The following is a 226,944-nucleotide window of genomic DNA, read 5'->3' as shown; positions in this document are numbered from 1 at the left end:
ATCGAACTGGCCGTGCTCGTGCAGCGCCATGCTGATGCCCCACACGACGCCGCCCGCGACCTGATTGCCCGCCGTCTTCGGATTGACGATGCGTCCCGCCGCGACCGCGCTGACCACGCGCGTGACCCGCACAGTGCCGAGCGCTTCGTCGACGCGCACTTCGGCGAACACCGCCGAATGCGTGCCCATCGAATACGCCTGCTGCTTTTCGTGCGGCTTCACGCTGGCCTGCTCTTCGAGTTCGTCCAGCCCCGCACGCTGCAACAGCGTCGCAATCGCGATCGAGTCGTCCGCGTGTGGGCCGCACACGAGCCGGTTGCGCTCGCGCCGCACGTGTTCGCGAGTCGCCGACGCGAACCGTGCGCCACCATGTTCGCGCGCCAGTTCAACCAGACGGTTGTGCAGGCGCGTACACGCGGCATCGACTGCGCTACCCACCGACGACACCGTCCACGATCCGCCCTCGATCGGCGCCTTCGGCAGCCGGGTGTCGCCGAGTTCGAAGCTGACGTCGCCGAGCGGCACGCCGAGCGCATCGGCGGCGATCTGCGTCATCGCGGTGTAGGTTCCGGTGCCGATATCGGCGGTCGAACTCGACACGCTGACGCGGCCATCGGGCGTCAACACCGCGCGTGCGGCCGCTTCGTTCTGCATCGCGTCCCACGCACCGGTCGCCATGCCCCAGCCGATCAACTCGTTGCCGTCGCGGCGTGCGCGCGCCTCGAGCGGCCGCCCCGCCCAGCCGAAGCGGGCCGCGCCTTCGCGATAGCAGTCGCGCAGCGCCTTGCTCGAAAACGGCAGGTTCTTGTTCGCGTCACGCTCCGCATAGTTGACGAGCCTCAATTCGAGCGGGTCCATCCGCAATGCCTCGGCCAGTTCGTCCATCGCGACTTCGAGCGCAAAGAGCCCTTGTGTCGCGCCGGGCGCGCGCATGTCGGCCGGTGTCGGCACGTCGAGCTTCGCGACCCTGTAGCCCATCGACACGTTGTCGCATCGATACAGCTGCCCCGCCCAGTTGACCACCACGTCGCAGTAGTCCTCGTAGCGCGAGGTTTCCGACACCGCCTCGTGGATCACCGCCTGCAGGCGGCCATCCGCCGACGCGCCGAGCGCGACGCGCTGCACCGTTTGCGGACGATGCGCGAAGGTGAACATCTGCTGCCGGGTCAGCGTGACGCGCACGGGTTTCTTCAGTTCGCGCGCGGCCATTACCGCGAGCGCCAGATGATATTGCGGCCGCAAGCCGGAGCCGAACGCGCCGCCGACGAACGGCGACACCACCTGCACTTCGTCGTCTTTCAAACCGAACACACGCGTCAGATAGCCCTTCGTATTGACGACGCCCTGAGTCTTTTCATAGACGGTCAAGTGTCCTTGCGCATCGGGCACCACGGTGCATCCGTGCATTTCCATCGGATTGTGATACTCCGGTGGTGTCGTGTAGAACGCGTCCACGCGCGCCTTTGCATCGGCCAAGGCCTTGCGTGGGTCGCCACGCTCGGGCGGAGGCGGATCGAAGCCGCCCTTCTCGGCCGACGGCGGCACGGCGCTCGTCAACGCTGCTTCGATATCGGTCTGGTGCGAGCCGGCCTCGTAACCCACCTGCACCAGCGACGCCGCGTAGCGCGCCAGTTCCAGCGATTGCGCGACCACCAGCGCGACCGGCTGCCCGCTGTACCACACGCGCTCGTCCCAAAGCGGCCTCAATGGCGTGCCCCCGGGCGCAATCATGTCCTTGAACGCGTCGACGTCCGACGGCAGCGCCGGGCGCTTGCGATGCGTGAGCACGAGCAGCACGCCGGACAGCGCCTCGGCGGCCGAGGTATCGATCGACACGATCTTGCCTGCCGCGATCGTGCCCGACACGACGACGCCATACACGAGCCCTTCGACGCAGAACTCGGCGGCATATTGCGCGGCGCCGGTCACTTTGACGGGCCCGTCCACACGCGAATGCGGCACGCCGGTGGCAGGCTTCGGGCTGCCTGTCGACGGCAAGGTATCGGCACGGTTCATCGCGCGGCCTCCTCGAACGAACGTTGTGTGGCCTCGCCGAAGGCGCGCACGATCACGCGCGCCGCGAGTTCGATCTTGAACGCGTTGTCGCGCTGAGTGCGCGCACCGCGCAGCAGCGTCGCCGCGAAATCGCGCAACGTTCGCGCGTTCAGCATCGCGCCGCGCAGTGCGGCTTCGGCGGCGGGATCGCGCCACGGCTTGTGCGCGACCCCGCCGAGCGCGCACCGCGCGTCGACGATCCGCGACTCGTCATCGAGCTCGACACCGACCGCGGCCGACACCAGCGCGAACGCATACGATGCGCGGTCGCGCACCTTCACGTACGCGTGATGCGCGGCAAAGCCTTGCGGCGGCAGTTCGATCGCGGTCACGAGTTCGTCGTCGCGCAGGTTGGTGTCGATCTGCGGCGTATCGCCGGGCAGCCGGTGAAAATCCGCGAACGGCAGCGTGCGTGCGCCGTCGTTGCCGATCAGATGCACGGTGGCGCCGAGCGCCGCCAACGCGACGCACATATCGGACGGATGCACGGCGATGCAGTGCTCGCTCGCACCGAGGATCGCGTGAATGCGGTTCACGCCGTGCAGCGCCGGACAGCCGCTGCCGGGTTCGCGCTTGTTGCACGGCGTGCCCACGTCGTAGAAGTAGTAGCAGCGCGTGCGTTGCAGCAGATTGCCGCCGACCGTCGCGACGTTGCGAATCTGCGGCGACGCGCCCGCCAGGATCGCTTTCGCGAGCAGCGGGTAGCGTGTCGCGACGGTATCGTCATACGCGAGCGCGCTATTGGTTACGAGCGCGCCGATCTTCACGCCGCCCTGCGCCGACGCTTCGATCTGCCTGAGCGGCAAACGGTTGATGTCGACGAGCAAAGCCGGGCGCGCCACGTCTTCGCGCAGCAGGTCGACCAGATTCGTGCCGCCCGCGAGGAACGCGGCGCCCCTGTCCGAACGATGCCGTTCGAGCGCATCCTGCACCGCATCGGCGCGCGTGTACGAGAAGCGGTTCATGGCCGCGCTCCAGATTTATTCGCGACCGCACTGTCTTGCCTTGCGTCATCGTCACCGAAATGCGCAGCGTCGAGAATCGCCGCGACGATGTTCGGATACGCGCCGCAGCGGCACAGATTGCCGCTCATCTGCTCGCGCACATCGTCCGCGCAGCGCGCATGTCCTTCTTCGAGCATCGCGTGCGCCGAGCAGATTTGTCCGGGCGTACAGTAGCCGCACTGGAACGCGTCGTGATCGATGAACGCCTGCTGCAGCGGATGCAACGTGTCGCCGTTCGCGAGACCTTCGATCGTCGTGATCGATGCGCCGTCGTACACGACCGCGAGCGCGAGGCAGGTATTGATCCGCTGGCCATTGACGATCGCCGTACAAGCGCCGCATTGACCGTGATCGCAGCCCTTCTTGGTGCCGCTCAGGTGCGCATGCTCGCGCAGCAGATCGAGCAGCGAGGTCCACGCCTCGACGTCGAAGCGCCGCGTCTCGCCGTTGATCTCGAACGTCAATGCATGCGACGCGGGCGCGTCGGCCCGGGCGGTTTCAGCATCGGGGGTAGCCATCGGATTTCCTCCTCACAAGGCATCGCGCAAGCAGTGCGGCGCGCGACGGAACTCAACGCAATTCAAACCAATGCAAAGCGGCGACAGCGCGCGAGCGCGATGCCGCCGCGGCGTCCGGCGCGTCGCGAGGCAGGCCGACGCGCTCGACGGATCGCTTATTGCCCCGCCCCACTACCCGCGCGCGGCGGCGTCGCGCCTTTGAAGCGCCTGTTGGTGGTTTTCCCATTGCCGCCGCCGGCGACGCCATTGGTGGCGCCCCCCGATTCGCCGACATTGCCGTTCGCATTGTTCGCGCTGGTCGTGTCCGGCGTGCGCGATTCTTCCAGGCTTGCGCCGGGTTGCGCGGCAGACTTGCTGTTTTGCATGGACGGATTGGTACCGGTCTGCGCGAAGCCCGCCTGCGCAAAGCCTAGCGCGAAGCAGCCTGAAACGAGCGCGGCAGCCAGTTTGACGGATACATCGATCTTCATGGCACTCTCCCTTAAGACGTTATGAAAACCCACTGCGCGAACCTCGTACGTGAGCGCAGGCGGCCATGCCGCCATCAGTTCGACAACCTAAATAATCGGCGCGCCGCCCGTTACCGCAATCGTCGCGCCCGAGATGTAGCTCGCTTCATCCGATGCGAGCATCACGTACGCGGCGGCCAGTTCGGCCGGTTGGCCGGGGCGCTTCATCGGCACCTGCTTGCCGAACTGCTCGACCTTGTCTGCCGGCATCGTCGATGGAATCAACGGCGTCCAGATCGGTCCCGGCGCCACGCAGTTCGCGCGAATGCCCTTTTCCGCGAGCAATTGCGCGAGGCCACCGGTGAAGTTCTGGATCGCGCCCTTGGTGGTCGCATACGCGATCAGACCAGGATTCGGATGATCGGCATTGATCGACGAAGTATTGATGATCGCGCCGCCCGGCTTCATATGGCGCACCGCCGCGCGCGTGATCCTGAACATCGCGCCGATGTTGGTATCGAAGGTCTTGTCCCATTCTTCGTCGCTGATCGCATCGAGCGACGGATAGCTCATCTGATACGCGGCGTTGTTGACCACCACGTCGAGCCGGCCGAATGCCTCGATCGCCTTGTCGACGATCGCATCGCAATGCTTGCGATCGCGGATATCGCCGCCGACCAGCACCGCCTTGCGACCCGCGTCCTCGACCCAGCGCGCGGTCTCGCGCGCATCGTCGTCTTCGTCGAGATAGGCGATCAGCACATCCGCACCTTCGCGCGCGAACGCGATCGCGACCGCGCGGCCGATGCCGCTGTCGCCGCCGGTCACGATCGCCGCCTTGCCTGCGAGACGCCCCGATCCTTCATAGGTTTTCTCGCCGTGATCCGGTTGCGGGTTCATGTCGGCCGTGCGGCCGGGCCTCTGGTCCTGCTGCTGTTCAGGAAACGGCGGTGCCGGACGTTGCGTGTCGCTCATGTCGGATCTCCCTCGGTGCGAATGACCATGGGCGGCGCGCACGAGCGCGCCGCGTCATCGGTCTTTCAGCAACGAGTGGGCCTGCCTGCAATAGCGAGAGGAAACTGCTGCGCGCCGGGCGGCGCAGGGGCACGCATGGCTTAAGAAACTGCGTTGGACAGAACGGTGGCGGACAGATGGCAGATTGATGACAAACAGATTCGCAGAGCGACGAGTGCGATTTTCTGCCGACGACCGTGCAGAAATAACAGAACTGTCAGTGAGTTTTCGCTAACAACGTGATTCAGATGATGGCTCCGCCGCATGCAACGCCGCCGCCGATTCGAGCACGCGCAGCAGACGCTCGGGTGTCAACGGTTTGGCGCAATGCGCGTCGAAGCCGGCGGCCTTCGCGAGCGCGCGATCGTCGCGCGACGCAAACGCGGTACATGCGACCAGCAGCATGTGTGAAGTCTGCGGATGCGCGCGCAGCCGCCGCGCGAGTTCGAGCCCGTCGAGTCCAGGCATCTTGATGTCGAGCACCACCGCGAAGGGCTGCCATTCGCGCGCGGTCTCGCACACGGCAAACGGATCGTCGAGCGCGCGGCATTCGAAGCCGTCGGCCATCAATAGCATTTGCAGCGCATCGGCCGCTTCCCGGTAATCGTCGACTACCAGCACGCGACGATGCGCGGCCATCGCATAGCGGATTGGTCGCCATACGAGCACGTCGTCGCTGCTGTCCACGTTGTCGTTGAACACAGTCATTTTTTCTCGCCCTTTTACATTGGCCCTGAAGGGCATCCGCGCCACCCGTGCAAGATTCGATCCCGTTGCGTCTGCCGGACTACGACCGGTTCTTTGTTATTTCCGCTTCGCTCGGACGATGCCGCGGCCAGCACGCCTGGTCGCGCATTCCGACGTTGCAATCACCTGGAATGCGGGATTCAGCGTGCCCATTCGTCACGGCGTTTGAATGACGGCGCCTGCGATGTGCGCGCTGCGCAACATCGATCGACGCACTGTCCTTGTGCGATCCGTCTCGTTCAGAGGCGTCGCACGATATCGGTATTTCAACGGATTGAGGGGTCCACGCAATGCAAGCCGCAATCGCACTTATGGCGCGAATCGATGACGCGGTCTTATCAAAAGAATAAGCGACGATGCCGATAAAAAAATGCTCGACATGTTAGGGGTTTGTGCTCTGCGGGTTATCCCGCACGATTATCGATAAACCCCTTCAGCATCGCGAGCGTATCTGCGTCGTCGATGTGTTTGTCCATGCGCCAGCGCAGCATGCGCGGAAAACGCACGGCCACGCCGGACTTGTGACGCGAACTCGCTTGTATCCCTTCGAAGCCGATCTCGAACACGAGCGTTGGCGTCACGCTGCGCACCGGGCCGAATTTATCGACGGTGGTCTTGCGCACGATCGCATCGACCCGACGCATCTCTTCATCTGTGAGCCCTGAATAGGCCTTCGCGAACGGCACCAACGTGCGCACGCCGTCGGCCTCGTCCCACACCGCGAACGTGTAGTCCGTGTAAAGACTCGCGCGACGGCCATGACCGCGCTGCGCGTAAATAAGTACAGCGTCCACCGCATAAGGCTCGATCTTCCATTTCCACCACGTGCCCGACGCCTTGGTACGACCGACGCCGTACATCGACTCGCGCTCCTTGAGCATCAAACCTTCGACGCCGCGCGCGCGGCTCTCGTCGCGCAACGCCGCGAGCGCGCTCCAGTCCGCTGCAAGGACGAGCGGCGATATGCGCAGCAGACCACGCGCGAGCGTGCCATCGACGGAGCTGGCCAGCGCATCGAGGCGTGCGCGCCGTTCAGCGAGCGGGTTCATGCGCTGGTCCCGTCCGTTTGCTTCGAGCAGATCGTATGCGAGCAGCGCGGCGGGCGAATCCGCGAGTATCTTGCGCGTCAGCGTCTTGCGCGCGATGCGCGGTTGCAGCCGCGCGAACGGCAATGGCGCTGCCGCGCCGGGCTCCCACGCGAGAATCTCGCCATCGATCACGTAGCCATCGGGTAATGACTCGCCCAATGCCGCGACTTCGGGAAAACGATCGGTAATCAGATCCTCGCCGCGCGACCACAACCACACGCGGCCGCCGCGTTTGACGAGTTGCGCGCGTATGCCGTCCCACTTCCACTCGATCAGCCAGTGCGCGGGATCGCCGAGCGTGGCCGGATCGGTCTGCAAGGGATGCGCGAGAAAGAACGGATACGGCAGGCCGAGGTCGCTATCGTGTTCAGGCGCGTGCGCTTGCGGATCGTCGTCGGTCTGCGGCGCGATCAGACGCAGATAGCGCGCCGCATCGGGCTTCTGTTGCGAATCGGTCCAGCCGACCATTCGTTGCGCGATCCGCTTGTGATCGACGCCCGCCACTTCGGCGAGCGCACGCACCACCAGTTGCCGCGCGACGCCGACACGAAAGCCACCGCCGATCAGCTTGGTCAGCAGGAAACGACCGCCCCAGTCGAGTTCGTCCCAGTAGCTGAGCAGACGCCTGCGCAACTCGTCGGGCGGCAGGCCGCGCAACGGCAGCATGCGTTGCTCGATCCATTGCGTGAGACCCAGCTCGGAGTTGCGCGACGCGGGCGGCAGGATATGCGCGATGGTCTCGGCCAGATCGCCCACCGCGTGATACGACTCCTCGAACAGCCACTCGGGCAAGCCGGCGCGCTCGCGTGCGATTTCGGTCAGCAAACGCGTCGGCACGAGTTGACGCGGCTTGCCGCCCGCGAGGAAATACGACGCCCATGCCGCGTCTTCGGGGTCGGCCACCGAGAAATAACTCGTCAGCGCCGCGAGCTTGTCGTGCGTCGACGTGGTCGCATCGAGCGCGGTGTAGAGAGCCGCGAAGCGTTTCATACGGTGCCCGTCATGATTCGCTCGTCGCCGGCGCTTCGTCGGCGCCGGCCGCGTCGGCTTCGACGGTATCGTCGCCGTATTGCGTTTCGAACGCGCTGGCGTGCAGGCCCTGCTCGTTGAGCCAGCGCACCATCGGTTCGATCGAGCCATGCGTGACGATCACGCGGGAGGCGCCGCTCTCGCGTATCGCCGTTTGCAAACCCGGCCAGTCCGCGTGATCCGACAGCACGAAGCCACGATCGACGCCGCGCCGGCGACGCGCGCCGCGCAGGCGCATCCAGCCCGACGCGAACGCATCGCTGTAGTCGCCGAAGCGCTTGAGCCACGCGCTGTTCTGCGCGGACGGCGGCGCGACGATCAGCGCCTGTTTGAATACGCCCTTGTCTTTCGCTGCAATCTCGCCGACCAGACCGAGCGCCGGCAGACGCACGCCCGCGTCGCGATACGCGCGATTGAGCGGCTCGAGCGCGCCGTGGCAGAAGATCGGCCCGATCGCCGCATCGACACTCGCGAGCACGCGTTGCGCCTTGCCGAATGAATAGCAGAACAGCACCGACGCGCGCCCTTCGGAGGCGTTGTGACGCCACCATGAATCGATCGAATCGAACACGCTTTGCGGCGTATCCCAGCGATAGATCGGCAGGCCGAACGTCGATTCGGTGATGAACGTATCGCAGCGCACCGGTTCGAACGCGGCGCAGGTCGGATCGGCTTCGAGCTTGTAGTCGCCCGACGCCACCCATACGCGGCCCGCGTATTCGATCCGCACCTGCGCCGAGCCGAGCACGTGCCCGGCCGGATGCAGCGACACGCGCGCCGCGCCAATCGTCAGCGGCTCGCCGTAGTCGAGCGTGTGCAGCGCGATGCCGGGCAGCCGCAATAGCAGCACGCTCGCGCCCGCGCGCGCGGCCAGGTAGCGCTGATGACCGAAACGCGCGTGGTCGGAATGCGCATGTGTGATCACCGCGCGTTCGACCGGCCGCCACGGATCGATGTAAAAATCGCCGGGCGGGCAATACAGTCCCTCCGGCCGCGCGATCACCAGATCGTTGGCTTGCGGCGCGGTGTCGGTCTGACGCGGCGACTGATCCATCGGCTGTCCTCGGCAAGGGAACGCGATCTTGCGAACGCGGCCAAGCAAACTATATGCCGCGCCATTGATGGCCCCGTTTCTGCTTACGGTATATAAAGCACACAGGCGTGTCGGGAGCGGCTGCCATCCGGCAGTGCCCGGCGCGCACCGCGAGGCCTCATGCCGATCCTGCTCGACCAGCAAGCGCTGTATATCGCCAGACATCCCTGGCGCTTCCTGCTGCAAACGCTGAAAGCGTTTCGCGCGAACCAGGGGCTGCTGCTCGCGGGCGCGGTCGCGTACTACGCGTTGCTGTCCATCGTGCCGCTGCTGATCCTGATCGTCATCGTGTTGTCGCGCGTGGTGCCGCAGCAGCTGGTGCTCGACGCGCTTGCGCATCTGCTGCGCTGGCTCGTGCCCGGACAATCGGCCGCGCTCGTGCGTGAGCTGTCGAACTTCCTGCTGCATCGCGCGGTAATCGGCTGGGTACTGCTGCTGACGATGATCTTCTTCAGCTCGCTCGCGTTCACCGTGCTCGAAAACGCGATGTCGCTGATCTTCGTGCATCGGGTCGTCGTGAAGCGGCGCCACTTCCTGATCTCGGCGCTGCTGCCGTACTGCTACATCCTGTTTCTTGGCGTGGGACTGCTGATCGTCACGTTCGTGTCAAGCGCGCTCGACACGATCGGCGCAGAAGGACTGAGACTGTTCGGCCTGCACGTGTCGTTGCAGGGCTTCTCGCGAGTGATGCTGTATCTGTTCGGGCTCGCCGGCGAAATCTTCGTGCTGACCTCGGTGTATCTGGTGATGCCGGTCGGACGGCCGTCGCTCAAACACGCGCTGATCGGCGGCGTGGTGGCCGGCGCGTTGTGGGAGATCACGCGGCACGTGCTGGTCTGGTATTTCGCCACGCTGTCGCAGGTCAGCGTCGTCTATGGTTCGCTGACGATGGCGATCGTGATCCTGCTCAGCTTCGAATGGCTCGCCACCTTGCTGCTGTTCGGCGCGCAGGTGATATCGCAATACGAGCGCTTCGGCCACGAACCGCTCGACGCGCCGCAGCCGAGGATCAAGACCGGGTAGCAAGCCAGTCGCAAGGAACAACCCTTGCTCGGCGATACCGACGACGGCCGCCCGTTTCGCAGGGCGGCATCGACTGGCTATCGAGGAGCGAGGATCATGGCTGAAACCGTCGGCGATTTCATCATCGGGCGGCTGCACGCATGGGGCGTGCGGCGTATCTACGGCTATCCAGGCGATGGCATCAACGGCGTGTTCGGCGCGTTGAACCGCGCGCAGAGCGAAGCGAAGAAACGCCACAAAAGCACGGATCAGCCGGGCCCGATCGAATTCATTCAGGTCCGTCACGAAGAAATGGCCGCGTTCATGGCCTCCGCGCATGCGAAATTCACCGGCGAGTTGGGCGTGTGCATCGCCACCTCGGGGCCGGGTGCATCGCATCTGCTGACGGGGCTGTACGACGCGCGCATGGATCACATGCCGGTGCTGGCGATTACCGGTCAGCAGGCACGCGCGGCGATCGGCGGACACTATCAGCAGGAGCTCGATCTGCCCGCGATGTTCAAGGACGTGGCCGGCTCGTTCGTCGGCTTTGCGACGATGCCCGCGCAGGTCCGTCATCTGGTCGATCGCGCGGTGCGCATCGCGCTCGCCGAGCGCGCGGTCACGGCGCTGATACTGCCGAACGATCTGCAGGACATTTCCTACGAGCCGCCGGGGCGCAAGCATGGCACGCTGCATTCGGGCATCGGTTACGCGCGCCCGCGCGTCGTGCCGAGCGACGCGCAGTTGCGCCAGGCCGCCGACGTGCTGAACGCGGGCCGCAAGGTCGCGATCCTGGTCGGCGCGGGCGCGCTGCACGCGACCGACGAAGTAATCGCGATCGCCGAGAAGCTCGGCGCCGGCGTCGCCAAGGCGCTGCTCGGCAAGGCCGCGCTTCCCGACGATCTGCCGTGGGTGACCGGTTCGATCGGCCTGCTCGGCACGAAGCCGAGCTACGACATGATGACCCATTGCGATACGTTGCTGATGATCGGCTCGGGCTTCCCCTACTCGGAATTTCTGCCGAAGGAAGGCGACGCGCGCGGCGTGCAGATCGACATCAAGGCCGATATGCTGAGCCTGCGTTATCCGATGGAAGTGAACCTCGTCGGCGATAGCGCCGAGACGCTGCGCGCGCTGCTGCCGCTGCTCGAGGAAAAGAAGGATCGGCTGTGGCGCGAGCGCATCGAAGGCTGGGTGTCCGACTGGTGGAAGACGCTGGAGAAACGCGCGCACGAACCCGCGAAAGATGGCCTGAATCCGCAGCTCTCGGTATGGGAGCTGTCGAAGCGCATTCCCTCGAACGCGATCGTCACCAGCGATTCGGGCTCGGTCGCGAACTGGTACGCACGCGATCTGCAAGTGCAGCGCGGCATGATGTGCTCGCTGTCGGGCGGGCTCGCGTCGATGGGCGCGGCCGTGCCCTATGCGATCGCCGCGAAGTTCGCGTACCCCGAGCGGCCCGTGATTGCGCTCGTCGGTGACGGCGCGATGCAGATGAACAACATGGCCGAACTGATCACGGTCGCGAAGTACTGGCAAGGCTGGAGCGATCCGCGCTGGATCTGCATGGTGCTCAACAATGGCGACCTGAATCAGGTCACATGGGAGCAACGCGTGATGGAAGGCGATCCGAAGTTCGAGGCCTCGCAGAGCATTCCGTCCGTGCCGTATCACCGCTTCGCGGAGCTGATCGGTCTGAAGGGCATCTATGTCGACAATCCCGATCAGATGGCCACCGCCTGGGACGACGCGCTCGCGTCGAATCGTCCGGTCGTGATCGAGGTGAAGGCCGATCCGAACGTGCCGCCGCTGCCGCCGCATGTCACGCTCGCGCAGGCCAAAGCGTTCGCCGAGACGTTGATGAAGGGCGACCCCGATCAGGGCAACGTGGTGGTCGAAACCGCGAAGCAGGTGCTCGGTGCCGTGCTGCCGGGGCATCACGACAAATGACGCGGTAGCGGCTCGACGACGCCTGTGCGCGCCAACGTTCGACGCAGAACGTGGCTGGTAAAATGGCGCGCGCTCCGTGCACGCGCTCATTGGGTCTGCTTCGCCGCAGGCCATCACGTCGGCCGTTATCTCATGCTCACACACGTCCTCGCCGTTTTCGCGGCGGCCCACACTGCGTCATTCGCGCAAGTCGCATCATTCGCGTCATCAGGCATGCACGCTCCTGCCCATGCTTGACGAAACCCGCATCGCGCGCGCACTGACCGCGCGCGGCATCTCTGCCGATGCACGGCAGCGCGAGGCCATCGGCGCGCTCGTCGGGTTGGTCGGCGCGCAGCAGCGCGAGCGGCAGGCATGGTCCACCGCCGCGTTCGGGCCGCAAGGCGTCTACTGTCACGGACTGCCGGGCCGCGGTAAGAGCCTCGTCGTCGATACGCTGTTCGAGCTTGCGCCATGCCGCAAACGGCGCCTGCATTTCCACGAGTTCCTGCGCGAAATGAACCGCCGGCTCGTGCACGCGCCGCCTGGTGACGACCGGCTCGGCGACGTGTCGCGGCAATGGCTCGACGGTATCGAGCTGCTGTGCTTCGACGAATTCCATGTGCACGATATCGCCGACGCGTTCCTGATGGGCCGCTTTCTCGACACCGCGATCAAGCTGGGCACGCGTATCGTGCTGACGTCGAACTACGCACCGGACGATCTGTTGCCCGACCCCGAGTTTCACGAGCGCTTTCTGCCGACCATCGCGCAGATCAAACGCGGCTTCACGGTGATCCATTTCGACGGCGTGCGCGATTACCGCTTCGGCGGCGAAGCGGCCGAGGTGCCGCGCTTTTTCGCGCCGCTCGACGCATCGAGCGAGGCCGCGTTGCGCGATGTCTTCACGGGCCATGAACGCGACGCTGCGATCGAGCCGGTCAGGCTGAGCGCGGCGGGCCGCCCGCTCGAAGCGCGGGCAGCCGGCCGCGCGCTGCTGTGGGCGGACTTCGAGCAGTTGTGCGTCGCAAGCCGCTCGCACCTCGACTACCTCGATCTCGCCGAGCAATGGCAAGGCTTGATCGTCGATCGTCTGCATACGGAAGCGCTGAGGAAGCCGCATACGCTGCAGCGACTCGTCTGGCTGATCGACATCTTCTACGACCGCAAGCGCGCGCTCTTCATCGCCTCCGATCGGCCGATCGAGACCGCGTTGATCGGTCTCGAAGGCGCGCGTGATCTGTCGCGTACGCTGAGCCGGCTTGCCGAGATGCAGTCGCGCGCATATCGCAGCACGCTTGAACGAGGCGGCGAGGACAACGCGCAAGACGGCATCAACGCCAAGGCTTGATGGCCGGGCATCGGACCCGCGCGCATTTCTGCAATTCTTGCAAAGCGACGGTAAAGCGTGCCAACGCCGTTTCGCGTCGACGCACGCGCCACGGCGCCGGGCGATGCATCGCCGGCCCCCCGAAACAAGCCTACACTCAACCATGCCATGCCCCGCGGTACCGGAAAACTCGCCGCCAGATCAGTTCGATGGGCGTGGGCGAACATGTTCGCTCTTCATCGCGCCGCTCTTTCGCGGCAAAGGAGAAGCCATGGAAAAGATCCCAAAAGCCACGGCCTTGTTCATCGCAGGTTTTGGCCCGATTGTGATTGAAGCCCAGGCAAGCCGCGATCTCTACGGTCGGGCCTTCGGTATCCCCTTCAAGGAAGAGAACGGCGGCTATCTCCATACGGAGGGTCTGAACGGCGCAAACTCTTTCGCCTTGTGGCCGCTCTCCCACGCCTCCCAGTCGTGCTTCGGCACGGATTCGTGGCCTCGCGACGTACCCATCCCGCAAGCCTGGATCGAGTTTGATGTCGACGACGTCCAGGCGGCAACGGCGGAACTTGAATCGCAAGGGTATCGGATGCTGGTCAGGAACCGGAATGAGCCGTGGGGCCAGACGGTCAGTCGCTTCATCGGGCCGGAAGGATTGCTGGTCGGAATCACGTTTACGCCGTCGATGCGGGAAGAGAAATAATGGCGGCCGCAGTGGCAGGCTTGCGCGCGGTGACTGATAGCCTCAGATTGGGGACCAGCGCGCGTCAGGTTACCCGGTTAGCGCCGAAAATCGATATTCACCATTGTGAATAATGCGCGTAACTATCAGCCACCGCTTTCCTAAACTTGGCATTACGGGACCGCGACGGAAACGGTACGAAAGCATCGTTTGCGTGGAAATCGCAGTCCAACCAAGGAGAAGCGTGTCATGAACAAGGCAAGCAGCACATTGATCGCGGCCGTCGCCGCACTCACGCTGTCGGGCAGCGTATATGCACAAAGCAACAACACGCTGGCGACTCCGACCACACAGTCGCCGGCCGCTGCAACGAGTGGCTACGGCACGCCTGGTGCCACCACCACGGACAGCGGCGCCGGGTCGCCGACCTCGGCCCAGCCGACCTGGGGCCAGCCGAATAGCGCCAACAGTAGCTCGACGGCCCGCCCCCCCGCTTACGGGGTTAACAACTCGCTGGCGACCCCAACCACAAAGTCGCCAGCAGGCCAATGAGAGCAATCAAGGCTGGCAACCGGGCGCAAATGAGCGCAATGCGACCAGGCGGTTCAATTTCGTCGGGCGTAGCGTGACCGGATAGCCGCGACTGGCAACACAGATCGCGACGGTAGAAAAAAGTTGGTGTGACTGGCCGGTCATAACGCGCCAGAAGGTCGAGTTCGCCCCAACGTGTCGGCCTGTGTGCCAAAACGTCTCGATTGAGCTTCCCCCGAAATTTCGCCTTCCAGTAGGTCGTGCATAAAATCGACCCAAAGGAAGGAAAGAAGAGATGTTCAAGGTACCAAACCAGGTGTACACGGCGGAGTTCAAGGCGGCGGCCGCGCAACGAATCAAGGACGGACCTCGGTCAGTTAATCCGTTGGCTCGGTGGTTTGCATCGCCGCTTGAAAACGGCCGCCGTCCCTGTATCCCCCTAACTTTCGGACAATCGGCGTGACATCGAACAATCGCGCTCACCGGTGCGGCAAATTCAGTGCGACGAGACATAAGCCGTATCAGCGAATACTGCCGGGATCGCGAAGCTCTCGCGCATACGCTTAGCCTCTGCGGCAGGCGTCAAGCCAAACAGACGCCTGAATTCCCTGCTGAACTGGGACGGGCTCGCATAACCCACAGCGTGTCCCGCCGCCTCCGCGGTTAGTTCCTTGCGCACCATTAACAGGCGAGCCTGATGAAGGCGCGTCGACTTCACATATTGCATCGGCGACACCTGCGTAATTGCCTTGAAGTGGCTGTGGAAACTCGGAATGCTCATACCCGCTTCGTCGGCCAGTTGCCTCACGTCGAGGGGCTGCGCATAGCTTGCATGAATCAGGCGGAGTGAGCGGCCTATCTGTCCGAACTGTCCTCGCATCGCCAAAGCCTCGCGCAACGAGCCTCCCTGGGCTCCGGTGAGCACCCGGAAATACAGTTCACGCAGCAGCCCGGCGCCCAACACAGCAGATTCGAGTGGCCGATGCATCGCCTCGAGGAAGCGCAGCACGGACGCTTGCATTGCGTCATCCATCGGCGTCGACATCATGCTTTGAGGTGCTGGTGCGCACTCCCCCACGCCTTCGCGGTCGATCCGCTCCGCAAGTTCGGCGGCCAATGCGAAATCGAGGTGCAGATACAGCGCGAGCAGTGGGCGCTCCTCGGTTGCGTCGGTCTCCATGCTGAACGGCACGGGCACGGACACGGCCAGGTAGTGACGCTCGTCGTACAGGTAGAGCTGGTCGCCGAAATAACCTCGCTTGCGGCCCTGGCAGACGATCACGATACCGGGATCGTACAGAACGGGCGTGCGCGATAGCGCCCGGTTCGACCGCAAGATGCGGACGCTCGGCAGTGCCGTCAGGTTGTAGCCCTCGTCGGGCGCCAACGCGCGTAGCAGGACAATCATGCGTTTCTGGCTTCGAGAGGATAGAGCTGGATGCTGGGCCAAAGCGCGTATCGTGTTCATAGTTTTATGCAAGAAAATCAGCGGAATTCGGCTTAATTTGCCTCGCTGGTCAGATTAGTATGCACTCTCCAATCGACATTCGGGAGAAGCTTCAATGGCAACCAGCAAAACACTGCTCATCACCGGCGTCAGCAGCGGCTTTGGCCGCGCGCTCGCACAGGAAGCGCTGGCGGTGGGTCACAAGGTCGTCGGTACGGTGAGAAGTGCCCAGGCAAAGCGTGAATTCGAGTCCGTATCCGCGAATGCCGCTTGGGGACGCGTGCTCGACGTGACCGACTTCGACGCGATCGACGGCGTCGTGGCGGAAATCGAGACTGGCGTCGGACCAATCGATGTGCTGGTCAACAATGCCGGCTACGGCCACGAGGGCATCATGGAGGAATCGCCGCTCTCGGATATGCGCCGACAGTTCGATGTGAATGTATTTGGTGCGGTCGCCATGATGAAGGCCGTCCTGCCGTTCATGCGTGAGCGCCGCCGCGGCCACATTCTGAATATCACATCGATGGGCGGCTACATCACGATGCCGGGAATCGCTTATTACTGCGGCAGCAAGTTTGCGTTGGAGGGCATCTCCGAGGCGCTTGGCAAAGAGGTCAAGCCCTTCGGTATTGCCGTGACGGCCGTGGCGCCGGGCTCATTTCGCACTGACTGGGCAGGTCGCTCGATGACGCGGACCCCCCGCTCGATTTCGGATTACGACGATATTTTCAATCCCATCCGCCAGGCCCGCGAGGAAAAAAGCGGCAAGCAATTGGGAGATCCCAGGAAAGCGGCGCGCGCAATGCTGGCCGCCATGGCAGCGGATCATCCGCCCACGCGTCTTTTGCTCGGTAGCGACGCACTCGGGCTCGTTCGCGACAAGTTGTCGGCATTGAACGTGGAAATCGATGCATGGGAGGCTACCACCGTTTCGACGGACGGCTGATGAGCGCCGAGGCTGAGAAGCTGTCGAGAACCGTATCCCGCGGCGTCGGGTGCGAACGAAGCGATGCTTGCCCGATCTGAAAGTCCGTTGGCAGCGAGGATTTGTTGAGCCAGACGCGAAAGCTCATCGAAGGCGGCTCGATGCTCGAATGGATTAAGGGGCGAAGGAGATGTATGACCAACGTCCCGAGGATCAGCAACATCGCGCCTGCAACGCTGTTGTTAGTGCGCAGCAATACATCGGCGACGTAAAGTGTCAACGAGGTCAAGGCCATGTGGCCGGCGATGCGTATCGCCCGCGGGTTCATCATTTCACCTGGAATTCGTTGCGCAGGGTCCGAAGATTCGGACGCCACCGGTGAGGACGCCCCCCGACGATCCAGGCACGTTACCCGGATCGTCGGGGCGGTGTCGGGCGAGCCATCTGCGGTCAATTACCGAAGAAAAGGTTGCAATAACTTGCGGGGCCGACGCACGACGATGGCGAGGGCGTCGACACATGCTCGACACTGCCGGAAGCTGCGGTGCCGTTGGTCGTCGTACCGCCAACGTCACTGTTGCCCGCCTGCTGGCTGTCCTGTGCAGCGATCTTCGCTTCAGCAGCCTGAATTTGCTCGGGATACTTCGTATGGTCGCCGTCGCCCATGTGATAGCCGGCCTGCTCGAGAAGGATCAGTTCCGCGCGCACCTGCGCACGGGTGACGGGCGCGGTGCTCTGAGCGAAGCTGACGACTGGGCTGGCAAGCGCACAGCTGGCGAGGACAAGGCATGCAAGGGTTTTCATCGTGGAGCTCCTTGATTCATGGCTAACTTAACAATCGGGAAACCGAATAGCACACTGCAGCCAGTTCTGCAGACAAACTGGAAGTTGTGGTTGATATGGGGGCATTCGACCAGAGAAGAACGCGGGCCATTGTGCGGTGATTGACGCCCTCCTTGTATCGAATTATGTTGCATTATTGCGCCGTGTAATCGTGTCAGTTGTAGTTACGTCGATAATTTGATGTTCGGCATTAAAAGTTCCTTTTCTGGAGAATAAATGTTCGGTGTCGCTTTACGATTATTCGTTAGAGTGATTTTCTTGAGCGTACGGCGCACGCCTGGTTACGGATGCAGTTCGACGCGGCACACACGGAGCGAGCACCCAATATCGCAATTGGCGAGCCGTGCTTGATCAGGACAACCGCGAGTTACTGGTACTGCGCAGCGCTAGAGATCAGCCTCATACTTACCCTCGTTCAGCAGCTTTGACGGTCTTGCGCCCAACGCTCTTCACAGCGGGCACAAATCTCCGGTAGGGACCACCTGCGTGGATCACGAACTTTTGTTCGGCAAAAAACAGAACACTTGTCCATCGACTTGCTGGCGGACCGCTAGCACAATGGCGTGTAGCTGCACCTGATGCCCGGAGGCCTGTTATGGCGTCCTGTACTCGAACACCACGTGATTCCGACGCGGGCGAAAAGCCCGGGGCCAGAACATCACTGTGCGCGGGCGAAACGGCTCACACAATCGAGCGCCGCAGATTCGCTGAATTCATGAATCTTTTTGTGGGACCGGTTGCAGCACTCAGTACTGAGCAGAATCTCCTCGTCAAACGCGAGTTATTGCAATCGCTGTCCCGCCGATCGGTATATTGGATCGCGCTACTGCTGGTCGGAAGCCCGTTCTGGTTCGTATTTGGATCGTGGATCCAAACATCGGATATTTATCCCTTGTTCCGTGTCGTCTGGATCCTGGGACTGTGGGGGATAGCCGCTCCTTTGGCAGCATACTTGCTGAAAAAGACCATGACGCTCCCGAAGCACGCCAGCGTCAACGCGGTCGAGCAGATGCACTGGGCATGGGCTGCATTGATCATGCTGACATCTTTCTGGTGGGCGGCGGCCAGCTTTGGGCTCATCCCACCCAAATTCGTGGTCCTCCATGGTTATTACTTTAGATTCGGCCGGTATGGCTTTCTGGAACTGACGATGATCTGCCAGGCATTTACGTTGCTGCTGCTCGCACCCAGTCTTCGTGCGGCTTTAGGCGCACTCGTGATTGGCACTATCCCATTCGGATTTAACATGGCACCACTGTTCTTTATTAACCGGCCAGGAATGTTTGACTGGTATACGGCTCAAATAATTGGCTATTGTGTCGTCGCATGGTTCATTTGCAACGATCAGCAACGCACATGTGTAAAAGAGGTTGTTCTCGAGGAGGCGCGATCTCTGGCTGTAGCGGCAACGGCGGAGAAGAACCAATTTATCGCCGCAATAAGCCATGACCTGCGTCAACCGCTCACCACACTCGGCCTGAAGCTAGATTTCATCGAGCGGGGCATTAAATCGACCAATCTGGTTGAAGACGTCTCGATTGCGCAAAGGCAAGTGGATGCAATGGAAGGGATGATTAACGGGGCACTGGATATCTGCCGCCTCGAGTCCGGCACCTGGAATGTAGAAATTCAGGAGGTGGCGCTGCCTTCCCTTTTACGCGGCATAGTCGTGGATATGCAGCCGCTGGCTGAGGCAAAGGGGCTGAAGTTAAGACTCCGTAGTCGCCCCTATCTGGTCCGTACGGATCGACATGCGTTGGACAGGATCGTCCGGAATATGGTGATCAATGCGGTCCGTTACACGCCTTCCGAACAGGGAGGCAAGAAGGGACATGTTCTGGTGAGTTGCCAGAGGCGAGGCAGCGGCATAAAGATAAGCGTCTGGGACAACGGGATCGGCATCCCTGAAGGCAGACAGGCGGATATCTTCAAAAGCTATGTACAGGTCGATAATCCCGAGAGGAATCGTGAAAAAGGGTTCGGCCTGGGTCTGTCCATTGTCCAGGGTCTCGCGAGCCTTCTTGGTCACAAACTGGACGTGGACTCGACACCAGCACGTGGATCGCGTTTTTCGGTTACGGTCCCGTTCATGGGACTCATACCGCCGGAGTTGCGCGAGGTTCAAACGGTTGAAGACGGCGACCCGGACCTGACCAATATGGTCGTGGCGATCATCGAGGACAACAGCGACTTAAGAATCGAAATATCGATGCGCCTGATCGAGCATGGCTGCTACGTCGTGGCGGGGGAATCGTCATCCGACGTCATCGAGCAGTTGCGCATTGAGGCTTTGGCAAGCGGTCCGCACTTCATCCTCTCCGACTACCGGCTGGAAAACGAGGACGGCATTGCGGCGATTACGGCGGTCCGCGCTGCTACCGACGCCTCGATCCCTGCGATCCTGTGGTCGGGCGACACCTCCTCAGCTGTGCTCAAAAAAGTAGCCGTCAGTGGCATCAAGCTTTTGTCGGGACCGGATTCTAACCAGACCTTATTGACCATACTTGCAGAACATAAGCCAAAAACATTGACCGAAGGAGGGTGAAAGAGATGGCAGGGGAACACAAAGCTAGCGCAACGGAGCGTAGCTGCACTTGATTCTCGGAGGCCTGCTATGGCGTCCCGTATTCAAACAAGACGTGATTCCGACGCGGGCGAAAAGCCCGGGGCCAGCACATCACTGTGCGCGGGCGAAACGGCTCACACAATCGAGCGCCGCGTATTCGCTGAACTTGTGAATCCTTTTCTGGGACCGGGTGCGGCACTCAGTACCGAGCAGAATCTCTATGTCAAACGTGAGTTATTGAAATCGCTGTCCCGTCGAGCGGTATGTTGGACCGTGCTAGTGTCGGTCGGAGCCTCGCTGTTGTGCGTATATGGATCGTGGATCAAAACGTCGGATAGCTACCGTTGGTTCCGTGTCGTCTGGGTCCTGGGACTGTGGGGGATAGCCACTCCTTTGGCAGCATACTTGCTGAAAAAGACCATGGCGCTCCCGAAGCACGCCAGCGTCGACGCGGTCGAGCAAATGCACTGGACATGGGCTGCAGTCGTCACACTGACATCGTTCTGGTGGGCGGCAGGTAGCTTTGGGCTAACTCCACCCGATTTCTCGGGCCATGCTCCCTACGTCAAATTGGCCAGTTCCGGCTTCCTTGAGTACACGCTAATCAGCCATACATTTACCTTGCTGCTGCTCGCACCGAGTCTTCGTGCGAATTTAGGTTCATTCGTGCTCGGCGCTATCCCGTTCGGATTCAGCTTGGGACCACCTCTATTTATTTACCGGCCAGCAATGCTGGGCTTTTATACGGCTCAACTAATTGGCTATTGTTTCCTCGCGTGGTTCATTTTTTACACTCAGAAGCGCGCATATGTTAAAGAGATCATTCTCGAGGAGGCGCGATCTCAGGCTGTAGCGGCAACGGCGGAGAAGAACCTGCTTATCGCTGCGATAAGCCATGACCTGCGTCAACCGCTCACCACGCTCGGCCTGAAGTTAAATTTCATCGAGCGGAGCGTTAAATCGACCGATCTGGTCGAAGGCGTCTCGATTGCGCAAAGGCAAGTGGATGCGATGGAAGGGATGATTAACGGGGCACTGGATATCTGCCGCCTCGAGTCCGGCACCTGGAATGTAGAAATTCAGGAGGTGGCGCTGCCTTCCCTTTTACGCGGCATAGTCGTGGATATGCAGCCGCTGGCTGAGGCAAAGGGGCTGAAGTTAAGACTCCGTAGTCGCCCCTATCTGGTCCGTACGGATCGACATGCGTTGGACAGGATCGTCCGGAATATGGTGCTCAATGGGCTCCGTTACACGCCTTCCGAACAGGGAGGCAAGAAGGGACATGTTCTGGTGAGTTGCCAGAGGCGAGGCAGCCGCATAAAGATAAGCGTCTGGGACAACGGGATCGGTATCCCTGAAGGTCGACAGGCGGATATCTTCAAAAGCTATGTACAGGTCGATAATCCCGAGAGGAATCGTGAAAAAGGGTTCGGCCTGGGTCTGTCCATTGTCCAGGGGCTCGCGAGCCTTCTTGGTCACAAACTGGACGTGGACTCGACACCAGCACGGGGATCGCGTTTTTCGGTTACGGTCCCGTTCATGGGACTCATACCGCCGGAGTTGCGCGAGGTTCAAACGGTTGAAGACGGCGACCCGGACCTGACCAATATGATCGTGGCGATCATCGAGGACAACAGCGACTTAAGAATAGAAATATCGATGCGCCTGATCGAGCATGGCTGCTACGTCGTGGCGGGGGAATCGTCATCCGACGTCATCGAGCAGTTGCGCATTGAGGCTTTGGCAAGCGGTCCGCACTTCATCCTCTCCGACTACCGGCTGGAAAACGAGGACGGCATTGCGGCGATTACGGCGGTCCGCGCTGCTACCGACGCCTCGATCCCTGCGATCCTGTGGTCGGGCGACACCTCGTCAGCTGTGCTCAAAAAAGTAGCCGTCAGTGGCGTCAAGCTTTTGTCGAAACCGGTTTCGGAACGAACCTTATTGACCACACTTGCAGAGCATAAGCCAAAAACGTCGACCGAAGGCGGTTAAAAGTGATGGCAGGGAAACATGAAGAGCGTTAGCAGAGATCTTCACGACAGTCGCGTATCTGCTGCCCCCGTTCCAAGGGTAAGTTCGGCATTGACTCGAAGTGCAGCTTCAACGCGGTTTCTGACTTGAAGTTTGTCGTAAATAACACAAGAAACCTGTCTGACATGTCCCTCGGAGACGCCAAGCTCTCTTGCGATCTGTTTACCTGAGAGGCCACGTGCAATGCAACGCGCCAAATCCCACTCTCGCGGAGAAAGCCCAAGATGATGCTGATTCCGGCTAGCTGAGGGCGCTTGTGTCGAGCATGCAAAGCGGAGCAAGACTTCTTCCGGAATCCAGAGTTCACCTCCTAAGATCCTGCTCAGTCCAATGAACATTTTTTTGTGCGCGCCTCCTTTCAACAGGATTCCTCGAGCGGCGTAGTCACGCATGCACATTCGCAAAATTTCAACTTCATGATCGTTTCCAGGAGCAAGTCCTGTGCAGATGACCACGGGAACATTGGATGGATTTCCGGCCTGAAAATGCTCAAGTGTCGCGGCGCCACGATTCTCACCATCCAGATTAAGATCCAGGAATACCAGGTCCGGGGGCGGTGTCTTGTTGACTTCTTCAAGCGCGCTGGCAAGCGTAAAGACGGGCGTGATGTCGATGGGGGCTGCGCTCAGCTCCGACGCGTGTGTTTGGACATATTCGGAAAGAGCAACGCAAAGAATTTCGTGGTCGTCGACCCATAGGATTTTCATGGTCGCTTCTCCTCTTTATACATCCGAGAAAAGCATCGATCGTGCGCTACGTTTGTGCGGAGCACTGCCTGACAGCTTAGCATATCGAGCGAGGCCGCAGATCCTTGAACTGCAGAGTGTTGCGGACCCGCGGTCTCTAGCGCACAGGGTGTGCCATGTTCGCGCCGTGTGCCGCGCCCCGGGCGGCACACGGCTTTGCGCGATCGAATCGGTTTGCGCGGCAGCCGCCGGCATGAAGGCGATTCGCGAGTGGTGGTGGCGCACGGACAGCCTCGCGGCGAAATGTCTGCGGCGTGCCGACAGTTCGATGCTCCGAACACGTGCGAAGTGCGTCGACGTATGCCCCTATCATTTCGTCCAGGCGGTGTTGAACGACCGATGTACCTTGGAAACTGTCCCTTCTGCTGCGGACAAGAGGTTGGAGTGGTGAGATCAGTATACGGCGCGATATTCACCGCCTTAATCGCCGCGGCGCTGTTCGGCGCCGCGACACCGTTGGCCAAGGCGCTGCTCGGCTCAGTCAGCCCCTTCATGCTCGCAGGACTGTTTTATCTCGGTAGCGGCCTGGGGCTTGGGGTCGGCATCGCGTGGCGTGCCTTTCGATCGCGCGGGCTTCAGTCCGCCGCGGACCACCGCATCACCAAAGGCGAGTCGCCTTGGCTGATCGGGGCGATAGCGATGGGTGGCGTCGCCGGCCCCGCATTGCTGATGCTGGGCCTGTCCACTACTCCAGCGGCAACGAGTTCGTTATTGCTCAACCTTGAGGGTGTGTTGACCGCAGTGATTGCCTGGGTGGTCTTCCAGGAAAATGTCGACATTCAGGTTTTTCTCGGGATGGTGGCGATCGTTGCGGGCGGCGTACTTCTGTCGTGGCATCCGGGACAGTCAGGCGTGCCGGTGGGTGCGTTACTGATCGTCGGCGCGTGTCTGTGCTGGGCAATCGACAACAACCTGACGCGCAAGGTCTCGGCGAACGACCCGATGGTGATCGCGTGTCTCAAAGGGATGGTGGCCGGTCCCGTGAATCTCGGCATTGCGATCGCGGCGGGCGCTTCGCTTCCGTCAGCAGGAACCATGGCGGCAGCGATGCTGACCGGGCTTGGCGGTTACGGCATCAGCCTCGTGCTGTTCGTTGTTGCACTTCGCCATCTCGGTACGGCGCGTACAGGCGCGTACTTTTCCGTTGCGCCGCTTTTCGGTGTCATGCTTTCGCTGATCATATGGCCCGCGCTACCCAATCTGTCTTTCTGGATTGCCGCCGCCCTGATGGCGCTGGGTATCTGGCTACATGTGCGCGAGCGGCATGAGCATGAGCACAGCCATGAGTTTCTTCAACACACGCACCGGCATCGCCATGACGAGCACCATCAGCATGCGCATGAGTTTCCTTATGCCGGTGAAGATCCGCACACGCACCTTCACGTGCATCTGCCTATTACACATTCGCACGCGCATTTCCCCGATATCCATCATCGGCATCAGCACTAGCTGTCCTCCGAGGTCGACATTTCCCCAGGGCGGCGCAGCATCTTGTCGACTTCGCCCGCGTGCATCTCCTCGACGTGGATCATCTGACGGGCGAACTCCTCGAGTGCAACCGAGCGGTCCTCGACGAGCGCCAGCAGGTCGCGATACAACTGCAACGCAAGATTCTCGGCTTGCAACGACTCGCGGAGGATCGAAGAGATATCGAAGGTGTGCGAGTCGAGCAGAGGACCGATCGCAAGCGACGGATAGGCACCCAGAGTCGTGATCCATTCGCCGGCCTGCTGTGCGTGCAACAACGATTCATCGGCCTGCGCGCGCAACCACGACCTGATCGGAATGCGTCCGAATCCGAAAACAAGGAACGAATAGTGCGTATATCGGACGACGCCGGCCAATTCGGATTCGAGAATCCGGTTCAGCACCGCAACAACGTCTTCCTTATTGATCTCGGCCATTTGAAGTCTCCTTTCATGGCGCGGCGAGGCGTCCGGCCTCGCGACCGAGTAGGCCGGCAAGCGGCCGCAAACCGCGGCCGCACGCCTGATCGAAACGGATAGATTCCGCCGGCCCACCGCTTTTCGCATCAAGCGTTCACGACGTCGTCGAGCGCCGCACGCTCAAGTGCCCTTCCCCTTCTTCACCCGCTCGATCTGCTGCTTCGCCGCCTGATACACGACTTCCGGCGTGAAACCGAATTTCTTCTTCAGATCCGCGATCGGCGCCGACGCGCCGAACGTATGCATGACGACCTGCGCACCGAGCCGTCCTGTATACCGATCCCAGCCGAGCGACGCAGCCTGCTCGACCGCGACGCGCGCCTCGACGTCCGCGGGCAGCACCGACTCCTGATACGCGCCGTCCTCGCGCTCGAAGATGTCCCACGACGGCATCGACACGACGCGCGCCGCGATGCCCTCGCTCTTCAGCTTCTCGTACACGTCGGCGCAGATCGATAGCTCGCTGCCGGTCGCCATCAGGATCACCTCTGGCTTCTTGCCAGCGGGCGCATCGGCGAGCACATACGCACCGTGCCTGACGCCGCTCGCGGGCGCATAGCGGCTCCGGTCGAGCGTCGGCAGCGGCTGGCGCGACAAGACGATGCACGCTGGCCGATGCGGCTGCGTCAGCGCAACGCGCCAGGCCTCGGCCGCTTCGTTCGCGTCGCCGGGACGCAGCACCGTTAGGCCGGGCACGCCGCGCAACGACGCGAGCTGCTCGATCGGCTGATGCGTCGGACCGTCTTCGCCGAGCCCGATCGAATCGTGCGTGAACACAAAGATGGCCGGCACTTCCATGATCGCGGACAGGCGGATCGGCGGCTTCATGTAGTCGCTGAAGATCAGGAACGTCGAGCCGTACGCGCGCAGATTCGATAGCGCAAGACCGTTGACCACCGCGCCCATCGCATGCTCGCGAATGCCGAAGTGCAGATTGCGGCCGGCATAGTGATCCGCCTGGAAGCTGCCGGCGCCTTCGAACTTCAGGTTGGTTTTCGTCGACGGCGACAGGTCCGCCGCGCCGCCGATCATCCACGGCACACGCGCGGCAATCGCATTGAGCACCTTGCCCGACGATTCGCGTGTCGCGATGCCCTTCGGGTCCGCGTTGAAGCTCGGGATGTCGCTGTCCCAGCCCTGCGGCAATTCGTGCGCCTCGATCTGCGCGAATTCGCGCGCGAGCTCCGCATACTGCTTTTTGTAGCTGTCGAACTTCGCCTGCCATTGTTCGCGCGCCGCCTTGCCGCGCGCGCCGATGCCCTGCGCGAAGCGCTCGTGCACGCCCTCGGGCACGTAGAAGAACTTGTCCTCGGGCCAGCCGTAGAACTTCTTGGCGAGCGCGACTTCCTCGACGCCGAGCGCTTCGCCATGCGCGGACGCGGTGTCCTGCTTGTTCGGCGCCCCCCAACCGATGATGCTGTGGACCACGATCAGCGACGGCCGGTCGGTCACGCTCTTCGCTTCGACCAGCGCCTTTTCCAGCGCGGCGGTGTCGTTCGCATCGCCGACGTGCAGCGTGTGCCAGTTGTAGCCGTGAAAGCGGCTTGCCACATCGTCGCTATACGCGAGGTCCGTATGGCCTTCGATCGTCACGCGGTTGCTGTCGTAAATCCAGATCAGGTTCGACAGCTTCAGATGCCCCGCGAGCGAGGCCGCTTCGTGCGAGATGCCTTCCATCATGTCGCCGTCGCCGCAAATCGCGTACACGCGGTAGTCGAACAGCGGCGCGTCCGCGCGATTGAAGTGGCTCTCGTACCAGCGCGCGGCCATCGCCATGCCGACGCTATTGCCGAGCCCTTGCCCAAGCGGTCCCGTGGTGGTCTCGACGCCGGTCGTCATCCGGTACTCGGGGTGGCCCGGCGTATTGCTGTCGATCTGGCGGAAATGCTCGATGTCGTCGAGCGACACGGCCGGCGCGCCGGTCGGCTTGCCGTGTTCGTCGACGGCTTTCACGTTGGCCAGATGCAGCAGCGAATACAGCAGCATCGACGCATGCCCGGCCGACAGCACGAAGCGGTCGCGATTCGGCCACAGCGGCTCGTCAGGGTCGTAACGCAGGTGGTGTTGCCACAGGTGATAGGCGACCGGCGCGAGCGCCATCGGCGTGCCGGGATGGCCGGAATTGGCTTTCTGCACGGCGTCCATCGACAGCGTGCGGATCGTGTTGATGCACAACTGATCGAGGGCGGAATCGTTTTGCATGGGACGCTCCTTGTTCGGCAATTCGCAAGACGGCCGACGCGCGCCGCGGAGCGCGCGGACGGATCGGCGCATCGTGTCGACATGGAATCGCGCGCGTCCGGGCATGTCGCTAAGGACGCGAAGCCGCACGTGGAACCGCCCACGTGCCAGCGTCAGCGCCGAAAGCGCGCGGGAAAATCGCGGCAAAGCCCACAGATGATGCGCCTAACCGCGCGACTCTGCACGCCACGCCGCCGCAGGTCGGTTGCTTCGCGAACGACGAAGTTCAGGCCGACTGCAGCCAAAACTCGATGACGGGACCATGCTTGCCGTCGATCGGATCGAGCGGCGGAAACGGCAACGCCAGCATCTCGGTGAGTTCCTGCGGCGTCAGCGCTTCGCGGCGAATGTCCCATTGCTGCCCTAACGGATAGCCCGCCACCACCTGAAAATGCCGCTCGAACGATTGCAGACAATGGCCGGTGCCGGCCGGCAGCAGCAGCACGTCGCCCGCGTGCAGCGTCACCACGCGTCCGCCCGGCCCGCCGACGATCACCTCGGCGCTCGCGTCTGTCACGCCGAGCACCTCGTGCGCGGTCGCGTGAAAGTGATGGAAGTCGAAGATGCTGTTGCGCCACTGCGCGGGCCATGCATTCCGCTCGAAGAGGATTTCGAACGCGGCGGGCAGATTGCCGCTGCCGGGCGACAGCGCGCGCCGGTACAGCACGACCGGCAGCTTGCTGTTGTTCGGCACCCAGTCGTGCGGCTCCAGCATGAACGCTTCGTATTCGGTCTGCGCGGCGTCGAAGCCGTGCCTGGACTCGTTGAACATGGTTGCTCCTGGCTTGTGATGCGGTTGCCGCGAACCTGCGGACGAGCAGCCGGCTAGCCTCCGCCGATGCCCTGCAGCACCTTGCCCGTGCCGCCGCACACCGCGCAGCGAGCGCCCTCGACCTTGCCCGTGCCGTGGCAGGCGCCGCACAGGTCTTCGCCAGCGCCCGGCGTGTTGGGCGGCGCTTCGTCGCCGGGGTTCATCGATTGGGTTGGAGTGTCCGGTTGCATGCGCTTTCTCCGGTTGGGTGTTGACGGATTGGATGCACGGCTGGCACGCAACGCGCCGCGTCATTGCTCGCCCGGCTGCTTGTGATGCGATTCGCGCCCGCCGCCGCCCGGCGGCTCCGCGTGCTCGCCGGTGCCGAGCGGCACTTCGGCGCCCTGGCGCGGCCGCTCGCTCGACCGTGGCGGATTGGTCGCTTTGTCCACGCCGGTCTGCACGACCGGTTCGATGCCGAGCGGACTCGGCTCGACGTAGTGCGTGCCGCTCGGCTTGTTGCGGGCTTTGACTTCGTCGGACAGCGTGGGCGCGGCGTGGTTATCTGGCCTCGCGGACTGCTCGCCGCCCGGCGTCGCGCTCTGCTGCGGGGTGTCGGTCGATTGGGGATCTTGCATCGCGCCCTCCTCGTTTGTTCTGCCGTCGATTCGCGTCATTACGCGCCATCTCGAACGGGCACCTGGTTCATGCAGCAACATTCGAGCCCTGCCGGAGAAGGCCGCGCGCAGCGCAACAGGCACGGCCATTGCGATCCCGAAGGCAGTAGCGCGGCACGTTCGCTTTGTAAAAAAGCGCCCCCGAAGGAGAACCACATGAGCATTACGACAATTCGCGTATCCGATACCGAGGTGCAGGTCGAGCGCACGCTGTACACGTTCGCGCAAAAGAGCGACGCCGATGCGTTCCAGAACTGCCTCGTCGACGGTTCGGTCGACACCTGCTATCGCGATCATCCGCCGCTGTCGGCGCGGCCTACCCTGCCCGACGAACATCCGGGCGATCCCGCGCGCGGCAGCACGATTTCGCCGTCGCTCGGCGGTCTGCCTTGATGGCTCTGCGCCTCGCACGCAAGCACCGCCAAACCGGCTGCGCCCGCTCAGCCTTCGGGCGCGGCACGATCGGCCGCGACGAGCTTGCGGCCGTACGCAATCGCGGCGCGGCGTGCTTCGTCGGCGGTCGCATAGGGGCCGATCTGCGGTGCGCCCTCGAACGGGAACAGAATCCGCCGGTCCGCTTTCCTCACAACCTTCAGTCCACCTATGTATCGGCCGTCGCCTGTTCCGTGATAGCTGGCGAAAATCTCGAAGTCGTCGTCGGCAACGTCGGCCTTGTGTCGCGCCATATGCGCTCCTCGTCCTGTGCTTTGCGTGGGCGATGTCCAATGTGAGCCGGGCGCGCGCGGTCATCGCAATGCGGCGCGCGTGCCGGGTTCCAGCAATTGGCGTTCCACGCGAACGACATCCGTCCGCATGCGGCACGAGCATTGCGCGTCTGAACGAAGACTAGGAGAGGACTGATGGATTTACCTGATACGAGCCGGCAAGCGCCCAGTGCAATCGGCACATTCGACCAGTCGCTGCCGCTGCATCCGCATGCGCCGATGCCGCCCGAAGTCGACCCCGACATCGCGCCGAACACGCCGCCGCCGAAGATCGACCCCGATCCGATCCCGGACGATCCGGTCGACGTTCCGCACGAACCACCCGAAGGCGATCCACCTGCGGCGCCGCCGCCACAGCGTGCATGGCGCCGGCATGCGGCGCTAGCCCGCCGGCGGGCGCATCGTCGCGATCGGAATCAGGAATTCGGACACGCCGGTCAGAATGATCTGCACGCCGATGCATAGCAGCAGGAACGCCGACACCCGCAACGCGACCTTGGTGCCCTCGACGCCGAGATAGCGCGCGAGGATCGTCGCGCGGCTGTAGATCAGATACACGCAGACGGCCACCGCGAACGTGATGGCGACCGACGCGATGCCCGACATGACGAACGCCGACAGCTTGTGCGTGCGATTCGCCGACAGCGCGATCGCGGTCGCGATCGAGCCAGGCCCGGTGGTCAGCGGCACGGTCAGAGGAAAGAACGCGCGCGATTTCGCGGTTTCGGCGTCGACGCGCTTGACTTCCGTCTGCTCGACTGCCGGCGTGTCCGGCGCATTGAGCATTTGCCAGCCGCCCACGGCAAGCGCGAGCCCGCCGCCGATGCGCAGCGCCTCCATCGAGATACCAAAGAAATGCAGGATCGGCGTGCCGATGAAGAATGCCACCAGCAGCACAACGGCGGCGTTGATCGCGATCTTGCGGGCGAGTAGGGTGCGCTCGTCGAGGGTCAACGACGCAGTCCGGTCCAGAAACACGAACGCGCCGCTGAACGGATTGATGATGCTGATTAAGCCGATAAAGCCAAACATGATGTCCGAGATCAGACTTTCGACCATGTGGGTGTCCGTGTGCCTGCTTGTCTGCGTGTGCTCGCGCGGGTTCGCGCCTGGGCGCGCCGCCGGTCATGAACCCGGCTGGAATCGCGCGGTCCGGAAAATGCTGCAATGCTCGCAGATCATATCGCGGCGCGCCAGTCGGCCTGCAGAAAAGCCGCGCGACGCCTTGCGCGCCACGGCGCGTCCCGCTTTGCACTGCAGCAATCCGGGCTGGAAAGATGCAATTGCAGCGGTCGAAACTCCGACATTTATTTTGACCTGCTTTACGGGACCGAAGTATCCGGCATACAGTCCTCAGCGAAGCCGGAATTTCAACGACACATACCTACTGGTTCGAGGAGTTGTCCACATGCTGCTTCGTGTACTTGCCGCGTTGCCGTTCGTCGGCATCCTGGTCGGCATTTCGTTTGTCAATCGCGTCGAGCCGCTCGTGCTCGGCATGCCGTTCGTGCTGGCCTGGATCGTCATGTGGGTGGTGTTGAGCGCGATCATCATGGCGATCATCTACAACCTCGATCCGTCCAACCGACACGTCGCCGCCGATGGCGAGGAGGTTCGCCCATGAGCGCACTCGTCATCATCGCCGCCGTTACGCTATTCGCGCTGTTCCTCGGCGTGCGCGCAAGGCGCGGCCACGACATGAGCCTCGAGCAGTGGAGCGTGGGCGGCCGCAGCTTCGGCACCGCGTTCGTGTTCCTGCTGATGGCCGGCGAAATCTATACGACCTTCACGTTCCTCGGCGGCAGCGGCTTCGCGTACGGCAAGGGGGCGCCGGTCTACTACATCCTCGCGTACGGCACGCTCGCGTACATCCTGTCGTACTGGATGCTGCCGCCGATCTGGCGCTACGCGAAGACGCACCGCCTGGTCTCGCAGCCGCACTTCCTGGCGCGCAAATACGAGAGCCCGGCGCTCGGCACGCTGGTCGCGCTGGTCGGCGTGGCCGCGCTGATCCCGTACCTGGTGCTGCAATTGAAGGGCCTCGGCATCATCGTCTCGACCGCGTCGTACGGTGCGATCTCGTCGACGGCGGCGATCTGGATCGGCGCGATCGTCGTGACCTCTTACGTGATCGTGTCGGGCGTGCGCGGCTCCGCCTGGAACTCGGTGGCCAAGGATCTGCTGATTCTCGCGATCGTGCTGTTCCTCGGCATCTATCTGCCGCTGCATTACTACGGCGGCATCGGCGCGATGTTCCGTACGATCGACGCCGCCCGTCCCGGCTTCCTGACCTTCCCGGCGCGCGGTTCGAGCGTCGTGTGGTTCCAGTCGACGGTGCTGCTGACCGCGCTCGGCTTCTTCATGTGGCCGCACACGTTCGGTTCGATCTTCACGGCGAAGGACGAGCGAATCTTCCGCCGCAATGCCGCGATTCTGCCGCTCTATCAGCTGATCCTGCTGTTCGTGTTCTTCGTCGGCTTCGCGGCGACGCTGCGCGTGCCGGGCCTGAAGGGCGCCGACATCGACCTGTCGTTGTTCCGCCTGTCGCTGCAGACGTTCGATCCGTGGTTCGTCGGCGTGATCGGCGCGGCCGGTATCCTGACCGCGCTGGTGCCGGGCTCGATGATCCTGACCTCGGCGTCGACGCTGCTCGCCAACGACGTGTATCGCGGCATGGTGAACCGCAACGCGTCGGATGCGTCGGTCGCGGTGATCGCGCGCTTCCTCGTACCGGTCGTGGCGCTGGTCGCGGTCGCCTTCACGCTGAACGGCGGCGAAACCATCGTCGCGCTGCTGCTGATGGGCTACAGCTTCGTCACGCAATTGTTCCCGGCCGTGCTCTGCAGCCTGTTCCCGCACAACCGCGCGACGAGGCAAGGCGCGTTCTGCGGCATCGTCGCGGGTGTCGCGGTGGTCACACTGACCACGACGCTGCACTGGAGCGTCGGTCAACTGATGCCGTTCCTGCCCGATGCGCTGAAGGACGTCAACATCGGCTTCCTTGCGCTCGCGGTCAACGTGATCGTGTTCGTGATCGTCAGCGCGGTGACGCAGCCGAGCGCAGCCGAGCAGGAGAAGCACGCGTCGGCGCATTGAAAGACCTGGCCGCGGGCGTGATTCGAGGCTTGCTGTTTCGAGCGCCCGCATTTGCGTACGCTGGCGCCTGACGCATCTGAAGGGGCTGTTCGTTTCGGCGACAGCCCCTGATTCTTTCTGTGCACGGCTCGACCGCGCTCTCGACGATCCACGGAGCCCCGAATGTCCTACGTTCTCTACTACTCGCCCGGCGCGGCCAGCATGCCCGTGCACTGGATGCTGCTCGAAATGGGCGTGCCGTTCGAAGCGCGCCTCGTCGATATCGACGCGGGCCAGCAGCACGATCCCGAGTATCTGCGTCTGAATCCGGCCGGGCGCGTGCCCACGCTGGTCGTCGATGGCGTGCCGCGGCATGAATCGGCCGCGCTGCTGATGCTGCTCGCCGAGCGCCACGCCGAGGCCGACCTCGCGCCCACGCCCGGCTCGGCCGCACGCGCGGAATGGCTCGAATGGATGATCTACCTCGCGAATACGCTGCTGCCCGCGATGCGCGACTGGTTCTACGCCGGCAGCGACGGCGACCCCGCGGGCGCCGAGGCGGTGCGTGCGCTCGCGCAACGCCGCATCGAAGAAGCGTGTGCGCGGCTCGACAGGCATTTCGCCGACGGCCACGCATACCTCGCGGGCGGCAAGCTCAGCACCGCCGATCTGCTCGCGCTCGTGCTGATGCGCTGGACCCGCAACATGCCCCACCCCGCGACGGTGGGCTGGCCGCATCTCGCGAGCTATATCCGCGGGCTGCGCGCACGGCCGGCGTTCATCGAACTCAACGAGCGCGAAAAGCTGACGGAGTGGCGCAACGAAGGCCAGTGACGTTCAGGCGGTTCACAACGTCGCTTCCCTGCCCGTCTGCGCCGCGAACGCGAAGCCGTTCTTGCCGTCGCGCTTGACCTGATACATCGCGGCATCGGCGGCGGCGACCAGACGGCGGTGATCGTCGACGTCGTCGGGATAACTCGCAATGCCCACGCTCGCGCGCACGCCGCCGATTCCCATCTGTTGGTCGGTGTCGACCACGCAGGCCATCAGCCGGCGCGCGATCTCGGCCAGCTCGTCATCGCCCGCGAAGGTGCGCACCAGCACCGCGAACTCGTCGCCGCCGATGCGCGCGACCAGATCGCCTTTGCGCACCGACGCGCGAAACCGGGCGGATACCGCGGCGAGGAATTCGTCGCCGGTGCGATGCCCGAACGAATCGTTGACCTGCTTGAAGCCATCGAGGTCGATATACAGCACCGCCAGGCGCTGCTCGACGGCCACGGTCCGCGCGTGCCTGGCGGCAGAGTCGAGCGCGGCCAGCAGCTTGCGGCGGTTCGACAGGCCCGTCAGCGAATCGTGCAGCGACGCCAGCTCGAACTCGTGCGACTGCCCCGCGAGCTGGCGGGTGCGCTTCGCGTACATGCCGAGCGCCGTGATCAGCATGCAGAACAGCAGCGCGGCGAGCGCGATCAGCGTGCGCGCGACGTGCGCGACGCGCAGCCGCACGTCGGCGCTCGACGCGTCGCGTTGCGCGCGCCAGTAGGCCGACACGCTGCCGAGCGCCGCCGCGACGGCTTCGGGCGTCGCCTGTGTCGGTGACATCAACGGAATGGGCGGCGCCGGCGACGGACTCGCGTTGACGAGCGCCGCGAGCGCCGCGAAACGCCGCGCGAGTTCGGCGCGCGCCGCGTCATAGGCCGGCACGAACGACGCGTCGTGACTCGCCGGGGTGTCGGCCATACGCTGCCACGCGGCCAACTGTTCGCGCGCGCTGTCGACGCGCCCGGCGGCTTCGAGCACGAGGCCCGCGTACTCCTGCTTCAACTGATCGGAAAACACCGTGCGGATCTGCATCGCCACATACAGCAGGCCGAACAGCAGACACAACAGCGCGGCCACGCCGACGCTCGCGGGCCCCGGCCGGAAGCGCCACACCGGCACGCGCGCGCGTGCGGCGCCGCGTAGCCCTGCTCGCCCCGCTGGCCCGACGACCGCGTGCTCAGGGATGGGAGTAGGGATCTTGTTGCCGTCGGCCGTTGTCATGTTGACGATAGCTCACGCGTCGAAAGAACTGTCCGATCCGCGCAAACAGACCGCCCTTGTGCTGCGACGACGCGCGCCGCTCCTGCTGTGCGAGCCGTGCTTCTTTCGCGTCGTGACCGGCCGCGGGCTTCGCGGTGGAATTGGCGGCATTGGCGACGTGCCGCGGGTAGCCCGGCGGCGGCGTGGGAACAATGGGGGCTGTGGGTGGGGTGGCCGACATATCTGCCGACATATCCGCCGAGGTATCGACCGGCGTATCGGCCAGCGTGGCGGTGAGATTCGGGTCAGGCGTACTCGGGCGGATCTGCCCGGACCACACGGCCGGGTTGGTGTCCTCGAAGCCGCCGTTCGCGCCGGCCGCTGCGAGCGCGACCTCTGGCGCGGCGGGCTGCCTGGCTGACGGCATGGCAAACGGCATGGCAAACGGCGCGGCGGCCTCCTCCGACGCGTGCGCGACGGCCACCGTCGGCACCCGGGCCGATGCCGATGAGCCGAGCGCCTGGCGCGCGCCCGCAATGGCATCCGCGTACGTCTGCTGATCCTGGTTGAACCAGACGCCGTAGGCGACGGTGCCCACCACACCGAAGGTCAGCGCGCCGGCCGCCGCGAGGCACAGGGCGAGGCGGCCGAAGCGCGGGGGCGGCACGCCCGATTCGTCAGGGCCATCGGGTTCGAAGGAGGACCGGCCGTCCGTTGTGGAATGACGCAAGTCGATATCGTCGGGATCGGTAGCCATCGCAATACGCTCCGGGTATGCCACTTCTTGCAGACAAGCTGGCGCGCTGACGAGCCGGCGCGTAAACCGAGCTCGCGGACCGCCGCTGCACGCAATGCTCAATGAATGTAATCCTGTCGCGAACGGCCGACAACATAGCAGCGTTGCGTTTCCGCCTCGCTTCGGCGGTGCTTCAAACGACGCCGCCAGATGCCGTGTGAGTTGGCAAAAAAGCGTGCAAAGCCGGTAAAAACTCCAACCCGGCAAAGAGCCGACAGCCAGCCGTGCGCCTGCCGTAGGCCGCTACGCCCGATGCGACGCGGATTCTGCGAAACGCGCCAACGCGGTCGCCGTTTCGCATGCAACAACCGGGCCTGGCGGCGAACGCGCACGCGACGCCGAAACCGCCGCTTGAAACCCGCGTTGGACTGCGCGCGCCGCGCGCCTCGAGTAGCATTCCGCGAACCTACTGCCGTGCGAATTCCCGAAGCCGTCCGCGCCGGATGGTAAGGTCACGTGCGCGCATGTCGCGAACGCCGCGCCGTGCCGGGCCCAACGGTGCCCGGCCCAACGTCATCGGTCAGCATAAAAATCATGTCGAACAGGTATCTGCACCAGCCACTCACGCCGTTGCGCCGCGCGCTCGCGCGCTTTTCTCTGTCGGAAACCGCCAAGTACACGAAGCTGACGCTCGGCCTGTGGATCGGTTTCGGCATCCCATACCTGCTCGGCTTTCCCGACGCGGCCGTGCCGCTAGCCGGTTCGACGATGCTGACGCTGGCGCTCGGTAGCTCGATTTCGGCGGCTCGAAGCTACTTCTACAAGCGGGTGTTTTCGAACGTAGTGGCGATGCCGATCGGCACGCTGCTGATCTGGCTAACCGCGCCGCACCTGTGGATGGGCGCGGCGCTGCTGCCGGTCGTGATCTTCAGCATCGTCGCGCTGCGGCCGTCGCTGTTCCAGATGACCAGCATCACGGTGCCGATCACGCTCGTGCTCTATACCGGCGAACATCTTCCGCTGCTCGAACAGCGCCTGATTGGCGTGGTACTCGGCATGTTGCTCGGCTTCGTCATCCAGCAGATCGCGTTTCCGCCCGATCACGGCTACTGGGCGAACACGCTCGTCAACGACGGCAACGAACAGGCCACCGATGTCGTCGCGCAACTGGCCGCGGGACAACTCGACAAAGCGCAGATCAAGCCGGCGGCCTCGAAGCTGCGCATGCTGAGCACGAACCTGAAGCAGGCGCACCTGTTGCTGAAGACCGACCTCGAGCAGGCGTGGGTGTCGCCACATCTGAAGCGCAACGCGGCACGGCTGCCGGTGTTCGCGAGCTATCAGGAGACCTTCGATTCGCTGGTCAATTTTCTTGAAACGATGGACACGTTTCACGATCAGTTCGCCGCGCTCGACGCCGCGTGGCGCGAAATGTTTCTCGCGCGGCTCGCGCGGCTCGTCAACGCGCACCGGCAACTGGCCGAGGCGGCGGACCTGCGCGTCGAGCGCCCGCCGCTCGACGCGCCGCCGCTGCATATGGAGGACCTGCGTCAACTGACCGAGGACCTGCCCGCGTCGAACGTGTTCACGAGCGTGTACCTCGGGCATCTGACCGGCTATGGGATTCTGCTGTGCCGGTTGAGCGAGCTGCATACCGCGTGAGCGGCGTTCCGCACAGTCAGAACTACCAGGACCGCAACACGATGCACGATGGACAACTTCCAGTCGCGCACTACCTGTGTTGACAGTTTTCCACGATGTTCCAGGGTGCAGGAATTCGTCGAGCGGTGCCTTCCCGTACCGGCCAAGGCTTGCTATCGCATTCGCGGCGGCCTCAGGGACTCATTCTTTTTGCGGTACGCAATTCGACGCCATGATAGGTTCGCTGGCGGATCTGACATGTACATGGAAGACAGATGGCGATCGATTTCAAAGTCGGAAACCACCGGAGCTGCACGCTCCATACTCGGCAGGAATATCGCGGCAACGTCTTTAGCGACGAGGTGGGTACCGGGCGCCGTCTCATTATCTCGGCAAGTTCATGGGAGCTTACACACAACACGCGCCAGCTAGCGCAGCTCGCCGAGTTCATGCGCAATTCGCCGGGCCGCGCATATGCGAGCGGCGCTGCTCCGGAGCAGATCGCCCGCACGCTACAGACCGCCGTCGAGCGCGGCGATGTGATTGCGGTCGCGCCCTCGCTCCGCACCTCGCGCGGAGGGAGCGCACCCATCCAGCAGCAGATCCGGCCGTACTACCCAACCATCACGCCGTCACAGCTCGTGCGAGGCGCACTGCCCGTAGTGCGTGCCGCGCGCTCGTTCGAGCGCCCCAAATTGCCGCGGCTGCCAGCCGAAGATGGCCTGGCGATCTGGTATGCCCGCCCCGGCGACGTGCTGCCGGACGGAACCATCGCTACGCCAGTATCAACGCCACTCGGCAATGAGCGGCCGTTTGAGTACACTGAAGATCCGCAGTTCGGCGATGCGCAGGAACTGGCCGCGCGTGGCGTCAGTGAAGTGCATGAGGCAAATTGTTTTGCCGAGTACGAATTTGATTTGGAGCAATGCAACTTCGTACGAGCGATGACCCAAGACCCCCGTGCTTATGCCATGTGCAAACAGACGGCATTTCAAAATTACCAGAGCTGCAGAGGTTTCTGAGATGACAAAGCGCCAGCGTGCCACCGTGATTTTTTATAACGAGGATGCCTGTGAAATCCAGGTATGTACCGTGTCGCGCGAGGAAGTCGAGGGGGCAATAGATCGGCAGATAGCGCGCGGAATGGCAATGACTGTGCCTCTGGGTTCGGACGATTGCCGCGCGCCGATCACGGACGAAACCTTGCGTCAAATCGGAGGCATGGCTGTTCTCAACCAGGCGTCTGTCCATCCCGAATTGCGCGATCGTCTGCAGATTTCGCTGCACCACCCCGTCGACTGGGGGCAGGCCAAGCCGCCTACGGAATAACAGTGCTCACGATCCAGGGTTGAGTTCGGAGCAAAATCCGAACTGCCCTTGCTGAGCAAGGGCTTGGCGGCAATTGGATCATTGCACGGTAATGGTCGCCTTCATGTACGGATGGATGCCGCAAAAGATCTTGTACACGCCCAGTTTATCGAACTTGAACTGATAGGTGTCGTCCTGATCGAGCGCGGCCGAGCGGAACAGGCCCGCGTCGTTGACCACGGAGTGCGGCTCGCCGTCGAGATTCTTCCATGTGACCGTCGTGCCCGCCTTGATGGTCAGTTCCATCGGCGAGAACATGAAGTTCTTGATGACGATCGCGTTAGGCGTCGACGCGACGGTCTGTTTCTGCACCTGCATCGGCATCGTCGTTTGCGCAAAACCGAGCCCCGCCGACACCGCCAGAATCGCGACACTGCCGAGCAGAATCGCGAGCGCGCGGCCCATCATATTGGTTAGCATCATTGATCTCCTCGAGCGTAAAAGTAGCGCGTGTCGTCAGGCGAGCGTCGTGTCGTCGAGCGTCGCCTTCAGCGGATGACGCGCGATGCTGACGCTCGTCACGCCGAGCATCTTCGGCAGCTGGTCGCTCGCGACCTTCAGCGGCCCAGGGCCATCGCCCTGGCCGGCGGTCGGCTGCGGATAGGCGGTCGAGCGCGCGGTATGGAACGTCACGTTGCCCTCGACCTTCGTCACGATCTGATGAATGTGGCCGTTCAACACCGTCACGGAACCGAAGCGCTTCAGATAGCTCATCGCCTGTCCCGCGTCGCCCGTGCCCCAGCCCCACGGCTCGTAGATGGTCCACATCGGCATATGCGCGAACACCACGACCGGGGTGCTCGACGAGCGGCCTTTCAGATCGTTTTCGAGCCATTCGAGCTGCTCGTCGCCGAGACCGCCGAGGCCGTTCGGCTTGAAATGCATCACGTTGACGAGCCCGACGAAATGCACGCCCTGGTGATCGAAGCTGTAATAGCCGCGGTTATCCGAAGCCTTGCCGAAGCGGCTGAAGTACTCCGTGCCGGGGCCGTCGGTGACGTCATGCTCGCCGGGGACCGTGTGCAGCTCGGTGATCTTCAGTCCCGACATCAGCTGCGCGGCCAGATCGAATTCCGCGGGCTTCGACAGATGCGTGATGTCGCCGGTGTGAATCGCGAGCGGTGGACGCGCCGGCATCGCGTTGACGTAATCGATCGTCTGTTTCAGCGTGCCCGCGACGTCGGGATTCGCCTCCTTGTTGAAGCCGATATGCGTGTCGCTGATCTGCAGGAAAAGCGGCGTGCCAGCCGCTGGCGTCGCGGTGTTCGCGTCGGCCGCGAGCGCGAGTTCGACCGGCGTCAGCACGCCGCCCGACAGCATGAACACGGTGCCGAGGCCGCCGAACGCAAGACACTTCAGCGCGCCGCGACGCGCCGGATCGAATGAATGATGTGACGACATGGTGACCTCACGATAAGGATTCGCCGAACCGAACCCGGTTCGTGAGGCATGACTGGCGTGTGGCGGGTTTTATTCCCGTGTCGTGCGGCGTTTGTGGGAGGCGGCACCTGTATGCGAATAGCAAGCGGCAAGTAATCGCCGTGGCGGATTGCGCACTGGATTGCGCGTCAAGTCAGCCGCCGACCGCCGCGATGATCCGCGCGCGCATCGCGTCGTCGGGTAGCGGTCCCGATCCGGCGCGCACGTTGTCCGCCATGTATTGCGGCCGCCCGGTGCCCGGAATCACGACCGTCACCGCCGGCTGCGCGAGCACGAATTTCAACAGAATCTGCGCCCAGCTCGTGCAGCCGATTTCGCCGGCCCATGCGGGCAACGGCGTTTTCATCACGCGCGCGAGCAAACCGCCGCCGCCGAACGGTTGATTGATCACGACGCCGATGCCGAGATCGGCCGCGAGCGGCAGGATGCGCTGCTCGGCCGCGCGATCGTCGGCGGCATAGTTGATCTGCACGAAGTCGGGCTTCTCGCTGCGCATCACCGCCGCGACTTCGTCGAACGCGCTCGATGTGTAATGCGTGATGCCGAGATAGCGAATCCGGCCGCGCGCTTTCCAGTCGCGCAAGGTCGCGAGCTGCGTGCGCCAGTCGAGCAGATTGTGGATCTGCATCAGATCGACATGCGGCTGCTGAAAACGCCGCAGCGATTCCTCCATCTGTGCGATGCCGGCCTCGCGTCCCTCGGTCCAGACCTTGGTGGCGACGAACGCCTTGCGATGCGCGTCGAGCTGCGTGAGCAGCGCGCCCGCGACCGCTTCCGACGAACCGTACATCGGCGAAGAATCGATCACCGAGCCGCCCGCTTCGAACAGGATGCGCAGCACCTCGGCGAGTTGGGCGCGGGCGGCGGCATCGTCGCCGACGTCGAAGGTGCGCCACGTGCCGCAGCCGATCACCGGCAGCGCTTCGCCGGTGGACGGGATCGCGCGGTGGCTCATGCGGGGTAAGGCGGCACCGGATTGCGCGTGCGCCTCGGTTTGCGCGGACGTGACGCGCGACAGCGCAAGCGCTGCCGGCAGCCCGAGCGCCGTGCGCAGAAAGCGGCGGCGGTGATCGTGGTTCGACGAATGTGCCATAGCGTGTATGGTGCCCTCGTGCATGAAAGTTCGACCACCGTCCACGCTGGCCTGGCTGTCGTCGATGAATGCGTGCAGCCTGCGATCGCCGCGAGACGCTCGACGCGAGCGGCGCGGTCGTGTGAGGTGAAACAGAAGCAGCGTGGCGCGTCGCGCTGCGCGCCTAGCGCGCTTTCTGCCGCAACGGCCTGAAGAACTTTCGAATCTCGGCCGCGAGCAACGCGGGCTTTTCCATCGCCGCGAAGTGCCCGCCGGCTGGCATTTCGCTCCACTGTGCGACGTTGAAGGTTCGTTCGAGCCAGCTGCGCGGCGGATGATTGATCTCCTTCGGAAACAGCGCGAAGCCGACTGGTGTGTCGATGCGCTCGCCGTCGGAGAAACGCATCGGCTGCAGGCGGTTTTCCCAATACATCTGCATCGCCGGGCCGATGCACTGCGTGAACCAGTACAGCGAGATATTGGTCAGCAGATCGTCTTTCGAGAACACGCTTTCCACCTCGCCGCCGCAATCGCTCCACGCGCGAAACTTCTCGCCGATCCATGCGGCGAGTCCCACCGGCGAATCGTTCAGCGACGCGGCGACCGTCAGGGGTTTGGTGCCGTGCTGATGCGCGTAGCCGCCTTCGAGTGCGGCCCAGTCGTTCTTCTCGCGCAGATAGTCCTGCTCGGCCGGCGTCAGCTCCCGCTGCGCCGCGCCGATCGCGGGCTCATAGGAACTCGGCAGGAAGTTCAGATGGATGCCGTCGACCACCCGCGGATGATGCGCGGCCAACGCGATCGACACGCCCGCGCCAAGATCGCCGCCCTGCGCGCCGAAGCGCTCGTAGCCGAGCCCGCGCATCAGTAACACCCACAGGTCCGCGACCTGGAACGCGGACATGCCGGCCTGCGCGGGCGCAGGCGAAAACGCGAAGCCCGGCAGCGACGGCGCGACGACGTCGAAGGCGTCGGCGGGATCGGCGCCGAACGCGACCGGATCGCACAACTGATCGAGCAGCGCGTGAAACTCGAAGAAGGAACCGGGCCAGCCGTGCGTGATCACCAGCGGATAAGCCTGAAAGCCGGGCGCGACACTGGCGGCGCGCCGATGCGCGAAGTGCACGGTCTGGCCGTTCACGTCGGCGAGAAATTGCGGCAGCTGGTTCAACCTGCGTTCGGCCGCGCGCCAGTCGAATTGCCCGGCCCAATAGGTCGCGAGTTCGCGCAGCCAGGCCGGGTCGGCGCCCTGCTGCCAGGCGGGCGCGGGCGTCGTGGGCGCCCAGCGGGTGGCGTTGATGCGGCGGCGCAAATCGTCGATATCCTGATCGGCGATCGCAATCTCAAACGGGTCGATCTGCATGGGGGTCGTCCTGGGTCGTTGGCGGCTCACCGTCATCGTACGCGCGTCCGACGAAAGCTCGATAATGGGCGTCCCTTCCCTACGATTCATTCACCGAGCCACAGGAGATTGACGCGATGTCCGCTTACGAATCCAAGCTGCCGCGAGTGCTGCTGACGAACGACGACGGTATCGACGCGCCCGGCCTCGCCGTGCTCGAAGCCGTGGCCGCCGAGCTCGCGCACGAAGTCTGGGTGGTCGCGCCCGAGCACGACCAGAGCGGTACGTCGCATTCCATCAGCCTGCATTCGCCGCTGCGCGTGAGCCGCCAGGGCGAACGCCGTTTCGGCGTGACCGGCACGCCCGGCGATTGCGTCGTGATGGGCGTGCGTCATCTGATGCGCGAGGCGCCGCCGTCGCTGGTGCTGTCCGGCGTCAATCGCGGCGGCAACCTCGGCATCGAAACGATGTTCTCGGGCACGGTCGGCGCGGCGATGACGGGTCTGCTGCTCGGGCTGCCGTCGTTCGCGCTGAGCCAGGCGTTCAGCGATCGCGAGCGCGTGCGCTGGGACACCGCGCGCACGCTCGCACCCGGCGTGATCCGTCAATTGCTCGCGATCGAGCATGCGGCGCCGACCTGCCTGAACATCAACTTCCCCGACGTCGATGCCGCCGACGCAGGTCCGCTGACGCCGACGCGCCAGGGCGTCGGGCTCGTCAGGGACATCGAGGTGCTGCCGGAAGTCGACCCGCGCGGCATTGCGTATCACTGGCTGCGCTTCGATCGTGGCCCGCGCGAGAACGATGCCGACAGCGAAACGGCAACCGTCGCGGCGGGGTGCGTATCGGTCACGCCGCTTGCGTTCGATCGCACCGACGAAGCCACCTTCGCGCGGCTCGCCGCGTCGTTGATCTAACGGTTGTCGGGGACGCGGCGCAAGGTCCGCTTCAGTGCGCCCCAGGTCCCGATGGCTCGGGTCTGCCGAACGCGGGCATCGTGCCGTTCTCACGCGCGCGCACGAGTTCGGCCTCTACTTCGGCGCGGGTTTTGGGGCCGTTGCTGGCGACCGCCTGAGTTGCGGACTGGCTGGTCAGCCCCGCGCGCGGCATCGACCATGGCGACTCGACGCCTTGCGTTGCATATTGCGGCAACGGCCGCGCCTCTGGCACGACGCTGGCCGCTTTCTTCCCAGACCGCTCAGCAGTAGAACTTTTCCGGTGGCTGCCGCCCCGCGCATGACTACCCGATGTCGTCGCCACACTTTGCGCTGAGTGCGGTTTCGTCGTGGTACCCGACGCAACGCGGCTATGGTGTGCGTGCCCGGTCTTTGCCGTGGGTGGCGCCTGGGTCCAGTTCGAAGTCACCGCAGGCTGCGGCGGCAAACTCGTCTGCTGCGGCTGCGGCTGCGGGTGCGGCTGCTGCTGCGCCTTGTTCGACTCCCGCGCGAACTGTAGCGCCGCGATGGCCAGAGCATCGCCCGCCTGCGCTCCAATCGACGCGGCCGGCTGAGCCCGCAAGGCGGCCACGTCGTCGCGCAGCGCATGGCGGCGCGTTGCCGGCGCGACCGTCGCCGCGCCGGGCCGGCCTTCGCTCTGCCCCGCCGCCGCCGCCGTCGCGCTGACACCCCGTCCGCCGTCGGCGACGAGACTCACGTCCCGACCGGACGACCAGTCGTTGTCCAGCTGCGACACATAGGCCCCAATCGTCACCGCGCCGAAGACGAGGCCCATCAACACGATCATTCTCGGTTCGCTATACAAGGCACGCTCCCCATTCCAACCGATCGACCGCCCCGTTAGTCAAAGTGTGGGCGATCCGAATGACAGTGTTTTCCTTTTTAGACCCAACAACAGACGAATCGGCGGATCTGGTCGGGGATGTGTCCGAAACCGACGGGTATTCTTCCGTTCAAACGCGCGCCTTGATCGGAGTCCCAAGCGGTTCTTCCGGCGCCGCCTTCGACCCTGTTTTCAGCGACGCAAGCGCAGCTCAGACGAGCGGCCCTTCCTCGGGCTTGCGGCGCATCGCGACGGCGATCGAACTGCCGACGATCAACGCGATACCGAGCATCGATATTGCGCCGATCGTCTCGCCCCACACCAGGTAGCCGAACAGCGCGGCCCACACGATGCTCGTGTAGTTGTACGGCGCGAGCGCGCCGGCATCGGCATCGCGGAATGCCATCGTCATCAGCAACTGGCCCGCCGTCGCAAGCGCGCCGAGCAGCGCCATGATCGCGAGCGCATCGAACGACGGTGTGCGCCATGCGAAGACCAGCGACGCGCCCATGACGGCCGTGCCGACCAGCGTGAAGTACAGCACGGTCGTGCCCGAATCGTCGCTGGCTTTGATGCGCTTGATCTGGATGATCGACAGCGCGCCGCACAACGCACTCGCGATCAGCAGCGCAGGCCCGAGCCAGTTCGCATGCGAGCCGTCAGGGCGCACCACGAGCAGCATGCCGGCGAAACCGACCGCCGCGGCCAGCGCGTCGCGCGGCTTGAGCGTTTCGTGCAACAGCAGCGGTGCCAGCACGATCACGAGCAAGGTCTCCGAATAGACGATCGCGACCGCCTCGCTGAGCGGCATATACGGCAGCCCCGCAAAGAACAGACCCGATGCGCCGAGCAGCGTCAGCGCGCGCAGGGTCTGCCCGCGCACGTCCAGTTGCCGCAAGCGCGTGGCGAGCGGCTTGCCGCGCAGGCACATCGCGAGGGCCGGGAACAGACCGAACAGCATGCGGAAGAACGTGACCTCGTTGGCCGGATAGGCGAGCGCAAGCGATTTCGCGAGGGCGTCGACGAGCGCGAAGCAGAACATCGACACGAGGATCAGCGCGACGCTGCGCAACGGTACGGCGCTCGGGCGGACGGCGACGACGGGCGGCATGGACGGTTCGGTGGGCGTGGGTGATGGAAAACAGGATTATGCCCGCGCTCCCTCGCGCCCACTTGGGCAAATCAGGGCGTCGATCAAGGTCGAGTACTTGCACGGCACGGGCGCGGCGAGCATGCATCTGCTGTGGTCGAACCCGGCTGCGAAGAGCCCTGGTGTGTTGAAGATCGTGCCGTCGGATTCGCTGGTGTCGTCGAGCTGATAGGGATGGTTGTGGCGGGCGGCGCGGTGGGGTTGAAACCGCGCCGCCGCGCCGGCTTTTAGCAAGCCGAGTGTTAATCCCGCAAACTAAAAACCCGTTTTAATGCCACTTCAACTCGCACAAATTTCCCGATTATCCGCAAGCGGCAAGAAGTTACCGGTCTTGCCATCGAGCGCAAGCATTTCACCGCTTTCGATATTGAAGATCCAGCCGTGCAGCCGCAGCGTCTTGTTCACGAGTCCGACCGCCACCGACGGATGCGTGCGGATGTTGCTGAGCTGCGCGATCACGTTGTCCTTGACCAGCGCCTCGAGACGCTCCGCATCCGAGCAGTAGTGGCGCGACGCGTTGATCGCCTTCGCCGCATCCGCGTGACGCAGCCAACTCGCGACCGCCGGCATGTGCTCCAGATTCGTGCAGCTCGAGATCGCCGTCATCGCGCCGCAGTTCGAATGGCCGCAGATCACGATGTCGGTCACGCCGAGCACGGCAATCGCATATTCGACGGTCGCCGACACGCCGCCCGGCTCCGGACCGTACGACGGCACGATGTTGCCCGCGTTGCGGATCACGAACAGCGACCCCGGTTCGGTCTGCGTCAGCAGTTCCGGCACCACGCGGCTGTCCGAACAGGTCACGAAGAGCGTGCTGGGATTCTGCGCGGTCGACAAACGCTTGAAGAGTGCGCTTTGCTGTGGAAAGACCTCGCGTTGAAAGCGGATCAGACCTTCGATGATTTCCTGCACGATATTCTCCAGAGAATCGAAGAGACGGATTTAAAGTTGCCGCGACTATACCGCAGCCTTTCAATCGTCGCGCGAATCACCGTGCTAATCGTCGGACGCTCCTGCGGTGAACTGCCAGCGAAATAATGGAATGCTTGCACGCGCCATAAAAAAAGACCCGGCTGCCGGCAGCCGGGTCCAACTCTCTCGCTCACACGCGTTAAGCGGTGTGTGCGTCGATACTGTAGCCGCGCCGACGTCGCGGATATAGTCGCCGCGATGGAAGAGTCCTTTCCACCGCGGCACGAATCGCTTGACCCGATACAAGCAAGCGGGTCGCTCAATCGAAGTCGCGCGTCTCGAGCTCCACGGACCGTCCCCCGTTGCGTTCGAGCACCCGCCGCGTAGCATTTTCAATGCGGGCGCGGTTCGCCTCGAACGCTCCCACCAGATCGTGAGCAGACGGGGCGCCGTTGCCGAGGCTGCCATTGCCGAAATGGTCATTGAGCGCGTCGAGCGACACGCTGCACCATACGTCCTTCCCGTCCACATTGGCCTCGTAGGCGACGCGCGCAGCAGCCACCACTTCCCGGCGTCCGGTGAATTCGATCCTCATGATTGTCCTCCGTGTGTCAAAGGGAAATCCGAATACGCAACGGTCGTGCCCAATCCGGCCGGCTCGCCGGCTGCCCGGGCGCGAGCGCGCATTCTCCGCAAGGTGCATACTCCTGACCGGCCGCCACGCGCGGCCGCGCCGATGCGTCGCAGCAAGGCCTCCTCCGGGCCGTCGACGCATTCAACATATCGATACTACGCCCTTCATGTCCCGCAATACTCAATCTTCACGCCCGCTCGTGATCGCCGCCGTGATGGCCTCGATGGCGATGGTCGCGATCGAAGCGACCATCGTGTCGACCGCGATGCCGCAGATCGTCTCGCAACTCGGCGACCTGCATTTATACAGTTGGGTGTTCTCGTCGTTCCTGCTCACGCAGACCGCTATGACCGTGGTGTTCGGCAAGCTCGCCGACCTCTATGGGCGCAAGCCCGTGATCCTCGCGGGCATCGCGATCTTTCTCGTCGGCTCGGTGCTCGCCGGCTTCGCGTGGTCGATGCCGGCGATGATCGTGTTCCGCCTGATCCAGGGGATCGGCGCGGGCGCAATCCAGCCGGTCACGCTGACCGTCGTCGCCGATCTGTACCCGGCGCGCGAACGCGGCAAGGTGCAGGGTTATCTCGCGAGCGTGTGGGCGATTTCGGCGGTCGTGGGTCCGATGGTCGGCGGCTTCATCATTCACAACCTGTCGTGGGCGTGGATCTTCTGGATGAACGTGCCGATCGGGCTCGCGTCGGCGGCGGGCTTCATCGCGTTCCTGCGCGAATCGGAACGGCACGCGCGGCCGTCCATCGACTTCGCCGGCGCCGCGCTGTTCATGGCCGCGATCGCAGCGCTGATGATGGCGCTGACCTACGCCGGCGACGACGCGTTGGCGCGAGCCTCGTTCGCAGGCGGCGTCTTCGTGCTGTGCGTGCTGCTGTTCGTGCTGCAGGAGCGTCGCGCGGCCGAACCGATGATCTCGTTCGCGCTATGGAGCCGCCGCCCGATCGCCGCATGCAACAGCGCGACGGTGCTGGCCGGCATGATCCTGATGGGCGCGACCACGTTCCTGCCGATGTACGTGCAGGGCGTGCTGCATCGTTCGCCCGTGGTGGCCGGCCTCGCGCTGACGATGATGATGGTCGGCTGGCCCACCGGCGCGACGTTCGCGGCGAAGTCGTTTCACCGGCTCGGTTTGCGGCGCATCCTGATCTGCGGCAGCGCGTTCGTGCCGCTCGGCGCGGTGCTGCTGCTGTTGCTGTCGCCCGGCGCGTCGCCGCTCGTCGCCGGGTTCGCGTCGCTGATCATGGGCTTTGGCATGGGGACGTCGAGCGTCAGTTCGCTCGTGCTGATCCAGGAGATCGTCAGGATGGACGAACGCGGCAGCGCGACCGCGTCGAACCTGTTTTCGCGCAATCTCGGCAGCACGCTCGGCGCGACGCTGTTCGGCGCGGTGCTGAACTTCGGGCTCAGTCATTCGCAGGGCGTCGCGACGGTCACGTCGGATCAGCTGAAGGCGCTGCTGCAGAACCGCGCCGCCGATCTCGGCGACAGCGATCTGGTCCGGCTCGTGCTGCACCAGTCGCTGCATCTGACCTTCGTGTCGATGTTCGTGATCGCGCTATTCGTGGTCGCGCTGCTCGCGCTGGTGCCAACGATCCGATTCGGCGACGACAAGCCGGCACCACTCAAGGCCTTGTCGCCGCTCGAGGACTGAGTCGCGCGGCGTCGCGAACCACGTGCGTTCGCGAGCGCTACGGGCCGCCCGCCGGCAGCGTCGCCGCGAAGAAATCACGCACCTGGGCCGCGGTTCGCGCATGAATCGCGGCGCGATCGACACCCGGCCCGTCCTTGCAGATCGGCGCCAGACGCTCCATCGCCTCGGGCTCGCACACATCCATGAACGTATAGTGCGAGGCGCCCGGCACCATCGTCACCGTCGCTTGCGGCATGAAGCCCGCGATGCGGTGAATGTTGGTGTTGACTGGCGCGGTCGTGTCCGCCTCGCCCGCCAGCAGCGCGACCGGAATCGTCACTTCCTTGAACGACGAACTGTTGAATGCCTCGCCGAGCGCGGGCGCGATCGCGAACGCGGCTTTGACGCGCGGATCGCGATACGAGTCGCCCGAGCGCGCCCGCGATGCGTTCGTTTCCGCCGATAGCCCCTCGACCGTTAGCGCCGGCGTGCCCGGCGCGTGCGCGAGATTGGCGGCTTCGGGCGGCGAGCAGATCGCATCGGCTTCGGGCGACGTGCAGAAGCGCTCCAGCGCCGCCCGATCGGTCCGTGCGCCCGCGACTTCGAGCACCGTATAGCCGCCGAGCGAAAAGCCCAGCGCGCCGATCCGCGTCGTGTCGACGCGCGGACCGAAACGCGGGTCCGCGAGCACCCCGTCGAGCACTTCGCTCAAATCGGTCGCGCGCTCCCACCAGAGGATGAAGCCGTCGCGCGTGCGCGGCTCCAGCGCGTTGTTACCCGGATGATTGACGCCCGCGACGATATAACCCTGCGCGGCCAGCGAGGCCGCGAGCCAGTCGAGACTTTCCGCGCTGCCGCCGGTGCCGTGCGATAGCAGCAGCAACGGGTATTTGGGCTGCGCGGCGGACAGCGGGGCATCGTCGGCGGCCGCGTGGCCGACGAACATCGGATGGCCCGGCGCGCCGATATCGTGAGGCGTCTCGGGTTGCGCCGCATCGGTCGGGTACCAGATGCGCGTGATCAGCGCCTGCGTTTGCGCGCCGCGCCAGTTGCGGGCCACGGCGGGGTGAAATACGCGGCTCGTTTCGCCGACATGCCAGCCGGCGGAGGCGGTTTGCGCGATGGCGTTCGCCGGCAACGAAGCCCACATCGCGCCAGACAGCACCCCTGACAACGCCGCGGTCAACGACACCACCACCGCGCTCGACAGCGCGGCACAACCTCGACGCATCATGGTTAGTTCTCGCAAATGGGGATCAGCAGATCGGTGACGCAGGGATGTTGCGCGCTGCGATCGGGCGTGCTTCGATACAGTTCCAGCCCCGGCCGCTGATCGCGCCGGTAGCCGCTGCGCGGCAGCCAGCCGCTGTACAGCGCCCTGAAAGTGGGCGAGATCAGCGCATAAGGGCCGACGAGGCGGTGCACCGCATACAGCCCGCCTTCGAGCCGCAGCGGCTCGATGCCCGGCGGCGGCCCGGCAACACGCGGGCGTTGCGCGGCTTCGTCGAGCCGCTCCATCGCACTGCTCAACGCCGCCTGCGAGCCCGCGACAATTGCCGCGTGATAGCAAAACCCGCCAGCCATCGACGGATCGCGCGCGCAAATGCCGACCCGCTGTTGCAACAGCGGGTTCTCGTCGCAGCGCAGCGTCGTCATCAGCGTGTGGAAGGTCTGGCCGATCGTTGCGATCGGGCCGTCATGGCGAAGGCATAGCACGTCGAGCGGCGCGAGCTCGGTGACTTCGACGGACGGCAGCGCGGGCGGGCTTTGGCTTTCGGTGCTTTCGTCACGGTTACCGTCGACGCCATCGTGAATGCGGGCGCCGTCGCCATCGCCATCGCCTCGCTGCGCGATGCGCGCTTGCGCCGTTCGCAGCGTCCGCGCCGAAGTTGTCGAAACCGCCGGATTCGCCACCAGATGCCGCTGCCGGGTCCTGAATTCGCTCGGCGACACACCGGTGAAATCGCGAAACGCGCGCGCGAACGCTTGGGGACTGTCGTAGCCGGCGTCGTGCGCGACCGCGGTGACCTGCGCGGCGTCGGTCAACCGCTGGGCCGCCTCGGCGAGCCGCAGACGCTTGACGGTGTCGCCGACGCTCTCGCCCATCAACGCGCGATAAATCCGATGGAAGTGATACGGCGACATATGCGCGACGGCCGCGAGGCTGTCGAGCGTGTGTCGCGCGCCGGGCTCGACCAGAATGGCCTCGACCACGCGAGCGATCCGTCGACGGTAATCACGTTCGGTGCTGGGCTTCATCATGGCGCCACGATAGCGGTCTGCGCGCCGCGAGGCGGTGCAGAACTTGCGGATTTTCGCGTTTTCGCGCTTCGCGTTTTGCCAGCCGACGGGCGGCCAGGCTCGCGCGCTGCGTCACATTATGATCGACAACCCAAGCGGCTTCCTGACGCCAGAACGGCTTTCACGGCGCCGTCAACTGCCCTTCGCATACAGCGTCGAATCGGCGAATCCTTCGGCGGCCAGCACCTGGCCGACCAGAATCAGCGCGGTGCGCTCGATCGCGCTGCCCTGCACCTTCGCGACGATATCGTCGAGCGTGCCGGTGATCTTTTCCTCGTCGGGCCAGCTCGCGCGATAGATCACCGCGATCGGACACGCGCCGCCGTAATGCGGCCGCAACTCATCGACGATGCGCGCGAGATGCCGCACGCCGAGGTGAATCGCCAGCGTCGCGCGATGCCGCGCGAGATTGCCCAACTGCTCGCCTTCGGGCATCGACGTTTTGCTCGCGTAGCGCGTGAGGATCAGCGTCTGCGACACGCCGGGCAGGGTCAACTCGCAGCCGAGCGCCGCCGCGCATGCGGCCGTCGCGGTCACGCCGGGCACGATTTCGTAAGGAATGGCCAGCTCGCGCAAACGGCGGATCTGCTCGCCGATCGCACCGTACAGCGAGGGATCGCCCGAATGCACGCGCGCGACATGCTGGCCCTTCGCGTGCGCCGCCGCGAGCAGCGCGACGATCTGGTCGAGATCGAGCTCCGCGGTGTTGATCACCTGTTGCGCGCTATGACCTTCGAGCACCGCGGCCGGCACCAGCGACCCCGCATACAGGATCACCGGACAACTGCGCACGAGACGCTGCCCTTTGACCGTGATCAGTTCCGGGTCGCCCGGACCCGCGCCGATAAAAAACACTGTCATTCAGTACTCCAATTATTTGCTCACTTACCCGAATCCGCATTCGCCTGCTCGGGCAACGCATCGAGAAGATCGGCAACGCCGGCGAACTCGCGATCGACCTCGGGCAACACCGGCCGTCGCAGCATGATCACCGGCAAGCCACGTTCGCGCGCGACCTCGAGCTTCGCCTCGGTCGCGCCGCCGCCGCTGTTCTTGCTGACGACAACGTCGAACGCCTGCAGCGCGAACAGCGCGCGTTCGCCGTCGAGCGTGAACGGTCCGCGCGCCGCGAGGATGCGCGAGCGCGCCGTGTCCGGATGCGAATCGAGCACGCGCACGGTCCAGAATTGATGCGGCGCAATCTCGTCGAGATGCGCGAGCGGTTCGCGCCCGAGCGTGAAAAGCGGCCGCCTGAACGGCGCGAGCGTGTCGATCAGTTCGTTCCAGTCATCGACCATGCGCCAGTCGTCGCCGGCTTGCGGCTGCCACGCTGGACGCCGCAGCGCCCAGCACGGCACCTTCGCCACGCGGCACGCGTCGACGGCATTCGCGCTGATCCGCGCCGCGTACGGATGCGTCGCGTCGATCACGAGGCCGATCGCTTCGCTCGCGAGGTAACGCGCCAGACCCGCGCTACCGCCGAAACCGCCGACGCGCACCGCGCACTTCAAGTCGTCGGGGACCTTGCCGAGTCCCGCGAGACTGTACACATGCGCGGGACCGAGTTGGCGCGCAATCTTCAGCGCGTCGCCGGTGCCGCCGAGCAGCAGGATGCGCGTCATCGCGCGACTCCGACGATATTGCCCTGCCGGTCGATCGCGAAGATTTCGACGCTGACCTGCGGCGGCACGATATCGCGAGCAACGGCCAACGCGTGCTGACAGACGATATCGCCGAGCGGCACCTGCCGCGCGTGAGCGAGCGCGAGCGCCTGCTGGCTCGTGTTGGCCGCGCGCATCGCCGCTTGCAGCGCGGCGTCGGCGCCATGCGCGGCAGCCCAGCCGGCGAGTTGTTCGAGATCGATGCTGGAGTTGCGGCTATGCAGATCGAGATGGCCGGCCGCGAGCTTGCTGAGCTTGCCGAAGCCGCCGCAAATGCTCAGTCGCTCGACCGGAGCGCGCTTCACATGCTTGAGCACCGCGCCGACAAAATCGCCCATTTCGATCAGCGCGATATCGGGCAGGCCGTAGTGCGCGCGCATCGCGTCCTCGCTCGCGTTGCCGGTGCAGGCGGCCACATGCGTATAGCCGTTCGCGCGCGCGACGTCGATGCCCTGATGGATCGACGCGATATATGCCGAGCACGAAAACGGCCGCACGATGCCGGTGGTGCCGAGGATCGACAGTCCACCGACGATCCCGAGTCGCGGGTTCATCGTTTTCAGCGCGAGCGCTTCGCCGCCTTCGACGCCGATCGTCACTTCGAAGCCGCCGCGATACGCGTGGCGCGCGGCGAGTTCGACGAGGTGCTGCGTGATCATCTGGCGCGGGACCGGATTGATCGCCGGTTCGCCGACCGGCAATGTAAGCCCCGCGCGTGTGACCGTGCCGACGCCCGGCCCCGCGCGAAAGATAACACCGGGCCCGGGCACGAGGCGCACGCGCGCGAACACGAGCGCGCCATGGGTCACGTCGGGATCGTCGCCGGCGTCCTTGATCGTGCCGGCTTCGGCGATCCGCTCGCCGTCCAGCGCGGTAAGCCGGCAGAACGTGAGCCGCATCGGCACATGCTGGCCCTTCGGCAACACGATCTCCGCGACCTCGCTAACCTCGCCCGCCAGCAGTAGACGAGCGGCCGCGAGCGACGTCGCGGTCGCGCAACTGCCGGTCGTATAGCCGCTGCGCAGCGGCGCCGGCTGCTCGGGAGTCTCGTCGCGCATCACGAATCGGCCGATGGTTTGGCGGGTTTGGTCGCGTCGAGCAGGGTGATCGGCAACGCCTGGCGCCACGTATCGAAGCCGCCGAGCGGTTGCGCGTGAGCGAGCCCGATGCGCGTCAGCGTACCGCCATGCCGCTCGCGCCATGCGGCGAGCACCGCCTCGCCTTGCAGCGTCACCGCGTTCGCGACGAGCCGGCCGCCGTCGCGCAGTTGTGTCCAACAGGTGTCGAGCACGTCGGGCTCCGTCACCCCACCGCCGATGAACACCGCGTGCGGCGTCGGCAGTCCCCGCAACGCGTCGGGCGCGCGGCCGGCCACGAGTTGCAGCCCGGGCACGCCCAAAGCATCGCGATTCTGTTCGATGAAGCGCTGCCGCGCTTCGTTCGCTTCGATCGCGATCGCGCGACACGTGGGATGCGCGCGCATCCATTCGATTCCGATCGAACCGCTGCCCGCGCCGACGTCCCACAGCAACTCGCCGGGCGCGGGCGCGAGGCGCGCGAGCGTGATGACGCGCACGTCGCGCTTGGTCAACTGGCCGTCGTGGATAAAGGCGTCGTCGGGCAAACCGCAGGTCAGCGGCAGACGCGGCGCATGCGCCGACGCGCGGCACGCGAGCGCGATCAGATTGAGCGCGGCCATCTCGCCGGCCGGCCATTGACCCGCGCGGCCATCGACACGCCGTTCGCGTGCACCGCCCAGATGTTCGAGCACGGTCATGGCAGTCGCGCCAAAACCGCGCGCATCGAGCGAGGCCGCCAGTGCCGCGGGCGTGTGCCCGTCCGCGCTCAGCACGAACAGGCGCGCGCCGTCACGCAGATGCGCATTCAGCGCGGCAAGCGGTCGGCCGACCAGCGAGACGGTCGCGACATCCTGCAACGGCCAGCCGAGCCGCGCGGCCGCGAGCGACAACGACGACGGCGCCGGCAGCACGCGCAGCTCGCCGGCCGGCAACTGCCGCGCGAGCGTCGCGCCGACGCCGAACAGCATCGGGTCGCCGCTCGCGAGCACGCACACCGCGTGCGGACGCTCGGCGAGCAACGGCGCGAGATCGAACGGACGCGGCCACGCGGCACGGCGCGCGGCGAGCCGCGCGGGCAGCATCGCCAGATGGCGCTCGCCGCCGTACACGACCGACGCGCCCAGCAACGCACGCCGCGCGGGCCGCCCCAAACCGGCGAAGCCGTCGTCGCCAATGCCCACTACGGTCAGCCATGCCGGCATGCATCCATCCTCATCGGTTGCGTCGATTCTTTAGCGATTGCACCGGCTCACGCATGCGGCTTTGCGCACGCTCGGAGCGCCGGTTGCGAAAGTCCGCATGATACCGCCGCCATGCGGCCCGCGGCTTCGCGGCGGAGCGCCATGCTGCCGGAATCACCGGCATCGCGCGATGGCCGGCAAACAGGCGCTGCGGCCACAGCGTAAAGATATAATGGCCGCTTTCATTGCCCACGGTCAGCCCGAAGCGCCTTTCGGCCGCACAGTTCACGCCGGCCCTCGTCGGGCAGCATGCAGCGAGGCCACAGCCATGCCGTCGCGCGACGCTAAACCCGGTGCCCCTTTGAATCGAGCTTCGCCTCCCACCGTTTCGTCCCACGCGGTCACGACACCGCGGTCTTCGGCATGTCCGGGGTTGCTGCGCATCGTCCCCGCGCGCGACGGCGGCATCTGCCGCATCAAACTGCCCGGCGGCGTGCTGAGCGCGGCGCAGGCACGCGCGATCGCCGATGCCAGCACGCGGCACGCGAACGGCGTCGCCGAGCTGACCAATCGCGCGAATCTGCAACTGCGCGGCGTGCGTAACGGACACGAAGCGGCGTTGAGCGCGGCGCTGATCGGCGCGGGGCTTGGACCGGCCGGCGCGCTCAGTTCCGCCGACGACGTCCGCAACGTGATGATCAGCCCCGCCGCCGGCCGCGATCCGCACGCGCTGATCGACACGACGCCGCTGTGCGGAGAACTGCTGACGCTGCTGCAAGGCGATGCGCGCTTGGTAGCGTTGTCGCCGAAATTCGCGCTGCTGCTCGACGGCGGCGAACAGTTTGCGCGGGTCGATCATCCGCATGACGTGTGGCTCGCGGCGTCGGCTGACGAAGAAGGCGTGCGCTTCGTGTTCGGCCTCGCGGGGTGCCCGGCTCCGGCAGGCGAGAACTCGAACCCGCGCGACCATCACGATTCCAACGGCACGGGCGCGCTCGCGGCGGTGCCGGCGTCGCGCGTGCCCGCGCTCCTGCGCGCGTTGTTGCACACGTTCCTCGACCTCGCCCCAGCCGACACGACCCGCATGCGCGACCTGCTCGCCACGCATTGCGCCGACGCGCTCCTGCGGCACGCGCAGCGCTACGTCGATTTCCCGCTCGCGCGCGACGCATCGCTGAGCCACTGGCAACGGCACATCGCCGCCGACCCATCGCTGCGGCTCGGCGCGCACGCGCAGCGCGGCGACGGCACGTCGCATGTCGGCGGCCAACCACCACTCGGCCGGATCGATGCGGCCACGCTGCGCGCCCTGGCTGCGCTCGCGCAAAAACACGGCAACGGCAGGTTGCACGCGACGCCATGGCAAAGCGTGCTGCTGCCCGACATCGCGACGACAGCGGTGCCCGCCGTGCTCGCGAAGCTGATCGCACTCGGTCTCGCGTGCGATCCCGCGCAGGCCATCACGCACGTGATCGCCTGCACCGGTTCGGCCGGTTGCGCGAAGGGCCTCGCCGACACCAAGACCGACGCGCTGCAACTCGCCGAGCGCTTACCCGCCGGCGTCGACGTGCATCTGACGGGCTGTCCGCGCTCCTGCGCGGCCGCCCATCGCGCGCCTTACACGCTGCTCGCCGCCGCGCCCGGCCTCTACGACCTTTATCGACGCGACGGCCGCCCCGGCTTCGGCCAATGCGTCGCGCCCCAACTGACGATCGACGAGGCCGCCGCGCTGCTCGCGCGCCTCGCCCGGAGTACTCCACATGCTTGATTACATTCGCGACGGTCAGGAGATCTATCGCCAATCGTTCGCGACGATCCGCGCGGAGGCCGACCTCGCGCGCATCCCCACCGACCTCGAAAAGCTCGCGGTGCGCGTGATCCACGCGTGCGGCATGGTCGACGTGATCGACGACCTCGCGTTCTCCGACGGCGCCGGCAGCGCGGGCCGCCGCGCGCTCGCGCAAGGCGCGCCGATCCTGTGCGATGCGGGCATGGTCGCGCAAGGCATCACGCGCGCGCGGCTGGCCGCGAACAACGAAGTGATCTGCACGCTCACGCACCCGGACGTGCCCGCGCTCGCGCGCGAAATCGGCAACACGCGCTCGGCCGCCGCGCTCGAATTGTGGCGCCCGCATCTGGCGGGCAGCGTCGTCGTGATCGGCAATGCACCGACCGCGCTGTTTCATCTGCTCGACATGCTCGATGCCGGCGCGCAGAAGCCGGCGCTGATTCTCGGCTTTCCGGTCGGCTTCGTCGGCGCGGCGGAATCGAAAGCGGCACTCGCGCAAAACAGCCGCGGCGTCCCCTATGTGGTCGTGCACGGACGGCGCGGCGGCAGCGCGATGGCCGCTGCCGCGGTCAACGCGCTTGCGACGGAGGTCGAATAAATGGCGAGCCAGCTAACGAGTCGCGGACGGCTGTACGGCATCGGCGTCGGTCCCGGTGACCCGGAATTGCTGACGTTGAAGGCACTGCGGCTGCTCAAAGCGGCGCCGGTGGTCGCGTATTTCGTCGCGAAGGGCAAGAAGGGCAACGCGTTCGGCATCATCGAGGCGCATCTGCACGACGCGCAGCAGCATCTGCCGCTCGTCTATCCGGTCACCACCGAAGCACTCGAACCGCCGCTGTCGTACGAAGCGATCATCGCGGACTTCTATGACACCGCCGCCGAAATCGTCGCGGGCCATCTCGACGCGGGCCGCGACGTCGCGGTGATCTGCGAAGGCGATCCGTTCTTCTATGGCTCGTACATGTATCTGCACGACCGGCTCGCGGCGCGCTACGACAGTGAGGTAGTGCCCGGCGTGTGCTCGATGCTCGGCGGCGCGGCGGTGCTCGGCGCGCCGCTCGTCTATCGCAACCAGAGCTTGTCGGTGCTGTCGGGCGTGCTGCCCGAAGATGAATTGCGCCGCCGTCTGGCCGACGCCGACGCGGCGGTCATCATGAAACTCGGCCGCAATTTCGACAAGGTACGGCGCGTGCTAGACGAACTCGGACTCGCGCAGCGCGCGCTGTACGTCGAACGCGCGACGATGCGAAATCAGCGCATCGTGCCGCTCGCGGAAGTCGATCCGATGGCGTCGCCGTATTTCTCACTGCTGGTCGTGCCGGGGCAAAAATGGCAAGGATGAACGCGCCCGCCATCGTGATTCTCGGTACGGGCGCGCTTGCGACCGCGCGGCGGATTCAGGCGTCGTATGTCGAGCGTGGCGCGCATGCCGCGGCCGGCGTTGCCACGGACTGCCAGGTCCATGCGCTGCAAGGGCGCGTCGACGCCGACGTCTCGTACGGCGAACTCGGCGCGCATCTGCGCGAGCTGTATGCGCGCGGCACGCCGATCGTCGCGCTGTGCGCGGCCGGCATCGTGATTCGCTGCCTCGCGCCGCTGCTGTCGAACAAAGGCGCCGAGCCGCCGGTCCTCGCGGTCGCCGAGGACGGCAGCGCGGTCGTGCCGCTGCTCGGCGGCCTCGCGGGCGTCAACGTGATGGCGCGCGACATCGCCGCGGCGTTGGCCGTGCAGCCCGCGATCACGACGAGCGGCGAGCTGCGTTTCGGCACCTGCGTGCTCAATCCGCCCGATGGCTATGCGCTCGCCGACCTGGGTCAGGGCAAGCGCTTCGTGTCGGATCTGCTCGCGGGCGAAAGCACGCGCATCGAAGGCGACGCGCCGTGGCTCGACGACGCGCAACTGCCGCGCTCGGCGTCGGCGCGTCTCGCGATTCGCGTGACGCCGCGCGCGTGCGATGCGCGTGAAGACGAACTCGTGATTCATCCGCGCAGCGTGGTGGCGGCTGTCGCCAGCGACGAGGCCGATGCCGCCGACGCGATCGTCGCACGCGTGCGCGCGGCACTGAACGCGCAGGGTCTCGCGATGCTTTCGCTTGCGGCCTTGCTCGCGCCATCGACGAGCATGGCCGACCCGGCGCTCGCGCAAGCGGCAAGGCTTCTCGAGGTGCCGCTGCGCTTCGCCGATGCCAGCGCCGAACCGGGCGAATCGAGTGCCGCAAGGTTGCTGCATACCGCACTACGCGTCCCCCACGAAACGCTGCACGACGACGCACACCCCGACGTTGCGCTCGCCCTCTCCCCGCTCGCCATCGACCCCGCGACGCTCGGCCGTGCCCGCGGCCGTCTGACCGTGATCGGCCTCGGTCCCGGCCGGGCCGAGCTGATGGTCCCGGCCGCGCGCACCGCATTGAACGAAGCGACCGACATCCTTGGCTACGACACCTACGTGAAAATGGCCGGCCCGCTGCGCGCCGGTCAGCGCGTGCACGGCACCGACAATCGCGAGGAAATGCAGCGCGCGCGGCACGCGTTCGAGCTCGCGAGCGAAGGCCGCTCGGTCGTGATGGTGTCGTCGGGCGACCCCGGCGTGTTCGCAATGGCGGCCGCCGTGCTCGAAGCGCTCGAAGCTTCCCGGAACGACGCATGGGCGGCCGTCGAACTATCGATCGTGCCGGGCGTGTCGGCCGCGCTCGCGACCGCCGCGCAGGCCGGCGCGCCGCTCGGCCACGACTTCTGCATGCTGTCGCTGTCGGACAACCTGAAGCCGTGGACGATCGTCGAAACCCGCCTGCGCCATGCGGCGCAAGCCGATCTCGTGATGGCGTTCTACAACCCGATTTCGCGCGCGCGTCCGTGGCAACTCGACAAGGCACTCGACATCGTGCGGGAGTATCGCGTGCCATCGACCCACGTGGTGCTGGGTCGCGATATCGGCCGGCCCGGCGGCACGCTGCGCACGCTGACGCTCGGCGAGCTTCGCTCGGCCGATGTGGATATGCGCACGATGGTGATCGTCGGGTCGTCGCTGACGAGAAGATTCGCTTGCGGTCATCACGGCGCGCAGTGGGTGTACACGCCGCGGTGGTACGAGTAAGCGGACCGTACCGGGTGGTACCGGCCCGCCCCGCTCACCCCACCTTCAGATCCTGCACCGCCCGCTGCCTGACGCCCAGGTCGTCCCACAACTCCGGATGGCACGTGAACACCAGAATCTGATGCCGCGTCGCCGCGTCGATCAACGCGCGTTTGAGCGCGTCGCGGCGCGCGGCATCGGTGTGTACCGCGGCGTCGTCGAGCATCAGCAGAGTCGGCCGGCCTGAGGCCTGCAAGAGATCCGCATACGCGAGCCGCGTCAGGATGCCGAGCTGTTCGCGCGTGCCGAAGCTGAGCGCATCGAGCAGTTCCGCGCGGCCGTCGCGATCGAGCATCGCCGGAATCAGATCGTCGCCGAGCGCGAGGCTCGACTGCGGAAAAAGCCGCTTCAGGTAGTGACCGACCCGCTCGGTCAACGGCGCACGCAGTTGGGCGAGCGCGGCGTCGCGTTCGTCGACCAGCACTTCGTCGAGCAGACTCAGCGCGCTCGCGCGCAGGCGCAGTTCGTCGTTGCGACGCGTGGCCTGCTCGACCTGGGCTTCGAGCGCGGCATGCCGTTCACCGAGGCCCGATGCGCCCATCGTTTCGAGCTGGCTGCGCAGCTCCGCGATCCGCAGTTGACGCTCGTGCTGCTCGTTGCGCGCGAGCTCCGCCGATGCGCGATAGCGCTTCGCCTCCGCCACGGGGTCGTCCAGACGTGCCGCATCGAGTTCGCGCTCGCGCTCGCCGCGCTGGTTCTTCAGCGCATCGACCTTGACGCGTTGCTCGACGATATGCGCCTGCCACTGCGCGCGCTTGCGCCGAAACGCTTCGTCGTGCAGCTGCGCTTCTTTACGCTGCAACTGCGCCGTGAGCGAATCGGCCTTCGCAACGCCGCTGGATTGTGCGCCCGCCGCCTGCGCGAGCATCTTGCGCGCGGTCTCCAACGCGTCGCGCGCGATGTCGGCGTTGCGGCGCGCGTCGTCGAGCGGCGGCGCCGCGGACACGTCGGGCAGACTGGCAAGGCGCTCGCTCGACGCCTGCGAGCGCGCCGCTGTCGATGCCAGCGCCGCGCGCAACGCATCGATGCCTTGCGGCGCGTGCACCTCGAGAATCCTCGCCTGGCTCTTCTGTTGCGCGACCTGCGTTTTCCATTGCTCGTGACGCGCCTGCGCATCGCCCACCGACGCGACGCCGAGCGAGCGCAGCAACTGCGCGTGCTTCGCCTCGAGCGACGCCAGCTCCGACAACCGCGCGGACAGATCGGACACGCCCGGAATCACGCGCAATTCGCCGAGCTTGCCGAGGCCGATGCGTTTTTCATCGTCGACATGCAGCACGCCCGTGCCGCTGATCGTCTGATCGCCGACGCTCAACTCGCCATTCAAGCTGTACTCGATGCGCGTCATCGCCGCTTCGGTCCGCGCGCGCAACACGGTCAATTCGCCGTCGAGCGCGACGAGGCGCTTGAACTGCGCGTCGTCGAGTTCGAGCGCCGCCGCCTCGCGCGCGGCCTGCAACACCGCCGCGTTCGCCTTGTCCGCCTCGCCGATCGACGCTTCGAGCCGCTGGCTCTCCGCCCGATAGAAATCGACCTGGCTGCGCAGGTCGGCGGCGGTGACGGCCGCGTTCGCGAGTTCGAGCGCGCGGTTCGCCTCGGCCGATGCCTGCTCGAATTGCGCCACACGGCTTTGCGCCTGTACATGCGCGGTTTGCGCGGCCGCGACCTCGACGCGCGCCGCGTCGAGCTGCTCGCGTTCGAGCGCGATGGCCGCCTCCAGTTCGAGCGCGCCCTGCTCCTGCTGCACCGACAACGCGAGTTCGGCCTCGCCGATCTTCAGCGACTGCGCGAGCCCTTCGAGACCGCGTTCGAGTCGTTCGACCGCCGCGGCACGTTGCTGCGCGAGCGCGGCCTTCTGCTCGTGAAGCTCCCACGGACGCCTGCGCTCGGCGTCGTCGAATGCCTGCTGTTGGGCGGCGAGGCGCGCGATGTTGTCGTCGAACTGCTGGCGCTGCTGTTGCAGCTCGTCGCGGCTCGCGATCAGCGAGGCGAGCTTCTGCTCCGCCTCGGCGAGCGGCCCGGTCGACTTCTGCGTGCGCGCGGTCAGCAGTTGCCGCAGCTCGCGCTGCACGGCCGCGATCAGCGCGTCCTCGCCGCCCGCTTCGCGGCCGCCCGACAGTTGCGTGAGCGCGTCGCGCAGATACTGCGCCGCGTGCCCGGTCGAATCGCGCATCTCCTGCGTGCCGCCTTGCTGCACCCACAACAGACCCGGCACGCCGGCGTTCTCGGCTTTCATCGGACCGCGCGCCGCGCGCGAGAAGCCGAGCAGCGCGGCGAGCTTGTCTTCGGCTTCGTCCTCGCTATACACGGCCTGGCCGATCCTCAGCTCGCAACGCTGACGCGACACGAACTGCTTCGACAGACGGCACGCCACACCATCGAGCTCGAAGCTGACCTCGACCGACGGCTGCCCGCTCGCGAGCCCCCACGGCAACAGGTCTTTCAGATGCGACGCCTTGTAGCGTTCGAGGAACACCGTGCGCACCGCCTCGGCAATCGTGCTTTTGCCGGCCTCGTTCGGGCCGATGAACAGATTGAGACCGGGCTGCAGATCGTCGATCACGATCTGCCCGCCGAACTGCCTGAATTCCTGAATCGCGATACGTTGCAGCTTCATGCGGGGGCTCCTTCACGCGGCGCTTCAGGTTGCTGCCGCTCGCGCGTCTGCGCGGGTGGTGCGGCCTGCGAATCGCGTTGCCGCTGGTCGCGCTGAAAACGCGCCAGCAGCAGCAACGCCTCGGCCGCGCGCCGCGCCTCTCGCGGATCGGCTTGCGCGTCTTCCTGCAGACCGCGCAGCCGCGCCACCACCTTCGCGAGATAGCCGCTTTGCGCGCCGAGTTCGGCGAGATCGTCGGCGGTCGGCAGCACGTGCAGACTGCCCAGATCGGCACGCAACGCGCGCACGCGCGCGCGCGCCTGTTCGACCGCGACATGCAGCGCCTCGGCATCGGCGAGCGCCGCGGTGCCGCCGACCTCGATGCGCAGCACGTCATTCGCGCCGAGTTCGGCGAGGCGGGTTTTCAATGCATCGACATCGGTCGGCACCGAAATCGTCTCGTCCCAGCGATGCCACCGGTATTGCCCGACCCGCACCGCGTCGACCTGCGGCACCGCGCCGGGATCGCTGACGGTAACGTCGAGCACGAAGCCCGGCTCGTTCGCGCGGAAACGGTCCTGCTCGTGCGTGCCCGCGTACCACGTGCGTTCGTCGACGCGCAGATGGCCGTGCCAGTCGCCGAGCGCCAGATAGTCGAGCCGCGCACTGGCGGCGCGCGTCGGGGCGATCGGATTCGACGAATCGATGCCGTCTTGCAGAATGCCGCCGACGCTGCCATGCGCGAGCCCCACGCGGTGATAGCCGGGCGGAGTAGCGGTGGAATCGAACAACGCGGTGGTGTCGTCGTAGGTGATGCGCTGCGTGAGCGGCGCGCACAGCAGCGCGCAACGGCATGCGTCGAGCAGCACGACGCCGGCTTCGAGCACGAGGCGCACGTTCGGCAGCACGCAATCGAGCCGCTGCGCGCGGGTCCACACGCTTTCGACGAGCGCCGCGTCGTGATTGCCCGGCAGCATGAGCCACGCTCCGGAAAACGCTTGCAGCGCGGCGAACAAACGCCGGATCACGGTGTCCGACACCGTCTGCAGATCGAACACGTCGCCCGCGACGAGCACCGCGTCGACGTTGCGCGCGGCCGCTTCTTCGGCGATGCGGCGCACCGTGTCGAAGCGCGCCTGGGCGAGATGCGCGGCCTCGTCCGGTTCGAACTGACCGAATTGCGTGCCGATCTGCCAGTCCGCGGTGTGCAGAAACCTGATCACTGTGCCTCCATTGCGATTGCGATTGCGTTGCGTCCTCTTGCGTTGATTTCGCCGAGGAGCCCGATCGCGAATGTTACCTTGCCGAAGCGCCGGCGCGTATTGCGCGCGCGCGTATCCAGGCTGGACGCGCGCGCGGGCCGTACCGCATCATTGCAACCGAACCGGCTGAGCCCGCCGACTTTCCAGCCCCCGCCCGACACGATCAACCGCGCCCGATGGACAAGATCACCGAACTGAAGAAGGCCAAGCGCACGCCTTTACTGCTGCTGCTCGCGGCCGCCTGCGTTTTCGTCGTCGCCGCATTCCTGCCGCGCGGCCTGTGGGTCGACGGCATCAAGGCCGTCGCCGAAGCGGCGATGGTCGGCGCGCTCGCCGACTGGTTCGCGGTCGCGGCGCTGTTTCGCCGTGTGCCGATTCCCCTCGTGTCCGCGCACACCGCGATCATCCCGCGCAACAAGCACAAGATCGCCGACAACCTCGCGCACTTCGTGCAGGACAAGTTTCTCGACGTGCCGTCGCTGGTCGGTCTGATCCGCCGGCATGATCCGGCGCAGACCATCACCGCGTGGCTCAGCGAATCGGCCAACTCCGCGCGCCTCGGCGACTACGTGGTGCGGCTCACCGGCGGCATCCTCGACGTGGCCGACGACGCCCGCATTCAGAACTTCATCAGGGACGGGTTGCGCGACGTGCTCGCGAAGGTCGATCTGTCGCAATCGCTCGGCGCGATTCTCGACACGCTGACGCGCGACGGCCGCCATCAGGAACTGCTCGACACCGCGATCGATCAGGTGATCGCGGTGCTGCGCGAGGCGCCGGCGCGCGAATTCATTGCCGCGCGCATCGTCGATTGGGTGAAAAGCGAGTATCCGACGATGGAGAAGTTTCTGCCGTCGGTATGGCTCGGCGACAAGGGAGCGGAGGCGATCGCGAGCGCCGCGAACCGTATGCTCGAACAGATCGCGGAGAACCCCACGCACGAGCTGCGCGACAAGTTCGACCACGCGGTGCAGAAGCTGATCGTGCGGCTGAAGACCGATCCCGTGTTCCTGCAGCAAGGCGAAGCACTGAAGCGCTATCTGGTCGAAGGCGAGGCTTTCGGCAGCTACGTGAAGGACATGTGGGGCGAGTTGCGCGCGTGGCTCAAGCGCGATCTGCAGAGCGCCGATTCGGCACTGCATGCGCGTGTCGCCGCGATGGGCGCGTGGGTCGGCCGCGAACTCGCGCGCGATCCAGCGCTGCGGCAATCGCTGAACGATCACCTCGAGGAAGCGGCGCGCGCGATGGCGCCGGATTTCGCGCGGTTCCTCACACGCCATATCAGCGATACGGTGAAGAATTGGCCCGCGCACGAGATGTCGCACCAGGTCGAGATGAATATCGGCAAGGATCTGCAGTACATCCGCATCAATGGGACGATCGTCGGCGGATTTATCGGCTTGTTGCTGTATGTGAGTTCGCTGTGGCTGGAGATGCTGCGGGTGCATGTCGGCTAGCATGCGGATTGGCGGCCCCTACCGGTAGTCTTCCATGCCATCGATCGGCCGAAGGACGTCGCACTGTTTGACTGATGCGGTTTCGATCGCAGTTTTGATCAAGGAGTGCGCATCGAGCAATTCTCTGACTCGTGCATGCCGCGTTCGCCAATCACTTCGCATTTCGTCACGCGCAAATCGGACAATGGTCTGTACAAAACGGAAAGTCGAACCAACCTGCGTCCATGTATTCGGGGCCACGTTCCCTCGCCGCTTGCCCGATGTATTATCAGCCATCCTACTTACGTCGACTGGCTATGTCCGAGAACCTGACACGCAGTGTCGAGGGGAGAGTTGGAGCCACCGGGCTCCTCTTCGTCGTCGCGTATGCGGCACTTTCGTTGACAGCGATAGCGCTGGTCGGCCCGTATGGCTGGGACGACGGCGCCATCACTATTGCCTATGCGCATACACTCGGGCGACACGGGGTATTCGCGTTGACATCAGCTTCGGCGCCGGCCGAAGGTACGTCAACTTTGCTCATGACGGCAATGTTGGCGATAGGGCAGTGGATGATGCATCCAGGCTTTCTGGATGCGATCATGACGGCGCAGTTGCTCTCCTTCATCGCACTGAGCGCTACTCTGGTGCTCGTGTGGCGCGCACTTGAACCGTGCCTGCCGAGCCCAACGCATCGCCTCATTGTGGTGTGCTTGCTGGGGCTGCTGCCAGCCTGCCAGGCCGAGATCATCAATGGCATGGAAATGCCGGTCTTTGCGTTGCTGCTGTTTGCGTTCGTGCTCTCCTGGCGCGCGCGATCGACACTCGCCTATGCACTGTTGCCGCTTCTGATGCTGACTCGCTTCGAGGCGGTGTTCTATCTGGGATTCGCGCTTGGCTGGATGGTCGTGTTTTGCCCGCAGGATAGGCCGCATGCCATTCGAATGTGCGTCTGGCTCATGCTTTGCTTTCTGCTGATGACAATCTGGAGGTATCGTGTCTTCGGCACGCTATTGCCGAATACCATCCTGGCCAAGCTGCAAATGCCCTACAGTAAAAAAGGCTGGGACGGCGTATTGGTAAAGCTGCGCGGTCTCAAGGATTTCCTTTTCGTGAATGCCGCGTTTCTGGCTGGCATGTACCTGAGCCGGAAGGGAGAGAAAAAGCGGCGTCTGGATCCGATGCCTGTACTTCTAATATTTTCTTTTGCCGTATTCGCGCTCGTATCGGGAAAAAATTGGGGGTATACCGGGCGGATGTTCATGGCCGTAGTTCCCCTTTTCGTCCTTTCTCTCGCAGAGCGTTTTGCGAATATGCGTCAACCATATGTATTTCGTGGGCTTTTGCTGTGCCTTTCTGGAACTTTCCTGTTCAACATTGCGTTGCTGCGCGACAACGTCGACACGGTAATCCTTGGTGCGGCGATGCGTGGCGTGCTGCCCGCTGCGCTGAATGCGGCGGGAGACGCGGCCCGAAAAAGAGCGTGGCACGATTTCCCCGGTGACTGGCGCGGAATTACGCCAGCGAACTACGCGATGACGGGTGCTTCGGTTGATCATCTGCGCGAGTATCTGGGGCAACCGACACTCAAGTTCATGACGCCAGACGTTGGTGGCGCCGCACTGTGCTGCGAACATCTGGACATTCTGGATTCGGCGCTGTTGACCAACCCATCGCTGGCGCGTCGCGGGTATGCAGGGTTTGCGGACTATCTGAGCAAGGAACGTCCGGAAGTCATCGAAACACATGGCCTTTGGAGCAGCAACAGCGGGATATACTCCGTCGCCGAATTCCAGACGGACTATCTGCCCGCGATTTACAATGGGACGCTTTTCTGGCTGCGTCATGACGTTTTGGAGCGTCTGGTTGCTCGCGGCGTGGCGGCCGATCCTGTTCGCCCGGGGAGGTTGCTTGATATTCGCTATGTGGGAGACAGTCGAGACGCCTGGTATCTGATGCGATTTCCCGCTGTGACGGTACTCAGTCGGTGAACTTCTGTCGGCTTGGAAGCTGTTGCGAGCGCCCCCACGGGTAGCAACGGTTCGACGAGGGACCACAGTTCGTCGGGTATGCATTCTCTGAGCTTCGCCTCATATCGCAACAAACCGAGACAGAATAGTACGGAAGGTCTGCTGAACCCGTTTCCTGACCACTCGGATGCTGTTCAGCAGCTTCCCGCCAATGCGCGCTCTACACAACGAGAGGCTCGGTTATCAATAAAGTGAGCGCACCGGACCTATCTGTCTCTTGATAGCGATCTCATGCGATTCGCCTGATTGATTTCCTGAAGCGTGAGCGATCGAGCGGTCGCGACCTTTACCTGTGCACGGCAGGCGATCAACGCTTTGCAGAACAGATCGCTTCGCATTTCGGCTTCTTCAAAGGCGTGATGGCGAGCAACGAGCTCCGAAATCTATCAGGCGCTAGCAAAGCCGGCGCCTTGACGGCCGAGTTCGGCGTACAGGGTTTCGACTATTGCGGCGATTCCCGCGCTGACGTGCCCGTGTGGAAGCAGGCCCGCAAGGCAATCGTCGTTGGAGGAAAAAGCATCCAGGCTGCGGCCTCCAAAGTCAATCACGCAACGGTCGTGTTTGATAGCAAAAGACCGCTCCTTTGGCTCGTCATCAAAGAGATGCGCGTCTATCAATGGGTGAAGAATCTCCTTATCTTCGTGCCGCTTCTCGCCTCGCACCGGTTTGCCAATGTCGAGGCACTGAGCGCTGACGCAATAGCCTTTGTTTCTTTCTCTTTCTGTGCGTCGTCCGTGTACCTGCTAAATGACATGCATCGACCTCGATGCAGACCGGCGTCATAGCCGAAAGCGCGAGCGCCCCTTCGCATCCGGTCAACTGCCGCTTGCCGCGGGCATCTTTCTGATGTTCGTTCTGATGCTGGCATCGGCAGCCCTTGCCGTCCTGCTGCCGGTAGCGTTTCAACTCGTGCTGGTCGGCTATGTGGCGATGACGCTCGCGTATTCATTCCGCCTCAAGCGGATCATGCTGGTAGACGTGTTCGTGCTGGCTGCACTGTACACCACCCGTATCGTGGCTGGAGGAGCTGCCGTTGATGTCGTACTCTCCGACTGGTTGATCATGTTTTCGGTCATGATTTTCCTCAGTCTCGCCATGGTGAAGCGTTATACAGAGCTCGACAAGATGCAGCGAGCGGGCAAGGGCTCCGCAGCGGGCCGGGGCTATCTGACTGCTGACATGAACATTCTTCGCTCATTCGGATCGGCCTCGGGCTATGTTGCAGTGCTAGTCCTTGCGCTTTACATGAAATCCACCGACGTGACGGTGCTGTACAGCCATCCCCATCGGCTGTGGATACTGTTTTGCCTGCTCCTGTACTGGATCAGCCGCGTCTGGATGGTTGCATTTCGCGGTGAGATGCACGACGACCCGATCGCCTACGCAATAAAAAACCGCTCCAGCCTTCTGACCATTGTGCTGTGCGTAGTTGCAGTGCTCATTGCAATCTAGCCCGCGACGCATGATGCGTGACCGGCGCACACGTTCATCGTGTCGCATGTCGGAATGTGTCGATAAGTTCGACAGCCGCTGACGCCATGTTGCCTTTGGTGACCCTGGCATGCGTCGCCCTTCGCTCACGGTCTCGCCGTTGGGTGTTGGCGTTCTCGAGTTCGAGCGGCAAACGGTAGCCAATCGTACTGTGCAGGCGGCGTACGTCGTACCAGCCCTCCTGGAACCAGACGATGCGCGGCCGGCGATCTGAATCGGCCTCTTACCGGTCGCCGCGACGTGGCAAAGCACCCCCACCCCACCAAACCACCTACAATTCGGGCATCTGTCTTGCTGAGGACCAGTGCTCCGCTCGGTCGTCAACGCGTCCCAACCGGAATTCTGCTTACATGAAAATATCGCTACCGCCACCGCAGGGGCGGCCCAACCGCGTTTACCCGCCGGGCACGCCGGGCCTGCATGGCCTCGTGTCGCTGATCACCGGCGTGGTGGTCGTGTGCGGGCTGTACTTCGGGCGGGAGGTACTGATTCCGATCACGTTATCGGTGCTGCTGAGCTTCCTGCTCGCGCCGCTCGTGCAAATGCTGCGGCGTCTGCACATGGGCCAGTTGCCGTCGATCTTCATCGCGGTGCTGTTCGCTCTCGCCTCGCTGCTCGCGATCGGCGCGCTGATCGGCGCGCAGCTCGTGCAGCTCGCGGACGCGCTGCCGCAGTACCAGGAAGCGATCGAGCAGAAGATCGAAACCGTGCAGGAAAAGACCGTGGGCCGCGCCGACGCCCTGATGAGCAGCGCTGCCAGCGCGCTGCAGCGCGTGGCGCCATCGCGCCCCGCGCCGCCGCGCCCGACCGGCCGCGCCGCGCGCAACGCGCCGCAGGTGCCGCAACAGGTCGAGGTGCACGAGCCCGCGCCGACGCCGGTGCAACTCGCGCAGCGCGCGCTGACGCCGGCCATCGCGCCGATCGAGACGACCTTCATCGTGCTCGTCGTGACCATCTTCATCCTGTTGCAGCGCGAGGATTTGCGCGACCGTCTGATCAGCCTGTTCGGTTCGCGCGACCTGCACCGCACGACTACCGCGATCAACGACGCCGCCGGGCGCCTGTCACGCTATTTCGTCGCGCAGCTCGGCGTGAATCTGAGCGCGGGCGGCATCATCGCGATCGGGCTCGCGATCATCGGCGTACCGGGGGCGCTGCTGTTCGGCGTGATCGCCGCGCTGCTGCGCTTCGTGCCGTACATCGGCATCTGGATCGCGGCGATCCTCGCATTCTTTCTCGCGGCCGCGATCCAGCCGCAATGGACGATGGCGGTCCTCACGCTGATCCTGTTCATCGTCGTCGACGTGGTCGCCGGGCAGATCGCCGAGCCGCTGCTGTACGGTCATCGCTCGGGCCTGTCGCCCCTCGCGGTGGTGGTCGCGGCGATTTTCTGGAGCTGGCTGTGGGGGCCGATCGGCCTCGTGCTGTCGACGCCGCTCACGCTGTGCGTCGTCACGCTCGGGCGCTACGCGGACCGGCTGAACTTCCTGACCGTGCTGCTCGGCGATCAGCCCGCGCTGACGCCCGCGCAGAACTTCTATCAGCGCCTGCTCGCCGACGATCCGCACGAGGCGATCGTGCAGGCCGAACGGCTGCTGCGCGAGATGTCGCTGATCGACTACTACGACAAGGTCGCGCTCGAAGGCCTGCGGCTCGCGCGCAACGACGCGCAGCGCGGCGTGCTGATGCCCGACCAGTTGCAGCGGATCAACGACGCGCTCGTCGATATCGTCGAGAACCTCGATATTGCCGAAGGGCTGCGCGATTCGCTGTCGCCCGCCGAACCGGCGGACGCGGGTAACGCGCTGCTTGCCGGGACGCCGGACCTGGCGTCGCCGGGCGCGGGTGCCATGGAGCGATACCGCAGCGATCTGCTCACGCGCTCGCAACAGCCGGACGGAGCGGGCAAGGCCGCGGTGTTGTGCGTGCCCGGCCGCGGCGCGTTCGACGAAGTGACGACCGCGATCGCTGTGCAACTGCTGAACCGCCAGGGCTTCGCGCCGCTGATGGCGACGCACTCGGGCTATCGCAGCGCACGCGCCGACGAGCCGAGCTTCAAGGACACGTCGATCATCTGCATCGTGTCGCTCGACGCGCCCGAGTCGCCGCTGTACCTGCGCAACATGCTGCGGCGCACGCGCGAATGGCGGCCACGCGCGACGCTGGTGGTCGGCGTCGGCGTCGGCGACGCGCCGGACGGCAGCGTCGAACTCGATGCGGGCGGGGAACTGCATGCGTCGCCGACGTTCCGCGCGATGATCGAGGCATGTCACGCGGCAACGGCTGGGCAGCCCATGCGGCAGCCGTCGCAGACGGCCAGCGCCGGCTGAGGCTGGGTGGGCTCACGCCGTGACCGCAGTGGTGAAAATCTGCGTCGTGATCGCCATTTGCCGGTCACTGCGCTCGACGCTGATAACCGCTCTTCAATGCGTCCACCACAAGCTCGACTGCCCGGGATGATTTGCGGCGACTTGGATAATAGACGTGATGTCCGACGAACGTGGGAAACCAGTCTTCCAGCACCCAATTCAAGCGCCCGGCCCGGACATGCACCTCGGCCAGGTCTTTGGGCACGTACGCGAGCCCAAACCCGCCAAGCGCTGCGTCCATCATCTGGTAGACACTATTGAAGGTGAGCTGCCCTTCGACCCGCACCTGCAGTTCTCGCCGCCCCTTCCGTAGCTCCCACGGCAGCAGTGAATCTCGCGTTGGCAATCGGAGATTGATGCAGTTGTGCAGCGTTAGATCCTGCGGCGTCTTCGCCGGTGCGGTCGATTGCAGGTAGCCTGGAGAGCCCACGATTGCCATCGTCATATCAGGCGCGATTCGCACCGCGATCATGTCTTTGGCCACCTGGTCGCCTAGCCGCACGCCGATGTCGTACCGATCCGCGACGATGTCGGCTAACCCGTAGTCATTGAGCAATTCAATCTTCAGATCCGGATACTGGCGCAGCAACGGTTGCAGACGCGGCCAAACGTACGAGTTTGCCGCGTAGTCGGTGGTCGTGATCCGGACAGTTCCGCCTGGGCGGCTCGTCATCGCGCGCAAAGAATCGACCTCCGCTTCGATTTCCTGAAAGCGCGGTGCAATCGCCGCCAGTAGCCGTTCGCCTGCCGCCGTCAACGAGACACTCCGGGTAGTGCGCATCAGTAACTGAAGGCCCATCCGCTTTTCAAGGCCGGCAACCGTCCGGCTCAAGGCCGACTGCGAGACTCCCAGTTGCGCGGCCGCCCGCGTGAAGTTGCGCTCACGCGCGACGTTCATGAAGCCGACCAGATCGTTGAAATCCTCTTTCAATTAATGCTCCACAGCATAAGGGCATCCCGATATTGCGATCTAGTCGCATCAATTGCCAGGAGTTAGATTAACAGCAGTGGCATATCGCCCCGACGATACCGACGAGGAACAGTCATGGAATTGAAACGCGCGGGCTCCCAGCCCTCGAAGAAAGGCCCTGAAGAATGGTTGACGGGCACGGTGCGGCTCGACCCGCTGAACGCTCCGCCTCCGCCGGCACGCGTTTCGTGCGCGAGCGTCACTTTTGAGCCGGGAGCGCGGACTAACTGGCATACCCACCCGCTCGGCCAGACTTTGATCGTTACGGCCGGCTGTGGCTGGACCCAGTGCGAAGGCGAGCCGCGCGTCGAAATCCGGGCTGGTGACGTGATCTGGTGCCCGCCTGGCCACACGCATTGGCATGGCGCAACTTCGACGACCGCGATGACACATATCGCCATTCAGGAAGCGCTCGACGGCAAGAACGTCGAATGGCTGGAGAAGGTCACGGACGAGCAGTACCTCGGCAGCGGCGAGCAGGTGTAATGCGGTTCTTCGCTGCCTGTACCTCAATGGAAAGGACTGGAAACATGCAAGATCCATTGTCACAAGTTGATCTCACTCCCGTTTCTCCGGCATTCGCGCGTTATACGAGCCAGACCGTGCTCGGCGGCCTCTGGAAGAGGCCGCGACTGTCACCGCGAGACCGGAGCATCGTGACGCTGTCGGTGCTCATCGCCCGCAACCAGACCATCGAGATGCCGTTCTATCTCCGGTTAGCGCTGGATAGCGGTGTGAAGCCTGCCGAGATTTCGGAAATGATCACGCACCTCGCCTTCTATTCCGGCTGGGGAAATGCGACCGCGGCGGCTGTCGTCACGAAGCGTATCTTCGATGAACGTGACATCGGTATCGATCAGGTCCCTCGGACCGAGGTCGAGCCGCTACCACTGAACGAAGTCGCAGAGCAACAGCGTGCGCAGGCGGTCGAGCAAAGCTTCGGGTCGGTCGCTCCCGGCGTTGTTCAGTACACGACCGATGTGCTTTTCCGCGACCTTTGGCTGCGTCCAGGACTCGCTCCACGCGACCGGAGCCTGGTCACGGTGAGCGCCCTGGTTGCCAGCGGTCAGGTTGCGCAGATTCCGTATCACCTCGGCCGTGCCATGGACAACGGTCTGACGAAGGACGAGGCGTCCGAAATGCTGACGCAGCTCGCCTTTTACGCAGGCTGGCCGAACGTCTTTTCGGCGATGCCCGTGTTCAAGGATGTATTCGCGAAGCGAGCGGCATAAACGTCGATGCAGGATCGTCCACCGGTTGGGAAGCCGCGTTTTTCCAACCGAGGTGGAAGCTCGTCGGCCCGGATGCTGCGCTGGCACCGCGGAAGCTCGAACAAACATCAGTTAGGGACCGCGTCTTCACTTCATACCGGTTCTCGAACATATTCGCAGACATGCTGATTCTGCTTTCGCATCGACCTGAAATCACCCCTTTTCAGTTTGCAGTTTGCGCCAGCCACTGGTCCAGGCTCACGCGGCCGATTCGCGCCTCGCCGAGCGGTACGAGTGACTGTTCCTCGACGCGGCCGCCGTAATAGCGCGCACCCTGATCCGTCACAACAGGGCGCGGGTCGCTGACGGACTTCAGATAACGTCTGATGATGGCGGCAAACGGTTCACGGTCCGGGCCCGCGATATCGACTGTGCCGTTCAGTGGCGTGGCGGGAGCGACCTGCGCGAGGATCGCTGCGACGTCGTCCGCGGCTATCGGCTGGAACAGTCCGTCCCCAACGCGCACCGTCCCGCCTTCTGCGCCGGAATCAGCAATCGCGCCGATGAATTCCATGAACTGGGTCGCGCGCACGATCGTATAGGGCACGCCCGCCGCTTCAATCGCCTCTTCCTGCGCGACCTTGGCAACGAAATACGCATTTTCCGGCGTGCGGTCGCAGCCGACGATGGAAAGCGCGACGTGATGGCGTACCCCTGCAGCCACTTCGGCTTTGCCGAGGTTGCGCGTCGAGGTGCGGAAAAAGTCGAGCACCGCCTGAGGCTCCCAGGAAGGGGCGTTCGCCACATCTACTACGACGTCCGCGCCCGCTAGCGCGTTGCTCAGACCTTCCCCCGTCACGGCGTTCACACCGGTACGCGGCGACGCAGCAAGGGCCTCATGACCCGCCTCGCCGAGCAGCGTGACGAGGCGCGAGCCGATCAGGCCGGAACCACCGATTACGACGATCTTCATGGCACATTCTCCAGATGAGAGTCAGTTGACACGGGCAGGCGGCTGGCGGCCGTTGCATCGCGGGAAAGAACTCGCCGCCGTCGCATCGTGTGAGGCTATTGTGAGAAGATCATGAACTATCGAAAAGTGCCAAGAATTGTCGATCGGACCAGGACATCCTGATTCCGGTCTGCTTGCCGGCAAGACCGTGATGACCGTATCGCCTACCGCATTCACCGTCGATATCGATCGGCAGCTCCAGTTGCCGATCTACCTGCAGATCTGCGCGCGCTTCAGAACCGCGATCGCCGCAGGGCATCTGCGTCCAGGCGATCGCGTGCCCGCGCTGCGCAGCCTCGCTACGCAACTGAACACGGCGCGCGGCACGGTTGAACTGGCATATACGGTCCTCGTCGACGAAGGCTACCTCCAGATGCGCGGTGCGGCTGGCACGTTCGTGTCGCCCTCGCTGCCAGCTTCAGTAACGCGCTCGCGTACGCAAAGCACAAAGAGTTCGAACGGCACGCAGAGCGTTAAACCGGCTACCGCAGCTCAGACGCCAGGCGAATCGCACGGCGCTCAACCGGCGCCGCGCCAGCTTGCCATTGCCGCCGCCATGAGCGGCGAGCCCCGGCCGTTGCAACCCGGGCTGCCCGCGCTTGACGCGTTTCCGCTCAAGGTTTGGAATCGTCTCGTTTCGCATCGCGCGCGCAGCGGCGAGCGCGCGATGCTCGCGTACCCGGATCCTGTCGGCTACCGGCCGCTTCGCGAACACATCGCCACGTATCTTGGGCTGTCGCGCGGGGTGACCTGCCTGCCGGACCAGGTGTTCGTGACGGGCGGCTACCGTGCGACGCTCGAGCTCGTGTTGCGCAGTCTCGCCCGCCCGAACGACAGCGTGTGGTACGAAGATCCGGGCTATCTGCTCGCGCGCGGTTTTCTCGCCGAAACCGGCGTGCAGCTCGTCGCAGTGCCGGTGGACGAAGAAGGGATCGACGTCGAACACGGCATACGGCTGGATGCGCAGGCGCGCTTCGCGCTGGTCACGCCGTCGCACCAGAGCCCGCTCGGGCACACGTTATCGCTCCGCCGACGCATGGCGTTGCTGGGCTGGGCAGAGCAAGCGTCCAGCTGGATCGTCGAAGACGATTACGACAGCGAGTTCCGCTATCTGGGCCGGCCATTGCCGGCATTGAAGAGCCTCGATCGTCGCGATCACGTGATCTACTGCGGCACATTCAGCAAGGTGATGTTTCCCGGCTTGCGGCTCGCGTATGCGGTGGTGCCGGAGCGGGCCGTCGAGCGCGTCGGGCGGGTGGCGCGCAGCATGAACGCCGGATCGCCAACCGTGTTGCAGGCCGCTTTGGCCGACTTCATCGAGCGGGGGCATTTTGCGCGACATCTGAAGCGCATGCGTGCGTTATACGCCGAGCGGCGCGTGCTGATCGTGCGCGCGTTGGAGCAGGCGTTCGGCGAACGGCTGATCGTCGAACTGCCGCCAGGGGGAATCCAGTTCGCGGCACAGTTCGTCGAGGGCCCTGATGGCCCGGTCGACGACGTCGCGGTTGCGGCGCGCGCCCGCGAAGCGGGGCTCGCCGTTCTGCCGCTCTCGGTCTGGTACGCGAATGCTCGCACGCGTAGCACGCCGCGTGGCGTTGTGATGGGCTTCGCAAACATCGCCAACGCAGGTGAAGCGGGCCACCTCGCGCGGAGCTTGCGCGCCTGTCTGGACGGCTAACGAGCGGCGAAGGTCCAGGTCTCTACCACTCCTCACGCTCGCGCGCGGCGCTGTACCCAAAATGAGGACAGCCGCGCGCGAACGCCGACGCATACTGCACCGATAACGCAAGCAAACTGGAGACACGCATGACCCGCCCGTTCAAGCCCTATCCGTTCGCCCCGCGCCGCTATCCGGCCGCGGTGCCGCCGCTCATCGACGGACGCGATCCACAAACGCGCGCCGTCGCGATCGTCGGCGGCGGTCCGGTCGGCATGACGCTCGCGCTTGCGCTCGCGCGCCAGGGCGTGCGCTCGGTGCTGATCGAGGCGGACGACAGCGTGTGCACCGGCAGCCGCGCGATCTGCATCTCGCGACGCAGCCTCGAAATCTTCAAGCGGCTCGGCGTCGTCGACGGTTTTCTGCAAAAGGGGCTGGCGTGGACCGGCGGGCGCAGTTTCTATCGCGACACCGAGGTGTTCCGCTTCGCGATGCATCAGGACGACGAGCAGTCGCTGCCGCCGATGATCAATATCGCGCAGTATCAGATCGAGCAGTTGCTGCTCGACGAGATCGAACGGCACGCCGATCTGATCGACGTGCGCTGGCAAACGCGTGTGACGGGCCTCGAGCAACGGCCGCAGGGCGGCGCGACCTTGACCTTGCGCAGCGCCGATCCTGCCGATCCGCAAGGCAAAAGCTGGCAGATGGACGCTGCGTGGGTCGTCGCCTGCGACGGCGGACGCAGCACGATCCGCGACCTGCTCGGGCTGAAGCTCACAGGCACGACCTACGAAGGCCGCTACGTGATCGTCGATATCGAACTCGACAGCACGCGCGCGACCGAACGGCTCGCGTACTTCGATCCGCCGTCGAATCCGGGCTCGACGGTGCTCGTGCACAAGCAGCCTGACAACGTGTGGCGCATCGACTATCAGTTACGCGACGACGAAGACCCCGACGCCGCCGTGCTGCCCGAGAACGTGATACCGCGCGTGCAAAACTTGCTCGACTCGATGGGCGAAGCCGGCGCGTGGTCGCCGATCTGGATCACGATCTACAAGGCCAATGCGCTGACGCTCGAACGCTATCGGCATGGCAGCGTGCTATTCGCGGGCGACGCCGCGCATCTGGTGCCGATCTTCGGCGTGCGCGGCGCGAACTCCGGCATCGACGACGCCGACAATCTCGGCTGGAAGCTCGGCTGCGTGATCAATCGGAGCGCGTCGCCAGCGCTGCTCGATAGCTATAGCGACGAACGTGTGTACGCGGCGCGCGAGAACCTGAGCTACGGCATGAAAAGTACCGAGTTCATGGCGCCGCCGACCTTCGCGTTCGACTTGCTGCGCACGGCCGTGCTCGGGCTCGCCGAGCGGCATGCGGCGGTGCGGCCGCTGATCAATCCGCGCCAGACGCATGCGATCGCGTATCGGCAATCGCCGCTGAACTTCGCAGGCGACGGAGCCGATGCGTTCGATCGCGGCCCCGCGCCGGGTACCGTGCTGCCCGAGGGCAGGCTGCTCAAACAATCGCAAGATGGCGCACGGCTCGGCATTCATCTAACCGATCTGCTCGGACCGTGCTTCACGGCGCTGCGCTTCGAAGCAGATCACGCGAACGATGGTGACGCGTGGCGGCAACTGCAAAGCACGCTAGCCAGCCGGGGCATTCCGTTCAACCTGATCGATATCGTCACGGCCGAAGCGCAATCGGCAAACAGCCCGCGAGCGATCGACCCAACCGGCCGCCTGCACGACATGCTCGACGCACGGCCCGGCACCGTCTATCTGATCCGCCCCGACGGCCACGTACTCGCGCGCTGGCGCAACGGCAGCGCGGCGGCCGTTCTGCGCGCGCTCGATGCCACGCTGGCACAGCAGAACTAACGCGCAAGGACCTTCGACATCATGACCGATTCCGATCTCGACCTCGTCTATACGACGCTGTGCAACACGCTGACCCACGAAGGCGAGGCGCAGGCGTCGCTGTATCTCGCGCGTCTCGCGCTCTTGTGCCTGACCGAACTCGACGACTCGCGGCGCGCGTTGTCGTTGATCGAAGCGGCGAAGCTGCCGGTTGCCGCCACGGCCTGGCGCGGGTAAAAAAACCGCCTCCCTGGAGGCGGTTCGCTAGAGGCGGTAACGGCAATGCCGCAGCAGTGCGAGGGAATTACAGCCATCACAACAAAACGGGCGCTGGCAGACCGACCTCACTGCCTCGGATACAAGCCCAACGTACTCGCATGCAGCCGTGCGAGTCCGAGCAACGCATCCGTATAGGGCGTCGGCACGCGCGTCAGTTGCCCGAGTTCGCGCACCGCGCCGACCAGCGCATCGAGTTCGACCGCCTTGCCGGCCTGCACGTCCTGCAACATCGATGTCTTCATCGCGCCGAGTTTCAGCGTGACCGCGTGACGGTCGTCGGGCGCCTGGTCGATCGGGATGCCGAAGCGCGCGCCGATTTCCTTCGCCTCCAGCATGATGTGCGTGACGAAACCGCGCACGAGTTCGTCGCCGAGGATCCGGTCGGTCGTTGCGCCGGTGATCGCGCTGACCGGGTTCATCGTCATGTTGCCCCATAGCTTGAACCACACGTCGCGCTGGATCTGCGCCGAAGCCGTTGCATGGAAGCCCGCCGCCTGCAACAGCGCGGCGAGCAGCTCGACACGCTCGCTCGGCTTGCCCGACGCCTCGCCGACGATCAGCCCGTTGCCCTGGTGATGCCGGACCACGCCGGGCGCGTCGATCAGGCAACTGGCATGCACGACGCAGCCGACCGTCTGCGCGGCCGGGATCGCGGCGGTGATCGCGCCGTCGGGATCGATCGTCTTCAGGCGCTGGCCGGCGAGTTCGCCGCCCAGCCCGTCGCAGAACCACCACGGCACGCCGTTCATCGCCGTCAGCACGATCGTCTCGGGGCCGAGCAGCGGTTTGATATGCGCGGCCACGGTCGCCATCGCCGGGCCCTTCACCGCGATCACGACGAGTTCCTGCACGCCGAGATCGGCCGGCTTGTCGCTCGCCTTCACCTGCTCGGCGTAGATCACGCCGCCTTCGATCAGCCGCAGACCATGCTGGCGCACCGCGTCGAGCGTCGCGCCGCGCGCGACCACGCTGACCCGATGGCCCGCCTGCGCGAGCTTCACTCCCATCCAGCCGCCGATCGAGCCGGCGCCGTAGATCGCTACTTTCATCGCCTGAGTCCTTGCCTGTTGCTGTGATTATTGCAGCGTTGATTGTCGCGCTCTTTTACGCGTGGCTTCAATCATTGCCGGAAACTCGCATCGATCCGGTCGACCCGCCGCACCAGCGCATCGAACACGTCCTGCCCGGCGCCGTGGCGCGGATCGAACTGCAGCGCGTCGCGCGAGCAGCGAATCGCGACCTCCTCCGGCACCGGCCGAGCGCGGCCCATCGAGAACGTCGCCACCTGGACTTCGCACGCGCGATTCAGCGTCCACAGAATCGCGAAGGTCTGCGGCAACGTCCGGCCCCACGATAGCAGACCGTGGTTGCGCAGGATTACCGCCTGCCTGTCGCCGATATGCGCGAGCAGCCGCGGCCCCTCTTCCGCATGAATCGTGATGCCTTCAAAGTCGTGATACGCGATCCGGTCGTGCAACTGCGCGCTATAGAAGTTGGTCTGCTGCAGGCCCTCTTCGAGGCAGGCGACCGCGACGCCCGCCGTCGTATGCGTATGCATCACACAGTGCGCGTCGGGCAAGCCCTCGTGAAGCGCCGCATGCACCACGAAGCCAGCCGGATTCACCGGATACGGCGAGCCATCGAGCACGCGCCCCTGCGCGTCGATCTTCACCAGATTGCTCGCGGTCACTTCGCTGTAGTGCAGCCCGAACGGATTGATCAGGAACTGGCGCTCCGGGCCGCTGACGCTTTCGGGCACGCGCAGCGTGATGTGGTTGTAGATCATCTCGGTCCAACCGAGCAGATCGAAAATCCGGTAGCACGCGGCGAGTTGCACGCGCGTCTGCCATTCGTCCGGATGCATCGCGGCCGATCTGGGCGGGCTCGCCGGTTGCGCTTCGAGGGTCGTGGCCATCGTCGGTGTCTCCAAGTTTGTCGTTGTGACGGCGCGCCCGTGCGCGCCGCCCATCATATTCACGCGTGCCGTAACAGCGGCCCGAGCGCCGGAGCGCTTCAGGCGCCCGACACCACCGCCGCGATCGACGACGCGACATAGTCCGCGTTGCGCGCGTTCAGTCCGGCGACGCACATGCGGCCCGAGCGCAGCACGTACACCGCGTATTCGTTGCGCAGACGCTCGACCTGGCTTTCGGACAGGCCCGTATACGTGAACATGCCGCGCTGCGCGACATAGCGCGCGCGCATCACTTCATCGACGCGTCCGTCGAGCCCTGCGTGGATCACCTTGCGCATCGCCAGAATGCGCTCGCGCATCGCGCCGAGCTCGGCTTCCCACGACGCGCGCAGCGTCGCATCGGCGAGCACGTTGGCGACGAGGCGCGCGCCGTGCGTCGGCGGATTGCTGTAGTTCGCGCGCACCGCCGACATCAGCTGGCCCGCCACGCGCGCCGCTTCGTCGGCGCTCTTGCAGACCACGCTCAACGCGCCGACGCGCTCGCCGTAAAGCGAGAAATTCTTCGAGAACGAGTTCGCGACGATCAGCGGCACGTTCGCGTCGGCGAGCAGGCGCACCGGCGCGGCGTCTTCTTCGAGGCCCGCGCCGAAACCCTGGTAGGCCATGTCGACGAATGCGATCAGCTTGCGGCGCTGCAAAACCGGCACCAGTTCCGCCCATTGCGACGGGCTCAGATCGACGCCCGTCGGGTTATGGCAGCACGCGTGCAGCAGCACGATGCTCTTTTCCGGCAGCGTGTCGATTGCGGCGAGCATGTCGGCAAAGCGCAGGCCGCCCGTTTGCGCGTCGTAGTACGGATAGGTGTTGACCGTGAGGCCCGCGCCTTCGAACACCACGCGATGGTTTTCCCAGCTCGGATCGCTGATCCACATTTGCGAGCCGGGGAAATAACGCTTCAGGAAATCGGCGCCGACCTTCAGCGCGCCCGAGCCGCCGAGCGTTTGCAGCGTCGCGATCCGGCCTTCGGCGCGCGCCGCGCTGTGGGCGCCGAACACGAGCGCCTGCGCGGTGTCGCGATAGAGCGGCAGACCCGCCATCGGCAGATACGAGCGCGGGCCGATCGCGTCGAGCAGCGCGGTTTCGGCGCGGCGCACCGCGTCGATCACCGGCAGCTTGCCGGCGTCGTCGAAATAGATGCCGATGCTGAGGTTGACCTTGTTCGGCCGGGGGTCCAGCTGAAAGTCTTCGTTCAGGCTCAGAATCGGGTCGCCCGGATAGGCGGGAATATGGTCGAACATGACGGGTCCTTGAAGACGGCCTCTGCAGGCCTGTTGTAGCGGTCGTCCGCGCGCCGCGGGACGACAGGGCAAACCTTGAGTCTAAGCGGGTTTGCCGGGCCAAGTCGACCCGCACAAGTGTCGGTCGTCGACGCGCCGCGCACAATCAATCGATTTTTCATGATTCGTAAGTTTTTCTTTAGAATCGATCGTATGCCTCTTACCCGCGTCACGATCCGTCAATTCGAAGCGTTCCTCGCCATCGTCGATCTGCACAGCATCGGCGCGGCGGCGCAGCGGCTCGGGCTGACCTCGTCGGCGGTCAGCCAGTTGCTTGCCGAACTCGAAACGGAGCTCGGCTTCCGGCTGTTCGATCGCACCACGCGGCGCGTCGCGCTGTCCAGCGCGGGGCAGGACTTTCTGGCGTCGGCCGAATCGGTGCTGCGCCACGTGCGCGCAGCCGCCCAATCCGCCGACGATATCCGCAACCGCGCGGCCGGCATCGTGCGGGTCGGCGCGCCGCTCGTCATCGCGTCGACGGCGCTGCCCGCGGCGATCGCCGAATACGCGCGCGACAAGCCGAAGGTGGTCGTGCGCGTCTGCGATACCGTGGTCGAGCAACTGGTGGAGCGCGTCGAGAGCGGCGACATCGATCTCGCGATCGGCCCGGACCGGCAAAGCGGGCCGCGCGTGCGCTCCGAGCCCGCGTTCGCGAGTCCGTGGGTCATGTGGTGCTCGGCCGCGCATCCGCTCGCCGCGCGCCGCCGCGTGCAGTGGCAGCATCTGCGCGACGTGCCGATCGTCGCGACCGGCCGCGACCACGAGCGCGCGGTCGACCAGATGCTCGCCAATCTGCCGGTCGAGGCGCGCATCATTCCCGTCGATGTCGTCGACAACGTGACCACCGCGTTCGGCCTCGCCGCGCAAAGGCTGGCGGTCACGCTCGCGCCAGCCTATGTCGCACCGCTCGCGCGGACCTTCGGGCTCGTGATGAAGCGCATCGTCGATCCTGAAACGATTCGCGAGGTGTGCGTGTATCGATCGACCGAGCGTGCGCTGTCGCCATCGGCCGACGGCTTCGCGGATTTCGTGATGCCGTGGTTGAAACGCTGGGATCGGGAGGCGCAGGCCGAGGCGCGGGGTAAGCGGAGTTGAAGCGGAGTTGAAGCGAACTCGAAGCGCGATGCGACGCGCGCTTCGGCGTGAGTTTCGACAGATGTGCAGCTAGGGCTGCATACACAACGCGAACAGTTGCCGCTGATTAGAAATCCCGAGCCGCGCGTACGCGCGCTTCTGGTACGTGACGACGCTCGCCGGCTTCACGCCCATCTGCCCGGCGATCTCGGCCGCGCTAGCGCCATCGAGCGTGCCACGCAACACGTCGAGCTCGCGCGGCGTCAGCGTCGGACATGCGCGCCGCACGCGCGCGAGCATCGCCGCACCGGTGCCCTGCTGATGTTGCCCGTTCAGCGCGTATTGGCCCTTCGCCGCATGCGCGAACAGCGGCGCGACGCTTTCGATCCGCTCCAGTTCGCCCGGCGCGAACACGCCGTACGCGCGGTCGCGATACAGGTTGATCGACAGCCACACGCTATCCGCCGGCTGCACGAGCAACGACAGCCGGTCGGATACGTTCGGCTGCGCGTAGCAGGCCGCGCGATACGCTTCGTTTTCGATTTCGTCGCCGCGCTGCTGATGCAGCACCAGCGCATCGCGCGAAGCGGTGCGCCGGCTGTGGTTCGATTGACCGATGACCGCGCGATTGCCGTCGAGCGCATAGAAATGCGCGGCGTAGCGTTCGGCGACGTCGCGCAGAAAATGCCCGCCGCGATGGTCGGCCGCCGACACCGTACGGGGCCGCGCGTCGAACTCATACGCGAAGATCGTGCACTGTGAGACGGGCAGCGACAACGTTTCGCCAACCGTCAGCAGAATGCTCGCGGCGAGCGCGTCGGCATCCGGGTGGGAGATCGCCATGACGAGGTCGGTGGCGCGCGCGGTGCTGATCTGACCGCTGCGCTGCGGTGATGCGAGGCGCCAGGAACGCATGATGGGGATTCGTGCTTGCGCTGCGTGAATTGGGTTGCGGCAAGCGTAGCACAGCGGGCACGCGGTGGCCCACCGGCGTGATCGCCGGCCTGGCGATGCTTTATCGCCGGGTAAACGCCCCCCGCTGCAACGCGACCGTCCTCGGCAATTCGATCGTAAAGGTCGTGCCGGACTCGTCCGTGGATACGACGCTGACGTCGCCGCCATGCATGCGCGCGATCTCCTGCACGATATGCAGACCGAGCCCGAGCCCTTCGCGTGAGCGCGCGCCGTTGCCGTTCGACGCGAACGCCTTGAACAGATGCGGAAACAGCTCCGCCGGAATCGTGCCGCGATTGGACACCTTCAGGCGCACGCAATCCTCGGCGTCGCCATCGACCTCCACGCCGATATCGCCCTCCGGCGCCCCATGATGCAGCGCATTGCTGACGAGATTCGACACCGCCTGCCACACGAGATCGGTATCCCACGCGCCGGCCGTATTGCCGGTGCAGGTGAACACGATCTGCTTGCCGCTCTTCTGCGATGCGAATTCGTCGATGACCGAGCGGCACAGCGTCGCGAGCTCGATCGAGCGCGGCTGCAACGGCAGACGTCCGCCTTGCAGGCGCGCGAGGTTCAGCAGCTGATCGACCATCCGCGCCATGCGCAGGGCGCTGTTCTTCACGCGCGCGGCGACGGTTGCGGCCTGCTCGTCGGCGGCCGTGCGCATCAGGTATTCCGCCGACGCCAGCACCGCGCCGAGCGGCGTGCGCAGATCATGGCTGAGCACCGCCATCAGCATTTCGTTCGCTTCGAGCATCTGGCGCGTCGTCACCAGTTGCGCGGCGAGCTCGCGCTTCTGCTGCTCCAGCTGCACGAACACGTCGACCTTCGACTGCAGGATGCGCGGATCGAACGGCTTGTACAGGAAGTCGACCGCGCCTGCCTCATAGCCACGGAACGTGCGCGACGCGTCCTGCGCGGTCGCGCTCAGGAAGATGATCGGAACGTGCGACGTGCGCGGGCTGCCGCGCATCAGCGCGGCCAGCTCGAAGCCGTTCATGCCGGGCATATTGACGTCGAGAATCGCCAGCGCGACTTCGTGCTTGAGCAGCAGATCGAGCGCGGCGGTGCCGCAGTCGGCGACCAGCACCGCGACGTCAGGCCGCGCGAGCAACGCTTCCAGCGCGGTGATGTTGTGGACGATGTCGTCGACGATCAGGATGTTCACAGGTGAGTTCGTCATGGCCCCGGATCAGAGGGAAGTCGGCAGCGCGGCAAGGCGCTTCGCCAGGGTTTCGGGATTGTAGATCGCGTCGGCCGCGCCGCGCTCGATCGCCGCGCGCGGCATCTCCGGTGCACCGGCGCTGCCGGGGTCCTGCACCCACGCGGTGCCGCCGAGCGCGCGCACGCGTTCGAGCCCCTGCGCGCCGTCGTCGTTGGCGCCGGACAGCAGGATCGCGAGCAGCCGCTCGCCGTACACCGCGGCGGCCGATTCGAACAGCACGTCGATCGACGGCCGCGAGAAGCGCACCGCCGCAGCGGTCGACAGCGCGACTGTGCGGTCCACTTCGACGAGCATGTGATAACCGGCCGGCGCGACGTACACGCGGCCCGGCAGGATCAGCTCCCCCGCATCGGGTTCGAGCACCGGCAGCGCGCAGCGATGCGCGATCGCCGGCACCAGATAGCTCGGCGAATCGGGCGGCAGATGCGCGACGATCATCACGGCTGCCGCGAAGCGCGCGGGCAGCGCGGCGAGCAGCACCTTGAGCACCTCGATGCCGCCCGCCGACCCGCCGATCACGACCAGTTGATAGCCGCGCCGCGCGTGCGCCCGCGCGGCGGTGCCGGCGTCGGCGGCCTGGGTGGGCGGGGGTTCACTGGTCGAGCGTGGCATCGCGACCTCGCTAACGCTTCTGATAAATGCGTTCGGCCGCGCGAAACTCGTCGAACGCCGGGTAGTGATGTGAAAACCGCAGGGTTTCCTTGCTGCCCAGGCCGAGAAAGCCGCGCCGCACCAGTGCGTTCTCGAACAGCCCCAACGCGCGATCCTGCAAGCCGCGATCGAAATAGATCAGCACGTTGCGGCACGACACCAGATGCGCTTCGAGGAACACTTCGTCGGTGGACAGGCTGTGATCGGCGAACACCACGCGCTCTTTGAGCGAGCCGGCAAAGCGCGCGCCGCCATACGCTGCATGATAGTAGTCCGACAGCGAACGCGTGCCGCCCGCCGCCAGATAGTTCTGCGTGAAGCCCTGGATGCGTTCGAGTGCGTAGATGCCCGCCTCCGCGCGCGCGAGCGCGTCGGGGTTGATGTCGGTCGCGTAGAACAGCGTGCGCTCGGTGAGACCCTCCTCGTCGAACAGGATCTTCAGCGACCACAGCTCCTCGCCGGTGCTGCATCCGGCGACCCACACCTTGATCGACGGGTAGGTGCGCAAACGCGGCAGCACGTGCTCGCGCAGCGCGAGGAAATACGACGGATCACGAAACATGTCGCTGACCTGCACGGTAAGGTAGCGGAACAGCCGCGAAAACTCGTAGCCGTCGCGCATGATGCGGTCCTGCAATTGCGACAGCGTCTCCACGTTGAATTCATCGAGCGCCTGCGTGAGGCGGCGGCGCAGCGACGACATCGCGTAGTGGCGAAAGTCGTGCTGATACTTCAGATAGATCGCCTCGAGCAGCAGCCGCAGCTCGATGTCGAAATCGCTGATGCGGTGCGGTACGTCAGATGCGGACGGTTTCATCGCATTGCTCGCTTGCGTGCCAACGCTCGCGCCGTCAGCGCTGCCGCAGCCACACGCGGCACAGCGCGACGAGCTTGTCGACGTCGATCGGTTTCGACACGTAGTCGTCGGCACCCGCTTCGAGGCAGCGCGTGCGATCGTTCGCCATCGCCTTCGCGGTCAGCGCGATGATCGGCAGATGCGCGAAGCGCGGATTGCGGCGAATCTCGCCCATCGCGGTCAGGCCGTCCATCTCGGGCATCATGATGTCCATCAGCACCAGATGCACTTCCGGCCCGTTCTCCAGTTCGTCGAGCGCCTCGCGGCCGTTGCGCGCGATCAGCAGTTTCGCGCCGAGCGGCTCCAGCACGTGCGACAGCGCGAAGATGTTGCGCACGTCGTCTTCGGCGAGCAGGATCGTGCGGCCCTCGAACGCATTGTCGCGTTGCCGCACGGTGCGCAGCATGCGCTGCTGCTCCGGCGCGAGCGACGACTCGACGCTATGCAGAAACAGCGTGACTTCATCGAGCAGACGCTCCGGCGATTTCGCGCCCTTGATGATGATCGACTTCGAGTAGCGGCGCAGCCGGTGCTCCTCTTCGTCGGACAGCATGCGGCCCGTGTAGACGATCACCGGCAGTGATGCATGCGCGCTGTTCGCGGCGAGGCGTTCGAGCAGATCGTAGCCGGTGCCGTCCGGCAGCGCGAGATCGGTGACGACGCAGTCGAACGTCAGCGCCGACAGTTGCTCGAACGCCTCGGCGAGCGTCGCGACCGCGACGATCTCGGTGTTCTCGCTTTGCAGCAGCGCGCGGATGCTTTCGCGCATCGGTGCGTCGTCCTCGATCACCAGCACGCGCTTCAGGCGCTGTTGCAGCCGCGCTTCGAGGCGGCGGATCGCGGCCTCCATCGTCGAGCGCGCGGTCGGCTTCAGCGTGTAGCCGATCGCGCCGAGGTGCAGCGCCTTGTCGGCGTGATCGGTGGCCGACACGATATGGATCGGAATATGGCGAGTCAGCGGATCGTTCTTCAGCCATTCGAGCACCGTGAGGCCCGAGCGGTCCGGCAGACCGACGTCGAGCAGCACCGCGGCCGGCCGCATGTCGCGCACCAGCGCGAGGCCGCTCGCGGCATCGCTCGCGTGCACGAAGTCGAAGTCGAGTTCGTGCACGAGATCGCGCAGAATCGCGGCGAACGGCGGATCGTCTTCGACCGCGACGATCAGACGGCCCGCGCGGGTGCGATGGTCGCGATCGTCGGCTATCGACGCGGCGGCGGGCTCGGCGGCGCCGGGCAGCAAGGCTTCGCGCGACGCGGTGGGCGGCGCCCGGCTTGCCAGACCATTCGCTGGCGGGATCACCGCGGGGGGTGCGCTGTCCGCGCTCACGCGCGCCTCGCGCGCATCGAGCGGCAGCCACAGCGAAAACACGCTGCCCTTGCCGACTTCGCTCGCCACCGTGATGCGCCCGCCCAGCAACCGCGAGAACTCGCGCGAAATCGACAGCCCGAGGCCGCTGCCCCCATATTGACGGCTCGTCGAGCCATCGGCCTGCTGGAACGCCTCGAAGATCAGGTCGAGCTTGTCGGCCGGAATACCGATGCCCGAATCGCGCACGTCGAAGCGCAGCACGTTGTCCTCGACCCTGGCGACCTCGAGCGTGACCTCGCCGCGCTCGGTGAACTTCACCGCGTTCGACAGCAGGTTGCGCAGGATCTGCGTGAGCCGCTGGCCATCGGTGACGAACGTATCGGGCGTGCCCGGCAACTTGTCGAAGGCGAGACGCAAGTGCTTGGTCGTCGCGATCGGACGAACCATTTCTTCGAGCGATTGCAGCGTCGCCTCGATCGACACCGTTTCGTGCTCGACCGTCAATTGACCCGCCTCGACCTTCGACAGGTCGAGAATGTCGTTGATCAGCACGAGCAGATCGCTGTTCGACGCGTGGATCGTCTCCGCGTAGCGCACCTGCTCGTCGGTCAGATTGCCGCTGCGATTCTGCTGCAGCAGCTTCGCGAGAATCAGCGAGCTGTTCAGCGGCGTGCGCAATTCGTGCGACATGTTCGCGAGGAACTCGGATTTGTAGCGGCTCGACTGTTCGAGGCGCTCCGCATTGGCCGCCAGATCGTTCTGTACGCGCAGCAGATCCGATTTTTGCCGCTCCAGCCGCAGCGCGTATTCCTCGAGCCGCACGTTGGTCTGTTCGAGCTCGGCCTGCTGCGCTTCGAGGCGCCGTTGCGATTCCAACAGCGCGCGGCCGCGTTCCTCGAGCCCTTCGTTGGAGACCCGCAACTCCTCCTGCTGGACCTGCAACTCCTCGTTCAGCTGCTGCGTCTCGGCGAGCGCATCCTGCAGGCGTTCGCGATACAGCGCCGCCTCGAGAAAATTGCCCATGCTGTGGCGGATCAGCTCCATGAACTCTTCGTCGCGCGGCGTCACCTCGCGCAGGAAGCCCATTTCGACGACGCCGTTGACCTGGCCGTCGTTGTCGATCGGCAGGATCAGCAGATTGCGCGGCGCACCGCTGCCCGTCGCCGACACGACCCGCACGTAATCGGCCGGCACATCGCGCAACACCAGCGTGCGGCGCGAGCGCGCGGCCTGGCCGACCAGCGTTTCACCCTCTTCGAAACTCAGAGCGGCCGTCTGCTCGCTGTCACGGCTATAGCCGTAAGCGGCGATGCGGCGCAGCGTGCCGCTCTGCCTGTCGCGCACGTACAGCGCGGCGACGAGCGCATCGAGATATTGGGCGAGAAACTCGAGCATCGCGCGGCCGACGAGCGGCGCGCTCGTCTGGCCGACGACCTTGTCCGCGAGCAGGCGCTGGCCCGAGCGCAACCAGACCTGCTGCTCGAGCAGCGCGGTCTGTTCGGCCTGACGGCGCAGCACGTCGTCATAGGTCTCGGACAGGTCCAGCAGTTCGCGACGGCCTCGCCACGCTAGCAGGCCGCTGACGACGAGGCTGAACAGCAGGAACACGCCGACCAGCGTCGCCGTCACGTTGCGCGTCGCTTCGACGCGCTGCTGGCGCAAGCGCAATTCGACGTCGAGAAAATCGCCGAATTCGCGGCGCGTTTCGTCGAATTCGAGCTTGCCGCGCCCCGCAGCGATCGCGCTCTCATAGTCCTGGTTGCGGCGGCGCGCGTCGATGATCTGTTCGGCGAAGCGGCTCCAACGCTCCTGCGAGGCCTCGATCTGCTTGAGCCGCTCGATTTGCGGCGGGTTGTCGGCGACCTGCTTTTTCAACGCTTCGAGCTGTGCCTTGAATTTCGGGCCGCCGTTTTCATACGGCGCGAGGAAACTCTCGTTACCGGTGATCAGAAAGCCGCGCATCGACGATTCGCGATCCACCGCGAGCCGCAGCATTTCGTTGGCGTCGCCGATCACGCGCCCGGAGTGCTCGGCCCAGTTCATCGTCGACACGAGATACGCGATCAAGCCGACGAACAGCGCCATCGTGACGAGGCCGACGCCCAAAGGCAGCGCGATATTGCGGCGAAGGATGCGGCGGAAACGGAGTTGATCGACGGCCGGCGATGCGGTCATTTTTTCTGTAAGTGGCATGGCGAATCGGGTCGATGCGGAATATCTTTCGGGTCTGCGCACGGTGTCGAGTGCCGCGATGCGACCGCTGTCATCATACAAGGACGACCCGCACGCGCGCGACGCGGAATGCCAAAAACAACCTGGCCGGCTAACACCGGCCAGGCTCCTGCATCGACGCGCCGCGTTTCAGCTACGCTCAGCACCGTTCAGCGGCTAACGCGGCAGCGCATCAGCGCAACCGGCTCGGCCCGCTCAGGCCGGCACCGATTCCGCCTGCGCCGCGCGCGACCACACGCGATGCTGTCCGGCGGCCTTGATGAACGCCTTCAACACATCGGCGGACTGCGAGTCCTCGCCGGTCGCGACGCCCTCCGGCTGCGCGGGCAACTGCGCGGCCGCGAGCAGGTCGCGCCCCGCGCCGAGCGCCGCGATCGCCTTCAGATGCTTGAACGCTTCGAGCACGAAGTGCCGCGCATCGCCCGATTGCGACAGTGCCTTCGCCCCCTCCTCGCCGCCGACGACGATCACCGCGTCGAACATCACCGATGGCAGCCCGGCGATCGTCGCGTCGGGCGCGAGGCCATCGATCTCGGCGAGCGTCGGCGCGATCAGCATCGGCGTTGCGCCTTCACCCGTGAGCGCCTGCTGCAACTGTTTGATCGCCGCGCCATCGGAGCCGGGTGCGGCGAGCAGCGCGATCTTGCGGGTCTTGATGCCGGGCTTCACGCGATTGAGCAGACTCAACGCCGGCGACGTCTTCGGCCCGACGAGTTTCGCCGTGCCCTTTTTCGGCGCCGGCAAGCCGAGTCCTTCGGCGACCTTCGCGGCGAGATCGGCGTCGAAGTTCGCGAGAATCTCGTTGACCTGACGCGCGCGAATCTCGGGCTTGGTCACCTTGCCGAGCTCGAACTGATAGGCCGCCGCGATATGGTCTTTTTCCGGCTGCGACATGCTGTTGTAGAACAACGCGGCCTGCGAGAAATGATCGGCGAACGAGTCGCCGCGCACGCGAATCTTCGTGCCCTCGACGCGTTCCTGATGGCTGTCGAAGCCGCCATCTTCAGCGGCCGGATCGGTTTCCTTCGGCCAGCCGTCGTTCAGCGAGTTCGGCTCGTACGACGCCTGGCCGACATGGATCGCCTGCCGATGCATCGCATCGCGCTGATTGTTGACGGATGGACAGACCGGCCGGTTGATCGGAATCTCGTGAAAGTTCGGGCCACCGAGGCGGCTGATCTGAGTGTCCGTGTACGAGAACAAACGCCCCTGCAGCAACGGATCGTTGGTGAAATCGATGCCCGGCACGATATGCCCCGGATGGAACGCGGCCTGTTCGGTCTCGGCGAAGAAGTTGTCCGGATTGCGATTGAGCGTCATCTTGCCGATGATTTTCACCGGCACCAGCTCTTCCGGAATCAGCTTGGTCGGATCGAGCAGGTCGAAATCGAACTTGTGCTCGTCGGCTTCCTCGACGATCTGCACGCCCAGTTCGTACTCCGGATAGTCGCCGCGCTCGATCGCTTCCCATAGGTCGCGGCGGTGAAAGTCCGGGTCCTTGCCCGCGAGCTTCTGCGCTTCGTCCCACAGCAGCGAATACGAGCCGAGCACGGGACGCCAGTGGAACTTGACGAAACGAGCTTTGCCCTGCGCATTGACGAAGCGGAACGTGTGAACGCCGAAGCCTTCCATCGTCCGAAAGCTGCGCGGAATCGCGCGGTCCGACATCGTCCACAGCACCATGTGCGCCGATTCGGGCACGAGCGAGACGAAGTCCCAGAACGTGTCGTGCGCGGACCCGCCGGTCGGCATTTCGTTCGGTGCTTCCGGTTTCACCGCGTGCACGAAGTCAGGAAACTTGATCGCGTCCTGGATGAAGAACACCGGCATGTTGTTGCCGACCAGATCGAAATTGCCTTCCTGCGTGTAGAACTTCGTCGCGAAGCCGCGCACGTCGCGCACGGTGTCGGCAGAGCCGCGCGGACCTTGCACGGTCGAGAAACGCACATAGACCGGCGTTGCGGCGGCCGGGTCCTGCAAAAATGCGGCCTTGGTGTACTCGCGCATCGATTCGTAGACCTTGAAGACACCATGCGCGGCCGAGCCACGCGCGTGCACGATCCGTTCGGGAATGCGCTCGTGGTCGAAGTGCGTGATCTTTTCACGCATGATGAAATCTTCCAGCAGCGATGGACCGCGCGGTCCCGCCCGCAATGTGTTCTGGTTGTCGGCAATCTTGACGCCCTGATTGGTCCTCAGGGCCTCGCCTTGCGGCTTCACGCGATTGCGTTCGAGATCGTTCGATTTCGCGTCGTTCGACTGCGCTGCCCCGTTTGCCTGGGCCGCGGCCTTCTGGGTATTCGCCTTACCTGCCATGGGGATCGACTCCTTGTGTTCAGGCGCGCGGCGACGGAGGCGTCGCGGCGCGCGATCACAGAGTCAGCAAGGGCTATTCCCACCAAGTCACGGCGCATTGGCTGCGCGGCGGCGGTGCGTCAGAACCGGTAGTTGATCGACACGTCGGCGACGCCGGTCGCGCGGCTGCGCGTGATCGGACTGTTGCCCGCGCTGCCGACGAGCTGCTCGAACGCGCCGTCGGCGGTCGCGAACCAGTGCTTGCTGAACAGCCAGATCGCGCTGACGCCGAAACCCACCGACTTGAAGCCCGCGCTCGCGTGATACTGCGGATACTGCGAGTGCGCGGCCTGCTCCTGATTGACTCCGAACCAGCTGTTCATGTAATTGGAGTCCGCGAGCACCACGTTCGGGCCGGCGAACCAAATGAACTGCTTCGTGCTGCCGGGCATCGGCATATAGGCGCCGAGATCGCCGATCCAGCCGTTCGATCCGCCGAAATAGCGGCGGATATCGGCGCGCAGGACGAGCGGAAAATCCTTCGACACGACGTACTCGCCCGAAAGCTTCAGACCGGGCGCCGGGTTGATGTTGCCGAGCCCGTTGAGTTCCTGCGGATCGTCCTGGCCGCGTCGCCCGAGGTCGTAGACCGCGGCGAGACTCATGCGCCAGTTCTCGCCCTGTGCGAAATTCACGCCGAAGCCTTCGCCGCTCGACAGAAAGAACAGATCCTTGTAGCGCACGTCGATGCTCGGGCCGGTCACCAGGTGATAGCGGTCCGATCCTTCGAAGCGCGGCTGGAACGACGTGGCCACGCCGAAGCGCAGTTGCCAGTCGGGAATGTTCGGCTGCCACATCTTCTGCAGCGGAATGCCCACCGAATATTGCCATTCGCCGAGCGGCGACGGCGTCTGCGCGAAGACCACACCCGGCACGCAGGCCATCGCGCCCAAGGTCGCGGCGACGAGCGAGCCCGCCGCGATGCCGGTTTGTTTATGGCGAGGCATGGCGCCCCGCTTCTTTCTACGGCTGTTGACCACCGGAAGCCTCCAATTTCGCTCGTCGCGATGAGGTTAGGTTTGCGCCCGGGGTCCAGCGCGGACCCAAAAACGCGGACGACCGCCGCGCTGTTACTTACGGCGTGTAATTTTTCCAATCGATGAAGCGGGCAGCGCGATGTGCACGAGGCGCGGCGAGCCCGCATGACCCCCGCGCTCGTGTGGCCACTGCGCATAGTCCTTGCGCGCCGCGGTGACGTGGACAATGGCCAACGGAACATTGCTGCGCAAGATATGCGCCAACTCTGTGGAAGATTGGTGACGAGCGCGACGCAAGGCGTAACCCGAAGACGGTCCGGCGCTGCGGCGGCGCCGCTGGCGCCGCCGTTCAGAGGGATTATTGCCCTGCTTCGACGAGCACCGGCTTGTCGCGATACAGGTTGGGGAACAGGCGTTTCAGGTTGGCGATTTTCGGCATGTCATTGAACACGATGTAGGCCGAATCGGGATGCAAGGTCAGATAGTTCTGGTGATACGACTCGGCCGGATAGAAGCCCTTGTAGGGCTCCGTCTTCGTGACGATCGGCGCGGGGAACACGTGCGACTTGTCGAGCTGCGCAATGTAGCTTTGCGCGACGTGCCGTTGCGCGTCGTTCAGCGGAAAGATCGCGGAGCGGTATTGCGTGCCGCTGTCGGGCCCCTGACGATTCAGCTCGGTCGGGTCCTGAACCACCGAGAAATACACCTGCAGCAACTGGCCGTAGGTGACCTTGCCAGGATCGAACGTGACCTGCACCGATTCGGCGTGCCCCGTCTCGCCGCCGCTGACGGTCTCGTACTGCGCAGTGTCGCGTGAGCCGCCCGAGTAGCCGGACACCGCCCGCGTGACACCACGCACATGCTGGAACACCCCCTGGACGCCCCAGAAGCAGCCACCCGCGAACACCGCGGTTTCCTCGTGCGCGGTGCTGGCCGGGATCGGTTCGTCGAGCGCGGGCGGCGCGATCACGACGGCGCTCTCCGCCGCGAACGCGACGCGCTGCGCGAGCGGCAACGCGAGCGCGGCCGCGCCTAGCAGCAACGACAACACGGCCGCGCGCGTGCGTTTCGAGGTGCCGCCGAACGATGTAAGGAATTGCGGTCTGTTGCGAGTCATGATGGTCGCTCCGGAAAAGTGCCGGCGCCCGCCCGCTTTGGCACGGTGCTGCCACGGCCGCATGCGGGTGCGCCGAAGCTTCGTCGCGCGGGCGCGGCGTTTATGACAGCATGCGCGCTTTCGCGGCCGGCGGCGCGGCCGCGCGACTCACAGCGGAAATTTCGTGGTCGACAGGATTTCCTTCAGCACCATGAATGAGCGGATCTGCCGTACGCCCGGCAGATACAGCAACTGCTCGGCGTGTAGTCGATTGAAGCTGTCGCTGTCGCGCGTGCGGATCACCATGAAATAGTCGAACTCGCCGGTCACCACGTGGCACTCCATGCAGCCGGCCACTTTCTGCGCGGCCTTCTCGAACTCGGCGAACGACTCGGGCGTCGAGCGATCCAGTACCACGCCGATGATCACGAGCATGCCCGCGCCGGCCGCCTTTGGATCGAGCAGCGCGACCACGCCGCGAATCAGCCCCGATTCCTTCAAGCGTTCGACGCGCCGCAAACACGCCGGCGCGCTCAGCTTCACTTTCGCGGCGAGCGCCACGTTCGAAATCGACGCGTCGGTTTGCAACTGCCGCAGGATCGCGCGATCGATGCGATCGAGCGGGTGGTGAATCGCGCCGATGCCCGAAGGTGGCGCTCCAGCACGAACTTTCGTTGCGCTCATGACCGTATGTACGAAGTTTTATTAGGAGGTGGACATTCTTTGATTTCGAAAAATACGTCTAAGCGATTTTTTTCGCAAGCTCATTTCTGGCGGTTTTTCCTAACATGAACTCATGGAAATCACCCCACCACGGAGCCGCGATGAACCTGCAACGATTCCCCCGCTACCCGCTCACCTTCGGACCGACGCCAATTCAACCGCTCAAGCGTCTGAGCGAACATCTCGGCGGCAAGGTCGAGCTTTATGCGAAGCGCGAGGACTGCAACAGCGGCCTCGCGTTCGGCGGCAACAAGACCCGCAAGCTCGAATATCTGATCCCCGACGCGCTCGCGCAGGGCTGCGACACGCTCGTGTCGATCGGCGGCATCCAGTCGAACCAGACGCGCCAGGTCGCGGCGGTTGCCGCGCATCTCGGCCTGAAGTGCGTGCTCGTGCAGGAGAACTGGGTCAACTACTCGGATGCGGTGTATGACCGCGTCGGCAACATCCAGATGTCGCGCATGATGGGCGCCGACGTGCGGCTCGTGCCGGACGGCTTCGACATCGGCTTTCGCAAGAGCTGGGAAGACGCGCTCGACAGCGTGCGCGCGGCCGGCGGCAAGCCGTACGCGATTCCGGCCGGCTGCTCGGACCATCCGCTCGGCGGCCTCGGCTTCGTCGGCTTTGCCGAAGAGGTGCGTCAGCAGGAAGCCGAACTAGGCTTCAGGTTCGACTACATCGTCGTGTGCTCGGTGACGGGCAGCACGCAGGCTGGCATGGTCGTCGGTTTCGCCGCCGACGGCCGCGCCGATCGGGTTATCGGCATTGACGCATCGGCGAAACCGGCGCAGACACGCGAGCAGATCACACGCATCGCGAAGCGGACCGCCGAGAGCGTCGAACTGGGCCGCGACATCACCGCGAAGGACATCGTGCTCGACGAGCGCTACGGCGGCCCGGAATACGGTCTGCCGAACGACGGCACGCTCGAGGCGATCCGTCTGTGCGCGCGGCTCGAAGGCATGCTGACCGATCCGGTGTACGAGGGAAAGTCGATGCACGGCATGATCGACAAGGTGCGTAACGGCGAATTTCCGGCCGGCTCGCGCGTACTTTATGCGCACCTGGGCGGCGTGCCCGCGTTGAGCGCGTATAGCTTTATCTTCCGCAACGGTTGATAGGGTTTAGGGGATTAGCCGACGGGCGTCCGCGGTTCGGTCGCGAGCTTCTTCCTCAGATGCCTGCGCAGAAACTCGACGAATGCCCGGATCGTGACCGAGCTTTGCCGATGCTGCGGATACACGGCATAGACGCCCGTCGCCGACGGCAGGAACGCTTCGAGCACGGGCACGAGTTGTCCGCTTGCGAGCGCATCGGCGACGATGAAATCCGGCAGCCGAACGATTCCAAGTCCCGCGACGGCCGCATCGCGAATCAGATCGCCGTTATTGGCGCGTAACGGCCCGCGCACCTCGACGCTCTTCACCACGCCCTCGACGCTGAAGTCCCAGCTCACCGCGCCGCCGTGGCCGTATAGCAGACATTCGTGGTTCGCGAGATCGCCAGGCACGGCCGGGCTGCCACGCCGGCGCAGATAACCGGGGCTGCAGCACGCCACCATCTTCACATCGATCAGCTTTTGCGCGATCAGCGACGAATCCGCCAGCGTGCCGATACGGATCGCCATATCGAAGCCTTCGCCGACCACATCGACGGCGCGGTCGCTCAGTTCCATGTCGAAGCGCACGTCGCGATGCTCGCGCAGAAACGCCGCGACGAGCGGCGACAGATGCATCATGCCGAACGACATCGGCGCGCTCACGCGTAGCAGCCCGCGCGGCCCGGCGCGGCGCAGCGACATGGCCTGCTCGGCGTCCTCGACCTCGCCGAGGATGCGCTTCGCGCGCTCGTAGAACTCCTGACCCAGATCGGTCACCGCCAGCTTGCGCGTGTTGCGGATCAGCAGTTGCACACCGAGTGCTTCCTCGAGCGCCATCACACGGCGGCTCACGAACTGTTTCGACAGCGACAGCCGGTTGGCCGCGGCGGTGAAATTGTGGGCGTCGACGGTCGCGACGAAGATGCGCATGTCATCGAGTTGCATCGTATTGTCCACTCCAATGCGACAGTGTTTCCGGTTTTATCATGATTATAGCCATCCGGATTGACCTACACTGTCGTTCATGGATCTCAGCCAAACATCTGGCCCGGATCGCACGACAAAACTCAAGGAGAAAGAGCATGCTCGAAATCAGACACGCCAACCAACGTGGCCGCGCGGAACACGGCTGGCTCAGCTCGCGTCATACGTTTTCGTTCGCGAACTATCACGATCCGAAGCAGAACGGCTTCTCCGACCTGCTCGTGATCAACGACGACCGTGTGGCGCCGGCGCAGGGCTTCGGCAAGCATCCGCATCGCGACATGGAGATCTTTTCGTACGTGCTCGAAGGCGCGCTCGAACACAAGGACACGATGGGCACGGGCTCGGTGATCGTGCCGGGCGACATCCAGTTGATGAGCGCGGGCACCGGTGTGGCGCACAGCGAATACAACCATTCGAAGAGCGAGCCGGTGCACTTCCTGCAGATCTGGATCGCGCCGGCCCAGCAAGGCACGAAGCCGCGCTATCAGCAACAGCACTTCGGCGCGGCCGACAAGCGCGGTGTGCTGCGGCTCGTCCTGTCGCCGGACGGTGCGAACGGTTCGCTGCAGTTGCAACAGGATGCGCGCGTGTATGCCGGTCTGTTCGACGGCGAGGAAACCGCGCGGCTCGAACTCGCGAAGGACCGCTATGCATATGTTCAGGTGGCGCGCGGCAGCGTCACGGTGAATGGCGTCGAGCTTGGCGAGGGTGACGGCGCGCGGGTGCGGGGTGAAGAAGCGCTGACCTTCACGCAGGGCCGCGATGCGGAAGTGCTCGTGTTCGACCTGCGTAATATCGAAACCTCGGCGTTGTGGGCATAAGCGCTCCGCTTACGCCGCTATTGACTCAAACCTGAACGCGGCTCGCTGGACGACGATTTCCAGCGAGCTTCATCCCTCTACCCTACCGGGAAAAATCATGCGCTACACACTGTTTGAAAACCAGAAAGACGTCGTCGTTCTCGTCGCTCGAATCCTGCTGATGGTGCTGTTCGTGATGTTCGGCTGGTCGAAGCTGACCGGCTTTGCCGGCACCGTCGCTTATATGACGTCGACCGGCGCGCCCGTGCCGGCGTTCTCGGCTGTTATCGCGGTGGTGATGGAGCTTGTGGTGGGCGTCGCGCTGTTAGTGGGATTTTTCACGCGACCGCTGGCGCTGCTGCTTGCGGTGTATACGCTCGGCACCGCGATCATCGGCCATCACTACTGGAACATGACGGGCGCGATGCAGTACGACAATATGATTCATTTCTACAAGAACATCGGCATCATCGGCGGGTTGCTGCTGTTGTGCGTGACCGGCCCCGGCAAGTATTCGTTCGACCGGCGGTGATACCGATTCCCGTGCTTTAACGACAAAGGCCCGCACGAATGCGGGCCTTTGTTGCATGCGCAAACTGAAACGGCGGCCCGCGGGCCGCCGTTTGCCTTCTCTGAGCTACCGAATCAAACCGCTGCTTCGGCTTCCGCTTCCGCTTCGCTGACCGCCGCGACTTCTTCGCTGTTGCGGATCAGGTGATCGAATGCGGACAGCGATGCCTTCGCACCCTCGCCCACCGCGATCACGATCTGCTTGAACGGCACCGTGGTCACGTCGCCGGCGGCGAACACGCCCGGCACCGACGTCGCGCCGCGCGCATCGACGACGATCTCGCCATGCTTCGACAGCTCGACCGTGCCCTTCAGCCATTCGGTGTTCGGCACGAGACCGATCTGCACGAACACGCCTTCGAGTTCGACGTTCTTCACTTCGCCCGAAGCGAGGTCCTTGTAGACCAGACCGTTGACCTTCTTGCCGTCGCCGGTGATTTCCGTGGTCTGCGCCTGCGTGAGCACCGTCACGTTCGGCAGGCTGCGCAGCTTGCGTTGCAGCACCTCGTCGGCACGCAGCGTCGCACCGAATTCGAGCAGCGTCACTTCGCGCACGAGACCCGCGAGGTCGATCGCCGCCTCGACGCCCGAGTTGCCGCCGCCGATCACCGCGACGCGCTTGCCCTTGAACAAGGGGCCATCGCAGTGCGGGCAGTACGCGACGCCATGATTGCGATACGCGCGCTCGCCCGGCACGTTGATTTCGCGCCAGCGCGCACCGGTCGCGAGGATGATCGTCTTCGCCTTCAGCACCGCGCCGTTGGCCAGACGTACTTCGATGATGCGCCCCGGAATCAGCGCTTCGGCGCGCTGCACGTCCATGATGTCGACGTCATAGGTCTTCACGTGCTGTTCGAGCGCGGTCGCGAACTTCGGTCCTTCGGTTTCGGTCACGGAGACGAAGTTCTCGATCGCCAGCGTGTCGAGCACCTGGCCACCGAAACGCTCGGCCACGACACCGGTCGCAATGCCCTTGCGCGCCGAGTAGATCGCCGCCGCCGCGCCCGCCGGGCCGCCGCCGACGATCAGCGTGTCGAACACCGGCTTGTTCTCCAGTTGCTTCGCGGCGCGCGCACCGGCGTTGGTGTCGAGCTTCGCGAGGATTTCCTTCACGCCGCTGCGGCCCTGGCCGAAGGTTTCGCCGTTCAGGAACATCGTCGGTACCGCCATGATCTGGCGCGCGTCGACTTCGTTCTGGAACAGCGCGCCGTCGATCGCGACGTGACGGATGCGCGGATTGATCAACGCCATCACGTTCAGCGCCTGCACGACTTCCGGGCAGTTCTGGCACGACAGCGAGAAATACGTTTCGAATTGATAGTCGCCGTCGAGGCTGCGGATCTGTTCGATCACCGCATCGTCGAGTTTGACCGGGTGGCCGCCGACCTGCAGCAGTGCGAGGACGAGCGACGTGAATTCATGCCCCATCGGAATGCCGGCGAAACGGATGCCGGTTTCCTTGCCCGCTTCGCCAATCGAGAACGACGGCTTGCGTTCGTCGTCGCCGCGACGCTCGATCACCGTGACGCGCTCCGACAAGGTCGCGATGTCGTTCAGCAGGGCCAGCAGCTCCTGGGACTTCGCGCTGTCATCGATCGACGCGACGAGCTCGATAGGCCTGCTAACTTTTTCGAGGTACGACTTCAGTTGAGTCTTGAGATTGACGTCAAGCATGGCGTTGCGATTCCGTGACGAGGGGTGTGGGTGTCCCGGCGCCGCACGCATCCGGATAGGACGTGTTGGGCCCGGGGACGCGCGAAGCGCCGTATCAGGCGATTCGCGCGGTGAAGCGCCGGGAAGATCCCGGCAGATGCAGACTGCGGGGTGCAGCGTGAGCTGCGCGGACCTTAGATCTTGCCGATCAGGTCGAGCGACGGGGTCAGCGTTTGCGCGCCCGGCGTCCACTTGGCGGGGCACACTTCGCCCGGGTGCTTGGCGATGTACTGAGCGGCCTGAACCTTGCGCAGCAGTTCGCCAGCGTCACGGCCGATGCCGTTGTCGTGGATTTCGCACAGCTTGATCTCGCCTTCCGGGTTGATCACGAACGTGCCACGCAGCGCGAGGCCTTCTTCTTCGATCAGCACGTCGAAGTTGCGCGAGATAGCGAGCGTCGGGTCAGCCAGCATCGGGTACTTGATCTTGCGGATCGTATCCGACGTGTCGTGCCAGGCCTTGTGCGTGAAGTGCGTATCGGTCGACACGCTGTAGATTTCCACGCCCAGCCTCTTGAAATCTTCATAACGATCGGCCAGGTCACCGAGTTCGGTCGGGCACACGAACGTGAAGTCGGCCGGGTAGAACACGAAAACCGACCACTTGCCCTTCAGGCTTTCTTCAGTGACGGTCTGGAAATCGCCGTTGTGAAAAGCCTGTGCTTTGAACGGTTTGACTTGACTGTTGATGATCGGCATTTGCTGAATCCTCTCTTTGAGGGGGTTGGAAAGTGGAGCCAGTATGTCAGACTGCGCTTAATAGGTAAAGTGGATTGTGTTAATGAGTTCGATAGTCCCACACTATTCATGTCGTCGGTTGAAACTATCGGACGATTTGCCGGGCGTTTCAGCCCTTCAGAAGCCGCCACAGCGTGGTTCTGCCGATGCCGAGCGCTCGGCTCGCGGCGGCGCGATTGCCGCCCGATTGTTCGAGAGCGCGCAGCGCAGCCTCACGGCTGGGGGTAGCGCGGGGCGCCGTGCTGCCGGGCGCAGGGCCCGGAGGCGCCTGTGTGATCTGCTCGACCTCGACCGCCCTGATCCGGAAGAACTCGGGAAACACGGCCTGCCGGTCTGGCAAGGCGTCGGCAATCAAGTTCCCGGACATCTCGTTGGTTGGCTCACCGATATAAATCGCCGCGCGGGCCAGGAGATTTTCCAGTTCACGGACGTTACCGGGCCACGCGTAATCCGCAAAAAGCGGGGCGAGAAACACGAGCACCCGCTCGAGCCCCGCCGCCGACAAGCCGTACTGCAGCGCGCTGCGCTCCAGCAGATGCCGCGCCAGCGGCGCGATGTCGGCACGGCGTTCGCGCAGCGGCGGCAATTTTATCTGAAGCAGATTTAATCTGAAATACAGGTCCGCGCGAAACGCGCCCTCCTCGACGAGCGCGTGCAGATCGCGGTGCGTCGCGGCGATCACCCTCACGTCGACCGGCGTCGCGCGGCCGGCGCCGAGCTTCATCACCTCGCGCTCCTGCAGCACGCGCAATAGCCGGCTTTGCAGCGCGGCCGGCATTTCGCCGATCTCATCGAGAAAAATGGTGCCGGTGTGCGCGATTTCAAACAACCCCGGCTTGCCGCCGCGCCGCGCACCCGTGAACGCCCCTTCCTCGTGTCCGAACAGTTCGCTTTCGATCAGCCCCTCGGGCACCGCCGCGCAGTTGAACGCGACGAACGGATTGCCGCGCCGCCGGCTCGCGTTGTGGATGCCCTGTGCGACCAGTTCCTTGCCGGTGCCGCTTTCGCCGCTCAGGAGCACGGTCGCGTCGTGCGCGGCGCCGGCGCGCGCGAGCCGGCGCACGCGCTCGAGCGCCGCCGAAGCGCCGATCAGATCGTCGAGCCGGTGCCGCGCGACCAGATGCCTCGGCCGCTGGCTGGTGCGCAGCGAACGGTCGATCCGCTGCGCAACGAGCGCGTCCTGCGCCGTCACGACGAAACCGGCGCGTGCGCCCTGCTCGACGATCGGCACACAGCCGACGATCAGTGCGCGGCCGCCGATCTGTTCGATGCGTTCGTCGACCGGCTGGTCGGCGGCGCGCGTCTCGCGCATCAGCGGCGCGAGCGCGCGCGCGACTCGTGCGGGGGTGTCCTCGTCGTCGTTTGGGACCGCCTGCGCGGCGCCTAGACCGAGCAGTTCGAGCATTGCCGGGTTGACGGCTTCGAGCTGGGCGGCTTCGTCGAACGCGGCGACGCCGTCGCGCAGATGCGCGACGATCGTGTTCAGGCGCACCCGCTTCGATTCCTTCTGGCGGCTCACCCGCGCCAGTTCGACGGAGCGCTCGAACGCTTCCTCGACCGCGGCAAGCGAATACAGGAACACGCTTTCCATGCCGGCCTGCTGCGCCAGATCGCAGGCCATGCCAGCGCCGACCACCACGCGGCAGCCCTGCACGGCGAGTTCATCGACTGCGAGCCGCACTTCGTCGAGCGACCGATACGCGCGCTGCCGCAGATCGACGTTCAAGAGCGGGCTCAGGTCGGCCAGTTCCTGCGCGATTGCTTCGTGCAGCACGAGCCCGATGCGCGCCTGCGGCCATGTGGCGGTCGCGCGCGTGATCGCGCTCAACACGTCGAAGCCATTCACCTTGACCATTACCACCGGCACGCTGAGGTTCTCGCGCAGGTATGCGCCGTTCGAGCCGGCGGACAGTACGACGTCGACCGAACCTGCGTCCACGTAAGCCTGCAGCGCGGCGACGGCCGCGCCGTAGCCCTCCCGCACCGAGAAGAACTTCGCCCGGCCCGCGTAGCGCGGCGCCACCGCCTCGCAAAGCGACTGCAGTCGGCTGATACTGACGAGTGCGACACCGGGCCGCCCGGCATCGACGGCGGGGCCAGGATTGGCGACAAATGGGGTGAACGTGGACACGCGGCTCTCCTTGATTGAAACGTTCCTCGAAACGTTTCATGAAACGTTTCACCGATTGTGCCATGAACGTCCAGGCAGGAGGTCATATCGCGCAAACCCTTGTTCCAGCGGCACGACCGGCGAACTGCCGTTCAATGCCGTTCAATGGCACGCTTCCTGCAGAATGTAGGCCGCGTTCCCTTACCGATTTCCCTTCTGGAGACCTCCATCATGACCACCACTTCCGCCACCCGCCGCGCCGCGTTCCGCGCCAAAGTCAATCAGCGTCAGGGCCTGCTCGTGCCCGGCGGGTTCAACGCGATGAGTGCGCGCGTGATCGAGGACGCCGGCTTCGACGCGGTCTACATCACCGGCGCGGGCGTCACCAACATGTCGCTCGGCCTACCCGACCTGGGCTTCATCGGCCTTGCCGAAGTCGCAGAGCACACCGCGCGCATCCGCGACGCGGTCGCGCTGCCGCTGATCGTCGATGCCGACACCGGCTTCGGCAACGCGCTGAACGTGCGCCAGACCGTGCGCGTGCTCGAGCGCAGCGGCGCCGACGTGATCCAGTTCGAAGATCAGGTGATGCCGAAAAAATGCGGCCACTTCTCGGGCAAGGAAGTCGTCGCGGCGAGCGAGATGGTCGGCAAGATCCGCGCGGCTGTCGACGCGCGCGAAGACGCGAACCTGCAGATCATGGCGCGCACGGACGCGGCCGCGGTCCACGGCATCGAGGACGCGATCGAGCGCGGTCATCGCTTCATCGAGGCGGGCGCCGACATCCTGTTCATCGAGGCGACCGAATCGCTCGCCGACATCGAGCGTCTGCCGGGGCTGTTCAATGTGCCGCAGCTGATCAACATCGTGATCGGCGGCAAGACGCCGGTGCAGTCGCGCGACGCGCTCGCGAAGCTCGGCTACGGCATCGTGCTGTACGCGAATGCGGCGCTGCAGGGCGCGGTGCTCGGCATGCAGCGCGCGCTCGGCACGTTGCAAAGCAACGGCCGCCTCGACGAGGACGCGGCGATCGTCGCGCCGTTCAGCGAGCGCCAGCGGCTCGTCAACAAGCCGCTGTACGACCGGCTGGACAAGGAGTACGCGGGGAAGGACTGACGTTCGGGCGGCGGCGCGGCGGTGCGACGCGCTGCATGCCTGCGCGATGTGGAACCCTTTATTGCGTTAGGATTCAGGGCTGGCAATCAGGCAAGCTGATGTTCGCGGCGCCGGCCTCGTCCGCGGGGCCGCTCTCCCGGCTGCCGGCAGAAGCACGAAAACGCAAACGAAAGGTAGTCGCAAGCACCATGACGTCAAACTCTTCACGCGCCCCGCGCGGGCTCGTCAATTGTCTTTCAGCGCGCACGCGCGCAGCACGGGAGCTCGCCCGATGAGCTGCAGCGGGACCCGCACCGCGCACGTCGGCTGGCTGCCGTACATCGTCGCGGCTACCTTCTTCATGGAGTACCTCGACACCACGGTGATCGCCACCGCGCTGCCGCAGATGGCGCGTTCGTTCGGCGTCGGCCCGAACAGCCTGAGTCTCGGCATGACCGCCTACATGCTCGCGCTCGCGATCTTCATCCCGGCGAGCGGCTGGGTCGCCGACCGCTGCGGCGCGCGCACTGTGTTCGTCAGCGCGATCGGCGTGTTCACGGTCGCGTCGGTGCTGTGCGGACTGTCGCAGAACGTGCCGGAGTTCACGGCCGCGCGGCTGCTGCAAGGCATCGGCGGCGCGATGATGGTGCCGGTCGGCCGTCTCATCGTGGTCCGCAGCACCGAGAAAGCTCGCATGATGCAGGCGATCTCGACGATCACATGGCCGGCGATCGCGGCGCCGGTGGTCGGCCCGCCGATCGGCGGCTTCATCACGACCTACGCGTCGTGGCGCTGGATCTTCCTGCTGAACGTGCCGTTCGGCCTCGCGGCGATTGCCATCGCGCTCGCCATCGTGCCGAACCTGCGCGGCACTGAACGCAAGCCGCTCGACGTCGTCGGCCTGCTGCTGAGCGGCGTCGCGCTGACCGCGATTCTGTACGGCGCGGAACTCGCGAGCCAGCCGGCCACCAATCCGTGGCTCGCGGTCTCGATCGTGGCGGGCGGCCTGCTGGTCGGCGCGCTCGCGTTCCAGCATGCGAAGCGTCATTCGTATCCGCTCGTCGACGTATCGACGCTGAAGGTGCCGACGTTTTCCGTGACGGTCATCACCGGTTCGTTCACGCGCATTGGCATCGGCGCGGTGCCCTATCTGATGCCGCTGCTGTTCCAGGTCGGTTTCGGGCTGTCGGCGTTCCGCTCGGGGCTGCTGCTGCTCGCGAGCGCGCTCGGCAATCTCGGCATGAAGGCGCTGACCACGCGCATCCTGCAGCGCTATGGCTTCCGGATGGTGTCGATCGTCGACGTGGCGGTGGCCGGCATTTTCATCATCGCGTGCGGACTGCTGACGCCGGACGTGCCGCTCGTGTTCGTGCTGATCGTCGTGTTCGTGTACGGCGTCGCGCGCTCGATGCAGTTCTCGACGCTCGCGACGCTCGCCTACGCCGACATCCCGCAGCCGCAGATGAGCGCGGCGAGTACGCTGTGGAGCGCGGCCGCGCAGATGACGATCGGTCTCGGCATCGCATTCGGCGCGGTGTCGCTGCGCGTCGCGGCGCTGTTCAACGGCGAGACGACCGGCCACGTGTTCACGCTCGACGATTTCCGCCTCGCGTTCCTGTTCGCGGGCGTGCTGACGCTGCTGTCCGTGCTTGGATATATGCGGCTCGCCCGCAATGCCGGGCAGAGTATCGGTGGGGGTTCGCGCGGCGGCGAAACTCCGGCGAAGAGCTAGGGTCTGTTCACGCTAATAACGGGCTTGCGAACGTGCCTTTGCGCGCGTAGTGCAAGGAGAGAGGAGCGCCGTTTGGCCGAGCCAAACAAGCGACGACCGACGCCGCAATACGGGCGGAAAGGCACGTTCCCCTGTTTTAAAAAACCTTCAAGGGGCTGGCCGCCAGAAGGGCCGATCGCCGCGTCATGCTCCTTGCGAATACGTCGAGTATTCGTTGCGTCGCAATCCTTGCGCTCGGCCCTTCTGGCGGCCAGCGCAAGCCCGTTATTAGCGTGAACAGACCCTATGGGACGCGCAAGCGCAGCGCGATCAAAAGGAGACGTGCCGTGCAAGCAGGCGAACTGACGATTTCCAGCCGCATCGACGATCTCGACCTCGACCTCGTCTACACATTCCTGTCGCAGGAAACGCCGTGGGCGCGAGGCATGCCACGCGCGACCTTCGAGCGCGCCGTCGCCGGGTCGCTGTGCTTCGGCGGGTTTGTCGATGGCAAGCAGATGGCGTTCGCGCGCCTCGTCACCGACGAGGCGACCTTCGCCTACCTATGCGACGTGTTCGTGCTGCCCGCGTATCGCGGCCAGGGCTATGCGTCGGCGTTGATGAAACATATCTTTGCGAGCCCTTCGCTCGTCACGCTGCGCAGAATCATGTTGGTCACGACCGACGCGCATCACGTCTATGCGCCGCATGGGTTCACGTCGCTCGAGAACCCCGAGCGGTATATGGAGCTGCATCGACCGGATGTTTACAAAGCGGCCGAATAGGCCCCGCCTCGGCACGCCTCCCACTGATGTGACCCAGCCTCACCCGTACGCGCGCTCGCGCATCCACTTCGTCATGATCCACTTATCGCCGGCAAGCACCGGCGCGCCGCCGTGCTGAGTCGACGGATCGAGCTGGCGCTGGCCGTTCATGTAGCGGAAATACACCGCGCCGCCCGCGCGCGCCTAGTCGCGCGTCAACTGCCCGCGATAGTGCAGCAGCCCTCGGCGCGCCTGCTGCCTGAGCATCCGCTGCACGAACGGCGACCAGCCGAACAGCGTGCCGCGCACGCCCATCGCCTGGCGCATCCACAGCCACAGATCGAAGCGGTCGCGATGCTCGACGATGAGCCCATCGCGGAACACGAAACGCGCCTCGATCCGGTTCACGACGTCGCGCCCCGTCTGGACGAAACGGTAGCGCGCCACCCACTGCGCGCGGCCGGTATGGTCGTCCGCCTCGATGTCGCTGAAGGTCAGCGTGAAGTCTTGCGCATGCTTGACGAGCATGCGCCACATGTCGCGCGCTTCGTCGCCGACCAGCTCGCCGAAAGCGGGGTCGCTGAAGACGACGTCGTCGGCATAACAGGCGACCATGGTCTCGGCGTCGCGTTGCTGGAAGGCGGTGTAGAAACGTTCGATCAGCTCGGTGTTGGGATGGCTCATTGATGTCGTATGGTGTATTGCGGGAGCGCGTCATGCACGCGCAGCGTCGCGCCGCACTCCGGAAAAACAGCCCGCGCGCGGTAGGCGGCGGGGATGGCGCACACGATATCGGAAAACGGCGTGAAAGGGGGCCGGCGCGAGCCGACGACGGCTTTTACCCTTCCGATACCGCTCCCTTGAAGCGCACCACTTCCCCCGCCCGGCGAGCTTCCACACCACCGCCGCCACCGACGCCGCGACGAGCGCCGCTACCCCCAGCGCCGCCGCAAAACCCGCGGCGAAGCTGCATTTCGAGCGTGCCGCGCAGCGCGCGTTGCTCGCCGGACGCGGCGAGGTGGGACGCATCGAGATCGGCTATGTGGCGTCGGCCGCGTACGCGGGCGTGTTGCAGAAGGTGGTCGGCGGCTTTCGTGGCACGCATGCGGGCGTCGAGGTATCGATCCGCGAAGTGCCGATGGACGCGGTCGCCGTGATGCTCGGCGACGGACTGCTCGACGCGGCCTACGTGCGTCCGCCGATGCCGCTCGCAGTCGGCATTCAGGCCACGACCGTGCATCGCGACCGCTTCGTGCTCGCGCTGCCAGCCGATTCGCCACTCGCGGACTCGGCCAGCGTGCGGCCCTCGCAACTGCGCGACCAGTGTTTCGTGCTGCCCGAACAGGAGTCAGGCACCTTCGAAGTCGCGCGGCGCGGGCGCTTCTCACCTCGGCTCGGGCCGCGTCCGGGTACGCTCGCGGCCGTGCTCGCCTGCGTGTCGCTCGGCGGTTATGTGTCGGTCGTGCCGCATACGCTCGCCGATTGCATCGCGCTGCCGGGCGTCGTCTACCGTGACATAGCCGGTCAGGCGATTGCGTCCGAAATCGCGCTCGCGTTCCGTCGGCACGAGCGAGCGCCCGCCGTCAAGGCGTTCCTGCGCTTCGCGCGCGATGGTAAACATTCACGCTGACGGCAGCGTCGCTACGTTGATCGGGGTCGGCGTCCTGTCGGATATTGCGGTAGGTCTGCCCTTCATGCAGCACTGGGCGCTGATGACCCGCCCGCTCGTGACCATGCCGATGCGTCAGAAAGCTGGATCAACCTTCGTCCGCATAGGCGCGGCCTCGAATCTCGGCCAGCGACGTATCGACCAGCAAGCGGCCCGCATCGAACACCGTCTCGAGCGCTTCGTCCCACTCGCCCTCCACCGTGCTCCCGTCCCACGCGATCGGCAACGTGACCGTCCGGTACTCGCCGGTGCGGCGATGGCGCAGCAAGGTGAGCCGGCCCTTCATCGAGCGCTTGGCGTGATCCGTGACTGGATCCTTCGACACATCGTGCCACGTGTCGCCTAGCCGGATCGCCGAGCACTTCATCGCGAAGCGCTGCGTATCGCGGTTGATCTGCTGTAACAGCGCACCGCCCATGCCGAACACGATGTTGTCGGTGGCGAAGCCGGCCTCGTCCATCGCGGCGAGGATCGCGACGATCGAATCCGGGTTCACGCCGTCACCCTGAATCACGCGCACATGGTCGAGCACGCGCCGCCCCTTGCTGTTGGTCTGCGACCCGAACGAAGCCTCCAGCGAGCGCAGCGTGTGCAGGACGATCGTGCACGGATCGCCGGAGTCCGGGCGAATCACGAGCATGCCGCCGGAATCGAGCACGGCCTGCTTCAGCTCGCCGCCCCATGCGTTCAGCGCGGCGAACAGGTCGTAAGAGTCGGACACCACCGAAACGATCGCGCCCGGCTTGCCGAAGCGGGCGATCATGTTGCGATACGCGTCGACTTCGCGCTCGCGGCCCCACGACGTGATCGTGCTGTGCTCGGCCGCCGGCACCGAGAACGCGGCCATGCGGTCGCGGTAGTAGTGATTCGCCGCAACCACGCCGAGCACCGTATCCGAGCCCATGAAGCTGACGAGATGTGCCGCGCCGCCGATCGCCGCCGACTCCGCGCTCGACACGCCGCGCGCGCCGAAATCATGCAGCTTGAACGGTAGCTGCGAGAGATCGTCGCTGCTTTTCAGCAGATAGGCGCGGATCGTCTGGCGCAGATGCCAGCTTTGCGTCGCGACCGTGATCGGATACCACACCCGCATCAGCATCGTCTCCAGATACGACGTGAGCCAGAACACCTGCGGATCGTCGCATTCGACGGTGAGGAGCACGTTGTGCGTGGGCACGACCGAGCCTTCGGGCGCCGCGCGAATCCGCACCGGCAGATGGCCGCCGTATCGCTGCACGACGTAGCGCCAGCCCGCCTCGTTGAACGGCTCGCCGTGCGCGCTGAAGAAGGTCCGCGCCTGGTCGATCATCGCGCCGGTAACCGGCCGGCACAGGTACTCCTTCAGCAGCATCTGCAAGCCGAAGAACAGCGTGCGGCCGTAACGTCCGCCGCGCGATTCGATGTACGAGAACATCGCCGTCGCGTCGGGCGGATATTGCAGATAGTGCGATGCCTTGTACGAATCCGTATTCAGAATCGGATTGGACAGGATCGACGCGAGATCGCTGAAACCCTGCGCGTTTTGCATGGACGGTGCTGCGCTCACGTGATTTTCTCGCTGGAGTGACCGGACGGCGCGAGCCTGCCCGACGCTTTCGAAACTCTGAGGCCGCGGCTCTACGCCTACAGACCATGCCGGGGATGACCCTGTATCTCACCTTACTACGGTATGCGCGATAGCGCTCGTCGTCGGACTGCAGCTTCTCTTCGCGCAGGATGAGTCTGGCCCGCAGCGCCAACTCCAGCCGCAGACAATCATCCTCCGGATCTCGAGGTTCACCAGTAGAAGACCGAGCTAGAGCAGCGAGTAGATGTCGTCCTAGCCCCCCGGCTTCAATTGCGGCGGCAGATTCGGCCACGTCGCGAGCAACCTGCCGAGCATGCTCCTGCGGCGCTCCGCACCCCCGGGCCACAGCATGTTCGCGAGCAGCACGATACCTTGCGCGAGCCCGCTGTCGCGCGCGCACGCGACGAGCGGCACGCCGCGGCTGAGCGCATCGTTGACGTGCTGATCGTCGCGCGGCAGTTGATGCGCGACCCTCGCGCCGAGCGTGCGTTCGAGCATCGGCAGATTGATCTGCGCGTCCTTGTCGTACTGGTTGACGACGACCCGCACCTTGCTGGACGGATGCCCCAGTTCGCGAAAGATATCGAGCATGCGGCGCGCGCCATGCAGGTACAGCGGGTTCTGCCGCACCACCATGCAGATCGCGTCGCTATGCGCGAGCGCGCGGATCGTCGAGGGATTCAGGCTCGGGCCGACGTCGATCAGCACCGCGTCGTAGCGCTCGCGCACCAGCGTCAGAATCCGGTCCAGCTGACCGGGCAGCAGTTCGGCGGCCTTCAATGGATCGCCGGCGCCGGCGAGCAGATCCAGGTTCGGGCACACGTGCATCGCGCACGCGTCGAACAGCGCCGGGTCGAGTTGCTCGTTGCGCGAGCACAGATCGACGAGCGTCATGGGCGGGGGGCGATTCGCCATCAGCAGGCTCGCGTCGGCGAATTGCTGGCTCAGGTCGATCAGCAGCACGCGCCGCTCACGCCGCGCGGCGAGCGCGCACGCGAGGTTGACCGCGATCAGCGTGGTGCCGCTGCCGCCCTTGCTCGACGCCAGGGTGACCACGCGCGCGTGGCGCCGCTCGGGCTCGCGGCGCCGCGCTTCGATCTGCGCAAGCGCATCGACGACGGCCTGACGATCGAGCGGCCACGACAGCACCTGCCGCACGCCGACGCGCAGCGCCGCGCCGATCAGCGCGGTGGACGGCGCCGGCGTCACCAGCATGCAATGGAGCGTCGGCGAGCAGGCGAGCGTTTCCTCGATGCCGTCTAGTCCGCGGACGCTCAGATTGGCGTCGTCGACGATCAGCAGGTCGGCGCCGCGGACCACGCGCGCGTGCATCGGCAGTTGCCGGGCCGGGCCGAACGCGGTGCGCAGCCGGTAACGCACGCCGCTCTCTTCGAGCCGCACGACGATTCTCTGCGCGTTTTCGATGCTCGCGGCAATCAGGAAGATGTCGATCATGGCAGCTCTGCGGCGCTTGGCGCGTCATGCGCGGGCTTTTATTCCAGTCGTCTGTTCACGATTGACGACGCAGGCTTCGGCGCGAGTTCCTTACCGCGACGCTCCCCCGTGAAAACCATGAGCCGGCAAACGGTGTTATCGAATTCCTGCGCGGTCGCTGCGAGCCGACGAGCGGCAAGCGTCAGACGTCGGTTTCATCGTCGTCGCGCCGCTGCGCCGCGCTGCGTTCAGCGCGCACCGGCATGGCGTACAGCGCGTCGCGCAGCAGGTCGCGGCGGATCTCGGCTTGCGCTCGGCGCTCGAGCGCCTCGGCGACGACGAGCGTCAGCAGATCGACCGACGAGCCCGCCGCCTGCGCGAAAAAGCGCGCGCGCGATGCCGCGACATACCGCCGGTAAGTGCTTCTGGTTCCTCCCGAAGCGGCCGGCCTGCGAATCAGTTGTGGTTTCATGTCAGCCCCCGATGTCGAGCAGATTTGCGCCAGGTCACGCCGTCTGGTCTCAGCGCCCCGGCCGTTGGGCCAGGTCGCCGTGCCCGTGCCAACCGACGGACACGGCCCCTGGTTCACCTCGTACATTCGTCTCTCTGTGGAGACTAGCGTCTCTCCCCGCTTCATCGCGCCGGCCGATCCTCATCCGGCGCTGCCCCTTCCCTTTGCGGCGCGTCGCTAGCGAACGTTGCCAGCGCGTTGCCTGTCGTTATCGCCACCCTTTTCGCGTCGTGAGGACAAAAAGTCGAAAAGGAAAAACGGCGAAGTCGTTGCCCTTTTTTCGTCCGGTTTTGAATGGCCGCCAAACCGGTCCGCCACTCACCCGTTTGCTAACGTATTTAGAAGGCCCCGCCGCGCTCCCGCAAACACCTGATGGCTTCCCCGACCATGTCTGCGAGTGACTTTTTTACCGCCGGTCTTTTTTAATCCGGTTTTCCCCGTACCGTCGACCTGGCGGCAAAACATTTTTCTGTGCAGATCTTATTGCAATGGTTATGCCAACACGCATTCGAATTTGTAAGGCACCCGCCAAAGCTTCACTCTGGCGAGAAATCGGTTTGCTTTTGACGCAGTGCGAACCGGCCCGATTTTTGGCGTGGCGCGCATTGATTCGTTTCTGACACGCCAAAATCGCCGCACGCTGGCCGCAAAGCGCGCCTCCCGCTCCGTCTCGCCAGCCTGCTGACAGGCCGCGGGGCCGGCCGCACGCGGCTTCGCCGCTCCTTCCGACTGGCAAGGCGCCCCACCCGGCGCGGCAAAGCGCATTCGACTCGCGCTGTCCAATCTGTCGCAACTGTGAAACACGACTGCTCGCGCTCCGTCCGTTTTAGTCACGCCTTAATACCCGGGCAATTGCTACGCAATGTGCGATTGCGCGCATAACCGGCCTTGACCGCTTATTCATAAGTGATCCGTGTTAATCCGAAAATCCAACCCGCATTCTTCATCCATGTTTCTTTGTCTGGCGCTTTCAGGCGCTTTCGCTTATCGTTAGGCCATGCGCCAATCAGAGCGCTTCTATCAGGTCAACGAGGCAAGCCACGGTTCAGGTGGTTTTCACGGTTCGGGGAAAAATCGCCGGGCAGTTTCAGCAATGAACGACAAGGTCGCCGCCATTGCATGAATCGGTCCGCCATGCAGCGCGTTCCGGTTCGCGCCGCGCTTGAAGCGTGTCCCTTGTTCGTGATTGCTGCTGTCGTGAATGCGTCGCAGCCGGAGTGCAGCAACTGGCCGCCTGAATCTCACAACGTCGCACGGCAGTCCTGAGGATCGAACGGGGGGAACCATGACTACGACTTGCACGCCGGCCGATATGGAACGCACGGTTCTGTACGTGGCGAACGCGCCCGACCAGATACTCGTCGAGTTTCTGGCCGCGTCGGGATGGCAAGCCGTGCACGCAAAAAGCACGGCCGTGGCGGAACGCATGATCGAACGCGGCAACATCAAGGTCGGTCTCGTTCAGTTGCCCGAAGATTGCACGTCACAGCAGCTGTCCGCGCTCGCGCTGTGCATGCGCCGCGTCGAAACCAACTGGGTCGCGCAGATCGTGCCGGGCCAGGCCGACAACGAGCTGGTCAGCCGTTTCATCCTCGATTACTGCTTCGACTTCGTCACGCAGCCGTGGCTCAACGAGCGGCTCGTGTTCGCGCTCGGCCACGCGCATGGGCTGTCGAGCCTGCGTCAGCCGCGCGTCGTGCCGGAGCCGTCGCTCGGCCGCCACGGCATGGTCGGGCAATGCGAGCCGATGCAGCAGCTCTACCGGCGCATCGACAAATGCGGCGTGACCGATGCGCCGGTGTTCATCGCGGGCGAATCGGGCACCGGTAAGGAGCTGACCGCTCGTGCTATTCACGACCGCTCGCCGCGCGCGGGCCGCACGTTCGTCGCGATCAATTGCGCTGCGATTCCGCCGAGCCTGTTGCAGGCCGAACTGTTCGGCCACGAGCGCGGCGCTTTTACCGGCGCGGTGCAACGCAAGCTCGGCCGGATCGAGAGCGCACATGAAGGCACGCTGTTTCTCGACGAAATCGGCGACATGCCGCACGAATGCCAGGCGGTGCTGCTGCGCTTCCTGCAGGAGGGCACGATCGAGCGGCTTGGCGGCAACGGTCCGATCAGCGTCGACGTGCGCGTGATCTCGGCCACCCACGTCGATCTGGAGCGCGCCGTCGAAGCCGGGCGTTTCCGTTCCGACCTCTATCACCGGCTGTGCGTGCTGCGCCTCGTCGAGCCGCCATTGCGCGAGCGCGGCGGCGACATCAAGCTACTCGCCAATTACGCGCTCAGCATGTACAAGCAGGACGGCGCGCGCAAGCTGCGCGGCCTGTCGAGCGACGCGATCGTCGCGATGTCGAACTATCCGTGGCCCGGCAACGTGCGCGAGCTGATCAACTGCGTGCGCCGCGCGGTCGTGATGAGCGAGGGCCGCTTCATCACCGCGAGCGACCTCGGCCTACCCGAAGCTGACAATGGCCCGGCGGTCACGCTGGCGGAAATCCGCAGCAAGGCCGAAAAGGATGCGATCGAGAACGCGCTGCTGCGGCACGGCTACAAGCTGTCCGATGCGGCGGCCGAACTCGGCATTTCGCGCGCGACGCTGTACCGGCTGATGCACGCGAACCGGCTGCATCAGGAGCCGGCCGGACGCGGCGCGAGCAGCGGCCCCCATGCCGATGACGAAGCAGAGCGCCAGACCTCTTCAGTGGCATAAGCGCGGATTTAAGCGTTTTTTGTAGTGAACGCTTAGCAGCGCACGGTCACGGCGATTGAGCATTCCCGACTTTCCGCGCTCTGCCCGCACGTAGCGTGGTCGTCGAGAACATCCTCGCGCCGCCGCCAGCATTGCCACCCGGCAAGCGGCCACCTACCTCCTGCGCCGCCCCGCCCACGGGGCTTTCCGGGCAAGCTTTCTGCTGCCTTCGACAGGCCTGCCGGCCAGCATCGGCTATCCTGTCGGGTCAACGCCCCGCCTGACGGGCGCCGCTCTCGCGGCCCTTTCGCCCGTCCGGCGGGCCTCCGCCGCAGGAACTTCAGCGCCCCGCCCCGTGTCGGTCCCGGGTCACCCCGCTGAAACAGCCCATGTTCCGGCACAATCGTCCGCACTGGCTTCATCCCGCTTTACACCCTATGCAAAAATTTCTGCGTGTCTGTTTTTTCATTTTTCTGCTCGCCGGCGCGGCGCCCGTCTTCGCCGCCGCGCCTGAGCCTGCCCATCCAACGCCCGCGACACCCGCTTCCGCCGCCGTCACGCTGACACCTCAGCAGGCCCGCGACGCGCTCGCTGTCCTGAACGACCCCAAACGCCGCGCGCAAGTCGCCGATACGCTGCAAGCGATCGCCGCGGCCGGCGCGTTGAGCGCGCCGCCCGCATCCGCACCGGCGGCGGCGTCGGCGCCGGCCGCCGCAAGCGGCGCAGCCGCGCTCGTGCCGGACGCGTTCAAATCCAATGGCCTCGCCTCGCAACTCGCGCGTGAGGGCGCGCATTACGCCGGCCATCTCGCGACCTCGCTGCGCGGCTCGATCGCCGCGCTGCTCGACGTCGCGTCGGTGCGCGCATGGTGGAACTGGCAGTTCGCCAATCCGCACGCGCGCGCGGTGCTGTTCGAGGTGCTGTGGTCGCTGCTGGCCGCGCTGATCCCCGCTCTGGTGCTTGAATGGCTGACGCGGCGGCTGCTGCGGCGCGTCTATCGGGTGATCGCCGCGCGCCGCGAAGCCGCGCTGCAGGATGACAACGACAACTCACCGCCGCCCGCGCACGCCGCCGGCGCCGCGCCGGCAGGTCATCCGCCGACCAGCACGCCGCCGCTGCCCCCGCTGTCATCGGTGCCGTCAGTGCTCGAAGCGGAGGCGCAAGCCGTCACGACTGGCCCGGCCGCGCCGTACGCGACGCCATCCGCCAAAGGCCGCGCCATCGAAGCCGAAGGCAAGCGCAACGCGACGCACCACTGGACGCTGCTGCAACGTCTGCCCCGCGCGTTGCTGATCACGCTGGTGCGGCTCGTGCCGATCGCGGTGTTCCTCGGCGCGGCGAGCGCGCTGATGTCGATCTTCACCGGCAACGGCACGCCGCAGGATCGCGCGCTCGATTCTCTGATCGACGTCTATGTGGTGTGCCGCTGCGTCGTGATCGTCGGCGCATTCTTCCTGCAGCCGAGCGCACCGCGTCTGCGGCTGCTGCGCATGGGCGATGCGTGGGCCGCGTTCGTGCTCGGCTGGATCGTGCGAATCGTCAGCGTGGTCGGCGCCGGCGTCGCGCTAGCCGAAGTCGCGCAGGCGCTTGGCATGAACGACGCCGCGCATCTCGCGCTGCTGAAAGTGGTCGCACTCGCCGGTCACGTGATGATCTCGATCCTCGTGCTGCACTGCGCGAAACCGGTCGCCAACAGGATCCGCAATCGCTTCGCCGCTCACGAGTCGTTGGAGATGTTCGGCAACGCGTTCGCGGACGCGTGGGCCGTGGTGACCGTGGTCATCGTGATGGGCCTGTGGTTCGTCTGGGCCTTCGACGTACGGAACGGCTATCACGCGCTCGTGAATATCGGCGGCATGACGCTCGCGATACTGATCGGCGCGCGGCTCGTGTCGATCGTGATCTTCGGCGCGCTCGCGCGCATCTTCCATGCGCAGGACGATGCGTCACACTCGCTCGTGCATCAGCACGCCTACCGATACTATCCGGCGCTGCGGCGCGTGATCGGCTGGATCATCGGCAGCGTCACCGCGCTGGTGCTGTTGCAGGCGTGGGGCGTCGACGTCGTCGATCTGTTCCGCAGCGGCACGATCGGCCACCGGCTCGCCTCGGCGCTCGCGACGATCGCCGTCGCCGCGATCATCGCGCTGGTGGTGTGGGAGATCGTCAACGTGTCGGCCGAACGTCGCCTCGATAACTGGACGAGCAGCGGCGATCTGGTGCGCGCCGCGCGTCTGCGCACCTTGATGCCGATGCTGCGCACCGCGCTGTTCTGCGTGATCGCGCTCGTCGTCGCGCTGACCGCCCTGAGCCAACTCGGCGTGAACATCGGCCCGCTGCTCGCGGGCGCGAGCATCTTCGGCGTCGCGCTCGGCTTCGGCTCGCAGAAGCTCGTGCAGGACTTCATCACCGGCATCTTTCTGCTGATGGAAAACGCGATGCAGGTCGGCGACTGGGTCACGCTCGCGGGCGTGTCGGGCACCGTCGAATATCTGTCGATTCGCACCGTGCGGCTGCGCGGCGGGGACGGCTCGCTGTTTACGGTGCCGTTCAGTTCGGTGTCGACCGTGAACAACACGAATCGCGGCATCGGCAACGCGGCGGTGCGCGTGAATATCGTGTTCGGCCAGGACGTCGAGCGCGCGATCGAGACGCTGAAGGAAATCGGCGCATCGCTGCGCACGGACGACAACTTCAAGGACGGCATCCTGGCGGACTTCTCGTTCTGGGGCGTCGATGCGGTCGACGGTTCGGCGATCACGCTGGCCGGCCAGATGCAATGCCGCGATACGTCGCGCTGGGGCGTGCAACGCGAATTCAACCGACGCATCCTCGAACGCTTCAGCGAACTCGGCATCGAGATCGCGAATCCGCAGCGTCATCTGCTCACGTGGGACCCGGCGAGCAAGGCCAGGTTCGATACGGGCCTGCCGCGCGAACGCCATGGCGACCGGCCGGACGGCGACGCCGCGGGGGACGGCCACGCTCCGCACAAGGGCGACGCGCCGCTCGACGACCAGATCCCGGTTGATCCGAGCCCGGCCGGCGGCCCTGGTACGCCCGGCAATCCGGGCTCGACCTCGCCGCACGCGTGACGCGTCGCGCGTCGCGCGCGTAAAGGTTCGCTAGCGCGGCGCTAGCGAACCTGCCACCAGCGCGGCAACAGGCGCCGCACTTCCGGCCTGCGAAAGCGGTCGTCGATCAGATGCACGACGCCGCGGTCCTCTTCGGTGCGGATCACGCGCCCCGCCGCCTGCACGACTTTCTGCAAACCCGGATACAGGTACATGTAGTCGTAGCCATTGCCGAAGCGCGCATCGAGCGCGCGGCGCATCTGCTCGTTGACGTCGTTGATCTGCGGCAGACCGAGCGTCGCGACGAACGCGCCGATCAGTTGCTGCCCGGTCAGATCGATACCCTCCGAAAACGCGCCGCCGAGCACCGCGAAGCCGATGCCCTGATTCATCGTCCTGAAGCGCGCGAGAAACGCATCGCGCGCGGCTTCGTCCATGCCGGGTTCCTGCGCCCACACCGGCAAGCCGGGGTGCCGCTCGCGCAGCAGCGCGACCACGCGTTGCAGATAGTCGAAACTGCTCAGGAACCCGAGATAATTGCCGGGCTGGGAGTCGTACTGCTTCGCGATCAGCTCCACGATCGGCGCGAGCGAGCGTTCGCGGTCACGCCAGCGCGTCGACACATGAGCGGCCACGTGCACCTGCAACTGCTCCGCGCGAAACGGTCCCTCGACGTCGAGCCATTGCGTGTCCTCGGCTAGCCCAAGTGTGTCGCGATAGAAATGCTGCGGATTCAGCGTGCCGGAGAACATCACCGTGGTACGCGCGGCCGCATAGCGTGGCGCGAGGAACGGCGCGGGGATCACGTTGCGCACGCAGAGCGTCGCACTGGTTTTGTCGCGCGGCGCGTAGCGGTCGGCGCTCAATGTCACGTCGAACATCGAGTGCTCGCCGAACTGCTCGGCGAGCGCGACGAAGTGCATCGCGTCGAAGAAAACCCGCAGCGCATGTTCGTCGATCGACAACGGCGCGTCGGCGAGCTGATCCGTTACCGCGCCGATCAGATTCTGCGCGGCGGACAGCAATTTGCCGGGCACCTCCGCGTACACCTGATAGCTGGACGTCTGCGTGCGCTTCACCGCATTCCACTCGCGCTGCAAGCGTTCGAGCGGCTTCTTCAGCGCCACCGGCGCGCTCTTGCGCGCGAGCCGGAACGCGCTTTGATCTAGCGACGCGGTATACATGCGCCGCGCGCGTTCGAGCAGGTTGTGCGCTTCGTCGACCAGCACGCCGGCGCGCCACTGGTTGATCTGCGTGAGCGCATGCAGCATCGCGCTCCCGTCGTAGTAGTAGTTGTAATCGCCGACGATCACATCGGCCCAGCGCGCGAGCTCCTGCGACAGATAGTACGGACAGATATTGTGCGTGAGCGCAGCCTCGCGCACCGCCGCGCGATCGAGCCGTGGCGTCGCCAACGCGGCGGCGCGCGCCGCATCGAGACGGTCGTAAAAGCCGCGCGCGAGCGGACAGGACTCGCCGTTGCAGGCTTTGTCCGGATGCTCGCAGGCTTTGTCGCGCGCGACGAGTTCGAGCGTTCTGAGCGGCAACGGCGCGCTCTGGTGCAGCGAGTCGATCGCATCGAACGCGAGCGCGCGGCCCGGCGTCTTCGCGGTCAGAAAGAACACGCGATCGAGCCGCTCTTCGCCGCAGGCTTTCAGCAACGGAAAAATCGTCGCCAGCGTCTTACCGATACCGGTCGGCGCCTGCGCCATCAACGGCTTGCCGTCGCGTGCCGCGCGATACACGGCCACCGCGAGCTCGCGCTGCCCGCGCCGAAACCGCCCATACGGAAACTGCAACGCGACGAGCGCCGCGTTGCGCGCGACGCGATGCGCGTCTTCCTGCACGGCCCAATCGAGAAATCGTTCACACTGGTCGACGAAGAAGATTTCGAGTTCGCGCGCGCTGTGCTGCTGCGTCAGCACGGTTTCCTTCTGACTGCCGATATCGAAGTACACGAGCGCGATCGTCAGCTCGCCGAGCCCGCGCGCCCGGCACAGCAGATGCCCATACACGAGTGCCTGCGCCCAATGCAGCACGCGATGATTCGCGGGCATACGCGCGAGATCGCCGCGATACGTCTTCACTTCTTCGAGCCGGTTCGCGATTCCGTCGTAGCCGTCCGCGCGGCCACGCACGGTCAAACTGCGATGCGTGCCCGTCAGCGTGAGTTCGGTTTCGTAGCCGCTCGCGCGACGGCCGGCGACCATCTGATGACCCGCGATGCCTTCGAGCGAAGTCGGCGCGGGCGTGAAGCGCAGATCGAGATCGCCGCGCCGAGCGGTGAATTCGCACATCGCGCGGACGGCCACCACGTAGCTCATACGACGCGCTCCGCTGCGGCTTGCGTCGCGGCGTCCGCTTCGCTCTGCGCCTCTTGCCCGGCCCAGCGCACGTCGACGACGCGCACCGGCATGCCGTGCTGCGCGCAGTACGCGAGCCAGCGGATCTGGTTGTCCTGCAGACGATCGCCGGGGCCTTTCACCTCGATCAGTTCATAGCGACGCTCGGCCGGCCAGAACCGGATCAGGTCGGGCAAGCCCGAACGATTGCCGCGAATGTCGCGCAGCAAGCGCTCGAAGCACAGCTTCAGATGCGCGGCGGGCAGACAGTCGAGCGCGAGCGCGATGAGCTCGGGCGTCAGCAGTCCCCAGAATACGAACGGCGACTGCATGCCGGCCTTGTCGTGCAGATGCCGCAGAATCGTGTCGCGATAGACGCCGCTATCGAGCTGCGCGAAGCACGCGGCGAACTGCGTGGCGCGACGCGCGTGAAAGTCCGGCGCGTGCAGATCGGCTGGTCCGCGTTGGAACGGATGAAAAAACGCGCCGGGCAACGCCGTGAACACCGGCTCCCAGCACAGCAGGCCGAACAGCGAATTGATCAGCGCGTTCTCGACGTAGTGCACCGGCGCGGCGTCGCTGCTCAAATGATCGCGCACCAGGTACTCGACGGCCACCGGCGTATCAGGCTTCGGCAACACCAGCGTGCCGCGCTCCACAGGCCTCGCCGCTGCTGCGCGCGGCACCGGCTCGCCGCACTTGCGCCGCAAGCGCGGCAACATCCGGGCGACGCGCTGCGCCTCTTCTTCGCTCTCAGGCGCGGCATCGGCCTGCGAGGCCAGCGCCAGCGCTTCGCCGTAACGCTCGCTGCGCTCGAGCACGCGCATGCGTCGAAGACGCGCGCCGGGCCAAGTGCACGCGTCGTACACCGCGAGCGCGGTGTCCCACTGCCCGCGCCGCTCGCAATCCTGGCCGATCCGGAACAGTAGTTTCGCGCGACGCATTTCGAGCCACGGATTCGCGGTGCCGATCGAGCGGACGGTCGCGATCAGTTCGTGAAGGGTGGGGGTGTCGGTGCCGACCGGTAGCCATTCGAGCGCTTCGCGGCACGCGTGCAGCGCGAGATAAACGTCGACGTCCGCGCGTTGCTGGAACGCACGCGACAAAGGCCCGAACGCGACCTTCTCGTACTGGAACACGCCAAGATCGGCGAGCACGAACTCCGACCAGTCCTGATGCAGATTGCCGAAGAACATCAGGCGTAAGCGATCGCACAACGGCGCGATCGCGACGTGCAGCACGCGGTCCGTAGAAGCGTCGTGCCAGGCGGCGAGCGGACGTGATGTGCATGCTTGCGCGTCGCCGCTTGCGGTTTCGTAAAACTCGCGCAGCATTTCGAGCAGATCCGGTTTGCGCAAAGCCTTTGCGCCGGGAATCCGCGCGATCGCGTCCGCGAAGATGTCCAGCAATTGCGCACGCGTGCTGAGCGCAAACAGGTCGTCGAGAGACAGGGCCGGCTCGGTGTCGATCCAACGATGCACCGTCATCGGCATCGCCGCCTGCAATGGACAGCCGATTTCGTCGTAAGCCAGGCGGCTCGCGCGGAACAGCATGCCTTTGCGCATCAGCATGCGCACGAGCAGCGCACGCGATGCCTGCGGCAACGTCGCGAAAGTTTCCAGAAAAGCGTGCTCTTCGTCGTCGAGCAGATCGTCGTAACGCGCGGCGAGCCACGCAAGCGCGCGCTCGAAATTCAGCAGGTAGTAAGGGGCTTCAGAGCGGATCTCTGAGCGAGCATCGGTTGCCACGGACTTTGTGCGGGACCTGTATGTTTATACAGTGATGATAGCAAAGTCCGGCGCTGCGACCGCCGCGCATCAGCCCGCGAGCCACACGACCGTCAGCGAGCGCACGCCCTGCGCGCCGCGAATCAGTACGCCCTCGATATCGGCGGTGGCCGAAGGGCCGGTAACGAGCGCCGCGTAACGCGCCCTGCGGAAATCGTCGCGACGATAGACGTCTTGCAGTCCATCGAGCAATTGCGCCGGATCGAGCAGCACGACCAGATGCTGAACGATGTAGCCCAATGCATTGACCACATATTCGCGCTCGCTAAACCACACCGAGCCGGTTTCGGCGACGCCAAAGCGCGCACGGACCAACCCGACGTCGACGTCCTGCAGCGATGCGGGGTCCGTATCCGCGCCGATCTTGCGCGTGCCCGGCACTTCGGCGCTCGCCGATGCGATCGATGCCGCCGCGCCAAAACGCTCGCGAATCAGATCGCTGACGTCGCTCGCGCTGACCGCTTCGACGCACGTGCCGCCCATCGTTTGCAACGCCGCCGTGAAGCGCGCCCGCAGATCGCCGCCAACCGCATCGAACAGCGGCACGTCGGGACGCGGCCGCGCGGCCGGTTGCGCGGCGCGCACCTTGGCGAGAAAAGCCTCACGCGTTGTCATCGCCGCCTCCGCGATTCTTTTTGTACCAGGCATGAAAGGTCATCTTCGGCGCCTCCGGCAATTCGCGCTGCCGGCCCCAGATATTCAGAGGGTTGTACAGCACGAAATTCGGCAGCCGCCGCAACGCGCTGCCCATCGACGACACCGTCGCGCGATACAAGGTCGGACTCGATAGCAGACGCCCCGCCATCTTCAGGACCTCCTGCTTCACGAACGGCACTTCGTGCTGCTCCGCGATCACCGCGCGCCACTTATAGATCTGCTCGTGAATGTTGATCTTCACGGGACACACATTCGTGCAACTGCCATTGAGTGTCGATGCGAACGGCAACGCGCTATAGCGTTTCAGATCGAACGTCGGATTGATGATCGCGCCGATCGGCCCCGAATAGGTGCCGCCATACGACAGGCCGCCGCTGCGTCGATAGACCGGACACGTATTCATGCACGCGCCGCAGCGGATGCATTTGAGCGAGTACCAGAAGTCCTCCATCGCGAGCCGTTCGGAGCGGCCATGATCGACGAGGATGAAATGCATCTCGGTGCCCGGCCGCGGCGCACGAAAATGCGACGTGTACTGCGTGATCGGCGAACCCAATGCGCTGCGCGACAGCATGCGCACGAACACGCCGAGATCCGACACCTTCGGTATCAGCTTCTCGATTCCGATCGATGCGATATGCAGCGGCGGCACGTTCGCCGAAAGATCGGCATTGCCTTCGTTCGTGCAGACGACGACCGTGCCCGTTTCCGCCACCGCGAAATTGCAGCCGGTCATGCCAGCCGTTTTCTCGCGCACGAAATACGGCCGCGTATTCATGCGCTGGCTTTCGGCCAGATAGTGGATATCGCTATTCTTCGGATCGGTGCCGATGGTCCGGCCGAACAGCTCGGCCACGTCCGCGCGCAGCTTGTGCACGGCCGGCACGACCATATGACTCGGGTCCTGATGATCGAGCTGCTGGATGCGCTCGCCGAGGTCCGTTTCCATCACGGTCATGCCGCGCGGTTCGAGATACTCTCGCATCCGGCATTCGTCGGTCAGCATCGACTTGCTCTTCACGAGCGTCGTCATGCCGCGCTCGGACATCAGCTTGTGGACGATCGCGTTGTGCTCTTCCGCGCTCGCTGCCCAATGCACGACCACGCCATTGGCCTCGGCCGCCGCCGCGAACTGCTCCAGGTAGTCGGCCAGATGCGACAGCGTGTGTTCCTTGATGCCCGACGCCAGCGAGCGCAACGTTTCCCATTCGGCAATGCCGTGCGCCTGCGCGTCGCGCTTCTCGCGCAGGTCCCACAGACGCTTGTCGTGAAACGCGACATGCTCGGTCTTGCTGATGAAAGAACCCGCGGCTTTGGCGTGATCGATGCGGTGATGGTCGCCGCTCATGCGCGTGCTCCATTGAGAACCTGCGCGATATGAATGAAGCGCGCGTCGGCTTTCATGCGTTCCGCGCAACCCTGCTGGTGCATCAGGCACGACATGTCGCCCGAAACGATGTACTCGGCGCCCGCATCCAGATGGTCGCGCACCTTGTCCTGCCCCATGCGCACCGACACCGCCTCTTCGGTGACCGAGAACGTGCCGCCAAAACCGCAACATTCGTCGGGCCTCGCCGGCTTGACGAACTCGATGCCCTTCACGCCTTCGAGCAACGCGCGCGGCTTCGAAAACGGCGTGCCGGCGATTTCCGACGCCGACGCCTGCTTCAGATGACGCAGCGCGCTGCAACTGGTGTGTAGACCGACGCGGTGTGGAAACTCGGCCCACGGAAATTCGCGCGCGCCGATCACGTCGTGCAGAAACTCGACCAATTCGTAGGCGCCTGCGCGCACTTTCTTCACTTCGTCGGTCTGCTCGAGCGCGGTCAGATGTTCGCGCACGTGATGAATGCAACTCGCGGACGGCCCGACGATGTAGTCGTAACCCGCGAAGTTGCGCGCGAATAGTCGCTCCGTGGCGGCGGCGTCCGCATGCGCGCCGCTATTGGCCATCGGCTGGCCGCAGCAGGTCTGCTGCTGCGGATAGTCGACCTCGATGCCGAAACGTTCGAGCAGTTCGAGGGTCGCGATACCGACCTCGGGATAGAACGCGTCGATAAAGCACGGGATAAACAGCGCGACTTTCATAGGCTCTTCAGGAAAAGCGGCGGGAACGATGTCTGTTGACCGGTGTGGTCGGCGATCGCGAGATGAAACGCGGCATCGAGTTCGGCGAGATTCGCGCGATCGCGCGACAGCGACGCGGCCTTCAACGCCTCGAACGCCGCGCGGATTTTCTTCAGATCGGTGGCGGTTGCGCGCTGCGCGGCATAGACCGTCGAAATCGCTTCGAGCCCCTGGCGCAACTCCAGAATGTCGGCACTGGTGCGCGGATTCTGCAGCAACAGTTCGGCAAGCGGCTTCGAGATGATGGGCGCGGTCACGTCGACCACCGTGAAACCGCCGCGCCCCGACGTTTCGATGTAACCGTCCGCCTCCAGCCGGATCAGCGCCTCGCGCAGCGATGGTCGCGACACGCCGAGCTGCGCCGCGAGATCGCGCTCGGCCGGCAGACGGTCGCCGGGCATCAGCGTGCCCGCCGAGATCAGTTGCTTGATCTGGTCGGACACCACGTCGGAAATGCGCTTGCGCGCGAAGGACGGAATCGGGGTGAATGGCATAAGCGGCGAACGATGAAGCCGGTTGACAGAGCGCGCGGCTACTCCACGGTGCGGGAATTATACCGTTCGACACCATGCGACGATTCGCCGATCTCAACGCGGCTGCCCCGTATAAAAGCTCACGAGGTCACGCTTCATCGCGTGCAGCGCGGCATCGTCGAGATACACCATATGGCCGGTCGGATAGTAGGCGATGCGCACGTTCTCGCGCAGCGACCGATCGAGGCCGAGATGCGCGAGCGCATATTCGGTCGCATAGAACGGCGTGGCGAGATCGAAGTAGCCGTTCAGCGATAACACCCGCAACTGCGGATTCTGCCGCATCGCTTCGGCCAGATCGCCGCCCGCGTAGGGCAGCTCCAGCCGTTCACCCCACCATTCGCGATGTTTCCAGTCCCATTGCTTCAACGCGTCGTCGCTGAACACCAGGTAACGGTCGCTTGGCGTGTAGTGCAGGTCGTCCGACAGATGCTGATGAAGCGCCGCATTGAACGCATTCGACACGCTGCTCACCGACGCATCGAAGTCCGGATCCTCCGATGCATCGTCGTAGTTCAGGCCTTCGAAACGCGCATCGTAGCGACCCACGCTGCGCGACTCGTTGCGCAGCAACTCGTTTCGAAAACGCGACGGATAAAGACGCAGACGGTTACGCTTCACGAACCCCACGTCCAATCCGGTGAAGTACGCGATGCGCGCGGCGATCGCGTCGCGCTGATCGTCGGGCAGCGCATCGCCCTGTTCGAGCGCCTGCGCATAAGGTCCGCGGGCGAACGCGCGTGCTTCGTCGAGAAAGGCCGGCAGGCTCGCGGGCTTCGGCGTGACCTTGTCGTGATACCACGCGATCGCCGCGAAACTCGGCAGATAACTCTCGCTCCTGAAATCGTTGCCGGGCGCGAACGCCGCGGAATTGAGCACCGACGACAGCAGGATCACGCCGTTCAGCGCGATATTGTTCTGCCCCAACTGATAGGCGAGCATCGCGGCGCGCGCGGTGCCATACGATTCGCCGAGCAGGTACTTCGGCGAATTCCAGCGCTGATTCACCGTCAGATAACGGTCGATGAATTGCGCAAACGCGCGGACGTCCTGATCGACGCCCCAGAAGTCCTTGCCCGTGCCATGCCCGACCGGTCTCGACAGGCCCGCGCCGACCGCGTCGATGAACACGAGGTCGCTGGTATCGAGCAGGCTGTCGGGGTTGTCGTCGAGCGTGTACGGCGCGGGCGGCGTGCTCGCGGGGCTCGCGGTGCGCACGCGTTTCGGGCCGACCGAGCCCATCATCAGGAATACGCTGCCGGCGCCTGGGCCGCCGTTGAACAGAAAGGTGATCGGACGCGTCGCAGGCGTCCTGCTCGGCACCGTGTACGCGACATAGAACACGCTCGCGTTCGGCGCGCCGGTCTTGTCGTGCAGCAACAGATTGCCCGCGCTCGCCGTGTAGTCGAGCTTGCGGCCGTTCAGGCGAAGCGAATGCGTGGTGACGCTGGTGGTTTCGGGCGGCACGGGAATCGCGGGCGTCGAAGCCCTGTCGTTGCGAGGCGTTGCCGTCGCGTCGGCCGAGTCCGGTGCATTCGATGCAGCCTGCGTGTCGCCACGCGCAGCCGTCCGCCTGCGCGGCTCGCCGTTCGGGCGCGCCGTCATCGCGTGCGGCTCGCTCGATTCGCCGACCGGCGACGCGTTCGCCTCCGGCCCCTGGCGTGGTGCGATCGGCGCGAATGCGGCGGCGTCCGTGCTTCCCCCCGTTGCCGTGCTTTCCGAGGTGCTCGACGCATCGGCCTGTTCGGCTGCCATGCACCGTTCGCCGAACGGCACCACACCAGCGACAGAAAGCGTCACCGTCAGCGCGGCGGCCGGTAATCCGGCTGTCAGCAAGCGGCGCAATGAAGAAGAGAAGCGATGGATCATGAAGTTTTCCGCGACGAGTCGAAACGCGCTGGAATCGGGCTAGCCGGGTTCGGGAGCACACCCGGCGCTCGATTCTTGACGCAAGTTTGCGCGGCGTCAACCGTCGGCGCCACAGCACGCCGAACATTACAAAGGGCTTTTTCCTCGACGTGGCGCAGACCTGCGCAGTCATGGCAGAATCGACAGCGCCTTCGTCGCCTTGTCGAGAATACCCAATGGACCAACTGGTACTGGATGCATTCGACGCTGCCGCGCTGATCCCCGGCTTTCGCGCGCCGCAACTGCCGCACGAGCAGCCCGACCTCTCGACGCTCGACGCCGCCGACCACGCGATGCGGCACTGGACTAGCACCGTCAACGGCCCGCTGGCGCCCGGCTCCGACGTGCACCGGCAGGAAATGTGCCGCATGTTTCGCGAGACCTTCAATCCGTATCGCCCGTCCGTGCTCGCATGGCCGCAGCTCGAAGCCGCGACGCTCAAGCGCATCGTCGATCTGCCGATCTGGGACATCGCCGTGCAAACCGAAGGCAGGGCGCGCCTGCGCATGGCCGCCTACGCGGCCACGCTCGACACCCCGGAGCTGCGCGACGCACTTGCGCTGAACGCGTGGGAAGAGAACCGCCATAAGGAAGTGCTGTCGCGCATGGTGCATGCGTATGGCATCGCGCTCGCGAGCGAGCCGTCGTACGTCTATCCGAAAGACACGGAACGGGCTTACCTCGTGACCGGCTATAGCGAATGTATCGACAGCTTCTTCGCGTTCGGCCTGTTCGAGGTGGCGCGGCGCTCGGGCCTGTTCCCGCCGGCACTGACCGAGACATTCGAGCCGGTGATGCAGGAAGAGTGCCGCCATATTCTGCTGTTCGCGAACTGGGTCGCCTGGCATCGCGCGCAGCTTTCATGGTGGCAGCGCATCCGCTTCGAGCTCAAGGTGGCGGGCGTGTGGGCGTTTCTGGTGTGGGAGCGCATTGGGCTCGCACGCGCGATGGATGCTGAGGGCAACGTCCAGGAGCACGATAACAACTTCACGGTAAACGGCGCGCAGTCGGTAACGGATGTCGATATCAGCGTGCCCGAATTGATGCAACTGTGTCTTCAGGAGAATGAGCGGCGATTTGCTGGGTATGACCCACGGCTGTTGCGGCCCGAAACGATGCCTCGGCTGGTGCGCTTCGGCTTGAAATTCGTGCGCAGGAAAAAGTAAGCCGCGCCGAACGCACTGCCCAGCCACCTTCGGCTGGCCGTGGTGCCCACCGACCGGATCTTCGCAATCTACAACCCACCGCCCTCTTAGCCCCGCCCCCCTTCCACGAACCGCGCGATCCTCTCGCACGCCTCGATCAATCGATCCTCGCCCACCACCAGCCCCAACCTCACGAAGCCGTTCGCCGTCTCCCCGAACGCACTCGCGTCGAGCACGGCCACGCCTTGTGCGCGAAACAGCTGCCATGTGAACTCGGTCGTATCGAGCCCGGTCCCGCTGACGTCGACCATCATGAACATGCCCGCTTCGGGCAACAGGCACCGCAAGCCCGGCACACGATGCAAACGCTCGAACACGACGTCGCGCCGCCGCCGGTAGATCTCGCGAATATCGGCGACGATCTCCGCCCTGTTCTCCAAAGCCGTCAACGCGGCCTGCTGGATGAAACCCGGCAGGCCGTACAGCATCGCGAGCGCGAGCCGCGCCATGTGCTCGATCAGCGTCGCGGGCCCGATTGTCCAGCCGACACGCCACCCCGCCATCGCATGCGACTTCGACAGACTGCCGAGCGTGACCGTGCGCTCCGCCATGCCGGACAGCGACGCAATGCTCACGTGATCGCGTTCGAACGTGAGTTCCGCGTACACCTCGTCGGACAGCACCCACAGGTCGTGCTCGCACGCGAGCCGCGCGATGCGCTCGAGATCGGCGCGCTGCATCACCACGCCGGTCGGGTTGCACGGCGTCGCGAAGAATATCGCCCTCGTGCGCGGCGTGATCGCCGCTTCGAGCGCGTCGCAGTCGACGTGAAACGCGCGCGCCGGATCGACCGGCACCGCGACGAGCGTCGCACCCGCCGCGCGCACGCAAGCCTCGTAGGTCAGATACATCGGCTCGGGAACGATCACTTCGTCGCCCGCTTCGAGCAGGCACAGCGACACCGCGAACACGCCGTTTTGCGCGCCGGCGGTCAGCACCACGTTGGCGGCGCTCACGTCGCATCCCGTCGTGCGCGCGTGCTCGGCGGCGATCGCGGCGCGCAGCGGCTCGCGACCGGCCATCGCCGTATAGTGCGTATCGCCGGCCCGCAACGCATCGATGGCGCGCTCGACGATCGGCGCGGGCGTCGAGAACTCGGGATCGCCAACGCTCAGCACGATCACGTCTTCGCCCCTGGCAGCCGCCTGCTGCGCGACCCGATGAATTTCCCACGCCGACGTGCGCCGCCCTTGCAGTCGCTCGACCAGATTCGAATACTTCATTGCGCTCACCCGTTGTTGTGCGGTCCGTTCCGCCGATCTCTTTCCATTCGACCCGCCAATGTAAAGGCACGCCGGCGAAACGTCCAGATACGAAAAAGGGTCATGCGAGCGGATAACCTCGCATGACCCTGTGCGCAATGTACTGCTGTTTGAATGACTGCTTTGCTTCAAACCCCCGTTAAAACTTCGGCGCGTCAAAGCTGCCGGCGCAGTTCAGCCGGCGGCACCTTCATCAGATGCCGGTATTTCGCCACCGTGCGTCGCGCGACCAGCACGCCCTGATCCGCGAGCATCTTCGCGAGCGTCACGTCCGACAGTGGATCACGCGTATTTTCCGCGGCGATCATCTCCTTGAGCAGCGCGCGCACCGCGGCGGCCGAGCAGGTTCCGCCGCTTTCGGTGCCGAGCTCGCGCGGGAAGAAATGCTTGAACTCGAAGATGCCGCGCGGCGTCGCCATATATTTGTTGCCCGTCGCGCGCGAGATCGTGGATTCGTGCAGGCCCAGCTCGTCAGCCACGTCACGCAGCACCATCGGCTTCAGCGCGATCTCGCCGTACAGGAAGAACGCCTTCTGATGCGCGACGATGCATTCGGCAACCCGCTGGATCGTATCGAAGCGCTGTTGCGCGTTGCGGATCAGCCAGCGCGCCTCCTGCAGCTGCTGCGCGAGCGGCGAACGGCTCGCGCCGGCCGACTGCGCGAACAGCTGCGCATACATGCGATGGATCCGCGCCCGCGGCTGCACCGCCGGATTGATCGACACGACCCACTTGTTGCGCACCTGACGCACGATCACGTCGGGCACGACATAGTTGTCCTCGGTGCGGCCGTAGCAATTGCCGGGCTTCGGATCGAGCTTGCGCACCAACGCGCAAGCCACACGCAATTCCTCCGCGCTGCAGCCGATCTGTTTTTGCAACTCGGCCTGCTCGCGGCGCGCGAGCCTTTCCAGATGATGCTCGGCGATCTGCCGCGCGACGTCACGTCCCGGCGTATTGGCGGGTAGCGCATTGATCTGCAGCGCGAGGCATTCCGATAGCGAACGCGCGCCGAGCCCCGGACGATCGAGCGCCTGCACGAGGCGCAACGCCACCAGCAGTTCTTCCTCGGTCAGCGTGGGTTCCAGATCGACGCTATCGGCCAGGTCGGCCAGCGACTGCCGCAGATAGCCGTCGTCGTCGAGCGCCTCGATGATGAAACGGGCCACCGCGCGATCGCGGTCGTCTAGCCGGTACAGGCGCAACGCGTCGTGCAACTGTTCGCGCAGCGTGGGTTGCGAGCGAGCCCAATCGGCCGGGTCGCTGCCGTCCGCGTCGCCGTTCTGGCGCGTCGAGTTGCGCGAACCGTAGTCGCCGGAAAAATCGGCGGGCATGTCGTCCTGGCCCGCGCTTTCGAGCGTATCGCTACCGGCGCTTTCCGCCGGCAGTCCGTCCGGCTCGGCGGCGGCAAGCGTATCGACGGCGGGCGGCGCGTTGGCGTCTTCACCTTCGCCTGGCGTCGTGCCGGCGAGCGCGACGTCTTCCGCTTCGGATGAGTCGTATTCGAGGAACGGATTGGTATCGAGCGCCGTGCGCAATTCCTGCTGGAACTCGAGCGCCGACAATTGCAAGAGCCGCACCGACTGCTGAAGACGAGGCGTCAGTGCGAGAGACTGCCTTGTACGAAGTTCGATTGAAGGCATTGGAGTGATCCCGTTCGTTAATAGCCTCAGACTCAACGAGCCGAGTTCACTGACCAATGCAACGTCCGTACCAGATCGCGCAAGACGCTGTTTTGATTGCGCTTTGTTTATTCAGGCGGATGAATTGCCCTGACCGGGCGCGCCGGTTTTTACAAACGGCAGGCAATTTCCGGTCCCTTTCTTCACCTCTCCGTCGACCTCGCGCATGGCCGCGCCGCAGCCCTATTCGTCAGTCGAAACTCCGCGGTGCATGCGGCTTTCGCGAGCGACATGGATTGGCTCGCAGCCGGCAGGCACGATGGTTGCGGAGCGACGGTGTGTGGACGGACACCGCCCTTCGCAAACACCTCGATCGAGCGCGGATGCGAGTACAGCGTCCGGTGTCGAGAAACGGGCCCCTGACGGTACCGTAGCGGCGACGACCCCACGTGTCTCATCAGCGGCTTCGGCCGCGATCGGCCACCGGCCAACAAGACCGCCATTTTCATTACCACCTGATGGAGAGAACCATGAAGACGATCCAGCTTCTGAAGACCGCAGGCAGCATCGCCGTCGTCGCGTTCGCGCTGAACGCGAACGCCCAGACCAGCGCTTCGGCCCCGCCAGCGTCGTCGGAAAGCATCGGCCAGCATATCGACGATGGCACCATCACGACCAAGGTCAAGGCTGATCTGCTTGCCGCGAAGAACGTCAAATCGACGCATATCCACGTGAAGACCCGCAAGGGCGTCGTGTGGCTCACGGGTTCGGTGCCTTCGGCCGACGACAAGTCCGCCGCCGAAGATGTCGTGCAAAGCGTGAAGGGCGTAACCAGCGTGAAGAACCATCTGAAGGTCGCGGCTGACTGATATCCGCGCGATCGGGTCGCACCGATTCGACTGAACAGAACGTAACAGAGCCGGCTGGCAGAGCCGGCTCTTCCTTATTGCACTGACGCGTCGATCAATGCTTCATCGCCGCATACTGGTCGCGCAGATCGCGCACGCGGTCATGCGTTTGCAGCACGCCCTGGTACTGCCGCTCGACGATTGCCCGCACGTCCGCCGGCAAATCCTTCTCCAGCGCGTCGTGATAGCGTTTCTTCGCGACGTCCTCGCCTTTTTCGCACTCGGCAAGAATCGCATGGTCGCTGCGATTCGCTACCGCCGATTTCACGTCGACCCAGCCGCGATGCAGCGCACCGCTCATGCTGCCGCCGGTTTCGGGCTTGCCGCCCAGGGTCTGAACGGCATCCTGCAACTCACGCGCACCGCGCGAGCAGTCCTCGGCACTCGAGCGGAACAGCATCTTCAGCTGGTCGTCGTGCGCATCCTCGGCTGCCTTCATAAAGCCCTTTTCGCCATCCTTCGACGTTTCGACCAGTTCATTCAATACGGAAACAACGTTGGTAGCCATTCAATACCTCCAAGGGTTTCGTTCATCGCGGAATCCGCCGCGCGGGGCTTTTTATGTGCCTCGCGATGAATCGGTTCGACGCGCGGCGGGCTGCATTTGATAGCACGCATCACGCGTGCCCGGCACCTCGCGCGAGCCGATGCATAGCGAAAGGCAGCTCGAACGAGCGCAGCCGCCGCGCGATGCGCGGCAACCGGGGGTGTCGCGCGACGTCGAAACAGCGCGGAAAACGGAAAACGGCCCGATGATCGTCATCGGGCCGTTTTTTGTTGGTATGCCGCGTCGCTCATATCACGCGCGCTTCTCCGCGAATTCCTTGATCGGCTCAGGAGTCTTCAGCGGATCGAAATCGGCCCAGCGTCCCTGCTGCCAGCGGCCGGTCGCCTTCTCGATCGACAGGCCGCCCGCTTCACGCAGCACGCGCGCGGCGTCCAGCTGATTGTCGGGCGACACGTGCACGGCGACGAGCACGCCCGAATCGCGCGACTCCTCGTGATACGGCACGCGATGGTCCGATTTGCCGCGCTCCGTGGTGCGCGACATCGCGCCGACCAGCGAGCCGACATACGCGCCGACGCCGGCCGCGATCAGCGACACCAGCAGCGGCGCGGAAAACACCGCGAAGATCGCCACGCCAATCACCGCGCCAATCACCGCGCCGATCGTCACGCCCATGCCCGCGCCTTTAGGCGCTTCTCGCGCGCCGGGGTCGGTATCGGTGTCGCCGCCGATCGGGAAACGCGCATGCTGGCCGCGCGGATTGACGAAAAACAGCGTGACGTCCTCTTCCACGAAACCCGCATCGAACAGTTTTTGCGCGGCGCTTTCCGCAGCGGGAAAAGTCGTGAAGCGTGCCGCGACGATGAGTGACATACGGCCTCCTTATCGTTAATTGCCGTTCGTGGACCATCCTGGCGCCGGTGGCGCGAGTCGGAAGCAGCGCGCCCAGTCAATGCGACATGCAGCGGCGCTACGCCGCGGCGCCGCGATCCGGTTCCATGCCTTCCACTCTGAACAGTCCGCTATGCAACACTACGCCTTCTCCGTTGTTCTGGTCGAGCGCTTCCGCGCAGACCGAGCGGATGCGCTGACGGCCTCTGTCGAAAGCGGCCATCAACGCCGCTTCAAGCGCGGACTCCGCGCCGAAATGATCTTCCAGAGCCTCGGCAGTGATCGCGCAAACCACTGGCTCGCCATCGACGCGCGCAAGAAAGCGCACGGTCAGATTGGCGCCGTCGAAGGCCGCTTCGTCATCGGGGAAAGTGATCTGCATCAGAGAGTCCTCATAAGCAGGCCGTGGCAGGATCGCGTTCATGACGAGCCCTTCAATTTGCCGGCCAGTTGCTCCGCCATCTCGAGGTGATGCTTGATGGTTGGCAGCGCTTGCGCGGCCGCGGCCTTCAGTTGCGAGTCGGTGCCGCTCTCGCTTTGCTGCTGGAACAGGTCGACCGCGCGCTGATGCGCTTCCACGCCGACCTGCTCGACATAGGCCTGATCGAACTCGGTGCCCTTCAACGTCTGCAGTTTGCCGACCAGCGCGGAATCCGCGGACGGCGTCGGCTTGAAGCCCTTCTTAGCGACCAGCCCGGCCATTGCGTGCGACAGCTTCGTGTGGTCGGCGATCATCTGTTGAGCGAACTTCCTGACATGCGGATCGTTAGAGTTCTTCAGCGCGACCTTGCCAGCGGCGATTTCAGTAGCGTCCGACTTCGACGCTTCGAGCACGAACTGCTGATCCGCGGGTGACAGCGTCGTGCCGCCGGTCGGCGCTGCGCTCGCGGGCGCATCGCTCGCCTGCGCGCAGGCCGTGTCGATCGATGCCGCGCTCACGCCCAACACGGCCAGCGCGGCAGTCAACACTTGTAGGGAATACCGGAATTTCATGCATTTTCTCCCTGTCGAATCACCGATGCGCAGGCTCCGAAGCCAACGCGCCGCCCGCGATCAAGCCGCCTTGCGCTTCGTCAGTTGCGCGATCAGCGCCTTGTTGAACGCGGGAAGGTCGTCGGGTTTGCGGCTCGAAATAAGATTGCCGTCCTCGACCACTTCCTGATCGACCCACGTGCCGCCCGCGTTGCGAATATCGTCCTGCAGGCTAGGCCAGCTCGTCACCGTGCGCCCCTTGACGATCCCCGCCGATACCGGCAGCCACGTGCCGTGACAGATCACCGCGATCGGCTTCTTCGCGTTGTCGACCGCTTTGACGAACGCCTGCGCCTGCGGCAGCAGTCGCAGCGCGTCGCCGTTCACGACGCCGCCCGGCAACACCAGCGCGTCATAGTCGTCGGGACTGGCCTTGTCGAAGGTCGCATCGACGTCGACGGTATCGCCCTTGTCGACGTGTTTGAAGCCCTGGATCTTGCCCGGCTTCGCCGAGATCACATGGACCGTCGCGCCCGCCTCGGTGAGCGCGCATTTCGGCTCCATCAGTTCTGCTTGCTCGAAGCCATCTACGGCGAGTACGGCTACCTTGTAGCCATTCAGTGCATCAGTCATGCGTGCTCTCCTTCACGCGGCGCCGCGCTCATGCACTTGCCCGTGAGGCATGTGCATAGGTCTGCGCCTTCGCTAAGCGTGGTTACGCAAAACACGTGCCTGGTTGAGGCAGTGTTCAGCGGGCTGAGATTACGTTGGCGATGCACCGACGCTGCGGTTGCGCCGTTCAGCTCGAGCCGCCGCGTGTGCAAAAGCGCCGTGGTCAGACGTCGGTTTCGTCTTCGTCGGAGCGTTCCGCGCCCGGCGGCACTTGCGGTTCGACGACGTGGTCGGTGTCGATATCGCGGTCCATCTCCAACGTCGAATCGCCATCGGCCGACGCGCGCTCGCCCGTACCTGAGCGATCGGTATCGCTGCCGAGTGCGGCGTCGCCGGCTTCGAGCGCGTGATTGTCTAGCTCCGTATCGACGTCGAAATCGTGACGCCTCGCGCCCGCCACGTCGCTGCCGCTATCGGACGAGTCGCTGGGACCCAGCGCGCCCGTCGTGCCGGACGTTTGCTTGACGGTCTGCTGCGGCTCTTCATCGGGGTTGAGTGTGCTGCTCATGAAAGCTCCTTTCCGGTTGGTCACGTCGACTTTTCCGCAAGGACCGTTCCGCCTCAGCGCGCTGGTCACCTACCAGTGGCATCGCTCTTGCTTCCCGCCGATCACACGGCACACATCGCACCTACTCGTCGAACCGGTTCGAACCGGGTTTGAAACTTCTACCTGCAACAATGGCTACCGCGACTCATTCCACGACGACATCACGCAGCCCGACCACCGCGAACGGCAACACCGCACCCCAACCGATGCCGCCGGGACTGCGCCACGCCGACGACACGAGGCCCGGCTACACACGCAAGCGCGACCGGAACGGCTTCATCTATTTCGACGTCGACGGCAAGCGCATCGTCGATGAGGACGAGATTCAACGCATCAATTCGCTCGCGATTCCACCCGCGTACGAAAACGTGTGGATCTGCCCCGATCCGCGCGGTCATCTGCAGGCGACCGGCCGCGACGCGCGCGGCCGCAAGCAGTACCGCTATCACCCCCACTGGCGCGAAACGCGCGACGCCGACAAGTACGAACGGATGGCCGAGTTCGGCCGCGCATTGCCCAAAATCCGCGCGCGCGTGGCGCGTGATCTGAAGCTGCCCGGCATGCCGCTCGACAAGGTCGTCGCGGCCATCGTGCAGTTGCTCGACACGACGCTGATCCGCATCGGCAGCGCAGAATACGCGCGCGATAACCACTCGTACGGATTGACGACGCTGCGCAAGAAGCACGTGAAGATCAGGGCCGGTCAATTGCGCTTCCAGTTTCGCGGCAAGAGCGGCATCGAGCACGACGTGACAGTGGACAATCCGAACATCAAGCGCATCGTGCGACGTTGCGCGGAGCTGCCCGGTCACGACCTGTTCCAGTATCTCGACGAAGACGGCACGCGCCACGGCGTCGGCTCGACGGATATCAACGACTACCTGCGCCGCGTAAGCGGCGCGGACTTCACCGCCAAGGACTACCGCACGTGGGCCGGCAGCGTGTACGCGCTGGCGGCATTGCGCCGCTTGATGTGCAGCAGCGCGGCCGAAGCGCGTCGTCATATCGTCGCGATCGTGAAAGAAGTGGCGACGCTGCTACGCAATACGCCCGCCGTCTGCCGGCGCTGTTATATCCACCCAGCGATCATCAGCGCGTTCGAGGCCGACGAGTTGCAGAGCCTCGCGCCAGGCCAATCGCGCCGCGGACTCAAGTTAGATGAAGTGGCCTTTGCGGTGCTGCTCGCGCAGGCGGAAAAGCGTGCGGCGAAACTCGCGCGCGCATCCGGTGACAAAGGACGCAAGACGCGGGAGTCGTCGGTCGACGACAGTATCAACGGTTCGTTGACGAGTCTGCTAAAAAAGTCGCGCGTGGCGCGCAAGAAAGCCACCGCCGCGAAAGACAAAAGCGCCGCGGCACATTTGCGAGCCACGGCACGCGTGCGTATGCGGCGCGCTGCGCGGGAAATGGCCTCCGAACCGAAACCGCCGGCCCAGTGACGGGCTCAGCGCCGAATCGACCCCGGCTCAACCGTCTTCCTCGAACGCCGCCATCACGAGCCAAACGTCGCGTTCGCCGTCGCGTATCTCCGCCGCCAGCGCATAGGCATCGTTTGGCGAACATACGCGCGCGAGCGTGCTATGCGCGACTTCACCGTTGTCGAACACACGCTCCGTCAACGGCCGCACTTCCTGCTTGCCTTCGAACATCGGCTGTTGCCGACGATACACGAGCGTTTCGGCCTTCCAGTTGCTGAAGCACTCGCGAACATGCGCGAAGTCCCCGCCGCAGATGTTCGCCTGATAATGAATTTTCTTCGTCACGATTTTCTCCCTCGATGGGGAGCGCGATATCGCCGGCGCGTTACGATGAACGCACAGGTGCATGGCCGCGCCCGCATCGATCCAGCGTTACTGTCCCTTCGTATCGCTGCTGGCATCGGCGCCGGGCGTGTTCGTCGTATCGGTCATCGGCTTGTTTGCCTTCGACTTCTTGTGATGATGTTTCATCGACGAAGTCGATCCCATGGTGCTGCCCGTGACATTCGACGCGGGCTCGTTGCCCGCCGTCGGCGCCGCGGTCGCCGCGCCATGCGCGTTGCCGCCGCCGGTGCCGCTATTGCCGTTACCGCCGCCCGCCTGCGCGAACGCGGCGCCCGACGCGACGGCGCCCGACGCGACCACACATGCCGCGAACAGCCATGCCTTCGGATACTTGCTCATCTGGGTTCTCCTTGAAGTAAAAGGACGGGTGAGATCCTTCGGTTCCCTGCTGCCATCACTGAGAATCGAGCAAGGCCTATGCCGCGCGATGCAGTCGTCGCATGCGCGCATCGCGCTTTGCTGATCAGCGCTGGCGTCGGCACTGACGAAATAATTGCAAACGCGCTCGCATCCTTTACGCACGCGGTGCCTCGTCGCGCGGATGCGCCGCGCGCCACGGCGTAACGGCGCCGCATGGCTAGATGGAACGGCCGTTGCTAAATGCCTCGGTACATTCACCCCTTCAAAAAGGAGCCCATCATGGTGATGCAGACCCAGACACAAGGTGCGAACATCGTCGGTAAAGGCGCCGCGACCGCGGAAGGCCCAGGTCCGGATGTTATGGCAGCGGCTACGCTCGACGGCAACAAGGTTATCAGCAGCGACGGCGAGCACATCGGCAAGATCAAGGACATCATGCTCGACGTGCGTTCGGGCCGCGTCGCGTATGCGGTGCTGTCGAGCGGCGGTTTTCTCGGCATCGGCGACAAGCTGCTCGCGATTCCGTGGAGTGCGCTGACACTCGATACGCAGGAAAAATGCTTCGTGCTGAACATGGTGGCCGAGCGCGTGAAGAACGCACCGGGATTTGATAAGGATCACTGGCCATCGATGGCGGATCAGACGTGGGCCACCACCGTGCATCAGTACTACGGCAGCGAACCGTACTGGGGCGACGTCTATACGAGGCGCGACGACCTCGGCGTCGGTGACATTCCCGCGGGTTCGTCGGATGCGCCCGAGGCCGGTGGCGTGAAGCTCTGATCGCCAAATCGACCATTTTCGACGCGTGGCGAGTCCGACATTCCGCTTCAGGAGACAACACAATGGCGACCCGAAAGACCAGCAGCAAATCGAAACGCCCTGTGTCTCGTGGCAAGTCGGGACGGCCAGCGCGTCAGCGCCATGCGCAGGCGCATGCCGCACATCGCGCCAAAACCGCGAAGTCGAGCGGCGCATCCGGCGCGAAGAGATGGTCGCATCACGTAATGGAAACGAGCGACGCGATGGACATCCAGAAGGATATTTTCAAAACCGGCAGCGCGGAGTCCATCGCGCAATCGTTGAAGCACTCGTCGACGGCGAGCCGTCGACGCAAGGGCACGCCGTTTCAATCGGCGATGTCGATGCTCAATTTCTACATCAATCGAGCGGGCCGAAACCTGCCGAAGGAGCGGCGCGATACGTTGCAGCGGGCCAAGCGCAAGCTGCGCGAAGCGTTTGGACGAGAGCCGCGGTGAGGTGACCGGATGACGGTGCCATCACGCGGCACGGCGCTTCAGTCGGCTCCAGGCTGAATGCCGAAGGCACTCTGCACGGCCTCGTACCGCGAATTGACGTTCAGTTTTTCGAACACGTTCTTCATGTGCCATTTGACCGTCTCGGGTGCCAGATTCAATGATCGTCCGATTTCCTTGTTGGACAGCCCGCGAGCGACGTAGCCCAGTATTTCGAGTTCTCGCGCGCTCAGTGTGCCCGGCGTTATCTTCGTGTTGGCATAGCTCGACGAAGAAGATGGCGTGTTATCCGCCTCGTCGAAAGCCGACAGCACCGTGCCGATATACGTGGCGTGCCCGGTCGCGATTTCCGATGGCGTGCGGCGAAAGCGTTCCAGTAACGCACGCATCGGCGGCCCCTCGTCCACGAAGCTATTGATCATCCCCATCGCGCCGCCGATCCGCAGCGCGTTTCCCAGCGCGGCGAACGCCTGTTCCGAAGCACCGTTCTGCTCATGCGCGAGAGAAAGCAGCAGCGAAACGATGGCCTCGGCATAGCGCCAGCCCAGTGCAACCAGATTGTCGAGTGAGCGCGAGAGAAAACCAACCGCGTCGCCGGCGGCATTTTCAGCGAGCAGAACGCGGGCTTGCAGCACGCAGTAGCTTGCCCACGTTTCCATCGCCGAGCCCCGTCGCCCTTCGCACATCATCGGTACACTCGCGCTCAGTTCGTCGGTGACCTGTCGCGCCTCGACCACCCTACCGTCGGCAAGCAGCTGTCTGACGGTTTCCGCATCGCACGCGAGCTTCAGACGCAACCATCGACGGGTTATCGCGAGCTGTCGACCGTCCTCGAGAACGGCGAGCGCCGGCCCTTTTTTGCCATCCCGCCACAGCAGGCGCGACGCGGTAAGCATATAGCGCATCAATGCGGCGAGCGGCGAAGTCTCCAGCGCGATGGTCATGCGACCGTCGATCAACTTCCGCGCCTTGGACAGCTCGTTGCACTCGTAGTAAATCGACGCAAGGCAACCGGCTACCGCGGCCGCGCCCGCCGACCACTCTCCTAGCTTGTCTTCGGAGTACCGCATCGCGACCTCCATCACCCGCCTCGCATCGGGAAGTTCGCCGTGTATCAGCGCGGCGATGCCGTACACCGCGTCGCGCAACATATCCGCGCTGTTCGGTTTCCGGCTGAGTCCCACCTGATCGACCCGCGCTCTCCATACGCGGGAGATGTAGGCGAACTGCCCTCTATACATCAAGCCGAAAATCTCCGCGCTTTGCCCGTAATGGCGTACCCACGGTTCCGCAGGCGCCGTCGATGCCTCAACGGCACGCCCGAGTTCCAGTGCATGTTCGCTGTCGTCGTTCACGCAAGCGATCACCGCGTGGATCGCGTTGATCTCCGCCCATGCGACCTCGTCGGCTACCGACCGATCATCACGGGCCATTCGTTCGAACTCGTCGGCAATCTCGCCGATCTCCTTCGACGCGCGCGCGGTCTCAAGCGACATCGCGAGAGCCCAGGCTTTCACCAGACGCAAGCGCAGTCGACCCGCGATCACGTCCGGCGGCAGTTTGCGAATCCAGCCCGGCAGCATGAACGGGTCGCCGCGTTGGAGCATCTCCATCGCACAGTTTTCGGCCCACTGCACCGCCTGCCCGATGTCGCCCGCTGCCAGCGCATGTCGCACGGCTTCGCGCCACAGGCGAGCCCGCGCGAACCACAGGCTGGCCCGGCGATGCAGCAACGGAACCTGTCGTGGCGTCTGACGCATGAGACGGCGGCGAAGCGCATCGCTCAGCAATGCGTGATAGCGATACCAGTTCTGCGTCTCATCGAGCGGCCGGATGAACACGTTATGCCGCTCGAGCCAGTCCAGCTTTTCTCCGCTTTCGCCCTCACCGCCCATGACATCGTCGCACAGCGTCGCCGTAAGCCGCTCGAGAATCGACGTGTAAAGCAAAAACGTCAGCATGGGCGGCGGCAAATGCGCAAACACCGTATCGTTCAGGTAGCGATCGATGCCGAAGCGGGAACCGGCGAGATGACTGGCGAGCGCGGCCACGTCATCGATCCGGTTCAGTCCGAGCGAAGCCAGCTGCAAACCGGCCACCCAGCCTTCGGTCGCGCTGTTCAACAACTCGACGCTGTTGCGGTTGAGCAGCGCGTTACCGGTGTGGTCGAAAAACGCCTGAGCATCGTCGAGCGAAAAGCGCAGATCGTCGACATTCACACGCGAAAGTTTGTCGGGCGAGCGCAGCCCGCTCAGCGACAGCGCCGGTTCACCGCGCGCGCCGAGCAGCACGTGCAGGTTGTCGGGCGCGTAGCGCAGCAGGCGCGACACGATCGCGAGAACGGGTTTCGCGCTCAGACGGTCGACGTCGTCGAGCACCAGGAAAACACCGCGGCCGTATGCGGCAATGCCATTGATCAGCACTGAAATGACCGTTCTGACCGGTGTGTGTGCATCGTTATCGAGAAGTTGCTGTGCCTGCCACGCGATCTCCTTCGACGCGCGACAAAGCGCCGCCACCAGATAGGCCCCGAGTTGCTGCGGATCGTCGTCTTCTCCATCGAGACTGAGCCACGCAACGGGACGCTTCTTTCTCGTTTGCGCTTCGCTCCACGCGGCAAGCAAGGTCGTTTTGCCGAAACCCGCGGGCGCGGTCACGAGCGTAATGTGACCCGGACGCCGTTCATCGAGTCGCCGGAGCAATCCCGGCCGTTGCACGCAACCCGCGGGAAGACGCGGCGGCATCATCTTGGTCTGGATCAGCGACACGATCCATTCACGCTCGAAACTATCAGCGGTTGTATTCATGAGTTGTCCTCTCATCGGCTATCCGTGAGAGGCATGGAGGATCGTTGTGAATTTGTTTTCAAGATACGCCGAACCGTGTGACGACTCAATGAGGAGCCGCGCAACGAGGCGCGACCAGCGCAATCCGCTTCAGGTCGCTCATGGTCTCGTGTCGGATCGCTAGCGGAGATCGCTTTGCGCGCCCTGCTCGGACCCGTCGTTCTTCGCGACAGCGTCTTCCGGCTCGGTGCTCGCCGGCGCTTGCGCTTCCGCGCTGCCAGCATCGGCCTCGTCAAGGCGGTAGCCGTGCGTATAGACGGTCGTCAATCGCACGCCGTTGTCCGGATGCAGGGCCAGCTTGCGTCGCAGCCGGTAGATATGCGTGTCGATCGTGCGCGACGTACTATCCAGCTCGCGGCCCCACGCAAGCTTCGCCAGAAGCCGCTTGGAAACGACCCGTCCGACGTTCGCGAAGAAATAGGCCGCCACGTCGAATTCCTTTTCCGTCAACAAGATCGATTCGCCGTGCAGAAAAACACTGCGCTGCGTGACGTCGAATACGTACGGCCCAACCGCGATTGCACTTTCCACCTTGATGCTGCGTCTTGTGCGACGCAACAGCGCGCCTACCCGTGCCCCCAGCTCTTTGGCCCGGAACGGCTTGACGACGTAGTCATCCGCGCCGGCGTCCAGCGCCTGCACGATGTCGACTTCCAGAAGTCGGCTGGTCACGAACAGCACCGCGGGTTCGCGGCCCAGGTGACGGCGTATCCAGTACAGCACCTCGAAACCGCTCATGCCCGGCAATTCCCAGTCGAGCACCACGAGATCGACCTCGTTGGCCTGAAGAAAACTGATTGCGTCCTTGCCCCGCTCGACCTTGTTTATTCGATGCCCGGATTGCCCGATTTCCCTTTCGACCGAATCAGCTTGCGCGGGATCGTCTTCCACCAACAGGATATTCATCTATCACCTTTTTTCTTTCGCCCTGGCGACTTGAAGACCGGCCCGCTCGACAGATGCTGCGAAAGACATTCGCATCTGGAATTCCACTCACACGAGCAACCAGTTCAAACAGGACGAAAAAGCCAACATAAAAAAATCGCATACGGCACCAGGTCGGCGTGAGCGGCCAGCGGCGCCGGCTCCGTATGCGTTGTGAATTTCGAGAAGAAAGATAGAGCCAGTCGCTTTTCAAATCCCCCCCTTTCGGAGGGGGGGATGGTGTTTTCGAAGGGGGGGTCATATTGCACGATCATCCCCCCTTATCAGTGATTCGATCTGGCGCGGGAGCATCCGGCCGCGCGTCGGCGGCGGTAATGGATCGGGATCGTCGCGGACATACAGCCGGTTTCCCCGTCGCGCTCGTACCGACGCTGCCCTTGACCTTCAGGTTGGCGGTCACGCGCGCGGAAAAGCCGATTGCAACGGCCGTGTAGCCCTTGTAGTTGCCCGAGCCGATTCCAACCGCGAGGGTCTTGCCGGGGTCGACGTCCGGGATCATCGTCAACGCGGTCGCGCCGGCGATGCCTGAATAGGCCTGGCGCGCCGCCGCGTTCACCCCCTGCTGAACCGAGTCCAACTGCTGCATGTTGATCGCGTCGGTCGGACTGACGCCCGGCGCGACGTTCGAGATCGTCCGTTCGTGACCGAGCGAGCCGATCGACACCGAGTTCGCGTCGCTGGCGGCGAAGCCCGCACCGAGCGCGACCGAGTTGGGCGCGGCCGCAACCGCATTCGCGCCGAGCGCCGACGAACCCGCGCCGCCGAGCGTGACTTTCGTGTGGGATGGGTCGTCGTACTGGACCGCGTCGCCGAGGCCGGTGGACAGGGAAGCGAGGCTGCTGTTGGTCGTGCTCAGCGCGGCGGAAAGCGACGTTACGTCGCTTTGTGCGTGCTGATGTCAGTTGAGGTCGAAGTCGACAACGAAGTCAATTGCCTGAAATTGACGGCATCGGTCGGGCACACGCCAGCGCCGCGCATCACGACGACCTTGCCCGGTTGCACGCGGCCGTCCTTGATCGCCGCGATCGCAACGTCGGATGTCGAGAAGCGGATCGCCTCGCCGGTGAACGCGCGCTGCTGACAGCCGGCCCGGTCTGAACAACGCTCACACCCCACACTGCCGCCCACGGTCCGCTGACTCTTCCACTGCCCCTGCTGTACCTCGAACAGCGTATAAGGCATCTGATCAGATCCCCATGCGGCGGAAGCGGTGCGAACGACCGCATGGATGCCTGCGCCGCTGTCGACGCTGATCGCAACGCGCTGGATCGAGGACGGCACCGCGCAGACGATCCTCGACGCGCAGCGCGCCGAGTTGCGCGCGCGCCAGGAGATCGCGCGCGAACTATTGCCCGCCGAGCATCTGAAGAGCGACCCCGCATGCATGTTCGTGTGGTTGCGCGTGCCGCCGCCGTGGCGCTCGGACGACTTCGCGGCAAACGCGCTCGCGCGCGGGGTCAACACGATGCCTGCATCCGCGTTCGCGGTCGATCGCTCGACGGTCGAGCACGGCGTGCGCATCAACCTCGCTTGCGCCGAGTCGCGCGAGCAGTTGACGCGTGGCCTGCTGATTCTCGCGCACACGCTGCGCGACCGGCCGCGTGCGCTGTTCGGCACGATCTAGCTAGCAGTGGAAGCGTAAAGCGGAGCCGCTAGAATACGGCACCCCCTGCCCAGCCGAGCCGCCTTCATCCGATGACTCCGTCCGACGATTCAAGCCCTTCCTCACGCACGCACGCCGCCGATGCGCTGTTCGCTTTCCTGAAGACGCTGCCGCTCGGCGACCGCTTGATCGAGGGCGGCTTCATGGCCGTGCAGGCCGTGGCGGGCGCGAGTCTCGCGTTCGGCATCGCTCGCGCGCTGCACACCGAGCAGGCGTTCTGGGCCGCGATCACCGCGATCGCGGTGAGCCAGCATAGTTATCTCGACACCCGCAAGCTGTCGCGCGACCAGTTCATCGGTGCGATGGTCGGCGGTATTTTCGGGCTGATCGGCACGCTCGCGGGCGGCGGCCATTTTGCCGCGTACGCGGCGACCGTGGCGGTCGCGATCCTGATCTGCTGGGTCGTCAACGTCGGCAGCGCAGCGCGCCTCGGCGGCATCACCGCGACGATCATGCTGCTGGCGCCAGGCGTCGGCCCGGCGTGGGACAAGGCCTTGCTGCGGCTTGCCGAAGTGACGCTCGGCACGGTCTGCGCGCTCGTGGTCGCGCGACTGATGGCGTCGTTCGAAAGGCGCGCGTTCAGCAAGGGCGGACCGCCCAGATAGAATCGCCCACGCGTTGAGTCTTTAGTCAGTCATCCAGAGCATCGTCCGTTGGCGTGCGGCGCCGGTAACGTCCCGGCGTCACACCGACGCTTTGCGCGAACGCCTTGCCGAACGCCGCCTCCGATTGATAGCCGACCGCCTCGCCGATGTCCGCCGCGCTGCGTTGTGTGCGCAACAGCAGATCGCTGGCGATCGCCATGCGGATCTGCGTCAGAAAATCCATCACGGTCACGCCCGCGCGCTCGTTGAAGTGGCGCGCGTAGGTCGCGCGCGACATCGCCGCGCGCTCGCCGAGTTCAGAGATCGTCCATGCGCGTTCGGGCGCGTCGAGCATGGCCTGCACCGATGCGCCGAGGCGTGCGTCCGTCAGCAACGCGAGCATCCCGGTGCCGTTCGCATTGCGCTCGCCGTGCACGCGCAGTGCCATCGCGAACAGCGCGTGGCTCAAGGCCGTCACGATCGCGAGCGCGCCAGGCTGACGCCGCTCCGCTTCGCCGCGCATCAGAGTGATCACCGCCTGCAACGCATCGAGCGTTTGCGCATCCCCGAGCGATACGTGCAGCGGATCGGGCAGCACATTGAGCAGCAACGCCGATGAACCGGGTGCATAGACGAAGCGGCCGCACAGCAGATCGACGCCGTCATGAATCGCGCTGTCGTTGGGCGGGTGCGCGGCCGTGGCAGTGGTTTCGTGGCCATCGTTGCGCCGCACCGGCAGCATGCCGTCATGCCCGAGCGTCAACGGCAGGCCACCCGCCGAGCGCTTTACGTCGCGCATGCGATGCGCGGCGCCACGCGGAAACAGCATGAAATCGCCGGCCTGCAATTCGAGCGGCACGCCGGCGGCGGTCTCGATCACACAGCTGCCGTCGAGCACCAGATGAAACGGCGCGACGCCGGCCTCCAGCGGCGCGTGATCGATGTCGAATGCGCCTGATAGCAGGCAGCGAAGATCGAGACTCGCTTGCGGCCGGGCAAGGTCGATCAGGCGACTGAGCGTGTCCATGAGACGAGCGCGCTAAAAGTTGAGTCGAATCAGTATTCAGGATATCGCGGCGCGACGCAATACTTTGTCCCACGACGCCGGCAACCGCCGGCGCGCAATGGACCAAGGAGCACTGCCATGTTGAACTGGATCGATTACCGCAAGGAACTGTTCGGCCGTATCGGCGAAATGTCGAAGCTCGCGCCCGAAAGCGTGAAGGCGTATCAGGCGATGTCGAGCGCCGGTCAGAAGACCGACCTGCTCGGCGCGAAAACGCGCGAGCTGATTGCGCTCGCGGTAGCGGTCAGCCTGCGCTGTGACGGCTGTATCACGGTCCATACGGCCGAGGCGCTGAAGCACGGCGCGACCCGCGAGGAAATCGCCGAAGCGCTCGGCGTCGCGATGGCGATCAACGCGGGCGCGACGCTGGTGTACTCGGCGCGCACGCTGGACGCGGTCGCCGCGCACACGCAGGGGTAAGCGAGGTTGATGTTTAGACGCAGCGATCGCCAAGTCATCGTCCGTCCTTACGTGCCGCATCGACCGATCATGTCCGGCGATGCGGCGCGCGGCCCTTGTTGCAGCGATCGATCAAACGCCTACCAGCCTGGTGACCGTTCCTCAGAACTGAATCGTCGTGCGCAAACCGAGAACCGCTTCGTTCTTGATGCGCTGGGACGAATCGTCCGGATGCGGAATTCCGCCGCCCGGCCGCCAGAAGTACTGGAAGTCCGCTTGCAGCATCCACCACGGCGCGACCTGATACTGATAGGTGGCTTCGAGCATCGTCTCCGCGCTGCGCGACGGATAGCCCGGCGTGTACAGCGGCTGCGCGCTCGCAAGATCCTGCGCGTGCGAGCCGATCTTCGCATAGCCGAGCGCGAGCCCGACCACGTCGTTGTCGCGCCCCTTGAACGGCGCCTTGAGCGTCACTCCCGCGTTCACGCCGAGATCGACCAGATTGCGATCGCCCGGCGCACCCATGATGCGCGCGAACACACCGAGCGACCGCGGACTGTCGGAGCCCGCGCGCCACACCATCTGATCGGCGACCGCGTAGAAGCTGTAGTTGCCGCGATGACTCGTCGGCACGCCGTTGCTCGCCGGATTCGCTAGCGACAGGCCGCTCGTGTCGAAACCCTGATCCGCGAAGTAGTTGCTGTTGTACCAGAAGCCGAGCTTGTAGGTGCCCGGCAGGCCGGCCGGCTTCGGATCGGACGCATTCGCCGACGGCTGGTTGACCGCGTACTGCAGTTCGCCGATCACGAGCACGCCGTTGCCGAGATTGAAGTTCGTGCCGCTCGCGTTGAGCTTTTGCGGATCGCCGACGCCTGGCGCTGGATTGCCGTCGAATACGCCGCCCAACACGGTTACTCCGTTCGCGAACGACGCCCGCGCCCTCACGCCGAGCGACGACAGCGGATAGGCCGGGCCGCCCGCCGGCAGATCGACGGACGGCAGCACTGGCCAACCGAACGTCGCGTTCATGAAGGTGGCCGCGTACTGGCTGACCATGAACTCCTGATCGAGACTCTGCTGACCGATCTTGACGTCGACGTTGCCGAGCGACTGCTGATACCACAGTTCCCACAGACGGGTCGCGGCGTCGGCTTCGATGCCGCTCGCGGTTTGCAGCGTTTGCAGATTTCTGGCGGTCAGGCTCGTGCCGTGAATCTGCAGACCGGACACGTTGAAAGTGCCGCCTGGCAATCCAAACGCCTTTTGCGTATCGACGACGAGTCCGAACTCGGTCAAGCCTTGATAAGCACCGCCGCGATTCGTCCCGCCCGAGAGGTTGCCCATGTACTCGCCGGTCTCCTGCAGATTGAAAGTCACACCGTAGTTGCCGAGCCACGGACGCAAACCGCCCATGTCGCCGAGCAGGTTCGGGCGCTCCCACAATCCCGTGGGCGCGGCGACGCTCTGATCGGCGGGCGCCGCATTGTCCGTGGCGCCGGGAGCCGGGGCGGCCGGGGCGGTCGATGGCGCCTCTTGCGTCGGCGCGGCTTCGCCGGGTGTCTGCGCGAACGCGCAAGGAACGAGGCCGAGAGAAAGAACCGCGCTCACGGCGATGGCACCGCCGGAGCTCTGCGGTCTGCGCTTGTAGATATTTTCCATCACGTATCTGGGGTTGAAGTTATAGGCGGATCGCTCCGTTGTTGTTCGCACACGCAGATGGCAAACGTGTGTTCAATTCATTCCCGGCATGCAAGCTTGCGCGAGCCAGCGACGTTACCGTGACGCACTCCGGCGCACAACGAGCGCAATGCGAAAGCGCAACCGCCTCTGCAAGCAGAGGTTGCAGACGACGGTCAGAAAAGAGGAAGCGTGCTACGGAAAACCGGCAGCAAAGGCCGGTCAGAATTGAAGCGCGCTAACCCGAATGGGGCGAGTTAGCGGCGAAGGAGTGAACCTGCGGCGACTATCTCGCGGTTGTGTTGCCGGCGCTGGCCGGCATCGGACTTCCACTGCCTGAACATGCGTCCACGGGTGACTCCTTCGATACGTTGGGGCGAATTGTATTGACGTCGCCCGAAAAAGCGCAAGTAAAAAAACGCATAAAGACAACGTCGGGTTCTCGGGGCCGCACGCAATGATTCTCGAACTCGTTGCGCAAGCCTTCGTCGATAAATGTTGGCTCTGCTTACAGAATCTGGTTGACTCCGGGTTTTTACCGCGTCTAGAATTCGCCCGTCTTCTCAAATGGGGCTGATGCCTTGGACACCTGCAGTAGTCGATCTTCGAACAGTTTCACTGCCTGACCGGCAGAACGTCCGCGCCCCTTCCCCGCGCCGCCGTTCCGCCAGCAGGCAGAACGGTGCGCGCCGTAGCAAATCTTCTTCGTGCACCTCGATCATGAGCGCCATGTGGACGCGGCCTTCGCTCGTCCGCACTGGCACGCCCTCGCAAGCCTTCGGGTTTGCGGCCGAAGCTCGCCGATACCCGCGCCTGGTCGCGGGTTCTGGCGAGGCCGGTAAAACCACGCTGCGTGCCTGAGCGCAGTTCAACCCGACGAGGAGCCCCATGCCCGACAGTGACAGTTGTTGTTTATGCCCCTTCCCTTCAGCCTTAGAGAAGGAAAGCAGCTAGCAACCTGACGCCGCGCCAAGCGTGCGACGTTGGACCGTCTGCCCGCTTTCCGCTTGCCGCGTCACCTACGACGCGCGGAGAAACGTCATGTATTTCGCTCTGCTTTTGCCGCATCTGCCCTATCGCAGCGAGTCGCGCGCTCACTACGAGTCGCTTCTGTCGCTCGATCCGGTCCAATCGAATCGGCTTGTCACGCTGTGGCGCCGAATCGGGTCGCTGCTCTCTTAAGTCCTGCCTGGTTTCTGTCACGAATCAACGCCATTATCGAAAGATTGTGGCGTTGCCTCGTCGTGGCCGTTGCTTGCTGAATGAGCCCTTTCGTCAACTTGCGATTCGTCATGTTCCAACTCAACAATCCCTCGCGAATCGATGCATGTGTCGCCGCCCTGTACGGCGGCACGACTTCGCTGTGCGCAAATACCCACGGCCCCGGAGGTTACTGATGGAGTTCGGTTTCAACCTGAACCGCACCGCCAATGCATCCGCACGACGGCTGCGTCCAAACGGATGGGACTTCGTCGCGTTCCCGCTGATCATCTGCCTGATCGCGATGGCGTCGATCGGCTTTCACGAGACGCTCGCGCCGATGTCGACGCTAAAGACGCAGGCGATCTCGCTCGATCCGGCCAACCTGCCCGAGTACGCGATGCGCACCACGCTGCGCATGCTCGCGGCGATGGTCGCGTCGCTGATCTTCACGCTGGTCTACGGGACGCTGGCCGCCAAGAGCCGCCGCGCCGGTCTCGTGCTGGTGCCGATTCTCGACATCCTGCAGTCGGTGCCGGTGCTCGGCTACATCTCGTTCACGGTCACGTTCTTCCTCGCGATGTTCCCGGGCCGCGTGCTCGGCGCCGAACTCGCCGCGATCTTCGCGATCTTCACGAGCCAGGCGTGGAACATGACGTTCAGCTTCTATCAGTCGCTGCGCACGGTGCCGCGCGATCTCGACGAAGTCTCGCGCGGCTTTCATCTGACTTCATGGCAGCGCTTCTGGAAACTCGAAGTGCCGTTCTCGATGCCCGGCCTGATCTGGAACATGATGATGTCGATGTCGGGCGGCTGGTTCTTCGTCGTGGCTTCCGAAGCGATCACGGTCGGCAATCATACGGTTACGCTGCCGGGCATCGGCGCCTACCTGGCGCAGGCGATCAGCGACAAGAACCTGCACGCGATCGGCTGGGTCATCCTCGCGATGACGGTCGTGATTCTCGCCTACGACCAGTTGCTGTTCCGTCCGCTCGTCGCGTGGGCCGACAAGTTCCGCATGGAGACCACGAGTTCGGGCGATGCGCCGGAATCGTGGCTGCTCGACACGATGCGGCGCACACGTCTGATTCATCAGTTGCTGACGCCGGCGGGCGTGATGCTCGCGACCACCGCACGCATTCCGTTCCGTGTGCCTTTCGCGAGCGCGCGACGCGCCAGCGGACCGCGCGGCGAGAAATCGACGCGCGTGGGGGACATCGTGTGCGGCGTGCTCGTATTCGCGCTGACGGTCTATGCGATCTATCGCGTCGTCGCCTATGTGCGTGCCGGCGTCACGCTCGACGAGGTCGGTCACGTGTTCGTGCTCGGGCTCATCACACTACTGCGGGTCGCCGTGCTGATCGCGATCTCCTCGGTGATCTGGGTACCGATTGGCGTGTTGATCGGCCTGCGTCCGGCGCTCGCCGAGAAGGTCCAGCCGCTCGCGCAGTTTCTCGCCGCGTTCCCCGCGAACCTGCTGTTCCCGGTGTTCGTGATCGTGATCGTGCGCTTTCATCTGAATCCGGATATCTGGCTGTCGCCGCTGATCGTGCTCGGCACGCAGTGGTACATCCTGTTCAACGTGATCGCGGGCGCGACCGCCTATCCGAACGACTACCGCGAGGCGGCCATCAATTTCCGCATCCGGGGCTGGCAATGGTGGCGCCAGCTGATGCTGCCGGGCGTATTCCCTTACTACGTAACTGGCGCGATCACCGCATCGGGCGGCGCGTGGAACGCGAGCATCGTGTCCGAGTTCGTCCAGTGGGGCGATACCAATGTGGTCGCGCACGGCCTCGGCGCCTATATCGCCGAGACGACCGCCGCGGGCGACTTTCCGAAGATCATCCTTGGCGTCGCCGTGATGTCGCTATTCGTCACGCTATTCAACCGCGCGCTGTGGCGCCCCCTGTATGCCTTTGCCGAAATCAGGCTGCGACTCGACTAGGAGTGAACCCATGCAAAACGTCATTCAAGCCATTCCCGCCGACCGGCTCCAGTCGCCGCCGCCCGTGGGCGCGCAAGTGCTGAACATCGAGCACGTGAGCCGCGGCTTCCATAAAAACCAGAGCGACCTGCTGGTACTCGACGACGTCAATCTGACGCTGCACGAGGGCGAAATCGTCGGACTGCTCGGCCGCTCGGGCTCGGGCAAGTCGACGCTGCTGCGCATCATCGCCGGTCTGATCCGGCCGACGAGCGGCAATGTGACCTACCTGGGCAAGCCGCTCGACGGTCCCGCCGAGGGTGTCGCGATGGTGTTCCAGACCTTCGCGCTGTTTCCGTGGCTGACGGTGCTGCAGAACGTCGAAGCGGGGCTGGAGGCGCTCGGCGTCGGCGTCGAGGAGCGGCGCACGCGCGCGCTCGCCGCGATCGATCTGATCGGCCTCGATGGTTTCGAAAATGCGTATCCGCGCGAACTGTCGGGCGGCATGAGGCAGCGCGTCGGCTTCGCGCGCGCGCTCGTCGTCGATCCGACCATCCTGCTGATGGACGAGCCGTTCTCCGCGCTCGACGTGCTGACCGCCGAAACGCTGCGCACCGACCTGCTCGACCTGTGGAACCAGGACCGCATGCCGATCAAGTCGGTGCTGATCGTCACGCACAACATCGAGGAAGCCGTGTTCATGTGCGATCGCATTCTCGTGCTGTCGTCGAACCCCGGGCGCGTGGTGGCCGAGACCGTAGTGCCGTTCGCGCATCCGCGCAACCGGCTCGACCCGGATTTTCGCGCGCTCGTCGACGAAATCTACGCGAAGATGACCGCGCGCCCCAGCGACACTGCGGCCAAACGCGAACTCGAACCCGGCAGCTGGTTGCCGAACGTGTCGACCAACCTGATGGCCGGTCTGCTCGAAACGCTCGCTGCAGCGCCCTACAACGGCCGCGCCGACATGCCCGAGATCGCGCGCACACTGCAGCTGGAAGTCGACGAACTGTTCCCGATCGCGGAGATGCTGCAGTACCTCGGCTTTGCCGAAGTCAGCGAGGGTGACGTGTTCCTGACGCCACCCGCGCATCGATTCGCCGAGGGCAGCACGCAGGAGCGCAAGATCATGTTCGCCGATCATCTATTGCAGCGCGTGCCGCTCGCCGCGCGAATCAGAAAGGTGCTCAACGAACGGCCCGGACATCGCGCGCCGCGCGTGCGCTTCGAGCAGGAACTCGAGGACCTGCTGTCCGACAGCGCGGCGCAGGAGACACTCGATGCGGTGATCGACTGGGGTCGTTACGCGGAGATCTTCTCGTACAACGACAAGACGGAGACTTTCAGTCTCGCGGACGTCGAGACCTGAGCGAGTGCCGAAACGAAATGGCCGCGCAGAACCTGAGAGCGGTGGATCGTCTTCACGAGTTGGCGGTTTTTCCAGTCGACCGCCTCAGGCCCACGCGCGCGAGCATGAAACTCGCGCGGCCCATCGATGAAGATTCGGGCTTCCAGGGCGAACGCGAGTACGCCGTCGCGTCATCGCTGCACGACGTGCCGAACCTCGGCCAGCTGCTGCCGGCGTTGCTCGCCCTGCCGCTCCAGCATCCAGCCGGGGTACTCCGCCGGCAGCGCGCTGACTTCGGCCAGCTTCGCGAGCTCATCGGCGGATAGCGCGACGTTGGTCGCCGCGATGTTGTCGTCGAGCTGCTCGATTTTCTTCGCGCCGACGATCACCGTGCTGACGACACGCTGATGCAGCAGCCACGCCAGCGCGATCTGCGCGACCGAGACGTTTTTCGCTGCAGCGATTTCGCGCATCACGTCGATGCAGTCATACGCGCGCTCGCGATCGACAGGCGGAAAATCGAAGTTCGTGCGACGGCTGCCCGCTTCGGCCTGCTGCTCGCGTCCGTATTTGCCGCTCAGCAAACCACCCGCGAGCGGACTCCACACCATCAGGCCGAGGCCTTCGCTTTGCAGCATCGGCACGAGTTCGCGTTCGAGATCGCGGCCCGCGAGCGTGTAATACGCCTGCAGCGTTTCGAAGCGCGCGGTGCCGAGCCGCTCGGCGATGCCGAGCGCCTTCGCGATCTGCCACGCGGCCCAGTTCGACACGCCGACGTAGCGCACGTGGCCGTGCTGCACGAGCGTATCGAGCGCGCGCACGGTTTCTTCGATCGGCGTGGCCGGATCGAAACCGTGGATCTGATACAGGTCGACGTGATCGAGTTGCAGACGCTTCAGGCTCGCCTTGATGCCGTCGAGGATGTGATAGCGCGACGCGCCGCGCGCGTTTGCGAACTCGCCGGTCTGGCCGAACACCTTGGTCGCGATCACGACCTTGTCGCGCGGTACTTGCAGGTTCTTCAGCGCCTGGCCGGTGATCTGCTCGGACAGGCCGCCCGCGTAAACGTCGGCGGTGTCGATGAAATTGATGCCCGCGTCGAGCGCCCGGCCGACCAGCCGCTCCGCGTCGTTCTGCTGCAGATCGCCGATCTGCCGCCAGATGCCTTCGCCACCGCCGAAGGTCATCGTGCCCAAACACAACTCTGAAACAAACACACCGGTACGGCCCAACTGGTTATATCGCATCGTCGACGCTCCATCGTGGGTGCAGGAAGAGTCGTCAAGCGTACTGCAATTGGCGGAGGTTGGTAGGAGTGGCGCACACGCCGCAAAAGACTACGAATTCCAGCAGCGGCGCGAAGCCCGATGCGCCGCGCACGAGCGGCGAAAACCTGCGAGACTGACGGCTATTGCGCCGTCAGCGTGGATCAGCGTGGAATGACCCACAACCGCCAAAACGGTCGACATTGCCCGGTACCGACTGGATATCGCCCGCGCCGCCCTCATCTGCACAAGCATGACTTCGGCAAAGACTTCCGCCGCACTCGACGCGGCGCTTCGCTCCCGCAAGGCCCGCTCCACCGCGAGCGCGGCGCGCGCCGCCGCGCCAGCCTTACCGCCAGCCCAGCAGGCACTCGACGGTTTTCACCCAGCCGTCGCCAACTGGTTCCGGCAAACCTTCGCCGCCCCGACCGACGCACAAGCCGCCGCGTGGCCGCAGATCCGAAGCGGCCGTTCGACGCTGGTCGCCGCGCCGACGGGCTCCGGCAAGACGCTGACCGCATTCCTGTCCGCGCTGAATGACCTGGTCTCGCGAGGCCTCGCGAACGGCGGCACGCTGCCCGACGAAACGCTGGTCGTCTACGTGTCGCCGCTGAAGGCGCTTTCGAACGACATCCGCCTGAATCTGCAACTGCCGCTGCAAGGCATCGCCGCCGAACTCGACAGGCTCGGCCTGCCGCCGCTCGACATTCGCACCGCGGTGCGCACCGGCGACACCACGCAGCAGGAACGCAATGCGTTGAAAAAGCGCGCGCCGCACATTCTCGTGACGACGCCCGAGTCGCTGTACGTGCTGCTCGGCTCGGATTCTGGCCGCCGCATGCTGGCAACGGTGCGCACGGTGATCGTCGATGAGATTCATGCGCTCGCCGGCAGCAAGCGCGGCAGTCATCTCGCGCTGAGCCTCGAACGGCTCGACGCGCTCTGCGCCCGGCGCCTGCCGCGCATCGGGCTGTCGGCGACGCAAAAGCCGGTCAGCGCGGTCGCGCGGTTTCTGGTCGGCGGCGCGAGCCTCGAGAGCGACGTACCGGCCGAGTGCGCGGTGATCGACGTCGGCCACGTCCGCGCGCGCGACCTCGCGCTCGAGATCCCGCCGGTGCCGCTCGAAGCGGTGATGGCCAACGAAGTGTGGGAGCGCGTCTACGACCGGCTCGCCGAGCTGGTCGCGCAGCACCGCACGACGCTGATCTTCGTCAACACGCGCCGGATGGCCGAGCGCGCCGCGCGTCATCTGACCGAGCGGCTCGGCAAGGACGCGGTCGCCGCGCATCACGGCAGTCTCGCGAAAGAACATCGTTTCGACGCCGAACAGCGCCTGAAACGCGGCGAACTGCGCGTTCTGATCGCGACCGCTTCGCTCGAACTCGGCATCGATATCGGCGACGTCGACCTCGTCTGCCAGATGGGTTCGCCGCGCGCGATCGCGCCGTTCCTGCAACGCGTCGGCCGCTCGGGCCACCACGTCGGCGGCATGCCGAAGGGGCGGCTCTTTCCAGCCTCGCGCGACGACCTGCTCGAATGCGCGGCGCTGCTCGATTGCGTGCGGCGTGGCGAACTCGATGCGCTACGCATCCCGCGCGCGCCGCTCGACGTGCTCGCGCAACAGATCGTCGCGGAAGTGTCGAGCGCCGAGTGGAGCGAGGATGCGCTGTTCGACATGCTGCGGCGCGCAGCGCCGTACGCGGATCTGTCGCGCGAGCAATACGACGCGGTGCTGCGCATGCTCGCCGAGGGCTACACGAGCCGCCACGGTCCGCGCGCCGCGTACGTGCATCGCGATGCGGTAAGCGGCACGCTGCGCGGCCGGCGCGGCGGCAAGCTGGTCGCCGTGACGTCGGGCGGCACGATCCCCGAAAACGCCGATTACGCCGTCGTGCTCGAACCGCAGGCGATCAACATCGGCACCGTCAACGAGGACTTCGCGGTCGAAAGCCTCGCCGGCGATGTGTTCCAGCTCGGCAACGCGTCGTATCGGATTCTGCGAATCGAGAGTGGCCGGGTGCGTGTCGAGGACGCACAAGGGCAACCGCCGAACATTCCGTTCTGGCTCGGCGAGGCGCCGGGGCGCAGCGACGAGCTGTCTTTCGCGGTCACGAGATTGCGGGAGCAGGTCGAGCGTTTGCTGACGGAGGGCGAGCCGGCGTCACACGCGGTTGCGTCGGTGCCAATCGCCGCGGCGCAATTCGAAGCAGCCGCAACGCCCGCGAAATCCGCGGCAAAGAGAGGACGCAACGCGAAAGCTGCCGTGGCGCAGAGCCCGACGCAGACCACAACGGCGTCCGCACCCGCCGCAGCCACGCTGCCCGCGAACGAAGCCGAACCCACGGCCGCGCGCCTCGACCGCGCCATCGCCTGGCTCGCCGACGAGCTCGCGCTCGACGAGCCCGCCGCGCGCCAGATCGTCGAATACCTGGCGCGTGCGCGCGCCGCGCTCGGCGTACTGCCGACGCAGAGCACGCTGGTGATGGAGCGCTTCTTCGACGAATCGGGCGGCACCCAGCTCGTGATCCACTCGCCGTTCGGCAGCCGCGTGAACCGCGCGTGGGGGCTCGCGCTGCGCAAGCGCTTCTGCCGCAGCTTCAACTTCGAGTTGCAGGCCGCCGCCACCGAAGACGCGATCGTGCTGTCGCTGACCGGCAGCCACTCGTTCGTGCTCGACGAGGTCTGGCGCTATCTGCACTCCAACAGCGCCGAACGTCTGCTGATCCAGGCACTGCTCGACGCGCCGTTGTTCGGCGTGCGCTGGCGCTGGAACGCGACGACCGCGCTCTGCCTGCCGCGCTACACGGGCGGCCGCAAGACCGCGCCGCAACTGCAGCGCATGCGCAGCGAGGATCTGCTCGCGAGCGTGTTTCCCGAGCAGGCCGCGTGTCTGGAGAACGTCGTCGGCGAACGCGAGGTGCCGCGCCACCCGTTAGTCGACCAAACCATCGACGACTGTCTGCACGACGCGATGGACAGCGAACGCTGGCTCGCGCTGCTGCGCCGCATCGAGCGCGGCGAGTTGCGGCTCGTCGCGCGTGATCTGCCGGCGCCGTCGCCGCTCGCCGCCGAAATCCTGACCGCGAAGCCCTACGCGTATCTCGACGACGCGCCGATCGAGGAGCGCCGCACCCAGGCGGTGCTGAACCGCCGCTGGACGGACCCTGAAAGCGCCGACGATCTTGGCGCGCTCGACGCCGCCGCGATCGACAGCGTGCGCGACGAGGCGTGGCCGCAGGCGCGCAACGCCGACGAAATGCACGAAGCGCTGACGGGCCTCGCGTGCATCACCGGGGCCGAGGCGCTCGCGCACGAGGATTGGCCGACGCTGCTTGCGGCGTTGGCGAAAGCCGGCCGGGCGACGCGCTTGCCGCTGGCCGCGCAAGCTAACGCGAGCACGGGCAACGACAACGCCAGCGACAGCGCACTGTGGCTGCCCGCCGAACGCCTCACCTGTTTCGAAGCGCTGTACCCCGGCATCGCGCGCAATCGCTACATGCCGCCGCTGAGCGCCCCGAAGGGCTACACCGAGAACTGGAGCGCCGACGACGCGCTCGTCGACGTGTTGCGCGCGCGGCTGACCGGCTTCGGCCCGCTGACGGTCGAGGCGATCGCGCGCCCGCTCGGTTTGCCGGCCGACCGGATCGAACAGGCGCTGATCCGGCTCGAAGCCGAAGGCTATCTGTTGCGCGGCCGCTTCACGCCGCACACGAGCGACGAGGAATGGTGCGAACGACACCTGCTCGCACGCATCCACCGCTACACGGTGAGGCGGCTGCGGCGTGAGATCGAGCCGGTCGAGCGGCACGACTTCATGCGCTTCCTGTTCGAATGGCAGCATCTGACGCCGACCACACGCGCCGAAGGCCGCGACGCGCTCGCCGCCGCGCTCGACCAGCTCGAAGGCTTCCAGGCCGCGGCCGGCGCGTGGGAGGAAGACATCCTGCCCGCGCGCGTGCGTGCCTACACCAGCAGTTCGCTCGATGAGCTATGCCGCGCCGGCAAGATCGTCTGGACCCGCCTGACCGAGCGGGCGCGCGGCGCCGCCGGTCCGGTCCGCGGCACGCCGATCGTGCTGCTGCCGCGCGTCCAGCTGCGTGCGTGGCGCGCGCTGCTCGATCCGGCGCGCCAGGTCGAGTTGTCGGCGCTCGCGCAAAGCGTGCACGATACCCTCGCGCAACACGGCGCGATGTTCTTCGACGAACTGCTCGCCGAGGTGCGCGTGCTGCGCATGGAGCTCGAAAACGCGCTCGGCGAGCTGGTCGCGGCCGGCCTCGCGAACTCCGACAGCTTCGCGGGCTTGCGCGCGTTGCTGAAGCCGGTCGCCAAACGCAACGCGTTTTCCAGCAGCCGGCGCGCGCGAGCGAGCGCGCTGATCGGCGGCATGGACGACGCTGGGCGTTGGGCGCTCGTGAGCCGTCCGTCCGCCGTCGCGCCGGAAAATCCATCCGAACGGCGGCGCCAGTTACCGCCCGAGGCGCTCGAACACGTCGCAATGACGTTGCTGCGCCGCTACGGTGTCGTGTTCTGGCGCGTGCTCGAACGCGAGGCCGAATGGCTTCCGCCGTGGCGCGATCTGCTGCGCGTTCTGCAGCGGCTCGAGGCGCGCGGCGTGATCCGCGGCGGGCGGTTCGTCAACGGACTCGCGGGCGAGCAGTTCGCGCTGCCCGAGGCGATTGCGCTGCTGCGCGAGGTGCGCCGGCAGCCGAACGACGGTGCTCTTATCTGCGTTGCTGGGACCGATCCGCTGAATCTCGTCGGCACGCTGCTGGTCGGCGACAAGGTGCCGGCCGTGACCGGAAACCGCGTGCTGTATCGCGACGGCGTGGTGGCGGCCACGCTGGTGGCCGGCAAGTTCCGGTTCGACGCGGCGCTCGACGCCAACCCGCCCGAACGCGAACGCGCCCGCGCGCTGCTGGCGCGCCGCCTCTAGCGACGTCATCGTGGCGTCGTTCTGGCGGGTAATAATCGCGCCGCGCGCGGCCGCGCAGGCCCATACTCATGCTTAGCAAAACGTTAATGATTCTTCGCTCGAATTGTCACGCTTAGATACAATGAGGCAGTTTCATTTTAGTATGAGGAAGACTGTCTGCCGCCGCCCGCCTTGATAGGGACCGCCGGCACACTCCGGGGATTCCATGAGCGACCAGCTACACGACCAGGTGCTTCACGCGCGGTTCGGCACGAGCAGCCCTCGCTGGGGCCTGGCGGCGGCCAGCAACATACTGGAACTCGTGCCTGCGCACGGCCACGCGGCTGTCGGCGTCGCCATTTCCCTCACCTCTTCTCAAGCTTCCCGGGTCCGCGCGCTGAGCGGCGTGACCTCCCACGTCGTCGTCGACGTTCAGTTGGACGCCGCGCCGCTGCGGCTGCATTTGGTCGGCAAGAAACTCGATTGTCATCGCTGGGGCGGCACCGCGTCGGCCGATGGCGACACCGAATCCGTCGCGCGAGCGCTGCTGCACGGTCTGTCGTTCGCTGAACAGGTCGTCTCGGAGGTCAATTCGGTCGTCGTGATCGTCGACCGGAACGGCCGGATACAGCGCTTCAACCGGCTAGCCGAGGAGCTGACCGGGCTCAGGGAAGAGGACATCATCGGCCGCAGCGTCTGGACGTTGTTCATGTCGTCCGACGACGACCGGGTCTCGAACGAGGTGAGCGCGAATTTTTTCAATCGTGGCGAACCGTACGAGATCGAACGGCGCATCAAAACGGTGCACGGCGAACGGCTGTTCCTGTTTCGCAACAAATTCGTGCGCAGCGGCAGCGGCATCGAAGAGCAGTTCCTGATCTGCTCGGGCACCGACATCACCGAACAACGGCTCGCGCAGGACCGCCTGATCGAGCAGGCCACCACCGACCCGCTCACAGGCCTCGCCAATCGCAACGCGATCCAGGAGCGCATCCAGATCGCGATCGAACTGGCCGCGCCGGGCGAAACCGTCGGCATCCTGTTTCTCGATCTCGACAACTTCAAGAAGGTCAACGATCACTACGGCCACGTGTTCGGCGACCGCCTGATCTGCGACGTGTCGGACGCGATCCGCGACTGCCTGAATCCGGGCGACTCGCTCGCGCGTCTGGGCGGCGACGAATTCATCGTGCTCGCGGCGAAGGGCTCCGCGCATGAGCTGGAAAACACCGCGCAGCGCATTCTCGATCGTATGCGCATGCCGTTCGCTGTCGGGCTCGTCGAGGTCTATACCGGCTGCTCGATCGGCATCGCGCGTTCGCCCGAGCATGGCGAAACCCTCGAATCGCTGATCCGTTCGGCCGACACGGCAATGTACGTCGCGAAGGACGAAGGCAAGCGCACGCATCGCGTGTTCTCGCCGGACATGAATCGCCGCGTCGCGGAGTTCATGTGGCTCGACACGAATCTGCGCCGCGGACTCGACGAAGGCCAGTTGGCGCTGCACTATCAGCCGAAGCTGAACCTCGCGACGGGCGCCGTGCAAGGCGCCGAAGCGCTGGTGCGCTGGAATTCGCCGGAGCGCGGCCAGATCATGCCGGCGGAATTCATCCGTTATGCCGAGGAATCTGGACTGATCGGCGTGCTCGGCCGCTGGGTGATGGAAACCGCAGCGAAACAGGCGGCCCGCTGGAAAGCGGCCGGCTATGACCTGCGCGTCGCGATCAACGTGTCGGCGCGACAGCTCACGGATACAGCCGTGGTCCGCCATTTCACCGAGGCATTGCAGCACGCGAGTCTCGATCCATGCCTCGTCGACCTCGAACTGACCGAAAGCTGCCTGATCGAAAACGAAGCGGCCGCGATCGAGCTGATCAAGCAGTTCCGCCAACTCGGCGCGCAGGTGCATCTCGACGACTTCGGCACCGGCTACTCGTCGCTGTCGCAACTCGGCCGTATTCCGCTCGACGTGATCAAGCTCGACCGCAGCTTCACGGGCTCGATCCACGCGGATATGAAGGCACAGGCGCTGGTGCGCTCGATGGTCGCCGTCGCGCAGGAGCTCGATTTCCAGGTGGTCGCCGAAGGGATCGAAACCGAGGCGGAAGAAGCCTTCATGAAGGGGCTCGGCGTCGATTACGTGCAGGGCTTCCTGTACGCGAAGCCGATGCCCGCCACCGAGTTCGAGCGCTGGCTGCTCGATAGGCGCAGCAAGCTCAGGCTGATCGCCTGAGCCCTGCTGCCGCGCGCTTCAGCCGAGGCGCGCGGACCAACCACCCACTTCGTCTTCATCCATCCCGACGGCGCGCGCCGCGCAGTGGATTTGCGTCCACGTAGCCGCGTCGATCGGAATGCCGGCGGCCTCGCGCTGCGCGCGCGTCACGCGCTCGGGCTCGCCGGGTTCGTAGATGCGCTCCGCGCCCGCCGCGAGCGGCGACGCCTTCACCCACGCGAGGAACGCATCGGCTTCGGCTTGCGCATCGGGCGCGTCGAATGCGGTGGGATCGATGATCACCGATAGCATGCAGTTGATGATCGCGTGCGTGGTAGCGAGCGTGTCCGCATGCGTCGTGAAGCCGCCCGACAGCGCGCCGCCGAAAATCTCGCAGATCGCCGCGAGCCCGAAACCCTTGTAGCCGCCGAACGGCGTCAGCGCGCCGAACGGCGCTTCGTGCATGACTTTCGGTTCGAGCGTCGGCATGCCTTCGTGATCGATCAGCGCGCCGGGTGGTGTGTGCTTGCCCTGGTTATAAGCGACGCGCGTCTTGCCGAACGCGATCGTGCTGGTCGCGAAGTCGAGCACCAGCGGCGGTTTGCCGGGCCGCGGATAAGCGGCGCAGAACGGATTCGTGCCGATGCGCCGGTCCGCGCCGCCGAATGGCGCGACGAGCGGATCGCCCGCCACGTTGACGAAGTGAAACGACACCAGCCCGGCGCGCGCGCACTGCTCGGCCCAATGCCCGATGCGGCCGATATGATGCGCGCCGCGCAAGCCCACCGCGCAGACGCCGAGCCGCCGCGCGCGCTCGATGCCCCGCTCCATCGCCTCGAACGCGATCACCTGACCGAAGCCCTTGCCGCCTTCGACCGTCAGTACCGCGCCCGCGTCCTTCACGACGTCGGCGTGTCGATTCAGTTGCAGTTGCTGGTCGGCGAGCGATTCGACATAGCGCGGGATCATGCCGACGCCGTGCGAGTCGTGCCCGGTCAGATTCGCGGCCACCAGATGATCGGCCACCAGCTCCGCTTCGCGCGGCGTACTGCCCGCTCGCTCCCAGATCGCCCTGACGTAGGCATGCAGTTGATCGGCCGGAATCCGGGGCGTGGTGGTTTGGGCAGTCTGGGAGTCGGTCATTCAGCGTGTCGGTGAGGTTCGAACGGAAGGAATGAAACGGCGGGCAAAACATCTGCATCAAAGCAGCATCGATAAACAGCGGGCCCGGGTCACGCCCGAGCCCCACTCAAACGAAACCAGAACTCACGGCGCCGCGGCAATCACTTCGGCAACCGCGGCCGTCAGCTTCTTGCCGTACGGCACGTGCAGGAACTCGTTCGGCCCATGTGCGTTCGACTTCGGCCCGAGCACGCCGCACACCATGAACTGCGACTTCGGGAAGCCCGCCTTCAGCACGTTCATCAACGGGATCGTGCCGCCGAGACCCATGTAGGCCGCGTCGGCGCCGAAGTGCTGACGCGACGCATCGTTGAGCGCGGTGGCGAGCCACGGCGCGACCTCCGGTGCGTTCCAGCCGCTCGCCGCGCCCGCATCCGGCTTGAACGTGACCTTCGCGTTGTACGGCGGATCGAATTCGAGCAGCGCCTTCAGTTCGGCGACCGCCTTCTCCGCTTCGATGGTCGGCGGCAGCCGCAGCGACAGCTTGAACGCCGTGCGCGGACGCAGCACGTTGCCGGCGTCGGCGAGCGCGGGCAAGCCAGCCGCGCCCGTCACCGACAGCGACGGACGCCACGTCGAATTGAGCAGCGCCTCGCGCGGATCGGTCGTGGTGGGCAGCACCTGACGGCCGTCCTGGCCGCACGCCCACGGCATCTTCTTCCAGACGTCGTCGCCGAGAATCTTTGCGGCGGCCTCCGCTTCGCGCAGACGATCGGCCGGCACCGTGCAGTGGAAGCCCTTCGGCAGCAGCGTGCCGTTGGCGGAGTCTTCGAGACGGTCGAACAGTTGCCGCATGATGCGGAAGCTCGACGGCACGATGCCGCCGTAGACGCCCGAGTGGATCCCTTCGTCTAGCACCTGCACTTCGAGATCGCCGCCGACGAGTCCGCGCAGCGACGTGGTCAGCCACAACTGGTCGTAATTGCCCGCGCCCGAATCGAGACACACGACCAGCCCGACATTACCGAGCCGCTCGCGCAGCGCGTCGACGTAGGGCAGCAGATCGTAGCTACCCGACTCCTCGCAGGTTTCGATCAGCCCGACGCAGCGCGGACGTTCGACACCCTGTGCATCGAGCGCGGCGAGCGCCGTCAGGCTCGCATAGATCGCATAGCCGTCGTCCGCGCCGCCGCGGCCGTAGAGCTTGCCGTCTTCGAACTTCGGCGTCCACGGACCGAGGTCGTTGCGCCAGCCATCGAACTCGGGCTGCTTGTCGAGGTGGCCATAGAGCACGACGGTTTCGTCGCTGCCCGAGCGCGTCGCGGCCGTCTCGAAGAAGATCACCGGCGTGCGGCCCGGCAGGCGGATCACCTCGAGCTTCAGGCCGCGCACCGGTTGCTGCTCGGCCCATTGCGCGGCGTCGGTGATCACGCGCTCCAGATAACCGTGTTTCGCCCAGTCGGGATCGAACGCCGGACTCTTGGCCGGCACCGCGATGTAGTCCGTCAGCGCGGGCACGATCTCGTCGTTCCACTTGCGCTCGACGAATTCTCGTAGCGTGTCCGGGTTGAGTTGTGCCTGCTGGGTCGTGTCGTCGGTGATCATGATCGGGTCCGTGAAGTACTGTTCGGTCGAAACGATCATGATAGTCCCGATGCGTGTCGGGCTGAACCCCTTGCGGTGATTGGGGTGGAGACTGGAACGCGCAGGTGCGAGGCGCGCGGCCGCCATTCGCGCGACAATTGCTACATGCATCGCGCATCAGGAGCTTGTATGGGTGGCAACGTGGCCGTTCAGGCCATCGGCGCGGCGTTCGCGCTGGCCTTGTATTTTCTGCCGGCGATCATCGCGGACCGGCGCAAGCGCCGCGACGTGCTGACGCTCGCGCTCTTCAATGCCTGCCTCGGCTGGACCGTGCTCGGCTGGGTGCTCGCGCTGTATTGGGCGCTACAGCCGAATCCGGCGGAGACCCTCGCGCGGGACGTCGTGGAGACACGCAAGGTGTCGACCTTGCGCGCGTTTTCATCGGCGCTGACGCTGCGCGTGCGGCGACGCCAGGCCGCGCGCGACCGGCCCGAGCGCTGAAACGATTCGGGCGGCTCGAGCAATACGAGCAACAAACGAACAACAGGAAACCGATTGATTGACGTGCACGGGCGTCACTCAGGGGCGTCAGTCAGGGGCGTCACTCAGGCCGCGCGCCCGATGCGACTCCACTGTACCGAGCCCGCCGGAATGGAGCGCGGCTCCGCCCGCACGGCTTGCGCCGCAAAGCTTTCGTGGCGCAGTTCGCCGTGTTCGTCGAACCACTCGCAGATCACCCAGTCGCCGGGATTCAGCGCGACCGGACCTGCGTACGTCACGGTCATGCGCGGGCCCCCTTCTTTTAACTTGACGACGTCGCCCACATTGAAGGCGGCGGCGGATGTTGTCTGGAATGCGTCAATGGTAGCGGTCAGCATATTGGGTCCCCCTATCTTGAGCGTTATTAACTTGAGCCCGGCTTTATCGACTCCGACCTGTTGAACGTACACTCTAAAGTTAAGACAGATTAACAATCGAATTTAAACGCGGCAAGCGCTTTTTTATTGATACCGTTTCCATTAGACCCGCAGTCCATGCTCGCTGGCTAAAGTTCCCGGCATTACCGAAAACAATCATCGCGACAGCTTGCGGCTAACCCTATGTGCGCTACCGCACAAACGCAACACTTACTGCAGGCCGTTTGCAGACCGGTAGAAAATGCAAGGCCGGTTTCGTCTGATTAGAGAAAGCTGACGCGATGTCGTCGAGCCGTTAATCTGAATGAGCCAGTTTGATCTAAATCAGAATTACCTGTGAACGAGTAGATCGCCGGTAAATACCATGCAGTTCGTTATACCGCTTCGTTCAAATTGAACGATTTTTTTCAGCAAGCTAACAAATGAAAACGATTACCAGCGGATTAATTTCAAACTGCCGGGGCCACCGAGCGCCGCACGCCTTGCTGATGACGTACCAGCAGCACGCTAAGGCCGATACACACGAACATCAGCACGGCATTGATAGCGAGGCTCAGCTGGAACGCGTGCGCATAAGAGGCGGGTGCCGAACTGCCGCCGAGCGCCCCGAAGAACGCGCCGCTGATCGCCGCGGTGCCGAACGCGGAGCCGATCTGCAACGTCGACGAGACCACACCCGATGCAAGCCCGGCCTTCTCGGGCACCACCTCCTGCAGCACGATGCGCATGATCGACGGCAACAGCAGACCATGTCCGACGCCCGCGCACACTAGCCCGCAGTAGAACAGCAGATCGGGCGTCGCGGATTGGGTCGCGGACCAGCCGGTCACCGTGAAGCCCAGCGTCATCATCGAGAAACCGAGCGTCAGCACATGGGCGCCGATGCGCTTGACCACGGCCGGCGACGTCAACGGCCCGATCACGAAGCCGAGCGCGAACGGCATGATCGCGATGCCCGACGCGAGCGGCGTCCAGTGCAGGCCGGTTTGCAGAAAGATGCCGTAGGTCAGGAAGAACGCGCTATTGCAATAGAACAGGAACGCGAGCACGAGACCGAGCGCGAACGCGCGATTGCGGAACAGTTGCAGGTCGACGAGCGGATGGCCGCCAGCGCGCTCGACGCGCCGCTCGGTCGCGACGAACAGCGCGAACACCGGCACCGCGAGTGCGAACATGGCGAAGGTCCACGCGGGCCAGCCGGCTTCACGGCCATGCGTCATCGGATAGATGACGAGCAGCAGCACCGCCGACAGCAGCGCGACGCCCTTCAGATCGACGCCGGTATGCGTGGCCGGCTGGTTCTCCGGCACGAACTTCCATGTGCCGACGAACGCCGCGATGCCGATCGGGATGTTGATCAGGAAGATCACGCGCCAGTCGAGCCCGAACGGGTGATACGTGATCAGCGCGCCGCCGCCGAGTTGCCCGACGATCGACGACAAGCCGAACACGAAGCCATACAGACTCATCACGCGCGTCTGCTGATGCAACGGCACGACCGCACGAATCGTCGCGAGCACTTGCGGCGCCATCACCGCGGCCGCGATGCCTTGCACGATGCGCGAGATCACGAGCATGTGGCCGCTCGTCGCGAAGCCGCACAACGCCGACGCGATCACGAAAGCCGCCATGCCCGTCATGAACATGCGACGGCGGCCGAACAGATCGCCAAGGCGGCCCCCCGTGATCAGCAGCACCGCGTAGGCGGACGCATAAGCCGACACGACGAGTTGCAGTTGCGCGTCGCTCGCGTTGAGGCCCGTGTGAATCGACGGCAGCGCCAGATTGACGATGAAGTAATCGAGCGGCGCGAGAAAGGCGCCGACGAACAGCACGGCGAGCGCGAGCGCCTGGCGCTGAAAGCCGGGCGCCGACGCTTTGGCGGCGACAGCCATGCCGGCCATCGCCGGGCCGGGACCGGTCACGGCTGCGCTCGCCGCGCAGCTGACGGACCCACCGAATGCCGCCGGAGCGGACTTGATTGCCTCACGTTTCATGACCGATCGTTCAAAAATTGGTTAAAAAATTTTGCGCCACTGCTCGCGGACGAGGCGTTACACCAGCGCGCGCATCGCCACATCGACGATACCGATCAGCGCGTCTTGCTGATGCGCGACCCGCCCCATGACCCGCAAGCCCTGCATCACGCATAGCAGGAAATCGCCGACGGCTTGTTCGTCGAGCGTCGAATCGAATGCGCCGCTCGCCTGACCGCGGATCACCGCCGCCGCGAGCAAAGTCGCCATGCGGCGCTGAATCGCGGCGACGCGCGCGCGCAGCACTTCGTCATCGGGCTGCATTTCGAGCGTCGTATTCGTAATGAAACAGCTGCGCCGGCCGCTCAATGCGCAGGACACCCTCGCGTAGTGCAGCAGCGCGTCGCGCAGCGCCTGCTCCGGCTCGGCCGTCGCGCTCAGTCGCTGCGCAAGCCGCGCGACCGCGCCTTCCGAGTAATGATCCAGCGCGGCGAGCATGATGCCGTGCTTGTCGCCGAATACGCCGTAGAGGCTGCCGCGCAGCAGACCGGTGGCCTTGCACAGATCGTCGATCGACGTCGCGTGATAGCCGTGATCCCAGAACACCTGGCTCGCGTTCGCCAGCACGGTGGCCGTGTCGAACTCGCGCGGACGGCCGCGCTGACATGTTTCGCCAGCTTTTTTCGCGGCTTGCTTTGAATTACTCAATTGCGATGACCTTGTTGCCTGGTTGCGTCGGTCTGTTGATATTATGACTGGATGTTCAATAAATCAAGGATGGCATTCCGTAGGCCTACTCGCGTCGGGGTCATCCGTTCATTCGACAACCGGCATCAAAAAACCGGCGGCGGACATGGCCCGTCGCCGGCTTCGTTGCGCGCTCACAGTGACAGCAGGGGCTCAGGTCTCGAGCTTCGCATCCATCGTAATCGTTGCATTCAGCACCTTCGACACTGGGCAGCCGGCCTTCGCGTCCGCGGTGGCTTTGTCGAACGCGGCCTTGTCTCCGCCCGGAATCTTCACGGTGACGTCGAGATGCACCGCGGTGATCGCGAAGCCGCCACCGTCCTTGTCGAGCGTGACGGTCGCCGTGGTGCCGATGCGCTCCGGCGTGATGTTGGCCTTGCCCAGCTCCGCCGACAGCGCCATCGAGAAACATCCCGCATGCGCAGCCGCGATCAGCTCTTCCGGATTCGTGCCGATGCCGTCCGCGAAGCGCGTCGCGAACGAGTACTGGGTGTCCTTCAGGACGCCGCTGTCGGTGGAAATCGAGCCCTTGCCGTTCTGCAGGCCGCCTTGCCAGACTGCCGATGCCTTGCGCTTCATTGCTCTCTCCTGTTTGTGCCTTGCCGCGCACGCTGCTCGACCAAAGATGATGCCCGCCGCGGCGGTCCGCCCGGATGTGTCCGCGCCTGGGCATCGGTCGCAGGTGCCGCGCGGTTTGCAGGCGCGGGCGTGGACCGGATTTCATCATAGGCGCTTCCGCGTCCCGGCGCGGAAATGCGCCTTTTTCACTATCTCAAAACTGGCAATAATATTTCGCCAGAAAGCCGCTTTTTTGCTGACCTCGTAAGAAATAGACTGCCTTCAACGGATCGGGGAACGCGGTTCACACCGATCCACCACACAATCAATTGGAGGTCGTCATGAAATCGCTTCTTTCCGCAGTCGTCGTCGCATCCGCTCTTATCGTTCCGGCACTGTCGTTCGCCCAGCAGACAAACGGTCCGGTCACGCGCGCTCAGGTGCGCGCCGAACTCGTAGCCGCGCAAAAAGCAGGCCTCCTGAACCAGAACGACACCACCTATCCGAAGGCCGTGCCCCAGGACTCGACGATCGTCACCGCTTCGGCGCAAGGTTCGCAAGACGTCGGCGGCGCGAAGGCCAGTTCGTCGGACGCGGGCGCGCCGGCGACGGTGCAGCAACGTCTCTTTTCGACGTATCGCGGTAACTGATCGCGGTAACTGATCGTGATAACTGAGCGCGCAAGTCGTTAATGCATCGTGCAGTAAAAAGCCCCGGTTGCGAAGTTCGGCAACCGGGGCTTTTCGTTGGCGCGCGCGGCGCCGCTGCGCAGCCGCTCGTTGGCAAAAGCGCTATTCGGGAAACGGCAGGCTTTGCTGCCCCACTGCGCGCATGTCGAACACGTTCAGCGTCATCGCGACCAGCGCGTAGTAGCCGAGCAGGCCGACCAGGTTGATCACGACCTGATGCCCGAAACGCCCGACCGCCTGCGCATACGTCGCGGCCGTGACGCGCTTCGTCTCGTACAGTTCGCTCGCGAAGTCGTAGATCAGCGCGTCGTCGGCATCGGCGAACTCGGGGCGGCGCCCCTGGCGGATCGCCTCGGCGTCCGCTTCGCCGACGCCCGCCTGCAGCGCGATCGGATAGTGGATGTACCACTCCGCCTGGGCCTGCCAGCGCGAAGCGGTCACCAGAATCGCGAGTTCCGACAGCCGCAGCGGCAGCCCGGTCTGGTAGCGGCAAAACGCGCCGAGGCGTTGCGCGTGCTGCGCGAGATCGGGGCTGTGAATCCAGCCGAGGAACGGCCCATTCAGGTTGCCGCGCGGGCCGGACAGGATTTCGTCGAGCACCGCCTTCTGTTCGGGCGTGGCAGTGGACATGTCGAAGTGAGGCAAGCGCTCGGTCATCGTCGTTCTCGCAAAAGTCGGTGGGTCGAATCTCAGCGGGCGGCGAGCGACGCGCCGATCGCATCGCTGAGGCGGCTGACGATCTCGTCGATGTCGCGCTCCGTGCAGATGAACGGCGGCGCGAGCAGCACGTGGTCGCCGCTCTTGCCGTCGACGGTCCCGCCCATCGGATACACCATCAGGCCGCGCGCGAACGCTTCGCGTTTGATCGTCGCGTGCAGTTTCAGTTTGGCGTCGAACGGCTCTTTGGTAACGCGATCCTTGACGAGTTCGACGCCGACGAACAAGCCGCGCCCGCGCACGTCGCCGATATGCGCATGTTGCGCATAGTGCTCGCGCAGCCGGCCGCGCAACTGCTCGCCGCGCGCCTGCACGTTCGCCAGCAGATCGTCTTCCGCGATCACGCGCTGCACTTCGAGCGCGGCCGCGCACGCGGTCGCATGGCCGATATAGGTATGGCCATGCTGGAAGAAGCCGGAGCCGCCGACGATGGTCTGATAGATGCGGTCGCTGACCAGCGTCGCGCCGATCGCCTGATAACCCGCGCCAAGGCCCTTGGCGATGGTCAGCATATCGGGCGCCACCCCGTCTTCGTCGCACGCGTACAGATAGCCGGTGCGGCCCATGCCCGACATGATCTCGTCGAGAATCAGCAGCACGCCGTAGCGGTCGCACACCGCGCGGATCTTGCGGAAGTATTCGCGCACCGGCGGCACCGCGCCCGCCGTGGCGCCGACCACCGTTTCCGCGACGAACGCCGCGACCGTGTCCGCGCCGAGCGCGAGAATCTTCTGCTCGAGTTCATCGGCGAGACGCTGAGCGAACGCTTCTTCGGTTTCGTCCGCGCGCTGCTCGCGATATGCGTAGCACGGGCTCACGTGATGCGCTTCGATCAGGATCGGCAGGAACGGCTCGCGGCGCCATGCATTGCCGCCGATCGCGAGTGCGCCGAGGGTGTTGCCGTGATAGCTCTGCCGACGCGCGATGAAATGGCGCCGCTGCGTCTCGCCCTTCTCGACGAAATACTGACGCGCGAGCTTGAGCGCCGCCTCAATCGCCTCCGAGCCACCCGACACGAAGTACACGTGCTCGAGTCCGGCCGGCGCACTCGCGACGAGCCGGTCAGCCAGTTGTTCGGCCGGCTCCGTCGTGAAGAACGACGTGTGCGCGTACGGCAACCGTTGGGCTTGCCGCTTGATCGCGTCGATCACGCGCTGGTTGCTGTGACCGAGGCACGACACGGCTGCGCCGCCCGACGCGTCGATATAACGCTTGCCCGTGGAGTCGATGATTTCGATGCCGTCGCCCGCGACGGCCACCGGCAAGGATTGCTTCGGAGAGCGATGAAAAACGGTGGACATGATGTTCAGTTCCTGGTGAGGGCGGCGGGCGCTGAAACGCGGGCCGGTTCGGGCGTCGCGCACGCGACGAAAGTGTCGAACGCGCATTGCTTCTGGCGATACGCTTTCATCGACACACCAGCGTTGCCGATTTCGAACAGCGCGGTGGCGAGGGTGTTTTCGTCGTCGGGATCGTAAGGATCGTCGCGATAGATCGGCAAGCCCGACGGCGTGCGATCGTGCAGTACGTCGAGCAGGGCTGCCGGTTGCAGCGGGCCGGCCGCGGCGAGGCGATTTCGCCAAGCCGGTAGCCGATGTCGTACGGCTCGCCGCTGACCTGAAAAAACACTGAATTCCTGCATCGACGCCACGGGTCGCACCATATTCAACAATCGGTACGTATTTATACGCCAATACAACATTTGTTGTCAAATGCCGTTGAACGATATCGAACGGAGCGTGGCGTGCCTCACACAATCGCTCAAGGCACGTACGCGCCCTTCGCATGCAACGATTGTTCGGCGAGCGCAAGCTGCTCGAGCGCATCCGCGCCTTCGAGCGCGAGCAAATGCGCGACCAGCGCTTCGGCGATCGCGGTGGCGGCCACCAGCGACGGAAAGAACGACGGGCTTTCGTGCGAGAAGATCAGTACCTTGTCGGCGTTCAACGCGATCGGCGACACGGCGCTGTCGGTGATGGCGATCAGTTTGCTGCCTTTTTCGAGCGCGGCCTCGGCGACGCGCGCGGCTTCGACCGAATACGGCGCGAAGCTGATGACGATGGTCGCGCTGTCGCGCTCGATCGTGCGCAGTTGCATTTCCAGCGTGCCGGCCTCGCCGTTGAGCAGCGACACCGACGGACGAAACAGCCGGTAGCCATAGACGAGACCGAACGCCACCGCGTAACACGAGCGGAAGCCCGCCACGTGCACGTGCGACGCACGCCGCAACACGCGCGCGGCCTCGACGATCACGCGGCCGTTATGCGCGGCGGTCGTTTCGAGATTGTGCTGCTGCGCGACGAGAAGATCGTTCGCGAGCGCATCTTTCGATTTGACCATCGAGCGCGCCCGGCTCGTCAACGGCTCGGGCCACGTGCGCACGCGCGCGACGAACAGATCGCGCAATTCGTTCCAGCCGGGAAACCCCAGTTGCTGCGACAGCCGCACCAGCGACGCGGGCTGCACCTGCGCGCGCTCGGCCACCTTGCGCATCGACGACACCGCGACCTCGTCGGGATGATCGAGCAGGAAGCCCGCTCCCATCTGGAACTGCGGGCTCAGTTCGGGAAAGCGCGCCCGGATCAGGGCGACGAGCTGATCGAAGCTGTCTGGCATGGGGAGGTGGGTCGGCGCCGAGGTGAGAGATGACAACAAATGTTACCACCGGACAGGCGCGTTTCAACGGCGCGAAGATGCTCGGTTCACCAGCGCTTCCCGATGCGCGTCGACGAAGTCCGCCATGCTGTCGAAGCGGAAGTCGATGTCAGGCTGCGAGCCCGGGTTCATCGTCGCGCCAAAGCCCGGCTGCGAATGACGGCGGTAAATCCAGCACGACGCCAGGCCGAACTCGTTTGCAGGCTTGTGGTCATGGAAGAGGCTTTCTGCCGTGTGAAGGATTTTTTCCTTCTTGATGCCGCGCTGATCGAGCTTCTGAAGCATGTACTCGAAGTTTCGCGGCGACGGCTTGTAGGACCCGACGTCCTCCGCTGTGATGACAGCGTCGAACTCAACCTGCAGCCTGGCGTTGCTGAAGGTGAAACTTTCGTTGTCGATGTTCGACAGGATGACCAGCTTGTAGTGCCTCTTCAGATATTGCAGCGCGAGCGCGGAGTCGGCGAATGCCGGCCAGTTTCTGATCGACTGGCCGTACGCCACGCATTCTTCGTGTGTATAGGGCAGGCCCCACTCTTCAGCCATGCGCTTATATACGATGGGAAGCAGTTCCTGATAGCGCTTCGCAGGGGTGAAGTTCTGCTGCGACGACTCGTGGCGAGCGTGCGCTTCGAGAACCTCGTCACGCGTGAGCGGCGTCCTGGCTCGCTCCAGCAGAGGCCGAAGGCCTTCAAAGATGCCACTCTCCCAGTCGATCAAGGTGCCGTAGCAGTCAAAAGTCAGTGTATCGAAATCGGTCAGTTTCACGACTCCTCCTGTCGGATGGCGTGCTCAAAGGTTGAACCCATGCCGAAGCGCAGCTAATCTGGTCAAACACGGGTCCAATACCTGGAGACTATATGCGCCACCTCGTCCTAACAATGGCTGTCTTAACAGCCGCCGGCATCACCGCATCCGCCAATGCTCAATCGGTGGTCACCCTCGGTCACTCGGCTCCGCTTACGGGCCCCCAGGCGCCGAACGGAAAGGACAACGAGAACGGCGCCCGCCTTGCTATCGATGAACTCAACAGGAGCGGTGTCACGGTCGCTGGCCAGAAGGTAACTTTCAAACTGGACTCCGAGGACGACCAGGCAGATCCGAAGGTTGGCGTTCAGGTCGCGCAGAAACTCGTCGACAGCGGCGTGATTGCTGTCCTCGGCCCGTACAACTCAGGTGTGGCTATCCCGGCATCGCGCGTCTATAACACCGGCGGGGTACCGATGCTGCCGGTTGCCTCCAATCCGGCGCTGACGAAGCAAGGCTTCAAAAACATCTTCCGTATCGGCGCGAGTGACGAGCAGCTAGGCGGAACGATGGGTCAGTTTGCGGCCAAAACATTGAAGGCCAAGACCGCCGCGGTGATCGACGACCGCACGGCATATGGGCAAGGTGTGGCCGAGCAGTTCGTCAAAGAGGCAAAGGCAAATGGAATTCAAATCGTGGACCAACAGTTCACGAACTCGTCGGCGACTGACTTCCTCGGCATTCTCACCAGCATCAAGGCCAAAAATCCGGATGTCGTCTTCTTCGGCGGATACGCTGCTCAAGGCGCGCCGATGGCCAGGCAGATGCGCGCACGCGGACTGCGAGCCAAGCTGCTTGGCGGTGATGGCATTTGCTCGGCCGACATGGGCAGGGTTGCCGGTGACGCGGCCTCTATCGTGTATTGCGCCCAGGGCGGCATCGCGCTCGACAAGACCCCAGCCGGCCGTGAGTTTCTGCAGAAATACAAGGCCGCGTTCAACACCGACACGCAGGTTTATGCGGTCAGCTACTACGACGGCGTAAAACTGCTGGCCGATGCGATGGTCAAAGCGGGAACCACGACCGACAAGGCAAAGCTCACCGCCCAGTTGGCAAAGACCAACTATAAGGGCGTGGCAGGCACCTACTCTTTCGATGAAAACGGCGATCTGAAGGGCGCACCCACGACCGTCTATGTGATCAGAAACGGGCTTCCGGTGCCCTACGGGCAGTGACGTTCAATCGAATAACCCCCAACGCACACATGAAAATCACTCGCACTATTTCGACGGTCGAGGTCCATACCGGCGGCGAAGCGTTCCGTATCGTGACGAGCGGGCTTCCTCGTCTTCCCGGTGACACCATCGTCAAGCGTCGAGCGTGGCTGAAGGAGAACGCCGACGAAATTCGTACCGCGCTGATGTTCGAACCGCGTGGTCATGCTGACATGTACGGTGGATACCTGACCGAACCCGTTAGTCCCACGGCAGACTTCGGAATCATCTTCGTCCACAACGAGGGTTATAGCGACCACTGCGGACACGGCGTGATCGCGCTGTCTACCGCGGCGGTCGAGTTGGGCTGGGTTCAGCGCCAGATTCCCGAGACGCGAATCGGCATCGACGCTCCATGTGGCTTCATCGAGGCGTTCGTGCAATGGGATGGTGAACACGCCGGCAACGTACGCTTCGTCAACGTTCCGTCGTTCATCTGGAAACGGGATGTCACGGTCGAGACGCCGTCATTTGGCACGGTAAAGGGTGACATCGCCTTCGGTGGTGCCTTCTACTTCTATACGGACGGTGCCCCGCACGGTCTCGCAGTCCGGGAGTCTTCCGTCGAGGAACTGATCAAGTTTGGCGCCGAGGTCAAAAAAGCTGCAAACGACGCGTACCCGGTTGAGCATCCCGATATCCCGGAAATCAACCACATCTACGGGACCATCATTGCCAACGCACCGCGGCACGAAGGCTCGACGCAAGCCAACTGTTGCGTGTTCGCCGACCGTGAAGTGGACCGTTCGCCCACCGGCTCAGGGACGGGCGGACGCGTCGCGCAACTCTATCTGCGCGGCGAACTGGCGAGCAACGAGACGCTCGTCAATGAGTCCATCATCGGCACGGTCTTCAAGGGGCGTGTACTCAGTGAGACGACCGTCGGCGACTTCAAGGCCGTCGTCCCCGAGGTCCAGGGCAACGCATACGTTTGCGGTTTCGCAACCTGGATCGTGGACGAGCGTGACCCGCTGGCTTACGGTTTCCTCGTCCGATAATCGGTTCCTTGCAGTCGCTTCTAGCGCGGAACGCCGTGACAGGCATTCCGCGTTGTTTGATTGGCGAATCGAGCGGCCCGACCGGTAGGTCAAAGCGCGGTTTCGTGCGCGAGGCCAGCGCGTTGGCATCACCTCATCGCCCGTTCTTGCCTTGCGTCTTCTTTGCGGTCGCTCTGCTTCGGTTCCGAAGCGCGAAGAACACACCGGCTCCGAGCGCGACGAGCAGAACCACGATCAGGCCGCCACTGATGTCGCTCATGCCGGTCATGCCACGAGATTCGCTCTGGCTGGGCGCCGCCGAGGCAGCCACGGGCGCGGAAGCCTCCGCCGCGACGGGCTGCGGAAGCGCCACACCAGCGGCACTCCCTTGACGCACCAGAGAAGCCTCCGACGTCGGCGAGGCCTGGGACACCTGAGATGCATCAGATGCGGATACGGCTGGAGGCGCTTCGGGATTGGGACCGACAGGTGCCATCGCCGTTTCCGAGGCCGTCATGACAGGCGCGGCCGGCTGAGGCGCGGCCGCCTGAGGAGCGACGTCGACGGACCGGGCCATCGCCTTCCACTGCGCGAACACGCCATCCACGCAGTGCACATCGATACAGGCGTTTCGCGCCTGCCGCCACTTCGCCAGTTGCGCGGACGAGAGTTTCCCGCTGCTCAGAAGAGCCTGTTGCTGCGCGAAGATGTCGTCGTACTCGTTGTTCAGGATCGCGTGATCGCAAATGACGCGCTCAGCGGGTTGCTGCGAGGTTGCACACTGAATGTCGTTCGCCGATGCCGCGGTCGAACCCAACGCCGCCATGGATAGCAGCAATACTCCGAATCGTCGTGCCAGGTGCACCCGTCCTCCCAGAATGTGAGTGTCAAAGTCCAGGCACCACGATGAATCCGCCTGGCTCGTCACCGTATGTTTCGACTCTGCCTTCCAGCAGATAACGTGCCGCCAACGCGCATAGCGCCGCGTCGACGTCGTCGATCGAAGTCAGCGACGCTGTTGCGATACCTTCCCGTTCGAGGATTGCCCGGCGCTGCGGACCCTTTTGCTTCGCGGATGCGACGTCCGTCCCGAGGAAAGCGCACGTGATCGCGTGGGGGAATGTCTCGAAGCACACGCGACCATTGATTTTTTCGCCGCCGCTGAAAAGCGGAAAGTGCGCGACGAATGCGTCGTAGACGCGCTCGCCGTTGAACATCCATCCATAGAAGCCGCTTTTGCTGGCGATCGCCGTTTCGCGAGCCGGTGTCGCAAACGAAAAGATTCGCTGCCGCGCGAGCGCCTTCTCGGCTAGTCGTCCCGCGGCGCCTGTTCGCCAACGACACGGCGCATCGATGCCGACCGCCGCCACCTCGAGTGCGCGACACCGTTCGAGCATCTGTTCGGGGGTCGCGTTGCCGAGATGGCTCACGATCTCGGTGCCGCGCAGGACGACCAGATGGTTTCTCTTCCGGTCGCCGCCAACATCGATGCCCGCTACCGTGGTCGGCGTCAAAGCAGCGCCACCACCCTCACATCGCCCTGCTCCGCCGACGCCACCACCTTCTCGCCGATCCGGCGGAACGTGATCGACACCGACGCATCCCCGACCCGCAGATCGCCGACCTCGAGCCAGTCGATACCTTCGGGCAGCATCGGCTGTTCGATCAGCACTTCGCGGCGCTCGGCGTCGATCGTGATGCCCAGACACGCCTCGAGCATCATGAACGGCGAGCCCGCCGCCCATGCCTGCGGCAAACACGCGACCGGATAGGCCGTGGGCGGCTCGCCGCGGCGTCGCGGGAAGCCGCAAAACAGCTCGGGCAAGCGCATGTCGAAATTGACCGCGGCCTGGAACAGCGCCTGCAGCAGCTTCACGGCCGACGCCTTGCCGCCATAGCGTGACAGCCCTCGCGCGCACAGCGCGTTGTCGTGCGGCCAGACCGAGCCGTTGTGATATGCCATCGGATTGAAGCGCGCCTGGCTCGCGGCCAGCGTGCGCACGCCCCAGCCGGTGTGGAACAGCGTCGAGTCGAGCGCCCGCACCACCGCCTCGCCGCGCTCGCGCGTGGGCAGGCCGAACGCCAGCAGATGCCCCGCGTTCGATGCCATCACGCGACACAACTCGCCATGACCGTCGAGCGCGATACCGTAAAAGCCGACCTCGTCCATCCAGTACTTTTCTTCGACGCAGCGGCGGATCTTCTTCGCGCGCTCCGCGTATTGCGCGGCCGCGTCGCGCAGGCCGCGCAGCTTCGCGTAGTGAGCCATCGTGTCGAACGCGGCGCTCGCATAGGCCTGCACTTCGACGAGCGCGATCGGGCCGTCAGGGAAGCGCCCGTCCGCATGGAACACCGAATCGTGACTGTCTTTCCAGCCCTGGTTCGCGAGGCCGCCATCCGATTCGCGCTGGTAATCGAGCAGCCCGTGCCGGTTTTTGTCGCACACGCCCGCGACCCACTGCGCCGCGCGTTCGAGCGCGGGCCATAGTTCGTCGATCAAGCCGACGTCGCCGGTGCGGGCCGCGTAGGCGCCGGCCAGCACGATGAACAGCGGCGTGGTGTCGACACCGCCGTAGTACAGCGCGAACGGGACTTCGCCGGCCGCGGCCATTTCGCCCTTGCGCATCTCGTGCATGATCTTGCCCGGCGCGGCGTCGCGAAACGGCGAGTTCTCGCGCGCCTGATGCTCGGCGAGAAAGCGCAGCACGCCGGCTGCGAGATGCGGTTGCAGCCACAGCGTCTGCAGCGACGTGATCACCGCGTCGCGGCCGAACGGGGTCGAAAACCATGGGATGCCCGCGTACGGGTACGGGCCGGTCGCGAGATCCGTCGTCAGCAGGCCGAGGTCGGCGAACGAGCGGTCGATCCACGCGTTGAACAGCGGATTGCTCGAACGCACGCGCGCGCTCGCGTTGCGTCGCTCGCGCATCACCAGGTGCGCATCCACCATTGCCGCGCGTACCGCCGTGCGGCCGACGCGCGGGCGCTCCGCATCGATCTGCGAGAGATGCGCTTCGCTCAACGCATGCATCGGCTGCGACACGTCGGCGCCGGGCTTGCCGGTCATCGGCACGACATGCACCGCTATCGACAGATAGATCGACACGCATGCCTGCGCGGGCAGCTTGACGGTGTAGTCGGCGCGGTCGGCGAACAGCTTGTCCGGCTGCGGCGAGAACGCGATCCGCACGTTGCGCGCCACGTCGTCGAGACCGATGTAGCCGAGCAGCACCTCCTGATTCTCGATGCGCGCGGGCTGCACGCGACCCTGTTTGTCGCGCTTCAGGCCGCGCACTTCGAACATGTCGCGGAAATCGCTGGAAAACGAAATCGACAGCGGCACGGTCGCATCGTGCGTGCCGTAGTTCGTGAGCTCGATCGCCTCGTTGAGCACGGTGCCCGACAGCACGCGCACACGCTCGACGTGGATCACGCCTTCGGGCGTGCTGTCGCCGCCGAGCGGCGGCAGCGGGCGGTTGGTCAGATGCGCGGTGAAACTGGTGTTGTCGCTGCTGACGCTGCCCGACAGCAGCGACGGCGCGCGGCCGCCGAAGGTCAGCCGCAGTTGCGACATCACGCGCGTATCGTTGACGAACAGGCCATCGTCGTGGCCGGTGATATCGCCGAGCGGATCGTTGACGACGAAGGTGTCGCCCGACTTGAGCACGTGCTGCGTAACGCTCGCGACGTTAAGGTTTTCCGTCGGGATGAAAACGCCGTCCTGCTCGGGCTCGCGATGATCGACGCCGCCGGAGTGGGTCAGCCCGCCGAGGGCTTCTGGCTGCTGTATCAAGGTCGCTCCTATGGATTCGCTGCTGCGTTTGGTTGCACTTCGGGTCTCGCCTCGGATCGGCCGCCGGATTGCCCGGTTGCCCCGTCACCGGGGCCCCGGTTGGCCTGCTCCCCGATGGGCCGGCCCATCCGATTGTAGAGGCTCTTTCCGCGTGAGACGAGCTTATCGCCTCGGAGTTTCGGCTTTTTGCGCCGTTTTTTGACGGCGTTTCCGGTGGCACGGGACGTGCAGGCGGCAGGATGCGCGGAACGTAAAAAAACCCACGGCCTCGTGAGCCGTGGGTTGGCGACCGTCGTTGAACGCGTTGTCGGGCGTCTATCCGGCCTGTTACCGCTTCGCGACCGGCTTCGCCTCGCGCAGCGTCTCGCCGATGAACAGCTGACGCGGACGGCCGATCTTCTGCTCAGGATCGGCGATCATTTCATTCCACTGCGCGATCCAGCCGACCGTGCGTGCCATTGCGAAGATACACGTGAACATCGACGTCGGAATGCCCAGCGCGCGCTGCACGATGCCCGAGTAGAAGTCGACGTTCGGGTACAGCTTGCGCGACACGAAATATTCGTCTTCGAGCGCGATCTTTTCCAGCGCCATCGCGAGCTTGAACAGCGGGTCGTCGTGCAGGCCCAGCTCTTCGAGCACTTCGTGGCAGGTTTCGCGCATCAGCTTCGCGCGCGGATCGTAGTTCTTGTACACGCGGTGGCCGAAGCCCATCAGCTTCACGCCGGAGTTCTTATCCTTCACCTTCGCGATGAAGTCGGGAATGTTGTCGACCGAGCCGATCTCTTCCAGCATGTTCAGCGCGGCTTCGTTCGCGCCGCCGTGCGCCGGGCCCCACAGACACGCGATACCGGCCGCGATACACGCGAACGGATTCGCCCCCGACGAACCGGCGAGCCGCACGGTCGACGTCGACGCGTTCTGCTCGTGGTCCGCGTGCAGGATCAGAATGCGGTCGAGCGCGCGCACCAGCACGTCATTGACCTCGTACTCCTCGGCCGGATTCGAGAACATCATGCGCATGAAGTTCGCGCTGTACGACAGGTCGTTCTTCGGATACACGAACGGTTGACCGACGCTGTACTTGTACGCCATCGCGACCAGCGTGGGCAGCTTCGCGATCATGCGGATCGCCGATACGTCGCGATGCTGCTGGTTCGTGATGTCGAGCGAGTCGTGATAGAACGCCGACAGCGCGCCGACCGCCGCAACCAGAATCGCCATCGGGTGCGCGTCGCGACGGAAGCCGCGGAAAAAGAAGTGCATCTGCTCGTGCACCATCGTGTGCTGCGTGACGGTGTTCTCGAACTCGGCTTTCTGCTGGGCGTTCGGCAGTTCGCCCTTCAGCAGCAGGTAGCAGGTTTCGAGGAAGTCGGCGTTCTGCGCGAGGTTGTCGATCGGGTAGCCGCGGTAGAGCAGTTCGCCCTTGTCGCCGTCGATATATGTGATTTCGGAGTTGCACGCCGCCGTCGACATGAAACCCGGGTCGTACGTGAATTTGCCGGTCTGGCCGTACAGCTTGCGGATGTCGATGACGTCGGGGCCCAGCGAGCCCTGATAGATCGGCAGATCGATGGTCTGGTCGCTGTCGGAAAAGCTCAGCGTTGCGTGTGACTTCGAGTTCATGTACGTCTTCCTTTTGCTTGATACCGCACTCGCGCCGGCATGCATCGCAGTCGTACGGCGAGGCGCGACATCGGCGCTCCCGAAGAAGTACGGGCATGCTCAGGCTCCGCTGCGCATTCTACGGGTCGGCGTGTCGTTGATTGCGTCGATTGATCGCAACAGTCCATCTCCCTGGGCGCAACATTCGTTGTCGGCACGCGGCGGGTGCATCGCGATGCCGTTGAAAGTTGCACGAAAGTCGGAACACCAACCGCAACAATGTTTTGCTGCCAGCACACTGCGTCGGGCGGGATCCATCTGCGATACTCAGTCCGTGCATTGATGCTTGCGGCCCGCGATTCGAAGCGGGTTTTTTTGATCACACAGAAAAGCAGGACGAATACAAATGAATGTCTCTCTCGAAACGCTGTTTCCGGATCACGTCCATACCGAAGACCACACGGTCACCGCGCTGAATCATCAGGATATCGTCGTCGCGTTGTCGGCGGCGCTGAAGACGCAGGACGTCGCGGTGCTGCACATGCTCTATCCGCGCACCGACGCGCGCACGCATCGCAGTCTCGACACGCTCGTCGACGTGCTGCATGGACACGGCCTGCATGAAGTCGCGGATCTGATCGCGCAGGAAGCGCACTATCTACTGTTCAAGGACCCGGTGAAGGCGTGGAGGGTGTTCCACGAAATCCGCAACGACTCGCTCGCGATCGGCGTACATCTGTACTATCACGGGCTCGTCGGCGAGGCGGCCGAACGCGCGCTCGACAAGGACGCGCATCGCAAGGCCTGATGCAGTAACGGGCGATCGGCGGCGCGCGCCGGCCGATCGCCCTTGGTCTTCGCTTCACTTGCTCAGCGCGCGCTCATCGCCTGAATGAAATCATCCACGTAACGATTGAACGCGGACGGGTGCGCGAGGTTCATGCCATGCGACGCACCGCGTACCGTTTCGCGGCGCGCATCGGGCAACCATCCCTGCAACGCCGTCACCGTGCGGTGGAACATGTCGGGACTCTTCTCGCCGTCGATCAGCAGGACCGGGCAGCGCAGATCGGCCGCGTCCTCGGGCATGTAGGCGGGCAGCGGATCGCGGAATTGTCGCGCGAGCGTGTGCGCGTTGTCCGTCGCCATGCGGCGAAAACCCGGGGTGCTCAGCGCCCAGAAGCCGGGGCGGCTCACCGAATCGACGAACAGTTGCAAGCCTGCTTCGATCTCGCCGCTTTCGATCAACCGAGCCGCTTTCGCGCGCAATGCGTTGACCGTCTCCGGCACGCTCGCGGGTGGACGTCCGGCGATCTGCAGCGGGCCGCCCGGATCGGCGAGCGTCAGCGTGCGCACGTGTTCGGGATGGCGTCGCGCGAAATGATAGGCGACGCAGCCGCCGCGCGAATGCCCGACCACATGCGCGGGCCCCGCGCCGAAACGCGCGATGAACTCCGCCACTTCATCGGCGTGGCTGCTCCAACTGAACGGCAGGTCCACCCGCGCGCTATCGGTCACTGGCCAGTAATGCGTGAGACTGACCGCGACGCAGCGATAGCGCTTCGACAGGCCGGCCAGTTGCGGCTGCCAGTAGCGGTAGTCGCACAACGAACCGTGCACGAACAGCAGCAAGTCGCCCTCGCCGGCCTCGACGTAAGGCATGCGCAAGCCGCTGCGTAGTCCGATGAAGGATGGCGATGACGACAGCGACGAAGCGGAAACGGATTGATTCACGGATGAGCTACGGGCGGCGCGGCATCGGCGCGCGAATGCGCGCGGAGCCGGCAACAGGCATTGGGAAATGAGCGTACCGGTGTCCCTGAAAACGGGACGCGATGCGTATTGTCACATATGCGTCAGCGACGCGTCGGGCAGGCGTCTTCATCAAACCACTGACGCGTGGCGACAAGGATATTACTCGCCTGGAGAGTACTTCATCAGTCAGGCCGTTTCCTAAAGATCAATATAACCGGTGCGCCCCATAAAGCACCGTATATTGGGTTTCCCGATATTTTTTAGATGTTCGACGACCTCTTTAAACAGAGGCTCATCTTTGTCTGGCTCCATCATTATTCGCCAATCCTGGTCGCCGTCTCCTTTCGTCTTTAAGAAGTGTGCGTCGCCTGGTTCGTCCATATAGGCCCTGACTATATAACTGACATTTCCCTCGACAAATTCATAGATATCGCACTCGTAATAATATTCATACATTCCATTTTCATCGCGGTCACTGCAGTCGATGTGGTGGCTCACAATTACTTTCATTACTTTCTCCTGCCGGCCAAAAATTTTGGCGTCAAAGCTCAAGATACGCTGTGAGCCGACGCCGTATCTGAGCCATGCACGCCGAACACGACACACGCGGCTTTGCTGGCCATCGTCGGTTCCGGCAGCACACACAGTGGCGCCGCCCCGACCATTTCCAGCACCCCGCCGACCACCTGCAAACCGCCCCATAGCCGGTTGGAAAGCATCTCCGTGGGGCTGATCGACTGGCGGGAGAGCACTGCCGCCAGTTGCGGCGCACTGAGCACCACCCGCACGCCGTCCGAATCCTGTTGATACGACGTTCCGGTGTCCTCTGTAGTTGTTAGGGCTGCTACGCTAGCAGGCATCCACAGGGGTATGGAATGGGCGATGGATGATTTTTGGATTCCGCTTCGGTCAACGAAGTGTCAATATTTGTCCGCGTCGGAGGGTCTCAGTTCACTGGGAAGCGCGTGCGCGGCATTCTGAAACGGGAGCGCTGCGGCGGCAACGCTGGCCGCTTCCTGTTCGCGGTCGCGTTCGTTAATTGAGTGTTTGCCAGCGTCGATCGAACGGCCCATCGCAAGCGCCTTCACGTGCGTCCGCAGTAGAGACCTCGGGAGACACGCCGGGCCCGCATCGCGTCGCTTGCCCGTCACAGGGCCGGTAAAGCGCAGCGTCCATTTGCAGCCCGCCTTGCCAAGGGTGAGCAGCAGCCCGGTTACCTTGCCACCGAATGCCGGGTTTTTGCCGAGCTGTAGTGAAGCCCTTATCCACCGCTCACGTGCCCCCGGCTTCGTCCACCCACCCTGCTGCGGCCGCCGCGCCCGCGCCGCGCACCGCGCAGGTCAGCGGTTCGTCGGCGACGTGCACGTCGAGGCCGATTTCCCGGCTCAAACGCCGCCCCAGATTGCGCAGCAGCGCGCCGCCACCGGTCAGCACGATGCCCTTGTGCGCGATGTCCGTCACGAGTTCAGCGGGAGCCAATTCGAGCCCGCGCTTCACCGCGCCGATCACCTGGCTCAGCGGCCCTTCGATCGCCTCCGAAATATCGCGGTTGCTCAACTGCACCGTGCGCGGTAGCCCATCGTCGACGCTGCGGCCGGTTGCGTTCATCTGCTCGAGCGGCACGTCGTGCACGGCCGAGCCGATGGCTCTCTTGACGTGCTCGGCGGTCTGCTCGCCGAGCAGCACGCCATACAGATTGCGCACGTAGCCGATGATCGCCGCGTCGAAATTGTCGCCGCCGACGCGCACCGAGCCACTATACGCGGTGCCGCCCAGCGCGATCACGCCGACCTCGGTGGTGCCGCCGCCGATGTCGACCACCATCGAGCCGGTCGGATCGCCCACCGGCAGGCCCGCGCCGAGCGCCGACGCGAGCGATTCGCCGATCAGGCTGACCTTCCACGCGCCAGCCGCCTCGGCCGCTTCGCGGATCGCGCGGCGCTCGACGTGGGTCGCGGAGGCCGGCACGCACAGCGTGAATACCGCGCGCCGGCTGAAGAGCGAGCGCGGCCGCGCCATGTCGACGAATTGCTTGATCATGTGTTCGGCCGCGGAGAAATTGGCGATGACGCCGTGGCGCATCGGCCGCACCGCTTCGAGATTGCGCGGCACGCGGCCGAGCAGCTGGCGCGCCTCGGCGCCGATCGCGGCGATCCGCTTCGACCCGCTCGTGGGCTGCGTCTCGAAGCACACGACGGACGGCTGGTTCAGCACGATGCCGCCGTCGTCGGTATAGATAAGGGTGTTGGCCGTGCCGAGATCCACCGCCACGGCGTGGCGGAACAGTCGCTCAAAGAGCGGGTAATGCGGCGTCGGTCTGGCCATATGCAGGCTCTGATGTGTCGTTATGCGCCGTCCAAGGCGGTCTGGAAATGCGCCCCCGGTACCCCGAAGCCGCGCGACACGCACCGCTGGGCGTTGCGCTTCCCGCACGGCGGGGGTGATTTTCAAGCTATTGCCCGTATGACGGCAAGCCCGTCAGAATCTTTAGGGCCACTTTCTAGTGGGTTTGTGTCAATCGCGCGACAGCTCGCCCAGTGCGCGTTCCAGCGCGTCACGGCCGAGCGCGACGCCGTCGGCGGTGATCGTGTGGCCGACGCCGGGCAGCACGTAGGCGTCGACCGCATAGCCGGCGGAGTTGAAAGCGTCGGCCGCGGATTCGAGTTCGCGCACCGGGATCACCTCGTCGTTCTCGCCGTGGACGAGCGTGAGCGGCGTCGCGCAGTTCGACGACACGATCGGCGAGGCGAGCCGCCCCGAATACGCGACGACGCCGGCCGCGCCCTCAACGCTCGACGCGACGTGATGCAGCGCCATGATCGAACCTTGCGAGAAGCCGACCAGCGCAAGCCGATCGAAAGACAGCTGCCAATGCGCGAGCTCGGCGTCGAGCACGCGGCGCAGCGCCGGATAGGCGGCGGCGACGCGCGCCTCGCGGTTCGCCGCGCCGACGTCGCGCAGGCTGAACCACTGGCGGCCGCCGAAGCCGCCGTCGAACGGATCGGTGCCGTCGAGCGACACGAACGCCGTGCCGGGCAGGTCCTCGCTCCAGATGTCGGCGAGCGGCATCAGATCGCGCGCGTTGCTGCCGACGCCGTGCATCAGCACGACGAGGCTCGTCGCGGGCGCGTTTTGCGGCGCGCGCCGCCAGCCGTGTTCGAATTGTTGCCAGCTCATGGTGGGGTCCTTTTTTCCGTGGGATTGGGTGTACGTTTCGGCCTTTGCTGACGCAACCTCAGCCGCGAGCATACGCCGCGTGCCGCGTTCGCGCCGTCGGGCGCCGCATCGGCTGCTGCCGTGGCCGGCGCCGGCCGGCGATTGCGGGTATGCTTTTGCGCATCGACGGACCCGCCGCCGCGGTGCACGGTCCACGGCATCCTGCGCCGACCATGCATTGCGAATCGCGCGCCCTCGCCGTCCGTCCTCACGCCGTTCGCGCCGTCCGCCGCAAAACCTCCGGAGAACGCCTTTTGAGCCAGCCCAACGCCGCGCCTGATTCCGCGTCGCCGCCGCCTCAGCCACCCGCGCCACCGTCACCGCCCGCGCCTCTCGAAGGCGGCCGGCTGGTTCTCGCGACGATCGCCGTCGCGCTCGCCACGTTCATGAACGTGCTCGACACCTCGATCGCGAACGTCGCGATTCCGACCATTTCCGGCAACCTCGGCGTCTCGGTCGACGAAGGCACGTGGGTGATCACCGTGTTCGCGGCCTCCAACGCGGTGGCGATTCCGCTGACCGGCTGGCTCACGCAGCGCATCGGCCAGGTGAAGCTGTTCGTCGGCGCGATCCTGTCCTTCACGCTCGCGTCATGGCTGTGCGGCATCGCGCCGACGCTGCCGATCCTGCTGCTCGCGCGGGTATTCCAGGGCGCGGTGGCCGGGCCGCTGATTCCGTTGTCGCAGGCGATCCTGCTCGGCTCGTATCCGAAGGAGAAGTCGTCGACCGCGCTCGCGCTGTGGGCGATGACCGCCACAGTCGGCCCGATCGCGGGCCCGGCGCTAGGCGGCTGGATCACCGACAGTTACAGCTGGTCGTGGATCTTCTACATCAACATCCCGGTCGGCCTGTTCGCCGCCGGCGTCACGTGGATGATCTACCGCACCCGCGAATCGCCGACGCGCAAGCCGCCGATCGACGTGGTCGGCCTCGGCCTGCTGATCACGTGGGTCGCGTCGCTGCAGATCATGCTCGACAAGGGCAAGGATCTCGACTGGTTCTCGTCGCCGGTGATCGCGATTCTCGGCCTCGTCGCGCTGATCAGCTTTGCGTTTTTCCTCGTATGGGAGCTGACCGAGGAGCACCCGATCGTCGATCTGCGGCTCTTTCAGCAGCGCAATTTTCTCGGCGGCACGATCGCGATTTCGATCGCCTACGGGGTATTTTTCGGCAATCTCGTGCTGCTGCCGCAATGGATGCAGGAGTACCTGAACTACCGTTCGATCGACGCCGGCCTCGTCACCGCACCGCTCGGCATCTTCGCGATCATTCTTGCGCCGATACTCGGCCGCGTGCTGCCGCACTCGGACGCGCGCGTGATCTCGACGGTCGCGTTCGTCGGCTTCGCGATCGTGTTCTATATGCGCTCGAAGTACGTGATCGAGATCGACACGTGGCACCTCGTGCTGCCGACGCTGCTGCAAGGCATTCCGATGGCGCTGTTCTTCGTGCCGCTGACGGCGATCATCCTGTCCGGCCAGCCGCAGAGCCGGATTCCGGCGGCGGCGGGGCTGTCGAATTTCGTGCGGGTGTTCTGCGGCGCGGTGGGCACGTCGATCGCGGGTACCGCGTGGAACAACCGCACGATACTGCATCATGTGCGGCTCACCGAGCAGGCGTCGGTCGACAACCCGTTGTTCGCGCAGCAGATCGACAACACGCAGTCGGTGCTGCATCTGAATCCACAATCGGCGAATGCGCTGTTCGATTTCACCGTGAACACGCAGGCCGCGATGATGGGCCTGAACGACGTCTTCTTTGTGTCGGCGATCATCTTCCTGCTGATCATTCCGCTGATCTGGATCACGCGGCCGGCCAAGGGCGGAGGTGGACCGGATGCGGCCGGCGCCCATTGAGGCAGATTCGTTTTCGCGCGACGGCGACGCTCGCGCGGTGGCCACGAAGCGGCGTCAGCGGAAATAGCGCGCCGGCGTGTCGCCGAACGCATCGCGAAACACCGCGATAAACGACGACACGTCGTTATAGCCGACTTCGAGCGCCACCTGCGTGACGCTCTCACCGGCGCCCAGATGTTCGAGCGCGGCCAGCAGACGCAACTGCTGGCGCCATTGACCAAAGGTCTGCCCCGTTTCCTTCGCGAACAAACGCGCGGCCGTGCGCGCGGTCACGCCCGCGGCCGCGGCGAGTTCCTCCAGCACCAGCGATTGCGCGGGATTCGCGCTGAGCGCCTCGGCGATGCGCCGCGCGCGCGGATCGCCCGGCCAGTTCAAGCCAAGCGGCGCGGCGGGCAAGCCGGCGACGCGATCCAGCAGCACCTGCAGCAGACGGCGGGCGGGTTCATCGGGCGTGTGATCGTGCGGCAGATCGGCCGCGGCGGCGAGCAGCGCCTGCACCAGTGTGTCGGGGATCAGCGCGCCGGTCTGCGCGGGCAGCGGCGCGGCGGAGTCGGCGGCGGAGTCGTCGGTGGCGTCCATTGCGGCATCGGTTGCGACGTAGAGCGAATACGACTGCACCGGCCGCGCCGCGTGCAGGCAGTGCAGCGTATTCGCGGCGATCCACAGCGCGCGGGCGGGCGGGACGACCCAACGGCCGGATGCCGTGCGCACGGTCAGCACGCCTTCGCTGACATGAATCAGACGCGCGCGCCGATACGCGCGCCACGGCTCGTCCAGCGTCGCATGGCGCTCGCCGACCACGAAGACCGCTTGCTCGATGCCGTCCGGATCGAAGGCTTCCGTCATGGTGTCTGCTCTGACGCGGGACGTCCGCGAAGGGAGCAAGATTAGCACGCGCGCGGGGCCCGGCTGCGAGGCGGGCTAACAGGGTCCGGCCACCGTGAGCGCATCCCGCCTAGAGCGGGCAGCTCAAAAATCTCTCGAAGGCGATGTTAACTTTCTCGGCAAGCCGTTAGCCTTGAGCACCTGAACAACGAGCCCCTTCGTCCATCGGGCCAGCCGTAATCAGAGCCTGAACAAGGTTGACAAATGGCGCGATCCCGGCAACGCTGCTCACGCTGCCGGGATCGCCACGAGCCTGATCGCCGAATGGGCCATTGCACCACGCGCAACACGAGCTCGCGCGCTGAGTATATTCAGCTGGGAGCTCGTGTTGTTTTGCTTGGTGAGCATAGCAACTTGCCCACGGGGCATGCCATGGAACGCGCAAAAATCACGATCGCCTACGACTTCATTTGTCCATGGTGCTGGATCGGACATCGAAATCTGGAGGCCGGCAAGGCCCTTGACGATCTTCCCGAATTAGACGTTCGTTATCTTCCGTTCAAATTGAACCCGGAAATACCGCCTCAAGGGATGCACCGGCGCGCCTACCGAAGGCTCGAGTTCGGTAGCTGGACTCGCTCGGAAATGCTGGGCGGACGTGACTTTGCCGTGACGCGCCGCTATTTGAACTTGACGAGATCCTTGAAGATCAGTTGAGCCCAGGTATTCCCCCTGGCCTGGACGAGCGAACCGCCCTCCTTGAGCGGTCCTAGCGCAATCGGCGCGAAACCGAGTTGTTCAGCCAGAGCCGCGACCGGTGCCACCGCACTTTCGTCATCACTCGACAGAAACACGACGCGGCTGCCGCCATTCACACTCGGATCAGCGGCCAGAACGGCGGCGGGCAGATGGTTAAAACCCTTTACGAATCTGGACCCGGTAAACGCTTTGGCGACAACTGCGGAGGACGGCAGACCTTGTAGCTCTTCGACGGGAACGCCGTAAGCATTTGTCGCGTCGATGACCGTCTTGCCCTTCCAACTCTTGATCTGCTTCGCGACCTCGCGGTGCTCCCAGAAAGGAACCGCCAGGAAGATCGTGTCGGACTCGATTGCATCCTGCAGCGTCCTGGGGACGACGGTAGGGCCAATCGCTCGTGCCTGCTGCATCAACGTCTCGGGAGGGCGCCGGCTGGCGACCGTTACGTCGATGTTCTTTCTTGCAAACGCTCGAGCGAGTGCCTGGCCTACCGCGCCAAAGCCAATAATCGAATAGCTCATGCGAACTCTCCATTCAGGTGACGTTTTGATCAACCACGGATCCATGGTGATTATTGGCAACCGGGCGCGCGGGAGCGTTGCCCGCGTTAGGCGGCCCGCTGCGCGCGATGCGCCATGCGAGCCACAGCAGACACGCGGAGCCGAGCGCCTTCGACGCCGTTTGCAGCGACGACAGCGCGAGCAGACGTGACAATACCCGCTGGACAATCACCGAAACCAATCCAGGTTATTGATCAGGATTTCATATTTATCGACGCAACACGGACCATCTTCGTCAAGTTGACAGGCCCCCTACACGCTTTTCGGCGCGATTTCAGATAGCCGAGAAGCCGCCGTCGACAGACAATTCCACCCCATTCACGAAGCTCGAATCATCTGAAGCAAGAAACAGCGCGACCGTCGCAATTTCCTCAGGACGACCCATCTTTCCCCGCGGGATCAGGGATTCGAACATCCGCTTCGCCTCCTCGGTGAGAACCTGGTCCTGCATCGGTGTGGCGATCGGCCCCGGGCTCAGCACGTTCACCCGGATATTCCTGCCCTTCAGTTCGTTGAGCCAAGTGCGTGCGAATGAGCGCAACGCCGCCTTGCTCGCCGAATACACGCCGTAACCAGGAAAACCTTTCACCGAAGCAACTGACCCGGTCATGAAGATCGATCCGCCATCGTTGAACAGCGGCAACGCCTTCTGAACCGTAAACAGCGTGCCGCGCGTATTCAGGCCGAATTCCGCATCGAAGTGCTGCTCGGTAATCTCGCCCAATGGGACGGCTTTGCCCATGCCAGCGCTCGCGAACAGGACGTCGATCTTGCCCTTTTCACGCCTGACTGTATCGAACAGACGGTCGAGGTCGTCGAGATTGGCCGCGTCGCCGCGCACACCGGTCACGTTCCGGCCAATCTGCTTGACGGCCTCGTCGAGCACCTCCTGCCTGCGGCCCGTGATGAAAACATAGGCGCCTTCTTCGACGAACCGCTTGGCGCTCGCCAGCGCCATGCCGCTCGATCCGCCCGTGATGACTGCAACCTTACCCTCAAGCTTTCCCATGACATCTCCTTTCGTGGTGTCGGACAGCGTCTCGGTTCCCATTTGCACAAATGTGCTGTATCTTGTGGATCACCGATCCAGATACAGCTTCATTTTATACGGATCACCGATCCGATTGTCAAGGCGATTTATGCGAGCCGACGCCAGAAAAAATTACAGCCATCTACTTGCGGTCGCGCGTGACGTAGTCACCGAGCATGGCGCCGATGCGTCCATGCGAGATATCGCCCGCCGGGCCGACGTCGGGTTGGCCACACTGTTTCGCCATTTCCCGACACGAGAAGCCTTGTTCGAAGCGTTGCTGCGTATGAACGTGGACGAACTGATACAGCAGGCAGCCAAACTAGAAACGTCGAATCCGCCTGACGAAGCGCTGGTGTCCTGGTTTCGCGAAGGGGTTGCATTCGTTCGTAGCTATAGCGGCATTTGCGCCTTGTTCGCGACCGCGCACGCGGACCCTGACTCCGCGCTTCACGCTTCGAGCACAGCGCTGCGTTCAGCGGGCGCGCGACTACTGCGCCGTGCTCAGGCCGAGGGAACGGCGCGCGCCGATATAGATGGGGTCGACCTGTTCGCCCTGATGTCGGCGCTCGGCTGGCTCGACGGCCAACCCGGATTCGCGCCACGCGGGGATCATCTCTTTCACATTATTACGAGCGCCATCCTGACAAACCGGTCGAGCAACGATGTCGAGAAGGCAACGTGTTGAATCAGATCGCCGACGCATACTTTCCTACCAGGAAAGCCCCGGGGATTCGAACCAGACGGCGCAAAGCTGACTGGAGCCGACAGTCGAATGGCCATTACCGCACTTGATCGATCGGCCGCTTCTGGCCGCACGGTGACATCCGGGTCAGTCCTCGATCTCTCTATCTCAGCCGGGTTGAAGGTGCTGGCACTCCGTTTGGAACCAATAGTCGACCAGGCGCTGTGCCGCTTGTAGATCATCCGGGTAATACGGATCATCAAACCACGGTGACGGGTCGTAGCCCGCTTTCCTCAAGGCAGCGAGTTCGCTTTGGTGCTGCGCCATCGTAGGGGGCGCGTTTGTCTTGAGCGCCGCCAGGTCGCGGCACTCCGTCGGAGTGAGGTGCGGCCCGGTATACGGCATGCCACCAGCGACACAGCCGGTGAGCAAAATCACCAGAGCGGGAAGTATTGACTGTGTTCCAGGCCGATTTCTCATAGTACGTCTCCTTCCCTGCGCCGCGCCGTGAACCAACTCGTAGTGCGCACCGTTGCCGCTGCGGGTGGAAAATGCCCGCCTTCGACGCATGTCACTTCGAAGCCGGAACCGGCGTCGCCTTCTCTCACCACCTTGTAGATGCCACGCGTCTGAACCTTCTCGCGCGGTTTGTGCCCTTCGGCCCTATCACGCTCCTTCGGTTGATCCGCCGCGGGAGCAGCAAGCATCGTTCCTCCCGGCTACCGCGGAGCCCACGTCAGGCGTGAACGTCAACTTGTCCCGCGAGGCGCCGTCTGCAAGCCCGCGCCTCTCCACTACAGGCCAACTATCGTCGATCCAGTTGCGCAGGCGCGACGCGGCCCCCTGGCTGGGATCGGTCGCCGTGACGGCGAAACCATGAGTCAGGAAGTGTGTCACCCAACCCGCGCCAATGACATCAGTGCCGACGACGGCGACGTTGACGGCTCGCGTTGTCATCGGTTAGCCCTCCTGGCAGGCAGCGTGGATTGTTTCGCGCAACGGCCGCAGCCCAATGATCTTCCGTGCTTCAGCCGGCGTGGCCGGCTCGTAACCCATCTCGCGGACCAGGCGAACAAGCCGCTCGACCAGGTGAACATTAGTGGCCAACTGACCTTGTCTGTTAGTAGAAGTTGTCTTCGAGTCCGACGCGCACGTCCCCTCCCAGCAACGGCGAGTTCATCGCGGCAGGCAACTGCGCCGCGCCGATAGCGCTGACGTTGAAGACGCCATTGCGGGGCAGATGATCGATCATCATCTGCAACAGCCGGGGCGTGTAGGGCAACGCGCCCTGGAACGCATTGGCGCCGATCACGATATTGATAAAGTGCGGCGCGTCGTCGAGCCCCTCGTTGATGGCGCGCTGAACATCCTGGACGAAGTCGGCGAGGCTGACCGGCCACAAGGGAACCCTCGACGACGTAGGCTACATCGTCGACAATCGCCATAAATTTGACGCATGCGGGCGTCTTATCAGTTGTGTCGCGCCGTTCCGGAAGCCGATTGATCGAATCCAGGCGGCGAACAATCTGCGTTCGAATGCGCTATCAGGGATATGACACGCTCTTCGAGACCCTCCCGCATCCGGCTGCAGGATGCTCCGCAATGAGGGCGGCCGAATCCGGTCGGGTACTCCTCATTGCATTGCAGCAAAGGCGGCGCCGCCGCCCGCACCGGCAGGCGCGCAGTTCGCCGCTTGCCGATCCCCCGCTCCTTGCCTGCCGCGACGTCACTGGATCAGCGGCACCACGCCGAGCTTTTCAGCCAGCATCCTTTCGTAGACACCAAAGTGCAGATCGACCTCTTCCTGGGTGACCACGGTCACGAAAATAGTGATCTGCGCGGGCTGCAGGCCCAGCACCGTCGCGATCGCCGCTTCCAGCTGGGGCGCGCATAGCCGGTCATCGGCGAACGTGGTGCCGACAGCAATCTCGTAAGCGGACTCCTGCCGGAACACCACTTCAACCAGCCGCGCCCGGGCGCTCATGTTGCTGTCGATCGCCAGCCGGATGACTTCGACCGCCGTGCGCATCGTCTCAGTCGGGAACCCCTTTGTTGAGCGCAACCGGATACGGTGACGCCCAAGAGTGAGCCAATCGTATTCGAATTCCATGGTGTCCTCGCATGGTGTTGCAGGGTGTCGTGAACGTAGGGGTGTGACAATCCAAATTCAAGAACAAAAAGTCGCCATGGCCCACTTGAAATTTCTGTTTTCAGTCCTATCTTGAATATCGCTCAGGCAGTCGCGCCGGCATTCCGGCGCGCTGCGTGTTTCGATTTGTTTGCCGCAGCATGGCAGACGGACTGGAGCGCGTATGCCGGTTCGTTTCCCTGCTGCATCCAAGGAGGAAACGATCATGAGTGATCTCTACTTCGGGACCGACCTTTTCAGCGAGTTCGACCGTCTGCAACGGCAGATGGCGAGTCTCTTCGGCGGTTTCCCGTCCAGCATCCGCTCGGGGCGCCTGGGCGCATTCCCGCAGGTCAACATCGGTTCGACCGACGACTCTATCGAGATCGTTGCGTTCGCGCCCGGTATCGATCCGGCGCATCTCGACGTATCCATCGACAAAGGGCTGCTGACCATCAGCGGCGAGCGCCAGACGGGACAGCCGGAAGCGGCCGGCGACGACGTGCGTACTTATGCGCAGGAGCGGTTCGTCGGCACCTTCCGGCGCGTCATTGAACTGCCGCAGCATGCGGACCCTGACAAGGTCACGGCGCAGTACACCAATGGTTGTCTGACCGTGAGCATCGGCAAGCGGGAGACGTCGAAGCCGCGGGCCATCACTGTTCAATGAAACCGGTCGCAGAACTGAGGAGGACATCATGAACGACACGACAGAACTTGCCAGGAAAGACGAAACCGCGGTGGCCCGTCAAGAAGACGAGCAGTCGCAACGCCCGATCACGCTAACGCCGCCCGTAGACATCTTCGAGGACAGCCAGGGCATCACCCTGTGGGCCGATCTGCCCGGCGTTACAAAGGACCGCCTTGATGTGAAGGTACACGATGGCAACCTGTACATCGAGGCCGAGGCGGTGGTGCCCACGCCGGCGGGGCTGCGCCTGCAACATGCGGAGATCCGCCAGCCGCATTTCGCGCGGGCGTTCGCTCTTGGGGCTGACTTCGACGCAACGAAAATCGATGCGAACCTGAAAGACGGCGTGCTGAAGCTGACAATACCGCGCCGCGACGAAGCCCGGCCGCGTCGGATCGAGGTGCGGACGGACTGAAGTCGGCAGGTGGGCAGCAACGACAGGGAGAAAACCGGTGGCGGTCGTCCGGCCGCCACCTACTGACTGCGGAGGCCTGGATGCGGACGTCATACATGAATGCTGGCGCGGACGCACGCTCAGCGTACGGCGCGGTGCCGGTACGTGAGCTCAGGACGCGCCGCGGATCGCGAGGCGGCCGTGGCGGCGTTCCGCAGATGCAGTCGGGAACGTCGAGGGCAGAGTCGCGACTTCAGCGCAATGACAGGAATCCGGTTCTCCGGCCAGACTGTAGAGGAGGATACGATGAATACGGATCCGAAAAAGTGGAATCCCTTCAAGTTCCTACGCGGGGCGGCTCGCAAGTCCGATGCGGACACCTCGGAAAGCCCCCCGGCGAGCGAACAGTGGCGTGACTCGTGGCCTGACATTCCGCGATTGTTCACACGCGAACCGTGGCGTGCTTTGGAAGAGTTCTTCCATGACCCGTTTGCAGGTCGCGGCGCCCTCGAACGATGGTTTGGCGACTTCAGTTCATCGCGCTTCCAGCCGCGCATCGACGTGGTCGACGAAGGAAAGGTGTTGCGCGTGACCGCCGAGCTGCCCGGGATGGAGCGCGAAGACCTGAGTGTGAGCGTCGAGGACGGGGCGATCGTGTTGCGCGGCGAAAAGAAACAGGACGTGCGCAGCGAGGAAGACGGCTGCTACCGGCTCGAGCGCGCCTATGGAAGCTTCATGCGCACAATCCCGATGCCGGAAAACGCCGACCCCGATCACGCATTGGCAAAATTTGATAACGGTGTGCTCACGTTGACCGTGCCGAAATCGGAGCCGGCGCGATCCACTAGCCGCACGATCGGTATCGGCTAGGCCAAACAGGCAAGAAGTGCGCTGGTCGCGGTGAACATCGGGCGAGACGGGCCGTTAGCTCAGTTGGTAGAGCAGCGGACTTTTAATCCGTTGGTCACTGGTTCGAATCCAGTACGGCCTACCAAAAGATTCAAGGGCTTAGCGTTCGCGCTAGGCCCTTTTTCTTTTCCGACTGTCAACGAAGTGTCAACGGCATTGTTGTGGCGGCCCGCGATTTGGCTTAATTCGCCGAGTATGATTGAACCTCTTGCGATCTCAAGGGGGCTCGGGGCGTCTCCCAAAGATGGCTTCGGCCCGGAGGCGATTCATCGTTGGACTTTTTCCATGAAGTGACCTCCCTGTCGGTTAGGATCGTTTCAAGCGTCGCCGCGTTGTATGTGATGTCGGTTTTTCGATGAACCTCTTCGAAGGCATCAGACCCAACGCAAGCAGGATCAGACGCTTCTCCTGTGCACCGATGTCGCCCTTGGGATTGAATGAAGTCATGCTGCATCCGCCGAGCAGGCCGAATGCGCCGAGCGGCATAACGCGGCCTGCGGCAACGCAAAACCGTTTGACGGTATCAGATTGACCGTGCGCACTTGACCCGATACAGCGATTTCTTCTACATAAACCTGGGATTCTGCATGTCATGTACCCTGGTTGCCGGTAACACCACAGGCGGACGAACTCACCTGCGGCAGCGCCCCTTTGGCTGGCGTGGAAAGGGACCGGCCAAACTGAACCCGGCCGGCCCCACGATGGCTAGCGGCCTGTCGCATCCTGCACAGCTTCCTTCGTGGTTTCCCCAGGTGGGGCGGAGTTCGGCGCTGCCACTTCGAGATGTGGTTGCGCGACGCCCGCTTTATGGCGCCTGCGCGAGTAATGCGCTGGCTTGCTAGCACCCTCCAGTCGCGTCGCGTGAGGCGCGCCCCCGGGACGATGCACGTCGTGCGTCACGAATCCCGAATCGTGATCCGGTATCGCAAACCAGTCCGGATGCTCAAACGACGCGCGAATGTCGTCCAGGCCCGTCTGCCAGTGCTCGCTCATCGTGTCGATGCTGAATTCGTAATCCTTATAGTGCCCCTCATACGCCTTGTTCTTGTATATGAGGTGCACAACATTGACCGTACTGCCATCGGCAACTTCCCGCGCCTCCCGGATGAGCGGATGCTGCTTCTCCAGGCCCGGCGGCACATGCTTCAGTAGCTCCTTGATGAGCTGTGCATGACGCTGGGTCGACCCGAGCATCGCGGTGATAGCGCGGGTCCGGCTGGAATACTGGATGTCCTTGGCGCGCTCGGACACATCCAGCATGTCGCCCGGGAGGCCACCGCTCGCACTCCAGAGGTCAACCTGGAAGACCAGGGTGTCCTTGTGCTGCGGGTCGCTTACAACCTCAGTCAACGGGGTGTTCGACACCAGACCGCCGTCCCAGTAATATTCGCCATCAATCTCGACGGCAGGAAAGCCCGGAGGGAGCGCACCCGAGGCCATGAAGTGCTCTGGCGAAAGGCGCATCTGGGTGTTGTCGAAGTAGACCAGGTTACCCGTGCGCACGTTGACCGCGCCGACGGAGACGCGAATATCGCCGTCGTTGATTCTGTCGAAATCGGCGAATTGCAGAAGGGTCGCCCGAAGCGCGGTGGTATCGTAAAAGCTCACTTCTTCTGGCGAGCGCTTGCCCATCCCTGGGATGGGCACCGGAAGGCGCGGCGAGAAAAAGCCTCGCTGCCCTTCGGTGAGTGCGCGGCCTGCCGCCCAGCAGCTCGACCACTTGCGCGACAGGTCGTGCATGCCCGCGGCGCGGGGTAGCCACGCGCCGAGGTTCCCGAGCATGTCCGCCGGCTGGCAGATGGTGTTCCAGAATCCATGCAATGCCTCGGTACGCTTGCCCGGAGCGTTGCCCGCGATGATGGCTGTGTTAAGCGCGCCGATGGAGATGCCGGAAATCCAGTCCGGATGAATGCCAGCTTCCTCGAGGCCTTCGTAGACGCCGGCCTGATAGGAGCCCAGCGCGCCGCCACCCTGTAGCACGAGAGCGACCTCGTCATAGGCCGGAAGCTTGAAAGTCTTGCGAGGTGTGCCTGATGTTTCTTGATCTTGACGCACTGGGCGGCTCCTTAGTGCATCGACCAGCCGTGGCTGACGATAATGGACTGGCCCGTCAATGCGGACGATTCGAAGCCGGCGAGGAATGCCACGGTGTTGGCGACGTCTTCCACCGTCGTGAATTCGCCGTCGACCGTTTCCTTCAACATCACGTTCTTGACGACGTCTGCTTCCGAAATGCCCAACGCTATCGCCTGCTCCGGAATCTGCCTGTCGACAAGCGGCGTGCGCACGAACCCCGGACACACGACATTGGCCCGTACACCGCGCGAACCACCTTCCTTGGCTACCACGCGTGCGAGACCGAGCAGTCCATGCTTGGCCGTCACGTAGGCAGCCTTCAGCTTCGACGCTTCGTGCGAGTGGACCGAGCCCATATAGATAATCGACCCACCGTTGCCCGCAGCGTACATGTGCCTGACAGCAGCTTTGGTCGTGAGGAACGCGCCGTCCAGATGGATTGCGAGCATTTTTTTCCAGTCGGAGAAAGCATAATCTTCAATCGGGTTGACAATCTGGATGCCCGCGTTCGAGACCAGCACATCGATGCTGCCAAGCCTGTCGACAGCCTGCTGGATGCCGGCGTTGACCGCTTCTTCGCTCGTCACGTCCATTGATACAGGCAGCGCTTTGCCACCCTCCTTGCGGATGCTCTCGGCCACGCTCTCAGCAGCCTTGAGGTTCAGGTCCGCGATTACCACCGACGCGCCGAGCGCCGCGAGCTTGCGTGCGCACTGTTCACCGATACCACTTGCAGCGCCCGTCACGAGCGCGACCTTATCTGTTACGGACATGCCTTTTCCTTAATATGTCAGAGGGTGCTTACTGATTCGCGGCAAGCTTGAGTGCCGGCGCCTCGGCGAGGTAATCGAAAGCCACCTCCCCGATGTCGAGCGTGAGATTGGCGATAACGTGCCGCGCGCCGACGATTTTGCGCACCGGCAAATCCGCCACCGGAGCCAAGGCATGGGGGTGCAGCTCAAGCGCGGCCGGACCGCCCCACGCGCCGAGCACCGTGACATCCCGCAGGAAGTAGCGCACGAGCTCGCAGATGCGGGCTGAACCGTCGACGTGCGGAATGACTTTCAGTAGATAGTTCGGCGTGTCCGCCAGCTTCTTGCGCTCGACCTCGAGGTCAAGTGGCTCGTACTTGTAGCCCATCGTGCCCGTGGCAATGCGCTGGGTGCCATAGTCGAGCGTTCCAAGCAGCGTGTCGTTGCCGTCAACACGCAATTTCGGACTCGCCAGCTTCTTGGGGAAACCCCAAATCTCACGACCGCCTGCAATCGGGCCTTCGTCGTCGAGGTACATCGCGTGTGTGTAGCTGCCTGGCGCGCCGGCATCATCTCTTACCGAGATAACCTGGCCGCTTTCCGTGTAATCGCCGAATCCCGACGAGTCTGGCATGCGAATGAATTCGTAATGCACGAGGGGGCTTGCGACTGTCAGTGGTTCCGGCACCACGGCGCGCAAAGCGTCCATGTCGGTCTCGTACGAAATGATGAAGTACTCGCGATCAAGGAAGCGAAACGGCGGGCGGGGGTAGGAAGGATTGTGGACGGGCATCGCAAAAGCATCTTTGCGGATTTTTTCGATTTTCAACTATCTCTCCAGTAGTGACGTCAAATGACGTCGCGTCTTTAAAGCCCACGCATGCGCACCAGAGGTGCTGTGCTGCACACCGCGCCTCTGCCTTATCACAGCGTGTCGGATTCGAGTGGCCCTGTGCTTTGCATCGTTGTACAGAGCACGGGCAATAGTAGCGCCTTGGTCCATGCATCGGTGTCCTTGCTGGCCGTAAAACACTGTCCCCCTCGCCGCAACAATTGGTTCGATCCTTGTGCGCGTCAGCTTCTCATCGGCGAAACGCCGCGTGTAGCGATGTCGCTTCGTGATAGGCAATGTCGCACATATAGGCGTACGTATTAATTGCCACATGGCTCGTTGTTTCGTCCCCGATGCCTCGCTTGCTTCAGGCATGTCGATTCGAAACCGCGTCCCCGAGAATATAAACGCGTGCAAGGTCACAGTTGGACATTAACGGAAGCCGCGACCATCATTGCGCCTGCGTTTCGCGGCGGCGGATCGCCTGCTCTGGGAGAGTACACGGCGTCGCCCGCCTCAATCGGATGACCGCTCAACACGCACGTCCCCGGCCCCTTCGCGATGAACACCCGTCAGGGCTGGTAATCACAGCGACCGCTGCACGAATCGCACCAGGAAACCGACCGGGTCTGCAAAGGGTTCGGCGCCGCTTTCAGGTCAGGCGGATCTTCGGTTGGACGAGACCATTGATCTGTTCCGCTGTCCACAGCAGCGTCGCCTTTCGAAAGCCATGGAGAGCCTGCTGATGGCGCCGGTAGAGCATGGCGTGACTCAGTTGAGCGAAACGTCCGCGCACGAAACCGCCACGAAAGAGTCCGAAGCGCCCAAGCGTGCCGAACGCGTTGTAGTCGCTCAGCGAGACGAGCGAACCGAAATCGCGGAAACGGAAATCGGCAAGTGGCTTGCCTGCAAGCCACCCCGGAAGGTGACGCGCGAGATGCTCGGCCTGCTGCGTGGCGACCTGCGCGGTCGGTGCAAGTTGCCGGTCGTGACCGGCAAGTGTCAGGCTTGCGCAATCGCCAAGCGCGAACACGTGATCGTCACGCGAAGACTGCAGACTCCCTCCGACGACGATCTGGTTGGACCGGTTCGTTTCGAGTCCGTCGAGATTGTTCATGAAATCCGGCGCCTTGACGCCCGCTGCCCAGACCATCAGATCGGCCTCGGCAAGCGTGCCGTCGCCGTGGCGAAAACCATTCGCCTCTGCCGCGGTAACACGCGCCGAAGTCAGCACGCGAAAACCGATATGCTCGAGCTGCGACTGGCTCGATGCCGATATCTCCGGCGCAAACGCCCCGAGCACGCGCGGGCCGCTTTCGAGCAGCGTCAGACTCAGCCGCTCTCGCACAGTCGGGTCTCCGTAACTCGACGCAACGTCAAGCAAGCGGCTCAGTTCAGCGGACAGCTCAACACCCGTTGCACCCGCGCCGACGATCGCCACACGCAGTGGTTCGTCCTTCACGACGCTTCGAAATACGCGCGCTCGCAACGCGGCGTTGAACGCTTCGGCCTGTTTTTGACTGTCGATGAAATGGCAGTGCTCTTTCACGCCCGGCACGCCGAAATCGTTCGCCCGGCTACCCAGCGACAGCACAAGCACGTCGTACCCGACCGTTCGCGGACCGAGCACTACTTCACCTTCCGGCGTCCTGAGCTCGTCGAGCTGGACCAGCCGCCGGCTTCGATCGAGCCCGTTCATTGCGCCGGGCTGATAGGTGAAGCCGTGATCGCGGGCATGGGCGAGGTAGATCACCTGCTGCTGCTGAACATCGCGCGTGCCGGCTGCAATAGTGTGCAGCATCGGCTTCCATATGTGCGTCGGGCTGCTGTCGATCAGCGTGACGCTGGCCCGGCCGCTGCGCCCTAACAGGTCGCCGAGTCGGGTAGCCAGCAAAATTCCCGCAATCCCGCCGCCAACGATGACAATCCGTATTGGTTGTGACATAATAAATTCAACGCATGATGAATAAATCGCATCGTAGCCTAAAGCACGAGCTCCGTCAAACCGCGGCCCTCCTCAGCGTCTCACGCGCCGTCAGTTAAACTTCGGCTGAATTGACGATCCACAACTCACACCCAAATGAACGACGTAACGTCAGGACCTGCCAAGCTGATCGAGAAAAAGCGTACCCGCGGACGACCCGCGTACAGCGCTTCCGTCGGTGCCGACGTCCTCCTGCGACATGCCCGGCGCACCTTCGCAAAGCGTGGATTCGACGCTACCAGCGTGCGGGAAATCGCGCGCGACGCGGGTGTCGACCCGGCGCTGATCGCGCATCATTTCGGGTCGAAAGAAGCGCTATGGGTTGCGGTGGTAGAGCAGATCGCGGATCAGGCTGCGCCAATGATCGACGCCACAGCCAGGTTGCGCTCGGCCACGCTAGGTGCGCGTGAGCGTGTCGAACACGCAGTGGTTCTTTTCATCGATCAGGTTTTCGACGAACCCGACCTTGGTATGTTTTTTTCGACTGCCGCGACCGAAGAAGGCGAGCGCTTCAACATACTCATCGGGCGTCTGGTGCGCCCCTATCACGACGTGTTCGTGCCTTTGCTCGAAGATGCATCGAGGGCGAAGGAATTGAAACCGCACCACCCCGAAGTCATGTTTTCCATGCTGATGAACGCCATCAGCAATACCGTGGCTTACCACCATATGCTGCGGGCTTTCTCGTCACTTCCTGAAGATCAGACCAGGTTCAAGCGCGCGGTGCGGGACACGGCGCTGAACATGATCGGAAAGTAATCAGCAAGACCCAATGCCCTTCGCGACAAGCCCAGAATCCTCCACCTGCTTATCGTGCGCGTCGTCCCCTGACGCATTCGCTGCCCAAGAGAACTACCATGGCGATGACCGCCCCAAGGAACGTGTCCACGATCCGCTCGCCGACGAGCGCGAAGGGAGCGCTCGTCCCGCCCACCGCTGAGATGGTCAACGCGGTTGGGGTAATGAAGGTCAGGGCCAGCGCGTAGTGCCGCGCGGCCACGACTTCGATCGCGAACTGGAGCAGCGCGAGGACCCCGACGAGCCAGAGGCCTTTCGGGTCGACGAGCTGGATCAAGCCAAAGACAGCCGCGCCCAAGACCGTGCCCACAACGCGGTGCACGGCCCGAATGGCACTTGAGCGCGAGACGTGGCTGCCCTGCAGCACCGCACCCGCGACCATAACCGTCCAGTAGGCACGGTGCTCCCCAAAAGACAGGCTCAGCAAGCCGGCGCTGGCAACCGCAACGATCACCCTCGCGGCGATCGTGGCCTTTTCCCCGTCGAGCAAGCCGGGAGGAAACCGCATGCGCAAGCTGGACGCTTCGCCCTTGCGCTGGTGCACAAGCGGCAGCGCGAGGGGTGCGATCACGAGCAAGTACGCACTGAGCGCGCCGAGCGCGACCAGAGAGGGGATCATAAAGACGCCAAGGGGCCAACCGCTGAAACGCGCGGAAGCGGCCAGATGACCGCTGACACCGGCGACCAGCACGAACTGCATCGGCCCGGGCGGGCCCATTCCGACACCGAGCAGAATGATGCTGGCGAGCGCAGCCACGGCAACGAGGCAGGCGATGGTCAGCCACGCATTCGTCGCGCACAGTACGCCCAGCGTGGAGGCGGCCACGAACCCCGCCGCGACGAACGGCAAGGCCTGGAGCCGGTCGCCCAGGCGCAGCGTCGAGCCGTAGAGAGCCGTGAAGGCGCCGAGAGAAGTGATGAGCCCGAGTGACTGGTGGCCGGCCAGCATGAACGCGCTCAGAGGCACGCCCATGGCGACGCCCCCTCCGACGCCGGCCGACCACCGCCACGGGCCGTCGTTGAAGCCAAGCAGGCTTTTCAGTACGCGGGGCGGCAAGAAAGGTCTTCTCATTTGGGATTGTTTTGTGAAGCGGCCAGGCGATTGGATAATGAAATTTGAATCGAAGGCGGAGATCGCGTTTTCGCTCCGACGGCGCTCCGGTTTGCACGTCTTGTCTGTCGACACTTCAGAGCCGCATCCCGCAGGGTCGCAAGTGACCAACCGCCTTTTTGCGGCTTCAAGACGGCCCTCTCCTGACGACGTCGGTCTACGCGTTCGTGCTACCAGTTCGTTTGTCGCAAGTGCCGCTTCCCCCGAACCCACCGAGGTTCAAGTGCGCGAGCGCGATCGAATGACGTTCACGTGACGGCCATCATGCGGACCGCTTGCCTCGCGCAACGGTGTGCGACGACGTGATGGCTCCGGTCCTCCGACTTTCAACCAACGCACGCGTACGCTGCGAGATTCGCGCCGCTGCCTCCCGGATCGATTCGACAAGACGGTCCAGATTGGCAAATTCGAGTCGCTGGGTCGGCACGATCACCGCAAGCGAACCGACTGCTTCACTGGAGTCGTCCGTAAATAGCGGCGACGCCAGTGCAGAAACGCTGCTTTCCAGTTCGCCCCTCGACAGATAGAAACCGGCACGCCGGATTTTGAGCAGCGACGCGCGAAACTCGTCGAGTGTCGCCCCAAGGCCGCTTTGCGCGATCTCGTCAGCATACTGATCGAACAGGACCGCGAGCTTGGCCTTCGGAAAGGTGGACAGGATCGCTTTTGGAGCGGCGCCGAGAAACAGGGGGCGAGGACGGCCCCGGCCGTACCGGAGGTCAAGCGCCGCGCCGTGAGTCTCACGATGCGTGTCCACGAGTTCGTTACCGTACCAGCGCGACATCACCACATCGAAGCCGGAGTGTTCACTCAACTCACGCATGATCGGCTGCCCGACCGCAAGCAGCGGATCCGACATGCGCAGGTGGTAGTCAAGCTTGATGATGCGAGGGCCGAGACCATAGTCTCCTCCTGCAAACCGGATGAGCAAGCCAGCATCCAGGAGCTCGCGTACATAGCGATAAGCCGTTGGGGTTGAGCAATCGAGTTCGGCGGCAACGTCTTCGACGGACAGGAACGGCTTCGCCTCCGAAAACAGCTCGAGTATGGATAAAAGTCTCGTAATGCTCGACATCTATTGCGCTGCGCCTCCTCGTGTGTGAACGGAATTATATGCACTGGCAAGATCGCCATTGACACCTTCAACGACCACCGCGCGGAAACAGTCGCACGCGAGCCACGCAGCGCCACGCTTATGCAAGCCCCATGCGCTCGGCCATTTCGGTTTGCCAGACACTTCGCGGCCTGAATCCCGATAGCGTTCTTGCGTGGCGTTCGACAGCCGCCATCAGTTCAGCATCGGGCAAGCCGAAGTCCACCGGCACCCGCATCGGCTGGTCGACGTACCACGGCGTGTCGATGTAGAGCTCGAGGCGATTGCCCTCGGGATCGCGGGCATAGATCGAAACCGAATTGCCGTGGGTGACGGGGTTGATTTCCTGCAGGCCTTCCGCAATGAACTGCCGATGAAACCGCCTCAACGTGGCAAGGCTGTCAGCTGTGAACGAAATCTGGTTGATCGGATTGAACGCCAAGTGCTCGGGGCGGCCGCTCGCGAGCACGATCTGGTGATGCACCGCGGGATCGCGGCTCAAGAATACCAACTGCACAGCGCCGTGCGGCGTCTGCAGCGAACCCCGATCCGTCACGGTGAATTCCATCACCCGCGTATAAAAGTCCTCCACGCGCGCCATGTCGCTCACATAGAAGCCCATGTGACTGAGCGACAGCCCTGCCCTCGCTTTCTTCATACCGTTCATGCCTGTCTCCAAGTAGTGATAAACCCTAGCAAAAAACACGTTGTGACCTTATGTATATTTAGTCTATTCTCACTATAAGATAAATGCACGGGGTTTTTTACGAATCCTGGCCTTGATCCTACCTACTTTTTATCTACCCGGAGCATCAATGAAACTCGCCAGCTTCTCCACCCACCTTGGCTCATCGTTCGGCATCGTTCGCGATGAAACCGTGTTCGACCTTGGCAAACGTCTCGGCGGCCGTTATGCCGATCTGAAGGCACTGATTGCCGCCGACGCATTCCGCGAGGCCGCGCAGGCCGCCGATGGCGCGCAGGGCGACTACCTGCTGTCGGAAGTCACGCTGCTGCCTGTGATCCCGAACCCCGAACAAATCTTTTGCGTGGGACTCAACTACGCAGACCACGTCAAGGAAACCAACCGCGAAACCACCGAGCATCCGGTCATCTTCATGCGGGTGCCGGCTTCCCAGGTTGGCCATGGCCAGCCGATGCTGCGTCCGCCTGAGTCGCAGAAGTTCGACTATGAGGGTGAGATTGCCGTCATCATCGGGCGCGGTGGACGACGCATCGCCGAGGCCGACGCGTGGAATCACATCGCTGGCTACGCCTGCTACAACGACGGTTCCGTGCGCGACTGGCAGCTTCATACGGGCCAGTGGGGCCCGGGCAAAAATTTCTATCGCACCGGCGCGTTCGGACCGTGGATGGTGACGAGCGACGAGATCGAACCCAACGCGGTGATGACGCTCGTCAGCCGCCTGAATGGACAGGAAGTGCAACGCGCGACGACGCAGATGCTGATTCACGGCATTGCCAAACAGATTGCCTACCTGTCGACGTTCACCCCGCTCTCTCCGGGAGACGTGATCGTGACCGGCACGCCTGGCGGCGTCGGCGCGAAGCGCAATCCGCCGCTGTTCATGAAGGCCGGCGACGTGGCGGAAGTGGAGGTTGATCGGATCGGCGTTCTGTCCAATCCAATCGCCGACGAAGCGTAAAAGTCGTAGCCGGGCGCGTTCGTGTGCGCTCGGCGTCTTATCTGGCGGAACAAGACATGTTAGAGAAAACTATTTCGACGCACGCGTGCGACTACGACGTGGCCGTTATCGGTCTCGGGCCCACCGGGGCGACGCTCGCGAACCTGCTGGCAATCGAAGGCTTGCGGGTGCTGGTGCTGGAGCGAGACAAGGAGATTTTCGCGCTTCCTCGCGCGGTGCATTTCGACGGTGAATGCATGCGCGTGTTCCAAACCCTCGGTTTAACCGACAAGCTGCTACCCAAGCTGTTCGTGGGTCCCGGCATGAAATTCGTGAACGGGGAAGGCAAGTTGCTGATCGACTGGCAACGGCCAACCTGTATCGGACCACAGGGGTGGAGTGCGAGTTACAAGTTCCATCAGCCCGATCTCGAGAATGCGTTACGCGAGCGTCTTGCGCAGCAATCGAGCGTTGACGTCCGGTTGCGCCACGAAGTGTTCGCGCTTGACGAGGCGAGCGATGGCGTCCAGTTGCGCTTCGAGGATACGTGCTGCGGCAAACTTGGACGTACCACCGCGCGATATGTAGTCGGCTGCGACGGTGCGCGCTCGATTGCGCGACGCTTCATGGGCACCGAATTGACCGATCTGAAATCGCATGAACGCTGGGTTGTGGTCGACGTATTGCTCGATGCACCGCGGCCCGATCTTGGCGACTACTCGGTCCAATACTGCGACCCGGCGCGCCCGACCACTTACACGCGTGGTCCCGGAAATCGGCGCCGCTGGGAAATCATGGTGATGCCCGGTGATGACGTGACGCAACTCACGTCCCCCGAATGGCTGTGGGACAAACTCGCTCGCTGGATTTCTCCGGCCGATGCGCGCCTCGAACGTTCTGCCATATATACATTTCACTCGGTCGTGGCGAACGGTTGGCGCCGTGGCCGACTGCTGCTTGCAGGCGATGCCGCACATCAGACGCCACCCTTTATGGGCCAGGGGATGGGAGCCGGCATTCGCGACGCGTCGAATCTCGCGTGGAAGCTTGCTGCCGTCATTCATGGCGAAGCGCCCGATACCCTCCTCGACAGCTACGAATCCGAACGCTCGCCGCACGTGCGCTTATTTATCGAAACGGCGGTACAGCTCGGCTCAGTCATTCAAACGACGAGGTCAGACCTGGCCGAAGTCCGTGATGAAGAAATGAGCGCAGCGATTCGCAATTTTGTGACCCCACAACCCAGGCTTGGCCCGGGCGCATGGATCGATGAACCATCGGGCGTGGCCGGGCATATTGCACCGCAACCCCGCCTGCTGGACGGACAACTCGTGGACGACGTGGTCGGCTATCGGTTTGCGCTGCTTGCGCGACCCGAATTGCTCCGTAAATGCCCCGACGTCGCCAAGAGCGCTGCGCAAGCGGGCGTCGGGATTGTGGCCAGCGATGGAGCGGCTGTTCGCGAGTGGTTGGAGTCGATCAACGCTCCAGCGGTGCTTGTACGCCCCGACCGGTATGTGTACGGCGTCGCGCAGGACGGTGAATCCTTGCAAAACCTTCTGCACCACGCCGTACCCGGCTTGCAAACCGAAGGTGCTGTGGCCATGTGAGCCCGCAACCCCCGTTGTCACGCGAGATGTCTCGCGGTCGACGCACGTAGACCATCGGACAAAGAATCCGATAATCAAATTGGAGGAGTCATGGGAATATCCCACAACCCGGTCGGCGGCGCCGACCGTTCACAGCCATCCGGCTTGTCCCCGTCGCAGTGGAAGATGATTCTCATCGCAAGCCTTGGCGGCTCGCTGGAGTTTTACGATTTCATCGTCTACGGCTTTTTTGCCCATAACATCGCGGCCCAGTTTTTCCCGAACTCGTCGTCGCTGGTCAGCATGCTGGCTACTTTCTCCGTGCTCGCAATCGGGTACGTGATTCGACCGCTCGGCGGAATTGTGCTCAGTAGCTGGGGCGACCGGTATGGCCGGCGTCCAGTGTTTCTCGGCTCAATCATTGTGGTCACGACCGCGACGATCTGTCTTGGTCTGCTGCCCAACTTTCAGAGCTGGGGCATGACCGCATCGATCCTGTTGATCCTGCTGCGCATGCTTCAGGGTTTTTGCGTCGGCGGAGAAATGCCCGGCGCGATTACCTATGCAGTGGAAGCCGCGCCGCATCGGGCGGGGCTCGCCGCGGGCATCATTATCTGCGCGGTGAACCTGGGTGTTTTGCTGGCCACATTCGTCAACCTCGGCATCCAGACCTACCTGTCCGCCACGGACGCGGCGGCGTATGGCTGGCGGATCGCGTTTCTTTTCGGCGGCGTTTGCGGGATCGCTTCCTACCTGATGCGCCGTAATCTGGACGAGTCGCCCGAGTTCAAGAAGATGCAAGGGGCTGTCGTGAAACAGCCGTTTCGCGAGACCTTGCGACGTCATGGCAAAGCGGTCGTGACGGGGGCACTGGCGATCGCCGTGATGGCCGGCGTCAACGGCATACTTTATGGCCACATGCCCGCCTACCTCGTCCAGCAGTTGCACTATGCACCACGGACCGCGGCAATTGCCCAGAACGCTTATCTGATCGTCAGTTCCCTCGGCCTCCTCGCCGCAGGCTGGCTCGGGGACAAGATTCCACGCCGGTACCTGCTTCGAGCGTCAGCGGCGCTGCTGATCGCATTGAGCTACCCGTTCTATGAAGCGCTGGCGAGTCACACCGTCAATCCGGTGGTGCTGTTTGTGCTTGCCGGCTTGGTTTTTTCACTGGCAAGCGGGACATGGGCGTCGGTGCTCGCCGACCAATTCCCTGTCCAGGTCAGATTCAGCGGAATCGCGCTGGCTTACAACCTGGCCGTTGTCGTATTCAGCGGCTTTGCGCCCTTGCTGGCGACCATGCTGATTCGCATGACCGGCTCCTTGGCAGCGCCAGCCTGGTATGTCATCGCCGCATGCACGGTCGCACTGCTTGCGAGCTATGGGTTGCCGACGGGAAAGTCTCGGGCCGGGTCGCCTTCGAAGACGGATGGACTGAGCGGCGAACTGTTGCGTTGAGCCGAATCGAGCCACGACGCGGCCGGCACCGTCTCCGACAAGAGGTATCCATGCAGTATTTTCGGGAGGTTTACGATGAAAGATGCATCCATTCAGGCCGCCGTCGAGGCGCTGGAACAACAGCGCTGCGACGCCACGGTGGCTGGAGACCTGCTCAAACTCGCGTCGCTACTCGACGACGATCTGACGTTCGTCCATTCAGCTGGCTACGTTCATGGCAAGTCGGAGTATCTGTCCTTCCTTACCGAGAAGATCAAGGTGCGTCAAATCGTGCGTCCGCAACCGCTCGCGTATAGGTTCCTGCCAGACACCGTGATCACGACGGGCCATCTCGAGCAATCCCTGGTGCGCAGGACCGATGGATCTGAGCTCAACATTCGCGCGCTCATAACTGAAATCTGGGTCAAACGCGAGGGCGGCTGGAAACTGCTGCATCTCCATTCCGGGCGCTTGCCGGATTGACGCAGATCCCTATCTTGCCGTCCATCTCGGGGTAAGCCTGGACACCGATCCTGAACAGGTTCGCGAACTTATGCTGCGTGCCTATCAGGCGCACCCGTCGATTCTCGACCATCCGGCGCCATCCGTCATGTTCAGTCAACTGATGCCCGACGGCATTACGCTGAGCGTCACCGGTTATGTCCGCAGCCCCCGGATCACAGGGGATATCAAGAGCGATCTGCTGTTCGAAATCCTCAAGCGATTACGTGCGGCGAAGATCCCACTGTCGAAGCCGCAAACCGTTATGGTCGGGAACCTGCATGACCAGAGTCGCGCCGCCTTTGCCACAACCAGCTTATCGGTCTAGCGTCCCCCGGAGCAGGAACGAGCCGGAGGTCAAGAAACCAGGCGGGATCAGCGCGTTTTCGTCGAAAAATCCGGCGGCATAGTGCTTCCAACTCACGCGGTCCGCTCGGACTAATAATGCTTCTCGGACTGCAGATCGTCGATCACTCATGCGAGAAGCATGCCAGCACGCGAGTCGCCCGCTCATGCGCGCCAGATAGGGTTTCGCACGGCTCGGTACGCGCGGCGATGTCGCTACCTGGTGCCCCGCAATCTGGGTGGTGCATAGGGGACCGTATTCGGCCCCATTGCAGTGCGTGCGCGTTGCAGGCGCTCGCCCGTCAAGGTGCGCACCGCAACGCGGCTACCCTCGATATGGCGCGCGATCAACGCAACGCTACGATCCGTTTCGCGACAACGAATCGCATCGAGGATCGCGACATGTTCGTCGTAGGTTTCGTCGATGCAGTCGCCATACACGAGATCGAGCCGCCGCACGACCCGGATGCGATCGGTCACGCGCTGCATCGCATTGGTCAGCTCGGCGTTATCGGCGGCCTGCACGAGGGCGTGATGAAATGCTTCGTCGAGCGCGACCATTTCCCGGCCGTCACGCCGACGATGAGCAGGCGGGATCTTCCAGATTTGTTCGAGCTGATCGAGCATCTGTGCGACGCCTTCGGAGAGCTCTCCTTCGGCACTCGCAAGCTTCGAGACCGCAAAGGTTTCAATCAGCTTGCGCATTTCGTACAGGTCTTCGAAGCGCTTGAAATCGACCGGCACGACTTCCCAGCCGCCGCGTACATAGCCGCGCATCAGGCCGTCACTTTGCAGGCGCTGCAAGGCCTCGCGCGCAGGCGTGCGGGACACGCCGAAGCGCTCGGCGATGCTGCCTTCCGTCACGCGGTCGCCGGGCAGCAGGCGCATATCGAAGATATCTTCGCGGACACTGACATAGACATGATCAGCCCGCGAGGGGGGAATGCCGGTGATGTCGTTCACGCTTGGAACCTGAGTTGGCGAGTGTCGGGGCTGAGATTATTGTCCGACCCGAACGCGCCATGTCAACACGCGATGAAAAAACCGGCATCGCACGGACATCAGCCGCGAGCGAAATACGCCTTTACAGCCGACAGAAACGTATCGATGTCCGCGCGCCTGCAGCGCGGACGATTTCGATTGAATTGAAAATCGGGTTATGCCGCCATGCGCTCACGAGTAGCTGCTGGCGAGCGAAAGCGCCGGGTTGCGTGCTGTGCTCCAGGCTTGCGATCATCTCGCGGACCTCGCCGATCTGAAGCGTTTGCTGCTGACACGCGTCATGGATTTCGCTCATGATGCCCGTGACGCGCGCCGACGAACCCACGACCGCGGTGATGGTCGAGCCCGCGTCATCGACCTGGGTAGCGCCGTCTTTCACACAAGCGTCGCTCGCCACGATCAGTTGCCTGACTTCCTTCGCCGCTTCTGCGCTACGTTGCGCGAGGACTCTGACCTCGCCGGCCACCACGGCAATACCACGTCCCTGGCTACCTGCCCGCGCGGCCGCCACGGCGCCTGCGCGGCAACGCAGTTCAATTTCTCAGGTTTATATCGTCACCTGACGAGTTGCGCTGGAGACGACTCGGACGATCGCAGCGATAACACCGGCGAGCCGCCCGGCGCCGACTCGCAATGCGTTTATAGCGCAGGCAGCAGGCTCGGCAGGCTCGTCAGGAAGGCGCGCACGTGCATGGCAATCACCGCTTCGGCGGGCATGCTGTTTTCATTCGAATAGATGCGGCGGCGAATCGCCAGATGAGACACGGCGCCATGTAACAGCCAACCCACTTCGCCCAGTTGAGCCGGGTCGGCGGGCATGCGTAGACCCAGTTCATACGCGGTCTCCGTGACGATGATCTCGAGCGCATGGCTGACGATCGCGTTCGTATAGGCCGGCGCCGTGTGCAGGCCCTCGAGCGACGAATAAAGGAAGAGCCTCAGCCAGCGGCGCGTCAGGAGCGTGTCATAGTACTCGCAATAAAAGCGGTTGAGTCGGCTTTCAATCGGCACACTTCGGTCTTGCAATTGAACAAACCAGATTGCGTCGAAGATTCCGACGACTTCCCGCTTGTAGACTTCATCAATCAAAGCGGCCTTGCTCGGGAACAGGCTATATAACAAGCGTTGCGATACGCCGCAGGCTTCCGCGATGGCGCGGGTCTGTGCGCCGAGACCATGCTCCGCGAAATATTCCGCGGCCTTCTCCAGCACGCGCGCCTGACGCTCGGCACGCGGCAAACGCTGCGGCGCTTTTTTCATCGGCCGCTTGACCGCCACGCGGTCGACGCCGGTTCCACGGCTCGGCTTCTCGATAGTCCCTTTGGTCTTCATAGCTCCCTACGCTCTCGGATCATAGCTGTTATCATCACCTGACGATTTACGTTTTGATAAAGTATACGCCCCGGACGTGGGCGACAGTCCCGCGCTGCCCTGCGTGACCCTCGCATTATCTCAGCCGTTGCGAAGCGAGCGTCGTCCTTGCTGCTGCCAACTAACCTGGAACCGGATGTTCGTCCATGTCCGCGTTGCCACGGAGGCATCGTGATGGGAGTCGGCGTGACGGCGCCCGCATTGGCATCGAATCCCGCCCAGCCGATGGCGGGTCGCCACGAACGCTCTCTTTAGCAGGCCTGAAGCACGTTGATGACGCGGCTCACGAGCAACGGGCGCGTATTGTGTCCATATTCGGCCATATGCGCGGAGGCCCCGTGCGCCCTCAACGCTTGCGCGCTTTCCCAGCGCTCGATGACAGCGAACGTGTCCTTGCCGAGCGGTGTCTGAATCGTCCCGAACTCAGGTACGTCGATGACGGCCTCGTAGCTGATGCACCCCTCTTCGGCCAACACCGCCGGCCGGTTCTTGTTGAAAAGTGCCAGCACGGCTTCGCGTTGACCGGGCTGTGCGGTAATTGTGGCAATGACATGGATCATCCGGGTACTTCTCCTTTTCTGTTTCGGCGCCGATCGCCGCGTGAAATCATAGCCGCGTTTGCGTACGTTTGCCGATAGAGCCTCATCGAGTTCAGACCGCGCTTCCGACGTGGCTCGTCAGCGATTCGATCCGTCACTACATCGCGACGCTCAGCACGCTCTTGCCTATCTGAACATGACAGCGGCGTAATGCGGAGGTCAGCCTGGCGTCACCCCATCCGCGGACAATAGAGCTTACTCACCCTCGCGGCGGTGGCGCGGCGAGCGCCGCCAAAGCACAGGTTCGCACAGCGTTCAGGCAGCGCGATGCGGCCGATGGCCTCGCCGTCCGGTGCGAACACCATCACGCCGTTCAATGTCGGTCCTGTACCCCAGCCGGCCCACAGGTTGCCGTCGGTGTCGCAGCGGAAGCCATCCGGCGCGCCGTGCTCGCCGCCGTCGACAAAGATGCGGCCGTTGACGAGGCGTCGGCCATCCTCGACGTCGTACGCCCGGACGCGTCTTGGCGTGGATCCGGACTCGACAATGTAGAGGCGGCTTTCATCCGGCGAAAAACAAAGGCCGTTCGGATTGGCGATGTCGCCAGCGACGATCTCTGCTTCGCCGGAGCGCGGGGCGGGCAAGTCAGTCGTTCTTCCGGATATACGCTGCGAACGCCTGCTCGTAGTCCGGATGCCAACGCGATAGCGCCGGGCGATTCTCTACAATGTCTCCCGCAGCCCAAAGGATGCGTCGCTCGTCGAGGGAGCGAGGCACATCGTTGTCGGGGCACAGAATGTAGAAATCGCCGGCACCCAGTCGCTCGATCATGAAATCGACAGTCTGCTCGGGCGTCCAGGCAGCGGCCGGTTTCTCGGTACGACCTTGAGCGGCAAGCTCCGTAAACACAAAGCCAGGGATCAGCAAATGCGCGCTGATCCGGCAGCCCGGCGTATTGCGCAACTCGTGCTGCAGTGCTTCGGTAAACGCCTTCAGGCCGGCCTTGGAGACGTTATAAGCCGGGTCGCCGGGCGGCGTCGTGATGCCCTGCTTCGAACCGGTGTTAATGACGAGCCCCGGGCGTCCGCGCGCGATCATCGCGGGCACGAAGGTCCGAGTGCCACGAATGACACCCCATAGGTTGACGTCGAGCACCCGCTCCCAGTTAGCGGCCGCGCCGAACATGGCGCTACCCGGTTGAATCCCCGCATTGTTCATGAGGATATCCGTGCCGCCGAAGCGATCCCGAACGGCTGCTTCGAGGCGGACCAGGTCTTCGATGCGGCTGACGTCCGTCTCGACGGCCAGTACCTCCTTCGCGCCTTCAGCAGCCACGCTGGCAATCGCCTGCTTCGCGTGCGCCAGGCGGTCCTCACCCAGATCCGCAATGCACACGCGAAGCCCGAGCTGCGCGAACCGCTTCGCAGCAGCGAGTCCAATGCCGGCAGCGCCGCCTGTCACGACGGCGACGGCGCCGGGAGTGAAAGTAAAGTGTGTCATCAATAGTCCTTTCTGATTCGTCATAAAACGTCAGCCCGCCACCTCACAAGCAGACCGCCAAACGGCAGGTACGTCGATAGGTCGCGCGGCCGGGAAATTCGTCACTCACCTCAGTCCATCGGGCAAAACGGCACTGGCGACAGAAACACCGATTCCTGATGGACGAGATACGGCAGGATGCGCGGCGTGAAAGCTTGCCAGCGTGGATCGGCTGCGAGTTTCGCGCGCTGCGCTGCCCGATGGGCGTAGTCCTCGTAGCCCCAGCAGAACACGATCGAGTTCAACGTGCCTGAGTCCTTCGTCCAGCAACCCTTGAGCCGGGCGTACTGACTGATGATGCCAAGCCCTTCGCGCTCGTAGATGTCCAGGAACTCGCCTGTCTTTCCCGCCGTAATCTGATATGTACGCATTTCTACCAACATGGTTCCCTCTGTTTCGATCGGTACTCTCTCGCAGCACACCGTCGTCAGACCGCGTGGCTTTCGACATGCGCCTTCAGCGCGCTGAAGAACTCATCGAGATTCTTGCTCGCGGCGGACTGAATCAGGCGCGACCCCACGCTCATCAGCTTCCCGCCAATCTCGACGTCAGCGTCGTACACCAGCACGGTCGTATTGCCTTGCGCTTCAAGTTGCAGGCGCGCAGTGACTTTGGCAAAGCCCAGCGCACCTGCACTGCCCATACCGGCAATCGTATAGGCCTTGGGCGGATCGAGATCCGACAATTCGACGTTGCTTTTGAAGGTCGCCGCCATCGGGCCGACGCGAATCTGCACGGTCGATTCGAAATGCAGGTCGTCGAGTCTCTTCAGCGCTTTGCAGCCAGGCAGGCATGCTTCGAGTACTACGGGATCGTTCAATGCGCGCCATGCGGCTTCAGGGGGCACGGGCAGGATGGTTTGATCTGTCAGCTTCATCGCCGCCGCTCAGCGCTCGTAGAGTTTGAACAGCGCCTGCGTGCCGTTGCGCGCGCAGCCCCGCTCGGCCAACTCCTGGTACATTACGCGCACCAGTTCCAGACCCGGCAATTCACGTCCCATGCTCCGCGCTTCCTCGTGCGCAATCCGCATGTCCTTGATGAAATGCTCGATGAAGAAACCGGGTGCAAAATCGCCCTTGGCAATGCGCGGCCCCAGGTTGTTCAGCTGGAATCCACCCGCCGCGCCTCCGCCAATCGCGCTCAATACGGTGTCGGCGTCCAGCCCGGCGCTGTGCGCATAGGCGAGCCCTTCGCACACGCCCACCATTGTCGATGCAATGACGATCTGATTGCACAGCTTCGTGTGCTGACCCGCACCCGGGCCGCCTTGCAGGACGATGTTGGTGCCGAGGCAGCGCAACATCGGTTCCACGCGTGCGAGCACAGCGCGTGCGCCGCCGACCATGATCGACAGGCGCCCTTCGCGCGCACCGATGTCGCCGCCCGATACCGGCGCATCCAGCATGTGCACCCCGCGCTCAGCGGCGAGCGCGGCCAACTCTTCGGCCAGTTTTGGACTCGACGTCGTCATGTCGACCAGCACCGCATCGCGCCGCGCATGCGCGACCAGACCGTCGTCGCCCAGATATAGTGTGCGGACGTCCGCGGGGGTGCCGACAATCGTGAACACGACGTCCGATACTTCGGCGAGCGCCCGCGGGGTCGCTTGCCAGCTCGCGCCGGCTTCGATGAGCGGCTCAGCCTTCGCACGCGTACGGTTATAGACGTGCAGCGGATAGCCGGCGGCGGCGAGCCGCGAGGCCATCGAGAAACCCATGATGCCAAGGCCGATAAAGCCAATCGCGGGTTTGCCTGTAGATTGATTCATGATGGTTGGTCCGTTCAGAGTTTGTCGCGCAGCAAGTCGCGCAATAGCATGGGAGTCAGTGGATGACGGTCGGCAACGACGCCCAATGGCGCAAGCGCATCATTGACCGCGTTGGTCAAAGCGCCGATCGCTCCCATCACCCCGCCTTCGGCCATCCCCTTGATGCCGGCCGCCGTCGACTTGCCAGGCGTATGCAGCGGGATGATCTCGAAGTTGGGCAATTCAGTTGAAGTAGCGATCAGGTAGTCGGCGAGTGAGCCGGTCACGTTCTGTCCTGAGTCGTCGTAACGCATCTGCTCGAACAGCGCGCCCGACAGTCCCATCGCCACGGCGCCATGCTGCTGCCCTTCCACCACGGTGGGATTGAGCAGCGTGCCGCAGTCTTCGGCGACGACGTAACGCGCGATACGGATTGCGCCGGTCAAGACGTCCACCTCGATCTCGCATCCATGAGCCGCATTCGAATAGGTCATGGCCGGAGGGTCGTAAGTCAGGTGAAATTCGAGGCCCGGCGTCAAACCTTGCGGCAACGCGGTGGGATCCAGATACGCACGGCGGGCGACGTCGGCGAGCGTCAAACCCGTGTCGATCCACTCGTCCGCGCGACGACGCTCGATTCTCGCGTCGATCAGGCGCAGCGACTGCTCGTCAGGCAAACCAAGGCAACCGGCGGCGATCGCGAGAACCTTGCGGCGTGCGTCGAGTGCGCACAGGTAAAGCGCGCCGCCGCCTGCCGTGCCGCTGCGGGCGCCACGACTGCCCATACCGTATGGTGCGATATCAGTGTGGCCCATATGAATGCGCACGCTCGACGGCGGCACGCCCAGGCCCTCCGCCACCGCGTTGGCCATCGCGCTTTCATAGCCCTGACCACTGGGCCCTAGACCGACCGACGCGTTCACCACCCCGCCTGGTTCGATACGGATCCAGCTTGCCTCGTGCCCCGAACCGGGAATTCCCGCAGCCTTATAGAAGCGCGAACCATACGTGGTCGGTTCGACCACGTTGCACAGGCCAAGCCCCAGGTAATGGCCATCTGCGCGCGCCGCCCGCTGGCGCTCGCGAAAGCCCGCGTAGTCGAGCGCCGACAGCAAGGCCTCGAACGTCTGGGTCGGCGTGATGTCGTCCAGACATTCTCCCGTAGCAGTGCGGTACGGCAGTTCTGCCGGACTCAGCAGGTTGCGCCGGCGTACCTCGACCGGGTCGAGTGCCAGTTCCCGCGCGATTGCATCCAGCGTGCCGTCCATCACCCAGCTGGTGATGGACATCGGCGCGCGCATCGGTGCATTGCCACATTTATGACTGAGCACGACCTTCACATCGAAAGCGTAGTCCTGCAGCCGGTACGGTCCGCTCAGGATCATCGCAACGACGCGCGCCAGATAGTTGGCAGGAAAGAAGCAATAGGCGCCAAAGTCTTCGCGGAGTTCGAGTTCGAGAGCGAGCAGCGTGCCGCGCTCATCGACCGCTGCGCGGGTGCGGCAGAAGTCCTCACGCGAATTGGCGGCGGCCGTCAGGTTCTCGAGGCGATCCTCACGCCAGCGCACGGGCCGTTTCAATTGGCGAGCCAGCGCAGCAACCGTCAACTCTTCGCGGTACAAGGCGATTTTCTGTCCGAACGCTCCGCCGACATCGGGCGAAATCACGGTCACCTGAGACTCGTCGAGCTTGAGGCGCTGCGCCAGTTGAGTGCGCAAAGGATGTGGCACCTGCGTTCCAATATGGAACGTCAGGTGGTTCCGTCCGGCGTCCCAGACCGCTGCACAGCCGCGGGTTTCGATCGGCACATGGGTCTGGCGCTGCTGCTGGAAGGTCGCTTCGACTATCCGGAAGGCCCGGCTGTTGGCGCGCTCAGGGTCGCCATGCACGTAGGTCTGGTGCGAGACCAGGTTGCCTGGCACGGCCGGGTCGACTTGCGCCGCGTTGGGCGCGAGCGCCTGCCACATGTCTGTCACCACGGGCAGCGGTTCGAACTCGACGAGCACCTGCTCGGCAGCGTCTTCAGCGAGGTACCGGTCCGTCGCGACGACGCAAGCGATCAGATCGCCCTGAAAACGCGCTGTGTCCACTGGCATCGTCGCAAATTCGACGGGCTTCAGTCCTTCGACGGGTGGTGCGACACGGAACGGTGTAGTCCACTGCGCGAGCTCCAGGCCCGTAATGACGGTGACGACGCCGGGCATTGCGGCGGCGCCGTGAATATCGATGGAGACGATCCGCGCATGCGCGTGCGGCGAGCGAACAAAGCACACGTGAAGGACACCGGGTATCTCGATGTCGTCGAGATACCGGCCATAGCCGGTCAGCAGCCGATAGTCTTCGGTGCGAGGCGTCGCTTTGTTGAGGTAACGAAACGTCTGCTCAGACATCGACCGTCTCCGCGCGCATCCGCTCGGCCGCGAGCAGGATCGCCCGCACGATGTTCTGATATCCGGTACAGCGGCACAGATTGCCCGATAGCACCTCGCGCACCTGGGCCTCGGATGGCCACGGGTTCTCGCGCAGGTACGCTTCAAATGTCATGACGATGCCGGGCGTGCAGAAACCGCACTGCAGACCGTGGCACTCATGCAGCGCGTGCTGGAGCGGCGACAGACGACCGTCTTGCGCTACCGCCTCGATGGTCGTGATCTGCGCTTCATCCATCTGCACGGCGTAAGCCAGACATGAGCGTGCCGGGCGGCCATCGATCAACACGGTGCATGCGCCGCACACCCCGTGCTCGCATCCGACATGCGTGCCCGTCAGCCGGCAATCTTCGCGCAGCACATCGGACAATAGCTTGCGAGGCTCGCAATGCACATCATGGCGCGCACCGTTCACACTCAGATAAATTGCTGTCTTTTCCATGAACGGCCTAATCGGGTTGCGTAACGCCAGCGGTTATCCGCTGCAATGCTCGCGCGATGAGCGCCTTGACGAGATCGCGCCGATACGCGGCGCTAATACCTGGCTGATCGTGCACCTCGACGGCGTTTGCGACTGCCTCGGCAATCCTGCCGACGCTCGGCGCATCGGCCGTTTCGCCGACGAATCCCGCAGCGAGGTCGTCAAGCACCAGCGGCACATCTGCCACACCGCCTACGCCGATCCGCAACGAGGCGAACCTGTCATCCGCGAGCACGGCGGTGACAGCGCAAGCCGCGATCGCGAAATCGCCGTGCCGTCGGCTAAATGCTTCGAAGGCATGCCGCTCGCCGGACAACGCCGTCGGAAAGCGCACCGTGCGAATGATTTCGTCAACCGCCAGATCGGTGGTCATCACCGCGATCAGAAACTGTACCGCCGACACCTCCCGGCTGCCGGCCGGCCCGACAATCTCGATGCGTGCGCCTAGCGTGCTCGCAATGAGCGGTAATTGCGCCGCGGGGTCCGCATGCGCGAGACTGCCGCCGAGTGTCCCGCGCTGTCGGATGGCGTAATGTCCGATCGTTGCCGCCGCTTCAGCCAGTAGCGGGCAAGCAGCGCGTACTGTGTTGCTGGTGGCCAGCTCGTGATGGCGCGTCATGGCGCCGACCGCTAGCGTATCGGGTTCAAGCGTGACGCCCTTGAGTTGAGGCAGCGCATTCAGATCGACCAGGTGCGCCGGTTGCGCGAAGCGCATATTCATCATCGGCGCGAGGCTTTGTCCTCCGGCGATCAGCTTGGCGTCAAAACCGTGAAGAGCAAGAAGCGACAGCGCTTCGTCGAGCGTGCTCGGCCGGTGATACGAAAATGCGGTGGGCTTCATACGCGTTGCGCCCGCGGACTCCGGCCGCAATTCCGGGCGAAGACCGGCAACCCGCGACAGCCCCCGCCCGCCGGTAACCGAGGCAATCGACGTCGGCCATTCCCGATTCGCTTGACGCTGCTCATGAGTCGCTCCAGCCGCGCGTGCGGCGCTGTTCACCCCGTTGGATAGCTACTGCTTCAGCCATCGCATTGGCAACGAGGATATCGCCGATAAATTAAATCGTCAATTGACGACTACATTTCCATGAACAGGCTCGACGTCGATCCAGCATGCAAGCTCGTGTATTTGCCTGTTTGTAAGGGAAATCGCGATGTGGCGTTTTTTTATCGGCCGTTTGATCGGCGCCATCCCTGCCTTCATGCCCCTCCCTTGTGAACGGGTTTTTCAAATACGTCTTCACATGACGATTTATGATTTGATAGAGTACATCGTCCGCAAGCATGAACCGGTGTCGCCATGCTCCCGGTCTAGCCATGCACTATCTCAGTGCCATCGCGAAGCGAGCTTCATCTGTGACTACCGGCATCGGCAAATACCCGCGCCAGGGCGTTTGCGAGTCTGCCACTCAACCCGTATCGGTTCTCCGCTCATGTCTTTGTCAAGCCGTCAATCGGTCATCATCGCGTTGATCGTCGCCAGTGCCTATTTCATGGAGAACCTCGACGCTACGGTGATTGCGACAGCGCTGCCCCACATGGCCGCCACGTTCGGCGTTACGCCCGTGAGGTTGAGTATCGGCATGACCGCCTATCTGCTCGCGCTCGCGGTTTTCATCCCGATCAGCGGCTGGGTGGCGGATCGCTTTGGGCAACGCTCTGTGTTCGGTAGCGCCATCGTCGTGTTCACGGGCGCCTCGATACTTTGCGGACTCAGCAACGGTCTCGTCGAATTCACAGTCGCGCGGATCCTGCAGGGACTCGGCGGTGCAATGATGGTGCCGGTAGGCCGGCTCGCGGTGCTGCGCAGCACTGAGAAGCGTCATCTGATGCGCTCGATCGCCTACATTACCTGGCCCGGGTTGGCCGCACCGGTGCTGGGTCCAGCGTTGGGCGGCTTTATCTCGACCTATTTCAGCTGGCGGTGGATCTTTTTGCTGAACGTACCGATCGGTCTGCTGGGTCTGGCGCTGACCGCCACCTTCATTCCGAACTACCGCGAATCCAGCCGCCGGCCGTTCGATGTGCCCGGATTCGTGCTTAGCGGAGTCGCGCTAACCTGCCTCATGTATGGCATGGAACTCGTTGGGCAACCACATGGCGACTGGCACATCACGGTCGCGGCCCTGACGGGTGGCGTGGCCGCCGCGGCCTTCGCGGTACGGCATTTCCGGCGTGCCGAACATCCGCTGATCGATCTTGCGCCGTGGCGAATCCCGACCTTTCGCGTGACCCTCGAAGGAGGTTCGTTGTATGTCGTCTCGGTCAGCGTTTCGCCCTTCCTGTTGCCGCTGTTCTTCCAACTCGGTTTCGGGCTGAACGCGTTCGCCGCCGGTTTGCTCGTGCTCGCTTACGCGGCCGGTAATCTGGCCATGAAGACCGTCACCACGCCCATTCTCAAGCGCTTTGGTTTTCGCAAGGTAATGATCGTGAATGGCCTGCTCACTGCCGCCACCATCGCCCTGTGCGCCCTACTCTCGCCGGACACGCCACGCACGCTGATCATGCTGGTGCTGCTGATCGGCGGGCTATGCCGATCGATGCAGTTCACCAGCATCAACACGCTCGCATTCGCGGATGTGCCGCCAGCGCGGATGAGTTCGGCGAGCACGTTTTTCAGCATGGTCCAGCAGATGACCATCGGTCTAGGCATCGCATTCGGTGCGATCGCGCTGCATGCTGCAGTCCTGATACATGGCGGCCACGCGCAGCTTTCGCTCGCTGACTTCCGGGTCGCGTTTCTGCTTGTCGCGGCGTTGGTACTGATCTCCATACTCTACTTTATCGGCATCGAACCCGACGCCGGCTGCGAGGTTAGCGGCCATGCGCAAGCCGCATCGCAGTAGTGCGGAAATTGTATCGAGCGCATTGACGGCTACCGATCCAAATTAAACAGAGAGAGTCCGTGCAGAATGACCCGGGTAGCGGAGATCTCGCAGCAGGCCAGGTACAAGTCCGTGCAGACGCCGCTCAGCGGAACGACGCAGCAAATGGCGATCCACAAGACGCTCGACTTCCGTCCGGCTGGCGAGTTCTACCGGACGCTACCTGAGGCCAACAAGGCGGTTCGGGTCACGGCATTGTCGGGCGATCTGGGCCGTGTAACAAACGACGCGAACAAGTACACGATGCTGTCGTACTTCTACAAGGCTGATTCCGATTACGGTACCCGCCTCGCGCGCGCCACACATGCGGATCTCTCACGCGTGCAGGATATGGCGTCGCACCTTGGCAATAACTGAAGCCAGTAGGCCCCGTGTTGCCTGAATACGATTTCCGACGGAGAATGTCATGCGAGGTTTCTCTACTGCGCGGCGAGTAGTTCGAAACGCAGCCGTGGCAGCGATAGCCGCACTCCTGACCGCGAGTTGTGCGGAGCACGTTTATCGGCCAGCAACGTATTCCGGCACGGTCGACGCGCGGGGATACACCGATGATTGGTTCGCCGCGGCGCGCGAAGGGCGCACCGATATCGTTCAATTGCTGATCGACGCACACTATCCGATCGAAACCGCAACGCCTGACGGATATACGGCGCTCATTCTTAGCGCGTATGACAATCACCCGGACACGCTAAAGGCGCTTCTTGCCGCACACGCCAACGCATGCGCCGCCGACAAGCACGGCAATACCGCGTTGATGGGTGCGCTTTTCAAGGGCGAAACGAACATTGCGCAAATATTGCTCGGGACGCGCTGCCCTATCGATCAAACCAACAACGCAGGGGAAACGGCGCTATCGTTTGCTGCGCTGTTCGGCCAGCTCGATATGCTTGCGGTGCTGGTGGCGCACGGAGCGAACGTCAATCATGTCGACGCACGCGGAGGCACCGCGCTGCAAATGGCCATTTCGCAACACAATACCGCCGCAACCGATGCGTTGCGCCGCTACGTCCGTTTCAACAGCGACGTATCCACCGGCAACGCACGAATGCGCTGGCCGGTCGCATTGAAGATCGCGTTGCAGATGGCCGCTGAAGTCGGCGGCACGCCCGGCTCGCCAACACCGCCCGGCGGCGCATCGCTCGGCACGATATACACGTGTGTCTCGGGAACGGAATCGATACGGGCAACCTGGTAGTCCGTGAAGTTCGATTGCTCCGACGCGCCGTTCCGGAAAGTGAGTTCACTGTATAACGTGTTGCCGAGCGCCATCACCACCGCACCCTCGAACTGCGCAATAACCCGATCGGGATTGACGATGCGCCCGCAGTCGACGGCCAGATCGACGCGTGTCACACGCACCGAACCGTCGTCGGCCACCTGCACATGCGCGACCGCCGCCACGTAACTCAGAAAGCTGCGATGTACCGCAATCCCGCGCCCATGCCGCGCCGGCAATACGGTCGACCACCCGGAGCGCACGGCGGCCGCGCGAACCACGGCCGCATGGCGGGCGGTGTCGATCGGATACTCGTCGATCGACGCGCCGTAGTTCGGGTAATCGACCCCTAGTGCATGCAGATCGACATGCCGCGGCGTGCCGAGCAGCGTGAGCAGGTGCTGCACCGGATCCTGCCGCGCGGCCGCGGCAAGTTCATCGACGAACGCCCCTAATGCGAAGCCGTGGGGAATGTTGTATACCGATCGATACCAGCCGATGCGCGTGTGTGCAGAGGCGGCGCCGTTCTCACACCGCACGTTGGCGATGTCGTAAGGCATGTCGGTCACGCCCTGCCCCAGTTCACCCGCCGCCCCGTAACGGACATCAGCCTTGAATGTCGAACTGATCGACGGAAACACCGTGCGGTGCAACCACGCGACCGTCTTGCCTTGCGCATCGAGCCCGCCTTCCATGTGCTGGGCGCACACCGCATGGAAATAGTCATTGTGCACATCGTCTTCGCGAGTCCACGTGAGCTTCACGGGCGCGCCGACCTCGCGTGACAGGAACGCCGCCTCGGCCACGTAGTCAGGCTTGGACTTACGGCCGAAGCCGCCGCCCAATAACGTGACATTGATCGTCACGGCCCGCTCCTGCACGCCGAGCACCTGTGCCACGGTCGTGCGAGCCTGCTGTGGATTCTGCGTCGCGGTCCAGACTTCAACCGCACCGTTCGCATAGGACGCGGTCGCGGCGAGCGGCTCCATCGCCGCATGCGCCAGGTGCGGCACGTAGTAGTCCGCCGAGACATGGTGGGCGGCGCTCTTTAGCGCAGCCGCTGTGTCGCCGTTGTTGCGAACGATTTTGCCCGGCTGCCGCGCGGTGTCCTCGAGCGCCTTGCGATAAGCCTGACTGTCATACGATGCATTCGGCCCAAGGTCCCAGTCGAGCCTCAATTTCCGCCGCCCTTGCATCGCAGACCAGGTGCTGGTTGCCACCACCGCGATGCCGCCCAGCGGCTGGAAACCGGCGGGCAACGGCGCAGCGGGAATGCGGACCACATGCAGCACGCCGGGCACTTTCATCGTTTCGGTCGAATCGACGCTCTTGAGCGTCGCGCCATAGACCGCCGAATGTTCGATCGACGCGTACGTCATTCGGGGCAACACGACATCGATACCGTACGTCGCCCGGCCGTGGACGATGTCGTCGAGATCGACGATCGGCAGCGACTTGCCGATATAGCGCCATGTACCCTCGTCTTTCAGATGCAGCGTGTCACGGCTTGGCACCGGCTGACGCGCCGCCGCCGTTGCGAGCGCGCCGTAGGCGACGCGCCGCCCGCTCGCCGCATGCACGACATGACCCGGCTCGGTGTGACAGGTCGCTGGCGCCACGCGCCATTGCACGGCGGCCGCCGCCACGAGCATCTGCCGGGCCGTGCCCCCTGCTTCGCGCAATGGCTGGAAGAACTGGCGGATGCTGCGCGAGCCATCGGTATTCTGGTCGCCATACTTCGCATCGCCTTGCGCCTGCACGACCTTGACGGCGTTCCAGTCGGCGTCGAGCTCGTCGGCAAGAATCATCGCGAGACTGGTGCGGATACCGGTCCCCATCTCCGAACGATGCACGACCAGAATGATCTCGCCGGACGGCGCGACCGAGACATACACGTTCGGTGCGAAAGCCCCTTTCGCGCCATTCGCGGATGACAGCACGCTCGCCGCGAGCGCGGTGCCCGCGCCGCCGATTTGCAAGCCCAGCACAACCCCACCCGCCAAGGTCCCTTTCAACACCCCGCGCCGGCTCAGATTGACGATTTCGCCCATCACGCCTCCGACGCTGCCGCCTTGATGGCGGCCTTGATGCGTTGATAGGTGCCACAGCGGCAAACATTGCCGGACATCGCTTCGACGATCTGCTCGTCACTCGGCTTCGGCGTCTGCTTGAGCAACGACGCGGCCTGCATGATCTGTCCCGGCTGGCAGTAACCGCACTGCGGCACATTGGCGGCCTTCCACGCGCGCTGCACCGGGTGATCGCCGCCTTTGCCGAGTCCCTCGATGGTCGTTACGGGCTTGCCCTGAACATCCGCCAGTGCGGTCACACACGAACGCACAGCGACACCGTCCAGATGGACCGTGCATGCGCCGCACGCACCGACCCCGCAACCGAACTTGGTCCCGTGCAGCCCGAGCAGATCACGGACTGCCCACAGCAGCGGCATATTCGCATCCGCATCGACGTTGTGATGCACGCCGTTCACAATGAGTTCCATCAACTGATTCCTCGTAGTCGACGCGAACGGCCCAACGTCGTCATGCGCCGTATCGCTTTACCCGCACAAGCCGATCAGGCTCTCGCCTGATAGGCGTTGCACCATCCCGCGCCGCTCACCTGCTTCGCACCGAACAGCGCGCAAAGCGCGCTCGTGTCGGCTGGCTTGCCCTGATAAAACTGGCAATTCGAGCAGTGCTGGTTGGCGCTGAAGCGCGGATATTCCGCGTGATCGACACGCGATGCGTCGGTCCGGTAGCCGAGCGCCTGCGCGGCCGGATCGCCTTCCTGAAGCTGCGTGGGCGCGGCCCACGCAGTGCCGCCGGTCATTGCCAGCGCCGCGGCGCCAACGGTATGCACAATGAAGTTTCGTCGATTGGTTCGCATGTTCAATACACTCCTTTCACGACACCAGAACACGTTGCGGCGGTGCCATAAACTCCGGCCCTACCGGGTCCTTGACGAATTGCGAGACGATCGCGTCGATTTGCGCAAAGGCCTTGTCGTCGAGTCGCCAGCCGAACGCGGCTTCGAGTCCGTCCAGTTGCGACGGACGGCGCGCACCCCACAGCGCGATCGTCGGGCCGCGGTCCAGCACCCAGCGCACGGCAAGCGCAAGCACCGACTTGTCGAAGTTATCGCGCGCGAAGACGTTCAGTGCTTTCACAGCGTCGACATACTGCTGACGACGCGGCGCACGGAACTTCGGGTCATGTTGACGCAGATCGTCGCCCTCGAAACGCGTTTCGGCGCCGATGCGCCCTGCCAGCAATCCGCGGCACAGTGCGCCATAGGCGAGTGCAACCAGCCCATGCTGTTTCACATAAGGCAGCACGTCGCGGTCGATGTCGCGTTCAAACAGGTTATAAGGCGGCTGGGTGGCGGACAGCGGCGCCACGCGACGGAACGCGTCCATTTGCGCCGCAGAGAAATTGCTGACGCCAAGCGCGCGAACCTTGCCTTCCTTGCGCAGGTCGTTCAGCACCGCGGCCGTCTCTTCGATTGGCACGAGCGGATCGGGCCAGTGAACCTGGTATAGATCGATGTAATCTGTCCGCAAGCGCCGAAGTGTATCCTCTACTTCGTGACGAATGCGCTCCGGCGAAGCATTGCGAAATACCTTGCCGTCCTGCCATTCGAGAGCGACTTTAGTCGCGATGACTGCCTTGTGGCGATATCCATCGGCCAGTGCTTTGCCGACGATTTCCTCCGACGCGCCGAAGCCGTACGCCGGCGCCGTGTCGATAAGGTTCACGCCGCTGTCGAGCGCCCGGCGGATCACCGCAATCGAGTCCTTCTCATCAGTGCCGCCCCACATCCATCCGCCGATCGCCCACGTGCCCAGGCCGATACGCGATACAGGCGTCGATAAACCCTCAACTTCAATTGTTTCAATAGTCATGCGATGCTCTCTGGTTAAAGCGCCGCATCCATGTCGAATGCGGTCCGAGAAAATGCGACGTGCCAAAAGGACGGGCAAGCGAGTCGATTATTTCAGCCGCATCCGGCGATCACAAGAAGGCACCTGAAGGTTCCATACTTTCCCCATGGAAACAAATTGCTACGACGGCCCTCACGCCGCCGAGAACCCGCAGAAGAAAACCGATGACCTCGCGCGCAACGTCATCGAGCAGATCGCCGACAAGTGGACGATCCTCGTGATCGATGCGCTGGGCACCCATGGCGAGATGCGTTTCTCGCGGCTACGCGACGAGGTGGGGGGCGTCAGTCAGAAGATGCTCACGAAGACCTTGCGGCAACTCGAACGCGACGGTCTCGTCACGCGCTATGTGCATCCCGTGATACCGCCTCGTGTCGACTATCAGTTGACGCCGCTAGGACGCAGTCTGCTCGACAAGATCTGTGGGATCTGGGACTGGGTGGAAGCGCATATGACGGAAATGGAATCGGCGCGACGGCAATTCGATCTCGGCGAAAAGCGTACCGATCGCGCGCCTTCGAACCGTGACGCGGAGTCCGGCTCACAAACGCGCCTGGAATAGCCGAACGCGTTCGCAGCGCGCTTGCCATGGGTGGTCGAGTCGCCGGTGTCTTCCTGAACCGTCTCAAGACACGCGAGGCCGGCCACGATCGATAGCGGCTGTTGCTCGGATTGAAGGCCACCATGAGCGAGGCCGAACTGCATCTCCTGCGTGCCCGGCTGGACGGGATATTCGCAACAAGGCCGCCCGTGGCGAATTGCGCCGCGGCCTGCCCACCGGGATGGGTGTGGGGCGAAGCCGACGGCGAGGTCAGGCTGCACCCCGACGAAGCCGTCGTCGGAGCATTGCGCACCGTGTTCGCACGTTTTGGTGAGGGTTCTGTCGCAGTAAGGCCTTCCACCCGTCTGATTTAAGTGAAGGCATGCACCAATGCGACGCTCGAGCTAGCGACGAAGTCTTTCGGACATCGATGAATTCATCGACCCCACGCGATGAGCCAAGGAATAGCAGACGCGAGAGAGGCCGCCCCCGACACTGTTAGCAGTCCAAGCACGATTTTCCGGAACGCGACTTCACTCATGCCAATGTAAAGCCGTGCGCCGATTACGGATGGGACGACCATTGCGGGCGCCACTACGGCAAACATTGGAAGGTCCGTTGCCGTAATCGTTCCGCTGAAAGTGTACGTGACCATGCCCCCCGCGTCACAATGGTTGTCGCCTGGATAAAATTGGAATCTGGGGGCGATAAAGAGAGAACAAGTTGGCGCGTTACGGAAAGACATTCAAGG

The 226,944-nt window shown here is 64.2% G+C and carries 207 protein-coding genes, 1 tRNA gene and 10 pseudogenes (1 of these 218 only partly in view); 80 read left to right on the top strand and 138 right to left on the bottom strand.

The genetic code is table 11. The features are described 5' to 3' along the window. The 8 genes from HDG34_RS11680 to HDG34_RS11645 form a co-directional block, all read right to left on the bottom strand. Positions 1-2,016, bottom strand: the 5' portion of a protein-coding gene (locus HDG34_RS11680) for a xanthine dehydrogenase family protein molybdopterin-binding subunit (RefSeq protein WP_184060131.1). The gene continues 246 nt to the left of window position 1, outside the view; 2,016 of the gene's 2,262 nt are visible here — the first part of the coding sequence; the start codon lies at positions 2,014-2,016; its stop codon lies beyond the left edge, outside the window. Next, positions 2,013-3,020, bottom strand: a complete 1,008-nt coding sequence (locus HDG34_RS11675) for a xanthine dehydrogenase family protein subunit M (RefSeq protein ID WP_184060129.1) — start codon at positions 3,018-3,020, stop codon at positions 2,013-2,015. The genes HDG34_RS11680 and HDG34_RS11675 overlap by 4 nt, the downstream gene beginning before the upstream one ends. Further along, complete coding sequence (locus HDG34_RS11670) at positions 3,017-3,577, bottom strand: (2Fe-2S)-binding protein (RefSeq protein ID WP_090809927.1); 561 nt, start codon at positions 3,575-3,577, stop codon at positions 3,017-3,019. Before HDG34_RS11670 ends, HDG34_RS11675 begins: the two co-directional genes overlap by 4 nt. Positions 3,578-3,732: 155 nt before the next feature. Beyond that, the gene (locus HDG34_RS11665; RefSeq protein WP_184060127.1) at positions 3,733-4,047 is read right to left on the bottom strand and encodes a hypothetical protein; all 315 of its coding nucleotides are present in this window, start codon (positions 4,045-4,047) and stop codon (positions 3,733-3,735) included. An 87-nt stretch (positions 4,048-4,134) separates the two neighbouring features. Beyond that, positions 4,135-5,001 (bottom strand): glucose 1-dehydrogenase, encoded by an 867-nt coding sequence (locus HDG34_RS11660; RefSeq protein ID WP_184060125.1) that lies wholly within the window; start codon positions 4,999-5,001, stop codon positions 4,135-4,137. A 270-nt stretch (positions 5,002-5,271) separates the two neighbouring features. Beyond that, entirely contained in the window at positions 5,272-5,748 is a 477-nt protein-coding gene (locus HDG34_RS11655; protein WP_018425151.1) for a response regulator, read from the bottom strand. A gap of 443 nt (positions 5,749-6,191) precedes the next feature. After that, positions 6,192-7,865 (bottom strand): ATP-dependent DNA ligase, encoded by a 1,674-nt coding sequence (locus HDG34_RS11650; protein ID WP_184060123.1) that lies wholly within the window; start codon positions 7,863-7,865, stop codon positions 6,192-6,194. 10 nt (positions 7,866-7,875) lie between these two features. Beyond that, entirely contained in the window at positions 7,876-8,958 is a 1,083-nt protein-coding gene (locus HDG34_RS11645) for a ligase-associated DNA damage response exonuclease (RefSeq protein ID WP_184060121.1), read from the bottom strand. 159 nt (positions 8,959-9,117) lie between these two features. On the opposite strand from HDG34_RS11645, the gene HDG34_RS11640 reads away from it, so the two are divergent. From HDG34_RS11640 to HDG34_RS11620, 5 genes are all read left to right on the top strand, one after another. After that, the gene (locus tag HDG34_RS11640; protein ID WP_090809917.1) at positions 9,118-10,020 is read left to right on the top strand and encodes a YihY/virulence factor BrkB family protein; all 903 of its coding nucleotides are present in this window, start codon (positions 9,118-9,120) and stop codon (positions 10,018-10,020) included. Positions 10,021-10,116: 96 nt separating this feature from the next. Continuing rightward, positions 10,117-11,952 (top strand): thiamine pyrophosphate-requiring protein, encoded by a 1,836-nt coding sequence (locus tag HDG34_RS11635; protein WP_184060119.1) that lies wholly within the window; start codon positions 10,117-10,119, stop codon positions 11,950-11,952. Positions 11,953-12,181: 229 nt separating this feature from the next. After that, positions 12,182-13,282 carry a cell division protein ZapE gene (gene zapE, locus HDG34_RS11630; protein ID WP_184060117.1) on the top strand — a complete coding sequence of 367 codons (1,101 nt, stop codon included), beginning with the start codon at positions 12,182-12,184 and terminating at the stop codon, positions 13,280-13,282. Positions 13,283-13,532: 250 nt separating this feature from the next. Next, a complete protein-coding gene (locus tag HDG34_RS11625; RefSeq protein WP_184035240.1) occupies positions 13,533-13,961 on the top strand; it encodes a VOC family protein in 429 nt (142 codons plus the stop codon). A gap of 228 nt (positions 13,962-14,189) precedes the next feature. Beyond that, on the top strand, positions 14,190-14,492 hold the full coding sequence (locus tag HDG34_RS11620; RefSeq protein ID WP_184060115.1) for a hypothetical protein: 303 nt from the start codon (positions 14,190-14,192) through the stop codon (positions 14,490-14,492). 475 nt (positions 14,493-14,967) lie between these two features. Here HDG34_RS11620 and HDG34_RS11615 read toward each other — a convergent pair whose 3' ends face one another. Continuing rightward, complete coding sequence (locus HDG34_RS11615) at positions 14,968-15,879, bottom strand: AraC family transcriptional regulator (protein ID WP_260321133.1); 912 nt, start codon at positions 15,877-15,879, stop codon at positions 14,968-14,970. Between the two features lie 154 nt (positions 15,880-16,033). On the opposite strand from HDG34_RS11615, the gene HDG34_RS11610 reads away from it, so the two are divergent. Next, positions 16,034-16,867, top strand: a complete 834-nt coding sequence (locus HDG34_RS11610; protein ID WP_184060112.1) for an oxidoreductase — start codon at positions 16,034-16,036, stop codon at positions 16,865-16,867. Here the strand turns inward: HDG34_RS11610 and HDG34_RS11605 are convergent. Then, on the bottom strand, positions 16,842-17,177 hold the full coding sequence (locus tag HDG34_RS11605) for a hypothetical protein (protein ID WP_184060110.1): 336 nt from the start codon (positions 17,175-17,177) through the stop codon (positions 16,842-16,844). The genes HDG34_RS11610 and HDG34_RS11605 overlap by 26 nt on opposite strands. Before the next feature lie 119 nt (positions 17,178-17,296). Next, positions 17,297-17,650 (bottom strand): DUF4148 domain-containing protein, encoded by a 354-nt coding sequence (locus HDG34_RS11600; RefSeq protein ID WP_184060108.1) that lies wholly within the window; start codon positions 17,648-17,650, stop codon positions 17,297-17,299. A gap of 754 nt (positions 17,651-18,404) precedes the next feature. Between HDG34_RS11600 and HDG34_RS11595 the strand changes: the two genes are divergently transcribed. Continuing rightward, positions 18,405-20,234, top strand: a complete 1,830-nt coding sequence (locus HDG34_RS11595) for a hybrid sensor histidine kinase/response regulator (protein WP_184060105.1) — start codon at positions 18,405-18,407, stop codon at positions 20,232-20,234. A gap of 69 nt (positions 20,235-20,303) precedes the next feature. Then, complete coding sequence (locus HDG34_RS11590; protein ID WP_184060103.1) at positions 20,304-22,250, top strand: hybrid sensor histidine kinase/response regulator; 1,947 nt, start codon at positions 20,304-20,306, stop codon at positions 22,248-22,250. A gap of 41 nt (positions 22,251-22,291) precedes the next feature. Here HDG34_RS11590 and HDG34_RS11585 read toward each other — a convergent pair whose 3' ends face one another. After that, entirely contained in the window at positions 22,292-22,996 is a 705-nt protein-coding gene (locus tag HDG34_RS11585) for a response regulator transcription factor (RefSeq protein WP_184060101.1), read from the bottom strand. 378 nt (positions 22,997-23,374) lie between these two features. Here HDG34_RS11585 and HDG34_RS11580 point away from each other — a divergent pair, with 378 nt between their 5' ends. Then, positions 23,375-24,484, top strand: coding sequence for a DMT family transporter (locus tag HDG34_RS11580; protein ID WP_221309105.1), 1,110 nt, complete (start codon positions 23,375-23,377; stop codon positions 24,482-24,484). Here the strand turns inward: HDG34_RS11580 and HDG34_RS11575 are convergent. The 5 genes from HDG34_RS11575 to HDG34_RS11555 all read right to left on the bottom strand — a co-directional run bounded on the left by HDG34_RS11575 (position 24,481) and on the right by HDG34_RS11555 (position 28,611). Further along, positions 24,481-24,939 (bottom strand): bacterioferritin, encoded by a 459-nt coding sequence (locus tag HDG34_RS11575; RefSeq protein ID WP_184060099.1) that lies wholly within the window; start codon positions 24,937-24,939, stop codon positions 24,481-24,483. The two genes, HDG34_RS11580 and HDG34_RS11575, sit on opposite strands and share 4 nt — an antisense overlap. Before the next feature lie 162 nt (positions 24,940-25,101). Continuing rightward, the gene (gene tkt / locus HDG34_RS11570; protein WP_184060097.1) at positions 25,102-27,183 is read right to left on the bottom strand and encodes a transketolase; all 2,082 of its coding nucleotides are present in this window, start codon (positions 27,181-27,183) and stop codon (positions 25,102-25,104) included. Between the two features lie 265 nt (positions 27,184-27,448). Then, complete coding sequence (locus HDG34_RS11565) at positions 27,449-27,994, bottom strand: cupin (protein ID WP_184060095.1); 546 nt, start codon at positions 27,992-27,994, stop codon at positions 27,449-27,451. 53 nt (positions 27,995-28,047) lie between these two features. Next, on the bottom strand, positions 28,048-28,224 hold the full coding sequence (locus HDG34_RS11560) for a hypothetical protein (RefSeq protein ID WP_184060093.1): 177 nt from the start codon (positions 28,222-28,224) through the stop codon (positions 28,048-28,050). Between the two features lie 60 nt (positions 28,225-28,284). Next, positions 28,285-28,611, bottom strand: a complete 327-nt coding sequence (locus HDG34_RS11555) for a hypothetical protein (protein WP_184060091.1) — start codon at positions 28,609-28,611, stop codon at positions 28,285-28,287. A 195-nt stretch (positions 28,612-28,806) separates the two neighbouring features. Here HDG34_RS11555 and HDG34_RS11550 point away from each other — a divergent pair, with 195 nt between their 5' ends. Next, entirely contained in the window at positions 28,807-29,043 is a 237-nt protein-coding gene (locus HDG34_RS11550) for a hypothetical protein (protein WP_184060089.1), read from the top strand. A gap of 47 nt (positions 29,044-29,090) precedes the next feature. Here the strand turns inward: HDG34_RS11550 and HDG34_RS11545 are convergent, their stop codons facing one another. Continuing rightward, positions 29,091-29,336 (bottom strand): DUF6723 family protein, encoded by a 246-nt coding sequence (locus tag HDG34_RS11545; protein ID WP_090809892.1) that lies wholly within the window; start codon positions 29,334-29,336, stop codon positions 29,091-29,093. A gap of 420 nt (positions 29,337-29,756) precedes the next feature. After that, entirely contained in the window at positions 29,757-30,434 is a 678-nt protein-coding gene (locus HDG34_RS11540; protein ID WP_018425193.1) for a MarC family protein, read from the bottom strand. A 349-nt stretch (positions 30,435-30,783) separates the two neighbouring features. Between HDG34_RS11540 and HDG34_RS11535 the strand changes: the two genes are divergently transcribed. The 3 genes from HDG34_RS11535 (at position 30,784) to HDG34_RS11525 (ending at position 33,284) form a co-directional block, all read left to right on the top strand. Continuing rightward, entirely contained in the window at positions 30,784-30,999 is a 216-nt protein-coding gene (locus HDG34_RS11535; RefSeq protein ID WP_184047032.1) for a DUF3311 domain-containing protein, read from the top strand. Continuing rightward, positions 30,996-32,471, top strand: a complete 1,476-nt coding sequence (locus HDG34_RS11530; RefSeq protein ID WP_184060087.1) for a sodium:solute symporter — start codon at positions 30,996-30,998, stop codon at positions 32,469-32,471. Before HDG34_RS11535 ends, HDG34_RS11530 begins: the two co-directional genes overlap by 4 nt. Positions 32,472-32,633: 162 nt before the next feature. Continuing rightward, a complete protein-coding gene (locus tag HDG34_RS11525) occupies positions 32,634-33,284 on the top strand; it encodes a glutathione S-transferase family protein (protein WP_184060085.1) in 651 nt (216 codons plus the stop codon). A 12-nt stretch (positions 33,285-33,296) separates the two neighbouring features. Here the strand turns inward: HDG34_RS11525 and HDG34_RS11520 are convergent, their stop codons facing one another. Continuing rightward, positions 33,297-34,493 (bottom strand): GGDEF domain-containing protein, encoded by a 1,197-nt coding sequence (locus HDG34_RS11520; protein ID WP_221309104.1) that lies wholly within the window; start codon positions 34,491-34,493, stop codon positions 33,297-33,299. After that, positions 34,450-35,229, bottom strand: coding sequence for a hypothetical protein (locus HDG34_RS11515; RefSeq protein WP_184060083.1), 780 nt, complete (start codon positions 35,227-35,229; stop codon positions 34,450-34,452). The genes HDG34_RS11520 and HDG34_RS11515 overlap by 44 nt, the downstream gene beginning before the upstream one ends. A 573-nt stretch (positions 35,230-35,802) precedes the next feature. On the opposite strand from HDG34_RS11515, the gene HDG34_RS11510 reads away from it, so the two are divergent. From HDG34_RS11510 to HDG34_RS11500, 3 genes are all read left to right on the top strand, one after another. After that, the gene (locus tag HDG34_RS11510) at positions 35,803-36,870 is read left to right on the top strand and encodes an FUSC family protein (RefSeq protein ID WP_184060081.1); all 1,068 of its coding nucleotides are present in this window, start codon (positions 35,803-35,805) and stop codon (positions 36,868-36,870) included. 254 nt (positions 36,871-37,124) lie between these two features. Beyond that, positions 37,125-37,871, top strand: a complete 747-nt coding sequence (locus HDG34_RS11505; RefSeq protein WP_184060079.1) for a hypothetical protein — start codon at positions 37,125-37,127, stop codon at positions 37,869-37,871. A gap of 1 nt (position 37,872) precedes the next feature. Beyond that, complete coding sequence (locus HDG34_RS11500; protein ID WP_090809877.1) at positions 37,873-38,178, top strand: hypothetical protein; 306 nt, start codon at positions 37,873-37,875, stop codon at positions 38,176-38,178. Positions 38,179-38,256: 78 nt separating this feature from the next. Here the strand turns inward: HDG34_RS11500 and HDG34_RS11495 are convergent, their stop codons facing one another. The 4 genes from HDG34_RS11495 to HDG34_RS11480 form a co-directional block, all read right to left on the bottom strand. Next, positions 38,257-38,637 (bottom strand): cupredoxin family copper-binding protein, encoded by a 381-nt coding sequence (locus HDG34_RS11495; RefSeq protein ID WP_184060315.1) that lies wholly within the window; start codon positions 38,635-38,637, stop codon positions 38,257-38,259. Positions 38,638-38,673: 36 nt separating this feature from the next. Then, on the bottom strand, positions 38,674-39,618 hold the full coding sequence (locus HDG34_RS11490) for a metallophosphoesterase (RefSeq protein ID WP_090809872.1): 945 nt from the start codon (positions 39,616-39,618) through the stop codon (positions 38,674-38,676). A 172-nt stretch (positions 39,619-39,790) separates the two neighbouring features. Continuing rightward, a complete protein-coding gene (locus HDG34_RS11485; protein WP_184060077.1) occupies positions 39,791-40,750 on the bottom strand; it encodes an aldo/keto reductase in 960 nt (319 codons plus the stop codon). 163 nt (positions 40,751-40,913) lie between these two features. After that, entirely contained in the window at positions 40,914-42,089 is a 1,176-nt protein-coding gene (locus HDG34_RS11480) for an epoxide hydrolase family protein (protein WP_184060075.1), read from the bottom strand. Positions 42,090-42,205: 116 nt separating this feature from the next. Between HDG34_RS11480 and surE the strand changes: the two genes are divergently transcribed. After that, a complete protein-coding gene (gene surE, locus HDG34_RS11475) occupies positions 42,206-42,985 on the top strand; it encodes a 5'/3'-nucleotidase SurE (protein WP_184060073.1) in 780 nt (259 codons plus the stop codon). Positions 42,986-43,016: 31 nt separating this feature from the next. Here the strand turns inward: surE and HDG34_RS11470 are convergent, their stop codons facing one another. Together HDG34_RS11470 and HDG34_RS11465 are read right to left on the bottom strand one after the other, a co-directional pair. Then, on the bottom strand, positions 43,017-43,811 hold the full coding sequence (locus HDG34_RS11470) for a DUF4148 domain-containing protein (protein WP_184060313.1): 795 nt from the start codon (positions 43,809-43,811) through the stop codon (positions 43,017-43,019). Between the two features lie 247 nt (positions 43,812-44,058). Then, positions 44,059-44,958 carry a DMT family transporter gene (locus tag HDG34_RS11465; RefSeq protein WP_184060071.1) on the bottom strand — a complete coding sequence of 300 codons (900 nt, stop codon included), beginning with the start codon at positions 44,956-44,958 and terminating at the stop codon, positions 44,059-44,061. On the opposite strand from HDG34_RS11465, the gene HDG34_RS11460 reads away from it, so the two are divergent. After that, positions 44,957-45,166, top strand: coding sequence for a hypothetical protein (locus HDG34_RS11460; RefSeq protein ID WP_184060069.1), 210 nt, complete (start codon positions 44,957-44,959; stop codon positions 45,164-45,166). The two genes, HDG34_RS11465 and HDG34_RS11460, sit on opposite strands and share 2 nt — an antisense overlap. Before the next feature lie 110 nt (positions 45,167-45,276). Here the strand turns inward: HDG34_RS11460 and HDG34_RS11455 are convergent, their stop codons facing one another. Beyond that, positions 45,277-45,912 carry a carbonic anhydrase gene (locus tag HDG34_RS11455; protein WP_090809864.1) on the bottom strand — a complete coding sequence of 212 codons (636 nt, stop codon included), beginning with the start codon at positions 45,910-45,912 and terminating at the stop codon, positions 45,277-45,279. Between the two features lie 319 nt (positions 45,913-46,231). After that, positions 46,232-46,507 (bottom strand): DUF1488 domain-containing protein, encoded by a 276-nt coding sequence (locus HDG34_RS11450; RefSeq protein ID WP_008923225.1) that lies wholly within the window; start codon positions 46,505-46,507, stop codon positions 46,232-46,234. Between HDG34_RS11450 and HDG34_RS11445 the strand changes: the two genes are divergently transcribed. After that, positions 46,506-48,206: an MDR family MFS transporter gene (locus tag HDG34_RS11445; RefSeq protein WP_260321124.1), complete on the top strand. Its 1,701-nt coding sequence runs from the start codon at positions 46,506-46,508 to the stop codon at positions 48,204-48,206. The two genes, HDG34_RS11450 and HDG34_RS11445, sit on opposite strands and share 2 nt — an antisense overlap. A gap of 37 nt (positions 48,207-48,243) precedes the next feature. Here HDG34_RS11445 and HDG34_RS11440 read toward each other — a convergent pair whose 3' ends face one another. From HDG34_RS11440 to cbiE, 6 genes are all read right to left on the bottom strand, one after another. After that, entirely contained in the window at positions 48,244-49,419 is a 1,176-nt protein-coding gene (locus HDG34_RS11440; RefSeq protein ID WP_184060065.1) for a serine aminopeptidase domain-containing protein, read from the bottom strand. Positions 49,420-49,421: 2 nt separating this feature from the next. Then, entirely contained in the window at positions 49,422-50,447 is a 1,026-nt protein-coding gene (locus tag HDG34_RS11435) for a GyrI-like domain-containing protein (protein ID WP_184060063.1), read from the bottom strand. Between the two features lie 171 nt (positions 50,448-50,618). Beyond that, positions 50,619-51,347: a precorrin-4 C(11)-methyltransferase gene (cobM, locus tag HDG34_RS11430; protein ID WP_184060061.1), complete on the bottom strand. Its 729-nt coding sequence runs from the start codon at positions 51,345-51,347 to the stop codon at positions 50,619-50,621. Between the two features lie 20 nt (positions 51,348-51,367). Further along, on the bottom strand, positions 51,368-52,108 hold the full coding sequence (locus tag HDG34_RS11425) for a cobalt-precorrin-6A reductase (protein ID WP_184060059.1): 741 nt from the start codon (positions 52,106-52,108) through the stop codon (positions 51,368-51,370). Next, entirely contained in the window at positions 52,105-53,205 is a 1,101-nt protein-coding gene (locus HDG34_RS11420) for a cobalt-precorrin-5B (C(1))-methyltransferase (RefSeq protein WP_184060057.1), read from the bottom strand. Before HDG34_RS11420 ends, HDG34_RS11425 begins: the two co-directional genes overlap by 4 nt. Then, a complete protein-coding gene (cbiE, locus tag HDG34_RS11415; RefSeq protein ID WP_184060055.1) occupies positions 53,205-54,428 on the bottom strand; it encodes a precorrin-6y C5,15-methyltransferase (decarboxylating) subunit CbiE in 1,224 nt (407 codons plus the stop codon). Before cbiE ends, HDG34_RS11420 begins: the two co-directional genes overlap by 1 nt. 307 nt (positions 54,429-54,735) lie before the next feature. Between cbiE and cobG the strand changes: the two genes are divergently transcribed. The 4 genes from cobG to cobJ are packed head-to-tail and all read left to right on the top strand — an operon-like array spanning position 54,736 to position 59,289. Next, on the top strand, positions 54,736-56,175 hold the full coding sequence (gene cobG / locus HDG34_RS11410) for a precorrin-3B synthase (protein ID WP_184060053.1): 1,440 nt from the start codon (positions 54,736-54,738) through the stop codon (positions 56,173-56,175). After that, positions 56,168-56,794, top strand: a complete 627-nt coding sequence (locus HDG34_RS11405; RefSeq protein ID WP_184060051.1) for a precorrin-8X methylmutase — start codon at positions 56,168-56,170, stop codon at positions 56,792-56,794. Before cobG ends, HDG34_RS11405 begins: the two co-directional genes overlap by 8 nt. Beyond that, complete coding sequence (locus HDG34_RS11400; RefSeq protein ID WP_090809842.1) at positions 56,795-57,538, top strand: precorrin-2 C(20)-methyltransferase; 744 nt, start codon at positions 56,795-56,797, stop codon at positions 57,536-57,538. After that, positions 57,535-59,289, top strand: a complete 1,755-nt coding sequence (cobJ, locus tag HDG34_RS11395; RefSeq protein WP_184060311.1) for a precorrin-3B C(17)-methyltransferase — start codon at positions 57,535-57,537, stop codon at positions 59,287-59,289. Before HDG34_RS11400 ends, cobJ begins: the two co-directional genes overlap by 4 nt. Positions 59,290-59,323: 34 nt before the next feature. Here the strand turns inward: cobJ and HDG34_RS11390 are convergent, their stop codons facing one another. Continuing rightward, the gene (locus HDG34_RS11390) at positions 59,324-61,945 is read right to left on the bottom strand and encodes an AAA family ATPase (RefSeq protein ID WP_184060049.1); all 2,622 of its coding nucleotides are present in this window, start codon (positions 61,943-61,945) and stop codon (positions 59,324-59,326) included. After that, positions 61,942-63,147, bottom strand: a complete 1,206-nt coding sequence (locus HDG34_RS11385) for a DNA repair exonuclease (protein ID WP_184060047.1) — start codon at positions 63,145-63,147, stop codon at positions 61,942-61,944. The genes HDG34_RS11390 and HDG34_RS11385 overlap by 4 nt, the downstream gene beginning before the upstream one ends. Positions 63,148-63,362: 215 nt before the next feature. Here HDG34_RS11385 and HDG34_RS11380 point away from each other — a divergent pair, with 215 nt between their 5' ends. The 5 genes from HDG34_RS11380 (at position 63,363) to HDG34_RS11365 (ending at position 70,473) form a co-directional block, all read left to right on the top strand. Next, positions 63,363-64,643 carry a DUF445 domain-containing protein gene (locus tag HDG34_RS11380; RefSeq protein ID WP_184060045.1) on the top strand — a complete coding sequence of 427 codons (1,281 nt, stop codon included), beginning with the start codon at positions 63,363-63,365 and terminating at the stop codon, positions 64,641-64,643. A 296-nt stretch (positions 64,644-64,939) separates the two neighbouring features. Continuing rightward, positions 64,940-66,613 carry a hypothetical protein gene (locus HDG34_RS11375; protein ID WP_184060043.1) on the top strand — a complete coding sequence of 558 codons (1,674 nt, stop codon included), beginning with the start codon at positions 64,940-64,942 and terminating at the stop codon, positions 66,611-66,613. A 398-nt stretch (positions 66,614-67,011) separates the two neighbouring features. Further along, positions 67,012-67,437, top strand: coding sequence for a hypothetical protein (locus HDG34_RS40150; protein ID WP_409259318.1), 426 nt, complete (start codon positions 67,012-67,014; stop codon positions 67,435-67,437). Then, entirely contained in the window at positions 67,400-68,104 is a 705-nt protein-coding gene (locus tag HDG34_RS40145; RefSeq protein ID WP_409259317.1) for a UbiA family prenyltransferase, read from the top strand. Before HDG34_RS40150 ends, HDG34_RS40145 begins: the two co-directional genes overlap by 38 nt. Positions 68,105-68,493: 389 nt before the next feature. Continuing rightward, on the top strand, positions 68,494-70,473 hold the full coding sequence (locus HDG34_RS11365; protein WP_184060041.1) for an AI-2E family transporter: 1,980 nt from the start codon (positions 68,494-68,496) through the stop codon (positions 70,471-70,473). A gap of 64 nt (positions 70,474-70,537) precedes the next feature. On the opposite strand, the gene HDG34_RS11360 is transcribed toward HDG34_RS11365, so the two are convergent. Further along, positions 70,538-71,443, bottom strand: a complete 906-nt coding sequence (locus HDG34_RS11360) for a LysR family transcriptional regulator (protein WP_184060039.1) — start codon at positions 71,441-71,443, stop codon at positions 70,538-70,540. 114 nt (positions 71,444-71,557) lie between these two features. Here HDG34_RS11360 and HDG34_RS11355 point away from each other — a divergent pair, with 114 nt between their 5' ends. Then, complete coding sequence (locus HDG34_RS11355) at positions 71,558-71,968, top strand: cupin domain-containing protein (RefSeq protein WP_184060038.1); 411 nt, start codon at positions 71,558-71,560, stop codon at positions 71,966-71,968. Between the two features lie 44 nt (positions 71,969-72,012). After that, positions 72,013-72,714 (top strand): carboxymuconolactone decarboxylase family protein, encoded by a 702-nt coding sequence (locus HDG34_RS11350; RefSeq protein WP_184060036.1) that lies wholly within the window; start codon positions 72,013-72,015, stop codon positions 72,712-72,714. Between the two features lie 202 nt (positions 72,715-72,916). On the opposite strand, the gene HDG34_RS11345 is transcribed toward HDG34_RS11350, so the two are convergent. Beyond that, entirely contained in the window at positions 72,917-73,666 is a 750-nt protein-coding gene (locus HDG34_RS11345; RefSeq protein ID WP_184060034.1) for an SDR family oxidoreductase, read from the bottom strand. A 190-nt stretch (positions 73,667-73,856) separates the two neighbouring features. Between HDG34_RS11345 and HDG34_RS11340 the strand changes: the two genes are divergently transcribed. From HDG34_RS11340 to HDG34_RS11330, 3 genes are all read left to right on the top strand, one after another. Next, the gene (locus HDG34_RS11340) at positions 73,857-75,383 is read left to right on the top strand and encodes a PLP-dependent aminotransferase family protein (protein ID WP_184060032.1); all 1,527 of its coding nucleotides are present in this window, start codon (positions 73,857-73,859) and stop codon (positions 75,381-75,383) included. 128 nt (positions 75,384-75,511) lie between these two features. Then, positions 75,512-77,248, top strand: a complete 1,737-nt coding sequence (locus HDG34_RS11335; protein ID WP_184060030.1) for an FAD-dependent oxidoreductase — start codon at positions 75,512-75,514, stop codon at positions 77,246-77,248. Between the two features lie 21 nt (positions 77,249-77,269). Further along, positions 77,270-77,464 (top strand): hypothetical protein, encoded by a 195-nt coding sequence (locus HDG34_RS11330; RefSeq protein WP_184060028.1) that lies wholly within the window; start codon positions 77,270-77,272, stop codon positions 77,462-77,464. 107 nt (positions 77,465-77,571) lie between these two features. Here the strand turns inward: HDG34_RS11330 and HDG34_RS11325 are convergent, their stop codons facing one another. The 3 genes from HDG34_RS11325 to HDG34_RS11315 form a co-directional block, all read right to left on the bottom strand. Then, positions 77,572-78,555: a 2-dehydropantoate 2-reductase gene (locus tag HDG34_RS11325; protein WP_184060025.1), complete on the bottom strand. Its 984-nt coding sequence runs from the start codon at positions 78,553-78,555 to the stop codon at positions 77,572-77,574. A gap of 71 nt (positions 78,556-78,626) precedes the next feature. Further along, positions 78,627-79,421, bottom strand: coding sequence for a class II aldolase/adducin family protein (locus HDG34_RS11320; protein ID WP_184060023.1), 795 nt, complete (start codon positions 79,419-79,421; stop codon positions 78,627-78,629). Between the two features lie 98 nt (positions 79,422-79,519). After that, on the bottom strand, positions 79,520-80,719 hold the full coding sequence (locus tag HDG34_RS11315) for an amino acid aminotransferase (RefSeq protein ID WP_184060021.1): 1,200 nt from the start codon (positions 80,717-80,719) through the stop codon (positions 79,520-79,522). 192 nt (positions 80,720-80,911) lie between these two features. Between HDG34_RS11315 and HDG34_RS11310 the strand changes: the two genes are divergently transcribed. Next, the gene (locus HDG34_RS11310) at positions 80,912-81,853 is read left to right on the top strand and encodes a LysR family transcriptional regulator (RefSeq protein WP_184060019.1); all 942 of its coding nucleotides are present in this window, start codon (positions 80,912-80,914) and stop codon (positions 81,851-81,853) included. A gap of 69 nt (positions 81,854-81,922) precedes the next feature. Here the strand turns inward: HDG34_RS11310 and HDG34_RS11305 are convergent, their stop codons facing one another. From HDG34_RS11305 to HDG34_RS11265, 9 genes are all read right to left on the bottom strand, one after another. Further along, positions 81,923-82,747, bottom strand: coding sequence for a helix-turn-helix transcriptional regulator (locus HDG34_RS11305; protein WP_184060017.1), 825 nt, complete (start codon positions 82,745-82,747; stop codon positions 81,923-81,925). A gap of 100 nt (positions 82,748-82,847) precedes the next feature. Next, positions 82,848-83,975, bottom strand: coding sequence for a hybrid sensor histidine kinase/response regulator (locus HDG34_RS11300; protein WP_184060015.1), 1,128 nt, complete (start codon positions 83,973-83,975; stop codon positions 82,848-82,850). A gap of 9 nt (positions 83,976-83,984) precedes the next feature. Then, complete coding sequence (locus tag HDG34_RS11295; protein ID WP_184060013.1) at positions 83,985-84,629, bottom strand: chemotaxis protein CheB; 645 nt, start codon at positions 84,627-84,629, stop codon at positions 83,985-83,987. Between the two features lie 10 nt (positions 84,630-84,639). Beyond that, positions 84,640-85,485, bottom strand: a complete 846-nt coding sequence (locus HDG34_RS11290; RefSeq protein WP_184060011.1) for a protein-glutamate O-methyltransferase CheR — start codon at positions 85,483-85,485, stop codon at positions 84,640-84,642. A 34-nt stretch (positions 85,486-85,519) separates the two neighbouring features. Then, positions 85,520-89,008 carry a response regulator gene (locus HDG34_RS11285; protein ID WP_184060309.1) on the bottom strand — a complete coding sequence of 1,163 codons (3,489 nt, stop codon included), beginning with the start codon at positions 89,006-89,008 and terminating at the stop codon, positions 85,520-85,522. 252 nt (positions 89,009-89,260) lie between these two features. Then, positions 89,261-91,381 carry a catalase HPII gene (gene katE / locus HDG34_RS11280; protein ID WP_184060009.1) on the bottom strand — a complete coding sequence of 707 codons (2,121 nt, stop codon included), beginning with the start codon at positions 91,379-91,381 and terminating at the stop codon, positions 89,261-89,263. Between the two features lie 119 nt (positions 91,382-91,500). Continuing rightward, positions 91,501-92,400, bottom strand: coding sequence for a MipA/OmpV family protein (locus tag HDG34_RS11275; protein WP_184060007.1), 900 nt, complete (start codon positions 92,398-92,400; stop codon positions 91,501-91,503). Positions 92,401-92,755: 355 nt separating this feature from the next. After that, positions 92,756-93,514 (bottom strand): peptide-methionine (S)-S-oxide reductase MsrA, encoded by a 759-nt coding sequence (msrA, locus tag HDG34_RS11270; RefSeq protein WP_184060005.1) that lies wholly within the window; start codon positions 93,512-93,514, stop codon positions 92,756-92,758. A gap of 147 nt (positions 93,515-93,661) precedes the next feature. After that, positions 93,662-94,177 carry an Lrp/AsnC family transcriptional regulator gene (locus HDG34_RS11265; protein WP_026226668.1) on the bottom strand — a complete coding sequence of 172 codons (516 nt, stop codon included), beginning with the start codon at positions 94,175-94,177 and terminating at the stop codon, positions 93,662-93,664. 140 nt (positions 94,178-94,317) lie between these two features. Here HDG34_RS11265 and HDG34_RS11260 point away from each other — a divergent pair, with 140 nt between their 5' ends. Next, positions 94,318-95,334, top strand: coding sequence for a 1-aminocyclopropane-1-carboxylate deaminase (locus HDG34_RS11260; RefSeq protein ID WP_184060003.1), 1,017 nt, complete (start codon positions 94,318-94,320; stop codon positions 95,332-95,334). A gap of 14 nt (positions 95,335-95,348) precedes the next feature. On the opposite strand, the gene HDG34_RS11255 is transcribed toward HDG34_RS11260, so the two are convergent. Beyond that, complete coding sequence (locus HDG34_RS11255) at positions 95,349-96,260, bottom strand: LysR family transcriptional regulator (protein WP_184060001.1); 912 nt, start codon at positions 96,258-96,260, stop codon at positions 95,349-95,351. Positions 96,261-96,397: 137 nt separating this feature from the next. Here HDG34_RS11255 and HDG34_RS11250 point away from each other — a divergent pair, with 137 nt between their 5' ends. Together HDG34_RS11250 and HDG34_RS11245 are read left to right on the top strand one after the other, a co-directional pair. Continuing rightward, positions 96,398-97,123 carry a pirin family protein gene (locus HDG34_RS11250; RefSeq protein WP_184059999.1) on the top strand — a complete coding sequence of 242 codons (726 nt, stop codon included), beginning with the start codon at positions 96,398-96,400 and terminating at the stop codon, positions 97,121-97,123. Between the two features lie 97 nt (positions 97,124-97,220). Next, on the top strand, positions 97,221-97,634 hold the full coding sequence (locus HDG34_RS11245; RefSeq protein ID WP_018425254.1) for a DoxX family protein: 414 nt from the start codon (positions 97,221-97,223) through the stop codon (positions 97,632-97,634). A 113-nt stretch (positions 97,635-97,747) separates the two neighbouring features. Here HDG34_RS11245 and ahpF read toward each other — a convergent pair whose 3' ends face one another. The 3 genes from ahpF to prpR all read right to left on the bottom strand — a co-directional run bounded on the left by ahpF (position 97,748) and on the right by prpR (position 102,253). Further along, a complete protein-coding gene (gene ahpF, locus HDG34_RS11240) occupies positions 97,748-99,346 on the bottom strand; it encodes an alkyl hydroperoxide reductase subunit F (protein WP_184059997.1) in 1,599 nt (532 codons plus the stop codon). Between the two features lie 173 nt (positions 99,347-99,519). After that, positions 99,520-100,083 (bottom strand): alkyl hydroperoxide reductase subunit C, encoded by a 564-nt coding sequence (ahpC, locus tag HDG34_RS11235; protein ID WP_184059994.1) that lies wholly within the window; start codon positions 100,081-100,083, stop codon positions 99,520-99,522. A 148-nt stretch (positions 100,084-100,231) separates the two neighbouring features. After that, complete coding sequence (gene prpR, locus HDG34_RS11230; RefSeq protein ID WP_184059992.1) at positions 100,232-102,253, bottom strand: propionate catabolism operon regulatory protein PrpR; 2,022 nt, start codon at positions 102,251-102,253, stop codon at positions 100,232-100,234. 210 nt (positions 102,254-102,463) lie between these two features. Here prpR and HDG34_RS11225 point away from each other — a divergent pair, with 210 nt between their 5' ends. The 3 genes from HDG34_RS11225 to HDG34_RS11215 all read left to right on the top strand — a co-directional run bounded on the left by HDG34_RS11225 (position 102,464) and on the right by HDG34_RS11215 (position 105,823). Next, complete coding sequence (locus tag HDG34_RS11225) at positions 102,464-103,348, top strand: oxaloacetate decarboxylase (protein WP_184059990.1); 885 nt, start codon at positions 102,464-102,466, stop codon at positions 103,346-103,348. A 271-nt stretch (positions 103,349-103,619) separates the two neighbouring features. Next, positions 103,620-105,059, top strand: coding sequence for an MFS transporter (locus HDG34_RS11220; RefSeq protein ID WP_184059988.1), 1,440 nt, complete (start codon positions 103,620-103,622; stop codon positions 105,057-105,059). Positions 105,060-105,385: 326 nt separating this feature from the next. Continuing rightward, a complete protein-coding gene (locus HDG34_RS11215; RefSeq protein WP_184059986.1) occupies positions 105,386-105,823 on the top strand; it encodes a GNAT family N-acetyltransferase in 438 nt (145 codons plus the stop codon). Positions 105,824-105,862: 39 nt separating this feature from the next. Here HDG34_RS11215 and HDG34_RS11210 read toward each other — a convergent pair. Both HDG34_RS11210 and HDG34_RS11205 read right to left on the bottom strand, forming a co-directional pair. Next, positions 105,863-106,006: pseudogene (locus tag HDG34_RS11210) on the bottom strand (2-oxoglutarate-dependent dioxygenase); the annotation flags it as partial. Continuing rightward, positions 106,007-106,486 (bottom strand): nuclear transport factor 2 family protein, encoded by a 480-nt coding sequence (locus HDG34_RS11205; RefSeq protein WP_184047178.1) that lies wholly within the window; start codon positions 106,484-106,486, stop codon positions 106,007-106,009. It abuts the pseudogene before it with no gap. Positions 106,487-106,820: 334 nt separating this feature from the next. Between HDG34_RS11205 and HDG34_RS11200 the strand changes: the two genes are divergently transcribed. Then, positions 106,821-107,432 (top strand): LysR family substrate-binding domain-containing protein, encoded by a 612-nt coding sequence (locus HDG34_RS11200; RefSeq protein ID WP_409259315.1) that lies wholly within the window; start codon positions 106,821-106,823, stop codon positions 107,430-107,432. 127 nt (positions 107,433-107,559) lie between these two features. Here the strand turns inward: HDG34_RS11200 and HDG34_RS11195 are convergent, their stop codons facing one another. The 3 genes from HDG34_RS11195 to HDG34_RS11185 form a co-directional block, all read right to left on the bottom strand. Beyond that, the gene (locus tag HDG34_RS11195; RefSeq protein WP_184059984.1) at positions 107,560-108,999 is read right to left on the bottom strand and encodes a nicotinate phosphoribosyltransferase; all 1,440 of its coding nucleotides are present in this window, start codon (positions 108,997-108,999) and stop codon (positions 107,560-107,562) included. 291 nt (positions 109,000-109,290) lie between these two features. Continuing rightward, complete coding sequence (locus HDG34_RS11190) at positions 109,291-110,493, bottom strand: AAA family ATPase (protein ID WP_184059981.1); 1,203 nt, start codon at positions 110,491-110,493, stop codon at positions 109,291-109,293. A 181-nt stretch (positions 110,494-110,674) separates the two neighbouring features. Then, positions 110,675-110,944 (bottom strand): hypothetical protein, encoded by a 270-nt coding sequence (locus HDG34_RS11185; protein ID WP_184059979.1) that lies wholly within the window; start codon positions 110,942-110,944, stop codon positions 110,675-110,677. Positions 110,945-111,980: 1,036 nt separating this feature from the next. Here HDG34_RS11185 and HDG34_RS39045 point away from each other — a divergent pair. The 3 genes from HDG34_RS39045 to HDG34_RS11175 all read left to right on the top strand — a co-directional run bounded on the left by HDG34_RS39045 (position 111,981) and on the right by HDG34_RS11175 (position 116,770). Next, positions 111,981-112,106, top strand: a complete 126-nt coding sequence (locus HDG34_RS39045) for a hypothetical protein (RefSeq protein ID WP_260321121.1) — start codon at positions 111,981-111,983, stop codon at positions 112,104-112,106. A gap of 162 nt (positions 112,107-112,268) precedes the next feature. Beyond that, positions 112,269-113,696, top strand: coding sequence for a sigma-54 dependent transcriptional regulator (locus tag HDG34_RS11180; protein ID WP_184059977.1), 1,428 nt, complete (start codon positions 112,269-112,271; stop codon positions 113,694-113,696). A 416-nt stretch (positions 113,697-114,112) separates the two neighbouring features. Beyond that, positions 114,113-116,770: a mechanosensitive ion channel domain-containing protein gene (locus HDG34_RS11175; RefSeq protein ID WP_184059975.1), complete on the top strand. Its 2,658-nt coding sequence runs from the start codon at positions 114,113-114,115 to the stop codon at positions 116,768-116,770. A 41-nt stretch (positions 116,771-116,811) separates the two neighbouring features. Here the strand turns inward: HDG34_RS11175 and HDG34_RS11170 are convergent, their stop codons facing one another. From HDG34_RS11170 to HDG34_RS11140, 7 genes and pseudogenes are all read right to left on the bottom strand, one after another. After that, complete coding sequence (locus tag HDG34_RS11170) at positions 116,812-119,073, bottom strand: ATP-dependent DNA helicase (protein WP_184059973.1); 2,262 nt, start codon at positions 119,071-119,073, stop codon at positions 116,812-116,814. Beyond that, positions 119,070-120,839 (bottom strand): VRR-NUC domain-containing protein, encoded by a 1,770-nt coding sequence (locus HDG34_RS11165; RefSeq protein ID WP_184059971.1) that lies wholly within the window; start codon positions 120,837-120,839, stop codon positions 119,070-119,072. The genes HDG34_RS11170 and HDG34_RS11165 overlap by 4 nt, the downstream gene beginning before the upstream one ends. A 69-nt stretch (positions 120,840-120,908) precedes the next feature. Continuing rightward, positions 120,909-121,493, bottom strand: a complete 585-nt coding sequence (locus HDG34_RS11160) for an LUD domain-containing protein (RefSeq protein WP_184059969.1) — start codon at positions 121,491-121,493, stop codon at positions 120,909-120,911. Beyond that, positions 121,480-122,883, bottom strand: coding sequence for a lactate utilization protein B (locus tag HDG34_RS11155; RefSeq protein WP_184059967.1), 1,404 nt, complete (start codon positions 122,881-122,883; stop codon positions 121,480-121,482). The genes HDG34_RS11160 and HDG34_RS11155 overlap by 14 nt, the downstream gene beginning before the upstream one ends. After that, positions 122,880-123,623 (bottom strand): (Fe-S)-binding protein, encoded by a 744-nt coding sequence (locus HDG34_RS11150; protein WP_018425278.1) that lies wholly within the window; start codon positions 123,621-123,623, stop codon positions 122,880-122,882. Before HDG34_RS11150 ends, HDG34_RS11155 begins: the two co-directional genes overlap by 4 nt. A 41-nt stretch (positions 123,624-123,664) precedes the next feature. Beyond that, a pseudogene (locus tag HDG34_RS11145) lies at positions 123,665-124,156 on the bottom strand (FadR/GntR family transcriptional regulator); the annotation flags it as partial. A 93-nt stretch (positions 124,157-124,249) separates the two neighbouring features. Continuing rightward, positions 124,250-126,064 (bottom strand): S10 family peptidase, encoded by a 1,815-nt coding sequence (locus tag HDG34_RS11140; RefSeq protein ID WP_184059965.1) that lies wholly within the window; start codon positions 126,062-126,064, stop codon positions 124,250-124,252. Between the two features lie 215 nt (positions 126,065-126,279). Between HDG34_RS11140 and HDG34_RS11135 the strand changes: the two genes are divergently transcribed. Next, positions 126,280-127,269 carry a ferritin-like domain-containing protein gene (locus HDG34_RS11135; protein WP_184059963.1) on the top strand — a complete coding sequence of 330 codons (990 nt, stop codon included), beginning with the start codon at positions 126,280-126,282 and terminating at the stop codon, positions 127,267-127,269. An 86-nt stretch (positions 127,270-127,355) separates the two neighbouring features. On the opposite strand, the gene HDG34_RS11130 is transcribed toward HDG34_RS11135, so the two are convergent. Both HDG34_RS11130 and HDG34_RS11125 read right to left on the bottom strand, forming a co-directional pair. Beyond that, positions 127,356-128,531: a pyridoxal phosphate-dependent aminotransferase gene (locus tag HDG34_RS11130; protein WP_184059961.1), complete on the bottom strand. Its 1,176-nt coding sequence runs from the start codon at positions 128,529-128,531 to the stop codon at positions 127,356-127,358. A 194-nt stretch (positions 128,532-128,725) separates the two neighbouring features. Beyond that, entirely contained in the window at positions 128,726-130,213 is a 1,488-nt protein-coding gene (locus tag HDG34_RS11125; RefSeq protein WP_184059959.1) for an RNA polymerase factor sigma-54, read from the bottom strand. A gap of 509 nt (positions 130,214-130,722) precedes the next feature. Here HDG34_RS11125 and HDG34_RS11120 point away from each other — a divergent pair. After that, positions 130,723-131,061: a BON domain-containing protein gene (locus tag HDG34_RS11120; RefSeq protein WP_184059957.1), complete on the top strand. Its 339-nt coding sequence runs from the start codon at positions 130,723-130,725 to the stop codon at positions 131,059-131,061. A 94-nt stretch (positions 131,062-131,155) separates the two neighbouring features. Here HDG34_RS11120 and HDG34_RS11115 read toward each other — a convergent pair whose 3' ends face one another. The 6 genes from HDG34_RS11115 to HDG34_RS11090 form a co-directional block, all read right to left on the bottom strand. After that, positions 131,156-131,608: a PA2169 family four-helix-bundle protein gene (locus tag HDG34_RS11115; RefSeq protein ID WP_090809752.1), complete on the bottom strand. Its 453-nt coding sequence runs from the start codon at positions 131,606-131,608 to the stop codon at positions 131,156-131,158. Between the two features lie 291 nt (positions 131,609-131,899). Then, positions 131,900-132,481 carry a hypothetical protein gene (locus tag HDG34_RS11110; RefSeq protein ID WP_184059954.1) on the bottom strand — a complete coding sequence of 194 codons (582 nt, stop codon included), beginning with the start codon at positions 132,479-132,481 and terminating at the stop codon, positions 131,900-131,902. Positions 132,482-132,578: 97 nt separating this feature from the next. Further along, a complete protein-coding gene (locus HDG34_RS11105) occupies positions 132,579-132,923 on the bottom strand; it encodes a DUF1488 domain-containing protein (RefSeq protein WP_090809747.1) in 345 nt (114 codons plus the stop codon). Then, entirely contained in the window at positions 132,920-133,492 is a 573-nt protein-coding gene (locus HDG34_RS11100) for a DUF4142 domain-containing protein (protein ID WP_184059952.1), read from the bottom strand. Before HDG34_RS11100 ends, HDG34_RS11105 begins: the two co-directional genes overlap by 4 nt. 60 nt (positions 133,493-133,552) lie before the next feature. Continuing rightward, the gene (locus tag HDG34_RS11095) at positions 133,553-134,104 is read right to left on the bottom strand and encodes a type 1 glutamine amidotransferase domain-containing protein (RefSeq protein WP_184059950.1); all 552 of its coding nucleotides are present in this window, start codon (positions 134,102-134,104) and stop codon (positions 133,553-133,555) included. 202 nt (positions 134,105-134,306) lie between these two features. After that, the gene (locus tag HDG34_RS11090) at positions 134,307-134,651 is read right to left on the bottom strand and encodes a chemotaxis protein (protein WP_184059948.1); all 345 of its coding nucleotides are present in this window, start codon (positions 134,649-134,651) and stop codon (positions 134,307-134,309) included. Positions 134,652-134,821: 170 nt separating this feature from the next. Here HDG34_RS11090 and HDG34_RS11085 point away from each other — a divergent pair, with 170 nt between their 5' ends. Continuing rightward, positions 134,822-136,129 (top strand): DNA topoisomerase IB, encoded by a 1,308-nt coding sequence (locus HDG34_RS11085; protein WP_184059946.1) that lies wholly within the window; start codon positions 134,822-134,824, stop codon positions 136,127-136,129. Between the two features lie 27 nt (positions 136,130-136,156). On the opposite strand, the gene HDG34_RS11080 is transcribed toward HDG34_RS11085, so the two are convergent. Beyond that, a complete protein-coding gene (locus tag HDG34_RS11080) occupies positions 136,157-136,453 on the bottom strand; it encodes a hypothetical protein (RefSeq protein ID WP_184059944.1) in 297 nt (98 codons plus the stop codon). 87 nt (positions 136,454-136,540) lie between these two features. Further along, entirely contained in the window at positions 136,541-136,852 is a 312-nt protein-coding gene (locus HDG34_RS11075; RefSeq protein WP_184059942.1) for a hypothetical protein, read from the bottom strand. A 300-nt stretch (positions 136,853-137,152) separates the two neighbouring features. On the opposite strand from HDG34_RS11075, the gene HDG34_RS11070 reads away from it, so the two are divergent. After that, complete coding sequence (locus HDG34_RS11070; RefSeq protein ID WP_184059940.1) at positions 137,153-137,656, top strand: PRC-barrel domain-containing protein; 504 nt, start codon at positions 137,153-137,155, stop codon at positions 137,654-137,656. A gap of 62 nt (positions 137,657-137,718) precedes the next feature. After that, on the top strand, positions 137,719-138,132 hold the full coding sequence (locus HDG34_RS11065) for a DUF3175 domain-containing protein (protein WP_090809732.1): 414 nt from the start codon (positions 137,719-137,721) through the stop codon (positions 138,130-138,132). A 38-nt stretch (positions 138,133-138,170) separates the two neighbouring features. Here the strand turns inward: HDG34_RS11065 and HDG34_RS11060 are convergent, their stop codons facing one another. The 4 genes from HDG34_RS11060 to HDG34_RS39040 form a co-directional block, all read right to left on the bottom strand. Beyond that, positions 138,171-140,936 carry a LuxR C-terminal-related transcriptional regulator gene (locus tag HDG34_RS11060; RefSeq protein WP_184059938.1) on the bottom strand — a complete coding sequence of 922 codons (2,766 nt, stop codon included), beginning with the start codon at positions 140,934-140,936 and terminating at the stop codon, positions 138,171-138,173. Between the two features lie 159 nt (positions 140,937-141,095). Beyond that, positions 141,096-141,881 (bottom strand): response regulator transcription factor, encoded by a 786-nt coding sequence (locus HDG34_RS11055; RefSeq protein ID WP_184059936.1) that lies wholly within the window; start codon positions 141,879-141,881, stop codon positions 141,096-141,098. 289 nt (positions 141,882-142,170) lie between these two features. Then, the gene (locus HDG34_RS11050) at positions 142,171-142,584 is read right to left on the bottom strand and encodes a YadA-like family protein (protein ID WP_311734774.1); all 414 of its coding nucleotides are present in this window, start codon (positions 142,582-142,584) and stop codon (positions 142,171-142,173) included. Between the two features lie 209 nt (positions 142,585-142,793). After that, positions 142,794-143,102 carry a hypothetical protein gene (locus HDG34_RS39040; RefSeq protein ID WP_260321119.1) on the bottom strand — a complete coding sequence of 103 codons (309 nt, stop codon included), beginning with the start codon at positions 143,100-143,102 and terminating at the stop codon, positions 142,794-142,796. 16 nt (positions 143,103-143,118) lie between these two features. On the opposite strand from HDG34_RS39040, the pseudogene HDG34_RS11040 reads away from it, so the two are divergent. Then, positions 143,119-143,544: pseudogene (locus HDG34_RS11040) on the top strand (PLP-dependent aminotransferase family protein); the annotation flags it as partial. 71 nt (positions 143,545-143,615) lie between these two features. Beyond that, positions 143,616-144,188: an aromatic acid exporter family protein gene (locus HDG34_RS11035; RefSeq protein ID WP_184059934.1), complete on the top strand. Its 573-nt coding sequence runs from the start codon at positions 143,616-143,618 to the stop codon at positions 144,186-144,188. A 25-nt stretch (positions 144,189-144,213) separates the two neighbouring features. Here HDG34_RS11035 and HDG34_RS11030 read toward each other — a convergent pair whose 3' ends face one another. Continuing rightward, a complete protein-coding gene (locus tag HDG34_RS11030) occupies positions 144,214-145,194 on the bottom strand; it encodes an AraC family transcriptional regulator (protein WP_184059932.1) in 981 nt (326 codons plus the stop codon). Positions 145,195-145,311: 117 nt separating this feature from the next. Between HDG34_RS11030 and HDG34_RS11025 the strand changes: the two genes are divergently transcribed. Continuing rightward, positions 145,312-145,653 (top strand): carboxymuconolactone decarboxylase family protein, encoded by a 342-nt coding sequence (locus HDG34_RS11025; protein WP_184009880.1) that lies wholly within the window; start codon positions 145,312-145,314, stop codon positions 145,651-145,653. Positions 145,654-145,794: 141 nt separating this feature from the next. Here HDG34_RS11025 and HDG34_RS11020 read toward each other — a convergent pair whose 3' ends face one another. Next, complete coding sequence (locus HDG34_RS11020) at positions 145,795-147,291, bottom strand: carbohydrate porin (RefSeq protein WP_184059930.1); 1,497 nt, start codon at positions 147,289-147,291, stop codon at positions 145,795-145,797. Between the two features lie 1,059 nt (positions 147,292-148,350). Between HDG34_RS11020 and HDG34_RS11015 the strand changes: the two genes are divergently transcribed. The 3 genes from HDG34_RS11015 (at position 148,351) to HDG34_RS11005 (ending at position 151,805) form a co-directional block, all read left to right on the top strand. Then, positions 148,351-148,491 (top strand): hypothetical protein, encoded by a 141-nt coding sequence (locus HDG34_RS11015; RefSeq protein WP_184059928.1) that lies wholly within the window; start codon positions 148,351-148,353, stop codon positions 148,489-148,491. A 214-nt stretch (positions 148,492-148,705) separates the two neighbouring features. Beyond that, positions 148,706-150,457 (top strand): ABC transporter permease subunit, encoded by a 1,752-nt coding sequence (locus tag HDG34_RS11010; RefSeq protein WP_184059926.1) that lies wholly within the window; start codon positions 148,706-148,708, stop codon positions 150,455-150,457. A 10-nt stretch (positions 150,458-150,467) separates the two neighbouring features. Continuing rightward, a complete protein-coding gene (locus HDG34_RS11005; RefSeq protein WP_184059924.1) occupies positions 150,468-151,805 on the top strand; it encodes an AAA-associated domain-containing protein in 1,338 nt (445 codons plus the stop codon). A gap of 170 nt (positions 151,806-151,975) precedes the next feature. On the opposite strand, the gene HDG34_RS11000 is transcribed toward HDG34_RS11005, so the two are convergent. Beyond that, positions 151,976-153,031: an aldo/keto reductase gene (locus tag HDG34_RS11000; RefSeq protein WP_018425310.1), complete on the bottom strand. Its 1,056-nt coding sequence runs from the start codon at positions 153,029-153,031 to the stop codon at positions 151,976-151,978. A gap of 271 nt (positions 153,032-153,302) precedes the next feature. Here HDG34_RS11000 and HDG34_RS10995 point away from each other — a divergent pair, with 271 nt between their 5' ends. Together HDG34_RS10995 and pdeR are read left to right on the top strand one after the other, a co-directional pair. Continuing rightward, on the top strand, positions 153,303-157,982 hold the full coding sequence (locus HDG34_RS10995; RefSeq protein WP_184059922.1) for a DEAD/DEAH box helicase: 4,680 nt from the start codon (positions 153,303-153,305) through the stop codon (positions 157,980-157,982). A gap of 205 nt (positions 157,983-158,187) precedes the next feature. After that, the gene (gene pdeR / locus HDG34_RS10990; RefSeq protein WP_184059920.1) at positions 158,188-160,194 is read left to right on the top strand and encodes a cyclic di-GMP phosphodiesterase; all 2,007 of its coding nucleotides are present in this window, start codon (positions 158,188-158,190) and stop codon (positions 160,192-160,194) included. Positions 160,195-160,212: 18 nt separating this feature from the next. Here the strand turns inward: pdeR and HDG34_RS10985 are convergent, their stop codons facing one another. Both HDG34_RS10985 and HDG34_RS10980 read right to left on the bottom strand, forming a co-directional pair. Beyond that, positions 160,213-161,316 carry a malate/lactate/ureidoglycolate dehydrogenase gene (locus HDG34_RS10985; protein WP_184059918.1) on the bottom strand — a complete coding sequence of 368 codons (1,104 nt, stop codon included), beginning with the start codon at positions 161,314-161,316 and terminating at the stop codon, positions 160,213-160,215. Positions 161,317-161,439: 123 nt separating this feature from the next. Continuing rightward, on the bottom strand, positions 161,440-162,900 hold the full coding sequence (locus HDG34_RS10980; protein ID WP_184060305.1) for a M20 family metallopeptidase: 1,461 nt from the start codon (positions 162,898-162,900) through the stop codon (positions 161,440-161,442). A gap of 168 nt (positions 162,901-163,068) precedes the next feature. Between HDG34_RS10980 and HDG34_RS10975 the strand changes: the two genes are divergently transcribed. Next, positions 163,069-163,380, top strand: coding sequence for a superinfection immunity protein (locus tag HDG34_RS10975; protein ID WP_184059916.1), 312 nt, complete (start codon positions 163,069-163,071; stop codon positions 163,378-163,380). A gap of 104 nt (positions 163,381-163,484) precedes the next feature. Here HDG34_RS10975 and HDG34_RS10970 read toward each other — a convergent pair whose 3' ends face one another. From HDG34_RS10970 to HDG34_RS10955, 4 genes are all read right to left on the bottom strand, one after another. Continuing rightward, entirely contained in the window at positions 163,485-163,757 is a 273-nt protein-coding gene (locus HDG34_RS10970) for a YodC family protein (RefSeq protein WP_090809708.1), read from the bottom strand. A gap of 488 nt (positions 163,758-164,245) precedes the next feature. Next, on the bottom strand, positions 164,246-165,793 hold the full coding sequence (locus HDG34_RS10965; RefSeq protein ID WP_184059914.1) for an MFS transporter: 1,548 nt from the start codon (positions 165,791-165,793) through the stop codon (positions 164,246-164,248). 57 nt (positions 165,794-165,850) lie between these two features. Beyond that, the gene (locus tag HDG34_RS10960; RefSeq protein ID WP_184059912.1) at positions 165,851-166,480 is read right to left on the bottom strand and encodes a TetR/AcrR family transcriptional regulator; all 630 of its coding nucleotides are present in this window, start codon (positions 166,478-166,480) and stop codon (positions 165,851-165,853) included. Between the two features lie 192 nt (positions 166,481-166,672). After that, positions 166,673-167,098, bottom strand: coding sequence for an OsmC family protein (locus tag HDG34_RS10955; protein ID WP_184039692.1), 426 nt, complete (start codon positions 167,096-167,098; stop codon positions 166,673-166,675). A 320-nt stretch (positions 167,099-167,418) separates the two neighbouring features. On the opposite strand from HDG34_RS10955, the gene HDG34_RS10950 reads away from it, so the two are divergent. Next, complete coding sequence (locus HDG34_RS10950; RefSeq protein WP_184059910.1) at positions 167,419-167,727, top strand: DUF4148 domain-containing protein; 309 nt, start codon at positions 167,419-167,421, stop codon at positions 167,725-167,727. A 141-nt stretch (positions 167,728-167,868) separates the two neighbouring features. Here HDG34_RS10950 and HDG34_RS10945 read toward each other — a convergent pair whose 3' ends face one another. The 5 genes from HDG34_RS10945 to HDG34_RS10925 form a co-directional block, all read right to left on the bottom strand. Beyond that, positions 167,869-168,423 carry a carboxymuconolactone decarboxylase family protein gene (locus HDG34_RS10945; protein ID WP_184059908.1) on the bottom strand — a complete coding sequence of 185 codons (555 nt, stop codon included), beginning with the start codon at positions 168,421-168,423 and terminating at the stop codon, positions 167,869-167,871. 32 nt (positions 168,424-168,455) lie between these two features. Continuing rightward, positions 168,456-169,784 (bottom strand): aspartate aminotransferase family protein, encoded by a 1,329-nt coding sequence (locus HDG34_RS10940; RefSeq protein WP_184059906.1) that lies wholly within the window; start codon positions 169,782-169,784, stop codon positions 168,456-168,458. A gap of 5 nt (positions 169,785-169,789) precedes the next feature. Then, the gene (locus tag HDG34_RS10935; RefSeq protein WP_311734920.1) at positions 169,790-170,146 is read right to left on the bottom strand and encodes a hypothetical protein; all 357 of its coding nucleotides are present in this window, start codon (positions 170,144-170,146) and stop codon (positions 169,790-169,792) included. A 98-nt stretch (positions 170,147-170,244) separates the two neighbouring features. Then, positions 170,245-171,099: a MurR/RpiR family transcriptional regulator gene (locus tag HDG34_RS10930; RefSeq protein WP_184059904.1), complete on the bottom strand. Its 855-nt coding sequence runs from the start codon at positions 171,097-171,099 to the stop codon at positions 170,245-170,247. Positions 171,100-171,162: 63 nt separating this feature from the next. Then, entirely contained in the window at positions 171,163-171,903 is a 741-nt protein-coding gene (locus tag HDG34_RS10925; RefSeq protein ID WP_184059902.1) for a haloacid dehalogenase type II, read from the bottom strand. Between the two features lie 92 nt (positions 171,904-171,995). Between HDG34_RS10925 and HDG34_RS10920 the strand changes: the two genes are divergently transcribed. Further along, positions 171,996-173,117, top strand: a complete 1,122-nt coding sequence (locus tag HDG34_RS10920) for a branched-chain amino acid ABC transporter substrate-binding protein (protein ID WP_184059900.1) — start codon at positions 171,996-171,998, stop codon at positions 173,115-173,117. Positions 173,118-173,146: 29 nt separating this feature from the next. Continuing rightward, positions 173,147-174,154: a trans-3-hydroxy-L-proline dehydratase gene (lhpH, locus tag HDG34_RS10915; protein WP_184059898.1), complete on the top strand. Its 1,008-nt coding sequence runs from the start codon at positions 173,147-173,149 to the stop codon at positions 174,152-174,154. A gap of 133 nt (positions 174,155-174,287) precedes the next feature. Here the strand turns inward: lhpH and HDG34_RS10910 are convergent, their stop codons facing one another. The 4 genes from HDG34_RS10910 to gltA form a co-directional block, all read right to left on the bottom strand. After that, the gene (locus tag HDG34_RS10910; protein ID WP_311735643.1) at positions 174,288-174,998 is read right to left on the bottom strand and encodes a hypothetical protein; all 711 of its coding nucleotides are present in this window, start codon (positions 174,996-174,998) and stop codon (positions 174,288-174,290) included. Positions 174,999-175,020: 22 nt separating this feature from the next. Next, the gene (locus HDG34_RS10905) at positions 175,021-175,647 is read right to left on the bottom strand and encodes a DUF429 domain-containing protein (protein ID WP_184059894.1); all 627 of its coding nucleotides are present in this window, start codon (positions 175,645-175,647) and stop codon (positions 175,021-175,023) included. Beyond that, on the bottom strand, positions 175,644-177,923 hold the full coding sequence (locus HDG34_RS10900) for an amylo-alpha-1,6-glucosidase (protein WP_184060303.1): 2,280 nt from the start codon (positions 177,921-177,923) through the stop codon (positions 175,644-175,646). The genes HDG34_RS10905 and HDG34_RS10900 overlap by 4 nt, the downstream gene beginning before the upstream one ends. Before the next feature lie 330 nt (positions 177,924-178,253). Beyond that, positions 178,254-179,552: a citrate synthase gene (gltA, locus tag HDG34_RS10895; protein ID WP_184059892.1), complete on the bottom strand. Its 1,299-nt coding sequence runs from the start codon at positions 179,550-179,552 to the stop codon at positions 178,254-178,256. 385 nt (positions 179,553-179,937) lie between these two features. Here gltA and HDG34_RS10890 point away from each other — a divergent pair, with 385 nt between their 5' ends. After that, on the top strand, positions 179,938-180,339 hold the full coding sequence (locus HDG34_RS10890) for a hypothetical protein (protein WP_184059890.1): 402 nt from the start codon (positions 179,938-179,940) through the stop codon (positions 180,337-180,339). Between the two features lie 62 nt (positions 180,340-180,401). Here HDG34_RS10890 and HDG34_RS10885 read toward each other — a convergent pair whose 3' ends face one another. The 6 genes and pseudogenes from HDG34_RS10885 to HDG34_RS10860 form a co-directional block, all read right to left on the bottom strand. Next, positions 180,402-181,265 (bottom strand): alpha/beta fold hydrolase, encoded by an 864-nt coding sequence (locus HDG34_RS10885; protein WP_184059888.1) that lies wholly within the window; start codon positions 181,263-181,265, stop codon positions 180,402-180,404. 219 nt (positions 181,266-181,484) lie between these two features. Continuing rightward, on the bottom strand, positions 181,485-181,796 hold the full coding sequence (locus HDG34_RS10880; RefSeq protein ID WP_184059885.1) for a hypothetical protein: 312 nt from the start codon (positions 181,794-181,796) through the stop codon (positions 181,485-181,487). A gap of 53 nt (positions 181,797-181,849) precedes the next feature. After that, a pseudogene (locus HDG34_RS10875) lies at positions 181,850-182,146 on the bottom strand (hypothetical protein); the annotation flags it as partial. A gap of 60 nt (positions 182,147-182,206) precedes the next feature. Further along, positions 182,207-182,359, bottom strand: coding sequence for a hypothetical protein (locus HDG34_RS10870; protein ID WP_184059881.1), 153 nt, complete (start codon positions 182,357-182,359; stop codon positions 182,207-182,209). Positions 182,360-182,558: 199 nt separating this feature from the next. Then, the gene (locus HDG34_RS10865) at positions 182,559-183,611 is read right to left on the bottom strand and encodes a rod shape-determining protein (protein WP_184059879.1); all 1,053 of its coding nucleotides are present in this window, start codon (positions 183,609-183,611) and stop codon (positions 182,559-182,561) included. A 189-nt stretch (positions 183,612-183,800) separates the two neighbouring features. Then, the gene (locus HDG34_RS10860; protein ID WP_184059877.1) at positions 183,801-184,463 is read right to left on the bottom strand and encodes an alpha/beta hydrolase; all 663 of its coding nucleotides are present in this window, start codon (positions 184,461-184,463) and stop codon (positions 183,801-183,803) included. A gap of 293 nt (positions 184,464-184,756) precedes the next feature. Here HDG34_RS10860 and HDG34_RS10855 point away from each other — a divergent pair, with 293 nt between their 5' ends. Continuing rightward, complete coding sequence (locus tag HDG34_RS10855) at positions 184,757-186,358, top strand: DHA2 family efflux MFS transporter permease subunit (RefSeq protein WP_184059875.1); 1,602 nt, start codon at positions 184,757-184,759, stop codon at positions 186,356-186,358. Positions 186,359-186,412: 54 nt separating this feature from the next. Here the strand turns inward: HDG34_RS10855 and HDG34_RS10850 are convergent, their stop codons facing one another. After that, positions 186,413-187,204: an AraC family transcriptional regulator gene (locus HDG34_RS10850; RefSeq protein ID WP_184059872.1), complete on the bottom strand. Its 792-nt coding sequence runs from the start codon at positions 187,202-187,204 to the stop codon at positions 186,413-186,415. Positions 187,205-187,615: 411 nt separating this feature from the next. Here HDG34_RS10850 and HDG34_RS10845 point away from each other — a divergent pair, with 411 nt between their 5' ends. Beyond that, complete coding sequence (locus tag HDG34_RS10845) at positions 187,616-187,900, top strand: DsbA family protein (protein ID WP_184059870.1); 285 nt, start codon at positions 187,616-187,618, stop codon at positions 187,898-187,900. Here the strand turns inward: HDG34_RS10845 and HDG34_RS10840 are convergent. The 3 genes from HDG34_RS10840 to HDG34_RS10830 all read right to left on the bottom strand — a co-directional run bounded on the left by HDG34_RS10840 (position 187,864) and on the right by HDG34_RS10830 (position 189,511). Continuing rightward, entirely contained in the window at positions 187,864-188,463 is a 600-nt protein-coding gene (locus tag HDG34_RS10840; RefSeq protein ID WP_184059867.1) for an NADPH-dependent F420 reductase, read from the bottom strand. The genes HDG34_RS10845 and HDG34_RS10840 overlap by 37 nt on opposite strands. A gap of 13 nt (positions 188,464-188,476) precedes the next feature. Continuing rightward, a complete protein-coding gene (locus HDG34_RS40140; RefSeq protein ID WP_409259309.1) occupies positions 188,477-188,674 on the bottom strand; it encodes a hypothetical protein in 198 nt (65 codons plus the stop codon). A 102-nt stretch (positions 188,675-188,776) separates the two neighbouring features. Then, positions 188,777-189,511 carry an SDR family NAD(P)-dependent oxidoreductase gene (locus tag HDG34_RS10830; RefSeq protein ID WP_184060301.1) on the bottom strand — a complete coding sequence of 245 codons (735 nt, stop codon included), beginning with the start codon at positions 189,509-189,511 and terminating at the stop codon, positions 188,777-188,779. Between the two features lie 130 nt (positions 189,512-189,641). Here HDG34_RS10830 and HDG34_RS10825 point away from each other — a divergent pair, with 130 nt between their 5' ends. Beyond that, positions 189,642-190,220, top strand: a complete 579-nt coding sequence (locus HDG34_RS10825) for a TetR/AcrR family transcriptional regulator (protein WP_184059865.1) — start codon at positions 189,642-189,644, stop codon at positions 190,218-190,220. Between the two features lie 165 nt (positions 190,221-190,385). Here the strand turns inward: HDG34_RS10825 and HDG34_RS10820 are convergent, their stop codons facing one another. From HDG34_RS10820 to HDG34_RS10805, 4 genes and pseudogenes are all read right to left on the bottom strand, one after another. Beyond that, positions 190,386-190,697, bottom strand: a complete 312-nt coding sequence (locus HDG34_RS10820; RefSeq protein WP_184059863.1) for a DUF4148 domain-containing protein — start codon at positions 190,695-190,697, stop codon at positions 190,386-190,388. 186 nt (positions 190,698-190,883) lie between these two features. Further along, positions 190,884-191,174, bottom strand: a complete 291-nt coding sequence (locus HDG34_RS10815) for a 3-hydroxyacyl-CoA dehydrogenase NAD-binding domain-containing protein (RefSeq protein WP_184059861.1) — start codon at positions 191,172-191,174, stop codon at positions 190,884-190,886. A gap of 3 nt (positions 191,175-191,177) precedes the next feature. Then, positions 191,178-191,622: pseudogene (locus tag HDG34_RS10810) on the bottom strand (3-keto-5-aminohexanoate cleavage protein); the annotation flags it as partial. A gap of 321 nt (positions 191,623-191,943) precedes the next feature. Continuing rightward, positions 191,944-192,327: a hypothetical protein gene (locus HDG34_RS10805; RefSeq protein WP_090809669.1), complete on the bottom strand. Its 384-nt coding sequence runs from the start codon at positions 192,325-192,327 to the stop codon at positions 191,944-191,946. Between the two features lie 244 nt (positions 192,328-192,571). Here HDG34_RS10805 and HDG34_RS10800 point away from each other — a divergent pair, with 244 nt between their 5' ends. From HDG34_RS10800 to HDG34_RS10785, 4 genes are all read left to right on the top strand, one after another. Then, entirely contained in the window at positions 192,572-193,015 is a 444-nt protein-coding gene (locus tag HDG34_RS10800) for an Hsp20/alpha crystallin family protein (RefSeq protein WP_184060299.1), read from the top strand. Positions 193,016-193,043: 28 nt separating this feature from the next. Then, the gene (locus tag HDG34_RS10795; RefSeq protein WP_184059859.1) at positions 193,044-193,451 is read left to right on the top strand and encodes an Hsp20/alpha crystallin family protein; all 408 of its coding nucleotides are present in this window, start codon (positions 193,044-193,046) and stop codon (positions 193,449-193,451) included. Between the two features lie 285 nt (positions 193,452-193,736). Continuing rightward, positions 193,737-194,300, top strand: a complete 564-nt coding sequence (locus HDG34_RS10790; RefSeq protein WP_184060297.1) for an Hsp20/alpha crystallin family protein — start codon at positions 193,737-193,739, stop codon at positions 194,298-194,300. 48 nt (positions 194,301-194,348) lie between these two features. Further along, positions 194,349-194,424: transfer RNA gene (locus HDG34_RS10785), tRNA-Lys, on the top strand. Positions 194,425-194,711: 287 nt separating this feature from the next. Here HDG34_RS10785 and HDG34_RS39030 read toward each other — a convergent pair. From HDG34_RS39030 to HDG34_RS10760, 6 genes and pseudogenes are all read right to left on the bottom strand, one after another. Then, positions 194,712-194,825 (bottom strand): annotated as a pseudogene (locus HDG34_RS39030) (cytochrome ubiquinol oxidase subunit II); the annotation flags it as partial. 219 nt (positions 194,826-195,044) lie between these two features. Continuing rightward, positions 195,045-196,394, bottom strand: coding sequence for a patatin-like phospholipase family protein (locus HDG34_RS10780; RefSeq protein WP_184059857.1), 1,350 nt, complete (start codon positions 196,392-196,394; stop codon positions 195,045-195,047). Between the two features lie 11 nt (positions 196,395-196,405). Further along, positions 196,406-197,188, bottom strand: a complete 783-nt coding sequence (locus HDG34_RS10775; RefSeq protein WP_184059855.1) for a 3-hydroxybutyrate dehydrogenase — start codon at positions 197,186-197,188, stop codon at positions 196,406-196,408. A 28-nt stretch (positions 197,189-197,216) separates the two neighbouring features. Then, on the bottom strand, positions 197,217-197,996 hold the full coding sequence (locus HDG34_RS10770) for an acetoacetate decarboxylase (RefSeq protein ID WP_184059853.1): 780 nt from the start codon (positions 197,994-197,996) through the stop codon (positions 197,217-197,219). A gap of 422 nt (positions 197,997-198,418) precedes the next feature. Then, complete coding sequence (locus tag HDG34_RS40135) at positions 198,419-198,568, bottom strand: DUF3331 domain-containing protein (protein WP_090809656.1); 150 nt, start codon at positions 198,566-198,568, stop codon at positions 198,419-198,421. A gap of 83 nt (positions 198,569-198,651) precedes the next feature. Continuing rightward, positions 198,652-199,944 carry an NAD(P)/FAD-dependent oxidoreductase gene (locus HDG34_RS10760; protein ID WP_184059851.1) on the bottom strand — a complete coding sequence of 431 codons (1,293 nt, stop codon included), beginning with the start codon at positions 199,942-199,944 and terminating at the stop codon, positions 198,652-198,654. 135 nt (positions 199,945-200,079) lie between these two features. On the opposite strand from HDG34_RS10760, the gene HDG34_RS10755 reads away from it, so the two are divergent. Next, positions 200,080-200,742, top strand: a complete 663-nt coding sequence (locus HDG34_RS10755; protein WP_184059849.1) for a TetR/AcrR family transcriptional regulator — start codon at positions 200,080-200,082, stop codon at positions 200,740-200,742. Between the two features lie 49 nt (positions 200,743-200,791). Here the strand turns inward: HDG34_RS10755 and HDG34_RS39825 are convergent, their stop codons facing one another. The 3 genes from HDG34_RS39825 to HDG34_RS10740 form a co-directional block, all read right to left on the bottom strand. Next, positions 200,792-201,967: an FUSC family protein gene (locus tag HDG34_RS39825; RefSeq protein ID WP_221309101.1), complete on the bottom strand. Its 1,176-nt coding sequence runs from the start codon at positions 201,965-201,967 to the stop codon at positions 200,792-200,794. A gap of 187 nt (positions 201,968-202,154) precedes the next feature. Continuing rightward, positions 202,155-202,967 carry an IclR family transcriptional regulator gene (locus HDG34_RS10745; protein WP_090809648.1) on the bottom strand — a complete coding sequence of 271 codons (813 nt, stop codon included), beginning with the start codon at positions 202,965-202,967 and terminating at the stop codon, positions 202,155-202,157. Between the two features lie 118 nt (positions 202,968-203,085). After that, a complete protein-coding gene (locus HDG34_RS10740; RefSeq protein ID WP_184059845.1) occupies positions 203,086-203,652 on the bottom strand; it encodes a VOC family protein in 567 nt (188 codons plus the stop codon). Positions 203,653-203,800: 148 nt separating this feature from the next. Here HDG34_RS10740 and HDG34_RS10735 point away from each other — a divergent pair, with 148 nt between their 5' ends. The 5 genes and pseudogenes from HDG34_RS10735 to HDG34_RS10715 all read left to right on the top strand — a co-directional run. Continuing rightward, positions 203,801-204,652, top strand: coding sequence for a fumarylacetoacetate hydrolase family protein (locus tag HDG34_RS10735; RefSeq protein WP_184059843.1), 852 nt, complete (start codon positions 203,801-203,803; stop codon positions 204,650-204,652). Positions 204,653-204,708: 56 nt separating this feature from the next. Beyond that, positions 204,709-206,241 carry a bifunctional 3-(3-hydroxy-phenyl)propionate/3-hydroxycinnamic acid hydroxylase gene (locus HDG34_RS10730; protein WP_184060295.1) on the top strand — a complete coding sequence of 511 codons (1,533 nt, stop codon included), beginning with the start codon at positions 204,709-204,711 and terminating at the stop codon, positions 206,239-206,241. A gap of 90 nt (positions 206,242-206,331) precedes the next feature. After that, on the top strand, positions 206,332-207,678 hold the full coding sequence (locus HDG34_RS10725; protein WP_184059841.1) for an MFS transporter: 1,347 nt from the start codon (positions 206,332-206,334) through the stop codon (positions 207,676-207,678). A gap of 75 nt (positions 207,679-207,753) precedes the next feature. Beyond that, on the top strand, positions 207,754-208,140 hold the full coding sequence (locus HDG34_RS10720; protein WP_184059839.1) for a nuclear transport factor 2 family protein: 387 nt from the start codon (positions 207,754-207,756) through the stop codon (positions 208,138-208,140). A gap of 37 nt (positions 208,141-208,177) precedes the next feature. Next, a pseudogene (locus HDG34_RS10715) lies at positions 208,178-208,486 on the top strand (DUF3772 domain-containing protein); the annotation flags it as partial. A 233-nt stretch (positions 208,487-208,719) separates the two neighbouring features. Here the strand turns inward: HDG34_RS10715 and HDG34_RS10710 are convergent. The 12 genes and pseudogenes from HDG34_RS10710 to HDG34_RS10655 all read right to left on the bottom strand — a co-directional run bounded on the left by HDG34_RS10710 (position 208,720) and on the right by HDG34_RS10655 (position 218,452). Next, positions 208,720-209,466: a GntR family transcriptional regulator gene (locus tag HDG34_RS10710; protein ID WP_184059837.1), complete on the bottom strand. Its 747-nt coding sequence runs from the start codon at positions 209,464-209,466 to the stop codon at positions 208,720-208,722. 121 nt (positions 209,467-209,587) lie between these two features. After that, on the bottom strand, positions 209,588-210,016 hold the full coding sequence (locus HDG34_RS10705; protein WP_409259307.1) for a methyl-accepting chemotaxis protein: 429 nt from the start codon (positions 210,014-210,016) through the stop codon (positions 209,588-209,590). A gap of 128 nt (positions 210,017-210,144) precedes the next feature. Then, a complete protein-coding gene (locus HDG34_RS10700; protein ID WP_311735642.1) occupies positions 210,145-210,783 on the bottom strand; it encodes a TetR/AcrR family transcriptional regulator in 639 nt (212 codons plus the stop codon). A 344-nt stretch (positions 210,784-211,127) separates the two neighbouring features. Next, positions 211,128-211,436 (bottom strand): putative quinol monooxygenase, encoded by a 309-nt coding sequence (locus HDG34_RS10695; protein WP_184054630.1) that lies wholly within the window; start codon positions 211,434-211,436, stop codon positions 211,128-211,130. A gap of 209 nt (positions 211,437-211,645) precedes the next feature. After that, positions 211,646-212,050 (bottom strand): annotated as a pseudogene (locus HDG34_RS10690) (SMP-30/gluconolactonase/LRE family protein); the annotation flags it as partial. A gap of 10 nt (positions 212,051-212,060) precedes the next feature. After that, entirely contained in the window at positions 212,061-212,939 is an 879-nt protein-coding gene (locus tag HDG34_RS10685; RefSeq protein WP_260321118.1) for an SDR family NAD(P)-dependent oxidoreductase, read from the bottom strand. An 86-nt stretch (positions 212,940-213,025) separates the two neighbouring features. After that, positions 213,026-213,337 (bottom strand): NIPSNAP family protein, encoded by a 312-nt coding sequence (locus HDG34_RS10680; RefSeq protein ID WP_184059833.1) that lies wholly within the window; start codon positions 213,335-213,337, stop codon positions 213,026-213,028. 44 nt (positions 213,338-213,381) lie between these two features. Beyond that, a complete protein-coding gene (locus HDG34_RS10675) occupies positions 213,382-213,831 on the bottom strand; it encodes a CoxG family protein (RefSeq protein ID WP_184059831.1) in 450 nt (149 codons plus the stop codon). A 9-nt stretch (positions 213,832-213,840) separates the two neighbouring features. After that, positions 213,841-214,722 (bottom strand): NAD(P)-dependent oxidoreductase, encoded by an 882-nt coding sequence (locus HDG34_RS10670; RefSeq protein ID WP_184059829.1) that lies wholly within the window; start codon positions 214,720-214,722, stop codon positions 213,841-213,843. A 14-nt stretch (positions 214,723-214,736) separates the two neighbouring features. Next, a complete protein-coding gene (locus HDG34_RS10665; protein WP_184059827.1) occupies positions 214,737-217,091 on the bottom strand; it encodes a xanthine dehydrogenase family protein molybdopterin-binding subunit in 2,355 nt (784 codons plus the stop codon). Next, positions 217,084-217,572, bottom strand: a complete 489-nt coding sequence (locus tag HDG34_RS10660) for a (2Fe-2S)-binding protein (RefSeq protein ID WP_184059825.1) — start codon at positions 217,570-217,572, stop codon at positions 217,084-217,086. Before HDG34_RS10660 ends, HDG34_RS10665 begins: the two co-directional genes overlap by 8 nt. A gap of 7 nt (positions 217,573-217,579) precedes the next feature. Further along, on the bottom strand, positions 217,580-218,452 hold the full coding sequence (locus HDG34_RS10655; RefSeq protein ID WP_184059823.1) for a xanthine dehydrogenase family protein subunit M: 873 nt from the start codon (positions 218,450-218,452) through the stop codon (positions 217,580-217,582). A gap of 592 nt (positions 218,453-219,044) precedes the next feature. Between HDG34_RS10655 and HDG34_RS10650 the strand changes: the two genes are divergently transcribed. From HDG34_RS10650 to HDG34_RS10640, 3 genes and pseudogenes are all read left to right on the top strand, one after another. Then, entirely contained in the window at positions 219,045-220,457 is a 1,413-nt protein-coding gene (locus tag HDG34_RS10650; protein WP_184060289.1) for a DHA2 family efflux MFS transporter permease subunit, read from the top strand. 81 nt (positions 220,458-220,538) lie between these two features. After that, positions 220,539-220,853, top strand: a pseudogene (locus tag HDG34_RS10645) (catalase-related domain-containing protein); the annotation flags it as partial. A 49-nt stretch (positions 220,854-220,902) separates the two neighbouring features. Further along, positions 220,903-221,499: pseudogene (locus tag HDG34_RS10640) on the top strand (ankyrin repeat domain-containing protein); the annotation flags it as partial. On the opposite strand, the gene HDG34_RS10635 reads toward HDG34_RS10640, so the two are convergent. From HDG34_RS10635 to HDG34_RS10620, 4 genes are all read right to left on the bottom strand, one after another. Beyond that, a complete protein-coding gene (locus HDG34_RS10635; protein WP_184059821.1) occupies positions 221,499-223,763 on the bottom strand; it encodes a molybdopterin cofactor-binding domain-containing protein in 2,265 nt (754 codons plus the stop codon). The pseudogene HDG34_RS10640 and the gene HDG34_RS10635 overlap by 1 nt on opposite strands. After that, on the bottom strand, positions 223,763-224,215 hold the full coding sequence (locus HDG34_RS10630; RefSeq protein WP_026226223.1) for a (2Fe-2S)-binding protein: 453 nt from the start codon (positions 224,213-224,215) through the stop codon (positions 223,763-223,765). The genes HDG34_RS10635 and HDG34_RS10630 overlap by 1 nt, the downstream gene beginning before the upstream one ends. A 71-nt stretch (positions 224,216-224,286) precedes the next feature. Further along, on the bottom strand, positions 224,287-224,598 hold the full coding sequence (locus tag HDG34_RS10625; RefSeq protein WP_184059819.1) for a high-potential iron-sulfur protein: 312 nt from the start codon (positions 224,596-224,598) through the stop codon (positions 224,287-224,289). A gap of 16 nt (positions 224,599-224,614) precedes the next feature. After that, positions 224,615-225,613 carry an aldo/keto reductase gene (locus tag HDG34_RS10620; protein WP_184059817.1) on the bottom strand — a complete coding sequence of 333 codons (999 nt, stop codon included), beginning with the start codon at positions 225,611-225,613 and terminating at the stop codon, positions 224,615-224,617. A 145-nt stretch (positions 225,614-225,758) separates the two neighbouring features. On the opposite strand from HDG34_RS10620, the gene HDG34_RS10615 reads away from it, so the two are divergent. Both HDG34_RS10615 and HDG34_RS10610 read left to right on the top strand, forming a co-directional pair. Beyond that, positions 225,759-226,214 (top strand): helix-turn-helix domain-containing protein, encoded by a 456-nt coding sequence (locus HDG34_RS10615; RefSeq protein WP_184050443.1) that lies wholly within the window; start codon positions 225,759-225,761, stop codon positions 226,212-226,214. A 122-nt stretch (positions 226,215-226,336) separates the two neighbouring features. Next, the gene (locus tag HDG34_RS10610) at positions 226,337-226,567 is read left to right on the top strand and encodes a hypothetical protein (RefSeq protein ID WP_221309100.1); all 231 of its coding nucleotides are present in this window, start codon (positions 226,337-226,339) and stop codon (positions 226,565-226,567) included. The last annotated feature ends 377 nt before the right edge of the window (positions 226,568-226,944 follow it).

Origin of the sequence: Paraburkholderia sp. HC6.4b (assembly GCF_014200875.1) — a bacterium.
Taxonomy (GTDB): domain Bacteria; phylum Pseudomonadota; class Gammaproteobacteria; order Burkholderiales; family Burkholderiaceae; genus Paraburkholderia; species Paraburkholderia tuberum.
This window is presented reverse-complemented; position numbering and strand designations above follow the sequence as displayed.

What these genes read in the sequence shown, in the direction of transcription:
- gltA (WP_184059892.1), bottom strand. Translation starts at nt 179,552, where the DNA reads ATGAACTCGAAGTCACACGCAACGCTGAGCTTTTCCGACAGCGACCAG.
- HDG34_RS11460 (WP_184060069.1), top strand. Translation starts at nt 44,957, where the DNA reads ATGGACGGTTCGGTGGGCGTGGGTGATGGAAAACAGGATTATGCCCGC.
- HDG34_RS11540 (WP_018425193.1), bottom strand. Translation starts at nt 30,434, where the DNA reads ATGGTCGAAAGTCTGATCTCGGACATCATGTTTGGCTTTATCGGCTTA.
- HDG34_RS10650 (WP_184060289.1), top strand. Translation starts at nt 219,045, where the DNA reads ATGTCTTTGTCAAGCCGTCAATCGGTCATCATCGCGTTGATCGTCGCC.
- HDG34_RS10870 (WP_184059881.1), bottom strand. Translation starts at nt 182,359, where the DNA reads ATGGGCCGTTCGATCGACGCTGGCAAACACTCAATTAACGAACGCGAC.
- HDG34_RS10805 (WP_090809669.1), bottom strand. Translation starts at nt 192,327, where the DNA reads ATGGAATTCGAATACGATTGGCTCACTCTTGGGCGTCACCGTATCCGG.
- HDG34_RS10995 (WP_184059922.1), top strand. Translation starts at nt 153,303, where the DNA reads ATGACTTCGGCAAAGACTTCCGCCGCACTCGACGCGGCGCTTCGCTCC.
- HDG34_RS11350 (WP_184060036.1), top strand. Translation starts at nt 72,013, where the DNA reads ATGCAAGATCCATTGTCACAAGTTGATCTCACTCCCGTTTCTCCGGCA.
- HDG34_RS11320 (WP_184060023.1), bottom strand. Translation starts at nt 79,421, where the DNA reads ATGGCCACGACCCTCGAAGCGCAACCGGCGAGCCCGCCCAGATCGGCC.
- HDG34_RS11620 (WP_184060115.1), top strand. Translation starts at nt 14,190, where the DNA reads ATGAACAAGGCAAGCAGCACATTGATCGCGGCCGTCGCCGCACTCACG.
- HDG34_RS11205 (WP_184047178.1), bottom strand. Translation starts at nt 106,486, where the DNA reads ATGAGCCATCCCAACACCGAGCTGATCGAACGTTTCTACACCGCCTTC.
- HDG34_RS11220 (WP_184059988.1), top strand. Translation starts at nt 103,620, where the DNA reads ATGAGCTGCAGCGGGACCCGCACCGCGCACGTCGGCTGGCTGCCGTAC.
- HDG34_RS11020 (WP_184059930.1), bottom strand. Translation starts at nt 147,291, where the DNA reads ATGGAAAATATCTACAAGCGCAGACCGCAGAGCTCCGGCGGTGCCATC.
- HDG34_RS11605 (WP_184060110.1), bottom strand. Translation starts at nt 17,177, where the DNA reads ATGATGAACCCGCGGGCGATACGCATCGCCGGCCACATGGCCTTGACC.
- HDG34_RS11505 (WP_184060079.1), top strand. Translation starts at nt 37,125, where the DNA reads ATGGCGATCGATTTCAAAGTCGGAAACCACCGGAGCTGCACGCTCCAT.
- HDG34_RS11295 (WP_184060013.1), bottom strand. Translation starts at nt 84,629, where the DNA reads ATGCCACGCTCGACCAGTGAACCCCCGCCCACCCAGGCCGCCGACGCC.
- cobG (WP_184060053.1), top strand. Translation starts at nt 54,736, where the DNA reads ATGCCGTCGCGCGACGCTAAACCCGGTGCCCCTTTGAATCGAGCTTCG.
- HDG34_RS10745 (WP_090809648.1), bottom strand. Translation starts at nt 202,967, where the DNA reads ATGTCGAGCATTACGAGACTTTTATCCATACTCGAGCTGTTTTCGGAG.
- HDG34_RS11635 (WP_184060119.1), top strand. Translation starts at nt 10,117, where the DNA reads ATGGCTGAAACCGTCGGCGATTTCATCATCGGGCGGCTGCACGCATGG.
- HDG34_RS11335 (WP_184060030.1), top strand. Translation starts at nt 75,512, where the DNA reads ATGACCCGCCCGTTCAAGCCCTATCCGTTCGCCCCGCGCCGCTATCCG.
- HDG34_RS11075 (WP_184059942.1), bottom strand. Translation starts at nt 136,852, where the DNA reads ATGAGCAAGTATCCGAAGGCATGGCTGTTCGCGGCATGTGTGGTCGCG.
- HDG34_RS11585 (WP_184060101.1), bottom strand. Translation starts at nt 22,996, where the DNA reads ATGAAAATCCTATGGGTCGACGACCACGAAATTCTTTGCGTTGCTCTT.
- HDG34_RS10755 (WP_184059849.1), top strand. Translation starts at nt 200,080, where the DNA reads ATGAACGACGTAACGTCAGGACCTGCCAAGCTGATCGAGAAAAAGCGT.
- HDG34_RS11420 (WP_184060057.1), bottom strand. Translation starts at nt 53,205, where the DNA reads ATGCGCGACGAGACTCCCGAGCAGCCGGCGCCGCTGCGCAGCGGCTAT.
- cobM (WP_184060061.1), bottom strand. Translation starts at nt 51,347, where the DNA reads ATGACAGTGTTTTTTATCGGCGCGGGTCCGGGCGACCCGGAACTGATC.
- HDG34_RS11560 (WP_184060093.1), bottom strand. Translation starts at nt 28,224, where the DNA reads ATGCAACCGGACACTCCAACCCAATCGATGAACCCCGGCGACGAAGCG.
- surE (WP_184060073.1), top strand. Translation starts at nt 42,206, where the DNA reads ATGTCCGCTTACGAATCCAAGCTGCCGCGAGTGCTGCTGACGAACGAC.
- HDG34_RS11610 (WP_184060112.1), top strand. Translation starts at nt 16,034, where the DNA reads ATGGCAACCAGCAAAACACTGCTCATCACCGGCGTCAGCAGCGGCTTT.
- HDG34_RS11500 (WP_090809877.1), top strand. Translation starts at nt 37,873, where the DNA reads ATGACAAAGCGCCAGCGTGCCACCGTGATTTTTTATAACGAGGATGCC.
- HDG34_RS39045 (WP_260321121.1), top strand. Translation starts at nt 111,981, where the DNA reads ATGCGCCAATCAGAGCGCTTCTATCAGGTCAACGAGGCAAGCCACGGT.
- HDG34_RS11670 (WP_090809927.1), bottom strand. Translation starts at nt 3,577, where the DNA reads ATGGCTACCCCCGATGCTGAAACCGCCCGGGCCGACGCGCCCGCGTCG.
- HDG34_RS10840 (WP_184059867.1), bottom strand. Translation starts at nt 188,463, where the DNA reads ATGAGCTATTCGATTATTGGCTTTGGCGCGGTAGGCCAGGCACTCGCT.
- HDG34_RS10825 (WP_184059865.1), top strand. Translation starts at nt 189,642, where the DNA reads ATGCGAGCCGACGCCAGAAAAAATTACAGCCATCTACTTGCGGTCGCG.
- cbiE (WP_184060055.1), bottom strand. Translation starts at nt 54,428, where the DNA reads ATGCCGGCATGGCTGACCGTAGTGGGCATTGGCGACGACGGCTTCGCC.
- HDG34_RS11345 (WP_184060034.1), bottom strand. Translation starts at nt 73,666, where the DNA reads ATGAAGATCGTCGTAATCGGTGGTTCCGGCCTGATCGGCTCGCGCCTC.
- HDG34_RS40145 (WP_409259317.1), top strand. Translation starts at nt 67,400, where the DNA reads ATGACATGCATCGACCTCGATGCAGACCGGCGTCATAGCCGAAAGCGC.
- HDG34_RS11535 (WP_184047032.1), top strand. Translation starts at nt 30,784, where the DNA reads ATGCTGCTTCGTGTACTTGCCGCGTTGCCGTTCGTCGGCATCCTGGTC.
- HDG34_RS11330 (WP_184060028.1), top strand. Translation starts at nt 77,270, where the DNA reads ATGACCGATTCCGATCTCGACCTCGTCTATACGACGCTGTGCAACACG.
- HDG34_RS11640 (WP_090809917.1), top strand. Translation starts at nt 9,118, where the DNA reads ATGCCGATCCTGCTCGACCAGCAAGCGCTGTATATCGCCAGACATCCC.
- HDG34_RS11365 (WP_184060041.1), top strand. Translation starts at nt 68,494, where the DNA reads ATGAAAATATCGCTACCGCCACCGCAGGGGCGGCCCAACCGCGTTTAC.
- HDG34_RS11405 (WP_184060051.1), top strand. Translation starts at nt 56,168, where the DNA reads ATGCTTGATTACATTCGCGACGGTCAGGAGATCTATCGCCAATCGTTC.
- katE (WP_184060009.1), bottom strand. Translation starts at nt 91,381, where the DNA reads ATGGCAGGTAAGGCGAATACCCAGAAGGCCGCGGCCCAGGCAAACGGG.
- HDG34_RS11140 (WP_184059965.1), bottom strand. Translation starts at nt 126,064, where the DNA reads ATGATCCATCGCTTCTCTTCTTCATTGCGCCGCTTGCTGACAGCCGGA.
- HDG34_RS11255 (WP_184060001.1), bottom strand. Translation starts at nt 96,260, where the DNA reads ATGCAACTCGATGACATGCGCATCTTCGTCGCGACCGTCGACGCCCAC.
- HDG34_RS11650 (WP_184060123.1), bottom strand. Translation starts at nt 7,865, where the DNA reads ATGAAACGCTTCGCGGCTCTCTACACCGCGCTCGATGCGACCACGTCG.
- HDG34_RS10635 (WP_184059821.1), bottom strand. Translation starts at nt 223,763, where the DNA reads ATGGGCGAAATCGTCAATCTGAGCCGGCGCGGGGTGTTGAAAGGGACC.
- HDG34_RS11440 (WP_184060065.1), bottom strand. Translation starts at nt 49,419, where the DNA reads ATGATGCGTCGAGGTTGTGCCGCGCTGTCGAGCGCGGTGGTGGTGTCG.
- ahpF (WP_184059997.1), bottom strand. Translation starts at nt 99,346, where the DNA reads ATGCTTGACGTCAATCTCAAGACTCAACTGAAGTCGTACCTCGAAAAA.
- HDG34_RS10820 (WP_184059863.1), bottom strand. Translation starts at nt 190,697, where the DNA reads ATGAGAAATCGGCCTGGAACACAGTCAATACTTCCCGCTCTGGTGATT.
- HDG34_RS10800 (WP_184060299.1), top strand. Translation starts at nt 192,572, where the DNA reads ATGAGTGATCTCTACTTCGGGACCGACCTTTTCAGCGAGTTCGACCGT.
- HDG34_RS10685 (WP_260321118.1), bottom strand. Translation starts at nt 212,939, where the DNA reads ATGACGAATCAGAAAGGACTATTGATGACACACTTTACTTTCACTCCC.
- HDG34_RS10795 (WP_184059859.1), top strand. Translation starts at nt 193,044, where the DNA reads ATGAACGACACGACAGAACTTGCCAGGAAAGACGAAACCGCGGTGGCC.
- HDG34_RS10655 (WP_184059823.1), bottom strand. Translation starts at nt 218,452, where the DNA reads ATGAAGCCCACCGCATTTTCGTATCACCGGCCGAGCACGCTCGACGAA.
- HDG34_RS10660 (WP_184059825.1), bottom strand. Translation starts at nt 217,572, where the DNA reads ATGGAAAAGACAGCAATTTATCTGAGTGTGAACGGTGCGCGCCATGAT.
- HDG34_RS11105 (WP_090809747.1), bottom strand. Translation starts at nt 132,923, where the DNA reads ATGAACGCGATCCTGCCACGGCCTGCTTATGAGGACTCTCTGATGCAG.
- HDG34_RS11090 (WP_184059948.1), bottom strand. Translation starts at nt 134,651, where the DNA reads ATGAGCAGCACACTCAACCCCGATGAAGAGCCGCAGCAGACCGTCAAG.
- HDG34_RS10720 (WP_184059839.1), top strand. Translation starts at nt 207,754, where the DNA reads ATGAAAGATGCATCCATTCAGGCCGCCGTCGAGGCGCTGGAACAACAG.
- HDG34_RS11390 (WP_184060049.1), bottom strand. Translation starts at nt 61,945, where the DNA reads ATGAAGCTGCAACGTATCGCGATTCAGGAATTCAGGCAGTTCGGCGGG.
- HDG34_RS11435 (WP_184060063.1), bottom strand. Translation starts at nt 50,447, where the DNA reads ATGATGAAGCCCAGCACCGAACGTGATTACCGTCGACGGATCGCTCGC.
- HDG34_RS11655 (WP_018425151.1), bottom strand. Translation starts at nt 5,748, where the DNA reads ATGACTGTGTTCAACGACAACGTGGACAGCAGCGACGACGTGCTCGTA.
- HDG34_RS11150 (WP_018425278.1), bottom strand. Translation starts at nt 123,623, where the DNA reads ATGAAAGTCGCGCTGTTTATCCCGTGCTTTATCGACGCGTTCTATCCC.
- HDG34_RS11015 (WP_184059928.1), top strand. Translation starts at nt 148,351, where the DNA reads ATGTATTTCGCTCTGCTTTTGCCGCATCTGCCCTATCGCAGCGAGTCG.
- HDG34_RS10670 (WP_184059829.1), bottom strand. Translation starts at nt 214,722, where the DNA reads ATGAATCAATCTACAGGCAAACCCGCGATTGGCTTTATCGGCCTTGGC.
- HDG34_RS10665 (WP_184059827.1), bottom strand. Translation starts at nt 217,091, where the DNA reads ATGTCTGAGCAGACGTTTCGTTACCTCAACAAAGCGACGCCTCGCACC.
- HDG34_RS10860 (WP_184059877.1), bottom strand. Translation starts at nt 184,463, where the DNA reads ATGAGCTGGCAACAATTCGAACACGGCTGGCGGCGCGCGCCGCAAAAC.
- HDG34_RS11530 (WP_184060087.1), top strand. Translation starts at nt 30,996, where the DNA reads ATGAGCGCACTCGTCATCATCGCCGCCGTTACGCTATTCGCGCTGTTC.
- HDG34_RS11060 (WP_184059938.1), bottom strand. Translation starts at nt 140,936, where the DNA reads ATGAATACAACCGCTGATAGTTTCGAGCGTGAATGGATCGTGTCGCTG.
- HDG34_RS11250 (WP_184059999.1), top strand. Translation starts at nt 96,398, where the DNA reads ATGCTCGAAATCAGACACGCCAACCAACGTGGCCGCGCGGAACACGGC.
- msrA (WP_184060005.1), bottom strand. Translation starts at nt 93,514, where the DNA reads ATGACTCGCAACAGACCGCAATTCCTTACATCGTTCGGCGGCACCTCG.
- HDG34_RS11265 (WP_026226668.1), bottom strand. Translation starts at nt 94,177, where the DNA reads ATGAGCGCAACGAAAGTTCGTGCTGGAGCGCCACCTTCGGGCATCGGC.
- HDG34_RS11170 (WP_184059973.1), bottom strand. Translation starts at nt 119,073, where the DNA reads ATGAGCTACGTGGTGGCCGTCCGCGCGATGTGCGAATTCACCGCTCGG.
- HDG34_RS10920 (WP_184059900.1), top strand. Translation starts at nt 171,996, where the DNA reads ATGCGCCACCTCGTCCTAACAATGGCTGTCTTAACAGCCGCCGGCATC.
- ahpC (WP_184059994.1), bottom strand. Translation starts at nt 100,083, where the DNA reads ATGCCGATCATCAACAGTCAAGTCAAACCGTTCAAAGCACAGGCTTTT.
- HDG34_RS11010 (WP_184059926.1), top strand. Translation starts at nt 148,706, where the DNA reads ATGGAGTTCGGTTTCAACCTGAACCGCACCGCCAATGCATCCGCACGA.
- HDG34_RS11495 (WP_184060315.1), bottom strand. Translation starts at nt 38,637, where the DNA reads ATGCTAACCAATATGATGGGCCGCGCGCTCGCGATTCTGCTCGGCAGT.
- HDG34_RS11575 (WP_184060099.1), bottom strand. Translation starts at nt 24,939, where the DNA reads ATGGCCGAGATCAATAAGGAAGACGTTGTTGCGGTGCTGAACCGGATT.
- HDG34_RS11100 (WP_184059952.1), bottom strand. Translation starts at nt 133,492, where the DNA reads ATGAAATTCCGGTATTCCCTACAAGTGTTGACTGCCGCGCTGGCCGTG.
- HDG34_RS10615 (WP_184050443.1), top strand. Translation starts at nt 225,759, where the DNA reads ATGGAAACAAATTGCTACGACGGCCCTCACGCCGCCGAGAACCCGCAG.
- HDG34_RS10695 (WP_184054630.1), bottom strand. Translation starts at nt 211,436, where the DNA reads ATGATCCATGTCATTGCCACAATTACCGCACAGCCCGGTCAACGCGAA.
- HDG34_RS11180 (WP_184059977.1), top strand. Translation starts at nt 112,269, where the DNA reads ATGACTACGACTTGCACGCCGGCCGATATGGAACGCACGGTTCTGTAC.
- HDG34_RS11465 (WP_184060071.1), bottom strand. Translation starts at nt 44,958, where the DNA reads ATGCCGCCCGTCGTCGCCGTCCGCCCGAGCGCCGTACCGTTGCGCAGC.
- HDG34_RS11300 (WP_184060015.1), bottom strand. Translation starts at nt 83,975, where the DNA reads ATGACGAACTCACCTGTGAACATCCTGATCGTCGACGACATCGTCCAC.
- HDG34_RS11225 (WP_184059990.1), top strand. Translation starts at nt 102,464, where the DNA reads ATGACCACCACTTCCGCCACCCGCCGCGCCGCGTTCCGCGCCAAAGTC.
- HDG34_RS11675 (WP_184060129.1), bottom strand. Translation starts at nt 3,020, where the DNA reads ATGAACCGCTTCTCGTACACGCGCGCCGATGCGGTGCAGGATGCGCTC.
- HDG34_RS11400 (WP_090809842.1), top strand. Translation starts at nt 56,795, where the DNA reads ATGGCGAGCCAGCTAACGAGTCGCGGACGGCTGTACGGCATCGGCGTC.
- HDG34_RS11470 (WP_184060313.1), bottom strand. Translation starts at nt 43,811, where the DNA reads ATGATCGTGTTGATGGGCCTCGTCTTCGGCGCGGTGACGATTGGGGCC.
- HDG34_RS10830 (WP_184060301.1), bottom strand. Translation starts at nt 189,511, where the DNA reads ATGGGAAAGCTTGAGGGTAAGGTTGCAGTCATCACGGGCGGATCGAGC.
- cobJ (WP_184060311.1), top strand. Translation starts at nt 57,535, where the DNA reads ATGAACGCGCCCGCCATCGTGATTCTCGGTACGGGCGCGCTTGCGACC.
- HDG34_RS11095 (WP_184059950.1), bottom strand. Translation starts at nt 134,104, where the DNA reads ATGACTGATGCACTGAATGGCTACAAGGTAGCCGTACTCGCCGTAGAT.
- HDG34_RS40150 (WP_409259318.1), top strand. Translation starts at nt 67,012, where the DNA reads ATGGCGAGCAACGAGCTCCGAAATCTATCAGGCGCTAGCAAAGCCGGC.
- HDG34_RS11375 (WP_184060043.1), top strand. Translation starts at nt 64,940, where the DNA reads ATGTCCGAGAACCTGACACGCAGTGTCGAGGGGAGAGTTGGAGCCACC.
- HDG34_RS11380 (WP_184060045.1), top strand. Translation starts at nt 63,363, where the DNA reads ATGGACAAGATCACCGAACTGAAGAAGGCCAAGCGCACGCCTTTACTG.
- HDG34_RS11125 (WP_184059959.1), bottom strand. Translation starts at nt 130,213, where the DNA reads ATGCCTTCAATCGAACTTCGTACAAGGCAGTCTCTCGCACTGACGCCT.
- HDG34_RS11625 (WP_184035240.1), top strand. Translation starts at nt 13,533, where the DNA reads ATGGAAAAGATCCCAAAAGCCACGGCCTTGTTCATCGCAGGTTTTGGC.
- HDG34_RS11025 (WP_184009880.1), top strand. Translation starts at nt 145,312, where the DNA reads ATGTTGAACTGGATCGATTACCGCAAGGAACTGTTCGGCCGTATCGGC.
- HDG34_RS11175 (WP_184059975.1), top strand. Translation starts at nt 114,113, where the DNA reads ATGCAAAAATTTCTGCGTGTCTGTTTTTTCATTTTTCTGCTCGCCGGC.
- HDG34_RS11615 (WP_260321133.1), bottom strand. Translation starts at nt 15,879, where the DNA reads ATGATTGTCCTGCTACGCGCGTTGGCGCCCGACGAGGGCTACAACCTG.
- HDG34_RS11315 (WP_184060021.1), bottom strand. Translation starts at nt 80,719, where the DNA reads ATGTTCGACCATATTCCCGCCTATCCGGGCGACCCGATTCTGAGCCTG.
- HDG34_RS10815 (WP_184059861.1), bottom strand. Translation starts at nt 191,174, where the DNA reads ATGACAACGCGAGCCGTCAACGTCGCCGTCGTCGGCACTGATGTCATT.
- HDG34_RS11600 (WP_184060108.1), bottom strand. Translation starts at nt 17,650, where the DNA reads ATGAAAACCCTTGCATGCCTTGTCCTCGCCAGCTGTGCGCTTGCCAGC.
- HDG34_RS11260 (WP_184060003.1), top strand. Translation starts at nt 94,318, where the DNA reads ATGAACCTGCAACGATTCCCCCGCTACCCGCTCACCTTCGGACCGACG.
- HDG34_RS10740 (WP_184059845.1), bottom strand. Translation starts at nt 203,652, where the DNA reads ATGAACGGTATGAAGAAAGCGAGGGCAGGGCTGTCGCTCAGTCACATG.
- pdeR (WP_184059920.1), top strand. Translation starts at nt 158,188, where the DNA reads ATGAGCGACCAGCTACACGACCAGGTGCTTCACGCGCGGTTCGGCACG.
- HDG34_RS11130 (WP_184059961.1), bottom strand. Translation starts at nt 128,531, where the DNA reads ATGAAGTATTCGAATCTGGTCGAGCGACTGCAAGGGCGGCGCACGTCG.
- HDG34_RS11355 (WP_184060038.1), top strand. Translation starts at nt 71,558, where the DNA reads ATGGAATTGAAACGCGCGGGCTCCCAGCCCTCGAAGAAAGGCCCTGAA.
- HDG34_RS11005 (WP_184059924.1), top strand. Translation starts at nt 150,468, where the DNA reads ATGCAAAACGTCATTCAAGCCATTCCCGCCGACCGGCTCCAGTCGCCG.
- HDG34_RS11325 (WP_184060025.1), bottom strand. Translation starts at nt 78,555, where the DNA reads ATGAAAGTAGCGATCTACGGCGCCGGCTCGATCGGCGGCTGGATGGGA.
- HDG34_RS11070 (WP_184059940.1), top strand. Translation starts at nt 137,153, where the DNA reads ATGGTGATGCAGACCCAGACACAAGGTGCGAACATCGTCGGTAAAGGC.
- HDG34_RS10760 (WP_184059851.1), bottom strand. Translation starts at nt 199,944, where the DNA reads ATGTCACAACCAATACGGATTGTCATCGTTGGCGGCGGGATTGCGGGA.
- HDG34_RS11665 (WP_184060127.1), bottom strand. Translation starts at nt 4,047, where the DNA reads ATGAAGATCGATGTATCCGTCAAACTGGCTGCCGCGCTCGTTTCAGGC.
- HDG34_RS11115 (WP_090809752.1), bottom strand. Translation starts at nt 131,608, where the DNA reads ATGGCTACCAACGTTGTTTCCGTATTGAATGAACTGGTCGAAACGTCG.
- HDG34_RS10985 (WP_184059918.1), bottom strand. Translation starts at nt 161,316, where the DNA reads ATGACCGACTCCCAGACTGCCCAAACCACCACGCCCCGGATTCCGGCC.
- HDG34_RS11290 (WP_184060011.1), bottom strand. Translation starts at nt 85,485, where the DNA reads ATGAAACCGTCCGCATCTGACGTACCGCACCGCATCAGCGATTTCGAC.
- HDG34_RS11595 (WP_184060105.1), top strand. Translation starts at nt 18,405, where the DNA reads ATGAATCTTTTTGTGGGACCGGTTGCAGCACTCAGTACTGAGCAGAAT.
- HDG34_RS11515 (WP_184060083.1), bottom strand. Translation starts at nt 35,229, where the DNA reads ATGGCTACCGATCCCGACGATATCGACTTGCGTCATTCCACAACGGAC.
- HDG34_RS11590 (WP_184060103.1), top strand. Translation starts at nt 20,304, where the DNA reads ATGGCGTCCCGTATTCAAACAAGACGTGATTCCGACGCGGGCGAAAAG.
- HDG34_RS10955 (WP_184039692.1), bottom strand. Translation starts at nt 167,098, where the DNA reads ATGAAGCGCAAGGCATCGGCAGTCTGGCAAGGCGGCCTGCAGAACGGC.
- HDG34_RS11555 (WP_184060091.1), bottom strand. Translation starts at nt 28,611, where the DNA reads ATGCAAGATCCCCAATCGACCGACACCCCGCAGCAGAGCGCGACGCCG.
- HDG34_RS11550 (WP_184060089.1), top strand. Translation starts at nt 28,807, where the DNA reads ATGAGCATTACGACAATTCGCGTATCCGATACCGAGGTGCAGGTCGAG.
- HDG34_RS11425 (WP_184060059.1), bottom strand. Translation starts at nt 52,108, where the DNA reads ATGACGCGCATCCTGCTGCTCGGCGGCACCGGCGACGCGCTGAAGATT.
- HDG34_RS10735 (WP_184059843.1), top strand. Translation starts at nt 203,801, where the DNA reads ATGAAACTCGCCAGCTTCTCCACCCACCTTGGCTCATCGTTCGGCATC.
- HDG34_RS11160 (WP_184059969.1), bottom strand. Translation starts at nt 121,493, where the DNA reads ATGACAACGCGTGAGGCTTTTCTCGCCAAGGTGCGCGCCGCGCAACCG.
- HDG34_RS10620 (WP_184059817.1), bottom strand. Translation starts at nt 225,613, where the DNA reads ATGACTATTGAAACAATTGAAGTTGAGGGTTTATCGACGCCTGTATCG.
- HDG34_RS10880 (WP_184059885.1), bottom strand. Translation starts at nt 181,796, where the DNA reads ATGAAAGTAATTGTGAGCCACCACATCGACTGCAGTGACCGCGATGAA.
- HDG34_RS10890 (WP_184059890.1), top strand. Translation starts at nt 179,938, where the DNA reads ATGAATGTCTCTCTCGAAACGCTGTTTCCGGATCACGTCCATACCGAA.
- HDG34_RS11445 (WP_260321124.1), top strand. Translation starts at nt 46,506, where the DNA reads ATGATTGTCCTCCGTGTGTCAAAGGGAAATCCGAATACGCAACGGTCG.
- tkt (WP_184060097.1), bottom strand. Translation starts at nt 27,183, where the DNA reads ATGCAAAACGATTCCGCCCTCGATCAGTTGTGCATCAACACGATCCGC.
- HDG34_RS11035 (WP_184059934.1), top strand. Translation starts at nt 143,616, where the DNA reads ATGACTCCGTCCGACGATTCAAGCCCTTCCTCACGCACGCACGCCGCC.
- HDG34_RS10980 (WP_184060305.1), bottom strand. Translation starts at nt 162,900, where the DNA reads ATGATCACCGACGACACGACCCAGCAGGCACAACTCAACCCGGACACG.
- HDG34_RS11065 (WP_090809732.1), top strand. Translation starts at nt 137,719, where the DNA reads ATGGCGACCCGAAAGACCAGCAGCAAATCGAAACGCCCTGTGTCTCGT.
- HDG34_RS11195 (WP_184059984.1), bottom strand. Translation starts at nt 108,999, where the DNA reads ATGCAAAACGCGCAGGGTTTCAGCGATCTCGCGTCGATCCTGTCCAAT.
- HDG34_RS11450 (WP_008923225.1), bottom strand. Translation starts at nt 46,507, where the DNA reads ATGAGGATCGAATTCACCGGACGCCGGGAAGTGGTGGCTGCTGCGCGC.
- HDG34_RS11310 (WP_184060019.1), top strand. Translation starts at nt 80,912, where the DNA reads ATGCCTCTTACCCGCGTCACGATCCGTCAATTCGAAGCGTTCCTCGCC.
- HDG34_RS11525 (WP_184060085.1), top strand. Translation starts at nt 32,634, where the DNA reads ATGTCCTACGTTCTCTACTACTCGCCCGGCGCGGCCAGCATGCCCGTG.
- HDG34_RS10775 (WP_184059855.1), bottom strand. Translation starts at nt 197,188, where the DNA reads ATGTCCGTAACAGATAAGGTCGCGCTCGTGACGGGCGCTGCAAGTGGT.
- HDG34_RS11085 (WP_184059946.1), top strand. Translation starts at nt 134,822, where the DNA reads ATGGCTACCGCGACTCATTCCACGACGACATCACGCAGCCCGACCACC.
- HDG34_RS10970 (WP_090809708.1), bottom strand. Translation starts at nt 163,757, where the DNA reads ATGCTGACCGCTACCATTGACGCATTCCAGACAACATCCGCCGCCGCC.
- zapE (WP_184060117.1), top strand. Translation starts at nt 12,182, where the DNA reads ATGCTTGACGAAACCCGCATCGCGCGCGCACTGACCGCGCGCGGCATC.
- HDG34_RS11580 (WP_221309105.1), top strand. Translation starts at nt 23,375, where the DNA reads ATGTACCTTGGAAACTGTCCCTTCTGCTGCGGACAAGAGGTTGGAGTG.
- HDG34_RS11545 (WP_090809892.1), bottom strand. Translation starts at nt 29,336, where the DNA reads ATGGCGCGACACAAGGCCGACGTTGCCGACGACGACTTCGAGATTTTC.
- HDG34_RS11510 (WP_184060081.1), top strand. Translation starts at nt 35,803, where the DNA reads ATGTCGAACAGGTATCTGCACCAGCCACTCACGCCGTTGCGCCGCGCG.
- HDG34_RS10625 (WP_184059819.1), bottom strand. Translation starts at nt 224,598, where the DNA reads ATGCGAACCAATCGACGAAACTTCATTGTGCATACCGTTGGCGCCGCG.
- HDG34_RS11490 (WP_090809872.1), bottom strand. Translation starts at nt 39,618, where the DNA reads ATGTCGTCACATCATTCATTCGATCCGGCGCGTCGCGGCGCGCTGAAG.
- lhpH (WP_184059898.1), top strand. Translation starts at nt 173,147, where the DNA reads ATGAAAATCACTCGCACTATTTCGACGGTCGAGGTCCATACCGGCGGC.
- HDG34_RS10845 (WP_184059870.1), top strand. Translation starts at nt 187,616, where the DNA reads ATGGAACGCGCAAAAATCACGATCGCCTACGACTTCATTTGTCCATGG.
- HDG34_RS11135 (WP_184059963.1), top strand. Translation starts at nt 126,280, where the DNA reads ATGGACCAACTGGTACTGGATGCATTCGACGCTGCCGCGCTGATCCCC.
- HDG34_RS11155 (WP_184059967.1), bottom strand. Translation starts at nt 122,883, where the DNA reads ATGAGCGGCGACCATCACCGCATCGATCACGCCAAAGCCGCGGGTTCT.
- HDG34_RS11645 (WP_184060121.1), bottom strand. Translation starts at nt 8,958, where the DNA reads ATGGATCAGTCGCCGCGTCAGACCGACACCGCGCCGCAAGCCAACGAT.
- HDG34_RS10675 (WP_184059831.1), bottom strand. Translation starts at nt 213,831, where the DNA reads ATGAAGCTGACAGATCAAACCATCCTGCCCGTGCCCCCTGAAGCCGCA.
- HDG34_RS11185 (WP_184059979.1), bottom strand. Translation starts at nt 110,944, where the DNA reads ATGAAACCACAACTGATTCGCAGGCCGGCCGCTTCGGGAGGAACCAGA.
- HDG34_RS11120 (WP_184059957.1), top strand. Translation starts at nt 130,723, where the DNA reads ATGAAGACGATCCAGCTTCTGAAGACCGCAGGCAGCATCGCCGTCGTC.
- HDG34_RS10940 (WP_184059906.1), bottom strand. Translation starts at nt 169,784, where the DNA reads ATGTCCACCGTTTTTCATCGCTCTCCGAAGCAATCCTTGCCGGTGGCC.
- HDG34_RS10850 (WP_184059872.1), bottom strand. Translation starts at nt 187,204, where the DNA reads ATGACGGAAGCCTTCGATCCGGACGGCATCGAGCAAGCGGTCTTCGTG.
- HDG34_RS10790 (WP_184060297.1), top strand. Translation starts at nt 193,737, where the DNA reads ATGAATACGGATCCGAAAAAGTGGAATCCCTTCAAGTTCCTACGCGGG.
- HDG34_RS10950 (WP_184059910.1), top strand. Translation starts at nt 167,419, where the DNA reads ATGAAATCGCTTCTTTCCGCAGTCGTCGTCGCATCCGCTCTTATCGTT.
- HDG34_RS11030 (WP_184059932.1), bottom strand. Translation starts at nt 145,194, where the DNA reads ATGGACACGCTCAGTCGCCTGATCGACCTTGCCCGGCCGCAAGCGAGT.
- HDG34_RS11055 (WP_184059936.1), bottom strand. Translation starts at nt 141,881, where the DNA reads ATGAATATCCTGTTGGTGGAAGACGATCCCGCGCAAGCTGATTCGGTC.
- HDG34_RS11285 (WP_184060309.1), bottom strand. Translation starts at nt 89,008, where the DNA reads ATGACCGCATCGCCGGCCGTCGATCAACTCCGTTTCCGCCGCATCCTT.
- HDG34_RS10935 (WP_311734920.1), bottom strand. Translation starts at nt 170,146, where the DNA reads ATGGTGCGACCCGTGGCGTCGATGCAGGAATTCAGTGTTTTTTCAGGT.
- HDG34_RS11480 (WP_184060075.1), bottom strand. Translation starts at nt 42,089, where the DNA reads ATGCAGATCGACCCGTTTGAGATTGCGATCGCCGATCAGGATATCGAC.
- HDG34_RS10725 (WP_184059841.1), top strand. Translation starts at nt 206,332, where the DNA reads ATGGGAATATCCCACAACCCGGTCGGCGGCGCCGACCGTTCACAGCCA.
- HDG34_RS10730 (WP_184060295.1), top strand. Translation starts at nt 204,709, where the DNA reads ATGTTAGAGAAAACTATTTCGACGCACGCGTGCGACTACGACGTGGCC.
- HDG34_RS11565 (WP_184060095.1), bottom strand. Translation starts at nt 27,994, where the DNA reads ATGTTCAACGAGTCCAGGCACGGCTTCGACGCCGCGCAGACCGAATAC.
- HDG34_RS10865 (WP_184059879.1), bottom strand. Translation starts at nt 183,611, where the DNA reads ATGGCCAGACCGACGCCGCATTACCCGCTCTTTGAGCGACTGTTCCGC.
- HDG34_RS39040 (WP_260321119.1), bottom strand. Translation starts at nt 143,102, where the DNA reads ATGCCTTATACGCTGTTCGAGGTACAGCAGGGGCAGTGGAAGAGTCAG.
- HDG34_RS10945 (WP_184059908.1), bottom strand. Translation starts at nt 168,423, where the DNA reads ATGACCGAGCGCTTGCCTCACTTCGACATGTCCACTGCCACGCCCGAA.
- HDG34_RS10930 (WP_184059904.1), bottom strand. Translation starts at nt 171,099, where the DNA reads ATGCCAGACAGCTTCGATCAGCTCGTCGCCCTGATCCGGGCGCGCTTT.
- HDG34_RS10680 (WP_184059833.1), bottom strand. Translation starts at nt 213,337, where the DNA reads ATGTTGGTAGAAATGCGTACATATCAGATTACGGCGGGAAAGACAGGC.
- HDG34_RS10975 (WP_184059916.1), top strand. Translation starts at nt 163,069, where the DNA reads ATGGGTGGCAACGTGGCCGTTCAGGCCATCGGCGCGGCGTTCGCGCTG.
- HDG34_RS10610 (WP_221309100.1), top strand. Translation starts at nt 226,337, where the DNA reads ATGAGCGAGGCCGAACTGCATCTCCTGCGTGCCCGGCTGGACGGGATA.
- HDG34_RS11000 (WP_018425310.1), bottom strand. Translation starts at nt 153,031, where the DNA reads ATGCGATATAACCAGTTGGGCCGTACCGGTGTGTTTGTTTCAGAGTTG.
- HDG34_RS11340 (WP_184060032.1), top strand. Translation starts at nt 73,857, where the DNA reads ATGACCGTATCGCCTACCGCATTCACCGTCGATATCGATCGGCAGCTC.
- HDG34_RS11245 (WP_018425254.1), top strand. Translation starts at nt 97,221, where the DNA reads ATGCGCTACACACTGTTTGAAAACCAGAAAGACGTCGTCGTTCTCGTC.
- HDG34_RS11305 (WP_184060017.1), bottom strand. Translation starts at nt 82,747, where the DNA reads ATGCGTTCCTGGCGCCTCGCATCACCGCAGCGCAGCGGTCAGATCAGC.
- HDG34_RS11520 (WP_221309104.1), bottom strand. Translation starts at nt 34,493, where the DNA reads ATGACAACGGCCGACGGCAACAAGATCCCTACTCCCATCCCTGAGCAC.
- HDG34_RS11110 (WP_184059954.1), bottom strand. Translation starts at nt 132,481, where the DNA reads ATGTCACTCATCGTCGCGGCACGCTTCACGACTTTTCCCGCTGCGGAA.
- HDG34_RS11190 (WP_184059981.1), bottom strand. Translation starts at nt 110,493, where the DNA reads ATGATCGACATCTTCCTGATTGCCGCGAGCATCGAAAACGCGCAGAGA.
- HDG34_RS10965 (WP_184059914.1), bottom strand. Translation starts at nt 165,793, where the DNA reads ATGAAACGTGAGGCAATCAAGTCCGCTCCGGCGGCATTCGGTGGGTCC.
- HDG34_RS11660 (WP_184060125.1), bottom strand. Translation starts at nt 5,001, where the DNA reads ATGAGCGACACGCAACGTCCGGCACCGCCGTTTCCTGAACAGCAGCAG.
- HDG34_RS11485 (WP_184060077.1), bottom strand. Translation starts at nt 40,750, where the DNA reads ATGGCACATTCGTCGAACCACGATCACCGCCGCCGCTTTCTGCGCACG.